Source organism: Enterobacter sp. 200527-13, assembly GCF_027924865.1.
Lineage (GTDB): Bacteria > Pseudomonadota > Gammaproteobacteria > Enterobacterales > Enterobacteriaceae > Enterobacter > Enterobacter ludwigii.
The window spans coordinates 286,878-517,563 of record NZ_BSCM01000002.1; the positions used below are offsets into that span (position 1 = coordinate 286,878).

General features: G+C 53.5%; 198 protein-coding genes, 1 tRNA gene, 1 riboswitch and 1 other annotated feature (2 of these 201 only partly in view). Of the genes, 80 read left to right on the top strand and 119 right to left on the bottom strand.

Going from position 1 to position 230,686, the window contains the following annotated elements; translation table 11 throughout:
• The 4 genes from plaP to QMG44_RS10655 all read right to left on the bottom strand — a co-directional run.
• A protein-coding gene (gene plaP, locus QMG44_RS10640) for a putrescine/proton symporter PlaP (RefSeq protein WP_014170786.1) crosses the window boundary here: on the bottom strand, positions 1-249 show its 5' portion. The gene continues 1,110 nt to the left of window position 1, outside the view; 249 of the gene's 1,359 nt are visible here — the first part of the coding sequence; the start codon lies at positions 247-249; the stop codon falls past the left edge of the window.
• Positions 239-301 (bottom strand): membrane protein YoeI, encoded by a 63-nt coding sequence (yoeI, locus tag QMG44_RS10645; protein WP_099458931.1) that lies wholly within the window; start codon positions 299-301, stop codon positions 239-241. Before yoeI ends, plaP begins: the two co-directional genes overlap by 11 nt.
• A gap of 218 nt (positions 302-519) precedes the next feature.
• The gene (locus QMG44_RS10650) at positions 520-1,449 is read right to left on the bottom strand and encodes a LysR substrate-binding domain-containing protein (protein WP_086532323.1); all 930 of its coding nucleotides are present in this window, start codon (positions 1,447-1,449) and stop codon (positions 520-522) included.
• 41 nt (positions 1,450-1,490) lie between these two features.
• Positions 1,491-2,315, bottom strand: a complete 825-nt coding sequence (locus QMG44_RS10655) for an SDR family oxidoreductase (protein WP_014170788.1) — start codon at positions 2,313-2,315, stop codon at positions 1,491-1,493.
• Between the two features lie 174 nt (positions 2,316-2,489).
• Between QMG44_RS10655 and hisL the strand changes: the two genes are divergently transcribed.
• From hisL to hisIE, 9 genes are all read left to right on the top strand, one after another.
• Positions 2,490-2,540, top strand: coding sequence for a his operon leader peptide (gene hisL, locus QMG44_RS10660; protein WP_001364200.1), 51 nt, complete (start codon positions 2,490-2,492; stop codon positions 2,538-2,540).
• Positions 2,516-2,639, top strand: a sequence feature (His leader region). (Overlaps the previous gene by 25 nt.)
• A gap of 45 nt (positions 2,640-2,684) precedes the next feature.
• Complete coding sequence (hisG, locus tag QMG44_RS10665; RefSeq protein WP_000886595.1) at positions 2,685-3,584, top strand: ATP phosphoribosyltransferase; 900 nt, start codon at positions 2,685-2,687, stop codon at positions 3,582-3,584.
• Between the two features lie 5 nt (positions 3,585-3,589).
• On the top strand, positions 3,590-4,894 hold the full coding sequence (gene hisD / locus QMG44_RS10670; RefSeq protein WP_086532921.1) for a histidinol dehydrogenase: 1,305 nt from the start codon (positions 3,590-3,592) through the stop codon (positions 4,892-4,894).
• Positions 4,891-5,952, top strand: a complete 1,062-nt coding sequence (gene hisC / locus QMG44_RS10675) for a histidinol-phosphate transaminase (RefSeq protein WP_086532322.1) — start codon at positions 4,891-4,893, stop codon at positions 5,950-5,952. The genes hisD and hisC overlap by 4 nt, the downstream gene beginning before the upstream one ends.
• A complete protein-coding gene (hisB, locus tag QMG44_RS10680) occupies positions 5,949-7,016 on the top strand; it encodes a bifunctional histidinol-phosphatase/imidazoleglycerol-phosphate dehydratase HisB (RefSeq protein WP_086532321.1) in 1,068 nt (355 codons plus the stop codon). Before hisC ends, hisB begins: the two co-directional genes overlap by 4 nt.
• On the top strand, positions 7,016-7,606 hold the full coding sequence (gene hisH / locus QMG44_RS10685) for an imidazole glycerol phosphate synthase subunit HisH (RefSeq protein ID WP_086532320.1): 591 nt from the start codon (positions 7,016-7,018) through the stop codon (positions 7,604-7,606). The genes hisB and hisH overlap by 1 nt, the downstream gene beginning before the upstream one ends.
• Positions 7,606-8,343, top strand: coding sequence for a 1-(5-phosphoribosyl)-5-[(5-phosphoribosylamino)methylideneamino]imidazole-4-carboxamide isomerase (gene hisA, locus QMG44_RS10690; RefSeq protein WP_025203708.1), 738 nt, complete (start codon positions 7,606-7,608; stop codon positions 8,341-8,343). Before hisH ends, hisA begins: the two co-directional genes overlap by 1 nt.
• On the top strand, positions 8,325-9,101 hold the full coding sequence (hisF, locus tag QMG44_RS10695; protein WP_014170794.1) for an imidazole glycerol phosphate synthase subunit HisF: 777 nt from the start codon (positions 8,325-8,327) through the stop codon (positions 9,099-9,101). Before hisA ends, hisF begins: the two co-directional genes overlap by 19 nt.
• Positions 9,095-9,706, top strand: coding sequence for a bifunctional phosphoribosyl-AMP cyclohydrolase/phosphoribosyl-ATP diphosphatase HisIE (gene hisIE, locus QMG44_RS10700; RefSeq protein WP_086532319.1), 612 nt, complete (start codon positions 9,095-9,097; stop codon positions 9,704-9,706). The genes hisF and hisIE overlap by 7 nt, the downstream gene beginning before the upstream one ends.
• Positions 9,707-9,747: 41 nt before the next feature.
• Here the strand turns inward: hisIE and wzzB are convergent, their stop codons facing one another.
• On the bottom strand, positions 9,748-10,728 hold the full coding sequence (wzzB, locus tag QMG44_RS10705; protein ID WP_086532318.1) for an LPS O-antigen chain length determinant protein WzzB: 981 nt from the start codon (positions 10,726-10,728) through the stop codon (positions 9,748-9,750).
• Positions 10,729-10,921: 193 nt separating this feature from the next.
• On the opposite strand from wzzB, the gene QMG44_RS10710 reads away from it, so the two are divergent.
• On the top strand, positions 10,922-11,926 hold the full coding sequence (locus tag QMG44_RS10710; protein WP_020883284.1) for an NAD-dependent epimerase: 1,005 nt from the start codon (positions 10,922-10,924) through the stop codon (positions 11,924-11,926).
• Positions 11,927-11,977: 51 nt separating this feature from the next.
• Here the strand turns inward: QMG44_RS10710 and ugd are convergent, their stop codons facing one another.
• The 39 genes from ugd to QMG44_RS10905 form a co-directional block, all read right to left on the bottom strand.
• Complete coding sequence (gene ugd, locus QMG44_RS10715) at positions 11,978-13,144, bottom strand: UDP-glucose 6-dehydrogenase (RefSeq protein WP_020883283.1); 1,167 nt, start codon at positions 13,142-13,144, stop codon at positions 11,978-11,980.
• A gap of 227 nt (positions 13,145-13,371) precedes the next feature.
• Positions 13,372-14,778 (bottom strand): NADP-dependent phosphogluconate dehydrogenase, encoded by a 1,407-nt coding sequence (gndA, locus tag QMG44_RS10720; RefSeq protein ID WP_020883282.1) that lies wholly within the window; start codon positions 14,776-14,778, stop codon positions 13,372-13,374.
• Positions 14,779-14,927: 149 nt separating this feature from the next.
• On the bottom strand, positions 14,928-16,004 hold the full coding sequence (locus tag QMG44_RS10725) for a DUF1972 domain-containing protein (protein WP_086532317.1): 1,077 nt from the start codon (positions 16,002-16,004) through the stop codon (positions 14,928-14,930).
• Positions 16,004-17,086, bottom strand: a complete 1,083-nt coding sequence (locus QMG44_RS10730; protein WP_183516160.1) for a hypothetical protein — start codon at positions 17,084-17,086, stop codon at positions 16,004-16,006. The genes QMG44_RS10725 and QMG44_RS10730 overlap by 1 nt, the downstream gene beginning before the upstream one ends.
• The gene (locus QMG44_RS10735) at positions 17,079-18,251 is read right to left on the bottom strand and encodes a glycosyltransferase family 4 protein (protein WP_086532315.1); all 1,173 of its coding nucleotides are present in this window, start codon (positions 18,249-18,251) and stop codon (positions 17,079-17,081) included. The genes QMG44_RS10730 and QMG44_RS10735 overlap by 8 nt, the downstream gene beginning before the upstream one ends.
• On the bottom strand, positions 18,202-19,209 hold the full coding sequence (locus QMG44_RS10740) for a polysialyltransferase family glycosyltransferase (protein WP_281853079.1): 1,008 nt from the start codon (positions 19,207-19,209) through the stop codon (positions 18,202-18,204). Before QMG44_RS10740 ends, QMG44_RS10735 begins: the two co-directional genes overlap by 50 nt.
• Positions 19,209-20,462, bottom strand: coding sequence for a lipopolysaccharide biosynthesis protein (locus tag QMG44_RS10745; RefSeq protein WP_183516159.1), 1,254 nt, complete (start codon positions 20,460-20,462; stop codon positions 19,209-19,211). Before QMG44_RS10745 ends, QMG44_RS10740 begins: the two co-directional genes overlap by 1 nt.
• A 12-nt stretch (positions 20,463-20,474) precedes the next feature.
• Complete coding sequence (locus tag QMG44_RS10750) at positions 20,475-21,164, bottom strand: cytidylyltransferase domain-containing protein (protein WP_007949888.1); 690 nt, start codon at positions 21,162-21,164, stop codon at positions 20,475-20,477.
• Positions 21,164-22,222 carry a nucleotidyltransferase family protein gene (locus QMG44_RS10755; RefSeq protein WP_020883279.1) on the bottom strand — a complete coding sequence of 353 codons (1,059 nt, stop codon included), beginning with the start codon at positions 22,220-22,222 and terminating at the stop codon, positions 21,164-21,166. Before QMG44_RS10755 ends, QMG44_RS10750 begins: the two co-directional genes overlap by 1 nt.
• Positions 22,223-22,255: 33 nt before the next feature.
• Positions 22,256-22,867 (bottom strand): acetyltransferase, encoded by a 612-nt coding sequence (locus QMG44_RS10760; protein WP_086532314.1) that lies wholly within the window; start codon positions 22,865-22,867, stop codon positions 22,256-22,258.
• Positions 22,860-23,936 carry an N-acetylneuraminate synthase gene (gene neuB / locus QMG44_RS10765; RefSeq protein WP_086532313.1) on the bottom strand — a complete coding sequence of 359 codons (1,077 nt, stop codon included), beginning with the start codon at positions 23,934-23,936 and terminating at the stop codon, positions 22,860-22,862. The genes QMG44_RS10760 and neuB overlap by 8 nt, the downstream gene beginning before the upstream one ends.
• 5 nt (positions 23,937-23,941) lie before the next feature.
• The gene (gene neuC / locus QMG44_RS10770; RefSeq protein ID WP_020883276.1) at positions 23,942-25,096 is read right to left on the bottom strand and encodes a UDP-N-acetylglucosamine 2-epimerase; all 1,155 of its coding nucleotides are present in this window, start codon (positions 25,094-25,096) and stop codon (positions 23,942-23,944) included.
• A gap of 11 nt (positions 25,097-25,107) precedes the next feature.
• Positions 25,108-26,256 (bottom strand): LegC family aminotransferase, encoded by a 1,149-nt coding sequence (locus tag QMG44_RS10775; protein WP_020883275.1) that lies wholly within the window; start codon positions 26,254-26,256, stop codon positions 25,108-25,110.
• A gap of 10 nt (positions 26,257-26,266) precedes the next feature.
• Complete coding sequence (locus tag QMG44_RS10780) at positions 26,267-27,457, bottom strand: UDP-N-acetylglucosamine 4,6-dehydratase (protein ID WP_020883274.1); 1,191 nt, start codon at positions 27,455-27,457, stop codon at positions 26,267-26,269.
• Positions 27,458-27,459: 2 nt separating this feature from the next.
• On the bottom strand, positions 27,460-28,005 hold the full coding sequence (rfbC, locus tag QMG44_RS10785; RefSeq protein ID WP_086532312.1) for a dTDP-4-dehydrorhamnose 3,5-epimerase: 546 nt from the start codon (positions 28,003-28,005) through the stop codon (positions 27,460-27,462).
• Between the two features lie 3 nt (positions 28,006-28,008).
• On the bottom strand, positions 28,009-28,887 hold the full coding sequence (gene rfbA / locus QMG44_RS10790) for a glucose-1-phosphate thymidylyltransferase RfbA (protein ID WP_020883272.1): 879 nt from the start codon (positions 28,885-28,887) through the stop codon (positions 28,009-28,011).
• A 51-nt stretch (positions 28,888-28,938) separates the two neighbouring features.
• Positions 28,939-29,838 carry a dTDP-4-dehydrorhamnose reductase gene (gene rfbD, locus QMG44_RS10795; protein WP_020883271.1) on the bottom strand — a complete coding sequence of 300 codons (900 nt, stop codon included), beginning with the start codon at positions 29,836-29,838 and terminating at the stop codon, positions 28,939-28,941.
• Entirely contained in the window at positions 29,838-30,923 is a 1,086-nt protein-coding gene (gene rfbB, locus QMG44_RS10800) for a dTDP-glucose 4,6-dehydratase (protein WP_020883270.1), read from the bottom strand. The genes rfbD and rfbB overlap by 1 nt, the downstream gene beginning before the upstream one ends.
• Before the next feature lie 349 nt (positions 30,924-31,272).
• Positions 31,273-32,169 (bottom strand): GalU regulator GalF, encoded by an 897-nt coding sequence (gene galF / locus QMG44_RS10805; protein WP_086532311.1) that lies wholly within the window; start codon positions 32,167-32,169, stop codon positions 31,273-31,275.
• A 177-nt stretch (positions 32,170-32,346) separates the two neighbouring features.
• Entirely contained in the window at positions 32,347-33,738 is a 1,392-nt protein-coding gene (gene wcaM, locus QMG44_RS10810) for a colanic acid biosynthesis protein WcaM (RefSeq protein ID WP_014170809.1), read from the bottom strand.
• Between the two features lie 12 nt (positions 33,739-33,750).
• Positions 33,751-34,971, bottom strand: a complete 1,221-nt coding sequence (wcaL, locus tag QMG44_RS10815) for a colanic acid biosynthesis glycosyltransferase WcaL (RefSeq protein WP_014170810.1) — start codon at positions 34,969-34,971, stop codon at positions 33,751-33,753.
• Positions 34,968-36,248, bottom strand: a complete 1,281-nt coding sequence (gene wcaK, locus QMG44_RS10820) for a colanic acid biosynthesis pyruvyl transferase WcaK (RefSeq protein WP_032678527.1) — start codon at positions 36,246-36,248, stop codon at positions 34,968-34,970. Before wcaK ends, wcaL begins: the two co-directional genes overlap by 4 nt.
• A gap of 17 nt (positions 36,249-36,265) precedes the next feature.
• Positions 36,266-37,744, bottom strand: coding sequence for a colanic acid undecaprenyl disphosphate flippase WzxC (wzxC, locus tag QMG44_RS10825; RefSeq protein WP_025203689.1), 1,479 nt, complete (start codon positions 37,742-37,744; stop codon positions 36,266-36,268).
• Position 37,745: 1 nt separating this feature from the next.
• Positions 37,746-39,140, bottom strand: a complete 1,395-nt coding sequence (gene wcaJ, locus QMG44_RS10830) for an undecaprenyl-phosphate glucose phosphotransferase (RefSeq protein ID WP_281853080.1) — start codon at positions 39,138-39,140, stop codon at positions 37,746-37,748.
• 62 nt (positions 39,141-39,202) lie between these two features.
• Positions 39,203-40,573: a colanic acid biosynthesis phosphomannomutase CpsG gene (cpsG, locus tag QMG44_RS10835; RefSeq protein ID WP_032680630.1), complete on the bottom strand. Its 1,371-nt coding sequence runs from the start codon at positions 40,571-40,573 to the stop codon at positions 39,203-39,205.
• Positions 40,574-40,682: 109 nt separating this feature from the next.
• Positions 40,683-42,119: a mannose-1-phosphate guanyltransferase gene (cpsB, locus tag QMG44_RS10840; RefSeq protein WP_014170815.1), complete on the bottom strand. Its 1,437-nt coding sequence runs from the start codon at positions 42,117-42,119 to the stop codon at positions 40,683-40,685.
• Positions 42,120-42,122: 3 nt separating this feature from the next.
• Positions 42,123-43,346, bottom strand: a complete 1,224-nt coding sequence (gene wcaI, locus QMG44_RS10845) for a colanic acid biosynthesis fucosyltransferase WcaI (RefSeq protein ID WP_086532309.1) — start codon at positions 43,344-43,346, stop codon at positions 42,123-42,125.
• A complete protein-coding gene (locus QMG44_RS10850; protein ID WP_072126435.1) occupies positions 43,343-43,822 on the bottom strand; it encodes a GDP-mannose mannosyl hydrolase in 480 nt (159 codons plus the stop codon). Before QMG44_RS10850 ends, wcaI begins: the two co-directional genes overlap by 4 nt.
• A 2-nt stretch (positions 43,823-43,824) precedes the next feature.
• Positions 43,825-44,790: a GDP-L-fucose synthase gene (locus QMG44_RS10855; RefSeq protein WP_014170818.1), complete on the bottom strand. Its 966-nt coding sequence runs from the start codon at positions 44,788-44,790 to the stop codon at positions 43,825-43,827.
• Between the two features lie 2 nt (positions 44,791-44,792).
• A complete protein-coding gene (gene gmd / locus QMG44_RS10860; protein WP_014170819.1) occupies positions 44,793-45,914 on the bottom strand; it encodes a GDP-mannose 4,6-dehydratase in 1,122 nt (373 codons plus the stop codon).
• Between the two features lie 24 nt (positions 45,915-45,938).
• Entirely contained in the window at positions 45,939-46,487 is a 549-nt protein-coding gene (gene wcaF, locus QMG44_RS10865) for a colanic acid biosynthesis acetyltransferase WcaF (protein ID WP_020883264.1), read from the bottom strand.
• A 15-nt stretch (positions 46,488-46,502) separates the two neighbouring features.
• A complete protein-coding gene (gene wcaE, locus QMG44_RS10870) occupies positions 46,503-47,249 on the bottom strand; it encodes a colanic acid biosynthesis glycosyltransferase WcaE (RefSeq protein ID WP_014170821.1) in 747 nt (248 codons plus the stop codon).
• Between the two features lie 16 nt (positions 47,250-47,265).
• Positions 47,266-48,486: a colanic acid polymerase WcaD gene (wcaD, locus tag QMG44_RS10875; protein ID WP_020883262.1), complete on the bottom strand. Its 1,221-nt coding sequence runs from the start codon at positions 48,484-48,486 to the stop codon at positions 47,266-47,268.
• On the bottom strand, positions 48,461-49,678 hold the full coding sequence (wcaC, locus tag QMG44_RS10880) for a colanic acid biosynthesis glycosyltransferase WcaC (protein WP_078774590.1): 1,218 nt from the start codon (positions 49,676-49,678) through the stop codon (positions 48,461-48,463). The genes wcaD and wcaC overlap by 26 nt, the downstream gene beginning before the upstream one ends.
• The gene (wcaB, locus tag QMG44_RS10885; protein ID WP_014170825.1) at positions 49,675-50,166 is read right to left on the bottom strand and encodes a colanic acid biosynthesis acetyltransferase WcaB; all 492 of its coding nucleotides are present in this window, start codon (positions 50,164-50,166) and stop codon (positions 49,675-49,677) included. The genes wcaC and wcaB overlap by 4 nt, the downstream gene beginning before the upstream one ends.
• On the bottom strand, positions 50,166-51,008 hold the full coding sequence (wcaA, locus tag QMG44_RS10890; RefSeq protein WP_032680629.1) for a colanic acid biosynthesis glycosyltransferase WcaA: 843 nt from the start codon (positions 51,006-51,008) through the stop codon (positions 50,166-50,168). The genes wcaB and wcaA overlap by 1 nt, the downstream gene beginning before the upstream one ends.
• A 22-nt stretch (positions 51,009-51,030) precedes the next feature.
• Positions 51,031-53,193, bottom strand: a complete 2,163-nt coding sequence (gene wzc, locus QMG44_RS10895) for a tyrosine-protein kinase Wzc (protein WP_020883260.1) — start codon at positions 53,191-53,193, stop codon at positions 51,031-51,033.
• Positions 53,194-53,195: 2 nt separating this feature from the next.
• The gene (wzb, locus tag QMG44_RS10900; protein WP_014170828.1) at positions 53,196-53,639 is read right to left on the bottom strand and encodes a low molecular weight protein-tyrosine-phosphatase Wzb; all 444 of its coding nucleotides are present in this window, start codon (positions 53,637-53,639) and stop codon (positions 53,196-53,198) included.
• A gap of 6 nt (positions 53,640-53,645) precedes the next feature.
• Positions 53,646-54,785 carry a polysaccharide export protein gene (locus QMG44_RS10905; protein WP_014170829.1) on the bottom strand — a complete coding sequence of 380 codons (1,140 nt, stop codon included), beginning with the start codon at positions 54,783-54,785 and terminating at the stop codon, positions 53,646-53,648.
• 692 nt (positions 54,786-55,477) lie between these two features.
• Between QMG44_RS10905 and QMG44_RS10910 the strand changes: the two genes are divergently transcribed.
• Complete coding sequence (locus tag QMG44_RS10910; protein WP_020883259.1) at positions 55,478-57,061, top strand: TerC family protein; 1,584 nt, start codon at positions 55,478-55,480, stop codon at positions 57,059-57,061.
• Positions 57,062-57,107: 46 nt separating this feature from the next.
• On the opposite strand, the gene asmA is transcribed toward QMG44_RS10910, so the two are convergent.
• The 3 genes from asmA to udk form a co-directional block, all read right to left on the bottom strand.
• A complete protein-coding gene (gene asmA, locus QMG44_RS10915) occupies positions 57,108-58,958 on the bottom strand; it encodes an outer membrane assembly protein AsmA (RefSeq protein WP_086532308.1) in 1,851 nt (616 codons plus the stop codon).
• A 22-nt stretch (positions 58,959-58,980) separates the two neighbouring features.
• Positions 58,981-59,562 (bottom strand): dCTP deaminase, encoded by a 582-nt coding sequence (gene dcd, locus QMG44_RS10920; RefSeq protein WP_020883257.1) that lies wholly within the window; start codon positions 59,560-59,562, stop codon positions 58,981-58,983.
• Between the two features lie 91 nt (positions 59,563-59,653).
• Positions 59,654-60,295, bottom strand: coding sequence for a uridine kinase (gene udk, locus QMG44_RS10925; protein ID WP_020883256.1), 642 nt, complete (start codon positions 60,293-60,295; stop codon positions 59,654-59,656).
• Between the two features lie 343 nt (positions 60,296-60,638).
• On the opposite strand from udk, the gene QMG44_RS10930 reads away from it, so the two are divergent.
• A complete protein-coding gene (locus QMG44_RS10930) occupies positions 60,639-63,968 on the top strand; it encodes a diguanylate cyclase (protein ID WP_086532919.1) in 3,330 nt (1,109 codons plus the stop codon).
• Here the strand turns inward: QMG44_RS10930 and alkA are convergent.
• Positions 63,933-64,805, bottom strand: coding sequence for a DNA-3-methyladenine glycosylase 2 (gene alkA, locus QMG44_RS10935; RefSeq protein ID WP_086532920.1), 873 nt, complete (start codon positions 64,803-64,805; stop codon positions 63,933-63,935). The genes QMG44_RS10930 and alkA overlap by 36 nt on opposite strands.
• Before the next feature lie 130 nt (positions 64,806-64,935).
• On the opposite strand from alkA, the gene yegD reads away from it, so the two are divergent.
• A complete protein-coding gene (gene yegD, locus QMG44_RS10940) occupies positions 64,936-66,288 on the top strand; it encodes a molecular chaperone (protein WP_020883253.1) in 1,353 nt (450 codons plus the stop codon).
• Between the two features lie 41 nt (positions 66,289-66,329).
• Here the strand turns inward: yegD and QMG44_RS10945 are convergent, their stop codons facing one another.
• From QMG44_RS10945 to QMG44_RS10980, 8 genes are all read right to left on the bottom strand, one after another.
• Positions 66,330-67,817 (bottom strand): EAL domain-containing protein, encoded by a 1,488-nt coding sequence (locus QMG44_RS10945; RefSeq protein WP_232937511.1) that lies wholly within the window; start codon positions 67,815-67,817, stop codon positions 66,330-66,332.
• Positions 67,818-68,176: 359 nt separating this feature from the next.
• Positions 68,177-68,650, bottom strand: coding sequence for a hypothetical protein (locus QMG44_RS10950; protein WP_281853081.1), 474 nt, complete (start codon positions 68,648-68,650; stop codon positions 68,177-68,179).
• A complete protein-coding gene (locus QMG44_RS10955; RefSeq protein WP_063156627.1) occupies positions 68,625-69,353 on the bottom strand; it encodes a winged helix-turn-helix domain-containing protein in 729 nt (242 codons plus the stop codon). Before QMG44_RS10955 ends, QMG44_RS10950 begins: the two co-directional genes overlap by 26 nt.
• A 96-nt stretch (positions 69,354-69,449) precedes the next feature.
• On the bottom strand, positions 69,450-70,145 hold the full coding sequence (locus QMG44_RS10960; protein WP_032680624.1) for a fimbrial protein: 696 nt from the start codon (positions 70,143-70,145) through the stop codon (positions 69,450-69,452).
• The gene (locus QMG44_RS10965) at positions 70,142-71,758 is read right to left on the bottom strand and encodes a fimbrial protein (protein ID WP_165764049.1); all 1,617 of its coding nucleotides are present in this window, start codon (positions 71,756-71,758) and stop codon (positions 70,142-70,144) included. The genes QMG44_RS10960 and QMG44_RS10965 overlap by 4 nt, the downstream gene beginning before the upstream one ends.
• 4 nt (positions 71,759-71,762) lie before the next feature.
• Positions 71,763-74,255 carry a TcfC E-set like domain-containing protein gene (locus QMG44_RS10970; RefSeq protein WP_086532305.1) on the bottom strand — a complete coding sequence of 831 codons (2,493 nt, stop codon included), beginning with the start codon at positions 74,253-74,255 and terminating at the stop codon, positions 71,763-71,765.
• 55 nt (positions 74,256-74,310) lie between these two features.
• Positions 74,311-74,988, bottom strand: a complete 678-nt coding sequence (locus QMG44_RS10975) for a hypothetical protein (protein ID WP_014170844.1) — start codon at positions 74,986-74,988, stop codon at positions 74,311-74,313.
• 51 nt (positions 74,989-75,039) lie between these two features.
• Entirely contained in the window at positions 75,040-75,624 is a 585-nt protein-coding gene (locus tag QMG44_RS10980) for a common pilus major fimbrillin subunit EcpA (RefSeq protein WP_020883247.1), read from the bottom strand.
• A gap of 729 nt (positions 75,625-76,353) precedes the next feature.
• Here QMG44_RS10980 and QMG44_RS10985 point away from each other — a divergent pair.
• The 11 genes from QMG44_RS10985 (at position 76,354) to yegS (ending at position 92,358) form a co-directional block, all read left to right on the top strand.
• Entirely contained in the window at positions 76,354-77,562 is a 1,209-nt protein-coding gene (locus tag QMG44_RS10985; protein WP_020883246.1) for an MdtA/MuxA family multidrug efflux RND transporter periplasmic adaptor subunit, read from the top strand.
• Entirely contained in the window at positions 77,562-80,684 is a 3,123-nt protein-coding gene (locus QMG44_RS10990; RefSeq protein WP_086532304.1) for an MdtB/MuxB family multidrug efflux RND transporter permease subunit, read from the top strand. The genes QMG44_RS10985 and QMG44_RS10990 overlap by 1 nt, the downstream gene beginning before the upstream one ends.
• Positions 80,685-83,762 (top strand): multidrug efflux RND transporter permease subunit MdtC, encoded by a 3,078-nt coding sequence (gene mdtC / locus QMG44_RS10995; protein WP_086532303.1) that lies wholly within the window; start codon positions 80,685-80,687, stop codon positions 83,760-83,762.
• Positions 83,763-85,178, top strand: coding sequence for an MFS transporter (locus tag QMG44_RS11000; protein ID WP_086532302.1), 1,416 nt, complete (start codon positions 83,763-83,765; stop codon positions 85,176-85,178).
• On the top strand, positions 85,175-86,578 hold the full coding sequence (baeS, locus tag QMG44_RS11005) for a two-component system sensor histidine kinase BaeS (protein ID WP_020883244.1): 1,404 nt from the start codon (positions 85,175-85,177) through the stop codon (positions 86,576-86,578). Before QMG44_RS11000 ends, baeS begins: the two co-directional genes overlap by 4 nt.
• Positions 86,575-87,297, top strand: a complete 723-nt coding sequence (baeR, locus tag QMG44_RS11010) for a two-component system response regulator BaeR (protein WP_014170852.1) — start codon at positions 86,575-86,577, stop codon at positions 87,295-87,297. Before baeS ends, baeR begins: the two co-directional genes overlap by 4 nt.
• A 135-nt stretch (positions 87,298-87,432) precedes the next feature.
• Positions 87,433-87,765, top strand: coding sequence for a YegP family protein (locus tag QMG44_RS11015; RefSeq protein WP_014170853.1), 333 nt, complete (start codon positions 87,433-87,435; stop codon positions 87,763-87,765).
• A gap of 154 nt (positions 87,766-87,919) precedes the next feature.
• Positions 87,920-89,281, top strand: a complete 1,362-nt coding sequence (gene yegQ, locus QMG44_RS11020; protein WP_014170855.1) for a tRNA 5-hydroxyuridine modification protein YegQ — start codon at positions 87,920-87,922, stop codon at positions 89,279-89,281.
• Between the two features lie 417 nt (positions 89,282-89,698).
• Positions 89,699-90,664 carry a hypothetical protein gene (locus QMG44_RS11025; protein ID WP_047742873.1) on the top strand — a complete coding sequence of 322 codons (966 nt, stop codon included), beginning with the start codon at positions 89,699-89,701 and terminating at the stop codon, positions 90,662-90,664.
• 7 nt (positions 90,665-90,671) lie between these two features.
• Positions 90,672-91,277 (top strand): hypothetical protein, encoded by a 606-nt coding sequence (locus tag QMG44_RS11030; RefSeq protein ID WP_025203670.1) that lies wholly within the window; start codon positions 90,672-90,674, stop codon positions 91,275-91,277.
• A 181-nt stretch (positions 91,278-91,458) separates the two neighbouring features.
• Complete coding sequence (gene yegS / locus QMG44_RS11035; protein WP_014170856.1) at positions 91,459-92,358, top strand: lipid kinase YegS; 900 nt, start codon at positions 91,459-91,461, stop codon at positions 92,356-92,358.
• A 54-nt stretch (positions 92,359-92,412) separates the two neighbouring features.
• Here yegS and fbaB read toward each other — a convergent pair whose 3' ends face one another.
• Positions 92,413-93,465 carry a class I fructose-bisphosphate aldolase gene (fbaB, locus tag QMG44_RS11040; RefSeq protein ID WP_014170857.1) on the bottom strand — a complete coding sequence of 351 codons (1,053 nt, stop codon included), beginning with the start codon at positions 93,463-93,465 and terminating at the stop codon, positions 92,413-92,415.
• Between the two features lie 251 nt (positions 93,466-93,716).
• Here fbaB and QMG44_RS11045 point away from each other — a divergent pair, with 251 nt between their 5' ends.
• From QMG44_RS11045 to QMG44_RS11055, 3 genes are read left to right on the top strand one after another with little or no spacing between them, the layout of a single operon-like run.
• A complete protein-coding gene (locus QMG44_RS11045) occupies positions 93,717-94,994 on the top strand; it encodes a nucleoside permease (protein WP_086532301.1) in 1,278 nt (425 codons plus the stop codon).
• Positions 94,991-95,995, top strand: a complete 1,005-nt coding sequence (locus QMG44_RS11050) for an ADP-ribosylglycohydrolase family protein (protein ID WP_086532300.1) — start codon at positions 94,991-94,993, stop codon at positions 95,993-95,995. Before QMG44_RS11045 ends, QMG44_RS11050 begins: the two co-directional genes overlap by 4 nt.
• On the top strand, positions 95,992-96,945 hold the full coding sequence (locus QMG44_RS11055) for a PfkB family carbohydrate kinase (RefSeq protein WP_086532299.1): 954 nt from the start codon (positions 95,992-95,994) through the stop codon (positions 96,943-96,945). Before QMG44_RS11050 ends, QMG44_RS11055 begins: the two co-directional genes overlap by 4 nt.
• Here the strand turns inward: QMG44_RS11055 and QMG44_RS11060 are convergent.
• The 3 genes from QMG44_RS11060 to thiM are packed head-to-tail and all read right to left on the bottom strand — an operon-like array spanning position 96,919 to position 99,275.
• Positions 96,919-97,665: a GntR family transcriptional regulator gene (locus tag QMG44_RS11060; RefSeq protein WP_014170861.1), complete on the bottom strand. Its 747-nt coding sequence runs from the start codon at positions 97,663-97,665 to the stop codon at positions 96,919-96,921. The genes QMG44_RS11055 and QMG44_RS11060 overlap by 27 nt on opposite strands.
• Positions 97,666-97,707: 42 nt before the next feature.
• Positions 97,708-98,508, bottom strand: coding sequence for a bifunctional hydroxymethylpyrimidine kinase/phosphomethylpyrimidine kinase (thiD, locus tag QMG44_RS11065; RefSeq protein WP_086532298.1), 801 nt, complete (start codon positions 98,506-98,508; stop codon positions 97,708-97,710).
• Positions 98,505-99,275, bottom strand: coding sequence for a hydroxyethylthiazole kinase (gene thiM / locus QMG44_RS11070; protein WP_086532297.1), 771 nt, complete (start codon positions 99,273-99,275; stop codon positions 98,505-98,507). The genes thiD and thiM overlap by 4 nt, the downstream gene beginning before the upstream one ends.
• Positions 99,276-99,310: 35 nt before the next feature.
• A riboswitch (TPP riboswitch) is annotated at positions 99,311-99,408 on the bottom strand.
• 493 nt (positions 99,409-99,901) lie between these two features.
• Here thiM and QMG44_RS11075 point away from each other — a divergent pair.
• Both QMG44_RS11075 and QMG44_RS11080 read left to right on the top strand, forming a co-directional pair.
• On the top strand, positions 99,902-101,278 hold the full coding sequence (locus tag QMG44_RS11075; RefSeq protein WP_014170865.1) for a diaminobutyrate--2-oxoglutarate transaminase: 1,377 nt from the start codon (positions 99,902-99,904) through the stop codon (positions 101,276-101,278).
• A gap of 18 nt (positions 101,279-101,296) precedes the next feature.
• Positions 101,297-102,763, top strand: coding sequence for an aspartate aminotransferase family protein (locus tag QMG44_RS11080; RefSeq protein WP_025203662.1), 1,467 nt, complete (start codon positions 101,297-101,299; stop codon positions 102,761-102,763).
• A 36-nt stretch (positions 102,764-102,799) separates the two neighbouring features.
• Here QMG44_RS11080 and QMG44_RS11085 read toward each other — a convergent pair whose 3' ends face one another.
• Positions 102,800-103,315, bottom strand: coding sequence for a protein disulfide oxidoreductase (locus QMG44_RS11085; RefSeq protein ID WP_032680611.1), 516 nt, complete (start codon positions 103,313-103,315; stop codon positions 102,800-102,802).
• 70 nt (positions 103,316-103,385) lie between these two features.
• A complete protein-coding gene (locus QMG44_RS11090) occupies positions 103,386-104,306 on the bottom strand; it encodes a LysR family transcriptional regulator (protein WP_165764061.1) in 921 nt (306 codons plus the stop codon).
• Between the two features lie 122 nt (positions 104,307-104,428).
• On the opposite strand from QMG44_RS11090, the gene QMG44_RS11095 reads away from it, so the two are divergent.
• Both QMG44_RS11095 and QMG44_RS11100 read left to right on the top strand, forming a co-directional pair.
• A complete protein-coding gene (locus QMG44_RS11095) occupies positions 104,429-106,207 on the top strand; it encodes an adenine deaminase (RefSeq protein WP_032678559.1) in 1,779 nt (592 codons plus the stop codon).
• A 20-nt stretch (positions 106,208-106,227) separates the two neighbouring features.
• A complete protein-coding gene (locus QMG44_RS11100; RefSeq protein ID WP_086532295.1) occupies positions 106,228-107,571 on the top strand; it encodes an NCS2 family permease in 1,344 nt (447 codons plus the stop codon).
• Here QMG44_RS11100 and QMG44_RS11105 read toward each other — a convergent pair.
• From QMG44_RS11105 to QMG44_RS11115, 3 genes are read right to left on the bottom strand one after another with little or no spacing between them, the layout of a single operon-like run.
• Positions 107,568-109,766 carry a polysaccharide biosynthesis tyrosine autokinase gene (locus QMG44_RS11105; protein WP_086532294.1) on the bottom strand — a complete coding sequence of 733 codons (2,199 nt, stop codon included), beginning with the start codon at positions 109,764-109,766 and terminating at the stop codon, positions 107,568-107,570. The two genes, QMG44_RS11100 and QMG44_RS11105, sit on opposite strands and share 4 nt — an antisense overlap.
• On the bottom strand, positions 109,766-110,215 hold the full coding sequence (locus QMG44_RS11110; RefSeq protein ID WP_047742893.1) for a protein-tyrosine-phosphatase: 450 nt from the start codon (positions 110,213-110,215) through the stop codon (positions 109,766-109,768). The genes QMG44_RS11105 and QMG44_RS11110 overlap by 1 nt, the downstream gene beginning before the upstream one ends.
• The gene (locus QMG44_RS11115; RefSeq protein WP_047955871.1) at positions 110,215-111,354 is read right to left on the bottom strand and encodes a polysaccharide export protein; all 1,140 of its coding nucleotides are present in this window, start codon (positions 111,352-111,354) and stop codon (positions 110,215-110,217) included. Before QMG44_RS11115 ends, QMG44_RS11110 begins: the two co-directional genes overlap by 1 nt.
• Positions 111,355-111,844: 490 nt before the next feature.
• Between QMG44_RS11115 and QMG44_RS11120 the strand changes: the two genes are divergently transcribed.
• Both QMG44_RS11120 and QMG44_RS11125 read left to right on the top strand, forming a co-directional pair.
• Positions 111,845-112,177, top strand: a complete 333-nt coding sequence (locus tag QMG44_RS11120; protein ID WP_008500887.1) for an RcnB family protein — start codon at positions 111,845-111,847, stop codon at positions 112,175-112,177.
• A complete protein-coding gene (locus QMG44_RS11125) occupies positions 112,152-112,607 on the top strand; it encodes a GNAT family N-acetyltransferase (protein ID WP_404997241.1) in 456 nt (151 codons plus the stop codon). The genes QMG44_RS11120 and QMG44_RS11125 overlap by 26 nt, the downstream gene beginning before the upstream one ends.
• Before the next feature lie 94 nt (positions 112,608-112,701).
• On the opposite strand, the gene apbC is transcribed toward QMG44_RS11125, so the two are convergent.
• Positions 112,702-113,811, bottom strand: coding sequence for an iron-sulfur cluster carrier protein ApbC (gene apbC, locus QMG44_RS11130; RefSeq protein WP_020883218.1), 1,110 nt, complete (start codon positions 113,809-113,811; stop codon positions 112,702-112,704).
• Between the two features lie 137 nt (positions 113,812-113,948).
• Here apbC and metG point away from each other — a divergent pair, with 137 nt between their 5' ends.
• A complete protein-coding gene (metG, locus tag QMG44_RS11135; RefSeq protein WP_086532293.1) occupies positions 113,949-115,982 on the top strand; it encodes a methionine--tRNA ligase in 2,034 nt (677 codons plus the stop codon).
• 64 nt (positions 115,983-116,046) lie between these two features.
• Here the strand turns inward: metG and QMG44_RS11140 are convergent, their stop codons facing one another.
• Genes QMG44_RS11140 through QMG44_RS11150 form a run of 3 tightly spaced genes read right to left on the bottom strand, consistent with a single transcriptional unit; the run spans position 116,047 to position 118,968 of the window.
• The gene (locus QMG44_RS11140) at positions 116,047-116,517 is read right to left on the bottom strand and encodes a DUF1456 family protein (protein WP_047355765.1); all 471 of its coding nucleotides are present in this window, start codon (positions 116,515-116,517) and stop codon (positions 116,047-116,049) included.
• Positions 116,518-116,569: 52 nt separating this feature from the next.
• A complete protein-coding gene (btsR, locus tag QMG44_RS11145; RefSeq protein ID WP_020883216.1) occupies positions 116,570-117,289 on the bottom strand; it encodes a two-component system response regulator BtsR in 720 nt (239 codons plus the stop codon).
• Positions 117,283-118,968: a sensor histidine kinase gene (locus QMG44_RS11150; protein ID WP_025203652.1), complete on the bottom strand. Its 1,686-nt coding sequence runs from the start codon at positions 118,966-118,968 to the stop codon at positions 117,283-117,285. Before QMG44_RS11150 ends, btsR begins: the two co-directional genes overlap by 7 nt.
• Positions 118,969-119,185: 217 nt before the next feature.
• On the opposite strand from QMG44_RS11150, the gene mlrA reads away from it, so the two are divergent.
• Positions 119,186-119,926 (top strand): HTH-type transcriptional regulator MlrA, encoded by a 741-nt coding sequence (mlrA, locus tag QMG44_RS11155; RefSeq protein ID WP_020883214.1) that lies wholly within the window; start codon positions 119,186-119,188, stop codon positions 119,924-119,926.
• A gap of 69 nt (positions 119,927-119,995) precedes the next feature.
• On the top strand, positions 119,996-120,109 hold the full coding sequence (locus QMG44_RS11160) for a protein YohO (protein WP_010433613.1): 114 nt from the start codon (positions 119,996-119,998) through the stop codon (positions 120,107-120,109).
• Here the strand turns inward: QMG44_RS11160 and QMG44_RS11165 are convergent.
• The 5 genes from QMG44_RS11165 to bglX form a co-directional block, all read right to left on the bottom strand.
• A complete protein-coding gene (locus tag QMG44_RS11165; protein ID WP_025203651.1) occupies positions 120,084-120,821 on the bottom strand; it encodes an ABC transporter permease in 738 nt (245 codons plus the stop codon). The two genes, QMG44_RS11160 and QMG44_RS11165, sit on opposite strands and share 26 nt — an antisense overlap.
• A complete protein-coding gene (locus QMG44_RS11170; RefSeq protein ID WP_020883212.1) occupies positions 120,805-121,755 on the bottom strand; it encodes an ABC transporter ATP-binding protein in 951 nt (316 codons plus the stop codon). The genes QMG44_RS11165 and QMG44_RS11170 overlap by 17 nt, the downstream gene beginning before the upstream one ends.
• On the bottom strand, positions 121,748-122,905 hold the full coding sequence (locus tag QMG44_RS11175) for an ABC transporter permease (RefSeq protein WP_063156638.1): 1,158 nt from the start codon (positions 122,903-122,905) through the stop codon (positions 121,748-121,750). The genes QMG44_RS11170 and QMG44_RS11175 overlap by 8 nt, the downstream gene beginning before the upstream one ends.
• A gap of 12 nt (positions 122,906-122,917) precedes the next feature.
• Positions 122,918-123,835, bottom strand: coding sequence for an ABC transporter substrate-binding protein (locus tag QMG44_RS11180; protein WP_014170886.1), 918 nt, complete (start codon positions 123,833-123,835; stop codon positions 122,918-122,920).
• A 146-nt stretch (positions 123,836-123,981) separates the two neighbouring features.
• Complete coding sequence (gene bglX, locus QMG44_RS11185) at positions 123,982-126,279, bottom strand: beta-glucosidase BglX (protein WP_086532292.1); 2,298 nt, start codon at positions 126,277-126,279, stop codon at positions 123,982-123,984.
• Between the two features lie 189 nt (positions 126,280-126,468).
• On the opposite strand from bglX, the gene dld reads away from it, so the two are divergent.
• Positions 126,469-128,217 (top strand): D-lactate dehydrogenase, encoded by a 1,749-nt coding sequence (gene dld / locus QMG44_RS11190; RefSeq protein ID WP_086532291.1) that lies wholly within the window; start codon positions 126,469-126,471, stop codon positions 128,215-128,217.
• A 111-nt stretch (positions 128,218-128,328) separates the two neighbouring features.
• Positions 128,329-128,883: a GNAT family N-acetyltransferase gene (locus tag QMG44_RS11195; protein ID WP_086532290.1), complete on the top strand. Its 555-nt coding sequence runs from the start codon at positions 128,329-128,331 to the stop codon at positions 128,881-128,883.
• A 66-nt stretch (positions 128,884-128,949) separates the two neighbouring features.
• On the opposite strand, the gene pbpG is transcribed toward QMG44_RS11195, so the two are convergent.
• Positions 128,950-129,873 carry a D-alanyl-D-alanine endopeptidase gene (gene pbpG, locus QMG44_RS11200; RefSeq protein ID WP_014170890.1) on the bottom strand — a complete coding sequence of 308 codons (924 nt, stop codon included), beginning with the start codon at positions 129,871-129,873 and terminating at the stop codon, positions 128,950-128,952.
• A 167-nt stretch (positions 129,874-130,040) separates the two neighbouring features.
• A complete protein-coding gene (locus tag QMG44_RS11205) occupies positions 130,041-130,628 on the bottom strand; it encodes a Yip1 family protein (protein ID WP_014170891.1) in 588 nt (195 codons plus the stop codon).
• A gap of 157 nt (positions 130,629-130,785) precedes the next feature.
• Here QMG44_RS11205 and QMG44_RS11210 point away from each other — a divergent pair, with 157 nt between their 5' ends.
• Positions 130,786-131,358, top strand: coding sequence for a DedA family protein (locus QMG44_RS11210; RefSeq protein ID WP_032678567.1), 573 nt, complete (start codon positions 130,786-130,788; stop codon positions 131,356-131,358).
• 42 nt (positions 131,359-131,400) lie between these two features.
• On the opposite strand, the gene QMG44_RS11215 is transcribed toward QMG44_RS11210, so the two are convergent.
• From QMG44_RS11215 to dusC, 3 genes are all read right to left on the bottom strand, one after another.
• The gene (locus QMG44_RS11215; protein ID WP_086532289.1) at positions 131,401-132,165 is read right to left on the bottom strand and encodes an SDR family oxidoreductase; all 765 of its coding nucleotides are present in this window, start codon (positions 132,163-132,165) and stop codon (positions 131,401-131,403) included.
• Positions 132,166-132,215: 50 nt separating this feature from the next.
• Complete coding sequence (gene mdtQ, locus QMG44_RS11220; protein ID WP_079231860.1) at positions 132,216-133,625, bottom strand: multidrug resistance outer membrane protein MdtQ; 1,410 nt, start codon at positions 133,623-133,625, stop codon at positions 132,216-132,218.
• Between the two features lie 321 nt (positions 133,626-133,946).
• Positions 133,947-134,879, bottom strand: coding sequence for a tRNA dihydrouridine(16) synthase DusC (gene dusC, locus QMG44_RS11225; protein WP_086532288.1), 933 nt, complete (start codon positions 134,877-134,879; stop codon positions 133,947-133,949).
• Between the two features lie 194 nt (positions 134,880-135,073).
• Between dusC and QMG44_RS11230 the strand changes: the two genes are divergently transcribed.
• The 5 genes from QMG44_RS11230 to QMG44_RS11250 all read left to right on the top strand — a co-directional run bounded on the left by QMG44_RS11230 (position 135,074) and on the right by QMG44_RS11250 (position 139,536).
• Positions 135,074-135,472 carry a CidA/LrgA family protein gene (locus tag QMG44_RS11230; RefSeq protein ID WP_020883202.1) on the top strand — a complete coding sequence of 133 codons (399 nt, stop codon included), beginning with the start codon at positions 135,074-135,076 and terminating at the stop codon, positions 135,470-135,472.
• On the top strand, positions 135,469-136,164 hold the full coding sequence (locus QMG44_RS11235; RefSeq protein ID WP_014170901.1) for a CidB/LrgB family autolysis modulator: 696 nt from the start codon (positions 135,469-135,471) through the stop codon (positions 136,162-136,164). Before QMG44_RS11230 ends, QMG44_RS11235 begins: the two co-directional genes overlap by 4 nt.
• 129 nt (positions 136,165-136,293) lie before the next feature.
• Positions 136,294-137,178, top strand: coding sequence for a cytidine deaminase (gene cdd, locus QMG44_RS11240; protein ID WP_044858476.1), 885 nt, complete (start codon positions 136,294-136,296; stop codon positions 137,176-137,178).
• Positions 137,179-137,305: 127 nt separating this feature from the next.
• Positions 137,306-138,025 (top strand): outer membrane permeability protein SanA, encoded by a 720-nt coding sequence (gene sanA / locus QMG44_RS11245; RefSeq protein ID WP_014170903.1) that lies wholly within the window; start codon positions 137,306-137,308, stop codon positions 138,023-138,025.
• Positions 138,026-138,147: 122 nt separating this feature from the next.
• The gene (locus QMG44_RS11250) at positions 138,148-139,536 is read left to right on the top strand and encodes a glutamine synthetase family protein (protein WP_086532287.1); all 1,389 of its coding nucleotides are present in this window, start codon (positions 138,148-138,150) and stop codon (positions 139,534-139,536) included.
• 49 nt (positions 139,537-139,585) lie between these two features.
• Here QMG44_RS11250 and mglC read toward each other — a convergent pair whose 3' ends face one another.
• The 7 genes from mglC to QMG44_RS11285 all read right to left on the bottom strand — a co-directional run bounded on the left by mglC (position 139,586) and on the right by QMG44_RS11285 (position 147,779).
• Positions 139,586-140,596, bottom strand: coding sequence for a galactose/methyl galactoside ABC transporter permease MglC (mglC, locus tag QMG44_RS11255; RefSeq protein ID WP_014170905.1), 1,011 nt, complete (start codon positions 140,594-140,596; stop codon positions 139,586-139,588).
• A 15-nt stretch (positions 140,597-140,611) separates the two neighbouring features.
• Positions 140,612-142,132 carry a galactose/methyl galactoside ABC transporter ATP-binding protein MglA gene (mglA, locus tag QMG44_RS11260; protein WP_020883197.1) on the bottom strand — a complete coding sequence of 507 codons (1,521 nt, stop codon included), beginning with the start codon at positions 142,130-142,132 and terminating at the stop codon, positions 140,612-140,614.
• A gap of 79 nt (positions 142,133-142,211) precedes the next feature.
• Complete coding sequence (gene mglB / locus QMG44_RS11265) at positions 142,212-143,210, bottom strand: galactose/glucose ABC transporter substrate-binding protein MglB (protein WP_014170907.1); 999 nt, start codon at positions 143,208-143,210, stop codon at positions 142,212-142,214.
• Between the two features lie 295 nt (positions 143,211-143,505).
• Positions 143,506-144,528, bottom strand: a complete 1,023-nt coding sequence (gene galS, locus QMG44_RS11270; RefSeq protein WP_063934491.1) for an HTH-type transcriptional regulator GalS — start codon at positions 144,526-144,528, stop codon at positions 143,506-143,508.
• A 155-nt stretch (positions 144,529-144,683) separates the two neighbouring features.
• Entirely contained in the window at positions 144,684-145,841 is a 1,158-nt protein-coding gene (yeiB, locus tag QMG44_RS11275; protein ID WP_086532286.1) for a DUF418 domain-containing protein YeiB, read from the bottom strand.
• An 18-nt stretch (positions 145,842-145,859) separates the two neighbouring features.
• Positions 145,860-146,528 (bottom strand): GTP cyclohydrolase I FolE, encoded by a 669-nt coding sequence (gene folE / locus QMG44_RS11280; protein ID WP_020883194.1) that lies wholly within the window; start codon positions 146,526-146,528, stop codon positions 145,860-145,862.
• 102 nt (positions 146,529-146,630) lie between these two features.
• On the bottom strand, positions 146,631-147,779 hold the full coding sequence (locus tag QMG44_RS11285) for a YbfB/YjiJ family MFS transporter (RefSeq protein ID WP_032678574.1): 1,149 nt from the start codon (positions 147,777-147,779) through the stop codon (positions 146,631-146,633).
• Between the two features lie 138 nt (positions 147,780-147,917).
• Between QMG44_RS11285 and fghA the strand changes: the two genes are divergently transcribed.
• Together fghA and QMG44_RS11295 are read left to right on the top strand one after the other, a co-directional pair.
• Positions 147,918-148,754, top strand: a complete 837-nt coding sequence (gene fghA / locus QMG44_RS11290; protein WP_014170912.1) for an S-formylglutathione hydrolase — start codon at positions 147,918-147,920, stop codon at positions 148,752-148,754.
• Between the two features lie 249 nt (positions 148,755-149,003).
• A complete protein-coding gene (locus QMG44_RS11295) occupies positions 149,004-150,989 on the top strand; it encodes a ligand-gated channel protein (RefSeq protein WP_086532285.1) in 1,986 nt (661 codons plus the stop codon).
• A 52-nt stretch (positions 150,990-151,041) separates the two neighbouring features.
• Here the strand turns inward: QMG44_RS11295 and QMG44_RS11300 are convergent, their stop codons facing one another.
• Together QMG44_RS11300 and yieE are read right to left on the bottom strand one after the other, a co-directional pair.
• Positions 151,042-152,511: an amino acid permease gene (locus tag QMG44_RS11300; RefSeq protein WP_020883191.1), complete on the bottom strand. Its 1,470-nt coding sequence runs from the start codon at positions 152,509-152,511 to the stop codon at positions 151,042-151,044.
• 171 nt (positions 152,512-152,682) lie between these two features.
• Entirely contained in the window at positions 152,683-153,549 is an 867-nt protein-coding gene (yieE, locus tag QMG44_RS11305; protein ID WP_014170915.1) for a DNA-binding transcriptional regulator YeiE, read from the bottom strand.
• 98 nt (positions 153,550-153,647) lie between these two features.
• Here yieE and QMG44_RS11310 point away from each other — a divergent pair, with 98 nt between their 5' ends.
• The gene (locus QMG44_RS11310; RefSeq protein WP_086532284.1) at positions 153,648-154,694 is read left to right on the top strand and encodes a YeiH family protein; all 1,047 of its coding nucleotides are present in this window, start codon (positions 153,648-153,650) and stop codon (positions 154,692-154,694) included.
• Between the two features lie 64 nt (positions 154,695-154,758).
• Complete coding sequence (gene nfo, locus QMG44_RS11315; protein ID WP_014170917.1) at positions 154,759-155,616, top strand: deoxyribonuclease IV; 858 nt, start codon at positions 154,759-154,761, stop codon at positions 155,614-155,616.
• Between the two features lie 47 nt (positions 155,617-155,663).
• Here the strand turns inward: nfo and fruA are convergent, their stop codons facing one another.
• The 3 genes from fruA to fruB are packed head-to-tail and all read right to left on the bottom strand — an operon-like array spanning position 155,664 to position 159,431.
• A complete protein-coding gene (gene fruA / locus QMG44_RS11320) occupies positions 155,664-157,346 on the bottom strand; it encodes a PTS fructose transporter subunit IIBC (protein WP_086532283.1) in 1,683 nt (560 codons plus the stop codon).
• A gap of 16 nt (positions 157,347-157,362) precedes the next feature.
• Positions 157,363-158,301, bottom strand: a complete 939-nt coding sequence (gene fruK / locus QMG44_RS11325) for a 1-phosphofructokinase (protein WP_014170919.1) — start codon at positions 158,299-158,301, stop codon at positions 157,363-157,365.
• Complete coding sequence (gene fruB, locus QMG44_RS11330) at positions 158,301-159,431, bottom strand: fused PTS fructose transporter subunit IIA/HPr protein (protein WP_014170920.1); 1,131 nt, start codon at positions 159,429-159,431, stop codon at positions 158,301-158,303. The genes fruK and fruB overlap by 1 nt, the downstream gene beginning before the upstream one ends.
• A 360-nt stretch (positions 159,432-159,791) precedes the next feature.
• Here fruB and setB point away from each other — a divergent pair, with 360 nt between their 5' ends.
• Positions 159,792-160,973 carry a sugar efflux transporter SetB gene (gene setB / locus QMG44_RS11335; protein ID WP_014170922.1) on the top strand — a complete coding sequence of 394 codons (1,182 nt, stop codon included), beginning with the start codon at positions 159,792-159,794 and terminating at the stop codon, positions 160,971-160,973.
• Here setB and QMG44_RS11340 read toward each other — a convergent pair.
• Positions 160,970-161,224, bottom strand: a complete 255-nt coding sequence (locus QMG44_RS11340) for a zinc/iron-chelating domain-containing protein (RefSeq protein ID WP_020883186.1) — start codon at positions 161,222-161,224, stop codon at positions 160,970-160,972. The genes setB and QMG44_RS11340 overlap by 4 nt on opposite strands.
• A 164-nt stretch (positions 161,225-161,388) precedes the next feature.
• On the opposite strand from QMG44_RS11340, the gene yeiP reads away from it, so the two are divergent.
• Positions 161,389-161,961 (top strand): elongation factor P-like protein YeiP, encoded by a 573-nt coding sequence (gene yeiP / locus QMG44_RS11345; protein WP_008500940.1) that lies wholly within the window; start codon positions 161,389-161,391, stop codon positions 161,959-161,961.
• A 43-nt stretch (positions 161,962-162,004) separates the two neighbouring features.
• Here yeiP and uxuA read toward each other — a convergent pair whose 3' ends face one another.
• Complete coding sequence (gene uxuA / locus QMG44_RS11350) at positions 162,005-163,195, bottom strand: mannonate dehydratase (RefSeq protein ID WP_032678583.1); 1,191 nt, start codon at positions 163,193-163,195, stop codon at positions 162,005-162,007.
• A 204-nt stretch (positions 163,196-163,399) separates the two neighbouring features.
• Between uxuA and QMG44_RS11355 the strand changes: the two genes are divergently transcribed.
• From QMG44_RS11355 to yejF, 9 genes are all read left to right on the top strand, one after another.
• Positions 163,400-164,866: a mannitol dehydrogenase family protein gene (locus QMG44_RS11355; RefSeq protein WP_020883184.1), complete on the top strand. Its 1,467-nt coding sequence runs from the start codon at positions 163,400-163,402 to the stop codon at positions 164,864-164,866.
• Between the two features lie 123 nt (positions 164,867-164,989).
• Complete coding sequence (locus QMG44_RS11360) at positions 164,990-165,976, top strand: GTP-binding protein (protein WP_059306572.1); 987 nt, start codon at positions 164,990-164,992, stop codon at positions 165,974-165,976.
• Between the two features lie 33 nt (positions 165,977-166,009).
• A complete protein-coding gene (locus QMG44_RS11365; protein ID WP_025203633.1) occupies positions 166,010-166,723 on the top strand; it encodes a phosphatase PAP2 family protein in 714 nt (237 codons plus the stop codon).
• Positions 166,724-167,139: 416 nt separating this feature from the next.
• Entirely contained in the window at positions 167,140-167,709 is a 570-nt protein-coding gene (gene mepS / locus QMG44_RS11370) for a bifunctional murein DD-endopeptidase/murein LD-carboxypeptidase (RefSeq protein ID WP_014170930.1), read from the top strand.
• 126 nt (positions 167,710-167,835) lie between these two features.
• The gene (locus QMG44_RS11375; RefSeq protein ID WP_020883182.1) at positions 167,836-169,377 is read left to right on the top strand and encodes a cyclic di-GMP phosphodiesterase; all 1,542 of its coding nucleotides are present in this window, start codon (positions 167,836-167,838) and stop codon (positions 169,375-169,377) included.
• 77 nt (positions 169,378-169,454) lie between these two features.
• Entirely contained in the window at positions 169,455-171,260 is a 1,806-nt protein-coding gene (locus tag QMG44_RS11380; RefSeq protein ID WP_063214746.1) for an extracellular solute-binding protein, read from the top strand.
• A 9-nt stretch (positions 171,261-171,269) separates the two neighbouring features.
• Positions 171,270-172,364 (top strand): microcin C ABC transporter permease YejB, encoded by a 1,095-nt coding sequence (locus QMG44_RS11385; RefSeq protein ID WP_014170933.1) that lies wholly within the window; start codon positions 171,270-171,272, stop codon positions 172,362-172,364.
• A complete protein-coding gene (locus QMG44_RS11390) occupies positions 172,364-173,389 on the top strand; it encodes an ABC transporter permease (protein WP_014170934.1) in 1,026 nt (341 codons plus the stop codon). The genes QMG44_RS11385 and QMG44_RS11390 overlap by 1 nt, the downstream gene beginning before the upstream one ends.
• Position 173,390: 1 nt before the next feature.
• Positions 173,391-174,980 carry a microcin C ABC transporter ATP-binding protein YejF gene (yejF, locus tag QMG44_RS11395; protein WP_086532281.1) on the top strand — a complete coding sequence of 530 codons (1,590 nt, stop codon included), beginning with the start codon at positions 173,391-173,393 and terminating at the stop codon, positions 174,978-174,980.
• Between the two features lie 3 nt (positions 174,981-174,983).
• Here yejF and QMG44_RS11400 read toward each other — a convergent pair whose 3' ends face one another.
• The 3 genes from QMG44_RS11400 to rsuA form a co-directional block, all read right to left on the bottom strand.
• Positions 174,984-175,328, bottom strand: a complete 345-nt coding sequence (locus QMG44_RS11400; RefSeq protein ID WP_014170936.1) for a YejG family protein — start codon at positions 175,326-175,328, stop codon at positions 174,984-174,986.
• Positions 175,329-175,608: 280 nt separating this feature from the next.
• Positions 175,609-176,805, bottom strand: coding sequence for a Bcr/CflA family multidrug efflux MFS transporter (locus QMG44_RS11405; protein ID WP_014170937.1), 1,197 nt, complete (start codon positions 176,803-176,805; stop codon positions 175,609-175,611).
• 15 nt (positions 176,806-176,820) lie between these two features.
• Positions 176,821-177,528, bottom strand: coding sequence for a 16S rRNA pseudouridine(516) synthase RsuA (gene rsuA / locus QMG44_RS11410; RefSeq protein WP_014170938.1), 708 nt, complete (start codon positions 177,526-177,528; stop codon positions 176,821-176,823).
• Positions 177,529-177,679: 151 nt separating this feature from the next.
• Here rsuA and QMG44_RS11415 point away from each other — a divergent pair, with 151 nt between their 5' ends.
• Both QMG44_RS11415 and rplY read left to right on the top strand, forming a co-directional pair.
• Entirely contained in the window at positions 177,680-179,440 is a 1,761-nt protein-coding gene (locus QMG44_RS11415) for a DEAD/DEAH box helicase (protein WP_086532280.1), read from the top strand.
• 125 nt (positions 179,441-179,565) lie between these two features.
• On the top strand, positions 179,566-179,850 hold the full coding sequence (gene rplY / locus QMG44_RS11420; protein ID WP_014170941.1) for a 50S ribosomal protein L25: 285 nt from the start codon (positions 179,566-179,568) through the stop codon (positions 179,848-179,850).
• A gap of 54 nt (positions 179,851-179,904) precedes the next feature.
• Here rplY and yejK read toward each other — a convergent pair whose 3' ends face one another.
• Positions 179,905-180,912, bottom strand: coding sequence for a nucleoid-associated protein YejK (gene yejK / locus QMG44_RS11425; RefSeq protein ID WP_014170942.1), 1,008 nt, complete (start codon positions 180,910-180,912; stop codon positions 179,905-179,907).
• Between the two features lie 134 nt (positions 180,913-181,046).
• On the opposite strand from yejK, the gene QMG44_RS11430 reads away from it, so the two are divergent.
• The 5 genes from QMG44_RS11430 (at position 181,047) to QMG44_RS11450 (ending at position 184,080) form a co-directional block, all read left to right on the top strand.
• Positions 181,047-181,274, top strand: a complete 228-nt coding sequence (locus QMG44_RS11430) for a YejL family protein (RefSeq protein WP_001135586.1) — start codon at positions 181,047-181,049, stop codon at positions 181,272-181,274.
• Positions 181,275-181,293: 19 nt separating this feature from the next.
• Complete coding sequence (gene yejM, locus QMG44_RS11435; RefSeq protein WP_025203628.1) at positions 181,294-183,054, top strand: LPS biosynthesis-modulating metalloenzyme YejM; 1,761 nt, start codon at positions 181,294-181,296, stop codon at positions 183,052-183,054.
• A gap of 72 nt (positions 183,055-183,126) precedes the next feature.
• Positions 183,127-183,203, top strand: a tRNA-Pro gene (locus tag QMG44_RS11440).
• 186 nt (positions 183,204-183,389) lie between these two features.
• Positions 183,390-183,629, top strand: coding sequence for a DinI family protein (locus QMG44_RS11445; RefSeq protein ID WP_014170944.1), 240 nt, complete (start codon positions 183,390-183,392; stop codon positions 183,627-183,629).
• Positions 183,630-183,753: 124 nt separating this feature from the next.
• Positions 183,754-184,080 carry an NIPSNAP family protein gene (locus QMG44_RS11450; protein ID WP_025203613.1) on the top strand — a complete coding sequence of 109 codons (327 nt, stop codon included), beginning with the start codon at positions 183,754-183,756 and terminating at the stop codon, positions 184,078-184,080.
• Positions 184,081-184,385: 305 nt separating this feature from the next.
• Here the strand turns inward: QMG44_RS11450 and QMG44_RS11455 are convergent, their stop codons facing one another.
• From QMG44_RS11455 to QMG44_RS11470, 4 genes are all read right to left on the bottom strand, one after another.
• Complete coding sequence (locus QMG44_RS11455) at positions 184,386-184,736, bottom strand: hypothetical protein (protein ID WP_228176546.1); 351 nt, start codon at positions 184,734-184,736, stop codon at positions 184,386-184,388.
• A gap of 118 nt (positions 184,737-184,854) precedes the next feature.
• Positions 184,855-185,814 (bottom strand): hypothetical protein, encoded by a 960-nt coding sequence (locus QMG44_RS11460; protein ID WP_281853082.1) that lies wholly within the window; start codon positions 185,812-185,814, stop codon positions 184,855-184,857.
• 621 nt (positions 185,815-186,435) lie between these two features.
• On the bottom strand, positions 186,436-187,623 hold the full coding sequence (locus QMG44_RS11465) for an MFS transporter (RefSeq protein WP_086532278.1): 1,188 nt from the start codon (positions 187,621-187,623) through the stop codon (positions 186,436-186,438).
• Between the two features lie 135 nt (positions 187,624-187,758).
• Positions 187,759-188,019 carry a DUF2534 family protein gene (locus tag QMG44_RS11470; protein ID WP_010433451.1) on the bottom strand — a complete coding sequence of 87 codons (261 nt, stop codon included), beginning with the start codon at positions 188,017-188,019 and terminating at the stop codon, positions 187,759-187,761.
• A gap of 209 nt (positions 188,020-188,228) precedes the next feature.
• Here QMG44_RS11470 and eco point away from each other — a divergent pair, with 209 nt between their 5' ends.
• A complete protein-coding gene (gene eco / locus QMG44_RS11475; RefSeq protein ID WP_040018015.1) occupies positions 188,229-188,732 on the top strand; it encodes a serine protease inhibitor ecotin in 504 nt (167 codons plus the stop codon).
• 93 nt (positions 188,733-188,825) lie between these two features.
• On the opposite strand, the gene mqo is transcribed toward eco, so the two are convergent.
• Complete coding sequence (gene mqo, locus QMG44_RS11480) at positions 188,826-190,478, bottom strand: malate dehydrogenase (quinone) (RefSeq protein ID WP_014170951.1); 1,653 nt, start codon at positions 190,476-190,478, stop codon at positions 188,826-188,828.
• Between the two features lie 187 nt (positions 190,479-190,665).
• Between mqo and QMG44_RS11485 the strand changes: the two genes are divergently transcribed.
• On the top strand, positions 190,666-191,955 hold the full coding sequence (locus tag QMG44_RS11485) for a SulP family inorganic anion transporter (RefSeq protein ID WP_032680576.1): 1,290 nt from the start codon (positions 190,666-190,668) through the stop codon (positions 191,953-191,955).
• On the opposite strand, the gene mgtE is transcribed toward QMG44_RS11485, so the two are convergent.
• From mgtE to QMG44_RS11515, 6 genes are all read right to left on the bottom strand, one after another.
• A complete protein-coding gene (gene mgtE, locus QMG44_RS11490) occupies positions 191,918-193,354 on the bottom strand; it encodes a magnesium transporter (RefSeq protein WP_086532277.1) in 1,437 nt (478 codons plus the stop codon). The two genes, QMG44_RS11485 and mgtE, sit on opposite strands and share 38 nt — an antisense overlap.
• Before the next feature lie 147 nt (positions 193,355-193,501).
• Positions 193,502-195,145: a multidrug ABC transporter permease/ATP-binding protein gene (locus tag QMG44_RS11495; RefSeq protein WP_014170954.1), complete on the bottom strand. Its 1,644-nt coding sequence runs from the start codon at positions 195,143-195,145 to the stop codon at positions 193,502-193,504.
• Positions 195,146-195,220: 75 nt separating this feature from the next.
• A complete protein-coding gene (gene alkB, locus QMG44_RS11500) occupies positions 195,221-195,871 on the bottom strand; it encodes a DNA oxidative demethylase AlkB (RefSeq protein ID WP_020883168.1) in 651 nt (216 codons plus the stop codon).
• Positions 195,871-196,929 (bottom strand): bifunctional DNA-binding transcriptional regulator/O6-methylguanine-DNA methyltransferase Ada, encoded by a 1,059-nt coding sequence (gene ada, locus QMG44_RS11505; RefSeq protein WP_020883167.1) that lies wholly within the window; start codon positions 196,927-196,929, stop codon positions 195,871-195,873. The genes alkB and ada overlap by 1 nt, the downstream gene beginning before the upstream one ends.
• A 72-nt stretch (positions 196,930-197,001) precedes the next feature.
• Positions 197,002-198,057 (bottom strand): FAD:protein FMN transferase ApbE, encoded by a 1,056-nt coding sequence (gene apbE, locus QMG44_RS11510; RefSeq protein WP_086532276.1) that lies wholly within the window; start codon positions 198,055-198,057, stop codon positions 197,002-197,004.
• 113 nt (positions 198,058-198,170) lie between these two features.
• On the bottom strand, positions 198,171-199,286 hold the full coding sequence (locus QMG44_RS11515; protein WP_020883165.1) for a porin OmpC: 1,116 nt from the start codon (positions 199,284-199,286) through the stop codon (positions 198,171-198,173).
• A gap of 743 nt (positions 199,287-200,029) precedes the next feature.
• On the opposite strand from QMG44_RS11515, the gene rcsD reads away from it, so the two are divergent.
• On the top strand, positions 200,030-202,702 hold the full coding sequence (gene rcsD / locus QMG44_RS11520; protein ID WP_086532275.1) for a phosphotransferase RcsD: 2,673 nt from the start codon (positions 200,030-200,032) through the stop codon (positions 202,700-202,702).
• A 16-nt stretch (positions 202,703-202,718) separates the two neighbouring features.
• The gene (rcsB, locus tag QMG44_RS11525; RefSeq protein ID WP_006176468.1) at positions 202,719-203,369 is read left to right on the top strand and encodes a response regulator transcription factor RcsB; all 651 of its coding nucleotides are present in this window, start codon (positions 202,719-202,721) and stop codon (positions 203,367-203,369) included.
• A gap of 88 nt (positions 203,370-203,457) precedes the next feature.
• Here rcsB and rcsC read toward each other — a convergent pair whose 3' ends face one another.
• A complete protein-coding gene (rcsC, locus tag QMG44_RS11530; RefSeq protein WP_049022331.1) occupies positions 203,458-206,304 on the bottom strand; it encodes a two-component system sensor histidine kinase RcsC in 2,847 nt (948 codons plus the stop codon).
• A gap of 135 nt (positions 206,305-206,439) precedes the next feature.
• Positions 206,440-209,076 (bottom strand): DNA topoisomerase (ATP-hydrolyzing) subunit A, encoded by a 2,637-nt coding sequence (gene gyrA, locus QMG44_RS11535; protein WP_014170963.1) that lies wholly within the window; start codon positions 209,074-209,076, stop codon positions 206,440-206,442.
• Between the two features lie 146 nt (positions 209,077-209,222).
• Here gyrA and ubiG point away from each other — a divergent pair, with 146 nt between their 5' ends.
• The 4 genes from ubiG to yfaE all read left to right on the top strand — a co-directional run bounded on the left by ubiG (position 209,223) and on the right by yfaE (position 214,020).
• Entirely contained in the window at positions 209,223-209,951 is a 729-nt protein-coding gene (ubiG, locus tag QMG44_RS11540) for a bifunctional 2-polyprenyl-6-hydroxyphenol methylase/3-demethylubiquinol 3-O-methyltransferase UbiG (RefSeq protein WP_014170964.1), read from the top strand.
• Between the two features lie 347 nt (positions 209,952-210,298).
• Positions 210,299-212,584 carry a class 1a ribonucleoside-diphosphate reductase subunit alpha gene (gene nrdA / locus QMG44_RS11545; RefSeq protein ID WP_020883162.1) on the top strand — a complete coding sequence of 762 codons (2,286 nt, stop codon included), beginning with the start codon at positions 210,299-210,301 and terminating at the stop codon, positions 212,582-212,584.
• A gap of 51 nt (positions 212,585-212,635) precedes the next feature.
• Positions 212,636-213,766, top strand: a complete 1,131-nt coding sequence (nrdB, locus tag QMG44_RS11550; protein ID WP_014170966.1) for a class Ia ribonucleoside-diphosphate reductase subunit beta — start codon at positions 212,636-212,638, stop codon at positions 213,764-213,766.
• Entirely contained in the window at positions 213,766-214,020 is a 255-nt protein-coding gene (gene yfaE / locus QMG44_RS11555; protein ID WP_014170967.1) for a class I ribonucleotide reductase maintenance protein YfaE, read from the top strand. Before nrdB ends, yfaE begins: the two co-directional genes overlap by 1 nt.
• A 47-nt stretch (positions 214,021-214,067) precedes the next feature.
• On the opposite strand, the gene glpQ is transcribed toward yfaE, so the two are convergent.
• Together glpQ and glpT are read right to left on the bottom strand one after the other, a co-directional pair.
• Complete coding sequence (gene glpQ / locus QMG44_RS11560; RefSeq protein ID WP_079231843.1) at positions 214,068-215,120, bottom strand: glycerophosphodiester phosphodiesterase; 1,053 nt, start codon at positions 215,118-215,120, stop codon at positions 214,068-214,070.
• Positions 215,121-215,131: 11 nt separating this feature from the next.
• Entirely contained in the window at positions 215,132-216,484 is a 1,353-nt protein-coding gene (glpT, locus tag QMG44_RS11565) for a glycerol-3-phosphate transporter (protein WP_025203601.1), read from the bottom strand.
• A gap of 255 nt (positions 216,485-216,739) precedes the next feature.
• Between glpT and glpA the strand changes: the two genes are divergently transcribed.
• The 3 genes from glpA to glpC are packed head-to-tail and all read left to right on the top strand — an operon-like array spanning position 216,740 to position 220,762.
• Entirely contained in the window at positions 216,740-218,368 is a 1,629-nt protein-coding gene (gene glpA, locus QMG44_RS11570; RefSeq protein ID WP_032678599.1) for an anaerobic glycerol-3-phosphate dehydrogenase subunit A, read from the top strand.
• A complete protein-coding gene (gene glpB / locus QMG44_RS11575; RefSeq protein WP_086532274.1) occupies positions 218,358-219,575 on the top strand; it encodes a glycerol-3-phosphate dehydrogenase subunit GlpB in 1,218 nt (405 codons plus the stop codon). The genes glpA and glpB overlap by 11 nt, the downstream gene beginning before the upstream one ends.
• The gene (gene glpC / locus QMG44_RS11580; RefSeq protein WP_020883157.1) at positions 219,572-220,762 is read left to right on the top strand and encodes an anaerobic glycerol-3-phosphate dehydrogenase subunit GlpC; all 1,191 of its coding nucleotides are present in this window, start codon (positions 219,572-219,574) and stop codon (positions 220,760-220,762) included. The genes glpB and glpC overlap by 4 nt, the downstream gene beginning before the upstream one ends.
• 33 nt (positions 220,763-220,795) lie before the next feature.
• Here the strand turns inward: glpC and QMG44_RS11585 are convergent, their stop codons facing one another.
• From QMG44_RS11585 to tctD, 4 genes are all read right to left on the bottom strand, one after another.
• The gene (locus tag QMG44_RS11585) at positions 220,796-221,995 is read right to left on the bottom strand and encodes a nicotinamide mononucleotide deamidase-related protein YfaY (RefSeq protein WP_014170973.1); all 1,200 of its coding nucleotides are present in this window, start codon (positions 221,993-221,995) and stop codon (positions 220,796-220,798) included.
• A 94-nt stretch (positions 221,996-222,089) separates the two neighbouring features.
• Positions 222,090-222,629, bottom strand: a complete 540-nt coding sequence (locus QMG44_RS11590) for a YfaZ family outer membrane protein (protein ID WP_020883156.1) — start codon at positions 222,627-222,629, stop codon at positions 222,090-222,092.
• Positions 222,630-222,758: 129 nt separating this feature from the next.
• Positions 222,759-224,168 (bottom strand): sensor histidine kinase, encoded by a 1,410-nt coding sequence (locus tag QMG44_RS11595; protein ID WP_086532273.1) that lies wholly within the window; start codon positions 224,166-224,168, stop codon positions 222,759-222,761.
• Positions 224,155-224,829, bottom strand: coding sequence for a transcriptional regulator TctD (gene tctD / locus QMG44_RS11600; protein WP_014170976.1), 675 nt, complete (start codon positions 224,827-224,829; stop codon positions 224,155-224,157). The genes QMG44_RS11595 and tctD overlap by 14 nt, the downstream gene beginning before the upstream one ends.
• Positions 224,830-224,979: 150 nt before the next feature.
• Between tctD and QMG44_RS11605 the strand changes: the two genes are divergently transcribed.
• Genes QMG44_RS11605 through QMG44_RS11615 form a run of 3 tightly spaced genes read left to right on the top strand, consistent with a single transcriptional unit; the run spans position 224,980 to position 227,929 of the window.
• The gene (locus tag QMG44_RS11605) at positions 224,980-225,960 is read left to right on the top strand and encodes a tripartite tricarboxylate transporter substrate binding protein (protein ID WP_014170977.1); all 981 of its coding nucleotides are present in this window, start codon (positions 224,980-224,982) and stop codon (positions 225,958-225,960) included.
• Positions 225,961-225,971: 11 nt separating this feature from the next.
• On the top strand, positions 225,972-226,403 hold the full coding sequence (locus QMG44_RS11610; RefSeq protein ID WP_014170978.1) for a tripartite tricarboxylate transporter TctB family protein: 432 nt from the start codon (positions 225,972-225,974) through the stop codon (positions 226,401-226,403).
• Between the two features lie 11 nt (positions 226,404-226,414).
• Positions 226,415-227,929 (top strand): tripartite tricarboxylate transporter permease, encoded by a 1,515-nt coding sequence (locus QMG44_RS11615; RefSeq protein ID WP_086532272.1) that lies wholly within the window; start codon positions 226,415-226,417, stop codon positions 227,927-227,929.
• Here QMG44_RS11615 and menE read toward each other — a convergent pair whose 3' ends face one another.
• The 3 genes in view from menE to menB are tightly spaced (each overlapping or abutting the next) and all read right to left on the bottom strand, a layout consistent with a single transcriptional unit that may run on beyond the window.
• Positions 227,930-229,291 (bottom strand): o-succinylbenzoate--CoA ligase, encoded by a 1,362-nt coding sequence (menE, locus tag QMG44_RS11620; RefSeq protein ID WP_078774635.1) that lies wholly within the window; start codon positions 229,289-229,291, stop codon positions 227,930-227,932. It lies immediately after the preceding gene.
• Positions 229,288-230,253 (bottom strand): o-succinylbenzoate synthase, encoded by a 966-nt coding sequence (menC, locus tag QMG44_RS11625; RefSeq protein ID WP_032678606.1) that lies wholly within the window; start codon positions 230,251-230,253, stop codon positions 229,288-229,290. The genes menE and menC overlap by 4 nt, the downstream gene beginning before the upstream one ends.
• On the bottom strand, positions 230,253-230,686 hold the 3' portion of the coding sequence (gene menB / locus QMG44_RS11630; protein ID WP_014170982.1) for a 1,4-dihydroxy-2-naphthoyl-CoA synthase. Its footprint extends 424 nt past the window's final position; only the last 434 of its 858 coding nucleotides appear in the window; its start codon lies beyond the right edge, outside the window; it ends in the stop codon at positions 230,253-230,255. Before menB ends, menC begins: the two co-directional genes overlap by 1 nt.

A 230,686-nucleotide genomic window follows, 5' to 3' on the forward strand; every position in this document is an offset into this window, starting at 1 on the left:
GTAGGCGGAACCGGCAGACGGATAGCGACGGACCAGTTTACCGTAGCTCAGCGCGGTAAAGAGGATCGCAATCAGTGCGAAGGCGTAAGCCGTCGGCACATGACCGTCTGTGAGGCCTGATACGATACCGAATGTATCGAACAGCGTCATTGGCTGCATATAGGCAAGGCCCATCATAACAACCGGAACTAACGTAAGGGTTTTACGTAATTCCACGCGAGAGGTGTTTGGAGTTGCGTTATGCGACATAGTTATTCTCCTTTACGGTGATAACCGCCACGTAAGCGAAAAATTGCCCCATTTCTGTATTCCTCAGCGACAACAACTGTCGGATTTTAGTAAATATCTATCCGGTACGAAGCCCGGCCTCTTGGTTTTTAGTTTCGTTTCATACGTGCAAAAAAAAATAACCGACGCCTTTTATATCGTCGATTATTCATTTGGTTGCAGCGGCGCATTTTGCCCCACATCGGATACAAAAGGCAATACTTTGCAACGCCCGGGGCGATTTTCTTTTTTCTAACTGGCTGATTTCTCGACGCTGCTTTGCGAGTAAACGGCAGCAATAGCACTATTTGCTAAAATTTCGTCCCGCCACCAGGCGCTTGCCAGCCCCGCAGTTTGTTCATTCCAGCCGACCCACACCGATTCATTGCTGCTTTGTGCAAGCACCTGTTTTTCAACAAGCGCACCGTTGTCTAAAAACCGCTGTGCCAGATAGCGGGGTAAATAGCCGCACCCCAGGCCACTGATTTGCAGCTCCAGCTTGGTTTTATAGTCGAACACCGTGATCGCCTCCTGCTCATCAAGCAACTGCGTGGAGGCCGCACAGTCGGGACGCGAGCTGTCACCGACCACAATGGCGCGGTAGCCTTTAATCGTGCGCCGGTTAAGGGGTTCCGGCTCCTGCGCGAGCGGATGGTGTGGCGCGACGGCGAAAACCTGCTCCAGCACACCCAGCCGGGCGAAACCGAAATCGCTTAACTGGGGCGGTTCATGCAGCGCACCGACAAAAATATCGGCCCTGCCCTGAGTTAAGGCATCCCATGAATCGCCCAGCACGCCATTAATGAAGATTAACCGGGTTACGCTGTGGTGCTGATAGAACGCCTCAATCAGCGGCGTCAGAAGAGAAAACGGAAAAGTATCATCAACGCCGATGACCAGTTCGTTCTCCCATCCCTGGTGCAGTTTGACGGCCTGTTTTTCCAGTTCGCGAACGGTATGCAGGACGTCGCGCCCCTTCTCCAGCAGCATCTGCCCGGTACGGGTAAAACGGGCGCGGTGGCCAGAGCGATCGAGGATCTGGATATTAAGATCGCTTTCCAGTTTATGAACGGTATAGCTCAGCGCCGACGGGGTTTTGAAGAGCTTTGCTGAAGCAGCGGCAAAGCTCCCCTCTTTTTCCAGTGCATCCAGAATAATAAGAACATCCAGTAGCGGTTTCATGTTCGCCCCCTTCCGGTGTGCGATCGTTTCCGCTGAGAAACTTATTCCATCGGCATCACCAGCGGATCGGGATATTGATACTCAAATCCCAGCTCATGACAAATGCGATTGCCATCAACAATTTTGCCTTTACTTTCGTCCTTTGCTTCACCAAAAACAGGCGGAACCAGACCCAGCTGGCGTGCCATCAGCGGGTAAAACGTGCTACGCGCTGGATGAGAAGGCGCACATATATTATAGATGTGCCCACCTTTTGGAGCCTGTAAGAGTAGTTCTATTGCGGCAATTACGTCATCAAGATGCACAAGATTGACGCCATGTTGTCCGTCTGGCGCGGATTTTCCCGCGAAGAAGCGCCCTGGATGTCGTCCGGGGCCAACCAGACCTGCCAGCCGTACGATATCGACCTGGGTGCCGGGAAGATGATGCAGCCAGTCTTCCAGCTCTTTCAGCACTTTACCGCTCGCGGTAACGGGATGACGCTCAGAGGTCTCTTTCACCACGCCGTCAACATCGCCGTAGACCGAGGTTGAGCTGGTAAAAATAATGCGTGGGACGTGATGCGCCAGCGCGCTGTCGACAATCTCCTGCATCGCCTGCAGATAAAATGATTCGCCCGGGCCACTGCGCCGTGCCGGTAACGTAATCACCAGCGCATCAACGTTCATCAGCGTGTCCAGATCGTCAGCATCACACACCAGTTCGGGTTCCAGACGCAGCTCGACGCCGTCAATACCGCACATGCGCGCCGCTTCTACCCCATCCGCCGTGGTTTTGCTTCCGGTCACCTGCCAGCCTTTTGCGGCCAATGACATCGCCAGCGGCATTCCCAGCCAACCTAAACCGACAATCGCGACCTTTTTCATGCGAATTCTCCTGACTTTTACTCGTCTTTCTTAAGGCTACGCCAGCCCGACAGAACACACAATTCATAGCGTCAATATGAAATGAATTAATGATCAAAAAAAGCCCTTGCAATCAGTCATACAACTGGTTTAGGTTAAAAGACATCAAATGAATAAGCATTCATCGAGAATTTTATGACACGCGTTCAATTTAAACACCACCATCATCACCATCATCCTGACTAGTCTTTCAGGCGATGTGTGCTGGAAGACGTTTGGATCTTCCAGTGGTGCATGAACGCATGAAAAAGCCCCCGGAAGATCTTCTTCCGGGGGCTTTTTTTTGGACCAAATTCAGACAGGTTAAAACAGGTTAACGAGGAAAACAGAATGTTAGATAACTCACGTTTACGCATAGCTATTCAAAAATCAGGCCGTTTGAGTGATGATTCACGCGAACTGCTCGCCCGCTGCGGGATTAAAATCAACCTGCACACCCAGCGCCTGATTGCCCTGGCTGAAAATATGCCCATCGACATTCTGCGCGTGCGTGATGACGATATTCCCGGCCTCGTGATGGATGGCGTTGTTGACCTCGGCATCATCGGTGAAAACGTGCTGGAAGAAGAGCTCCTGACCCGCCGTGCCCAGGGTGAAGATCCACGCTATTTTACCCTGCGTCGTCTGGACTTCGGCGGCTGCCGCCTGTCGCTGGCCACGCCTGTCGATGAAGCCTGGGACGGCCCGGCCGCGCTGAACGGCAAGCGTATCGCCACCTCCTACCCTCACCTGTTAAAACGTTACCTGGATCAGAAAGGCGTGCAGTTTAAATCCTGCCTGCTGAACGGCTCTGTTGAGGTGGCGCCGCGCGCGGGTCTGGCTGACGCCATCTGTGACCTCGTCTCTACGGGCGCCACGCTGGAAGCGAACGGTCTGCGCGAAGTGGAAGTGATTTACCGCTCCAAAGCGTGCCTTATCCAGCGCGACGGCGAAATGGCCGATGCGAAACAGCAGTTGATCGACAAACTGCTGACCCGTATTCAGGGCGTGATTCAGGCCCGTGAATCGAAATACATCATGATGCACGCGCCAACCGAACGTCTTGATGAGGTCATTGCCCTGCTGCCAGGCGCAGAGCGCCCGACCATCCTGCCTCTGGCCGGTGACCAGCAGCGCGTCGCTATGCACATGGTCAGTAGCGAAACCCTGTTCTGGGAAACCATGGAAAAACTGAAGGCGCTGGGCGCAAGCTCAATTCTGGTGCTGCCAATTGAGAAGATGATGGAGTGATGGCCATGAGCTTTAACACAATCATCAACTGGAACGATTGTTCGCAAGAACAACAGCGCGCGCTGCTGATGCGTCCGGCGATTTCCGCCTCAGAAAGCATTACCCGCACCGTGGCCGAGATCCTTGATAACGTCAAAGCCCGTGGCGACGATGCGCTGCGGGAATACAGCGCAAAGTTTGATAAAACCGAGGTTGGCGCTTTAAAGGTAACCGAACAGGAAATCACGGACGCGGAAAGCCGCCTCGGTGACGAGATCAAACAGGCGATGGCCGTCGCAGTGAAAAACATTGATACCTTCCACACCGCGCAGATATTACAGGCGGTCGATGTGGAAACCGTGCCCGGCGTACGCTGCCAGCAGGTCACGCGTCCGGTTGCGTCGGTGGGGCTTTACATCCCCGGTGGTTCCGCCCCGCTGTTCTCTACCGTATTAATGCTGGCAACCCCGGCACGCATCGCCGGTTGTCAGAAAGTAGTACTGTGCTCGCCGCCTCCGATTGCCGATGAAATTCTCTATGCGGCAAAACTGTGTGGCGTACAGGCGGTGTATAAAGTGGGGGGTGCACAGGCAATTTCCGCGCTGGCGTTTGGTACCGAATCCATTCCTAAAGTGGACAAAATTTTTGGCCCGGGCAACGCGTATGTGACCGAAGCCAAGCGTCAGGTCAGCCAGCGTCTGGACGGTGCCGCGATTGATATGCCTGCCGGTCCTTCTGAGGTGCTGGTGATTGCCGACAGCGGTGCAACGCCGGACTTCGTCGCCTCCGATCTGTTATCCCAGGCAGAACATGGCCCGGACTCACAGGTTATTTTGCTGACGCCGGATGCGGATATGGCAAAACGCGTGGGTGAAGCCGTTGAACGTCAGCTTGCCGATCTGCCGCGCGCCGACACGGCACGCCAGTCACTCTCAGCAAGCCGCCTGATTGTGGCGCGCGATCTGGCGCAGTGCATTGCCATCTCCAACCAGTACGGCCCGGAACACCTGATTATCCAGACCCGCAATGCGCGCGATCTGGTTGACAGCATTACCAGCGCAGGTTCGGTCTTCCTTGGCGACTGGTCACCGGAATCCGCCGGCGATTACGCTTCCGGCACCAACCACGTTCTGCCAACCTACGGATATACATCAACCTGTTCGAGCCTCGGGCTGGCGGATTTCCAGAAACGCATGACCGTACAGGAGCTGTCCCGCGAGGGGTTTGCCTCTCTGGCCTCCACCATTGAGACCCTGGCCGCCGCCGAACGTCTGACCGCCCACAAAAACGCCGTTACGCTGCGCGTTGCAGCCCTGAAGGAGCAAGCATGAGCATTGAAGAATTAGCCCGCGAAAATGTCCGTCGCCTGACGCCTTATCAGTCTGCTCGTCGTCTGGGTGGCAACGGTGATGTCTGGCTGAACGCCAACGAATACCCGACGGCCGTACAGTTCGAGCTGTCGCAGCAAACGCTGAACCGCTATCCGGAATGCCAGCCGAAAGCGGTTATCGAAAATTACGCCCGGTACGCAGACGTAAAGCCTGAGCAGGTGCTGGTCAGCCGGGGGGCAGATGAAGGCATTGAACTGCTGATCCGAGCCTTCTGCGAACCGGGTAAAGACGCGGTGATGTACTGCCAGCCAACCTACGGAATGTACAGCGTCAGCGCAGAAACCTTTGGCGTGGCGTGCCGTAACGTGCTTTCGCTAGAAGACTGGCAGCTCGATCTGCAGGGGATTGCCGACAATCTTGACGGCGTGAAAGTGGTGTTCGTCTGCAGTCCAAATAACCCGACCGGGCAGATTATCAACCCGCAGGACATTCGAACCCTGCTGGAGATGACGCGCGGTAAAGCGCTGGTGGTGGCTGACGAAGCCTATATTGAGTTCTGCCCGCAGGCGACGCTGGCTGGCTGGCTCGAGGAGTACCCGCACCTGGTTGTACTGCGTACGCTGTCAAAAGCTTTCGCCCTCGCTGGCCTGCGCTGCGGCTTTACGCTGGCCAATAAAGAAGTCATCGACCTGCTGATGAAAGTGATTGCGCCATATCCACTCTCTACGCCGGTTGCCGACATTGCGGCGCAGGCTTTGGCCCCTCAGGGGATCAAGGCAATGCGCGAACGCGTGGCACAAATTCTTGAAGAACGGCAGTATCTGGTCACTGCCCTGAAAGATATTCCCTGCGTGGAGCAGGTATTCGACTCTGAAACCAACTACATCCTGGTACGCTTTACCGCGTCGAGTGCCGTATTTAAATCTTTATGGGATCAGGGCATTATCTTACGAGACCAAAATAAACAACCATCCTTAAGCGGCTGTTTGCGTATTACCGTAGGCACCCGTGCAGAGAGTCAGCGCGTGATTGACGCCCTGAAAGCGGAGAAAGTATGAGCCAGAAGACCCTCTTTATCGATCGTGACGGTACCCTTATTTCGGAGCCGCCAACCGATTTTCAGGTCGATCGTTTCGACAAACTGGCTTTTGAACCCGATGTAATCCCGGTGCTGCTCAAGCTGCAGAAAGCCGGCTATAAGCTGGTGATGATCACTAACCAGGACGGGCTGGGTACCGACAGTTTCCCGCAGGCGGATTTTGACGGCCCGCATAACCTGATGATGCAGGTGCTGACCTCTCAGGGCGTTGAATTTGATGAGGTGCTGATCTGCCCACACCTGCCTGCCGATGAATGTGACTGCCGCAAGCCGAAGGTAAAGCTGGTCGAACGCTACCTGGCGGATGACGTGCTGGATAAAGCCAATAGCTATGTCATTGGCGATCGCATGACCGATATTACGCTGGCGGAGAACATGGGTATCTCCGGGCTGCGCTATGACCGTTCCACCCTTAACTGGGCAAAAATTGGTGATCAACTGACCCAGCGTGACCGCTACTCGCACGTTGAGCGCAACACCAAAGAGACGCAAATCGACGTTAAGGTCTGGTTGGATCGTGAAGGCGGCAGCAAGATCCACACCGGTGTGGGTTTCTTTGACCATATGCTGGACCAGATCGCGACCCACGGTGGTTTCCGCATGGAGATCGCCGTGAAAGGCGATTTGTATATCGACGATCACCACACCGTGGAAGATACCGGCCTGGCGCTGGGTGAAGCGCTGAAGCTGGCACTCGGCGACAAACGCGGCATCAACCGTTTTGGTTTTGTGCTGCCGATGGACGAGTGCCTGGCGCGCTGCGCAATGGATATCTCCGGGCGCCCACACCTGGAATACAAAGCGGATTTCACCTACCAGCGCGTGGGCGACCTCAGCACCGAAATGGTTGAACACTTCTTCCGTTCATTGTCCTACACCATGGGCCTGACGTTGCACCTCAAGACCAAGGGCAAGAACGACCACCACCGCGTGGAAAGCCTGTTCAAAGCCTTTGGCCGTACCCTTCGCCAGGCGATTCGTGTGGAAGGTGACGCCCTGCCCTCATCGAAAGGAGTGCTGTAATGAATGTGGTGATTCTGGATACCGGATGCGCCAACCTGAACTCCGTAAAATCGGCAATTGCCCGTCACGGCTATGCACCGGACGTGAGTCGCGACCCGGACGTCGTACTGCGCGCCGATAAGCTTTTTCTGCCCGGCGTAGGGACAGCGCAGGCGGCGATGGATCAGATCCACGAGCGCGAGCTGTTGAGTCTCATCAAAGCCTGTACTCAACCGGTGCTGGGAATTTGTCTCGGCATGCAGCTCTTGGGCCGACGCAGTGAAGAGAGTAACGGCGTTGATCTGCTCGGGATTATCGACGAAGACGTGCCGAAAATGACCGATCACGGTCTGCCTCTGCCGCACATGGGCTGGAACCGTGTTTATGCCAAAGCCGGTGACAGACTGTTTCGCGGCATTGAAGACGGGGCCTATTTTTACTTCGTGCACAGCTACGCCATGCCGGTAAATACGTACACCATTGCCCAGTGCAATTACGGCGAAGCATTTACCGCGGCGGTGCAGAAAGATAACTTCTTCGGCGTGCAGTTTCACCCGGAACGCTCCGGTGCCGCAGGTGCACAGTTGCTGAAAAACTTCCTGGAGATGTAATGATTATTCCCGCTTTAGATTTAATCGACGGCACGGTTGTCCGTCTCCATCAGGGCGATTACGGGCAGCAACGCGACTACGGTAACGATCCCTTGCCACGTCTGCAGGATTACGCCGCCCAGGGCGCGCAGGTGCTGCACCTGGTGGATTTGACAGGCGCAAAAGATCCGACAAAACGTCAAATCCCACTTCTTAAAAAACTGGTGGCCGGCGTGGATGTGCCCGTCCAGGTAGGCGGTGGCGTGCGTACGGAAGATGACGTTGCGGCGCTGCTGGACGCTGGCGTGGCGCGTGTGGTCGTCGGCTCGACTGCCGTTAACGATCCTGAAAAGGTTAAAGCCTGGTTCCGCCGCTTTGGCGCTGACGCGCTGGTGCTGGCGCTGGATGTTCGTATCGACGAGCAGGGTAACAAGCAGGTCGCAGTCAGCGGCTGGCAGGAAAATTCCGGGGTGACGCTGGAAGAGCTGGTTGAGAGGTATCTGCCCGTTGGCCTGAAGCACGTGCTGTGCACCGATATCTCCCGCGACGGCACGCTGGCAGGCTCTAACGTTTCTTTATACCAAGAAGTCTGCGCACGTTATCCGCAGGTGGCCTTCCAGTCGTCGGGCGGTATTGGTGATATCACTGATATTGCCGCGCTGCGCGGAACGGGCGTACAGGGCGTGATTGTGGGCCGGGCCCTGCTGGAAGGTAAATTTACTGTGACGGAGGCGATTCAATGCTGGCAAAACGGATAATCCCTTGCCTGGACGTACGTGACGGCCAGGTAGTGAAAGGCGTGCAGTTCCGCAACCATGAAATCATTGGCGATATCGTCCCGCTGGCAAAACGCTACGCTGAAGAAGGCGCAGATGAGCTGGTGTTTTACGATATCACCGCCTCCAGCGATGGCCGCGTCGTGGATAAAAGCTGGGTGGCGCGCGTGGCAGAAGTGATTGATATTCCCTTCTGCGTGGCAGGCGGGATTAAATCTGCGGAAGACGCGGCAAAAATCCTCTCCTTTGGTGCCGATAAGATTTCCATTAACTCCCCTGCTTTGGCAGACCCGGAGCTGATTACCCGTCTGGCCGATCGCTTTGGCGTACAGTGTATTGTCGTGGGGATTGACACCTGGTATGACGCCGCAACGGGTAAATACCATGTCAACCAGTACACCGGCGACGAAAGCCGGACCCGCGTAACCCAATGGGAAACGCTGGACTGGGTGCAGGAAGTGCAGAAGCGCGGCGCAGGCGAAATTGTGCTGAACATGATGAACCAGGACGGCGTGCGTAACGGCTACGACCTGGAGCAGCTGAAAAAAGTCCGCGCGGTTTGTCATGTCCCGCTGATAGCCTCCGGCGGCGCGGGCACCATGGAACACTTCCTCGAAGCCTTCCGCGATGCAAACGTTGACGGCGCGCTGGCGGCCTCCGTGTTCCACAAACAGATTATCAATATTGGTGAGTTAAAAACGTACCTGGCCGACCAGGGCGTGGAGATCAGGGTATGTTAACAGAGCAACAACAGGCGCAGCTGGACTGGGAAAAAACTGACGGATTACTGCCAGTGGTTGTACAGCATGCTGTTTCAGGTGAAGTGCTGATGCTGGGATATATGAACCAGGATGCACTAACCAAAACCATCGACAGCGGCAAGGTCACCTTTTTCTCGCGTACCAAACAACGCTTGTGGACCAAAGGGGAAACCTCTGGCCATTTCCTTAATGTGGTCAGCATTACGCCGGACTGCGATAACGATACGCTTCTGGTACTGGCGAATCCGATCGGCCCAACCTGCCACAAGGGCACCAGCAGCTGCTTCGGCGACGCAAGCCACCAGTGGCTGTTCCTGTATCAGCTGGAACAGTTACTTGCTGAGCGTAAAACGGCGGATCCTGAAAGTTCGTATACGGCGAAACTCTACGCCAGCGGAACCAAACGTATCGCACAAAAGGTGGGGGAAGAAGGCGTTGAGACAGCGCTGGCCGCGACCGTGCATGACCGCGAGGAGCTGACCAACGAGGCGTCGGATTTGATGTATCACCTGCTGGTGCTGCTGCAGGATCAGGACCTTGATTTAACGGCGGTGATTGAGAATCTACGTAAGAGACATAAATAAAAAAACCGGGGAATTTCCCCGGTTTTTTTATCTGATGAGAATCACGCTTTTGGTTTGTAGTTCCGCAATGCGTTGCGGCCCAGCACCACACCCGAACCGATAATCCCGCCAAGCAGGACAGCAAGGATCAGAGTGATGGCCTTTTTCGGACTGTCACGATAGATAGGAAGATCCGGTTTCATGACATAGCGATAGACATGAATGGTGTCCGGGTTAACATTCAACTTCTCGATATCCAGCAAGTTCTGCTTAGTCTGATAGTACGCTCCAGAGAACACCAGCGGACGTGAAGCTTCGTTTTCAATCATCGATTTCAACGCTTCGCTGCCTAACAGGAACATGGTTTCCTGCGTCACGTCCTGAGTTTGCTGAATCTGTGGAGAAGTGATTTTGGCCGCTTCAGCGTTCTTCAGCGCTTCCGTAATCTGTTTAATGCGCAGATCTTTTTGCTCCTGAGAGACTTTCTCCTGGTTCTCCAGCGAGTCATTCAGTGTTGTGATCTGCTGCTTAATGTTATCTTTTAGATCAAGCGCCAGTTCTTTCGCCGTCTGTTCATCAACCTGCTGAATATACTGTGCAAGCTGCTTTTGAGCTGCTTCAGCAGATTCACCTACATAGCTGACGGTCAATGGAAATGCTTGTCCCTTAACCGTGGAATCGATGGTCAGCTTTTCCGGCATTTCCTGATTTTCAAGCGCCTGCGCTAATGCTGAAAAAGATGAATTAAAACGACTAATTGCACGAGTTTGGATATCCAGAATCGATGGTGCGGCTCCACCATAAAGGATATTCAACGCGTTTGCATACGTTGCAATCTGAGCGGCATCAGGTTGAGCAATGATCGCGGACGATGTCCATTTTTCTTTAGCTGTGGTGATATAAACGCCCGCCAGTAGGATAAAAAAAGCGATAAAAGCTCCAATTAACCACTTTCCACGCCACAGTTGCAGCACGATATCAAGTAAATCAATTTGCTCCCGGTCATTACTTCTGCTGACCAGGCTATTGTTGTTCTGCGTCATACAATCCCTAACAGATAAAAAAGGGCAAAAATAAACATGTTCACATAGTGTATCTGTTGCTACGGATTTTTCTATAAGAATCCGATGAGTTAAATCGGAAAGATGGGTTATGTAACTGGCATCCGCCGCGCTATGATAGACGCAATGTGATGCGTTATGGCATCAGTAAGAACACATTTTTATGAGGGAAGGTATGAAATTTCTGGTAACGGGTGCAGCAGGCTTTATCGGCGCAAATGTCAGCAAACGACTCCTGGATGCCGGTCATCAGGTCGTCGGTATTGATAACCTGAATGACTACTATGATGTCAATCTTAAGCTGGCACGTCTGGATCTGCTGACATCTGACAATTTCGCCTTCCACAAGCTGGACCTGGCCGACCGTGAAGGCATGGCCACACTGTTCACCCGTGAGAAATTTGATCGCGTCATCCACCTGGCCGCACAGGCAGGTGTACGCTACTCGCTTGAAAACCCTCACGCCTATGCAGATGCCAACCTGGTAGGGCATCTCAACGTGCTGGAAGGCTGTCGCCATCACAAGGTACAACATCTTCTGTATGCATCTTCCAGCTCCGTTTACGGTCTGAATCGCAAGATGCCTTTTTCGACTGACGATTCGGTCGACCACCCTGTCTCACTTTATGCCGCGACCAAAAAAGCCAATGAACTGATGTCGCATACCTATTCCCACCTGTACAACCTGCCCACGACGGGCCTGCGTTTCTTTACCGTGTACGGTCCGTGGGGTCGTCCGGATATGGCGCTGTTTAAGTTCACTAAAGCGATGATTGAAGGCAAAAGCATTGATGTCTACAACTACGGTAAGATGAAGCGCGACTTCACTTACATTGATGATATCGCCGAAGCCATTATCCGTCTGCAGGATGTTATCCCTCAGGCCGATGCAAACTGGACCGTTGAAACCGGTTCACCGGCAACCAGCTCTGCGCCTTATCGCGTCTATAACATCGGAAACAGCTCTCCGGTTGAACTGATGGATTACATTACGGCTCTTGAAGAGGCGCTCGGGATAGAGGCAGAAAAGAATATGATGCCAATCCAGCCGGGTGACGTACTAGAAACCAGCGCAGATACTAAAGCGCTGTATGACGTTATTGGCTTCAAACCGCAGACTTCCGTTAAAGAAGGCGTGAAGAATTTCGTTGACTGGTATCGCGACTTCTACAAAGTATAAAAACAAAAAAACCGGCAAGTGCCGGTTTTTTTATGCGCCTTAAGCAGAGACTCAGTCGCTACCAAACAGATCGCGGGTATACACTTTATCCGCCACGTCGGCCAGTTCTTCCGCCATACGGTTAGAGATAATCACATCCGCTTCCTGTTTGAACGCATCCAGGTCACGAATAACACGGGAATGGAAGAATTCATCTTCCTGCATCGCTGGCTCATAAATAATTACCTGAACGCCTTTGGCCTTAATACGCTTCATGATCCCCTGAATGGAAGAGGCGCGGAAGTTATCAGAACCGCTCTTCATGATCAGGCGATATACGCCCACCACTTTCGGCTGACGCGCGAGAATGGAATCGGAAATGAAGTCTTTACGCGTGCGGTTGGCATCCACAATCGCGGAAATCAAATTGTTTGGCACAGCCTGATAGTTCGCCAGCAACTGTTTGGTATCTTTTGGCAGGCAGTAGCCGCCATAGCCAAACGACGGGTTGTTGTAATGGTTGCCGATACGCGGGTCGAGGCACACGCCTTCGATGATCTGGCGGGTATTCAGGCCCAGACTCTCGGCATAGCTGTCCAGCTCGTTGAAGTAAGCCACGCGCATTGCCAGGTAGGTATTCGCGAACAGCTTGATCGCTTCGGCTTCAGTGGAATCGGTAAACAGCACCGGGATATCTTTCTTGATTGCGCCTTCCTGAAGGAGAGCAGCAAAACGCTCCGCACGCTCAGAGCGCTCACCGATCACGATACGGGATGGGTGCAGGTTATCGTATAACGCCCTGCCCTCGCGCAGAAACTCTGGCGAGAAGAAGACATTATCAATACCCAACTCTTCTTTGATTGATTTAGTGAAACCGACCGGAATGGTCGACTTAATGATCATCACTGCATTCGGATTAATCGCGATAACGTCTTTGATCACCGCTTCAACCGTCGAAGTGTTGAAATAGTTGGTTTTTGGATCGTAGTCTGTTGGGGTCGCAATGATGACAAAGTCCGCATCACGATAAGCATCTTCTTTATCGGTGGTAGCACGGAAATTCAGCGGTTTGTTCGAAAGGTAATCCTGGATTTCTTTGTCTACAATCGGCGATTTCTTCTGATTCAGCATATCCACTTTGGACTGTACGATGTCCAGCGCAACCACTTCATGGTTCTGGGCAATCAGAATGCCGTTTGAGAGACCGACATAGCCTGTTCCGGAGATTGTTATTTTCATTCGCTAATGACTTCTGTGAGTTAACTGTACTGATGGCCGCCTGACCATCGCGATAAATCTGACTGTTGGGCTTTGTACCTCCTGGCCAACAGAACTGTCAAGGCAAACCAGGAGTAATCCCTGCTCGCAGGATGACATTCAGACTACTTCGAGTATCGCGAGCCAAATTTTGCGTAAAAAAAACCCGGAGACGAGCTCCGGGCCTTAATTACAACGCGTTATTTAACTTATTCCATCCATTCGGTATGGAATACACCTTCTTTATCAGTACGCTTATAGGTATGCGCGCCAAAATAGTCGCGCTGTGCCTGAATCAGGTTCGCAGGCAGAACGGCAGCACGGTAGCTGTCGTAGTACGCCACTGCTGCGGAGAAGGTCGGAACCGGAATACCGTTCTGCACAGCGTAAGCCACAACGTCACGCAGCGCCTGCTGGTATTCGTCGGCAATCTTCTTGAAGTATGGCGCCAGCAGAAGGTTAGCAATACCCGCGTTTTCCGCATAAGCATCGGTGATTTTCTGCAGGAATTGTGCACGAATGATGCAACCTGCGCGGAAGATCTTCGCGATCTCACCGTAGTTCAGATCCCAGTTGTTCTCGTCTGACGCGGCACGCAGCTGAGAGAAGCCCTGCGCGTAGGAGACGATTTTACCCAGGTACAGAGCGCGGCGAACTTTCTCGACAAATTCAGCTTTTTCACCGGCGGATTTAGCCTGTGGGCCAGACAATACTTTGGACGCCGCAACACGCTGCTCTTTCAGGGAAGAAATGTAACGTGCAAAGACGGATTCGGTGATCAGAGACAGCGGTTCACCCAGATCCAGAGAGCTCTGGCTGGTCCATTTACCGGTACCTTTGTTCGCAGCTTCGTCCAGAATCACATCAACCAGGTATTTACCCTCTTCATCTTTCTTGGTGAAGATATCTTTGGTGATGTCAATCAGGTAGCTGTTCAGCTCACCTTTGTTCCACTCGGTAAAGGTTTCAGCCAGCTCTTCGTTAGAGAGGTTCAGGCCGCCTTTCAGAAGAGAGTAAGCTTCTGCGATGAGTTGCATATCGCCGTATTCGATGCCGTTGTGAACCATCTTCACGTAATGGCCCGCACCGTCTGGACCAATATAGGTCACACACGGCTCGCCATCTTCAGCAACCGCAGCGATTTTTGTCAGGATTGGCGCAACCAGTTCGTACGCCTCTTTCTGACCACCAGGCATGATAGATGGGCCTTTCAGTGCGCCCTCTTCACCACCGGAAACACCGGTACCGATGAAGTTAAAACCTTCAGCAGACAGTTCACGGTTGCGACGAATGGTGTCCTGGAAGAAGGTGTTACCGCCATCAATAATAATGTCGCCTTTTTCGAGGAAAGGTTTCAGAGAGTCGATAGCAGCATCGGTACCTGCGCCCGCTTTCACCATTAACAGGATACGACGAGGCGTTTCCAGGGACTCAACAAACTCTTTCACCGTATAGAAAGGAACAAGTTTCTTGCCCGGGTTCTCAGCAATCACTTCTTCGGTCTTATCACGGGAGCGGTTGAAAACGGAGACGGTATAACCACGGCTTTCGATGTTGAGCGCCAGGTTGCGCCCCATCACTGCCATACCGACAACGCCGATTTGTTGCTTGGACATTACATACTCCTGTCAGGGATGGTCGCCACGAAAAATACGCGGCTTGAATGTATCTATGATGTTAACTCAGGATTTATGGAGAAAGGTAGTGGAAGATGCTCTTTAAATAAAATTATTTATTATCAATGCATTGCATGTCAACCTTACTTTTAGTACAGGCTTTCGTACTGACTGGTTATAATCTGCCATGTATATCTACGCTCTGCAATTTCCTGCATTGCAGCAGAATTTTCATAAATTTTAAGCTGAGGATCATTCAAAAGTTGTACAAGATTATCACTATCAGTGAAATAAAAAGCTTGCCCTTCGGTTGTGAAACGGTTAAAGCTGCAATCGAATGCGTATATTGGTTTACCAAAATGCATTGCTTCAACTAAGGATGGGTTCGTACCTCCAGCAGAATGTCCATGAAGATAGCCAGAACAAGACATCCTTATTTGATAAAGCAATTTTATATCATAAATTGGATTTATTAGCTCGATATTAGAGAAATGATTGTATTTCTCAACTAGCGCACGTCCATATTCGCTCGAGTTCCAATTGCCAATGAACTTGATCTTTTTTTCAGTTTTAGTAAAAGAATCAAGAATTAAATGTATATTATTTTCAGGCTCTATCCGACAGATGCTTAGGAAGAATTCTTCATCATCATGGAGAAAATAATCAGTTCCAGTTGGCTCTAAAAGCTCATCAACACTAATTGCGTGGTCACCACCATATGCAATAACTTCGCTCCGTAGATTATATTTGCTATAAACATAATCAGACAAAGCTTGATTGTCGGTGATAATTACGTCAGAAAATTTAATGGCTATATATTCGGAAAACTTTAAGAATAAACGCGCAAATTTGCCCCATTTTTCACGCCGCCACTCCAATCCATCAATATTGGTAATGATTTTGCTACGACTAAAAAGCTTAAATATTGGAAAAATAATTGCACCAGAAACGCCAAGTACCAGTATTACATCTGGTTTAGTTTTCAAGGTATGCATGATCGAAACAATATCATATGCAACACTTTGAATTCCGTTTGCTTTTAAAGGAATATATTTTAATGTAGCTCCATTATGGTGTTCCAAGCGAGTTGGAAGTTGCTTTGATGAGCAATAAACTTGATAGTCAATATCATCACTAGAAAATCTCGTCAGGTTCTCTACAAGTGACTCAAACCCACCATAAGAGGCTGGAATACCAACAATACCAATTATAGATATTTTTTTCATTAATAACCTTCATTCTTCGCGCCAACTGAATTAATTGTTCGCTTTCCATTCATTAACAACATAATAGGGAACATATAAAAAACATCTAACAAATTGAAAAAAATCACACTATCTGTCATTGCTTTAATAGGAATTAATGCAAACAGCAAAGCACATATTGCACCATAACGAACTAGTGTTTTTAATGTCACAAATAAAAAAAGGATTAGAAGTAATAAGACAGGTAGAAAACCAAATAATGAATGTATTAATATAAAAGAATTATGAGGGTTATTATTTAATATATTGATTATTTCCATTCCATTAAATGAACGACCTAAAACAAAATCTGTCAAACTGAAATTAGAAAAATACTCATTATAAATAACACTTCGTGTAGTTTTTAACCCTTCAGAAAAGTTAGTATTATCAGCAATCCTTTCGTTAAGAGAACCTACATCAATAAACATCATGAAAGGCGAGCAAAGCAGTATAACAATCACCATTCCTTTCAAACCAAAAGTTTTATATAACGCAACGCAAAGAATTACAGCAGATATTAATAAAGCAGTTCTTCCTTTTAATAGAAAGCACATAAATACAGTAATAATAGCCATTGGTAGTAAACTTCTATTTTGTAAAGTGAACAAAAAACTACCAACAACTGGGAAAATAATAAAAGTTGCTACAATATTCCTACTAGCCTCAAAGAAAATTATATTTTCATCATGAGTAATTAGCAGCCTAATAATAATTAACGTGCAAGCCAACACAAAAAAGTGAAAGAAATAGCGTTTATAATCTAAAATATACAAAGCGTATGAAAATGCTAAAAAAGCCACACCAGAAAATATAAAGTAGACTTTTAGTTTCCAGTCATCGTTTGGTGATAATAAAGCTGATACAGAGAAAATGATTATAAGAATAGCGATTCCAACAATAATGCCTGGAGAAAAGTAAGTCTTATCAAAGATAAATAGTAAAAGAGAAAATGCCAAAAAAAGGACAGTTACAACTTGTCGAATTAATACACCATCAAATGTCATTGAAAAGAGATAAATTGCAGTTAATAATAAAAACACTGTTTTAAAAATGTTATTCATCGATATGATCTTTTATGAATTTTTGAACATGATTAAGGATATTCTTTTCAAAGTGAGCTTTAGTAAGGTTACTGGTGTAATAATCTCTGGCTCTCGAAGCCAAGAGCTCAACATCAACGTTTTGCTGGCATATATTTTTTAATACTTCAGCAAAAGCATCACTATCGTCTTTATCGATAAGTATTCCATTATAATTATTGCTAATTATTTCTGCAGCTCCTCCGTGTGAAGTTGTAATCACTACGCACTTCGCTCGCATTGCTTCCAACACTGTTGTCGGAAAAGGATCACTCATGACCGATGGGACCAAAACTACATCATAATTAAACATTTCGCGATCAGCGCTTTCACTGAAACCGAGTAACCTGATGTGGTGATCTATATCATTTTCTTTTAGATAATTACGATACTCTTCGAGTAAGTAAGAACGATTAGGTGGTGCATCTCCATAAGCATCAACTTGAATACTTTGGTTTCCATTATTTGTGAGTTTTTTAACTGCATCGGCTAACAACCAATATCCTTTTTCAGGCATAACTCTACCTACTATAAGAAATTTTGGATTAGCTTGATCAATGCGCTTTTCATTAATAGAATTTTCAAAAATATCGGAAACCCCATTTTTCACAACACTGGCACATATTTTCTTATTGCCATTAGTAACATACTCTTTCACAACATTAGATACACAAATGATTTGATTTGCGCTTTTTCTTACCAAAAAAGCCAACGCCCTGCCTGAAAATTTTTGTTTCTGATTCTCATGGCAATGGATAATATTTTTTGCGCGCAATAATTTACAGACAAATGCAACCAAACCAGCAGCATATGTATTAATATAAATTAAATCATACTTTTTTTTATTTCTGAAGAGATGAAAACTGAACTCTATGAAATCTTTAAAAAGACAAAAAACACCATTTGCAGTAAAAATTTTACTATGCACAACGGGAATACTAGTAACTCTATTATAGTTTATATTTTCCATTTTACTTGACTGTTGTAGGAGAAAGGCCTCCAGGCACTTTTTATCATTTTTATACCATACTTCAATCAAAAAATAATTTGACAAAATAGAGATTACATAAGATAAAATCTTCGTTGCCCCATAACTATCATCCAATGGATGAATAACAACAATTTTTCTCATTTCTTTTAAATCCATTATAGTTTCCTTCAAACTTACCTACTTTTTTCAAAAGAAACTCGTTAAAAGAGGTTCCCCATACATGCGCTTGAGCACTACCTTTTACAAAACCTACGCTTGAATAGATTGTTGCTAATACCTCAGGTTGATCAATTAAAATCATTATCTGACCAGGGATCTTCGATTGAATTGAAGCACAGTCAAAATATTTAGAATAATTAGTTTGTTCTCGTGGGTGAGATTTTATGCAAATTTCGTTTTTACTATAAATACTACAATAATGTTCATAAATAATTTTATAGATTTCAATTTTTTCATGCTCAGTCATCATCCCGTCTTCAGAAAAAGGCTGAGTGAAAATAACAACCTTAGAGAGAGGAATATAAGGTTCTTCAGAAAATAGATCTAAAAAATAATTTTTCTGTATGAATGTTAGGTGGTTCCATTCATTTGTAATATCAATCTCAGTAACTTTATTGCTGATTCTTTCCGGTATGGTAACAATGCCTGAAAGAATTATTTTATCAATATCATCACTCCATCCAAAAAATGGACCTTTTGAACCGAATAAAATTTCTCTAATAAAAGAATAACGACTAACCTTCGTAGAGGAGTAATTTGCCAACCCATCTTCAATTAAGATAAAGCTGTTACTGTGTTTGATATATAGTTGAGAGAAATATAAGTGATCATGCCCATATACTTGAATATTTTGTCTACTAAAATGCAGCAAAATTTTTTTGTAATTATAATAAATGACTCTTAGCAAGAGGCTAATTAATTTAGGGTAATTATTAAATGAAGGAAAGACAATTGTTGTGGGTAATTTCTTTTGAATATCTTTCGAAATCCCATCCGAAATAATAAAGGTTGTTTTTTTAAAATCTTCAGGATTTAAAAGATAATATATGAAAAGACCATGAATATTATTAATAACGCAAAATTTAGATAATGGTGACTTACGACTATTTTCCATCATACATTCCCTAAAGTCCATGGTACAAGTTTTGTTTTATAAGCAAGGAACCAAGTTCCCAAAAAACGTAAAAGCATCGAAACTGCAAAGGAAATTGCTACTCCTTCGATACCCAATGGAGCAATTAAGCACAAGAGGAGAATTACGTTAAATACGCCACAGGCTATAGTTAATACTGATAACTGTCCTGTTTTTTTTGCATAAAACAAATAATTGGTTACCATTAAATACATGCCAAGAAAAACTTGCCCTAAGCATAACCACCCTATAACCAACTTTCCAGCCTTATATTTCTCACCAGCAATTAAAGTTAAAACATATGGAGAAATTAAAAATGATAAAATACCAATAAAGATTAATAAAATAAAGTAATAATATGTTTTGCTAACGATATGTTTTCTTTGAATAAAAGAACTATTGCTTAGTTCCTTAAAAAGCCATGGCATAAATGCTTTATTTACAGCATCGAAAACAATCACCATTCCCATACTCAATTGCATTGCAACCATGTATATACCAGCTTGATCAGATCCCAATTTCGAGTTTATGAAAAACCGATCAACTGAACTAATAAGATACATGCCAAAAACATGTGGTATTAGAGGGACGCTAAAGCTTAATGCATCTAAAAACATGCCTTTCTTGATATTTCTAAAACTGAGCAGTTTATCTTTTTGGATCAGAAGAATAGTAATTACAAAAATAATCATCATTGAATACATCTGCGCTTCAATTCGCCCTTCAGCATGTCGCGCAAGAAAAACAACAAATATTAATGTAAATATAAAAAGAAGAAGGCTTTGCCCAATTTGCAACAAGCCAAATGATATTGCTTTTTCAGTAATCTGCCATTGGTTTAACCGAAATTGAACTACAAAATTTATGCCACTTATAAATATAGCCGCGAGAATCCAGTTCCTATCTATTCCAGTAAAAAATACCAGACCTGTTGAAAAAATAAAAGTTAAAGGAATAATAATTGCTAAACTTAAAATCAAGAGACAAAAACAAGCACCATTGTAGTTCTTTAGATAATGTTCATCTTTTTTATCGAAAAAAACCCGAGCGGTTGCACCAAGAGTGTTGAATGCTATAACTGAAACCAGTCCTGTAATGATGGTTTGGAAAATAGCAATTTTTCCATACTCAGATGTCGTAAGATATCGAGTCAAAATTGGTAATAGAATAAAGGGTATTGATGCATTTAATATGTTTGAAATCAAATATACTGATGATTTCTTTAGAAATGACATAGGATACCTGTATTAATCAACTCTTTTAGACAGTAGTATTTCAGCCAATTCAAAATCTATTTGCTCATCAATATCAATGGAATTAAACCGATTCATTATATATGCAAATGTTCCCTTGCTGTAGAGATTATTAATATTAGAAACATAATCTCTATTAAACAAATAAATGGAGCCATTTAGCCTATAATATGTGGGTAAGTCTTGAGAACGTTGAATATTAATAGCCGGGATGAAATTATCCATTGATAAGTCATTAGGCAAGGTATTACAATATTGGATAGGATGTTCGACTTCACATACTGAAACTATAGCCCTAGCTTTTTTTTCATTCATTAAATCGAAAGCTTTTGCTATATCAGTCTCGGTTCTTAGTGGAGAAGTTGGCTGTAATATCATAACAGTAGAAACTTCAACGCCAGTTTCTTCTAGCCATCTAATTATATCTGTTACCACATCATTTGTCGTTGCTGTATCAGATGAAAGTTCAGGCGAACGAAGGTAAGGAACTTCCGCTCCAGCTCGTATAGAGATATCTCGAATCTGCTCTGAGTCCGTACTAACTATTATCCTATCGAATAGCTCAGATTTTAAGGCCGCATCTATTGTCCATTCAATTAAAGGGCGGCCACAAAGGTTTTTAATGTTCTTACCCGGAAGCCTTTTACTCCCGCCTCTTGCAGGAATTATCGCTATCTTCATCATTATAAATACAACCCTTGTATATCTTGTTGCGCTTTATAAAAGTCGTCCATACGGCCAATATCTAACCAGTATTCATGGATTGGGAACATTGTTACTTGTTTATCCATTTTTATTTGTTGCTCTAATAAAGTTGGCATATCAATCTTTATATTTGCTGCAACATTTTTATATATTTCTGGATTAACGACATAAATCCCGGCATTTACAAAAAACTTCTGAATTGGCTTCTCAACCATGTCCGTAATAACATTACCTTTTCCTCGCACAACTCCATATGGAATTTGATATTCGTATTCTCGCACGCACATTGTCGCTATTGATTTTGATTCAATATGAAATTGCAATAGCTTCTCAATATTTAACGTAGTAAGCACATCGCCATTAATCATGATCAACGGCAAATCATCAATATCTTTAGGTAAAAGCCCGAGTGCACCGCCAGTACCTAATGGCTCTGCCTCATATACATAGGTTATCTTCACACCCCATTTAGAGCCATCACCAAAATAATCAGAAATATACTCTGGCATGTAATGCGTAGATATATATATATTCTCAAATCCAGAGGCGATAAACTGAGTTAAAAGTGTCTCTAAAATTGGTTTATCACCAACTTTAAGCATTGGTTTTGGGCAATTATCTGTTAAGGGTTTTAACCGAGTGCCAAATCCTCCCGCCATGATAAAAATTGGGTTTTTATAGCTACGTTTCTCAATACTTGTTTCATACGTTTCTAGCCCAAGAACTTTCCCAGATTGAGGATCAATAATTGGTATCGCCAAAATAGATCTATTAGACATGAGCTGAATCAGCTGTGTTTTCGTTGTTTCAACAGTTGCAGTAACGGGTGATTTATTCATCACGCAGCTTACATTTGCATCAAGGTCAACATTTTTCAAAATTCCACGACGGATATCTCCATCGGTCAGCACTCCAAGTAACCTACTCTCATCATCTATAACAAGGCCTATCCGTAAGGCTTCGTCATTAATAATTTTCAGTGCACTTCGAATACTGTCATTTGGTGATATAAGAACTTTTTGCCATTTTTTTTTCATTGTATCCCCCTGACTAAAGAGTAATCATAATGTTTAGTAAAAAGTTGATTTAGGAAGAATATTTTTCCGGACAAGAGCTGCAGCACCAACAATGCTTTCGTCTCCAATATTTATATTTTGTATAACAGTCGCATTAGCGCCTATAAATACATTGTCGCCACAATTTACACCACCGCATAAGACCCCACCAGGGGAGATATGGCAGTTATTACCGATAATTGTATCATGCTCGATGATGACGCGTGTATTGATAATCGTATTCTCACCCAGCCTAACGCCGGGCTGAATTATTGCTCCGGGTAAAACTTGCACACCTTCGTCTAATTCTGAATGCGATGAAACTAAGGCGTCCTTAGATACTATTGTTTCGAACACATAACCCATAGCTTTTAATTTTGCAAAGATCGTATTTCTTTTACAAGAACCAGGCACAAAGCCTAATCCATTAGCAACTTTAATTGTCCCTGGTAAATATTTACTGAAAAAAAGATTATCAGAAATAACGGGAATTCCTTTAAAAATTTCACGATTTAAAGTTAGCTGTTTATCAACAATAACTTCTATTTTATACTCAAGCTTGAGCAAGACATCTGCTATTACGGAGGCATGCCCTCCCCCCCCCAATAGTGCAATTGTTTTAGTCATTGCTAATTCTGTCACCTTCGCAATAATCTTTTTTTGCCATTTTCCCTAGCATATCCCAGAATTCATACGGAGAAATACCATCTCCGGGACGTTTGACCGAAATATTTTCGTTGCTATAATAAGATCCCGCACTAATATCTTTCACAGCAACAATGCTGCGTCGTGCTATCGATTTATTTTTTTGCTCCGAGGCTGTTGGTCTTTTTACTCCATCACCTAAAGCTAATTCGACGTTTCTAATTGCCTTAACCATTTCAGCAAGCTCGTCTGGTTCTAAAGACGCTTTGTGATCTGGTCCTTCCATATTTCTATCAAGAGTAAAATGTTTTTCGATTATCACTGCACCTCTGGCAACAGCTGCTACTGGGATAGTAATACCCTGACTATGGTCTGAATAACCGGTCGGTAAGCCAAAGGCTACAGCCAAAGAATCCATCGCCTTAAGATTTATTTCATTCATTGGTGCAGGGTATTCAGTAGTACAATGTAATATACGTACCTTTTCTTTCAGAGCACGCTGTCCTGCATCCGATGAATATGCTTTTTGAAATTCGGTGCGTGAAGGTATTACATTCCCACTAGAAATAAATCCAAATGCCAGTACACCCAGAGCATCTTCAATTTCGGACAATGTTGCCATTCCGGTAGATAGCATAATATTGCAGCCGGTCAATGCATGTGATAATACAAAGGGAGCGTTTGTTATCTCCCCTGAAGGTATTTTTAATGTTTTTAATTTTAAGTCATTCACCAAAAATTTTAAACTATCCTCATCAAATGCAGTTGATAAGAATTCAATTCCTAATTGATTGCAATAGTCAATTAGTTCCTTATGGGTTTCATAAGATAGCTCTAATCGGCTTAACATGGCTAGCTGTGATTCAGTTTTATTAGTATTTGTAACTTGATATTCAGCTTGAGCAGCACTTGCTGTAACCAGATTTTGAGATTTAAATGTTTGAAACTTAACTATATCTGCACCAGCATTGTGTGCTGCATCGATCAAACGAAAAGCCAGGTCACGCTGACCATTGTGATTTACACCGGCCTCTGCAATGATAAGAGTCATAATAATTATCCTAAATCGTGAAATTTTTTCATGGGTTGAAAGTCGAGGGCCTTAATAGCATTAATGATTTTCTTACTCGAATCACCTTCCCCATAAGGATTATCAATTTTTAGAGAATTAAATTCATCTTTCATTTGAACAGCTGTTTTAATTGCCTCAACTATATCATATTTATTTGGTTGACAATTAATGACTGAATTTGCCGCTAATCTGCCATTTTGCCGAGAGCCGATGTTTATTGTCGGGACACAAAACGATGGCGCCTCAATAATACCACTTGAAGAATTCCCAATTACCATTGAACTGTATTTTAAGGCTGAAAGATAGCGTAGCTGTCCCAAAGATGGAATGGCATAGACTCTTTCCACTTGAGTTTTCGCATATTTTTCTAGAATTGGAATTATTTGCCTACCACCGTCATCCGAATTCGGGTAAGTAATAATCACTTTGTGATCTTTAAACTCATCAAGTGCATCTAATAATGCTTCAAATGAACGCTTTGGAGATTCATTTGCAAGAGTAACAGGGTGGTATGTGACAAGAAAATAAGGGCGATCAAGCGAAAATTTTAATGATTTACTTAATGCATCTAAACTTAGTAGTTTTGTACGGTGAAGATGTTCAAGGCCTAACGCGCCAACATTGTATACTCTATTAGGTTCCTCGCCCAATTGAATGACTCTTGTCCGATATTCCTCAGTTGATACTCCGTGCAAATAACTTAGTTTCGTTATTGCATGCCTAATCGCATCATCATAGGCACCTTCAGTAATTTCTCCACCATGTAAATGAAAGATTGGTATTTTTAAAAACATCGCTGCCTGAGCTGCCGCAAAAGCTTCATACCGATCTCCTAGAATGATAATCAGATCAGGTTTCATCCTGGTTAATGCATCGGCAAATCCAATTAGGCCAAGCCCTATACTTTTCACTACCCCAACAGCACTATCCGAAGATAGTAAGATTTCTACTTTTTCATCAATCTTAAAACCATCTTCTTCTATCTGATGCCATGTTAAGCCAAATTCAGGAGACAAATGCATCCCGCTGACTAAAACCTGGAGTTCAAGAGCATTATCATCTTTAATGTCTTGCATTAACCAATATAGCAAACCATATTCAGCTCTTGTACCAGTAAAGACAGCAATTTTTTTTGTCATACCAAACTTTCCTACAAACTATTAATAGGTGTACTTGGAAGATTTATTAACCTTTCTTCGATGATTTCAGATTGTTTCAAATCGTCACGAATGTATCCATTATACATCGGTAAACGATGCATTAATTTCCACACTGGTCTAATCATTATTCCATTTTGATTCATATCAATAAGCAGTCTATCTCTGGTTTCTTTTGTGTCGCATACAACAGCATTTAGCCAATAATTAGAGCGTGCATATTCAGGTTCAGAAACAAATTTTAATTCACTATTAGCAAAAAACTCTTGATATTTCTTCGCAAGTTCTCTTTTTTGAGACAAGAACAAGTTAATATTTTCTATTTGTGCGCAACCAAGAGCAGCATTAATATTTGGCATACGATAATTAAACCCTGGCTCATCATGATTGAATTCGTAGGGATGTGGTATCTTCGCCGTTGTGGTTACATGTTTAGTTCTTTTACCTTCTTCCTCTGAGTGACATAAGATCATGCCACCGCCACCGGTAGTTATAATTTTGTTACCATTGAAACTTAGGCATCCATACTTACCGATCGTGCCAGTATGTTTTCCTTTGTAAAAAGAACCAAGGCTTTCTGCTGCATCCTCTATCAAAGCAATCCCCCACTTTTGGCATACTTGAAGTAATTCATCCAATTCAACAGGATGACCAAATGTATGCATAGGCACTGCCGCTCTAATTTTCTTACCCGTTTTACGGTGAATAGCCCCTAATTCTGTGCGCTCAGCATTTTCATCAAGCCAATTATTCATTGCTATTGGACAAAGGCCCATGCTGATAGGTGATATATCGATGAAAACAGGCTCTGCACCTAAATGATATATCGCATTGCATGTTGCAACAAAAGTTAATGCTTGTGTAATGATTAAATCACCACGCTGCACTCCGGAAAGATAGAGTGCCGCATGTAGCGCAGCGGTACCATTTACAGTTGCTACTGCCCTAGGGCTTTTTGTGTAAGATTCGATTTTTCTTTCGAACTCATCCACATACTTCCCAACGCTAGAAACAAAACTTGATTCAATTGTATCTGCAACATATGCCTTTTCATTTCCCTTAAATGTTGGCACATGGAGAGGAATGAAATCATCCGTTTTATACAGATCTCTAATAAAAGTTACCAGGATATCAGCGTTCATGTTTCAACCTTTACATTTTGCCATCTAAATATTTGCCTTTTTCTTGATGTCCGAAACCACTAATAGTCTCGTGAAACAAAGAAACGATTTCATCTTTAGTCCAGGATAAATCTTTTTTCATATCATGAATCTTTTTACGGAAATTCTGGATTTTTTTAGTGTCAAGAGAAGATGAATTTTTAACAATGCCAATATTATTATATTTATTCATATCGACAGTTTCATTAGCCATGAAAAATTCTTCGAAATCTTTTTCACCTGTCGTATCACTAGGAGTGAATAAACACGGCCAAAAATCTTTGCCGATATTATTTTTTGCAAAGTCTCTGGCTTCTTCCTCTGTGTTACATAAATATGGTTTCAAACCTAATTGTTGTAAATACAATACTGCTATTTCTGAAAAAGTTATCAAATCTAATTCTTCACTTAGTTTTGGGAAAAATATATCCCCATTCTCTCCAAATATACATGACATCAAGCATAATTCACCTGATTCCTGCGGAGTGACAAAATAACGTTTAATATCATTAGGCGCTACAATTGGTTGTCTTTTCTGTATCCTCTGATTAAAACCATGCAATAATGAACCATCGGAAAAGGCCACATTCGCAAATCGAGCCGTTGAAATATTTATATTCTTACTTTGTTCCATTAAAAACATTTCCATGATGCGTTTAGAGCCCCCCATCATATTGACGGGATTTGCGGCCTTATCCGTTGAGACGCAGAAATATTTTTTAGCTCCGTGTAAATGAGATTGAATGATTGTTTTCTCAGTATTAAACACATTAACATCTATCATACGCATTAACGTGTAAGGGTCTTTTTCACTACGAACATGTTTCAAAGCAGATAAGTTTAAAACATAATCATATTTACCATCAGCTTTAATGAATGCATCATATTCGATAGAACCAATATCTAAAGCAAAGGTTTTAAAATCCCCATTGATATATCCAAATGAACTCCGGATATCACGTACAAGTTCAACTAAATTATTCTCACTGATATCAACAACATGTAACTTTTTAGGATTTCTTTTAAATATTTCTTTAGTTACCGCCTGACCTATCGACCCTGCTCCACCAAGCACCAGAAACTTTGAAGCTGAAACAATCTTTCTCAGTTCGTTCTCATGATTAACAACATCAGTATCGAGCAATGCTTTATTTCTACCGATTAACTTTAAAATATCGATCATTTTTATTTTACTCCAATAGCTTTTTGAAACTGCGAGTTTTGTTTATCTTTCTCAGATAAAATAACATCAATTGATGGCCATTCAATATTTATACTTTTATCATTCCAAATTATTCCAGCCTCATACTTCGGTGCATAATAATTTGTAGTTTTATAAACAAACTCAGCAGAATCACTTAATACTAAAAAACCATGCGCAAATCCTTCAGGGATCCACAATTGTCTTTTGTTTTCAGCAGAAAGATTTACTCCTACCCATTTGCCAAAAGTAGGGGAGGCTTTACGAATATCCACTGCGACATCAAATACTTCCCCCGCAACACAGCGAACCAATTTACCTTGCGCATGCGGTTCTAACTGATAGTGCAGTCCACGCAAAACGCCTTTGCACGATTTCGAATGGTTATCCTGTACAAATTCAATTTTTCGCCCAACTGCTTCCTCGAAAATTTTTTGGCTAAAGCTTTCAAAGAAAAAACCGCGTTCGTCACCAAATACTTTCGGCTCAAAAATCATTACATCGGGAATATCAGTTTTTACCACATTCATTAATTAGTAACCTTTAATCATTTTGAGCAGATATTGACCATAAGCATTCTTTTTCAGTGGTTCTGCAAGTTTTTTGACCTGCTCCGCATCGATAAAACCTTTTCGGAAAGCAATTTCTTCCGGACAAGAAACTTTTAAACCTTGACGCTCTTCAATTGTGGCAATAAAGTTGCTCGCCTCGATCAGGCTTTGGTGTGTTCCTGTATCCAGCCACGCATAGCCACGCCCCATCATCGCAACAGACAGACGCCCCTGCTCCAGATAAATTCGGTTGATATCGGTAATTTCCAGCTCACCGCGCGCTGAAGGCTTCAAGTTCTTCGCCATTTCCACTACATCGTTATCGTAGAAGTAAAGCCCTGTTACGGCATAGTTGCTCTTCGGCTCCAGTGGCTTTTCTTCCAGGCTGATAGCAGTGCCATCTTTGTCAAATTCCACCACACCATAACGCTCAGGGTCATTAACATGATAAGCAAATACCGTAGCACCTTCGCCTTTATCAACTGCGGCTTCCAGCTGTTTTGGCAGGTCATGACCATAGAAAATATTATCGCCCAGCACCAGCGCACAGCTGTCGTCACCGATGAACTCTTCGCCAATAATAAAGGCCTGTGCCAGTCCATCAGGACTTGGCTGGACTTTATACTGAAGGTTCAATCCCCACTGGCTGCCGTCGCCCAGAAGTTGTGAAAAGCGCGGGGTATCCTGCGGCGTACTGATGATGAGAATATCTTTGATCCCTGCCAACATCAGCGTTGACAGCGGATAGTAAATCATTGGTTTGTCATAAATTGGCAGCAATTGCTTGCTCACTGCCATAGTAACTGGGTAGAGACGAGTGCCGGATCCACCAGCAAGAATAATACCTTTACGCGTAGCCATTGTAATTTCTCTATAAATGCAAATTGCCCGAAGCCGGGCAATTATTTAATATTAGATTGATTCAGCGGAAAAAAGCTCGGTGAGCATTCGCTTAACGCCAACATCCCATGCCGGTAAAACCAGGCCAAAGTTGCGCTGGAATTTCTCTGTATTTAAACGCGAATTCTGAGGACGACGCGCAGGCGTAGGATACGCGGTGGTAGGAACGGCATTGAGCTTTTCAATTTCCAGTTCAATTCCCGCCTTTCTGGCTTCATCGAAGACTAACGCGGCATAGTCATACCAGGTGGTCGTGTCTGATGCAACGAGATGATAGAGGCCAGCCACTTCAGGTTTTACCATGGCCACACGGATAGCATGCGCGGTACAGTCAGCCAGTAACTCAGCGCCTGTTGGCGCACCAACCTGATCATTGATTACGGAGAGTTCTTTACGCGCTTTAGCCAGGCGAAGCATTGTTTTTGCAAAGTTATTGCCTTTGCCGGCGTAAACCCAACTTGTGCGGAAAATCAGGTGTTTAGCGCAATGTGCCTGGAGCGCTTTTTCACCGTCGAGCTTGGTCTGTCCATACACATTAAGAGGTGCGGTCGCATCCGTTTCGCGCCATGGCGTTTCGCCATCGCCTGGAAAGACGTAATCCGTAGAATAGTGTACAACCCAGGCACCGATTTTAGCCGCTTCTTTCGCAATTGCCTCGACGCTGGTTGCGTTGAGCAGCTGTGCGAATTCCTGCTCTGATTCAGCTTTATCGACTGCGGTATGCGCCGCTGCATTGACGATGACGTCAGGCTTAATTACACGGACGGTTTCAGCGATGCCTTCAGGGTTACTAAAATCACCACAGTACTCTTCCGACTTCACATCCAGTGCAATCACGTTTCCTAACGGTGCGAGTGCGCGCTGGAGTTCCCAACCCACCTGCCCTGTCTTGCCGAACAGAAGAATGTTCATTATTGACGTTCTCCGTAATTCTGTTCGATCCAGGTCTTGTAAGCACCGCTTTTAACGTTGTTAACCCAGTCCTGGTTGCTCAGATACCATTCCACGGTCTTACGGATACCGCTTTCGAACGTCTCTTCAGGCTTCCATCCCAGCTCAACACCAATTTTATGCGCATCAATCGCGTAGCGGCGGTCATGCCCGGGGCGGTCAGCGACGTAAGTAATTTGATCGCGATAGGAACCTTCTTTCGGCACGATTTCATCCAGCAGATCGCAAATGGTGTGTACCACATCCAGATTCTGCTTTTCGTTATGCCCACCGATGTTATAAGTTTCACCCGGTTTACCCTGGGTTACAACGGTGTACAGCGCACGAGCATGGTCTTCAACATACAGCCAGTCACGGATCTGGTCGCCTTTGCCGTAAATTGGCAGCGCTTTACCGTCCAGCGCATTCAAAATCACCAACGGGATCAGCTTTTCAGGGAAGTGATACGGGCCATAATTATTTGAGCAGTTGGTCACGATTGTTGGGAAACCGTACGTACGCAGCCATGCGCGTACGAGGTGATCGCTGGACGCCTTAGAGGCGGAATACGGGCTGCTTGGTGCATAGGCTGTGGTTTCGGTAAACAGCGGCAGCTCAGCAGACGCAGGATGTTCATCAGGATGCGGCAAATCGCCGTACACTTCATCCGTAGAGATGTGGTGGAAACGAAACGCCGCTTTGGCCGCGTCATCCAGCGTCAACCAGTAAGCTCGCGCGGCTTCCAGAAGAACATAGGTACCCACAATGTTGGTCTCAATAAACGCAGCGGGGCCGGTAATAGATCGGTCAACGTGACTCTCTGCCGCAAGGTGCATCACCGCATTCGGTTTGTGCTCGGCGAAAATGCGATCCATGGCCGCTTTATCGCAAATATCTGCATGTTCAAAGACATAACGATCGCTACCATTGACGTCGGTGAGTGACTCCAGGTTACCTGCATATGTCAGTTTATCCACATTGACGACTTCATCTTGGGTATTTTTAATAATATGCCGCACAACCGCTGAACCGATAAAACCGGCACCGCCCGTCACAAGAATTTTCACGTTATCTATTCCGTCTGTTGGATATGTCGAGATATTGGCGCTCTGAACCCTATTCTTAATATAGAGTTCAGGAATTATGCACGCTACCGCCCCTGGCTTAACAGCTACCAGTGCACTGAGCGAATGTTGAAAAAATGATTTTATGGTCTGATCTCAGACAAAAACTGGCGTTAATTGTCATCCTAAATGGTCTTAGAAACAAGCACAAATCGTTACAAATCAGTCCACATTTGAATCAGATAACCCCATGTTATCATTATAATTAATAACAAAAAACGGCAGTCACCATTTTGGTTATGTTTTACATAGCCAAATGATAACTGCCGCTTATTCAAAAGTCAGAGAGGAATCAGTCGTTAGCCAGCAACTTCTCAATCCGGCTTCTGAACTTCTGACCTTCCTTCAGGTTACGCAGGCCATACTTCACAAATGCCTGCATATAGCCCAGTTTCTTACCACAGTCGTAGCTCTCACCGGTCATCAGCATCGCGTCAACAGACTGCTTTTTCGCCAGCTCGGCAATCGCATCGGTCAACTGGATACGGTCCCAGGCGCCTGGTTCGGTTTTTTCCAGCTCGGCCCAGATATCCGCGTTCAGGACATAACGGCCAACGGCCATCAGGTCAGAATCCAGCGTCTGCGGCTGATCCGGTTTCTCGATAAACTCAACGATACGGCTCACCTGCCCTTCCGTCTCTAGCGCTTCTTTAGTCTGGATAACAGAGTACTCAGAGAGATCGCCTTTCATGCGCTTAGCAAGTACCTGGCTACGGCCCGTTTCGTTGAAGCGTGCCACCATTGCCGCCAGGTTGTAACGCAGCGGATCGGCAGATGCGCTGTCGATAATGATATCCGGCAGTACAACGATGAACGGGTTGTCACCCACGACCGGGCGTGCGCAAAGAATGGAGTGGCCCAGACCCAGCGGCTGCGCCTGACGCACGTTCATGATGGTTACGCCAGGAGGACAGATAGACTGCACTTCAGCCAGCAGCTGGCGTTTTACGCGCTGCTCAAGCAACGCTTCGAGTTCGTAAGAGGTGTCGAAGTGGTTTTCTACCGCATTCTTGGAGGAGTGCGTAACCAGGACGATTTCTTTGATCCCTGCAGCAACAATTTCATCGACAATGTATTGAATCATCGGTTTGTCGACAATCGGCAGCATCTCTTTAGGAATGGCTTTTGTGGCTGGCAACATATGCATGCCCAGGCCTGCTACCGGAATGACTGCTTTCAAATTAATCATTATTTCTTCCACCTTAAAATGGTTGACGAATTATAGCTCTTTAACCTGTTTTCGCCAGCATGATTTGCCGTGATTCTTATATGATGTTAGGGGACCACATCACAAAAAACAGTAGTTGTAATCTGAATAGATCGCGTTTCTGTGCCAGGAATAGTCGCAAAAAAAGACAATTGTCGATTATCTGTGCGGGAGCGCAAAATTCAGCCGCTCCGTATTCACCACCTGCTGGTCCACGCGGTCAATATCCACGGAGCTCTGCCCTTTCTCATTCACAGCCTTGATGTTCGCCAGCGACAGTAAGGTCTCATCTTTAGCCATAAACTTGCCTCGGACATCCTTACGCAGGTCGAAATTCATCTTCAGCGCCGGGCCGACGGCAGCTTCCTGCATCACGTTGATATTACGCAAGAAGAGGTGCTGCGGTTTGTTGTGCAACTCAAGCGTAGCCCGCTGCATCTCAACGTTGGTGATGGCCACAAAGGAGGTGGCGTTGCCGGAGGAAATTTGTATTCCGCGCAGTTTGTACGCAAGCTGGCGATTATCCAGGCGAATGTCGTTCAGCTTAAAGTTCTGAGGTATCGAGAGATAGTCGCCCTTTATTACACCGTAGCCGATCAGCATGCCGGCACTATTGACCATATCGACATTATCAATTATGAAATTATCACAGCCATAAATGGCTACCGTGGCGTTGTCTATTCCCGCCTTCTTGCTGAAGTCAGGAGTGATATTCTTGGCCTTAATATTGCGAATAATAAAGTGCTTACCGTTTTCGACGTGGACTAACTGACGACAGTTGCTGCCGGTGATATTTGCCACCACGAAGTTCTTCACGGTTTGCTTTTCCGGATAATCGTTGTCGTAGGTGCTGCCGGCGAGACCAATGCCGATGCCCCAGTTGATCTTGCCGTTTGTACAGTTAATGTTGTCAATCACATGATCGGAGATCAGGATGTTACGGTCATTAATGGCGACGTTCCACTCAATCGCGTCGCCCTGGAGATGGCTGAATTTACTGTTGGTGATGCGCGCGCCATCTATCTGATTATGGAATCCCTGGCGCAGGATGGCGTAGTTCGCCTGGCTTACGCTGATGTTATCAATCAGCAGGTTGCGCATGACGCGCGGCTTTTTGCCGCCAATGTAGATCTGCGTCACCGGTCCAAAGCCGCTCATTGCCAGCCCTTTGATCACACAGTCTGAACCGCGAATGTCCAGCGTAATGTTCTCCGTGCGGCCGTCACCTTCACCAATCACTTTACTGCCTTCCTGCAGCACGAAGCGTCCGCGACCATTTCCCGTTAACGCACCGCGGATCAACAGCGTTTTACCGTCAGGAATGTAAATGCCCGTATTGATGTTTTTACAGGTGAGCCCGGCAGGGACAACAACGGTGTCGCCTTCGTTAAATGCCTGCTTAAAGGCGGCGATCCAGTCGTTGTTGTTGTACTGGTTAACAGAGACCGTCTTTCCGGTTGCCGCCCGCGCAATGCGGGACGACAGCAGCGGCGTAGCCGCCAGGACGGATAAAGAAGAGACAAAGGTGCGTCGGGTAATCTTTTTCAGCATACAACCTCGGCGTTACAACGTTTGCAGCAGGCTCGCTAACTGGCGATTAATCACCTGCTGGTTAAAATCTGCTTCAACTTTTTGTCGGGCGTTGTGGATAACGGGCTCCAGCGCCTGTTGGTCGATGCCGCTAAATTCGGCTAAACGATCCGCAAGGGCCATCGCATTATTCTCCGGTACCAGCCAGCCGGAGTAATCAGACTTGATTAACTCCGGGATCCCGCTGTGCAGGGTCGACACCACCGGAATACCGACGGCCATCGCCTCCATTAACGCAACCGGGATCCCCTCCATATCGCCATCAGCGCCGGTCACGGAAGGCAGCAGGAATACATCCGCCTCATCCAGCATGGCCTTCACCTCGTGGCTTGGCTTAAAACCTGGCATCTCCACGTAATCTTCCAGCTGATACTGTTCGATAAGCGTGCGCAGACGACGCTCCCACGGGCCAATACCGAGAATGCGATAGCGGAAATCCACACCGCGCGCTCGCAGCTGGCGGCAGGCTTCGATGGCCACGTGCAGACCTTTTTTCTCCGTCAGACGCGCCACAGAGATAATCTGCAGCGGTTTTCCCGGCACCTTGACCGGGCGGCGGGTAAAGCGCTCTAAATCCACGCCCATACGCGAAACGGTGATTTTTTCCTGCGGACAGCCCATGTTTTTCAGACGCCCGGCCCACAGGTCGCTGATGGGCAGCATCATGTCGCCACGGCGGAAAAGCTGCTGATACTCCGGCGTGTAGTGGTTCAATACTTCGCGGCTGGAGATGTCGATACCGTGGAAGATGGTCGCAATCTTACCGTCAATCACCCCCAGCTCACGCAGTTTGGCGGCGGTCACGCCCGCCGGGCCAAAGTGAGCAATAAATACATCGGCGCGGTACGGCTGCGCCGTTTGACCACAAATGGCGGACAGGATCAGGTTGCGAGATTCCGCGCCATAGCGGGAAACATTCAGCGCGCGCCAGGTCGACGCACGATGGATCCCGCGTAAGGTCTGGCTGGCCCGGTGGCGCAGCTTATTTACTCTTCCTGAGGGCTCGTCCTGCAGCCAGCGGGTTTTCGCCTCCAGTCCATACTGCGTATACGCCGCATGGGTATTTTGTGTATCGCCCTTTTGCAGGGCGATGATCTCCACGTCGTATCCCATATCGATAAACGCGGTGATTTGGTTCAGCACAAAAGTTTCAGACGACAGCGGAAATTTCAGTAAGAAGAAACCAACCTTCATTTCCCCTCCCGGACGCGGTCGAGCACCGATTTCACCATCCCAATTCCCTTCTCGCGCTCGGCTTTCACCGCGACGGCCAGGCGTTCATTGATGGCAGGCAGTTGCCCCAGGGTATCGCCCACCATCGCGCCAAGCGAACCATCCAGCAGATGACGAATATCAACGGCCATTTCAGGCATGCCAAGCTGCTGCATAATGCCGGCTGACTTGTGCTCGTAGTTAATCGCAATGGCCGGCGTGCCAAAGTTCATCGAAATGATCGCCGAGTGCAGACGCGTGCCCACGGTGAGGTCACAGGCTGAGAGCAATTTGCCCATCTCGAGGTCGTTCAGTTCGTCCATCACCACGTGATAACGGGACGGATCGTTTACCAGGTTGCGCAGGTTCAGCGCCACCATGCGGTCATCTTTGTTATAGCTGTCGATGCCGGTACAGGTTGAAAGCGCCAGCACCTGGTATCCGCTGTCCAGCACACGGTTAACCACGTCAGCAAACGCTTTCTCATACGCCGCCTGGGTGGTGCCTAAACGTTTATCAAACGGTGCAAGTTCGCGCAGGGTGATGGCGACCGTTTTCTGTTTCCCCGCCACGTCCAGCCAGTGCTGCACTGCGTAGCTCGCCTGGAAACTGTCGTCCTGATGATCCACCAGCCAGGCGGTGTCCACCCCGTGTTCCACTTTAGAGGTGTCAATCTCGCTGCGTTTCATCATATCGAGGCTTACCGACTCACGCAGGATCAGGGCATCGCAGTGGCCAAAGACATAGTTTGCCAGCTGGTTAAACTGCGGATCCTGGAACGGCCCGACGCTGTGACCAATCATAAACAGCGGTTTTTTCGCCATGAATGTGCAAAGTGCGTGCTCAAACTGCGGCACACCGTAAAGATCGACGAAGAACGATCCGCCGACCTGAATAATGGCGTCGTAGCCCGACAGCAGTCGAACGAAATCCGTGAAGCCCTGAGCAATGGCGATGTTACGCAGCTTGCCGGTATCAGTTACACGGGACAGCAACACCTGGTGCTGATAGCGACGGCGCAGAACTTTCTTCACGCGTCCCATCACGCCGGCGGCGTTGTTGTGCTGCTTCATCTGGCTGTAGAGCGGGTCGCCCATTACCGGGCGGTTCAATAACCAGGAAGAGCTGACCGGATAACGGCTCATCACGTCCACTTCAGTCTCAGGCTTAAGGGTGTTAATCGCATCCAATAAACCGCGCAGAATGGCGCTGTCGCCACGGTTGCCGCAGGTATGGTTGCCAAGAATAAGTAATTTCATAATGGCCTCTTAAATAACTAGCCTGCGCGAAGCAGCGTTTTCATTTTTTCGTTACGGCAAAACTGGCGCTTCATCTCTACCACCAGCGCATTACGTGACAGCACAATCATCACGCCAAACGCCAGTGCACCTGCTGCGACCTGTATTGCCAGCATGGCCGCGAGCGGCAGATGGCCAGTGAGCACGATGCCCAGTCCATAGCTCACCACAAGGGTAGGCAGTGACAGATAAAACGGCAGCCACAGGCTCAGAATGTACTGCCGGTAGCTGGAGCCCAGCACCGGCTTGATCATCACGAAGTAGCTCAGAACGGTGTTGATGATCTGCACCAGCAGAAAACCAAGCGTGACCCCAATGGCGCCGGCCATATGCCCACCGACGATAATCGCCGGAATAAACAGGAACGTTTTAAACACGTTGAATTTGAAGCTGATATCAACCCGCGCTTTAGCCATCAGCAATGAGCCAATCGGGTTGCCAACGGATCGCAACAGCCCCACCACGCACAGCAGCTGCAGGATCGGGATAATGCTGTTCCACTTCTCGCCAAACACCAGCGGCACGAAGTTGCTCGAGACCACCATCAGCCCCAGCAAAACCGGGAAATTGATAATGCCCACCACAGAGAGCAGCTTGTAAAAATTGACGCGCAGCTTCTCGGTGTCGTCCTGAATTTTGGCGAACGCCGGGAACAGTACGCGGGTGATAATCGGGTTGAGCTTCATTGGTGGTACTACCGCGACGTTATATGCCAGGTTGTACCCCCCTGCGACGCTCGCCCCGAGGATGCGTGCCAGCACCAGCGTGGAGAGGTTGGTGTTGACATAGTTGATGATGCTGTCGGCGGTGAGCCACGCGCCAAAACGCAGGTTGGATGACACCGAAGCGAGAGAGAAATGCAGCCCAGGACGGTAAATCTTGCGGCCAAAGTAGCCGAACAGCAGCGTACGCACGGCAGAGTTAACCAGATACCCGAGGATAGCGGTCATGGCCAGCGGCCAGAAATGGGCGCTGACCACGGTAAAGGTAAACCCTGCGAGAACGGCGCTGGTCTCGATCATCCCAATCTTGTTGAATTCCAGCTCTTTCTGCATCAGCGCGCGGAACTGTTGCCCGTGCGGGATCACCACAAAAGCAAACGAGAGCGTACGCATCAGCGGTGCCAGATCGGGGTTGTGCAGCACGCTGGCGATGGTATCGCTCAACAGGAACACCAGCACGAAAACGAACACCCCCAGCCCAACGTTCAGCCAGTAGAGCGTGGTCAATTCCAGATGGCTGATCTCTTTGCGCTGGATAATCGAGTTAGCAATGCCGAAGTCAGACAACGTATCGGCCAGCGCGATAATCACCAGCGAGACGGTCAGCAGACCGAACTGGTGGTTATCGATAATGCGCGCCAGCACCGTCATCTGCACCAGGCCGAGGCCAATGATGACAATGGTCGCCATCGCTGACCATTTGGCGCCGCTGATGGTTTTTTCACGTAAGCTCATCTTAGTACGCCGCTTTGTTCACGAAACCTTTGAAGATGGTCAGAAAGACGATCTTGATATCGAACCAGAGGCTCCATTCACGAATGTACTCCAGGTCGAATTCGATGCGTTTTTCCATTTTTTCCAGCGTGTCGGTCTCGCCGCGCCAGCCGTTGATCTGCGCCCAGCCGGTAATGCCTGGCTTCACTTTATGGCGCAACATGTAGCCTTCAATCAGCGAGCGGTACTGTTCGTTGTGAGCCACGGCATGGGGACGGGGTCCGACAATCGACATGCCACCGGTAAAGACGTTGATAAACTGCGGCAGCTCATCCAGCGAGGTACGGCGCAGGAAGTTCCCCACCCGCGTCACACGTGGATCGTTATGCGTCGCCTGGGTCACGACCTTATCGTTCTCCATCACCTTCATTGAGCGGAATTTCCACACCATGATGGGCTTACCGTCCATGCCGTAGCGGGTCTGACGGAAGATAACCGGGCCCGGGGAGCTCAGCTTCACCGCCAGAGCAATGCAGCACAGCACCGGGGAGATCAGCAGTAAGATCAGTGAAGAGAGCACGATATCTTCCAGGCGCTTGAGCACGCGATTGATACCCGACAGCGGGGTGTCATACAGCGGCACGACCGGCACGCCGTTCACTTCTTCAATACGGGAGTGGAGGATGTTAAAGGTAAAGACGTCCGGGATCAGGATCACCGAACAGGTGGTATCGGCCAGTTCACGCATCAGTTTCTTGATGCGGGATTCATCTTTCATCTGCATCGCGATGTAGACGTTATGAATTTTGCCGGCTTTCGCGTCCTCAATAAGCTGTTCGTAATTACCGGCCCAGTCTGAAGGCACGCCGCCAGGCTTCGCGTCGTGATAAATCCCGACCACTTCAAAACCTAACCATGGCTCTTTGCGGAAGCTATCGAGAAGCACCTTCCCTACCGGCAAATCCCCCGCCACGGCGACAAAGCGACGGTTATAACCGCGGTTACGCAGCCAGCCGGCACCAAAACGGATCAGGGTGCGGCATACGACCATGCCGACGCTGGTAATCAGGTACCAGCACAGATACGTCACCAGGCGATTATCAAAATCATGGCTGAATGCCACCAGACCTGCACTGAAGATCAGGCTTAATGTCCAGTTCTGCAGCAACAGCATCAGTTCGGTGGTCATTTTCACACCACGCCACGAACGGTAGAAGTCGGTCATCCCCCCGATCATCTGGAACACAACCAGCGCAATCAGCGCCATGAGCAGATGCATGTAGAAGAAGGATTGCCCGCTTACCCAACTCACCACCCATAATCCGCCGACCATGATGGTGATATCAGAAAAACGCTGCACCATGGAGATTAACGATGCATTCGTTCTCGCTCGTTCGCGTTTTTTTAGATTCGTCATCGTTGTTCCTTTAGTTCAACACCTGCCCCCTCACCCCACATCAGGGTGAGAGGGAAAGCTATTTACTGATTCAACAGCGCCAGAATGTCCTTCGTTCGCGCTTCCATCAGCGCGGTATCCGCGCGGGATTCCACGTTCAGGCGCACCACCGGCTCGGTATTTGAAGAGCGCAGGTTAAAACGCCACTGCGGGAACGCCATGCTGATGCCGTCGGTACGGTCAATTTCCAGCGCATGGAGGGCAAAATGCTGCTCCACGCGGGCAATGGCCTCGGCCGGCTGCGCCAGTTTGCTGTTGATTTCGCCACTTGCCGGGAAGGCCGCCATGCGGTCGCGTACCAGCTCGCCAAGGGTCTGCCCTTTCAGACACAGCAGCTCGGTCACCAGCAGCCACGGGATCATCCCGCTGTCGCAGTAGGCAAAATCACGGAAATAGTGGTGGGCGCTCATCTCGCCGCCATAAATAGCGTCTTCTTCGCGCATACGCTCTTTGATGAAGGCATGACCGGTTTTGGACATCACCGGCTGGCCGCCCGCGGCGTTCACCACATCCACGGTGTTCCAGGACAGACGCGGATCGTGAATGATCTTCGCGCCCGGGTTCTTCTCAAGGAACGCTTCCGCCAGCAGGCCGACAATGTAGTAGCCTTCGATGAACTGGCCTTTTTCGTCGAACAGGAAACAGCGGTCGAAATCGCCGTCAAAGGCGATACCCATATCGGCACCGTGTTCGATGACCGCGTTACGGGTGTCGTCGCGGCACTCCGGCAGCAGCGGGTTCGGGATACCGTTCGGGAAGTTGCCGTCCGGCGTGTTATGGACCTTAACGAAGGTTACCGGCACGTTCAGGGCCTTAAAGCGGGCTTCGAGCGCATCCACCACCGGGCCGGCCGCGCCGTTACCGGAGTTGATCACCAGCTTCAGCGGTTTCAGGTTTGCAACGTTGATGTAGCCCAGCAGGTGGTCGATGTACGCTTTACGCAGGTCGATCTGCTTATAGCTGCCGCGTTTTGCTTCATTCACCGGCGGGAAATCGTTGGCTTCGGCGAGACGCTGCACGTCACGCAGACCGGTATCGCCGCTGATAGGACGCGCGCCCTTGCGCACCAGCTTCATACCGTTGTAGTCCATCGGGTTATGGCTGGCCGTCACTTCGATACCGCCGTCCACGCCGAGGTGGAAGGTGGCAAAGTAAATCTCTTCGGTGCCGGACAAGCCGATATCCAGCACGTCTACTCCCGCATCCTGCAGCCCTTTTGCCAGCGCCAGCTTCAGGGACTCACTGGTCAGGCGCACATCGCCGCCCAGGACAATCGTTTGTGGCTTAAGATATTCGCCGTATGCGCGGCCAATGCGCCACGCAATGTCTTCATTCAGCTCTTCGCCCAGCTTGCCGCGAATATCGTAGGCTTTAAAACAGGTTAATTTTTCCATGATGACCCCTTTTTCAGGCAACAGTTGGCCCGCCCGATTAACAGGCAAATTTGTTTTTATTCATTCGCAGGCCGGATGCGCGAAACGCTATCCGGCTTTAGAGACGGCGCTATACCCGCCCGTAACGGTCCTGGAAACGAACAATATCGTCTTCTTCCAGGTACGAACCGGAGCGCACTTCAATTAAGTCGAGAGGAATTTTCCCCGGGTTTTCCAGACAGTGCGTGGCCCCCAGCGGAATATAGATTGACTCGTTTTCGCCCAGCAGTTTCACTTCGCCATCAATCGTGACTTTGGCGGTACCCGCCACCACGACCCAGTGCTCGGCACGGTGGTGGTGCATCTGTACCGACAGCCCCTCCCCCGGTTTCACGGTGATGCGTTTCACCTGGTAACGTTCACCGGCATCGATGGAGTCATATTTGCCCCACGGACGATACACCTCGCGGTGGATATGGTGTTCATGGCGACCATCGGCCTTGATCTTCTCCACCACTTTTTTAACGTCCTGCACGGCATTACGGTCAGCAATCAGCACGGCGTCTTTCGTCTGTACGACCACCAGATCCTTCACGCCAACTGTGGTCACCAGACCGGACTCGGCGTAGACATAGCTGTTTTCCGTTTTGTGGCTGATAACATCACCGTGATGGACGTTACCCTCCGGGGTATGGGCGCTGATCTCCCACAGGGAGGACCAGGAGCCAACATCACTCCAGCCCGCATCCATCGGTACCACAACGGCATCGGCCGTGCGTTCCATTACCGCATAGTCAATTGACTCTTCCGGGCAGGCGAGGAAAGACGCTTCGTCAACACGGATAAAATCGAGATCCGGATCCACTACCGCCATCGCTTTCTCGCAGGCGTCCAGAATATCCGGGCGATATTTGCGCAGCTCTTCCAGGTAACGGCCAGCGCGGAACAGGAACATCCCGCTGTTCCAGTAATATTCACCGCTGGCCACATACGCCTGCGCGGTTTCCAGATTCGGTTTTTCGACAAACTGCGCCACGTCAAACGCTACGCTGTCGCCTTCGCCCGGGGTCACATTGCCACGACGAATATACCCGTAGCCGGTTTCCGGAAGGTCCGGCACGATGCCGAAAGTCACCAGTTTGCCGTTTTCGGCGTAAGGAATAGCCGCGCGTACCGCCTCGCGGAACGACTCTTCCTGTTGAATAACATGGTCTGCCGCCAGAACCAGCATCAGCGGATCGCAATCCGGGCTGCTGCGTTTGGCCGCCAGCGCCGCCAGCGCAATCGCGGGGGCGGTGTTACGTCCGGCAGGCTCCAGAATGATATTTTCTGTGAGTTTGTTCAGCTGACGCAGCTGCTCGGCGACAATAAAGCGGTGTTGTTCGTTACAAATCACCACCGGGCTTTCACACTCCACACCCTGCAGGCGGTTAACCGTCGTCTGCAGCATGGTGAGCTCCCCTTTCAGGCAGAGGAACTGTTTTGGATAGAGCACGCGGGACAGCGGCCACAACCGGCTACCAGAGCCACCTGCCATCACAACCGGATACAAAGTGGTTTGACTCATGATTTATCCCCGTATATCTGCAATAAATTGGCTCAGCACGTTCTCTTTCTCGAGCGTGCGTTCGGCATATTCACGTGCCACCGTGTTCGTTTTTGGCATGGCAAGTGCCCGTTCAATGCCAGTGACCAGCGCCGGGACCGATTCCGGTTCCACGCAAACGGCGATCCCCGGATAGCTGTCGCACAGCTGGCCTAATTCTGTTTCGGCTTCCGCCGTGATCACCGCGTTACCGCCCACTGCCAGAATGTTGGTCAGCTTGGACGGCAGCACCGCGTCTGCCGCGCCGCGCTTTTGTACTACCAGATGGCAGTCGCCCATCTTCAGCAACGCAGGCAGTGCCTCGTAAGACTGAAGCGGGAAAAATTTCACGTTCATCAGGCCGCGTTCGTTGGCCATTTTTTCCAGTCGCGCTTTTCCGCCGCCCTGCCCGACGATGACAAACATCCAGGGTTGATGGCTCAGTTGCTGTGCGGCGTCGATGACGCTCTCCAGCCCCTGCTTCTCGCCGATGTTGCCTGAGTAAAGAATGATTTTTTGGTCGTCAGGCAAACCGAGCTGAGCGCGTAGCGCCTGAGCGTCACTGTCTGTCACGTCGCGAAAACGCGCCACTTCAGACCAGTTGGGGAAAAAGATCACTTTTTCCGCCGGTACGCCCTTCTCCTGCGCTTTGTTCATCATTGAGCGCGAGATGGTCGAGACATAATCCACGTTATGCAGGCCGCTGCGCTCGAAGGCGCTGGCGAGTTTCGCCACCTTCCCGCTCTTACCTTTGCCGGCCATTCCCAGGCCGAGCATGGCGTCCACTTCATAATCCTGAATGTGAAGCAACGTGCGCGCGCCGGAGAGTTTGCCCAGCAGGCGCATGCCTGGGGTGCAGAACAGCGTTGGCACCACACCGATAATGCGATCCGGCTTCCAGCGACGTTGCGCCATCAGCGGGAAGAAACTGCTCAGGGCAAAGCTGCCCAGATGAAGTAACCGCTTCAGCGTTGAGGGCTGTTTCGGCACGTACAGCGGACAACGCCAGACGGTCGCGGCACCCTCTTCGCGACGGTAGCGCCAGCCTGAATAGCGCTCACCTACTTTCCATTCCGGGTAGTATGGCGGCGCGGTAATGACCCGCACGTCATGTCCCTGGCTCGCCATCCACTCGACCATTTCGCCGGTGTATTTACCGATTCCGGTTAACTCCGGCGAATAGTTGATTCCGTACACCAGAATTTTCATAAGCCCGGCACTCCGGACTGACGATCGGCCAGGAAATAGGCACGACTGTTGTCATGCACATTGTCACTGGCCAGCAACGCCTCTGGCGTCTGCCAGCGGTAGTCGTCATGCTGAGAATCAGGCAGACGCAGGTCTGCCTCACTCACCTTCAGGCGAAAACCGAGCACCACATAGTGCGTGGTGAAACCGGTGCCCGAAAAGTTATCGTCATAGAAGTGCTGCCAGACCCCGTAAAACTGGCCTGCCGCCATCGGCAGTTGCAGGCCCAGTTCCGCCAGAGTGAGACGCTCAAAAGCATTTTCCAGCGTCTCATCCTTCTGCACGCGCCCGCCGGGCACGAACCAAAAGCCCTGTGCAGGACGGTTGGTTCGTTTTCCCAGCAAGAACTCGCCGCGTTCGTTTTCCACCACCAAATCAATTGAGATGAGCGGAGTGGAACGCACTACCGTGGCAAAATCTTCCTGACTTAAAAACATCATTACCCCCGGAAGCGGTGCTGGTTTTCAAGGAACCACTGGTAGGTGCTTGCCAGCCCCTGCTCCAGTGATACCTCGTGATACCAGCCCAGCTGATGCAGACGGGTCACGTCCAGCAGTTTGCGCGGCGTGCCGTCCGGTTTGGTGGCGTCAAAGACCACGCGGCCTTTGTAACCCACCACCTGCGCGATGGTTTGCGCCAGCTCACGAATGGTGCAATCCACGCCAGTACCGACGTTAATGTGCGACAGCATCGGTTCGGTGTTTTCCTGCCACACCTCACGATCCAGCTCCATTACGTGGATGCTGGCAGCCGCCATGTCATCCACATGCAGGAATTCACGCATTGGCGTACCGCTGCCCCACACCACCACATCCGGTGCATTTTCGGCCGTTGCCTCGTGGAAACGACGCAGCAGCGCCGGGATCACGTGCGAATTGCTCGGGTGGAAGTTGTCATGCGGTCCGTACAGGTTGGTCGGCATCACCGAACGATAGTCGCGGTTATACTGACGGTTGTAAGATTCGCACAGCTTGATCCCGGCAATCTTGGCAATCGCATACGGCTCGTTGGTTGCTTCCAGCGTTCCCTGCAGCAGTTCGCTCTCAGCGATCGGCTGCTTCGCCATTTTCGGGTAGATACAGGATGAGCCGAGGAACAACAGCTTATTCACGTTGTGCAGATGCGCTGCGTGAATGATGTTGCTCTCAATCATCATGTTCTCGTAGATGAAATCCGCCGGATACGTGTTGTTGGCAACAATGCCGCCCACTTTCGCCGCCGCCAGATACACCTGGTCAATACGTTCACTGGCGAAGAAGTCCTGTACCGCTTTGCTGTCGAGCAGGTTCAGCTCGTCGCGGGTACGGACAATCACGTCGACATCACCGCGCTGTTCAAGCTGGCGAACAATCGCGGAACCCACCATTCCGCGATGACCCGCGACAAAAATACGTTGTTTTGTCATTCTCAGGACTCCAGCGCGATGGCAACCTCGTAGCCATGTGACTTGAGCAGGGAGTGTTTTTTCGCTGCTTCAAGATCTTTGGCAACCATCTCGGAAACCATCTCCTGCAGAGTCGTTTCAGGTTTCCAGCCCAGTGTTTCGTGTGCTTTGGTTGGGTCGCCCAGCAGGGTTTCCACTTCAGCAGGACGGAAGTAACGTGGGTCAACCTGTACAATCACGTCGCCCGGTTTCACGCCCGGTGCGTCATGGCCGGTTACGGAAACCACGATGCCTTTCTCTTCCACGCCGGTACCTTCGAAGCGCAGTTTGATACCCAGCTGAGCGGCAGCCATCTCAACGAACTGACGTACGGAGTACTGCACGCCGGTTGCGATAACGAAGTCTTCTGGTTTTTCCTGCTGCAGCATCATCCACTGCATTTTTACGTAGTCTTTGGCATGGCCCCAGTCACGCAGGGAATCCATGTTGCCGAGGTGCAGGCAAGATTCCAGACCCTGTGCGATGTTAGCGATAGCGCGGGTGATTTTACGGGTAACGAAAGTTTCACCACGACGTGGGGATTCGTGGTTGAACAGAATGCCGTTACAGGCATACATGCCGTAGGATTCACGGTAGTTCACGGTGATCCAGTACGCGTACAGTTTCGCCACGGCGTACGGAGAACGTGGGTAGAACGGGGTAGTCTCTTTCTGAGGAATTTCCTGCACCAGACCGTACAACTCAGAGGTGGATGCCTGGTAGAAACGGGTTTTCTTCTCAAGGCCGAGGAAGCGAATCGCTTCCAGCAGACGCAGCGTACCCATTGCGTCAACGTCAGCGGTGTATTCCGGAGATTCGAAGGAGACCGCAACGTGGCTCATCGCGCCCAGGTTGTACACTTCATCCGGCTGCACTTCCTGCAGAATACGGGTCAGGTTGGAAGTATCGGTCAGGTCGCCGTAGTGCAGATGGAATTTCGGGTTCGCCGCATGAGGATCCTGATAAATGTGATCCACACGTTCGGTGTTGAATGAAGAAGCACGACGCTTAATACCGTGTACTTCATAACCTTTTTCCAGCAGCAGTTCTGCCAGGTAAGAACCATCCTGTCCGGTAACGCCGGTGATGAGAGCGACTTTAGACATGTTTATATTCCTCTACTTATGAATTTAATCAGTTTCAACGCGTTCGCGTATCACCACTGCGGGGTTGCCACGGCAAATTTTATTTGCCGGTAGCGATTTAAAAACGCTGCTGCGGGCACCGACTACCGTGCCATCGCCAACAGAAACACCAGGTGCAACAAAAACATCTGTCGCCAGCCAGCATTTTTCGCCAATCACAATCGGAGTGGCGGTAATATCAAAATGCTGACTCATAAAATCGTGACTGCCGGTGCACAAATAACACTTCTGTGAAACCACCGAATTTGCACCAATCGTAATATCGCCAAGGGTATATAACACCGCGTCATCCCCTACCCACGCATAATCCCCAAGCGTTAATTTCCACGGGTAGGTAATTTTTACCGACGGGCGAATGACTACGTTTTTTCCGATTTTCGCGCCAAACAGTCGCAATAAAAAAGCTCGCCAGCGGTACAGTATTTGCGGTGACCAGGCAAATAAGGTGGCCTGTACGGCCCACCACAACTGCACTTTAATACCGCTCCCGCCCCGAAAGCCTTTCGGCACGGAGAAACCTTTAAGATCCTGCATTACGTTTCCTTATATTCAGGCTTTGTTATATAAGGTTTTCGTTTTACCCGTGGTACGCAGACGTAATAAATAAGATAATTCCGCCCAGAACCCCGGCACGCCTAATATTTTACGCTGCACATTTCTGGCATCCTGGCACAGTTCCAGATTATTAGACGTTGACACGCCGCCCATTGAAAATTCAGATACCAGCCCTTTAATTCGACGGAACGGGTAACCTGATTTATACAGGCTGGCAGTCAGCGCATAATCTGAAGAAACTTTATACTGCAGATCGTAAGGCTGTTTTTTCAGACCTTTTACCGGGAAGAAAATGGCCTGATGGCTGGCAGGCAAACTGTGGTAGATATACCAGCCGGGTTTCGCACTGCGGCAAACTTTATGGCCATCGCCAAAATCGAGCAGCGCGTCGCCAATGTACATCGCATCCTCTTTCTGGCGCGCCAGCTGACGGGCAAATAACGCCACATCCTCATGGAATACGTCACCGGAATTCAGGAAGATGGCATAACGGCCTTGCGCCATGTCGATGCCTTTATTCATCGCATCGTAGATGCCTTTATCTTTCTCGCTGATGAAACGTAAGTTGAACTCACCGTTGAGTTTTTCCAGAAACTCCGCCGTACCATCGTTCGAGCCGCCATCGACCACAATCCACTCAAAGGTGAGGCTTGGATCGCGCGCCAGGTTGCGCAGCGAGCGCCAGGTTTTTACCACCCCTTCGTAATTACGAAAAGCGACAGTAATGACGCTAAGAAACATAAATCACCTCATTTCGTCATACGTTCGTAATATTAAGCGCTTTGCGCAGAATAAACGGACAGACAATCAAGAAAGCATATTCCGGGCTAAATATTGACCCGGTAAAAAACAACGACACCGGTGTAAACAGATAAAGCTGCACGCGAAAGTTCTGGTTATCACCAAACGCGTTAATCATCATTTTGAAAACTTTAAACAGATACCACAGTGTCAACAGTACGGCGAACCACGAAAAATAGATAATTAACAGATACAGGCCATTGTCTATGGTTTTACCAACATCCGCACCGTTAAAGATTCCGAATGATGCAACATATTCGTAAAGTGAGCCGAATCTTACTACACCATCGATATGGGTTAAGGAATAACCCACCATCACCAGCGGACCAATGATACGATAATAGGATGACGAGCCTTCGGTCCCCAAATCTCCCAGACGTTCTGAGATGTATGGGAAGGCAAATATCACGCCAACCATAAATACTGTCAGAGAGATAATCGCCAGCGGCAGTTTTTTCTTAATCGCATCTTTGTTCAGGTACTGGAACGCCCACTCCAGCAGGTAAAACAGGATAAATGTCATTACCCCTGAGAACGATCCTGACAGAACAATTCCTGCAAGAATCATAGCATCGGTCTTAGGGGTTTTGATACCAAACTGTTTGATGCTGAGCCAAATTGAGATTAGTGCCAGAGCAAAAAACGCCGGTTCAAAATAGAGGGCTGTCGTACGCTTTCCGCCAAACTTGATGAAGTTCAATACATAGCTGTTACTGTAAATGAGATATTTCGAAATTATCTCCATCAGGCTACTGCCACCGGTCAAAATAATTTGCGCCATTTCCAGTGCGGCAAGCATAACAATTAACGCAACGGCAATATAAAAGAACCTAAGGATTTTCCGATAATTGTGTGGCGAAATAACCTTGAAACGAATACTCCAGACCATGCCAATAATAATGACGATATAAACAAACAGCATGGTGGAGGTGACGTATTTACTGGCATCCAGAGACTGACCAAAGATGTAGTTAAATAGCGTCAGACCCACGCCCAGCCCTAAGGCCATCATCAGCTTCTTGAGGTTGATTTTGTCGACATACAGCAGAAGCAGAACGGGCAAGAAGGTCACTATGGTTATCGGGAAGCTTTCGCCAAGCTGGGCAATTTTGACGTTGACCAGCAGGTAAATCAGCGGCAGCAGCAGATAACTACAGACTCTGATAGAACGAGACATATTCCTCCAGCATCTGTTGTCCACTGTAGGCCTTGCGGCTGCGATTGCGGAACGATTCCAGGTCGGTACCAAAAACGGCCTGCGCGATCTGCGCCTTCGACAGTTGCACCAGAGGCAGCACCTCATGCTCCGCAAACGTGGTCCCGCCCGATTTTTCCAGCACTTCACGTGCCGCATCGCTGTGGGTGGCAATCACCGGCACACCGATGGAGAGCGCTTCGCACAGGATCAGCGGGTAGTTATCCACGCGCGAACTGAATACCAGCGCATCCATCCCATTGAGGGCGCTCATCAGTTTGCGCTTGTCGGTTTCAAACCCGTGATTCACCACGTTAGCCCCTTCGAACGGCGAGAACTTGCCGAAGGTGTGCAGTTCAATCTTGTCACCCAGCGCCATCATGTCGCGCACCAGCTGCTGATTGGTTTTGCCGTCGTAACGCAGGTCATGCGCAACGATAGCGATTTTTGGTTTACCCGGGGTTTCTGCAACCGGGGTAAGTTCGGCCAGAATCGCTTCCGTCGCCACGTCGATACCGTTATTGATGATCTGACAGCGCCCTGCCCCATACAGACTGTTAAAGGCATCGGCCACGTGCTGGCTTGGAGAGATAAACGTACAGCCGAGCGAGAGCATGTCGCGGAACAGCTGGCGCTTTCCGGCCACCAGCTGATGGGCACGATCTACTTTCACCGGCGGATAGTTGCTCAGCGTTGGGCACTTCTGGCAGTCGCTTTTCCAGCCTTCACACCCGTCGGTAAAGGCGCAGCGACCGGTCACGCTCCAGTGATCGTGCAGCGTCCAGACGAAGCGGGTATCCGGTTTGTGGGCCTGCACCTTCTGGCAAAACGCCACCACCTCTTCCAGATTCAGCCAGTAGCTGTGAAGCACGTGGAAATGCAGCACAACCGGCCCCTGGGAGCGCGTCACAGTGCGATAAAGGGTATTAAGATTGCCAAACAGATCGCGGTTAAACAGGCGGAACAAGGCAATGTTGGCCACGGAAGTCAGGCGCGGCGTGTGCTTATGCACCTGCGGGTAGTTATCGTGGCTGACGCTTTTCTTACCGCCTTTGCCATAACCGTAAATAAAACGAGACTGAAGTCCTTTTTGCAGCGCGCGCTGGTGAAGATCCAGCGCCACACCGGCCGCCCCGCCCTCTGCGAGACGGACGTTAAATTGCAGAATGTTCATTTGATCACCTTCACGCGGGCTTTCTCACCCACCACCAGCGCGTTATCCGGAATACTGTCCAGCACCACGCTCCCTGCGCCTATCGTGACGTTGTTACCAATCGTGATGTCACCAATGATGACCACGTTCGCACCCAGCTCGACGTTATTGCCAATCACCGGGCAGGCCAGGCTGTCGGGCCCACGGTTACCGATGGTGACCGCGTGGCGAATAGTGAAATCATCACCGGCTACAACGAATTTGTTGATCACCACGGCATAACCGTGATGAATGGTAAAACGGCGACCAATGGTGGCAGCGGCCTGAATTTCATAACCAAAAAAACATTCAGTAATGATGCGGTACAGCACCAGCACCGGTGCTGCCCAGAGATTGTTTAAAACATTTTTCTTGCGCCACACCGAGCAAAAATGCGCGATGCGGTACGCCAGAACCATGCAGCACGGGCGCAGGCTCCAGCTGTTAGCGCGGCAATCTTCCAGAAACATTATTTCCCCCGAAGTCCATCAGCCAGACGCTTGCCGTTACGCACGGACAACAACGTGAGCAGCGTGCGCCAGTTCATGCGCTTATTGCGGATCTGATAGAGGGTAAACAGCTGATACTTCCGGCTGGCACGGTCGAACTTGTCCTTGTGCTTGCGGTAAAAGTGGAAGTAACCAGAGAATTTCTTCGGCGACGAGGTGATTTGCATCTCCCCGTGATTGATATGCAGGATCTGCGTCGCCTCTTCCACCTTCCACGGCTCGCCATACTCCATCACCATGCGCAGGAAGATGTCGTAATCCTGCGCAGCCTTCAGCTCGGTATCGAACAGGCACTCCTTAAAGCGCCACGCCCAGGTAAAGACCTGATTACCAATGATGTTGCGTTTAAAGAACAGGCGGCGTGAGTAAGGCGATTTCGGGTACAACGGCAGGCTGGCAGGCTGCGAGTAAACTTCACCCTGACAGACATAGTCGTTGGCATACAAAAACGCATGCGTCACCAGCTGTGCTTTGTGCGACAGGAAGATCGACAGACGGTTCGGCGTCCATTCGTCATCGTCGTCGATGCCGGTCAGATACTGTCCTTTAGCCTGCATAATCGCCTGGTTACGCACCGCGCACGCACCGGAGTTAATCTCGTTGTGCGTGTAAACCACGCGCGGGTCGTTAAGGTCAGTCACAAACTTTTGCAGCTGTTCGTACGAGGAAGAACAGTCATCAACGATGATCAGTTCCCAGTTATCGTAATCCTGTCGCAGCACAGATTTTATTGCGCGGATCGCCAGCTGCTGACGATTCCATGTCGGCATATAAATAGAAACTAAAGGGCGTTGTGTAGTCATGGTCTTCCCCGAAAGCTAACGATTAGTGACTGTCAGACTTGTATTCGTACTCGTAGTAACCGTAGTCCTGGTAACCGGTCGCACGACGGAAGATGGAGTTCAGGATCACCCCTTTCACTTCAATTCCGTTTTGCTCGAAGCGGCTCAGGCTGGTTTCCACTTCCTTCAGCGTGTTCACCGCGTAACGCGCCACCATCAGCGTGGTGCCCGCATGGCGGCCCACAATGGCGGCATCGGTCACCGCCAGAATTGGTGGGGTATCAATCAACACCAGGTCATAGTTTTTGCTCGCCCACTCCACCAGCTCGCTAAAACGTTCACTCATCAGCAGCTCTGATGGATTTGGCGGCACCTGACCACGCGGAATAAGGTCAAACTTCGGCACCGTCGTCGGTTTTGCACTCTGGCTAATCTCACCTTTGCCCAGCAGGATTTCCGACAGCCCGTTGACGTTATTGGTACCCAGCAGTTCGTGGGTATAGCCCTTACGCATATCACAGTCGATCAGCAGCACCCGTTTATTGGTCTGGCTCACCACCGCCGCCAGGTTGGCACAGACAAAGGTCTTACCAATTGACGGGCTGACACCGGTCAGCATCAGGACGTTGTTTTTGGCCTGCATCATGGCGAAGTGCAGACTGGTACGCAGACTACGAATCGCTTCGATGGCCAGATCGGTTGGGTTACCCACGGCCAGCAGCTGGCTTTGTTTGTAACGCTTAACGCCTTTGGTGGTTTTGACGCTGTCACGCGATTTTTGCCACTCCGACAGCGGGATGCTGGCGTAGACGTTGATACCGCTCTCTTCCAGTGCCTGCGGGCTTTCGATTCCACGGTTGAACAGCGAGCGAAGCAGCACGCCAACGATGGAGAGGATAAGACCCAGAATAATGCTGCCGAGAATGATGAGGGCTTTCTTCGGCTTCAGCACCCCTGGCTGGGTGATGGCCGGGTCAACGATGCGCACATCACCAACGGTACTGGCTTCGGTAATTTTCAGCTCCTGCTGTTTATTCAGCAGCTGCATGTACACCTGCTGTCCGGATTCCACATCGCGGGTCAGACGTACGATTTCCTGCTGCGTTTTAGGCATCGCAGTGACGCGATCGTTGAGTTTCGCCTTCTCTTCTTCCAGCGTGCGGCGTTTCTCAAGCAGCGTACGGTAGGCCGGGTGACGCTTGGTATAAAGCTTGGAAATTTCCGCCTCTTTGAAGGTCAGCTCGTTAAGCTGCGCATCAATGTTAACCATCGAGTCGAGAACGGATTTCGCTTCCAGCGGCAGGTCGACAGAGTCTTTATCCTGACGATAGGCGTTCAGCTTGTTCTCGGCATCATCCAGACGGGCGCGGACTTCCGGAAGCTGTTTAGCGAGGAATGCCAGGCTTTTCGCTGCTTCAGCCGATTTACGCTCAACGTTCTGCTCAAGATAGTTACGGGTGATGCTGTTGAGGATGTCGCGGATCTGATCCTTATCTTCACCGGTAAAGGTCATGCTCAGGACACCGGTGTCCTTGCCGTTTTCAGTGACGGTCAGGTTGTTCTGCAGATTGTTAATCATTCCCAGCGTGGAGAATTTGGTCACGGTAAATTCACCGCCCTCCTGGGCGTGGATCGCGCTGACCATCATGCTGACACCCTGTTTCGTCAGCATCTGCCCCACCTCACCGCGCGCGCTAAAGCCCGCATCGCTGGTCAACTGGTACTGTTTCGGGCCTAACACCGTCAGGGTAAAGGTCTGATCCGCGCTTCCTTTTGGCAGCACAAAGTCAGTCACTTTGACCGTGTCGTTGCTGCGTCCCATCAGACGGTCCCAGCCGGCACCAAAGATCGGGAAGGTATTTTTAGTGACGGAGATATCAAGGCCGAGGTCGTGAACGGTTTTACCCAGAACCAGGCGCGACTGGATCAGCTGAATTTCCGCATCGGAGGCCGGCGGTTTGTTCGCCAGTGCGGAGCCAATGTCCTGCACCAGCGAGTTACCGGTATTCTGCTCAATCTGCACCAGCGCATCGGCACTGTAGATGGGCGTCGCAAACAGCGTATAGACGACGGCCGCCGCGGCAAACACGGCGGTGATCCCAAGCACCCACCACTTTGCCTCTACGACGGTGCCGACCAGGCGACCAATATCGATTTCATCACTGCCCGAAGTCGGGGCGGCAGAAGGTTTTGTTTTTTCTGTCATTGTTATCCCTGCTGAGCTTTCAGTGCCTGCGCCCACTGACGGGCAGACTGGTCAAGTAAGGTGTATACCGCCTCGAAGGCCTCATGGCTTTTGCGATATGGATCGGGGATTTCGCGTTCATTGTCCCAGTGACCAAACAGCATCACCTTGCCGCGCATCTCCGGTGCGATATCACACAGCGCATGGATATGGCGTTTTTCCATCGTCAGGATCAGGTCATACTCCCGGCACATACGGCCGGTGACCTGACGGGCGATGTGCCCGTCGAGAGAAAGGTTATGATCGCGGGCCACGCTCGTTGCGCGCTCATCGGCACCTTTACCGACCAGCGCACCCAGCCCTGCGGATTCAACGGTCAGTTCGGGCTGGTAGAGTTTCAGCAGCCGTTCAGCCGTGGGGGAACGGCAAATGTTCCCCACGCATACCACCAGAATTTTGTTAAACATCGCGGATTACCAGGTATGAATGTCGCGCGCCGTATCCGTCATGTAGCGAACGCCACTGATGGTTGGCAGCAACTGGTTGATCAGACGGTTCCAGCGGGCAACCGGTGCGGTGGTGACATACACCACATCGTATGGCTGGAGACGGAACTCCGTTGCCATCACCAGAGACGTCGCATCGGACATATCCAGCTGGTAGATGTTGGCAATCTTGCCTTTCGCACTGCCCTCACCTTTCAGCGGACGGATCACGAAGATACCGGTGGCGTTGGAGGTGGTCAGATCAATACCCTCTGCATTACCCAGCGCTTCGGTCAGGGTCATGCCGCTGAAGTCCATTTTGAGGGTGCTCTGTTTCTTAACTTCGCCCATCACGAACACTTTCAGATCGTCATTGCGCGGTACGTAAAGTATGTCGCCCGGATAGAGCAGACGGTTCTGAGTCAGGTCACCGTTTTGCATCAGCGCCTGCAGCGAAATGCGCTGCTCTTTGCCGTTGTGCGTCAGAACCACGTTGCGCCAGTCGGCACCGTCGGTTAAACCGCCGGCGGCGTTAATGGCATCCAGAACGGTCAGCGGTACGTTGGTGATGGCCTGTTGGCCGGATTTATTCACCTGTCCGGAGATATAGGCTTTTTGCGAGCGGAATGCGGCGATATTAACGTCCACCTGCGGGTCGGCGATGTACTGCGCTAAGCGGCCGGTAATATCACTGCGGATTTCGGCGAGCGTTTTCCCGGCAACGTGTACCTTGCCAATATAGGGATAGAACATGGTGCCGTCTGACTGTACCCAGTTACCGGTGTCGCTTGAGCTACGGTACTGGCCCGCTGGTGTGGTCAGTTCAGGGTGGTCCCAGACGGTGACGTTGATGACATCACCCGGCCCCACGCGGTACTGGTAGGAGGCAATCTCCTGATCCAGAGACATATTCGGCTGAGCAACATTCGGACGTGGGCGTAATTGTTCGACCAGACGTGGCGTGAGTGGATAAACATTCACCATTTTGTCGAGATCAAAATCGGCATCCTGCTGCTTGATCACATCCTTACCCATTGTTGACATATTGCTGCCGGGAAAGACCGTACAACCACTCATCAAGGTCACAGACACCAATAATGGCATCAATTTCATTTTGGATTTCATCATTGATTATTTATCACTTTGGCAGAGTAATTATCCTGTGCAATTTAAAATAAGCCGGGTCGTATTGGGTTTCAGCATGCAGTTAATCAAATAGAAATATAACTGGCATCAGTCCTAAAAAAAGCTTATTCATCCATTGGCTATTGACAGAATAATCGAGGCTGATTCACACGCTTTCAGGCACGCTACCGCCCTTGGCTTTCAGTTACCAATCCACTGACTAAACAATGTGTTATGGATAGACACCCTCTTGAACAAGGTCTTCTGGAAATATATCAGCCGCAAAAACGCCCGACGGATAATCAATAACCATTCCTGAAGACCGAAACAATAATAGCAACAAGGAGATTTAACATTTGATGCTGGAGGAATTGTTGCAGCTAACCTAATAGCAGGCAAGGAGACAACTGTCCTAATAACTGTTTTTAAGATTAATATTAAGAGCAAAGTTTTGACCTTTTAGGATTTTCTTTATATTGACAAAGCAACAATAAAAACCATTAATTGCGATATATCCTAAAATGTACTGTGCGTAATAAAATATACGTAATTACCTTATTTACAGCGCCAGCGTATTGCTCTCTTTTTGTTCGGCCTTATTAAGAGAAATCTCAGCCCGGCATTGCAATTTCCCGCCGCTTTATCCATGATCGAAGTGTGACATTCGTCATATAACAGAAGGTATTGCTATTACTATGGAATGGATTGCCGATCCATCAATCTGGGCCGGACTGGTGACGCTGGTTGTCATCGAATTGGTGCTCGGTATTGATAATCTGGTCTTTATCGCCATCCTCGCCGAAAAACTGCCCCCTTCTCAGCGTGACCGCGCTCGCGTAACGGGCCTGCTTTTGGCGATGGTAATGCGGTTGCTGCTGCTGGCCTCTATCTCCTGGCTGGTCACGCTCACACAGCCTCTGTTCTCCGTTCACGGCCTGAGCTTCAGCGCCCGTGACCTGATCATGCTCTTCGGTGGCTTGTTCCTGCTGTTTAAAGCGACGGTTGAACTCAATGAGCGGCTCGAAGGCAAAGACAGTGAAAACCCGACCCAGCGACGCGGGGCAAAATTCTGGCCTGTGGTGGCGCAAATCGTGGTGCTGGACGCCGTCTTCTCACTGGACTCGGTGATCACCGCCGTCGGGATGGTTGACCACCTGGCCGTGATGATGGCCGCAGTGATCATTGCCATCACGCTGATGGTGATGGCAAGTAAAGCCCTGACCCGGTTCGTTAACAGCCATCCGACCATTGTTATTCTCTGCCTGAGTTTCCTGCTGATGATTGGCTTTAGCCTGGTGGCGGACGGGTTTGGATTCCACATTCCGAAAGGCTATCTGTATGCCGCCATTGGTTTCTCAGTAATGATTGAAGCGCTGAACCAGTTGGCGATATTCAACCGTCGCCGTTTCCTCTCAGCAAATCAGACGTTACGTCAACGCACGGCCGACACGGTCATGCGCCTGCTGAGCGGGAAAAAAGAGGATGCAGAACTGGATGCGGAATCCGCCGCGATGCTTGCCGATCACAGTGACGGGCTGATCTTTAATCCGCAGGAGCGACTGATGATTGAGCGGGTGCTCAATCTTAATCAGCGGACGGTCAGCAGCATCATGACATCACGGCATGACATCGAGCATATCGACCTGACGGCACCGGAGGAGCACATTCGCGCCCTGCTGGATAAAAACCAGCACACCCGCGTGGTTGTCACCGGTGGTGAAGAGGAAGAGGAGTTGCTTGGCGTGGTGCACGTCATCGACCTGCTGCAACAGCAGCTGCACGGTGAAGCACTCAATCTGCGCGCCCTGGTGCGCCAGCCGCTGGTCTTCCCTGAAGGACTGCAGCTGCTTTCTGCCCTTGAGCAGTTCCGTAATGCGCGCACTCACTTTGCCTTCGTGGTGGATGAATTCGGTTCCGTTGAAGGACTGGTCACGCTCAGCGACGTCATGGAAACCATCGCCGGTAATTTGCCCAACGAGGTGGATGAGATTGATGCGCGCCACGACATCCAGAAAAATGCCGACGGGTCGTGGACGGCGAACGGCCATATGCCGCTGGAAGACCTGGTGCAATATGTGCCGCTACCGCTTGATGAAAAACGCGAGTATCACACTATTGCCGGTCTGCTGATGGAATATTTGCAGCGTATCCCGCAACCGGGAGAAGAGGTTCAGGTGGGCGACTATCTGCTTAAAACGTTGCAGGTTGAGAGCCACCGTGTACAGAAGGTGCAGCTCATTCCACTGCGGGATGAAGAAGAACTGGACTATGAGGTTTAGTGAGTTGTTTTGCCCGGTAGCATGTGCGCTACCGGGCGCCCGGGCATCAAAGCTTATCTAACAGCTTCTTCACATCCTTCCCTGACTGTGAATCTTTATTCCGATCCGCCCAGTCGTTCAGACGACGTTTCGCTTCGTCCTGCAGATGTTTGCGCAGGATCTGATCCACCTGAAGGCTGTAATTCAGCGCCTGCCATTTGCCATAGACAGTGAGTGGAACCGGCGTCTCTTTAAGGAAGTCGATCAGTTTACTTTCACCCTGCCAGCCGGAAAGTACCCGCACGTTAAATCGGGTATCCGCCGTCTCTTTCACCAGATCCAGCTTACCTTCACCGGTTAACGACAGGAGTGAAGAGGTCCCCTGCATTCCGTCGAGGGTGAGCTGCCCGTTGTCCAGCGTCAGGTCAGTGGTAAAGCTGTCGAGGCGGGTTGCGCTGTCGTAGTTTTCCTGGGCTTTAACATCACTGCTGCGCTCCACCGCCTGCTGCACCAGCTGCTGGAAGTTAAGCCCTTCCATACGGGAATCTTTCAGGTCAAGATGAGCCTGCCCCTGCCATTCGCGGCGGAAAGCCTCAGCATCAATCTTCGTCCCCGAGAAGTCACCCGCCAGCGTCAATTGGCCCGTTAAGGAGACCGGGTAATTAAAGGCTTTAAGGATGGTACCAATCTCAACGTTATCGAGACGCGGCTGGAATTCTGCGCTGGCCGTCTCTTTACGCACGTCCAGCGTGCCCGGCAGAGAAAGATGTCCGGCGCCCATTTTGCCGCTCAGTTCGGAGATCACCAGCAAACCGTTATGGTTAAACATCTGGCTGCTCACGTCGGTAAAATCGATACCGCGCCAGCGCAGGCTGTTAGCTTTCAGTAAGATATCGGCCGTGAATCCGCGCAGACCGTTATAGTCTGGCTGATCAAGACTCGAGGAGATGACCGGACGCGGCTTGGACGGCTGGCTTTGCCCATTCTGAGCAGCGTTACCGTCGGTTGCACCTGCTGGCTGAGGCGGAAGTAAGTTCTCCAGATTGAGCTTATCAAACTGCAGATTCATTACCCACTTCGGCTTCTCCTCAAGCGTGACGCTCGCCTGCCCTGTCAGACTGCTGTCGTTCGCCTGCAGATTGAGGTTATCCAGCTCAAGCTGTTTTTGCTCTTCGCGCCACACGGCCTGCAGCGTTCCCTGACCGGTGATCCCCTGGGCAGGAAGATCGGCTCCCATCAGTTGCCAGTTCAGTTGCTGAATATCCGCCGTGAGCTGATGGGGGTAATCCGAGGCATTCACGTTGGCGTTCAGCGACAGATTCAGATCGCGCTGATCGCGGTTCAGCCTTCCGCTAAACTCCAGCGAGGCAATATGATGGGCGTCCTGCTCCATCTTCAGGTTGATGTTACGGACGGTTACCTGCTCGTCGGACTCATGCTGGAAAACCAGCACGCTGTCGGCGACTTTCAGTTTGGCTATATCAAATGACCAGCCCGTATCCGTCGGCTCGTCGGGCAGCGTATTTTCCCGCGGGGCGACCGGTGCATCCGAGTCACGCACGGCTTCAGTTTGCGGAGTCAGCTGAATCACCGCCCCTTTCAGCATCACCTGGTCGACCTGCAACTGGTGTGAAAAGAGCGGGATCAACGCCACATCAAGACGCATGTTATCGGCAGAGACCAGCGGCTGGGAGGCACCCGGCGCGGTTAACGACATGCGGCCTGAGAGAATGCTGAGTTGCGGCCAGACGTGCCAGCGCAGCGGCCCATCAAGCTTCAGTTGATAACCACTACGCGCTTCGACCTGCCGCACCATGTAAGCACGGAAATCATTAGGGTTAACAAGCAGGACTAACGCCGAAAGGCCAGCAACCAGAACCACCAGCAAAATCATCAGCGTTGTCAGAACTCTTCTCATAGCATCCTCAGTGGACTAACGATCAGTCTTTATCAATACGGCTCGCGACCGCACCCTGCTGGTCGCGATATTTAGCGTCCTGACGGCGGTTATAAGGACGATCTGCCGGACCGGTTAGCGGTTCAAAACTCAGCGCACCGATCATCATCCCTGGACGCAGTGCCAGAGGCAGTTTACCGGCATTGAAGAACTCGAGCACGATACGGCCCGACCAGCCTGGATCGATACGGTGCGCGGTCACGTGAACCATCAGCCCCAGTCGCGCCAGAGAAGAACGGCCATCGAGCCAGCCGACCAGGTCCGCAGGCAGCGTCACCGATTCATAGGTCACCGCCAGCGCCAGTTCACCCGGATGCAGATAAAAGGCTTCGCCCTCGTCAATAACGATTTCATCACTCATCACGCGATCAAGCGCGGCGCTGACTTCATCCTTCGGCCCGCTAAGGTCGATGAACGGTGCGGTATGGCCGCTAAAGGTGCGGAATTTATTTCCCAGGCGCACATCAACAGTCACACCATTGATACGCTCCACGGGTGGACGTGGTGTAATAGACAGACGGCCTTCATCCAGCCAGGCTTCAATATCGCGATCACAAAGACGCATCGCACTTTCTCCTTTCATGCATCGTACCCTGAAGCCATAAAGACTCAGGGCAAAACCAGGTTATCCCTGAACGGTACACAATTCGCGCGGCTTATTCAAAAAACTGGCTGATTTTCGCTTTTAAGATATCAATGGCTATGCGGTTTTTACCGCCGCGAGGCACGATGATATCGGCGTATTGCTTGGATGGTTCAATGAATTGCAGGAACATCGGGCGGACAGTTTTCTGGTATTGCGCCATCACGGAATCCATTGAACGTCCACGCTCATTCACGTCACGCTTAATGCGGCGCATCAGGCAGATATCCAGCGGCGTATCGACGAAAATCGAGAAGTTCATTGATTCACGCAGACGGGAGTCGGTCAGAAGCAAAATACCTTCAAGGATAATGACCTTCTTCGGTTCGATACGGATCGTTTCCTGCGTACGGGTATGTTCTACATAACTATAGACGGGAAGTTCAATTGCCTGGCCGCTTTTAAGTGCTTCTAAATGCTGGAACAGTAAGCTGTGATCCATCGCATTAGGATGGTCATAGTTAGTTTTTACGCGTTCTTCCATCGACAGATGGGATTGATCTTTGTAATAGCTGTCTTCGGGAATGACGCCGATATGCTCATCACCAACTTGTTCACGCAGTTCGCGGTAAAGCGTACTGGCAATAAGACTTTTACCTGAAGCCGATGCGCCGGCGATGCCTATAATGACGCACTGATGAGACTTATCAGTCATAAATTTAGCGACCTGATTAACCTGGATGTTAAGGAAGGACGACGCCGGAGCGTCAAACGCGGCAATTATAGGGATTTCGCGGGCATGATACCAGTCGAAAGCGCAGGTTCTGCGAGACAGGGTGAAAAGCGACGAAATGATCCCTTTGTGAAATTTAAACGCACGTTTTTTCAGCGTTTGTCGGGGATTTTTTACCGAGTAACTATTTAATAAGTCTATGATGTCAAATTATGAGCAGTCGCCATATGAATTGTAAATTGTTTGTACTAGCATAAACCAAATTATCAAATTCACTCGTCCGGACTTCTCTCCTGACGGCATGGCGTCTCTGGATAAAGCGGTAATGAATAAACAATACCAGCGGGTTTTGGTTACCACCCCACATCCTTTATTGCGACTTGTCTGTCTGGGCCTGGTCACCTTTATCTTTACCTTATTTTCGCTGGAGCTGACCCGCTTCGGCACCCTGCTCGCCCCGCTCTGGTTCCCTACCGCCATCATGATGGTGGCCTTTTACCGCCATGCAGGAAAGATGTGGCCGGGTATCGCCCTGGCCTGCTCGTTTGGCAATATCCTGGCCGCGTGGATGCTTTTCTCCTGGTCGTCGATCAACCCGACCTATACCGCTATCAACGTGGTTGAAGCCGTGATTGGCGCGGTGTTACTGCGTAAACTGCTCCCGTGGTATAACCCCCTGCAGAATCTGAATGACTGGATCCGTCTGTCCATCGGCAGTGCGCTGGTGCCACCGCTGGTTGGCGGGGTGCTGGTGTATCTTCTGGTGCCGGGTCCGGAGCCGCTGCGTAATTTCCTCGTCTGGGTGTTATCAGAAGCCATTGGTGCGCTGGCGCTGGTGCCGTTAGGGTTACTGTTTAAACCACATTATCTGCTGCGTCACCGCAACCCAAAATTGCTGCTGGAAACGCTCGCCACCATGGCCGTGACGCTAGCTCTCAGTTGGATGGCGATTACCTGGCTGCCGTGGCCCTTCACCTGCGTTATCGTTCTGCTTATGTGGAGCGCAGTGCGCCTGCCACGAATGGAGGCGTTTCTGGTGTTTCTGGTCACCGTGATGATGGTCTCGCTGATCATGACGCGTAACCCTGCATCCATGACGCCGCAAAACCTGCTGGTGACGCTAAACGCGCCCTGGCTGCCCTTTTTGATGATGCTGTTGCCGGCCAATATTATGACCATGGTGATGTATGCCTTTCGCGCCGAACGCAAACATATCACCGAAAGTGAAGCGCGTTTTCGTAACGCAATGGAGTATTCCGCCATCGGCATGGCGCTGGTCAGCATTGAGGGGCAGTGGCTTCAGGCCAATAAAGCCCTGTGTAACTTCCTGGGATACAGCCAGACGGAGCTTCAGGCCCTCACCTTCCAACAGTTAACCTGGCCGGAAGATTTGAATACCGATCTCGAACAGCTGGAGCAGCTGGTCAACGGCGACATCAACACCTACACCCTTGAGAAGCGTTACTACACCCGCAATGGTGAAGTGGTCTGGGCCCTGCTTGCCGTCTCCGTGGTGCGCCACACCGACGGTTCACCGCTCTATTTTATCGCCCAGATTGAAGATATTAACGACCTGAAGCAGACCGAGTGGGTCAATAAACGCCTGATGGAGCGCATCACCCTCGCCAACGAAGCGGGCGGTATCGGCATCTGGGAGTGGGATCTAGAGCCAGACATTATCAGCTGGGATAAGCGGATGTTTGAGCTGTATGAGATCCCACCGCACATCAAGCCCACCTGGCAGCTCTGGCACGAAACGATGCTCCCGGAAGACCGCGCTCACGCTGAAAAGGTGCTCCGGGATTCCCTCATTTCACGTTTGCCGTTTAAGCTTGAGTTCCGCATTCGTGTTAAAGAAGGCGTGCGCCATATACGCTCTCTGGCGAACCGGGTACTGAACAAACAGGGTGAAGTCGAACGCCTGCTCGGCATCAACATGGACATGACCGAGGTGAAGCAACTCAACGAAGCGCTGTTCCAGGAAAAAGAGCGTTTGCACATTACCCTCGATTCCATCGGCGAAGCGGTGTTGTGTACCGATATCGACATGAATGTCACCTTTATGAACCCGGTTGCCGAGAAGATGAGCGGCTGGCTGCAGACCGAGGCTATCGGGCAGCCTGTCCTGAAAGTGTTGCACATCACCTTTGGTGAAAAGGGACCGCTGATGGAGAATATTCACAGCGGCGATATGTCCCGTTCCGATATAGACCAGGACGTGGTGCTGAACTGCCGTACCGGCGGCAACTACGATATCCACTACAGCATCACCCCGCTCAGTACGCTGGACGGGCAAAACATTGGCTCCGTGATCGTGATTCAGGACGTGACGGAATCGCGCAAAATGCTGCGTCAGCTCAGTTACAGTGCCTCGCACGATGCCCTCACCCACCTCGCAAACCGGGTCAGTTTCGAAAATCACCTCAAACGGCTCTTACAGACTGTACAGGAGACACGCCAGCGTCATGCGCTGGTGTTTATCGATCTCGATCGTTTTAAAGCCGTCAACGACACCGCAGGCCATGCGGCGGGTGATGCTCTGCTGCGGGAGCTTTCGTCATTAATGTTGACTATGCTCCGCTCCAGCGACGTGCTGGCTCGTCTCGGCGGGGACGAATTCGGGTTGTTGCTCCCGGACTGCAATATCGAAAGCGCGCGTTATATTACCGGCCGCCTGATTAACACCATCAATGACTATCACTTTATGTGGGAAGGACGTCTGCACCGGATCGGCGCCAGCGCGGGTATCACTCTGATTGATGAAAATAACCATCAGGCTTCGGAAATCATGTCACAGGCGGATATCGCCTGTTACGCCTCGAAAAACAGCGGACGCGGCGTCGTCACGGTTTACGAACCCCAGCAGGAACGGGACCACGGCATGCGCAGCATGATGTCGCTTGATGAGCAGTGGCACATGATTAAAGACAATCACCTGATGATGATTGCCCGCAGCGTCGCGTCTCCACGGATACCGGAAAGCTGCAACTTCTGGCTGATTTCATTACGCCTGTGGACCAGCCAGGGCGAAGTGCAGGAAGAGCATGCGTTCCGCTCCGGACTTGCGGAGCCTGAACTGTTGCACGCCCTTGACAGACGTATCTTCAACGAGTTTTTCCGCACCTCCGCCGCACAGGTCGCCCACAAAGGCATGGGGGTCGGGCTTCCGCTGTCTGAAGCGGGTTTAGCAAGCGTCACGCTGGTTGATGAACTTGTCGACCTGCTGGAGAAGAGCCCCATGCCGGGCCGTCTGTTGCATCTGGTTATCGCTGCCGACGTGGTATGTAACCCGGATGAGAACCTGCAGCAGGGCCTGCAAAAGCTTCGCCATGCTGGCTGCCGTGTCGTGCTCAGCCAGGTGGGACGCGATATGAACGTCTTTAGCCACCTTAGCGCCAATATGGCCGATTATCTGATGCTTGATACGGAAATGGTGACGAATGTTTATGGCAACCTGATGGATGAGATGATGGTGACGATCGTTCAGGGGCACGCCCAGCGCCTGGGCATGAAAACCATCGCCGGTCCGTGTAACCAGCCCATCATGATGGACACGCTCTCCGGCATCGGCATTGATTTTATTTACGGCGACACCATCGCCGAGCCGCAGCCGTTGGATCTACTGCTTAATACCAGCTATTTCGCCATCAACTGATGGCGCCCAGCCGTCGGTATACCAGATGTGCAGCAACGCATACGAGCGCCAGGGCTGCCAGCGCTGGGCGTACCGCCGAATTTGCGCAGGCGTCATCCCGGCAAAACGTTGCTTAATCAGATAATCATCCGGCAGAAAAACGTCCTTCGCCTGCCAGCCGCGCAGGGCCAGGTAGTTTGCCGTCCAGCGTCCTATCCCGGGCCGCTGCTGTAAGGCCTTCATTCCCGCCTCAATATCCGCAGGAGGGGAAAGCGGAAACGTCCCGTCCACCACAGACTGAGCCAGATGAACGATCGACTCCGCCCGCTTTACCGGCATTCCAAGCGCTTTCAACGCCAGCGGGTCCGCTGCGGCCAGCGCGTGCGGGGTCGGGAAGCAGAGATAACCCGGGGCGTCTTCAACCGGCTCCCCGCACAGGGCGACAACGCGGGAAGCCAATTTTGCCGCCATCGCCACGCTAACCAGTTGCCCGAGTATCGCCCGCACACCCTGCTCCCAGGCATCCATCGCCCCCGGCAACCGTAAGCCTGGCCGTGCGGCCCCCAGATCCCCCAGTGTCGAGCGGATCGACTGAGGATCGCAGCCAAGATCGAAAAGTCGCCCGATACGCTCAAGGCAGGTCTGCGCAACCGGAATCAAGCCCGGGCTGAGCGTCACGGTAAGCGTAGGGGTTTGGCTGTCCGGCGTAACGCGAAATATCCCCTGATGCCCCTCACAGGCGAAACTGCGCTCGTAATAGTGGTCCGTGACGGTCTCTACGCCCGCTACCGCACGTGCGCCAAGGAAACCAAACATCCATTGCCAGTCGTAAGGGGGTTGCCAGGTCAGGGTATACATCATCGCTCCTTTTTTGTTCCCCTCAGCATAAACCGAAAGGCCTTGTTTCGCCTTGCTTTCATATTCCTGTTGTCGCCAGGCAGACATTTCGCTAAAGTCTCGCCCCTTCTCACTGGCATGGGGATTAATCGTGTTTATTGGATTTGACTACGGTACGGCAAACTGTTCGGTTGCCATTATGCAAAACGGGCAACCACAGCTCCTGAAGATGGAAAAAGAGAGCACGCTGCTGCCATCAATGCTCTGCGCACCCACTCGCGAAGCGGTCAGCGAATGGCTGTTCCGTCATCATCAGGTTCCCGCTACCGCGGCGGAAACCCAGGCGCTGCTGCGCCGTGCGGTCAGTTTTAACCGCGACGAAGATATCGACGTGACCCCTTCCAGCGTGCAGTTTGGCCTCTCATCGCTGGGCCATTACATTGACGATCCGGAAGAGGTTTACTTCGTTAAATCCCCGAAGTCGTTTCTGGGCGCCAGCGGGTTAAAACCACAGCAGGTGGCGATGTTCGAAGACCTGGTGTGCGCAATGATGCTGCACATCCGTAACCAGGCGCAGACCCAGGTACCCGATCCCATCACGCAGGCCGTTATTGGTCGCCCGATCAACTTCCAGGGTCTGGGCGGTGAAGAGGCTAACCAGCAAGCGCAGGGGATCCTCGAGCGCGCCGCACACCGAGCCGGTTTCCGTGACGTGGTCTTCCAGTATGAGCCGGTAGCGGCAGGACTGGATTTTGAAGCCACATTAACGCAAGAGCAACGCGTGCTCGTTGTGGATATCGGCGGGGGCACCACCGACTGCTCTTTACTGCTGATGGGGCCACAATGGCATCAGCGTCGTGACCGCGAAACCAGCCTGTTGGGCCACAGCGGCTGCCGCGTAGGCGGTAACGACCTGGACATTGCTCTGGCATTTAAAAGCCTGATGCCGCTGCTCGGCATGGGCGGACAAACCGAAAAAGGCATTGCCCTGCCAATTCTGCCCTGGTGGAACGCCATCGCCATCAACGACGTTCCGGCGCAGAGTGATTTTTACAGCACCGCGAACGGGCGCTTCCTGAACGATCTGGTACGCGACGCGCAGGACGCGGATAAAGTCGCCCTGCTCTATAAAGTGTGGCGTCAGCGTCTCAGCTATCGCGTAGTGCGTACCGCTGAAGAGAGCAAAATCGCCCTCTCTGACCGTGCTGAACACGCGGTCTCATTACCTTTTATCAGTGATGAGCTGGCGACCGCGATATCGCAGGAAGGGCTGGAAACGGCACTCGCCCAGCCGCTGCAGCGGATCCTCGAGCAGGTGCAACTGGCGCTGGAGAATGGTAAAGAGAAGCCGGATGTGATTTACCTGACCGGCGGTAGCGCCCGCTCACCGCTTATCAAGAAAGCGCTGGCGGAACAGCTTCCGGGTATTCCGATTGCCGGTGGCGATGACTTTGGCTCCGTAACGGCAGGTCTGGCCCGCTGGGCACAGGTGATGTTCCGTTAAGCCCCGACGAAAGCCCTCGAAATGCGCAGGGCTTCCGTCGTTTACAGCGCGTTAAAACGCACATTTTCCTTTTTACCTGGCAGCACGCTGCCCTTTTTGCATGCCGCTTCTCGTGTCGTCGGCTGGCTTTGCTCGACAAATCGCCGGAAATCAGCGAACGGCACCGGGGGCAGGAAATGATACCCCTGCAGGTAATCCACCTGTTTGCTGATAAGCCACTCTCGCTGATAAGCGTACTCCACCCCTTCCGCCACGGTACGCAGCCCCAGAATCATCGCCAGATTAATAATCGATTCCAGCATCGGCAGCGGTTGGTTATCAGCCTGGATAGCGTTGATAAAGGTCTTATCAATTTTTATGACATCCAGTTCGAGTTCATTCAGATAGCATAAATTCGCGTATCCTGTACCAAAGTCATCCAGAGCAAACATCACCCCGCGATTACGCAGTGAACGGATCAGTTCTTTTATTGCAGGCGTCACGGCCAGCGTTTGATTTTCGGTGATCTCAATCATGAGCTTCACCGGTAACGATTCTGTCAGCTCTAAAAAATTGAGGCACTCCCAATAAAACACCGGGTTACTTAACGTGGTTGGACTGACATTAAACGCCACAAACAGCGGTGTATTTAACCCGTTGCTCTTTTGCTTTAAGTCACTGGCAACTTTATGCATTAAATAGCTGGTGAGTTCGTTAATCAGGCCACAGCTTTCTGCCAGCGGAATAAATTCTCGCTGCGAAATCGTGTAATTATGCCCTAATGGCCAGCGGGCCAAAATCTCTATACCGCACAGCTCACCACCTGCACCGACAACGGGTTGATAATAAGGTAAAATCTCATCATTTTTGAGTGCCAGACTCAGACGCCCCGCATCATTATTATCATAACTACGCCCGGTGGATTTGCGCATTAACGTACTGTTCTGCCCCACATCTCTTTCAGTCAGGAAACCATTGCGGATAAGAAAAATTATAGATTCAATAAAATTTTTAAAACCAAGCCTGTGCGTTATTTTATCCCGGTAGCGATACAGGGATTTTGTGGTCAATGAATTGGCCCGGCAGAATTCGGCCTGCCCCTCTTTCGTCATCATGGCATTAAGCATGTCTGCCTCAAATTCGGTTAACGCGAAAACGTCCAGCTCATCTGATTTTACGCGTGATTCCGGTTGCGGGGTGGTCATCAGTATACGCGTGAGTATATCGATGACGGTCGTATAATGCAGTGTTACATCAATTGAGGAACTATATTCATAGCCTCGATTAATACACTCATTTTCGCTCACCCTGAGAACAACGCTGTTTACCATGATAAACTGACTACTGTTACGATGTAGCCATTTCTTCACCAGGAAAAAGGGCATCCGGTTATCAACAATTAACAGACAGGAGTTGTATTGCTGAAAAGAAAGGTCTGACTCTGATATAAATGTCTGACTGTCGACCAGTACCAGATTAGGCAAAAAAGCCCTAAGCCCGGCGAAAAGATAAATGTCATAACTGAGCAGGAAGACCTTTTTCTTATTCATAATAATCACCATCACGTTTTCATTGTAAAACGCAGCCTTCCCGAACAGGAAAGTGTATTCACAATTGACCTGGTATTCACATAGACTTAAGGTAAAACAAATAAAATGCCTTTAGATTGCATAGTGTGTAGTAGCTCATCCCCCTTGCAATAAAACTGAGCGCAGGGGAAATGATAAGAATATTCTTGCTGTATCGGTAGCGAATTCTGAGGTCCGAAATGAGTACAAACTTATGCGCTTATATTCACATTCAGACAAACTTTAGTGATAATAAACTCGATTTTAACAGAATAAAAAACCATAAATAATGAGACACATAGGTTATTATTTCAGAATAAGACGATATCCCATTCTGAGGATTACGCTGCCCGACACACCAACAAGGTGCGTCGCAAATCGCGTATACCGTACACATTGTTCGCAATATGCATTATTTTATAATAGAAGTTGTGTTGCTGGGACATAATTAATCCCGTGATCTCATCAGGCAAATCATCATTATCATTTTTGATCACAGAAACCCGTTGGGTACGTATGTAGCCGTCACTATCATTACCTAAAAATTTAAGCATCGTGGAACGGTTAATGGCGTAGCTTTTCCCATTAACATTAATCACGCCCACTTGTGACAATACCCCCTCTTCAGCAGATGATATCCTGAAAACCAGCAATACCTCCCCTTCGATGTGCATACCTGTTTTTTGCGTATTGAGCACAAGATGGTTCTTCGCTGAGCATACCAGCGCTGCCGGAACCTCATGACGTTTAAATAAAAACAAAAAAATGATAACAAGCGCTACGGCAAGACTAAAATACATAATTTTCGCACGCATGTGCAACTCCCCGGGAACCTAACGTACAAATACTGAAAAATGATTCCTTTAGTTTATTACCTGCAGACAATCCATTGTCATCATAAAACACAATGACCTTATTTCTTCCCTTACAGATAGATTTGAATTGCTGCCATCGGGATGAATTCAAAAAAGTGGATATTTTCTCAACTGAATTATCATCTGTCGTAAATATTTCACAGGAACCGGATTTTTGTACATGCACGACACCATCGGTATCTCGTAATAATTTTGGCAGAAGGACAAAGCCAGATATCACCAGGCTGATGCCTAACATTCCACCAACGATCGTTTTACCGTATCGCCTTAACCCGGGTTTGGTGGCGGAGGTTAATGCAGTGATGCTATGCGGCAACGCATCTTCTTTTACGTTTTCGATCTGCGCCTGAAAAACAAATCCTTCTCGGGGGATAGTTGCGATCAGATTATCCATTCCCAGTTCTGCTAACGTTTTGCGCAAAATACTGACATTTTTATTCAGACTGTGACCTGATGGGATCAACCCATACCTTCCCCACACTTCTTCTATAATCAGATCCCGATGTAATTGTTTGCGGTTATTCGCAATAAAGAGCTCCAGTAATCTTGCCGTTGCAGCGGACAGAACCACTCTTTCTCTCTGTACACTTAGCGCTCTGGTCTCTGAATCGTATACAATATGATCATTGATTATCTTTTTCATCCGGGAACTCTTTTATTATCGGCGGCAGTGCCAGCACGCAGTACAGAATATATTCCCAGAGTTCAGTTAGCAATATAAGAACTGTTTCTTTAAACTTTAACTGTTATTTTTAAAACAACCATCCCCTATCGGTATATATTTTTTCAACGCAACGATGAATTTTTTATTTTTAGTGTTTAACGCGCTGCTTCGGTAGGTCTCTCCAGGCAGCAGGTAGCGCATCGTCGCCTCGTCATCGGTTGACTGGCATCCCTTGTGTACGATGATCCTGAAAAATGTATTGCCGGTATTTGTCAGCGCCCCTTTTTGCTCATCCAGAGTATAACCTAGCGTCAGCTTTCTGGGCCTGACCACCAGTATCGTATCCAATGCAATAGCGGGCACAGCTTCACTTGCTTTGCCTGAATGACGTTCAGCAAACAGCGTTACCGGCATCTCGCGAAACTGAATCCGGTAGTAACGCTCTTTGTCATCCTCGGGCCCGCGATAGAAGATCTTAAAATACTCCCCGGCGTCCGGGGCGAGCGAAAACGTGAGCGGTGTAAATAGCAACTCACCGTCCTCTATTGGCAGACGCTTTTCCCCACCCGGGCCTGGACGGTCGATTTTAATCGCCGAAATGCTGTACACATTCTGTTTGTGGCTGTCGTTGTAAATACGTTTGCTAATGAACGACCGCTCTGCGGGGATATCATAGATCGTGGAGTCCAGATACAGCGCGTGGGCAGAAAGCGTGTAAAGCGCAATGCAGAGTCCCACCACACCCTCCGCGACCTTCCGCCAGCGCATCATTTTGTTACTCCCAGCCAGTTCGCGGTGACTTTGATTTCACCACTGGCGCTGACCACGCCTTCCCAGTCAGCGCCAGCCACCGTCAGTGCTGAGCGGGAATCATTCATCGGGAACAGCAGCGTTAAGTTGGTGCTGAAAAAGCTGCCATCATCCGTGTTGTTGGCATCCCATGGCACCTGTTGCCATAACGCATCGTTCAGACTAATGGCATTTTCACTGCAGCTGTTCCTCACCAGAGTAGGGCTTCCCGACGCGGTGTTGTATTGCAGATAGGCAGGGACAGGCACGTTTATTCCCCCCTGGGCCGACGTAAACAGGCAGTAAGGGGTATCGTTGATTGTCGTGCTGTCCCCGATAACCTGGGCCGTAATACTGTCAGCCTGACGAGGTCCCGATACGGTGACGACGTAATCCATCTCAATCGGCGCGTCATCTCCGATGGTGCCGCTTCCACTGGCAGAGGCCGTATTATTCGATGAGACAATGCTAATCCCATACTCCTTCGGCACAATATTGAGCTGCAAAGAGGGGGTAAACTGGTAATAGCCTGACTCCGGGGTTAATGCATTCGTAAACGCAAACGTAAAGGGCTGGCTGTTGGTAATACTGACGCCTGCATCCACCAGATTCTTAAGGAATGTTTTCGACAAAAAGACATAGATATACTGGCCAGATGTCGAAAAGACGTTGTAATACGCCGTCGAGGCGCTGAAGTTATACCATGTCGAGCCATTTCCCGAATATTTCACGGTGGTTGCGGAAGGGGTAAAACCCAACGCAGCAGAATCGATATACGCTCTGAACGTCAACGATGCCGTCAAATTTTGTGTCTGCTCAAGGTTGTATTTGACCATTTTACAAATTACGCCATCAACGTTACTGACGACACCCAGCTCACAGGATCCGGAATCATTTGTGATGCTTGGGGTTCCATCACTGGCGATCCACAGCTCCTGAAAGGCACTTGTTGATTCCAGCGCCAGATGTCCCCGCTTGTTTAACGTGTAATTGATGTAATTCCAGCGACCTGTTGTCTGGTCCTTACAGCGTTGTCCTGAGGCGTAATCATAGTTAACCGAGGTATAGCAGCGGTTAAAAACATAGGTTTCGCTGCCACCCGTCGGCATATTACGGAAATACTCATAGGCTGAGTTGCTCAGCGAAGCAAAGCCATACGCTCCGCCAATAACCCCCGCCACGGATCCAACCTGCGCGTGGTAAAAACCATTGTTATCCACCCCCTGCCCGGCAATGTAGCCCGTCGTCGGACACTGCGAACCTCGGTAGCAGCGTATTCCTGTGAAAGGAGCATCAATGGGCGAATTATCAATCCACATATCCTGATAATTATTGGCCGGCGCAGTCCAAATGACATAACCCAGGTAACCGAGGCTGACCTGGGAGGTACCGTATTTAACCCAGGTATTTGAGCCGCTGAAACGGGGATCTAACGCGGACGGCGTAATGAAATACTCACCGTCAATGTCGTTCTCGATAAATAAAAACGTGTTGTTGATCGCCCCTGACGATGAGGCGGTCAGTGCCCTTGCGGAGAAGGGAATTAACCCCGCCAAAAACAGGAGCGGAATAAAAACGGAAGCACTTTTTTTCATAGCATTATCTCTGCGCCATCGTGGTTTGCGGTGCACATTTAACATCCCCTACCCACGCAGCGCCCCTGGCTTTTTCCAGATCTAAATCCGCTTCGCAGATATTACCGTTGGCGGACACCAGGGTAATAACGGGATACTTCTTATCAATATCAATGGCGAACTCACCTTTCGCGTCGGTACGCGTTTTGCCAATGTGGTTATGGATGTCCGTATTTGACGCCAGTTCACCATTCGGATATCGCACCCGGCCAAACACGGTCACCATGCTTTTCACCTCAGGTGACACCACGCCGACGTTACCGGGATAAAGGTTAAGCGCCTGTTTACGGCCCGAGACAATGTCAAAACTGTCTTCAGAGTTTTTATCATTCATAATTTCCAGCTTGTATTGCGCGTAAGGCGGGAGTGCAATAAAGCTCGATTTGCCGCTAAGAATATAATTTCGGTTATTTATTTTTGCGGCCAGCTTTCCGTCACCCACAAGATCGGTTTTCACAATAATGCCCGAGCGCTGTCGCTCTTTGCTCAGACCAAAATCGCCGCCCGCCCAGGCAACGGAACCCTGAGAGGAGAAGTTCATATTGGTCGAGTTGTCCGCTGAACGGGTCACCGAAACCGTCCCGCCGTTATAGCGGGTGTCATAACTCAGGTTGCCATTTACAGCGTAATTGTTGTCGTAGTTCTGCTCTCCACTCAGGCGAGTCGAGGCGGAAATGCCTGCAGACGTAATGACGCTATCCTCAAATTGTTTACGCGCGCTGATATTGCCCTGTGTTGCGCCGTAGCGATCGCGTGAAACCCCGACACTCATCCACGAGGCCAGCGGCAGCGATAAATCCAGGCTGACATAGCGTTCCTGACGTCCGTCATCATTCGTATTGTTGTAGTAATAGCGCTGTATCCCGGCCCGTAACCCCACTGTGGCGTACCGTCCCGCATAGAGGGTGGTACTGTAATCCAGGTTCCGGTAGGTATTACCGGAATAGCGGTTTTCGGTCTGGCTAACCGTTAACGTGCCACCGTGCGGAATAAACCGGCTCAGGTTCAATGTTGCGCCAACCGAATAGTTATCCCGCTCCTGCACCGGCAGACGGTTACCGATTTTGCTGTCTTCCCGCGACGCCCACAGCGATCCAAACCCGCCTGGAGCATTAAGACTGGCGCTGCTGACGTTGCGCCATGTTCCGTCGTTCGCCACCAGCGTTTGTGTCCCGACACTGACATATTCGTTGACGTTAAGGGTAATGTCCGTTTCATTGACGGCATTGTCATCAAACCCATAGCCTGTCGTTTTCAGGGTGAGCCCGGAGAGCATTGCCAGGGTTAACGAGGCCGCACCACCCGCAATCCAGGTCTGTTCACTGCCGGCATCACGGTAATGATTGCGCTTATAACTCACGCGGTCGTAATCAAGTGAACCGCCAAAAATTTGCCATGCGACTTCATGCAGGCCTGCGGCCTGCTGGCGGGCAAAAATTTTATTCACCCGACTGACGCGGGTGTTCACCGTCCGGCCATTTACCACGACATCCACCGTGACGTCATACACACCGTAAGGGAACCGGCTGGTATCAATTTCGTAGCTGCCCATGTTGAAGTTCTGAACGCTTAACAAGCGCCCATCACGAAACACATGCACTTCACCGGCAGACGGCAAAAATATGGTTATTGGGATCAAGGACAGGGAGGTGTTTTCAACCACCGTACAGCCTTTATTGCCGTAGCTGACGCCGTAGATCTTGCCGCCATTCAGCGCATTGAGGCTGGCGATCGACTGAACGTTCCAGGTGTCGAGCATGCCCAACGCCAGACGATAACCCTCATAATCGCGCTCATACATGGCACGATACAGTTTGCTGGAGCGGTTACTCTCGCCAATACCATAGACCGAGCCATTGATATTGAGGTGGTGCTCTCTCAACGAGGTGGTGTTATCCAGGGTTAAATAACTGCGAGAGCTGCTGCCATTGCGGTAGTCATTGTAATAGGTGCCAAAGTTGTAATTCAGCACAGTAGACAGTCGATCAACGCTGGACGGTCCCAGCAATGAACTGCGGGCGACTACCGCTTCAGTCAGGGCATCCCGGCTGACAATCATCTCCAGATGAAAAGAGGAGACGTTTAATTTCAGCCGTGCGTCTCGCGAAAGGGCAAGAGAGGTATTGTCGATAAATTTCGCATCGCCTATTTTTTCCACCATCTCGCGCGTTTTCTCTGAAAGCACCGCGTTATTGGGCAAATCGGCAACCATAATGGATTTTACAACGATATTTCCCTCAACCAGCGAGATGACCGCATCAGCAATTTTTTGTTGGCTTTTTGTATCCGTCTCCTGGTAGCGGATATAAACGGGGATCGTCATCCCCTGTTCAAGAGAACGCGCGAATGCCCCTGGAATAACATAATTACCAATCTTAACCGGTGCAGAATGCGCAACCCCTGATGTTAGCGCATAAGAGAGTAATAAACTCCCTCCTATAAGATATTTAAAAGACATACGCATCCTTACTTTTCGGTATTTTTATTACTGGTACCGGAAATGACGCCGTGTATTACTTCACTGTAATAAATTGCTTGCCATGCCAAATCCCAATGCGGGTGCGACTGTTTGACACATCGCTTTTCTGCAATCTTATTTTTGTACCTGGCATGACGTAATAACGCTCGCGACACCCGCGTCCCCGATCCTGTGACGCCTCTTTGCAGGCTCCGTAAGCAATGACCCGAAACGAGACGTTGCCTTTGTTCGTGATGACATCCCCGTCACGACCATATTCGAATCGTTCCTTGCGTGGCGCCACGACCAGAATTGTCCCGATTTCTGCCGACGCCGTCGCAATCGCGGCTTTGCCAGCCTTAGTCGATGCGCTTTCGCTTACGGGTTCGTCAACCCACTGCAGCCGGTAATAACGTTCTTTATCATCTTCTGGCCCTTTATAGAAAAAGCGAAAAACATCTTTCGCATCACCGGGTAAAATAAGGCTCGCCGGTGTAGAAAGTAATTCTCCCGACGTTTCAAATTGCATTTCTGTTCCGTCAGGCAGCGGTGAAGAGAGCCTTTTTACGGTAACGCTCACATAGCGGGCGGAATCAGTGGTGTTGATAATTTCTTTTGATAACGCGTTTTGATCGGCCGTCATTATCGACGTGATATCACCCACATTAATCGCCAGACTGGAAAAGGATACGACCATCCCTGCCAGCGCTGCGAGTGGCAAATATTTCTTCATCAGTGCATTCCTGCGAAATTCGGGAGAGAGCCTCTCCCGAATTAATATTCATTACGCTGGAGTGGTCCAGGTTGCATTGAACTGAACTTTTACGTCACCCGTCCAGTAACCATCCGGCAGCGCAGAATAGTCAGTTACAGCAGTCGAACCGTCAGAAGTCGCTGAAGCGATGGAGAATTTGAAGCTGGACTGATCGCTTACACGCTCAGCGCCGTTATAGGCGCCATCGGCCAGCAGGCTTTCCAGACCTGAAGTGGAAGCCGCATTCACCAGAACGGTTTCGGCAGAGTTAGACAGCGCCTGACCATTCCATGCCACGCCCACATTCAGGGTAGATGCATCACCGCTTGCATTGGTCAGCGTATTGCTGATGACCTGAGCAGTCAGTTCAAAATCAGTTGCACTTTCCTGTCCCTGAATCGTCACATCAAAAGCGCCATCCTGAGTGTTAAACCCATTCAGGCCCTCTGCATACTGGAACGTCAGCGAGTTCAATGGGGTCACGACCAGCAGGCTGGTTGTATCTTTCGTTGCCGTTGCATCCCATGATGCGGTGGCAGATGCCGTAACATCAGCCATAGCATTTGCAGCAGCAAATACAGAAACCAGAGAGGCCACCAGTAATAATTTTTTCATTTTCATCTCCTGAGAACAAACGTACTGCCAGGTGCCATTTAATAAATAACCTGGAAGCTCCATTTAAATGCGAACGGGATTTACCGCGCCGAAAAAGTATTATTTGAATTATGTTTCAGGACAACCAATCGAATGACAAAAAAACCCTCCGTCGTTAGGATTTTTCTCATAATCATTCATGACGAGATCGCTTAAATAAAAACATAAAACCATTTAAATAACATTTTTAAAATAAAAATCTATAATTATCGCAATTTTAGGTAATTTAAACTGTTTTAGCTTTTTGATACAAATCAAAAGTGGTGCATTGAAAGGAATAACAAAAACATATTTCAAATCAAATAAATACGTCACATTGCAAAAAATCATTAGTTTGTTAATGATTTGATAACAAGATGAAAAATATTGGTATAACAGAGAATATTCCGATCCTTACATGATGAATAATGAAATTTTCCTAAAGACAAATTAAATAATAAAACCAATTGTTATCTTTCTCCGTTTCTCACCCGGCAGATAAATAATAAGAATATTTCAGGTGGCAGGGAATATTCCTGGTAAATTATGCACTGGCAATTGATCCGATTTGAAGGCCGCCTTACGCCGCGCCCCTTCCCCTGCCAATCAGACAAATCCAGACAGTCTTCCATATTTCCTCCATTTTTCTGCCGTGTTGCCTGACTAAACTAGTATCATTCCCCGAAGTATTCAGGATGAGAACGTATAACGATGAAAGGCAGTAACAAATCCCGCTGGGCAATCGCCGCTGGCATCATTGTGGTGGCTCTTGCCGCCGCCTGGTTCTGGCACAATCACTCTTCTGACACTTCTGCAGGTGCCAGCAGCCCATCACAGCGTCCCGCGAGTGGCGGGCGTCACGGCATGCGCGGCGGTGCGCTGGCTCCCGTTCAGGCGGCTACTGCGGTAAATAAAGCGGTGCCCCGTTATCTCTCCGGGCTGGGAACCATTACCGCCGCCAACACCGTTACGGTTCGCAGCCGTGTGGACGGGCAACTGATGGCGCTTCACTTCCAGGAAGGCCAGCAGGTTAAAGCCGGGGACTTACTGGCGGAAATTGACCCAAGCCAGTTTAAAGTCACCCTCGCGCAGGCGCAGGGCCAGCTCGCGAAAGACAAGGCCACGCTCGCGAACGCCCGACGCGATTTGGCACGCTATCAGCAACTGGTGAAAACCAACCTGGTATCGCGTCAGGAACTGGATACGCAGCAGTCTCTGGTCAGCGAAGCGCTGGGCACCCTTAAAGCCGACGAAGCCGCCGTGGCCAGCGCACAGTTGCAGCTCGACTGGAGCCGCATCACCGCCCCGATTGACGGCCGCGTCGGTCTGAAGCAGGTTGATATTGGCAACCAGATTTCCAGCGGCGATACCACCGGTATCGTGGTCATCACCCAGACGCATCCTGTCGATTTAGTCTTTACCCTGCCGGAGAGCGACATCGCAACCGTGGTTCAGGCGCAAAAAGCCGGCAAAGGGCTGGTTGTGGAGGCCTGGGATCGCACCAACAAGCAAAAATTGAGCGAAGGCACCCTGCTCAGTCTGGATAACCAGATTGACACCACCACCGGCACCATCAAGTTAAAAGCCCGCTTTAACAATCAGGATGATGCGCTTTTCCCGAATCAGTTCGTGAATGCGCGGATGCTGGTCGCAACACAGGAAAATGCGGTCGTTATCCCGACGGCGGCACTGCAGATGGGCAACGAAGGGAACTTTGTCTGGGTGCTTAACAGTGAGAATAACGTCAGCAAGCATCTGGTGAAAACCGGCATTCAGGACAGCCAGACGGTGGTGATCAGCGCCGGCCTTTCCGCAGGTGACCGCGTGGTTACCGACGGTATTGATCGTCTCACCGAGGGGGCGAAAGTCGAAGTGGTAGAAGGCCAGCAACAGCCTGCTAAGCAGGGAGCGACGTCCTGATGCAGGTTATGCCCCCGAGCTCTACAGGTGGGCCTTCACGCCTGTTTATTCTGCGCCCTGTTGCCACCACGCTGTTAATGGTGGCAATTCTGCTGGCCGGGATTATTGGCTATCGCTTCCTGCCCGTCTCGGCGCTGCCGGAAGTGGATTATCCCACCATCCAGGTGGTCACCCTTTATCCGGGTGCGAGCCCGGATGTGGTGACGTCGGCCATCACCGCGCCGCTGGAGCGCCAGTTTGGTCAGATGTCTGGCCTGAAGCAAATGTCCTCGCAAAGCTCCGGCGGAGCATCCGTGGTGACGCTGCAGTTCCAGCTTACGCTCTCACTCGACGTTGCCGAACAGGAAGTACAGGCCGCGATTAACGCAGCCACCAACTTGCTGCCATCAGACCTGCCCAACCCACCGGTCTACAGCAAAGTAAACCCGGCGGATCCGCCGATCATGACGCTCGCCGTCACCTCCTCCGCCATGCCGATGACTCAGGTCGAAGACATGGTCGAAACGCGCGTGGCACAGAAAATTTCACAGGTCTCTGGCGTGGGGCTAGTTACGCTTGCCGGCGGTCAACGTCCGGCGGTGCGCGTGAAGCTCAATGCCCAGGCCATTGCCGCGCTGGGCCTCACCAGCGAAACCATCCGCAGCGCCATCAGTAACGCCAACGTCAACTCGGCGAAAGGCTCGCTTGATGGCCCAACCCGGGCCGTGACCCTTTCGGCGAACGATCAAATGCAGTCCGCGGATGAATATCGACAGTTGATCGTCGCGTACCAGAACGGTGCGCCGGTGCGTCTGGGCGATGTGGCAACCGTTGAGCAAGGTGCGGAAAACAGCTGGCTCGGCGCCTGGGCCAACAAACAGCAGGCAATCGTGATGAACGTCCAGCGCCAGCCGGGTGCCAATATCATTGAAACCGCAGACAGCATTCGCACTATGCTGCCGCAGCTGATTGAAAGCCTGCCCAGGTCAGTTAGCGTGAAAGTGCTGTCTGACCGGACCACCAATATTCGCGCGTCCGTGACTGACACCCAGTTTGAACTGATGCTGGCGATTGCGCTGGTGGTGATGATCATCTATCTGTTCCTGCGTAACGTCCCGGCGACCCTCATTCCTGCCGTCGCCGTGCCGCTCTCACTGGTGGGAACATTTGCCGTCATGGTGTTCCTCGATTTTTCGATAAATAACCTGACGCTGATGGCCCTTACCATTGCCACCGGCTTTGTGGTCGATGACGCTATCGTTGTTATCGAGAACATCTCGCGCTATATCGAAAAAGGTGAAAAACCGTTAGCCGCGGCGCTGAAAGGGGCGGGCGAGATCGGCTTTACCATTATCTCCCTCACCTTCTCACTGATTGCGGTACTGATCCCACTGCTGTTTATGGGCGATATCGTCGGGCGTTTGTTCCGCGAATTTGCCGTGACGCTGGCCGTCGCCATTCTGATTTCCGCCGTGGTGTCACTGACCCTCACGCCGATGATGTGCGCCCGTATGCTGAGCCACGCCTCCCTGCGCAAGCAAAACCGCTTCTCGCGCGCCTCTGAGCGGATGTTCGAACGCATTATTGCCGCTTACGGACGGGTGCTGGCGAAAGTGCTTAACCATCCATGGGCAACCCTTGGCGTGGCGCTTGGTACGCTGGCGCTCAGCGTTATGCTGTGGATTTTCATCCCGAAAGGCTTCTTCCCGATTCAGGACAACGGCATTATCCAGGGCACGCTTCAGGCACCGCAGACGGTCTCCTTCGCTAACATGGCGCAGCGTCAGCAGCAGGTGTCAGAGATCATCATGAAAGATCCGGCAGTAGAGAGCCTGACCTCGTATGTAGGTGTCGATGGCACCAACCCGTCGCTGAACAGTGCCCGCCTGCAGATCAACCTTAAACCGCTTGACGATCGCGACGACCGCGTGCAAACGGTGATCGACCGCCTGCAAACTGCCGTGGCGCGCGTCCCGGGTATTGAGCTGTACCTCCAGCCGATTCAGGATTTAACCATCGATACCCAGGTGAGCCGTACCCAGTACCAGTTCACGTTGCAGGCCACCACCCTTGATGCACTCAGCACCTGGGTACCGCAACTGGTGGATAAACTCAACGCCCTGCCGCAGCTTTCGGACGTCAGCAGCGACTGGCAGGACAAAGGGCTGGCGGCGTATGTGAACGTCAACCGCGATACCGCCAGCCGGCTTGGGATCACCATGGCCGACGTGGATAATGCGCTGTATAACGCATTCGGTGAGCGTCTGATCTCCACCATCTATACCCAGGCGAATCAGTATCGCGTAGTGCTGGAACACAACACGGAAAACACGCCCGGCCTGGCCGCGCTCGATTCGGTGCGCCTGACCAGCAAAGACGGGGGCATCGTGCCCCTCAGCGCCATCGCGACGGTGGAAGAGCGCTACACACCGCTGTCGATTAACCATCTGGATCAGTTCCCGTCCACCACCATCTCGTTTAACGTACCGGACGGTTATTCACTGGGCGAAGCGGTGGAGTCCATTCTGGCCGCAGAGAAGACGCTGAACTTCCCGTCTGATATTCAGACCCAGTTCCAGGGCAGCACGCTGGCGTTCCAGGCCGCGCTGGGCAACACCATCTGGCTGATTATCGCGGCCGTGGTGGCGATGTATATCGTGCTCGGTGTGCTGTATGAAAGCTTCATTCACCCCATTACCATCCTCTCCACCCTGCCAACGGCGGGCGTGGGGGCGCTGCTGGCATTGATGCTGGCGGGGAGCGAGCTGGACGTGATTGCCATCATTGGGATCATCCTGCTTATCGGGATCGTGAAGAAAAACGCCATCATGATGATCGACTTTGCCCTTGCCGCCGAGCGCGAGCAGGGGATGTCGCCGCGTGAGGCAATTTTCCAGGCCTGTCTGCTGCGTTTTCGCCCGATCCTGATGACCACGCTCGCCGCCCTGCTAGGTGCCCTGCCGCTGATGCTCAGTACCGGTGTTGGTGCCGAGCTGCGTCGTCCGCTGGGGATTGGTATGGTCGGTGGCCTGCTGGTAAGCCAGGTCCTGACCCTGTTTACCACGCCGGTCATTTATCTGCTGTTTGACCGTCTGGCGCTGTGGACGAAAAGCCGCTTCCCGAAACGTGAAGAGGAGGCGTAAATGAAGTTTTTCGCCCTCTTCATTTATCGCCCGGTGGCGACGATTTTACTCTCACTCGCCATCACCCTGTGCGGCGTCCTGGGCTTCCGGCTGCTGCCGGTGGCCCCGCTGCCGCAGGTGGATTTCCCGGTGATCATGGTCAGCGCCTCGCTGCCCGGTGCATCACCGGAAACCATGGCCTCGTCGGTTGCCACACCGCTGGAACGTTCACTCGGGCGAATTGCCGGGGTCAACGAGATGACCTCCAGCAGCTCGCTTGGCAGCACGCGCATCATTCTGGAATTCAGCTTCGACCGGGATATTAACGGCGCCGCGCGCGATGTGCAGGCGGCGATCAACGCCGCGCAGAACCTGCTACCGAGCGGGATGCCGGGCCGTCCGACATACCGTAAAGCGAACCCGTCCGATGCGCCGATCATGATCCTGACGCTTACCTCGGACACCTATTCGCAGGGGCAGCTGTACGATTTCGCCTCCACCCAACTGGCGCAGACCCTCGCCCAGATTAACGGCGTGGGTGATGTCAGCGTTGGGGGAAGCTCTCTGCCCGCCGTGCGCGTGGGCTTAAACCCGCAGGCGCTGTTTAACCAGGGTGTTTCACTGGACGATGTGCGCTCCGCCATCAGCAATGCAAACGTGCGCAAACCGCAGGGGGCCATCGAGAACAGTAGCCACCGCTGGCAGATCCAGACTAACGATGAGCTGAAAACCGCTGCGGAATACCAGCCGCTGATCATTCACTACAACAACGGTGCGGCGGTGCGCCTGAGCGATGTCGCGAGCGTCACCGACTCGGTGCAGGACGTGCGCAACGCGGGGATGACCAACGCCAAACCGGCCATTTTGCTGATGATCCGCAAGCTGCCGGAAGCCAACATTATTGAGACGGTGAACGGTATCCGCGCGAGATTGCCGGAACTCCAGCAGACCATCCCGGCGGCGATCGATCTGCAGATTGCCCAGGATCGTTCCCCCACCATTCGCGCCTCGCTCGAAGAGGTGGAGCAGACGCTTGTGATCTCCGTTGCGCTGGTGATTCTGGTGGTCTTCCTGTTTCTGCGTTCAGGCCGGGCCACGCTGATCCCTGCGGTGGCTGTGCCTGTCTCGCTGATAGGGACCTTCGCGGCGATGTACCTGTGCGGATTTAGCCTTAACAACCTGTCGCTGATGGCGCTGACGATTGCCACCGGCTTCGTGGTGGATGATGCCATTGTGGTGCTGGAGAACATCTCGCGCCATCTGGAGGCGGGGATGAAACCGCTGCAGGCCGCGCTGCAGGGAACGCGAGAAGTGGGCTTTACGGTACTGTCGATGAGCCTGTCGCTGGTGGCGGTGTTCCTGCCGTTACTGCTGATGGGCGGCCTGCCTGGCCGGCTGTTACGGGAATTTGCCGTCACGCTTTCTGTCGCCATCGGTATTTCATTGATCGTGTCCCTCACGCTCACGCCGATGATGTGCGGCTGGATGTTAAAACGCAGCAAGCCACACTCTCAGCCGCGCCGTAAGGGATTTGGTCGCTTCCTGCTGGCGATGCAGGAGAGCTATGGCAAGTCCCTGAAGTGGGTGCTGAAGCATACGCGTATTGTCGGACTGGTGCTGATTGGCACCATCGTGCTCAACGTCTGGATGTACATTACTATCCCCAAAACCTTCTTCCCGGAGCAGGACACCGGGGTGCTGATGGGCGGGATCCAGGCAGACCAGAGTATTTCGTTTCAGGCCATGCGCGGCAAACTGCAGGACTTTATGAAGATCATCCGCGAAGATAAAGCGGTAGATAACGTAACCGGCTTTACCGGCGGTTCGCGGGTGAACAGCGGGATGATGTTTATCACCCTGAAGCCGCGTGACCAGCGCAATGAAACCGCCCAGCAGGTTATCGATCGCCTGCGCGTGAAGCTCGCCAAAGAGCCGGGCGCTAATCTGTTTTTGATGGCAGTTCAGGATATCCGCGTCGGCGGGCGTCAGGCTAACGCCAGCTATCAGTACACGTTACTCTCTGATGATTTAGCCGCCCTGCGCGAGTGGGAGCCTAAGATCCGCAAGGCGCTGGCCGCCCTGCCACAGCTGGCGGACGTTAACTCCGATCAGCAGGACAACGGCGCAGAAATGGCGCTGACCTACAATCGCGAAACCATGTCACGTCTGGGGATTAACGTCGATGCCGCCAACAGCCTGCTGAACAATGCCTTCGGCCAGCGTGAGATTTCCACCATCTACCAGCCCATGAACCAATACAAGGTGGTGATGGAGGTGGACCCGCGTTACACCCAGGACATCAGCGCGCTGGACAACATGTTTGTGATTAATAACGACGGTAAGGCGATCCCGCTCTCTTACTTTGCCAGCTGGCAGCCGGCGAACGCGCCGCTGTCGGTGAACCACCAGGGCCTTTCGGCGGCGTCGACCATCTCCTTTAACCTGCCAGCCGGTTCGTCCCTCTCTGAGGCCAGCGATGCGATCAACCGTGCGATGACCCAGCTTGGCGTGCCGTCCACGGTACGCGGCAGTTTTGCCGGTACCGCGCAGGTGTTCCAGGAGACGATGAATTCGCAGGTGATTTTGATTCTGGCGGCCATTGCGACAGTCTATATCGTGCTGGGCGTGCTTTATGAAAGCTACGTCCATCCGCTGACCATTCTCTCCACGCTGCCGTCGGCGGGCGTCGGGGCGCTGCTGGCGCTGGAGCTGTTCGGCGCGCCCTTCAGCCTGATTGCGCTGATTGGTATCATGCTGTTAATTGGCATCGTGAAGAAAAACGCCATCATGATGGTGGACTTCGCGCTGGACGCCCAGCGAAATGGCAACCTGACGCCAGAAGAGGCCATATTCCAGGCCTGTCTGCTGCGTTTTCGCCCGATCATGATGACCACGCTGGCGGCGCTGTTTGGCGCGCTGCCGCTGGTGATTTCCGGCGGTGACGGCTCAGAATTGCGCCAGCCGCTGGGGATCACCATTGTCGGGGGGCTGGTGATGAGCCAGCTGCTGACGCTCTACACCACGCCGGTGGTCTATCTGTTCTTTGACCGTCTGCGGGTGCGTTTTTCGCGTAAAAACAGAACGACGGTAACCGAATAAATGACCGACCTCCCACGTCACGTGCGCTGGCAGCTGTGGATTGTCGCCTTCGGCTTCTTTATGCAGTCGCTGGATACAACCATCGTCAATACCGCCCTCCCCTCGATGGCAAAAAGCCTGGGGGAGAGTCCGCTGCATATGCATATGGTGATTGTCTCCTATGTATTAACAGTGGCCGTTATGCTTCCGGCCAGCGGCTGGCTGGCGGACAAAGTGGGCGTGCGGAATATCTTTTTCACCGCCATCGTGCTGTTTACCACAGGCTCGCTGTTTTGCGCCCAGGCGAATACGCTGGATCAACTGGTGATGGCCCGCGCGTTACAGGGCATTGGCGGGGCGATGATGGTGCCTGTCGGGCGGCTGACGGTGATGAAGATTGTGCCCCGCGAGCAGTACATGGCCGCAATGACCTTCGTCACCCTGCCCGGCCAGGTCGGCCCGCTGCTTGGCCCGGCGCTGGGTGGAGTGCTGGTGGAGTATGCCTCCTGGCACTGGATCTTCTTAATCAACCTGCCGGTGGGCATCATCGGCGCGATTGCCACCCTGATGCTGATGCCTAACTACACCATGCAGACCCGGCGCTTTGATTTCCTGGGTTTTATCCTGCTGGCGGCGGGGATGGCGATGCTCACCCTCGCGCTTGATGGCCAAAAAGGCCTCGGGATTTCCGCCCTGACGCTTGGCCTTCTGGTGGCGCTCGGCATTAGCGCTATCCTGTGCTATCTCTGGCATGCCAGAGGTAACGAGATCGCGTTGTTCACGCTCGATCTGTTTAAAAACCCCACCTATCGTCTGGGCCTGTTCGGGAGCTTTGCCGGGCGCGTCGGCAGCGGCATGTTGCCCTTTATGACGCCAGTCTTTTTGCAGATTGGAATGGGATTTTCACCGTTTCACGCCGGGTTGATGATGATCCCGATGGTACTTGGCAGCATGGGAATGAAACGCATCGTGGTGCAGGTGGTTAACCGTTTTGGTTATCGCCACGTCCTGGTTGCCGCGACGCTTGGGCTGGCCCTGGTGAGCCTGCTGTTTATGGCCGTGGCGCTGCTGGGCTGGTACTACGCGCTGCCGCTGGTGCTGTTCTGCCAGGGCATAATTAACTCTGTGCGCTTTTCATCAATGAATACCCTGACGTTAAAAGCACTCCCGGATGACCTGGCGAGCAGCGGAAACAGCCTGCTGTCGATGATCATGCAGCTCTCCATGAGCGTAGGGGTGACCCTTGCCGGTTTACTGCTCGGCATGTACGGACAGCATCATCTCAGCGTCGACACGCCGGTCGCCCATCAGGTCTTTTTGTATACCTATCTCAGCATGGCGGTGATTATCGCCCTGCCCGCGTTCATCTTCGCCAGAGTGCCGGATGATACCCGTAAGAACGTCGTTATCCGACACGGCAAGAGGAGTGCACCATGAAATTCTGGCGTCCGGGCATTACCGGTAAACTCTTTGTGGCGATATTTGCCACCTGTATCGTGCTGCTGGTCACCATGCACTGGGCCGTGCGGGTCAGTTTCGAACGGGGTTTTATTGATTACATCAAGCATGGTAATGAACAGCGTTTACAGGGGCTGAGCGATGCGCTGAGTGATCAATATGCCCTGCACGGTAACTGGCGTTTTCTGCGCAATAACGACCGCTTCGTATTCCAGATCCTGCGTTCGCTTGAGCATGATACCGGTGACGATCGCCCGGGCCCCGGGATGCCGCCGCACGGCTGGCGCACCCAGTTCTGGGTGATAGACCAGGATATGCGCGTACTGGTTGGCCCGCGCGCGCCCATTCCGCCGGATGGCACAAAGCGGGCGATCACAGTGAATAACGCCACCGTCGGCTGGGTGATCGCCTCGCCGGTTGAACGCCTGACGCGTAACACCGATATCAACTTTGATCGCCAGCAGCGCCGCACCAGTTGGTTGATTGTCGCGCTCTCCACCCTGCTGGCCGCGCTCGCGACCTTCCCGCTGGCCCGTGGCCTGCTCGCGCCGGTTAAACGGCTGGTGGAAGGGACGCATAAGCTGGCCGCCGGGGATTTCTCCACCCGCGTCGATACCCGTAGCCAGGACGAACTCGGCAAGCTGGCGCAGGACTTTAACCAGCTCGCCAGTACCCTGGAAAAAAACCAGCAGATGCGACGCGATTTTATGGCCGATATTTCCCATGAACTCCGCACGCCGCTGGCGGTGCTGCGCGGCGAGCTGGAAGCTATTCAGGACGGCGTGCGTCAGTTCACTCCCGAATCGGTGGCCTCGCTGCAGGCGGAAGTGGGCACGCTGACCAAACTGGTCGATGACCTCCACCAGCTCTCCATGTCGGACGAAGGCGCGCTGGCCTACCAGAAAGCGCCCGTCGATGTGATAAACGTGCTGGAGGTGGTAAGCGGTGCCTTCCGCGAACGTTTCGCCAGCCGCAACCTGAAAATCGATCTCTCACTGCCTGACAGCGCCGTGGTGTTTGGCGACAAAGACCGCCTGATGCAGCTGTTCAACAATCTGCTGGAAAATAGCCTGCGCTACACCGACAGCGGCGGTGGCCTGCATATTTCCGGCAAACAAGAAAACGGGCATTTTGCCCTGACCTTTGCGGATTCCGCCCCCGGCGTGCAGGATGCACAGCTGGAAAAACTGTTTGAGCGATTTTATCGCACCGAAGGCTCCCGCAATCGCGCCAGCGGCGGGTCCGGTCTGGGACTGGCGATTTGCGTAAACATCGTCGAGGCCCATAATGGCACGATCCGCGCCGCCCATTCGCCTTTTGGCGGGGTAAGCATTACAGTAGAGTTACCTCTGGAACGGGATTTATCGAGAGAAGCATGACCGAGTTACCGATTGACGAAAACACGCCACGCATTTTGATTGTCGAAGACGAGCCGAAGCTCGGGCAGTTACTGATCGACTATTTACGCGCGGCAAGCTATGCCCCCACGCTTATCAGCCATGGCGATCAGGTGCTGCCTTATGTGCGCCAGACGCCGCCGGACCTGATCCTGCTGGATCTGATGCTCCCCGGAACCGATGGCCTGACCCTGTGCCGGGAAATTCGTCGCTTCTCGGACGTGCCGGTGGTGATGGTGACGGCGAAAATCGAAGAGATCGACCGCCTGCTGGGCCTCGAAATTGGCGCGGATGATTACATCTGCAAGCCATACAGCCCACGTGAAGTGGTCGCGCGCGTAAAAACCATTCTGCGCCGCTGTAAGCCCCATCGTGAACTGCAGGTACTGGACGCGGAAAGCCCACTTATCGTCGATGAAAGCCGCTTCCAGGCGAGCTGGCGCGGCAAGCTGCTGGATCTCACCCCCGCCGAATTCCGCCTGTTGAAAACCCTCTCCCACGAGCCGGGGAAGGTCTTCTCCCGCGAGCAACTGCTGAACCGTCTGTATGATGATTACCGCGTCGTGACTGACCGTACCATCGACAGCCATATTAAAAACCTGCGCCGCAAGCTGGAAGCGCTCGATGCGGAGCAGTCATTTATCCGCGCGGTGTATGGCGTGGGTTACCGATGGGAAGCGGATGCGTGCAGGATAGCCTGAGCATTTAGCTTACCGAACCCGCCTGCTGGCGGGTTTTTCATTTCTGGAAAGCAACGAAGAATCAACCATACTCACATTACCGGTTCGCTTATTGATAACTGGTGCAGATAATTCCACTTCGTTCAAGGAGTTCCTATGTCTGGTTGGTTCGAGTTAAACAAAAGCAGTGATGGTCAGTTCAGGTTTGTTCTCAAAGCAGGAAACGGAGAAACGATCCTGACCAGTGAGCTTTACACCACCAAAAATTCCGCCGAAAACGGTATCGCCTCCGTTCGCACCAATAGCCCTTCTGATGAACGTTATGAGAAGAAAGTGGCCACCAACGGTAAATTCCACTTCAATCTGAAGGCCGGGAATCATCAGGTTATTGGCAGCAGCCAGATGTATGCCTCGGAACAGTCGCGAGATAAAGGCATCGCGTCGGTCAAAACTAACGGTTCAAGCCAGACGGTAAAAGACAATACCTGACGACACGCCTCCGGCCGGGTTAGCGATGGTACGACCCGGCGCTTTACCTCCCTGTCCCTCAGCGCTACAATGCCCGCCCTTAAAGTGGGGGATCTCCCCTTACCGCTGCACCTGGTGCATGCGGATCTGACCTGTCATCAGAACGAGAACAAACATGTTTAAACCGGAACTCCTTTCCCCGGCGGGAACGCTGCAAAATATGCGTTACGCTTTCGCCTATGGTGCTGACGCCGTCTATGCTGGCCAGCCGCGCTACTCGCTGCGCGTGCGTAACAATGAATTCAACCACGAGAACCTGCAGCTCGGCATTAACGAAGCACATGCCCTGGGCAAAAAATTCTACGTGGTGGTCAACATTGCGCCGCATAACGCCAAGCTGAAAACGTTCATCCGCGATCTGAAGCCGGTGGTTGATATGGGACCGGACGCGCTGATCATGTCGGACCCGGGTTTAATTATGCTGGTTCGGGAGAACTTCCCGGAGATGGATATTCACCTCTCCGTTCAGGCCAACGCCGTTAACTGGGCAACGGTGAAATTCTGGAAACAGATGGGGCTGACCCGCGTCATTCTGTCTCGTGAACTTTCGCTGGAAGAGATTGAAGAGATCCGCACGCAGGTGCCGGATATGGAAATCGAAATCTTCGTTCACGGCGCGCTGTGTATGGCCTACTCCGGTCGCTGCCTGCTCTCGGGATATATCAACAAGCGTGACCCGAATCAGGGTACCTGCACCAACGCCTGCCGCTGGGAATATAACGTTCAGGAAGGCAAAGAAGACGACATTGGCAATATCGTCCACAAACATGAGCCGATCCCGGTGACCAACGTGGAGCCAACCTTAGGCATCGGCGCGCCAACTGACAGCGTGTTCATGATTGAAGAAGCCAAACGTCCGGGTGAGTACATGACCGCCTTTGAAGACGAGCATGGCACTTATATCATGAACTCCAAAGACCTGCGTGCGATTGCGCACGTTGAGCGTCTGACGCAGATGGGCGTGCATTCCCTGAAAATTGAAGGCCGTACCAAGTCCTACTACTACTGCGCGCGTACTGCTCAGGTGTACCGTAAAGCCATCGACGATGCCGCTGCCGGTAAACCGTTCGATACCAGCCTGCTGGAAACCCTGGAAGGCCTGGCGCATCGCGGTTATACCGAAGGCTTCCTGCGTCGTCACACCCATGACGATTACCAGAACTACGAACACGGCTATTCCGTTTCCGAGCGCCAGCAGTTTGTCGGTGATTTTACCGGTGAGCGCAAAGGTGCGCTGGCCGCCGTGGCGGTGAAGAACAAATTCACCAAAGGCGACAGCCTGGAGTTGATGACCCCGCAGGGCAACATGAACTTCACCCTGGAACATCTGGAAAACGGTAAAGGCGAAGCAATTGACGTGGCGCCAGGCAACGGCCATACCGTCTGGCTGCCGGTACCCGAAGAAGTGGAGCTGGAGTTTGCGCTGCTGATGCGTAATTTCAACGGTGAAAGTACCCGTAACCCGCACAGTAAATAGTCAAGCAGGGAAATTTTTTCGCGCTGGGATAATTCTTAGAATCGGATCACATACCGCTTCGTTCAATACGGGTATTATCCCCCCGCTGAAAAACATAACCCATAAATGCTAGCTGTACCAGGAACCACCTCCTTAGCCTGCGTAATCTCCCTTACGCGGGCTTATTTTTTTGTACAATTCAGTCCACTTATTAAGAATGCAATGGCATAGACCCACCATATGAAGGGTGTGTATTCGCAATAACGTATGCCGGAATACCGTTCATGAAAATCGGACGGACCTATGATATTCATCACAACTATTATTGGATCTGGTAGGCGGGAGTGTTATTCAGAGCATTCCTAATTCCCGACCATAGCATGCCCTTTACTCTTGATTTCTTAGCACAATACGTTTTCACATGGACGGAGAGACGACATGACATTCCCCGGTCAGTTTTCAAAGGACATTCCGAATTACGAACTCGCACGCAGTCTGGGCCTTGCCTCCGGCGGCGATATTAATTTCAACGATTTTGCCAGTCACCTGGACTGTAGCCGAAACTTTAGCCAGGTTGGGATCATCTACTCAGACGGTGCGCGTCAGTGGTTAGTAAGGCCCTCAAGGCGGATTGCGACACCAAACGAAAGCTCGGTAAGTCATGTAGTCATCACGAAAGTAAATGCTTCCTCAAGTAGTGCCATCCAGGCAACGACGACTACGATTCAGTCACCTTCATTAGCGACTGAAATCGGTTCTACGGCAATTTCTTGCGGAGCCGCCATTCTCACTGTCGTACTTGCTGCTGGCGCAGGTATGGCCATTCCTCTCACCGCAGGCTCTTCCGGTGCTGTTGCTGCCGTGATTGTCGCCGGTGGTGTGGCAACAGGAATTCAGTGTGCGAACGGGCTTGGCCGCTTGTCACTTATTGCCATGAATCATAATGACTATGTAGCGTGGATGGATTCCCAGGAATGGTATACTGCAACCAATACCGCTCTGGATGCGATTTCACTTGCTGGGGCCGCTGCGGGTCTAAAAAGCGCGGTATTGACCTACCGCCTTCTTAATCGCTCGACGTCTGAAAGTTTACTCTCTTTATTACAAAAAATGAGCCGAGCGGACCGCACGAGGTTAACGGAGGAAATTATTCGCATCCGAAATCCCGGCATCTCGAATTCAGGTGTTAAAGCAGCAATGAAAGCTGGGGTTTACCCTAAACGTTACCCATCGGAAGCGCTGCAGTTGCTCTTACAGCGTGAGCTGTTGAATGCCATTTCCAACTCCTCAGCTTTTGTTGGAAGTGCGGTCTCGGGTACAATCAGGAATCCTCAGAATATTACACAATCTGGAAAATACGTTTTTGGTTTGATCCAGTCTTTTTCATTTACAGGAAGTTATTGACCTGAGCATGATAAAATACATCAAGAAGAGCCTGGCATTAAGTACTGTGATCACAAGTCAAATGGCGACTGACGATCTCCAACGGCTTGAGTCTTTAAAAGATGGCTTAAAAGATCAGTTTGGCGTTCCTGTAGGTGTACATATGACAGGCATTCCCTTGGCTATCAGTATGTTACTCGCCATTTTTTGCTACGCTATGCTACAAGTTTCTGTCTGGATATTACTATTTCGCCTGCTCGGCTTACCCGAATTTAAAGTCATGATGGGTGTATTTCTTGCAGCAGTGGCGTATTGCATGATTGCGATGAGTACTATGTTTCTGACTGCTCGGGGGTCCTTGGCTGGATTTAAAGCGCATATTTCCGTTATCACGCTGACTGGACTGATGAGCATCGTTTATTTTATCTGGACGTGGAGTTCACTTTTATTCGGCTCTGTTGAGAATTACACCCCGCAAATAACCTCTTTTTTAGGGTTGGGATTTTTCTGCATGAATGTCGTGTGGATGAATACATCACTCTTTTACCGTTCAATCGCCCTAACGCTACATAATCGGATTTGGCGTAAACAGCTGAAAATAGAGACAAGGCAAATGTCGCGGCTCAAACGTTGAGGGCAATAGCCCATTGATTGACAGACGTAAAAAGTGTAAACGACACCGGGCACAGATTACGTTATACGGGGGAAAAATCTCCTTTACACAGGCTTATTTTTTTCCCTTTCATCCTGTTCTTACCCGCTTTTTTCCTCCCTGCTATACACTCTTACTAACGCTAAAAAAGGGAGCAGCGCGGATGGCAATCTATCCAGACAGTTTATTGATTCTCAATGGCAAAAGTGCGGGCAACGATTTGTTGCGCCAGGCAGTGACGGATTTGCGTGAAGACGGTGCGCGTATACACGTGCGAGTGACGTGGGAAAAAGGTGATGCGGCACGCTATATCGACGAAGGCCTGAAGCTCGGGGTCGAAACCATTATTTCTGGCGGGGGCGATGGCACCATTAATGAAATTGCCGGCGCCCTGATAGATCTTCCCGCAACCGACCGCCCGGTGATGGGCATTTTGCCGCTCGGTACGGCCAACGATTTCGCCACCAGCGCCGGGATCCCGGAAGAACTGGGAAAAGCCCTGCAGCTGGCTATCCTCGGCAAAGCCACCGCCGTGGATATTGCTCAGGTGAATGAAAAAACCTGTTTTATTAATATGGCGACCGGTGGATTCGGGACGCGCATTACCAGCGAAACCCCTGAAAAGCTGAAGGCAGCGCTGGGCGGCGTCTCGTATCTGATCCATGGCCTGATGCGCATGGATACCCTAAAGCCGGACCGCTGTGAGATTCACGGCGAGAACTTTCAGTGGCAGGGTGATGCGCTGGTGATTGGTATCGGCAATGGCCGTCAGGCCGGTGGCGGACAGCAGTTATGCCCGGAGGCGCTGATCAATGATGGTCAGTTACAGCTGCGTATTTTCACGGGTGATGGCCTGCTGCCTGCGCTGTTTACCACCCTGACCCAGCCAGAAGAGAGCCCGAATATTATTGCCGGTAAATCCGCGTGGTTTGAAGTGAATGCCCCACACGGCATGACGTTTAATCTTGACGGAGAGCCGCTGAGCGGAAAGCAGTTCCGCATTGAGGTGTTACCGGGCGCGCTACAGTGCCGGCTGCCACCGGACTGCCAGCTTCTGCGTTGACAGTGTGGCCGGGCGGCGGTAATGCCTGACCCGGCCAGCGTTTTACAAAAAGTCTTAAGCGATAGTCACTTTGCTGTCCAGGTACACATCCTGCACGGCATTGATCAGCTTCACGCCGTCAGCCATCGATTTTTTAAACGCCTTACGGCCCAGGATCAGCCCCATACCGCCCGCGCGCTTATTGATAACCGCCGTGCGCACCGCGTCGGAGAGATCGGTGTCACCCCCCGCCGCACCACCGGAGTTAATTAACCCGGCACGTCCCATATAGCAGTTCGCCAGCTGATAACGCACCAGGTCGATAGGGTTTTCGCTGGTCAGTTTGCTGTAGACCCGGTCATCGGTGTAACCGAAGTTTACCGCTTTATAACCGCCGTTATTTTCCGCCATCTTCTGCTTCACGATATCCGCGCCAATGGTTGCCGCCAGATGGTTCGCCTGGCCGGTCAGGTCGGCAGAAACGTGGTAGTCCACTCCGTCTTTCTTGAATGCGGAGTTACGCAGATACGCCCACAGAACGGTGACCATACCCAGCTCATGCGCGCGTTCGAAGGCAGCAGAAATTTCTTCAATCTGGCGACGTGACTGCTCAGAACCAAAGTAGATCGTCGCCCCGACCGCGACCGCGCCCATATTGAACGCCTGCTCTACGCTGGCATAAAGCGTCTGATCGTATTCGGTCGGGTAACTCAGGGTTTCGTTGTGATTCAGTTTGACGAGGAATGGAATGCGGTGGGCATAGCGACGCGATACGGAGGCCAGTACGCCATAGGTGGACGCCACGCAGTTACAGCCCGCTTCTATCGCCAGTTCGACGATGTTCTTCGGATCGAAATACAGCGGGTTCGCCGCAAAGGAGGCGCCCGCGGAGTGCTCAACGCCCTGGTCAACCGGCAGAATAGAAAGATACCCGGTTCCCCCCAGTCGGCCGGTATTATAGAGGGTCTGCATATTTCGCAGTACCGCAGGCGGACGGTTGTTATCAACCATCACGCGGTCGACGTAATCGTGGCCAGGCAGATAAAGCTGGTCGGCTGGAATGGTCATACAACGATGCTGTAAAAGGCTGTCGGCGTCTTTGCCAAGCAACTGCGCAATATCAGTCATGTGATGCTCCCGTAAGCCCGACGTGATGTCGGTGAGTGTTTATCCAGACCCATAGCGTTATGGGCAGACTAAGCCTGGTACCGACTTAACAGATTTTCCACCATTTGCATTTTTTTTCAGCACAATCTGCTGGCTCGATTCGTGTACAACAAAACTGTTACATTGATCAAACAATCACCGCAAAGGTATTTAAAAGGTATTATTAAGTGGTATGTTAAAGGCGTACCCTCTCTGACATGCAGGATTAAACAATGAAAACGAAAGTCCAACTGTCATTCATGATGTTTGTTGAATGGTTTATCTGGGGCGCGTGGTTTGTACCGCTGTGGCTGTGGCTGAGCAAAAGCGGTTTTACCGCCGGGGAAATTGGCTGGTCTTATGCCTGTACCGCGATTGCCGCGATCCTCTCCCCCATTCTGGTGGGTTCACTGACCGACCGCTTTTTCGCTGCGCAGAAAGTACTGGCCGTACTGATGTTCGCCGGTGCCATTGTGATGTACTTCGCCGCACAGCAAACCCAGTTCAGCACCTTTTTCCCGCTGCTGCTGGTTTACTCCCTGACCTATATGCCGACCATTGCGCTGACCAACAGTATTGCCTTCGCCAATGTGGATGATGTGGAGGCTGATTTCCCGCGTATCCGCGTGATGGGCACCCTCGGCTGGATCGCCTCGGGACTGGCGTGCGGTTTCCTGCCGCAGATGATGGGCTATAACGACATTTCCGATACCAATATTCCGCTGCTGATGACGGCGGGGAGCTCCGCCCTGCTCGGTGTCTTTGCGCTGTTCCTGCCGAACACCCCGCCGAAGAGTACCGGCAAGATGGATTTCAAAGTCATGCTCGGGCTGGATGCGCTGATCCTGCTGCGCGATAAAAACTTCCTGGTGTTCTTCTTCTGCTCATTTCTGTTCGCAATGCCGCTGGCCTTTTATTACATCTTTGCCAACGGCTATCTCACCGAAGTGGGGATGAAAAACGCCACCGGCTGGATGACGCTCGGCCAGTTCTCCGAAATTTTCTTTATGCTGGCGCTGCCGTTCTTCACCAAACGCTTTGGTATTAAGAAGGTCTTGCTGCTGGGCCTGCTCACCGCCGCCATCCGCTATGGCTTCTTTGTTTACGGTGGTGCCGACCAGTACTTCACCTATGCCCTGCTGTTCCTCGGCATTCTGCTGCATGGCGTGAGCTACGACTTCTACTATGTGACCGCGTATATCTACGTGGATAAAAAAGCGCCGGTGCATATGCGCACCGCCGCACAAGGCCTGATTACGCTGTGCTGTCAGGGGTTTGGTAGCCTGTTAGGTTACCGCCTGGGCGGCGTGATGATGGAAAAAATGTTCGCATACAAAGAGCCGGTGAATGGGTTGACCTTCAACTGGGCCGGAATGTGGGCATTCGGAGGGATCATGATTGTCGTGATCGCCGTGCTGTTTATGCTGTTTTTCCGCGAATCGGACAAAGAGATCACCGCAATTGAGGTGGTTGAAGGCGATACCGCGCTGACACGAGGGGAAGTTAAATGAAACAAGAACGTATTCTCGGTGCCCTTTACGGGCAAGCGTTAGGGGATGCGATGGGCATGCCGTCGGAGCTTTGGCCGAGAAAGCGCGTCAAAGCGCACTTCGGCTGGATCGACCGTTTTTTACCCGGACCGGCTGAAAATAACGCCGCCTGCTATTTTAAGCAGGCAGAATTCACCGACGATACGTCAATGGCGTTATGCCTGGCGGATGCGATTATCGAATGCGACGGGCAGATCAACGCGGATGTTATCGGCAAACATATTCTGCACTGGGCGGAATCGTTCGATGCGTTTAACAAGAATGTGTTAGGTCCGACATCGAAGATTGCGCTTAACGCCATTCGTGACGGCAAGCCGGTCAGTGAACTGGAAAACAACGGCGTCACCAACGGTGCGGCGATGCGCGCCTCTCCGCTGGGCTGCCTGCTGCCGGCCACGCGTCTGGAGCACTTTGTCGCAGAGGTGGCGCTGGCCTCCAGCCCGACCCATAAATCCGACCTCGCAATTGCCGGCGCGGTGGTGATAGCCTGGGCAGTGTCGCGTGCCATTGACGGTGAACGCTGGCAGAACATCGTCGATGCCCTGCCAGGCATTGCACGCTACGCACAGGAAGCGAAAACAACCACCTTCAGCGCATCGCTGGCGGCACGGATTGAGCTCGCCCTTAAGACCGTGCGTGAAGCCAACGGCATCGATTCCGCCAGCGAGCAGGTTTACCAGCTTATTGGCGCGGGCACCAGCACGCTTGAGTCGGTTCCAGCGGCGATTGCAATGGTCGAACTGGCAGGCACCGACCCGAACCGCTGCGCCATTTTGTGCGCCAACCTCGGCGGTGATACGGACACCATCGGCGCGATGGCGACGGCAATCTGCGGTGCGCTTCACGGCGTACAGGCGATTGACCCGGCGTACAAGGAGGAACTCGACGCCGTAAACCGCCTCGACTTTAACCACTACTGTGAAAAACTGCTGCACTTCCGGGAGCAAAGGGAGGGCGTATGAGTGCTTTTGCTGCACGCCTTGAAACACTGCACGCCACTCGCCCGGTCACGGTGTTGGGTGCCGCGGTCATCGACGTGATCGCCGACGCCTATGCCCTGCCCTGGCGCGGGTGTGATATCGAACTTAAACAACAGGGTGTCAATATCGGCGGCTGTGCGCTGAATATTGCTATTGCGCTGAAACGGCTCGGGATCGCCGCGCAAAACGCGCTCCCCGTCGGTCACGGAGTGTGGGCAGACATCATCCGTAACGCCATGGCCAAACAGGATCTGCACAGCGTCGTCGACGTAGAAACGGGCGACAACGGCTGGTGTCTGGCGCTGGTCGAACCGGACGGTGAGCGGACCTTTATGTCGTTTAGCGGCGTGGAGAACCAGTGGCAACAGCGCTGGCTGGATGCGCTGCACGTGCCGCCTGAAAGCCTGGTCTACCTCTCAGGCTATCAGCTGGCGTCACCGTGCGGAGAGCGTCTGACGGCCTGGCTGGAGGGACTGGAAAACGTTACCGCGTTTATCGACTTTGGGCCGCGTATTGCCGATATTCCCGATGCGCTGATGGCGCGGATCATGGCCTGTAGGCCGATGGTATCGCTTAATCGCCAGGAAGCGGAGATGGCAGCGGGACGATTTGGCATGGAAGCTGAAACACTCGGTCCGCAGTGGCTACAGCGTTTTGGTTCGGCGCTGATTATTCGCCACGATAAAGACGGTGCCGCCTGGTTTGAGGGTGATAAATCGGGCTACGTTCCGGCGTTTCCCGCAACCGTCGTCGACACGATCGGTGCGGGCGACAGCCACGCCGGTGGCACGCTTGCCGGGCTGGCTGCAGGATGGTCGCTGGCTGATGCCGTTACGCTTGGCAATGCAGTGGCGGCCTGGGTCGTTAGCCACCGCGGCGGCGACTGCGCGCCAGGGCGCGAGGCGTTACTCCTCGCACACAAAGACGTATAAATCGCTACGGCAGTAGCTGATGCTGAACTCAATGGGCCGGTTCTGCTGATCAAGTGCAACCTGCTTGATCACCAGCACCGGGATTTTGTCATCCATGCGGATATGCGTCTGAAACTCGCTGTCCGGCATGCGGGCACTGACGCGTGAACGGGTACGCTGCGGGAAGATATTCTGGCTACGGAAGTAGTCATACAGGGAAATCCCAATTGCATCCGGATCGTGAATCAACCCTACCGGCACCCAGGACTCCTCAATCGATACGGCGTCATCATCCACATAGCGGATGCGCTTAAGCAAAAAGACCTCGCTCTCCGGCGGCACTGACAGCTGGCTGGCCACCTCTTCCGGGCATTTCACCACCCGTTTATTCACCCACAGCGTGTTGGGCTTTTTGCCGCGCAGCACCACCTGCTGAGAAAAACCGCGCGCTTCCTTGAGCGAGTATTCAAAGATGTTATTGATTTGCGTCCCATAGCCCCGGGCGCGCGTCACTACGCCCTCGGCTTCCAGAGCCTGCATCGCTTTGCGCACGGTAATGCGCGACACGCCGGTTAACTGACTGAGATCGCGCTCGCCGGGCAGTATATTCCCATGCTCCAGCACCCCGTTGCGTACCGCGTTTTTTACCGTTTCGGCAAATTTCAGATACAGCGGCGTGTTGTCCGGGGCGGCAATGCGTTCATTCAGTTGGTCGATTAACCGGGTATGCGCTTGTTCCATCTCTGTTTTTCTCAGGCCTGGTGTGTGTTGCCAGTATACGGCTTACCACCAGGCATGAAAATGGTGTACCGGACCAATACCGTGACCAACCTCGAGAGTATCGGCTTTTGCCAGCGCTTCGGAGATCCAGATTTTAGCGTCGCGGACCGTATCCCCCCAGTTGTCACGACGGGGGCGCAAAGCCGCCAGCGCAGCAGAGAGCGTGCAGCCGGTCCCGTGGGTGTTTTTGGTCTGTACCCGCGGGGCCGTGAAACGCAGCGCACCGTCGTGGGTAAACAACCAGTCAGGGCTTTCTTCATCATCAAGATGACCACCTTTCATCAGCACGGCGCCGCAGCCCATCGCCAGGAGCGCATTCCCCTGCTCTTTCATTTCGCGCTCATTCTGCGCGTGCGGCGCATCCAGCAGCGCAGCAGCTTCAGGCAGATTAGGCGTGATAAGCGCCACCTGCGGCAGCAGCTTATTTCGCAGCGTCTCGACGGCGGAGGCGGACAGCAGCGGGTCACCGCTTTTTGCCAGCATCACGGTATCCAGCACCACATTTTGCACCTGGTAACGTTTAAGCCGTTCTGCCACCGCTTCAACAATGTCGGTCTCGGCCAGCATCCCAATCTTGGTGGTGTCGATTCGCACATCGCTGAAAACCGAATCCAGCTGTGCGGCGACAAAGTCCGGCTCAATGCGGTAAACCGACTGCACGCCACGCGTATTTTGCGCCACCAGCGCGGTAATCACCGAGCAGCCGTACGCCCCGAGTGCGGAGAAAGTTTTCAAATCAGCCTGAATGCCCGCGCCGCCGCTTGGGTCGGTACCGGCAATGGTAAGGGCGTTAATCCGATTCATGCCCGTTCCTCCAGAGTGTAGAGCGCGTCGAGGAACGCGCTGGCAAAACTGCCGGGACCACCGGACCGGGCGATGGCTGCCGATCCGGCACGTTTCATCCATCCGCAGGCGGCGGCGATGTTATCCAGCCGGTCACCGGGAAGCGAGCAGCTCGCCGCCACGACTGCCGAGAGCGCGCATCCCGTTCCCACCACGCGGGTCATCATCGGGTCACCGCCCACGACCGTGCGGGTGCGCTGCCCGTCGGTGACGTAATCCCGTTCACCGGTGACCACCACAATGGCATTCGTCTGGCGAGCCAGCGCCTGCGCGGCAGGCAGCGCAGTTGCCGCCGTGTCGGTGGTATCGACGCCGCGCCCGCCCGCACTCATCCCGGCAAGGGCGAGAATTTCCGAGGCATTGCCGCGAATGGCCGCCGGTTTCAGGGCGAGAATTTGGTGGCAAAAACGGGTGCGGAACGTGAGCGCCCCTACGGCAACCGGGTCAAGCGTCCAGGGTTTCCCTGCTGCCACTGCACGCTCAATCGCCCGGCGCATCGACTGGGCGCGCGGCGCCGTCAGCGTCCCGACGTTTATCAGCAGGGCATCTGCGAGCGCGGCAAACTGCTCGGCCTCTTCGGCTTCAATCACCATAGCCGGAGAAGCGCCAAGCGCCAGTAACACATTGGCCGTAAAGGTCTGTACCACATCGTTGGTCATACAGTGGGTAAGCGGGGAACGGGTTCGAAACTGATGTAAAACGTGTAAATCGAGCAGGTCAGGCTGCATGGTATCGCTCCTGCCGTGCGTGAAGAAGCGATGACCGGGAAGGCATCTGACTTCCCTACGCTGGCATTATCCAGATCAGGTAATACGGGTATTTCTCAGCCTTCATTTAAGAAGGGCACCCCGAGTCATTGGTAAGAATTCACTTACATTTGGCAGATTAGGGGAAGAGTACCAGTGATGCAAGACCTGTTGATTTCTCGCTTTCATGATTTTGTTATACCAATCAGATGTAATGAGAAGCCTGTAACCGCTATGTCCGGGAATAAAAACAACCTGTCGTGACCCCGGTATTTTGCAGGTAATGTCGAGATAATACGCTTAAAGGGGCTAACTGCCCCCCTTAACGTCCCTCAATGGCACGATTTGTCACACACTTTTCTCTCTTTTTACAGTCCTGACAAAATACGCGTAACCGGCTGTTTTTGTTTGGCATAAAGCGCAATTTTTATTCTTAAAATGAGGATATTCCCTCTCCCGTACCGCATGTCATAAAACAGTAAACAAATTAACCATTGAGCCTCGTGACAAAAGGCTCTATATTGGCGGCGTTTTTTTCAGGCCCCCATCTGTTTTTTAACTTTTTATTCAATCGTTGCTCATAACGAAGCGGCGGTTGTAGGAGTGATATGATGACGGATAAAGTCCGTATTGACACCGTAGATGCCCACAAAAGCAACGAAACCTATCTGGCCCGTCAGGCCGAGTTTGAATCTAACGTCAGGAGTTATCCGCGCAAACTGCCTTTAGCAATCACTAAAGCAGAAGGCGTGTGGATCACCGATGCAGACAATAAAGAATACCTTGACTGTTTAGCAGGCGCAGGCACCCTTGCGCTTGGACATAACCATCCTGATGTGCTGAAAAGCATCCAAAATGTCATTACCAGCGGCTTGCCGTTACATACTCTGGATCTGACTACGCCTCTGAAAGACGCGTTCTCAGAATATCTGCTCTCTCTGCTGCCTGGTCAGGGCAAAGAGTACTGCCTGCAGTTCACCGGTCCATCCGGTGCTGATGCCGTTGAAGCGGCGCTGAAACTGGCGAAAAAAGTGACCGGTCGTAGCGGTATCATCAGCTTCTCTGGTGGTTACCACGGTATGACTCACGGCGCACTGGCCGTTACCGGCAACCTGTCTCCGAAAGAAGCGGTTAACGGTATGATGCCAGAAGTGCAGTTTATGCCTTACCCACACCAGTACCGTTGCCCACTGGGTATCGGCGGTGAGGCGGGTGTGAAAGCGCTGACCTACTATTTCGAAAACCTGATCAACGACGTTGAAAGCGGCGTGCGTAAACCTGCGGCAGTGATCCTTGAAGCCGTTCAGGGTGAAGGCGGCGTTAACCCGGCTCCGGTTGAGTGGCTGCAGCGCATCCGTAAAGTGACTCAGGAACACGGCATTCTGCTGATCCTCGACGAAGTTCAGGCTGGCTTTGCCCGTACCGGTAAATTCTTCGCCTTCGAACACGCGGGCATTGAGCCAGACATCATCGTGATGTCTAAAGCGGTTGGCGGCGGTCTGCCACTGGCGGTACTCGGCATCAAAAAACAGTTCGACGCGTGGGCACCAGGCCACCACACCGGTACCTTCCGCGGCAACCAGCTGGCAATGGCAACCGGTCTGACAACGCTGAAAATCCTGAAAGACCAGAACATCGCGGGCAAAGTGGCCGCACAGGGCGAATGGCTGAAAGGCCAGCTGAACGAGATGGCGAAACGCTATCCGGTTATCGGTCACGTTCGCGGCCTGGGCATGATGATCGGGATTGAGATCGTTAAGCCACACGAAGCGGCAGACCACATGGGTTGCTACCCGGGTGATGGCGAGCTGTCTGCACTGATTCAGAAGAAGTGCTTCGAAGCCGGCCTGATTCTGGAGCGCGGTGGTCGCAACGGTATTGTTCTGCGTCTGCTGCCTTCCCTGCTGATCAGCGATGATGAGCTGAAAGTCTTCCTGGATAAATTCGAGCAGGCACTGCTTGCTGCGGGCGTTCGCCCGGCGTAACCGGAGTTGTTGAACACGATGTCAGATTCAAACCCAATTTTGTTCTCCTCTGCACAGAGCATTGAAGCTTACCAGCAGGCGATTGAACAAAGCACTCAGGCTGTGATGCAGTGGCTGAAACAGCCTGAGATGTATCAGGGCAAAACGGTCGCGGAACTGCGCGACCGTATTAAGCTGGATTTCAACCCGAAAGGGCTGGGCAACGAAGCGGCGATTGAACGCGCCGTGGAGTTCTTCCTGAAAGACAGCCTGTCCGTTCATCACCCGCAGTGTGTGGCGCACCTGCACTGCCCAAGCCTGGTGGTTAGCCAGGCGGCGGAAGTGCTGATTAACGCCACTAACCAGAGCATGGACTCCTGGGATCAAAGCCCGTCCGCAACCATCATTGAGATCAAGCTGATCGAATGGCTGCGTACCCGCGTGGGTTATCAGGCTGGCGACGCCGGTGTGTTCACCAGCGGCGGCACGCAGAGCAACCTGATGGGTCTGATGCTGGCCCGTGATGCGTTCTTCGCGCGTCAGGGTCATTCCGTTCAGCAGGACGGCCTGGTTGGGGATCTGCGTAAAATCCGCGTGCTGTGCTCTGAAAACGCACACTTCTCCGTGCAGAAGAACATGGCGCTGATGGGTCTGGGCTACCAGTCCGTCGTGCAGGTGAAAACGGATGAATTCTCGCGCATGGATCTCAACGATCTGGCAGCGAAAATTGAGCAGTGCAATGCTAACGGCGAGCAGATCCTGGCGATTGTTGCCACTGCCGGTACTACCGATGCAGGTGCAATCGATCCGCTGCGTGCCATTGCTGAACTGGCGGCGAAACAGAATATCTGGGTACACGTTGATGCGGCCTGGGGCGGCGCGCTGCTGATGTCCGAGCAGTATCGTCACTACCTGGACGGTATCGAGCTGGTGGATTCCGTTACTCTGGACTTCCACAAGCAGTTCTTCCAGACCATCAGTTGCGGTGCGTTCCTGCTCAAAGAAGCGCGCCACTATGAGCTGATGCGCTATCAGGCGGCCTATCTGAACTCTGAGTTCGATGAAGAAGCTGGCGTGCCTAACCTGGTGTCCAAATCTCTGCAGACGACCCGTCGTTTCGACGCGCTGAAGCTGTGGATGAGCCTGGAAGCGCTGGGTCAGGAACAATACGCGGCGATCATCGATCACGGTGTTACGCTGGCACAGCAGGTTGCGGCTTACGTGAAAGAGCAGCCTGCTCTGGAACTGGTTATGCAGCCGCAGCTGGCAAGCGTACTGTTCCGCTTCCGTGGACAGGTACAGATGGACGACGCGGGTATCGCCCTGCTGAACCAGAAAATTGGTGATGCGCTGCTGGAATCCGGCCGTGCTAACGTCGGCGTGACCGAGCATAACGGCGTCACCTGCCTGAAGCTGACTCTGCTGAACCCAACCGTGACCCTGGAGGACATTAAAGTCCTGCTGTCGCTGGTTGAGCGTACCGCACAGGAAGTTCTGGCGAAGTAATATCCAGCCCCTCTTCCGCCGGAAGAGGGGCTCTCTTTACAGCCCTGCCCACCACAGTCTGAGCTTCATTCCCCAGTAACTTGTCCACCCCGTAGTAGTACTGACCACTTTCCCCTTCGACACGATCACCAGCGTCGGTGTTACGCTCACCTGCCACGCCTGTGACAGCGCACCGTTGGCATCGTTGACCACCGGCATGACCAGCTGTTTCTTATCGACCCAGCGCGCCAGCTTTGCATCGTCGCCGGAACGCATGGCGATACTCACGACGTTGCCACCCTGTTCTGCCAGCGTATTGACCGAGGGCGTCGTAAACCGGCAGATGCTGCACCAGGTTGCCCATACGTATATCAGCAGCGGGCGTTCCTGGCTGAGTGCCGTTATATCGTGGATCTTTCCGTCGATGCTGTGCATCGGTGCAGCGCTAAAGCTGGCGGGGAGTGTGGGCTTGCGGTATTGATCCACGCCCCACATGACGGCCAGCGCGAGCAGAAAGAAGATGATTCCTTCCCGCGCCCAGCGGCGCAGTCGACTGAATTTGCGGTTTTCCATTGTGACCTCTTGATGAATCGACGGTCATCTTAGCGAGCAATGCGCCATCACGCTGTAAAGAAGTGTCGGGTCATTTCGTTCGCAACGTGTCGGCCATCAGCGTAAAGCAGGATTCGATAAGCGGAGGAAGCGGCTGCGGGGCGCGCATTAACGCCACCGTGCGGGCCAGGGCCGGTTGTTGAAGATGTACCACCCTGAGCTGCGGGTCCTGGAGGTGCGTGGTATAGAGCTGCGGTAAAATCGCCACGGCGAGTTTCGAGCGCACCAGACCATACAAAGTTTCGATGTAGTCCACCTGATAGCGTGTCGGCAATGACAAACGGTGGCTTTCCGCGAGCGCCGCAACCAGACGCTGAATATTACCTTTTGAGAACACGGCGATATCCCGCCCTGCCAGTTGCTTCCAGGGCAGGTGCGCCGACGCGGCCAGCGGATCGTCGCTGTGAATGACCGCGACAAACGGGTCATCCTGTAAGGGAAACACGTTCAGCTGGTCGGGAACAGAGTTATCGAGCGCACCAATGCCGAAATCAATCTGCCCTTTCAGCAGCTGGACCACCAGCGCATCGTTGGTTTGATCGTGAAATTCCACCCTGAGGCGGGGAAAAGCCTGCGCGAGCGTCCGGGGCAACAAGGGGAACAGCAGCGAACTCACGGAAGGGATCAGCCCGATACGCACCGTACCTTCTCCGCCCACCTGAACAATGTGCTGCATGTCGTCAAACGCAAGCTGCGCCACGCTGAGCACCCGCTGCGCGTGCGGCAGGATGGCATTGCCAAGCTCCGTCAACGTCACGGCCGAAGCGGTCCGGTTAACCAGTTTGCCCCCAAGCACCGTCTCGATTTGCCGCAACGCACTGCTGAGGGCCGGCTGGCTGATAGCCAGTTTGCTGGCGGTATCAGTAAAATGACGCAGCTGCGCCAGAGTGACAAAATACTGTAGCTGTCGAAGAGAGAGCGCGGGCAAGCGCTGCCAGGGTTCCGTCATGATTATCCATTACACGCGTCACAGAATAACCCGGGGTTATCGGGCGATAAATTTTATCAGCTGGGCAAACGTTTGCCGTGTGCATAGAGTAGCGTCATTATTTTGATGCTGGAACTGTTAATTGCATGACTGCTGAAACCCGACGCCGCGCCGTTCAGGCTGCACGAGGCGAAATGCCCTTTGACCTGCTGCTCACCGATACCCGTATTGTGGATATGGTCACTGGTGAGATCCGCGAAGCGGATGTTGGTATCGTGGGATCACTGATTGCCAGCGTCCATCCGCGCGGCAGCCGCAACGACGCACATGAGACCCACGCGCTGAACAACCAGTTTCTGTCGCCAGGGCTGATGGATACCCACGTCCACCTTGAAAGCTCCCATCTTATGCCCGCCCGCTACGCGGAGATTGTGCTTGCACAGGGCACCACGGCGGTCTTCTGGGATCCGCATGAACTGGCCAACGTGCTGGGCATTGACGGCGTCCGTTTTGCCATTGAGGCCAGCCGCAATCTGCCGCTGCAGGTGATGGTCGCCGCGCCTTCAAGCGTGCCCTCAACGCCCGGCCTGGAAATGTCCGGGGCGGATTTTGCCGGAGACGAGATGAACACCCTGCTTGGCTGGCCGGAAGTGCGCGGTGTGGCTGAAGTGATGGACATGCACGGGGTGCTTAATGGCAGCCAGCGTATGCTTGAAATTATGCAGGCCGGGCTCGACAGCGGAAAGCTGATTGAAGGCCATGCCCGCGGTCTCAGCGGTGCGGATTTACAGGCTTATCTGGCAGCAGGCGTGACTTCTGACCATGAGTTAACGTCAGCTGACGATGCGCTGGAAAAACTGCGTGCCGGGCTGACGCTGGAGATCCGCGGTTCGCACCCTTATCTGCTGCCCGATATTGTCAGCGCCCTGAAAACGCTCCCCCATCTTTCGTCTCACATCACGGTTTGTACCGATGATGTTCCGCCAGACATCCTCATGGAAAAAGGCGGGATCATCGCGCTGCTGAACCTGCTGATTGAACATGGATTAGCGGCCACCGACGCACTGCGTTTTGCAACGCTCAATGCGGCCATACGCCTGCAGCGTAACGACCTGGGGCTGATTGCCGCCGGGCGTCGCGCGGATCTGGTGGTGTTTGACTCGCTGGATAAACTGACGGCGCGCCAGGTCTACGTCGCCGGAAAGCTGATTGCCCGGGACGGGGCAACGCTCGAACCTGTTGCTGATACGCCTCTTACGTTGCCGCGTGATACCGTACGGTTGTCTGCCCTGACCGCTGATGATTTTTGCATGCGCATTGGCAACGCGAACCATGGCGTGGCTCGCTTGCGCCACATCTGCGGCGCGCGCTTTACCCGCTGGGGTGAAACAGATGTGCAGGTGCGCAACGGGTGCGTGCAGATCCCGGACGGCTTTAGCCTGATCTGGGTTCAGCATCGCCATGCCCGTCATGCAGCAAAACCGCAAATTGCCCTGCTTCAAGGCTGGGGGGAACTGCGCGGGGCGATTGCCACCAGCTACTCGCACGACTCTCACAACCTGGTGGTTTTGGGCCGCGATCCGAACGATATGGCGCTGGCTGCCAATACGCTTATCAACAGCGGTGGTGGCATGGCGCTGGCGCAACAGGGTGACGTGATTGCCCACGTTGCCATGCCGATTGCGGGCATGCTGTCGGAACTGCCACCTGCCGAGCTGGCGCTGCAGTTCAGGACGCTGCGCGATCGCAGCAGTCTGATTGCCGACTGGGAACCGCCTTATCGGGTCTTTAAGGCCATAGAAGGAACCTGCCTTGCCTGTAATGCCGGGCCACATTTGACCGATCTTGGACTGACCGATGGCAGCACGCGCCAGATTGTCGATCCGCTGATTTCTTACCGGGAAACCCCGGACAACACACAATAATACCGAAGGAGAGCCGGATAATGGCCGACAATACCGTTAATTCGCCAGCACCAGGGCGCTGGCTTGAACGTCGTTTTGCACTCCGTGCACGCGGGAGCACCGTGCGCACCGAGTGCCTGGCGGGTATCACCGGTTTTCTCGCCGCCGCCTATTTGCTGGTGGTGATCCCGGGGCTGCTGGCCGTGGGAGGAATGGACAAAGGCGCCGCGACCACGGGCACCATTCTGGTCTTCGTTGCCGGGACGCTGCTGATGGCTTTTTACGCCAACCTGCCGTTTATCGTCGGGCCAGGAATTGGTGGCTCGGTGCTGGTCGGGGTGACGCTTGCGGGCAGTGAAGGCATTGGCTGGCAAATTGGTCTGGGTATCGCCTGCTGGTCGGGAATTTTATTCTTCCTGCTGACCCGGTTTGGCCTGCGTGAAGTGGTGACCCGCTCGGTGCCACAGTCCATCAAGCTGGGGCTGACGGCCTCCATCGGGCTGTTTGTCGCCGTACTCGGTTTCCGCAACGCCGGGCTGGTGCTGGCGAATGCCAAAACGAACGCACTGATGCTGGGAGATTTTTTATCACCCGGTGCGCTGGTGGCGTTGCTCGGCCTGTTCCTGGCTATCGGCCTGCAGGCTCGTCGTATTCCGGGTGCGATCCTGTGGGCTATCCTGCTCGCGACCCTCGTGGGTATTCCGATGGGCGTCACGAAATTACCCGCCAGTTTTATCGATGTGCCCCATTCCATCGCTCCCGTCCTCGGGCATGTCGATATGCTGGGCGCGCTGAATATTGCCTTTCTGCCATTCCTGTTTGTCTTCTTCGCCTCCGAGTTTTTCTCCACCATGGGAACAACGCTGGCGGTGGGCGGGGAAGCAGGGCTGCTGGATGAAGAAGGCAATATGCCAAACATTAACCGCCCGTTTATGGTGGACTCCATTGCCGCCGCGATTGGCCCGTGGGTAGGCATTCCTGCCGCCACGGCGCTGATTGAATCGTCCGCAGCCGCGGAAGCCGGCGGCAAAACCGGCATGACCGCGCTGGCCGCGGCGGTAATGTTCCTGCTGATGCTGCTGTTTACCCCTGTGGCGCTGATGATCCCGAAAGAAGCCACGGCGCCCGCCCTGATCCTCATCGGGCTGAATATGTTTAGCGGTTTACGTAAGGTTGATCTGGCGAATTTCACCGACGGCTTGCCGGTGTTGATGATGGTGATGATTACGCTGATTGCCAACAGTTTCGGGACCGGTATTGCGGGCGGGCTGCTGTTTTATATCGCTATCAAAGCGATTGCCGGGAAATGGCGCGATATCCCCGTCGGTCTTTGGATCCTCGCCATTCCCCTGGTGTATTACTTCGCCACGCTGGTGAAGCACTAACCCTCACGCCGCTTTTCCTTCGGGGTATAGCCGTAATCGAAATGGCTATACCCCGCGCTGTAATACAGCGCCGCAGATTTCACGATATCATTGAGAATGGCACCGTTCACCTGCACACCCATCTGCTGCAGACGCTTTACACAGTTTTCCGTCTCTTTCACGTTGGTTTTACCAAAGCGGGCAACCAGTAACGTGGTTGCGGCCACTCTGGCAATCAGCACCGCATCGGTCACGGCCAGCACCGGCGGTGTATCAACGATAACAACGTCATAGTGAGCGTTCATCCCCGACATCACCTCCTGGAAGCGTTCTCCCATGAGCAGCTCCACGGGACGTAACGGCTGAGGACCGCAGGTCAGAACATCAAATCCCGCCTTATCAACGCGCTGGATCGCCTCCTGCCACGCCACATTTCCCTCAAGGACAGCGGATAATCCGTGATGGTTGTTCAGCTTAAAGAGATTATGCACATAGCCTTTACGCATATCCGCATCGATAAAGAGCACCCGCTTTCCGGCCTGAGCCGCTATTGATGCCAGTGACGTGCTGACCAACGTTTTGCCGCAATTCTGCGTGGGGCCCGTAATAACCACGATCTGGTTTGAGGCATCCATCATCGTGAAGTGCAGGCTGGTACGCAGTCCACGCATCGCTTCAACAAACATATCCGCTGGCCGGTCTGTGGGCAGGAAGGGGATATCCGAAGTTTTGTGTTTCCCGTGGGGCGCCAAAAAGTGCTTTCGGCGCAAATGCGTTTTTTTCCACAGCCAGACCGAGCGCGGCAGCGTCGCCAGAACCGGCATCCCCTGCTCTTCTATTTGCTCTGACGAGGTGATCCCTCGCCGACAGGCAGTACGAACCAACACCCAGCCCATGGAGACCATCAGCCCTAACAGCACGCCAGGCAGAATAATGAGCGCTTTACGGGGTTTTATTGGCTCAGGTTGCGTAACCGCGGTATCAATGATCCGCACGTTGCCGATGGCGCTGGAGCGTGAAATGTTCAGTTCCTGTTGGCGTGTCAGCAGCTGCAGGTAAATGGTACGCCCGGACTCGACATCACGGCTCAGGCGCAACACTTCCTGCTGGGTAGAAGGCATAGATGAAACCCGGCTGTTCAGGCGCGCGCGTCCCTCTTCGAGCGTTTGTCGCTTCTCCCGTAATGCGCGATAGGTCGGGTGATCCTTTTTGAAAAGCTGAGAAACCTCTGCCTCACGAAAAGTCAGTTCGTTGAGCTGATTTTCCACGTTAACGACCTGATCCAGTACGGACTTCGCCTCAAGGGATAAGTCGACGGAATCGCGCTGCGCCCGATAGGCATTCAGCCGTGCTTCGGCCTCATCCAGTTCGTGACGGACCTTAGGCAACTGCTCCTGTAAAAACGCCAGACTTCGGGAATCCTGTGCCTCCTGGCGCGCAATATTCTGGCTGAGATAATTTTCTGCAATCGTATTGAGCACCACCGCTATCCTGTCCGGGTCTTCACCCGTCAGCGTCAGGGTGATCATACCGCTCTGTTTACCGGATTCCGCGACAAAGAGTCTCTTCTGCAGCGCGTTAATTGCCTCAAGCCTGGTGAAGGCTTGAAGGGTAAATTGGGTCCCCGGCTCCGCGCTGAGCGAGGTTACCAGAAGCGTGACCCCGTCTTTCACCAGCCGTTTGCCAACCCTACCGTCAGCCTTAAGCGTCTCCCCTTCCAGGCGATACCGGCCCTGCCCCAGCGCAGTCAGGACAATCGCTTGCGGTTTCCCCTCCTGCTGGGGCAGGTTAAGCTCACCTATCGTCATGTTGCCCGGTTTGCTGCCGCGTAGACGTTCCCAGAGGCGCCCCACAACCGGGAGAACGCGCTGTTTTACCTGATATGTCAGCCCCAGATTATCAACGGTTCCCCCCAGGATCATGCGCGATTTAAGCAGCAACAGTTCAGGTTCGGCGTCGGGTGAAAGGTCAGACCCAAACTGGCTTAAGCTTTTAAGCAACGAGTTGTCCTGCTTTGCTTCTATCTGTACCAGGGCATCCGCCTGGTAGACCGGCGTGGCGCTAAACGCGTAGAGCCCCGCGCACACCGTAAACAGGAGCGTGACCAGCCCGATTAGCATGCGGTGATCAATCATCTCAGCAAGTAGCTGCATAAGATCGATTTCATTACTGTGCGGTGCGGCAGCACCGTATTTGTCTGATGAATGAGAAGACATTAACGCTTAATTCCTTTTTGACCCACACGACGAGCCCATTCCTGACTGGCTTTTACCAGTTGCCCGAAAACATATTCAAACGCTTCACGACTTTTGCGGTAAGGATCGGGAATGTCCCTGTTTTCCAGCCATTGGCCAAACAGCAGCGATTTTCCGCGACATTCGGGTGACACAGCGGCAATAAAACGCAGGTGCTCCGGCTCCATCACCAGAATCAAATCGGAGGTTTGCAACATGCTGCGCGTCATCTTGCGTGCCACGTGCCCCTCCAGCGAAACGCCGTAACACCGGGCCACCTCCCGTGCAGTTGCATCCGCCGGGCGTCCTTCAAATCCGTAAATCCCAGCCGATGTCACGAGTCTGCCGGGCAGCTGTTGTCGCAACAGCCGCTCCCCCATCGGCGAACGGCAAATATTGCCGGTGCAAACCACTAAGATTGAGTTGAACATTATTGCGGCCATGAACGGATGAAGCGGACGGTTTCGGTCAGGTCATGGACACCGCTGATGGTGGGTACCAGCTGTGTGATCACGCGATTCCAGCGTGACAACGGCGCGGTGGTGACGTAGACAATGTCATACGGTTCAAGCTGGAATTCCGTCCCCAGCACCATCGCGGAGGCATCCTTCGCATTGAGCTGATAGATATTGGCAATTTTGTCCGTCGCCCCTTTTTTCGCTACCGAGCGAATAACAAAAATCCCGGTTGCATCGGCCATATTCTGATCCAGCCCGCCTGCATTCCCCAGGGCTTCCGCCAGGGTCATTCCGCTACGATCCATCTTCAACGTGCTCTGCTTCACCACCTCGCCCATCACGAACACTTTTAAGGCATCGTTACGCGGAACAAAGAGGATATCGCCCGGATACAGCAGCTTATTCTGGCTTAAATCACCGTGCTGCATCAGCGCATAGAGCGAAAGGCGCGCGTCCTGGCCATTATGCGTGAGGACCACGTTACGCCAGTCGGCATCCGCGGAAAGCCCACCTGCGGCGTTGACCGCGTCCATTACCGTCAACGGAATATTGGTTATCGGTTGCTGGCCTGATTTTGCCACCTCTCCTGTCACATAGGCTTTTTGTGAGCGGAAAGACGCCACGCTGACATCCACCTGCGGGCTCTCAATAACCTTCTCCAGTTGCGCGGTGATTGCTTCACGCACCTGCGCGACCGTTTTGCCTGCAACATGCAGTTTTCCGACGTAGGGATAGAAGAGCGTTCCATCCGCATTCACCCAGTTACCCGCGTCACTCGCGGTACGATACTGCCCTGCGGGCGTGGTTAATTCCGGATGATCCCAGACGGTGACCGTCAGGATGTCGCCGGTGCCTATGCGGTATTCCCAGTTTTTAACCTGCTCATCCAGAGTAGGATTTGCCTGAGATTTGAGGACAGGCGGTCGCAATTTTTCAATGAGCGCCGGGGTCAGGGGATAAATTTCCACGTGTTGATCGAGCTGATAATTCGCTTCTCCGTCAGCCATGACTTTTTTCCCGGTAATGCTGAGATCCTGACCTGGCGAAAATACGCAACCAGTTAACTGGCCGACTGAAAGAAATAAAAGTGAAAATAGCGTTGTATTTTTCATTTATATAAAAAGTTCTTTTATTGTTGTGTTTGTTGTTAAACAGATAAAAAATAAATTCATTTACATTAAAATTTTCAACGGGTTATTGTTTTAGCGGACGTATTACAAAAAACAGACAACGTTTCCCTTCCTGGCGATAAAAAAAGCAAAATCGTTCCCATTCTTTTGAAAAAAATGGAAAGAGATTGATGTCATACGGAGGCGATATTAAATGTTCTTACGTGGGAAAGCATGCGTTGAACAGTCCATTTGCGAAGTGAGAAGGTATTTTCAGAATTGATTAATGAAATAATAAATATTGGAAATATCAAATTCGGGAGATATTGACTGTAGTGATACTGCGCGCGTCATTACGACTACACAAAACCGTCCACTTTTGTTACATTTTTTTTCAAACACACCATGCTTTGGTACTTAAAATGAACTGTCTGCCTCGCGTTCCATGAACCCGCAGACGAAAAGTATCTGTAACGATATCACTGGAGAAAAAATGGCTAAGCGTAAATTGCTGCTTCTGGGTGTATTACTGTCTCTGGCGGGTTCCGCGTTTTCTGCCCCGCAAACCGCCGCTGCGCCATCAGGCATTAAAGCCTATGAGGAACAAGAATTCATCGCTGATTTCACCAAATTCAAGATTGGCGACACCGCACCGGCGCAGTATCAAACGCCTGAGTACACCATTAAACAGTACCAGCTGCGTAACCTGCCGGCCCCGGATGCGGGTACCCACTGGACCTATATGGGCGAGAACTACGTCCTGATTGGCGATGCAGATGGCAAAATCTACAAAGCCTACAATGGAGATATCTTCTATCACCGCTAATGACATTTTAATCCGGCCCTGGCAGGAGAGCGATCGCCCCTTTTTGCGAACACTCTATCTCCACGCGCGGCGCGAGGCCTGGCCATGGCTGGACGGTTCCGAGTGGCAGCTTGAAGACTTTGACGCGGCAACCCGCGACGAAGTGATTTGGGTGGCCGTTCAGGACGGGCATCGACTGGGTTTTGCTTCGGTGTGGACGAACGACAATTTCCTGCACAATCTGTTTGTCGATCCGCAGTATCAAGGTCTGGGCGTCGGTCATTTGCTCCTTGAACAGGTGCAAAACGCGTTCACCAGTACGGGTTCGCTGAAGTGTCTGGTAAAGAATGAGCGGGCTGTTGCCTTTTACCAGCGCCATGGCTGGCATATTGAAGCGAAGGGTGACTCGCCGGAAGGTGAGTACTTTTTAATGCATTACGTACAGCGTTAAACGCGGGTGACGCTTCGCTGAGCCGGCCTACAACACGTTATTTCCGTAGGCCGGGTCAGGCGCAAACGCCGCCCGGCAATTCAGACTAAAGCACTCACACCGCGCGAAACGCAATTTCACTCGGGATGACTTCGCCCTGCCAGTAAAGCTGCGCCGCAACGCGCCCCGCCAGCTGTCGATACATCTCTGCAAATTCACTGTCCGGACGGCTGACGACCGTCGGCTTCCCGCTGTCCAGATCTTCACGCAGCGAGATGTGCAGCGGCATCTGCCCAAGCAGCTGGGTGTGATACTGCGCAGCCAGTTTTTCTGCCCCACCGGTGCCAAAAATAGGCTCATGGTGTCCGCAGTTGCTGCAGATATGCATGCTCATGTTCTCGACAATACCCAGCACCGGCACGTCCACTTTCTCGAACATCACGATGCCTTTTTTGGCGTCGATCAGCGCGATGTCCTGCGGGGTGGTCACCACGACCGCTCCCGTGACCGGAATGTTTTGCGCCAGCGTCAGTTGAATGTCACCGGTGCCCGGCGGCATATCCAGCACCAGATAATCCAGATCGGGCCACATTGTCTCCTGCAGCATCTGCATCAGCGCTTTGCTGGCCATCGGGCCACGCCACACCATGGCGTTATCGTCAGTCACCAGATAACCAATGGAGTTGGTTGCCAGACCGTGGGCCATGATCGGCGCCATGTGCGTGCCATCCGGCGAGGTTGGGCGCTGGTTTTCCGCGCCCAGCATGTTAGGCACAGACGGTCCGTAAATATCGGCGTCCAGAATACCGACCTTCGCCCCTTCGGCTGCCAGCGCGAGCGCCAGGTTTACCGCCGTGGAGGATTTACCCACCCCACCCTTGCCTGAACTGACGGCAATGATGTTTTTCACGCCGTTCACGCCCGGGTGGTTTTTCACACGCTTGAGGGTGGCGATGCTGTGGGTCAGCTTCCAGTCAATGGCTTTCGCGCCGGTAATGCGCAGCAGCTCAGAGCTGGTTTGCTCTTTCAGCGCGTCAAACGCGCTGGTCCAGACGAAGGGCATCTGCAGCTCGATGTGCAGCGTATCGTCCAGCCATGCGACATGGTGTAACGCTTTCAGCGTGGTGAGATTGTGCTTCAGGGTTGGATGCTGAAAGTTAGCCAGCGTCCCGGCGACCATTGCTCTTAAGGCTTCCGGTGATTTGGCCTGGGATTGAGAACTCATCCCGACTCCTTTGTTCTTGTGAATAAGACCTTAGATGAACAAGTTTACCTGAAAGGCCGTGGTTTGTGCTTACTTAATAATGCCCCTTTTGGTAATATCAAAAACCCTTTTCACAGTTAAAAGAAGTAATGCCTACTATGACTCAAGTCGCGAAGAAAATTCTGGTAACGTGCGCACTGCCGTACGCCAACGGCTCAATCCACCTCGGCCACATGCTGGAGCATATCCAGGCTGATGTCTGGGTCCGTTACCAGCGAATGCGCGGCCACGAGGTTAACTTCATCTGTGCGGACGATGCCCACGGCACGCCGATCATGCTGAAAGCGCAGCAGTTGGGGATCTCCCCAGAGCAGATGATTGCCGAAATGAGTCAGGAGCATCAGACCGATTTTGCGGGCTTTGACATCAGCTATGACAACTATCACTCCACGCACAGCGACGAAAACCGTGAGCTGTCGGAGCTGATCTACTCTCGCCTGAAAGAGAACGGTTTTATTAAAAATCGCACCATCTCTCAGCTGTACGATCCGGAAAAAGGCATGTTCCTGCCGGACCGCTTTGTCAAAGGTACCTGCCCGAAATGTAAATCACCGGATCAGTATGGCGATAACTGCGAAGTGTGCGGCGCAACCTACAGCCCGACCGAGCTTATCGATCCGAAATCTGTTGTTTCGGGTGCCACACCGATAATGCGTGATTCCGAGCACTTCTTCTTCGACCTGCCGTCCTTCAGCGAAATGCTGCAGGCGTGGACCCGCAGCGGCGCGCTGCAGGAGCAAGTCGCGAATAAAATGCAGGAGTGGTTCGAATCCGGTCTGCAGCAGTGGGATATCTCCCGCGATGCACCGTACTTCGGTTTCGAAATTCCGAACGCACCGGGTAAATACTTCTACGTCTGGCTGGATGCGCCAATCGGGTACATGGGTTCCTTCAAGAACCTGTGCGACAAGCGCGGCGACACCGTCAGCTTTGACGAATACTGGAAGAAAGATTCCGACGCCGAGCTGTATCACTTTATCGGCAAAGACATTGTTTACTTCCACAGCCTGTTCTGGCCGGCGATGCTGGAAGGCAGTAACTTCCGTAAACCAACCAACCTGTTTGTGCACGGCTATGTGACGGTCAACGGCGCGAAGATGTCCAAATCTCGCGGTACGTTCATCAAAGCCAGCACCTGGCTGAACCACTTCGACGCGGACAGCCTGCGTTATTACTACACGGCGAAGCTCTCTTCCCGCATCGACGATATCGACCTGAACCTGGAAGATTTCGTGCAGCGCGTGAACGCCGACATCGTCAACAAAGTCGTGAACCTGGCTTCCCGTAACGCAGGCTTTATCGCCAAGCGTTTCGACGGCGTGCTGTCTGCCGAACTGGCCGATCCTGAGCTGTACAAAACCTTCACCGACGCCGCCGCGGCGGTTGGCGAAGCCTGGGAAAGCCGTGAGTTCGGTAAAACGATTCGTGAAATCATGGCGCTGGCTGACGTGGCTAACCGCTACGTTGACGAGCAGGCACCGTGGGTTGTCGCGAAACAGGAAGGCCGCGACGCCGACCTGCAGGCGATCTGCACCATGGGCCTGAACATGTTCCGCGTGCTGATGACCTGGCTGAAGCCGGTACTGCCACAGCTGGCCTCCCGCGCTGAAGCGTTCCTCAACACCGAGCTGACCTGGGATGCTATCCAGCAGCCGCTGCTCGGCCACAAGGTGAATACCTTCAAGGCGCTGTACAACCGCATCGAGATGAAGCAGGTAGAATCCCTGGTGGAAGCGTCTAAAGAAGAGGTGAAGGCTGCCGCTGCGCCGGTGACTGGCCCGCTGGCAGACGATCCGATTCAGGAGACCATTACCTTTGATGATTTCGCCAAGGTCGATCTGCGTGTCGCACTGATTGAAAACGCGGAATTTGTCGAAGGCTCGGACAAACTGCTGCGCCTGACGCTGGATCTGGGCGGAGAGAAGCGTAACGTCTTCTCCGGTATCCGTTCTGCCTATCCTGATCCGCAGGTGCTGATTGGCCGTCAGACCGTGATGGTCGCCAACCTGGCACCGCGCAAAATGCGCTTCGGCATCTCGGAAGGCATGGTGATGGCGGCAGGTCCTGGCGGGAAAGATATCTTCCTGTTAAGCCCTGATGAAGGCGCCAAACCAGGTCAGCAGGTGAAATAATAAAAAAGCCGGAGATTATCTCCGGCTTTTTTTTGCCTCTTCATCCTTCACTGCCCGGTACCACTCACGGCTTAGCGTGATGCACCCGGTGAGTCAGTCCGCGTAAAAAATAACGCAAAAACTGGTCGCCGCACTCGCGGTAGTTCTTATGGTCCGGCGCACGCATCATGGCGGTGATCTCCGGCATCGACACGCGGTACTTCTGCTCTGTCATAATCGCCAGAATATCGTCTGTTTTCAGTGAAAACGCGATACGCAGCTTTTTCAGCACCGTGTTGTTATTCACCCGCCGCTCAAGCGCCAGTTCTGGTGCTGAGTCATCTTTCCCGCGCTTGTCGTAGATGAGGCCGTTCAGGAAGCCAGACAGGATAATGTCAGGGCAGCGAACAAACCCCTCTTCATCCTCTTTTGTCATCCAGGTGTCGAAACCGGCAGAGGTGGACTCCATGCCAGCAAGCGCAAGAATGCGCACCATATCGTTATTGTTTGCTTTCAGGGTGTAGCGCAGGCTACGGAGAATATCATTACTGAGCATGGGTGCCTTTAACTTAACTGTCGATGATGCAATGGGGCGCAGTGTACCAGTTTTACAGGCCGATCGCCTCTTTCAAACTCTTAAGGTAGCGGCGACTGACGGGGACGGTTTGCCCGGCACGCAGCACCAGCTCTGCCTGTCCGTTGTCTTCCAGCCGGATCTCTTTCAGGTGCGCCATGTTCACCAGATACTGGCGATGGCAACGAACGAGCGGCGTTCGGCTCTCCAGCGTCCGCAGCGTCAGTTCGGTAAAGCCTTCGTTCCCCTCCGCGCTGGTAACAAATACGCCGCTCAAACGGCTGCTGACAAACGCCACATCGTCCATCTGCAGAAGGTAAATCCGACTGTGGCCGGTGCAGGGGATAAATTTCAGCGGCTGCTGGTTTTCCGGCAACAGCGTGACATCCTGCACGGTGCGCTCCTGGCGCAAACGGCTGAGGGTCTTTTCAAGACGCTTCTCTTCAATCGGTTTCAGTAAATAATCGAATGCGTGCTCCTCAAAGGCTTTGACGGCGTACTCATCGAAGGCGGTCAAAAACACAATGTAGGGGCGATGCTCCGGGTCGAGCATTCCGACCATCTCCAGGCCGCTAATTCGGGGCATCTGAATGTCGAGGAACAGCACGTCCGGGCGCAGTTTGTGCACGGCGCCAATGGCCTCAATGGCGTTTGCGCACTCCCCCACAATCTCAATGTCAGGCTGCTCCTGCAACAGAACGCGCAGGTTTTCCCGTGCTAACGGCTCATCATCCACAATCAGCACTCTTAGCATGCGTTTTCCTCCAGCGGCAGTCGTAACGTAATACGGGTGAATCGGTCAGGCTCACAGGCAACGGTAATGCCACAGTCATCACCAAAGTGCGCGCGCAGGCGTTTATCCACCAGGCTCATCCCTAATCCGCCTGAGGTGGAAGGCACGTAAAGCCCGGCGTTATCTTCAATATCCAGCACCAGATGATGGTTAAAGCGGCTGGCGGAAATGGTGATCTCCCCAATTCCCAACAGCTGTGACGTACCGTGTTTAATGGCGTTTTCCACAATAGGCTGCAGGGTAAAGGCCGGAAGATGCTGATACGCCAGCTCATCTGGGACGGATAACGACACCTGCAGACGAGTCTGGAAGCGGGCCTGCTCAATCTGCAGGTAGGCATTAACGTGTTCTATTTCATCGGCCAGGGTTACAATCTCGGACGGACGTTTAAGGTTTTTGCGGAAAAACGTCGACAGGAACTGAACCAGCTGCGCGGCCTGATCGCTGTCGCGGCGGATCACCGCTTTGAGCGTATTAAGCGCATTGAACAGGAAATGCGGATTCACCTGAGCGTGCAGGAGTTTAATTTCGGATTGCGTCAGCAACGCTTTCTGACGCTCATACTGCCCGGCGAGGATCTGCGCGGAGAGCAGCTGAGCGATGCCCTCTCCCAGCGTACGGTTGATAGAGCTGAACAGACGGTTTTTCGCTTCATAAAGCTTGATGGTGCCCATTACCCGCTGGTTTTCCCCGCGCAGCGGAATGACCAGCGTGGAGCCCAGTTTACACTGCGGGTGCAGCGAACAGCGGTAAGGAACTTCGTTGCCGTCGGCATACACCACTTCGCCGGTTTCAATGGCGCGCAGCGTATAGGCGGAGGAGATCGGTTTCCCGGGCAGATGGTGGTCGTCGCCCGTGCCGGTAAAAGCCAGCAACCGTTCACGGTCAGTTATCGCCACCGCGCCGATATCCAGCTCCTTATAAAGCACCTGCGCCACCTTCATGCTGTTCTCTTCGTTAAAGCCCTGACGCAGGATCCCCTCCGTCGAGGCGGCGACCTTCAGGGCCGTCGCGGAAAACGCCGAGGTGTACTTCTCAAACATGGCGCGCTTGTCGAGCAGAATACGCATAAACAGCGCAGCACCCACGGTATTCGTCACCATCATCGGGGCGGCGATATTGCTCACCAGATGAAGCGCATCGTCAAACGGCCGGGCAATCAGCAAGATGATGGCCATTTGCGCCATTTCAGCGACAAAGGTGATCGCCCCGGCGGTGAGCGGGCTAAAGACTTTATCCGGACGACCGCGCTTAATCATGTAGCTGTGAACCAGGCCGCCGAGCAACCCTTCGACGATCGTTGAGATCATACAGCTCAGCGCCGTCATGCCGCCCATCGAATACCGATGCAGGCCACCGGTTAACCCGACCAGCCCACCGACCACAGGGCCGCCAAGCAGCCCGCCCATCACGGCACCGATGGCTCGCGTATTGGCAATGGAGTCTTCGATATGGAGACCAAAATAGGTTCCCATAATGCAGAAAATAGAGAAGGTCACGTAGCAGAGCAGCTTGTGCGGCAGGCGTACGGTAACTTGCATCAGCGGAATGAACAGACGCGTTTTACTCATCAACCAGGCGATGACAAGAAACACGCACATCTGCTGAAGCAACAGCAGCACCAGATTAAACTCGTACATACTCAAAACCGCACACCCTCAAAACGCGTAACATACACTGCTGGCGGTAAACTTTCTTTGAAGCGCGGCAAAAAAGCTGCAATTCGTGCCCGGCATCACACCTTTTGCCGAACCTAACGCCTGCTTCGCATTATTCGTGCAAAAAACAACCATTTCTTCCTGGTTCAGTAAACAGGGACTACAGTTAAGCTGGGGACGCGTAAGCGAGGGGGCGAATATGGCGCTTTACACAATCGGTGAAGTGGCACTCCTTTGTGATATCAATCCCGTCACGCTACGGGCATGGCAGCGACGGTATGGATTACTCAAACCGCAGAGAACGGACGGAGGCCATCGTCTCTTCAACGATGCCGATATCGACCGGATCCGCGAGATCAAAAGCTGGATCGATAACGGTGTGCAGGTTGGCAAAGTGAAATCCCTGCTCAGCCATGACGATCCAGACACGCAGCTTCTCTGGCGCGAACAACAGGAAACGTTGCTGCGCCTTCTGCAGGCGGGCAATCTGCAGCGCCTGCGCGCATGGATAAAAGAGCAAGGGCGCGATTATCCCGCGCAAACGCTGATCACGCATCTTTTCATCCCGCTCCGTCGACGCCTGCAGTGCCAGCAGACCACCCTGCAGGCGCTGCTGAGTATGCTCGACGGCGTCCTGATCAACTACATTGCCGTCTGCCTTGCCTCGGCGAAGAACAAGCACGGAAAAGACGCGCTGGTGGTCGGCTGGAACGTGCACGATACTACTCGTCTGTGGCTGGAGGCCTGGATTGCCACCCAGAATGGCTGGCGCGTTGATGTCCTTGTGCACTCGCTGGCGCAATTTCGCCCTGAATTGTTCGACGGCCAGACCCTGCTGGTCTGGTGCGGGGAAGTGCCTTCCGCCTCGCAGCAACAGCTGATGACGGAATGGCGTGAACATGGTTACCCGGTTTACTCGCTTGGCCCGGAAGAGCCGTAACGGCATTTAATGGTTCATTAACAGCTGCGCTTCACCGTATAATTGTTCCGTTAACAACAGGAGCACATGATGAAGGCAACCAAACTGGCCGTAATTACCCTTTTTGTTCTGATGGCCGTAAGCGGTATCGGCGGCGTGATGCTGGCCGGGTATTCGTTTATTGTTCGTGGCGGTGTCGGCTGAGATACTGCGCCAGACGCTCAAAAACGCGATCGACGACGATTGCCGCCAGCGCGACCAGCAACGCCCCCTGCACAATATAGGCCGTATTGAACCCGCTTAAGCCGATGATAATCGGCGTTCCCAGGGTATTGGCTCCCACCGTCGACGCAATGGTCGCCGTCCCGATATTGATGATCACCGACGTACGGATCCCCGCAAGGATGACCGGTGCCGCCAGGGGGAGTTCAACTTTGCGCAGCCGCTCTGCGCGACTCATCCCCATCCCTTCAGCAACGCTCAGTACCGACGCAGGTACCGCCGCAATACCGGCCAGCGTACCCTGCAGAATGGGCAACACACCGTATAAAATCAGCGCAATGATGGCAGGTTGCTGACCAAAGCCCATCACCGGCACTGCAATCGCCAGCACCGCCACCGGCGGAAACGTCTGGCCAATCGCCGCAATGGTCTCCACCAGCGGGCGAAACTCCCGTCCCGCGGGCCGCGTGACCGCGATGCCCGCCCCCACGCCCAGTACAATAGCGATGGCACTTGAGAGCACCACCAGCCAGAGATGGGCCAGGGCAAGATTAATAAAACTCTCCTGCTGATACACCGGGCGCGGCAAGTCGGGGAAGAGTGTGCTAAACAGCGCCGCGCTGTGCGGCATCAGAAACAGCAAAGCGACAAAGAGCACGACCAGCCAGAGCAGCGGATCACGAAGTGCCTTCACGTGTCACCTCCCCTGCCAGCAGATCGCGAAAATGCAGGGTGCCACTTGGCGCGCCACGGGCATCCGCAACGGGCAACACTTCACACTGGCGGGCAACAAACGCCGAAAGCGCATCCCGCAAGCTCATCTGTTCCTGCAGAGGCTCGCCACTCACCGTCGCGTCCTGTCGACGCATATAGTCGCTGACCGTACGCAGCGAGAGCAGCCTGACGCCCAGCTCGCTGCGGCCAAAAAACTCACGCACAAAATCGTTCTTCGGCCAGGTCAGCAGTTCAAGCGGCGTCCCCTGCTGCACCACCTCGCCATGGTCCATCAGCACCAGATGGTCGGCCAGACGCAGCGCCTCATCAATATCGTGCGTCACAAGAATGATTGTTCGCCCCAGAATGCGATGAATGCGGGTCATTTCCGCCTGCAGTGCGGCGCGCGTGACCGGATCCAGCGCGCCGAAGGGTTCATCCATCAATAACACCTGCGGATTGGCCGCCAGCGCACGCGCTACGCCCACCCGCTGCTGCTGGCCTCCGGAAAGCTGGTGCGGGTAGCGTTCACGCAGCGCAGGTTCTAACCCGAGCAGAGACATCAGTTCATCAACCCGGTCGGCAGTTTTTGCCCGCGACCATTTCTCCAGCTGCAGCACGGTGGCGATGTTCTGCGCGACCGTCCAGTGCGGAAACAGGCCGATGGACTGGATGGCATACCCCATACGACGACGCAGCTCCAGCACAGGCAGGCTGCGGATCTCTTCTCCGGCAAAGCGGATCAGACCGCTGTCATGCTCAACCAGGCGGTTAATCATCTTCAGGGTGGTGGATTTTCCCGACCCCGAAGTGCCAATCAGCACGGAAAATGCGCCCTCGGCAAAATTCAGGTTGAGATGGCTTGCCGCCGGACGACCCGCAAAGGTTTTACTGACATCGTGAAATTCAATCATTGGCTCTTCTCCTGAGCAGCGCGAGCCATAAGGCAAACAGCGCGTCGATGACAACCGCCAGCGCAATCGTGGGCACCACGCCCAATAACACCAGGTCCAGGGCGCTACTCAACAGCCCCTGGAAAACCAGCGCGCCAAAGCCGCCCGCGCCAATCAGCGCCGCAATCACCGCCATGCCAACGGTTTGCACCGCCACCACCCGCAGGCTGCGCAGCAGCAGGGGCAAAGCCAGCGGCAGCTGGATCTTCCAGAAACATTGTCTCGCGCTCATCCCCATTGCATGGGCACTTTCCAGCACGTCCGGCGCGACCTGGCTCAGCCCGGCCACCACGCCGCGCACCAGCGGCAGCAGCGCATAGAGCACCAGCGCGATAAGGGCTGGCGTTAAACCGGTTCCGGCGATCCCCATCGTTCCCAGCACCGGGAACGACGTCACCAGCCCGGCCAGCGGAGCAATCAACAGGCCAAACAGAGCGACGGACGGGATGGTCTGAATCACATTCAGTACGGCAAACACCCCACCCTGACGTGAAGGATGGCGATAGCACCACATACCCAGCGGTATGCCGAGCAGTAAGGCCGGGATCAGGGTACCGAAGAGGATCGTGAGGTGTTGCGCCAGCGCGTCATTAAACACCTCCTGACGGTTGGCGTACTCTTTTAACAGCGAGAGATTATTCAGCTCACCGCTAAACAGCAGCAGCAATGGAATACACCATATCTGGGCATTGAGTATCCAGCGCCAGACGGATGTTGAGATAAGACGGCGAATAGCATCGCTGCAGGCCAGCAGACACAGCGCCAGCCAGAGCCACAAACCGCTACCCACAGAGGTTCTTGCCAGCGGACTTTCCGCCGAGGTCATGTGCGTTGCCGCAAGCCCGCCTCCCCAGAATAAGGCGATAAACAGCCCTTCACAAAGCAGCAGCGTCAGCCACTGAGCCGTGCGTCCTTGCCAGAGCGACAACGCAACCCATGCGCCCAGTGCCGCCACCAGCAACCACGGCGTAAATGACCAGACCTGCCAGAGCGAGCGACTCTCCCCCGACATCAGGCGATTCGGGGCCACATTCACAAACGGTAACGCGACCGCCGCTATGGCCACACAGGCCAACAGCAGCAGTACGCGGTTATGACATTTTATTGGCACAGCCCTGTCCTGTTACTTCACAAGCCCTTGTTGTTTCAGGAAATCGGCGGCCACTTTTTTGGCATCCAGTCCCTCAACGGCAATGCTGGCATTCAGCTGTTGCAGCGTTTTTGCATCCAGCTTTTCGAAGACCGGTTTGAGCCATTCAGCAATATCCGGGTACGCTTTAAGTACCGCTTCCCGTACGACAGGTGCCGGGGCGTAAATCGGCTGGACGCCTTTTGGATCGGTTAAGGTTTGCAGGCCAAGCGCCGCGACCGGGCCGTCGGTGCCGTAAGCCATCGCCGCATTAACGCCCGACGTTTGCTGCGCAGCGGCTTTGATGGTCACCGCGGTATCACCGCCCGCCAGAGAGAGCAGCTGGGCCTGATCCAGTTTGAAATCATAGGCTTTTTCAAACGCCGGCAGCGCATCCGGACGCTCAATAAACTCAGCGGAAGCCGCAAGCTTAAAGTCACCCTTCTCTTTCAGGTAGCGACTCAAATCCGCAAGCGAGGTCAGCTTTCCTTTCTCCGCCACGTCCTTGCGCACCGCGATGGTCCAGGTATTGTTGGCCGGCGCTGGCGTCAGCCAGACCAGCTTATTTTGCTCAGCGTCGAGTTTTTTGACTTTTTCATACCCGGCTTTGGCATTTTTCCACGCCGGATCGTTTTCATCTTTGAAGAAGAACGCGCCGTTGCCGGTGTATTCCGGGTAGATATCCAGCTCGCCGGAGGTAATCGCGCCGCGTACCACAGGCGTGGTTCCCAGCTGGACTTTATTGACGGTTTTAACACCGTGGCTTTCCAGTACCTGCAGAATAATGTTACCGAGCAACGCACCTTCGGTATCTATCTTGGAACCCACTTTTACCGGTTCTGCCGCCTGTAATGGCAGACTCAGCGCCGCCAGTAACACCGCTGAACCCAACATCCCCTTTGCAATCGTCATTCCACTGTCCTCATTTTTTTGCTGCCTTTTTCAGAGGCTTGAGAGAAAAGCGTAGCTTAAAACGGCGGAATTAACCGTCAAAATGCCTTTTTAACATAAGGTAAGACGCATCCCCCGCAAAGCGGGGGATGCAAGGGAGGTAAACGTCAGAGCAGCTCGAACTCGCCTTTATTAACGCGGGCGGAATCGACCCCGATAAAGACGTTAAACTTGCCTGGCTCCGCATCATATTTCATCTGCTGGTTCCAGAACTTCAGCGCATCCACGTCGATGGGGAAGCTGATGGTTTTGGTTTCGCCCGGCTTCAGGTTGACCTTCTCGAAGCCACGCAGCTGTTTCACCGGACGGCTCATGGAGGCGGTCACATCCTGGACGTACATCTGAATGACCGTTGCCCCTTCGCGTTTACCGGTGTTGCTCACCTCGACGCTTGCGGTAACTTTGCCGTCACGCTTCAGGGTCGGCGCAGACATTTTGACGTCAGAAACCTTGAAGGTGGTGTAGCTCAGACCGTAACCAAACGGATACAGCGGGCCGTTCGCTTCATCGAAGTAACGGGAGGTGTACTTATTCGGTTTGTCGGCGTTGTACGGACGGCCGGTATTCAGGTGGCTGTAGTAAACCGGGATCTGCCCGACCGAGCGCGGGAAGGACATTGGCAGCTTGCCTGACGGGTTGTAATCGCCAAACAGCACGTCGGCAATCGCGTTACCGCCTTCAGTACCGGCGAACCAGGTTTCCAGGATCGCGTCGGCCTGCTGGTCTTCTTTAACCAGCGCCAGCGGACGACCGTTCATCAGCACCAGCACCAGCGGCTTGCCGGTCGTCTTCAGGGCGGCAATCAGATCGCGCTGGCTTTGCGGAATGGTGATGTCGGTACGGCTGGAGGCCTCATGCGCCATCCCCTGCGCTTCACCCACTACCGCGACAACCACGTCAGATTGCTTAGCGGTGTTCACCGCTTCATCAATCATCTCTTTCGGCGAACGCGGATCGACCTTCACCGCCTCTTCGTACTGATTGAGGAAGGTGACAATGTCTTTATCGTTGGTGACGTTCGCCCCTTTGGCGTAAACCACTTTCGCGTTCTCACCCACGGCGTTCTTGATACCGGTCAGCACCGTGACGGACTGATCGGCCACCCCCGCTGCAGACCAGCTCCCCATCACGTCGCGCTTGCTGTCAGCCAGCGGTCCCACCACGGCAATGGTGCCGGATTTCTTCAGCGGCAGCGTGTCGAGGCGGTTTTTCAGCAGCACCAGACTTTCGCGTGCCACATCGCGGGCCTCTTTGCGGTGCAAACGGTTTTCCGCGTTGGTGTCCGCCGGGTCAGAATCTTTCGGCCCCAGGTGGCTGTACGGGTCGTTAAACAGCCCCATATCATATTTCACGTTCAGCACGTGGCGCGTGGCGTCATCCAGCTCCGCCATGGTCACCTTACCGCTCTTCACCAGCCCCGGCAGGTATTTGCTGTAGTACTCGTCGCTCATGCTCATGTTGATGCCGGACTTGAGCGCCACGCGTACCGCGTCTTCCGGATCGGAGGCGGTACCGTGCTTAATGAGCTCTTTAATGGCGCCGTGGTCAGAGACGGTAATGCCCTTAAAGCCCCACTGGTCACGCAGAACATCTTTCAGCAGCCACGAATCGGAGGTCGCCGGCGTGCCGTTGAGGGAGTTCAGCGCCACCATCACCGCGCCGCTGCCGGCATCCAGCCCCGCTTTGTACGGTGGCATGTAGTCGTTGAACAGCCGCTGCGGGCTCATATCCACGGTGTTGTACTCTTTACCCCCTTCCACGGCACCATAGGCCGCGAAGTGTTTGACGCTGGTCATCACCGCGTAGCGATCTGCCGGGCTCTTACCCTGCATCGCTTCCACCATGGTTTTCCCCATTGTGGCTGTTAAATAGGTATCTTCACCGAACCCTTCTGAGCCGCGGCCCCAGCGCGGATCGCGGGAGACGTCCACCATCGGTGCCCAGGTCATATTCAGGCCATCATCCGCCGCTTCATAGGCGGAAACGCGCCCCACGGTTTTCACCGCATCAAGGTTAAAGGACGATGCCAGACCAAGGCTAATCGGGAAGACGGTACGCTGACCGTGCACCACGTCATAGGCGAAGAACAGCGGAATTTTCAGGCGACTGAGTTCCATCACCTGATCCTGCATTTTGCGGATATCCGGGCGGGTGACGGTGTTAAAAATAGCCCCGACCTGCCCGTCTTTGATCATCTCGCGGATGGCCTCTTTCGGGTTATCCGGGCCGACGCTGATAAGACGCAACTGGCCAATTTTCTCATCGACCGTCATTTTCTTGAGCAATTCCGTGACAAACGCGTCCCGGGCTTCAGGCGTGAGCGGGTGATTGCCAAACAAATCCTCTGCCAGCGCAGGTTGCAGCGCCAGGCTGACGGCGACACCTACAGAACATAGCCATTTCATGTCGTTTTACTCTCTCATCAATAACCGCCGGAAGAACTCGGCCAGACCGTGCGAAAAGCGCAGTGTGCCACAAACCCTCAGAACGTTGCAGGGTTATTCTCTGATTTTTCTCGTGAATACTCGACCGCTTAACAGTTAATCGCGCTATGCTTTACAGCGAGAAATTTGCCCCACCACAAGGAGTGGAAGATGTCTTCTGTTCGAACTCACGATAACACGACGTTTATTAACGAACTGTCGCGCCTGGTTGGCTCCTCTCACCTGCTTACCGACCCGGCAAAAACCGCCCGCTACCGTAAGGGCTTTCGTTCCGGTCAGGGCGAGGCGCTGGCGGTGGTATTTCCCGGCACGCTGCTTGAACTCTGGCGCGTCCTGAGCGCCTGCGTGGCCGCCGACAAAATTATTCTCATGCAGGCGGCTAACACCGGTCTGACGGAAGGCTCAACGCCGAACGGCAACGATTACGATCGTGACATCGTGATCATCAGCACCCTGCGTCTCGACAAACTGCATCTGCTGGATAAAGGCGAGCAGGTGCTCGCGTTCCCTGGCACGACGCTCTACTCCCTTGAAAAAGCGCTTAAGCCGCTGGGACGCGAACCGCATTCGGTCATTGGCTCATCCTGTATTGGCGCCTCCGTGATCGGCGGGATCTGCAATAACTCCGGCGGTTCGCTGGTGCAGCGCGGCCCGGCTTACACCGAGATGTCACTTTTTGCCCGTATCGACGAAAATGGCAAGCTGACCCTGGTCAACCATCTGGGCATTGATCTTGGCGTTACGCCGGAGCAGATCCTGAGTAAGCTCGACGACGATCGGGTGAAAGATGAAGACGTCCAGCACGACGGTCGTCATGCTCACGACCACGATTACATCACCCGCGTGCGGGATATCGAAGCGGATACCCCGGCACGTTACAACGCCGACCCTGACCGCCTGTTTGAATCTTCGGGCTGTGCGGGCAAGCTGGCTGTTTTTGCCGTGCGCCTCGACACCTTCCCGGCCGAGAAAAAACAGCAGGTGTTCTACATCGGCACCAATCAGCCGGACGTGCTGACCGAGATCCGTCGTCATATTCTGGGCGAGTTCGCTCACCTGCCGGTGGCGGGCGAGTACATGCACCGTGATATTTACGACATCGCGGAACGCTACGGCAAAGATACGTTCCTGATGATCGACAAGCTCGGCACCGATAAAATGCCGTTCTTCTTCACCATGAAGGGCCGTACCGACGCGATGCTGGAAAAAGTGCCGCTGTTTAAACCCCACTTTACCGACCGCTTTATGCAGAAACTGGGCAATGTCTTCCCGTCACATCTGCCGGAGCGGATGAAAACCTGGCGCGATAAGTACGAGCATCACCTGCTGCTGAAAATGGCCGGGGACGGAATTGCCGAAGCGCAAACCTGGCTCAGTGAATTCTTCAAAACTGCCGAAGGCGATTTCTTTGCCTGTACCCCTAAAGAGGGCAGCAAAGCCTTCCTGCACCGTTTCGCCGCTGCGGGTGCCGCCATTCGTTATCAGGCGGTGCATTCAGACGAGGTGGAAGACATTCTGGCGCTGGATATCGCCCTTCGCCGCAACGATACCGAGTGGTTTGAACACCTGCCGCCGGAAATCGACAGCAAGCTGGTCCACAAGCTCTATTACGGCCACTTTATGTGCTACGTCTTCCACCAGGATTACATCGTTAAGAAAGGGGTGGATGCGCACGCGCTGAAAGAGCAGATGCTCGCGCTGCTGCACGCGCGAGGCGCACAATATCCTGCGGAACATAACGTGGGGCATCTTTATAAGGCTCCTGACGCACTTAAGCAGTTTTATCGCGAGAATGACCCCACAAACAGCATGAACCCCGGCATTGGTAAAACAACGCGGAATAAATACTGGAAAGAGAGTCCTGACGCGGAGCAGCCCGTGACGCAAGCGTCTGATTAATTCCCACAGCCAAATTTGAGAGATTGTTAAGCGCGCCTTAATCGTACTAGAGTAGCGTTCTGTCGCCGGAGAAACGTTTCTCCGGCATCTGTTACGAGGAGCAGGCACATCATGTCGGCTGTTGATATTTTATCCGAAACCGAAGTGGAAGTGCGCGATGCCCTTCCCGACGATGTGCATGCTATCGCCGCTATCTACGCCTGGCATGTGCTTCACGGGCGCGCATCCTTTGAAGAAGTTCCCCCCACCGTTGATGAAATGCGTCAGCGAATGAAAAGCGTGGCCGAGAATGACTTACCGTGGCTTGTCGCGCTGTATCGCGGCATCGTCGTAGGCTACTGCTACGCGACGCCTTACCGTCCGCGCCATGCCTATCGCTACACTCTGGAAGAGTCGATTTACGTGGATGCGAGTACTACCGGTCGTGGTTTTGGCTCCGTCCTGATGGATGCGCTGATCGCCCGCTGCGAGCAAGGACCGTGGCGGCAGATGATTGCCGTTGTGGGGGATGGCAACAACAATGCCGGCTCGTTACGGTTGCATAAGAAATACGGCTTCGAAATCGTCGGTCAGTTACGCAGCGTCGGGTATAAGAAAGGTGACTGGCGGGATACGGTGATCATGCAGCGCTCACTCAATGACGGAGACTGGACGCTGCCGGAGTAAGGCGCAGCGAGGCCTGTTGCCCTCTCCCGCGGGAGAGGGCGAAAACACAGTCATCAGCAATCCGGCTCAGTCGTTCTGGGCGGTTGCCATCTGCTCTGCTTTCTGCTTTTTGTAGGTCAACGCCGCGGCCGGTACCGGCTGCACTTTCCCCGTCTCAATCCAGGTACGCAGTCGGCTTGCATCCGCGAAGTGGGTGTATTTACCAAAGGCATCCATCACCACCAGCGCCACCGGTTTACCGTTGAATACGGTACGCATCACCAGGCAGTGTCCCGCCGCGTTAGTAAACCCGGTTTTCGTTAACTGAATATTCCAGTTATCCCGGTACACCAGATGGTTAGTATTACGGAACGGCAGCGAATAGGCCGGGTTCGCAAAGGTCGCCATCTCTTCACGGGTCGTACTGAGCTGACCAATCAGCGGGTACTGTTTGCTGGCAATCAGCAGTTTTGTCAGGTCGCGGGCCGTGGAGACGTTGTGAATCGACAGGCCAGTCGGCTCGACGTAACGGGTATTGGTCATCCCCAGCGATTTGGCTTTTGCGTTCATCGCACGAATAAATGCGTCGTAGCCACCCGGATAGTGGTGGGCCAGGCTCGCCGCTGCGCGGTTTTCAGAAGACATCAGCGCCAGCAGCAGCATATTTTTACGGCTGATTTCGCTGTTCAGTCGCACGCGGGAGTAGATCCCTTTCATCTCCGGCGTATGGCTGATATCCACTTTCAGTTTTTCGTCCAGCGGCAGATGTGCATCAAGCACCACCATCGCGGTCATTAATTTGGTAATCGAGGCGATCGGGCGTACCAGATCCGGATGGCTGGCGTAAATCACCTTATTGGTGTTGAGATCAACAATCATCGCACTGCCGGAAGCGATTTGCGGCTGGGCAGCAGCGGTGGTCACGGCGGGCGTTTTGGCGATCGCTGGCGCGGCAGCGGACGCTCCCAGCAACAGGGCCAGGCTAAGTAAAGAGACTCGGAATTTCAGCATGGTGAGACTTCTGATAATTATTCACGCACGTTATGACGTACACCGCCTGTGTCGATGGAGAAACGAAGGCTGGCTTCGGCATCATAGCGGTCACCGGGCTTTGTCGCCAGAGGATAATCGTGAACAGATGCTGCATTGCTGGCATTTACGCCAGCAATGCAGTGAGCCTAGAAGAGACGGTATCCATAACCCCACAGAATAACCGTCAGAGCCAGTAGCGCTTCCAGCACCAGCACGCCGATGGCGAGCGTTGAACTGGAGAAGCTCAGGCCCTCTTCTTTATTGATATTGAGGAAGGTTGGTACCCCCAGATACAGCAGATAACCGGTGTAAAAGAGGGCAATAGTACCGATCAGCGCGCACAACCAGACCAGTGGATACAGCGCCACAATACCGCTTAAAAACAGCGGGGTCGCGACATACCCGGCGAAGACCATACAGTGTGCCAGCGATGGACGTTGCGGATAGTTACGCGCCATCCAGTGAATGACACGCCCCATGACAGCCACACCCGCCAGCATCAGGCCATAAAAGAGAATGGCCAGTGAAAGACCGGTAAACCAGGAAAGCTGAACCACGGTGCCATCACCAAAGTTCCAGCCGATTTGTGTTGTGCCAATAAACGCGCAGATTACAGGCACCGCTGCCATCAGCAGCACATGATGCGTGTAATGATGCGAGACCGTTTCGTTCTCCGTTTTGATGACATGCATTTCACGATCGGGATGGGAGAAAAGTCCCCAGACATGGTTCATAACGCCCCCTTGTTGTCGGCCCGTCAGCAATATCTTAAGTATAATGCAGGCCTGAGATTATTTTATGTACAGTGGGAAATTTCCGTTGATTGCCCCGTTATTGATTCATGGGGTATATGATTAACCGAGGCATAATAAGGGAGATGACATTGACGTAATGGATATCAACAGTCTTATTGAACAATATGGATACGCTGCACTGGTCGTTGGCAGCGTGGCGGAAGGAGAAACCATCACGCTGCTCGGCGGGGTGGCCGCGCATCAGGGGTTACTCAAATTCCCACTTGTTGTTGCCGCAGTCGCACTCGGCGGGATGATTGGCGATCAGCTGCTCTACTTTCTGGGACTGCGCTTTGGCCCCACGCTTTTGAAGCGCTTTTCAAAGCACCGCAAGAAAATTCACCGCGCCCAACGGCTTATCCAGCGTCACCCTTACCTGTTCGTGATTGGCACCCGTTTTATGTACGGCTTTCGGATTATCGGCCCGATACTGATTGGTGCCAGCCATTTACCGCCGAAAATTTTCCTGCCGCTGAACATTCTTGGCGCGATTGCCTGGGCCCTGATCTTTACCACGCTCGGTTATGTGGGTGGAGAAGTGATTGGTCCGTGGCTGCATAATGTTGACCAGCATCTGAAGCACTGGGCATGGGTTATCCTGATTGTCGTGGTGGTGATTGCGGTCCGGCTGTGGCTGAAGCATCGGGAAAAGACGCGGGATGAAGAGTAAGTGCAATGGCGCCCTCTCGCACAAAGAGAGGGCGAAAAGTTTCTACCCGGCGGGCTTAAATTGTGGATTCGCCAGCATAAAACCGCCGTCGACAATAAATGATTGCCCGGTAGCATAGCTGGCGTCACCGTCACATAGCCACGCCACCAGGCTGGCAATCTCTTTGGTATGCCCCGGCCGCGCGAGCGGGATCGCGGGCATCGAACCGGGCTTCACTTCACTGTCGTCCATATCATTCATTGGCGTGGCAATGGCACCTGGCGCAACGGCGTTCACCAGGATGTTATGCTCGACCAGCTCCAGCGCCATGGATTTGGTTAATCCGCCCAGGGCATGCTTGGCCGCCGTGTACGCACTGGCATCCGGTAAAGGCGTGTGTTCATGCACCGAGGTAATGTTCACAATTCGCCCCCCTTCTCCCTGCTTCACCATCTGACGCGCAGCGATCTGTGAACAGAGAAACGCGCCATCCACGTCAACGGTAAAAATCCCCCGCCACTCCTCAAACGGCATGTCGAGAAACGGCGCTTTGGTCATCGCCCCGGCATTGTTGACCAGCACGTCCAGCCGACCAAAGCGCGTAATTAACGTTTCAATGGCCTGCGCCCCCTGCGGGAGAGTGCTTAAATCAAGCTGAACCGCCTCTGCACGCCGCCCCTTCGCCTCGACTTCGCGGCAGGTTTCCAGCGCACCTTTTTCGTCAGAATGCCAGGTGACGCCGATATCAAACCCTCGTTCAGCCAGCATCAGGGCCGTGGTTTTCCCAATCCCGGAATCCGATGCGGTAACAATCGCGACTTTGGTCATACTCACCTCCAGAAAAGCTGCAAAGAGGTAAGTATAGATAATCGCGCTTTTTAGCCCTGATGATAGCCGCCCCCCAGCGCCGAGGTCAGCTGCAGCGTGGCGTCAACGTACTGGCCTTTGAGCATCACCCCGGTGAGCTGCTCCCTGAGGGCCGGTATTCTGGCCTCACTCACGCGGGAGCCGGCGATAATGCCGGCGCGAAAGCGGGCCTGAGCCAGTGCAACAACGCGTGCAGCCTCTTTTTCGACACGCTGCTGGTGCTGGTTTTTGGCGGTCAGTGTTTCGACTTCGCTGGCCGTGCGCGCCACCTGATTCACCGCATCCACCACCGCTTTGTTATAACGCGCGACGGAGAGATTGTTCTGCGCCTGGGCAATATCCAGCTCGGCGTTTAGCCTGCCGCTGTCGAAAATGGGCAGCGTCAGCCCGGCGGTGACGCCCATCTGCTGCGCAGAAGAGCGGAACAAATCGCTCAGGTGCAGGGCATCCTGCTGTAAGAAAGCCATCAGATTCACATCGGGATAGAAGGCTGCTCTGGCGGCCTCAACGTCACTCATGGAGGCCTCGATATACCAGCGAGCCTCCTGCAAATCCGGTCGACGTGCCAGCAATTCATACCCCAGCGTAGCCGGGAGCGAGGCTTCTACTGTGGGTAAGGCGTGGCGTGTAAGCGTCACTGAGGAGGTGTTCGTCAGGGCGCTCAGACGCGCCTCAACGGCTTTCATTTTTCCGTTCACTTCTGCCAGCTGCTCGTCAGTTTTGCTGGCGTTGATGTCGGTCTCGACGCCCTCAACGGAAGAGGTGATCCCATGCTGATACAGTTCGCGGTCGGCTGCAATAATCGTGTCCTGCTGGTGTTTAATCTCCGTGAGGACATCCCCCACCGCGGCCTGGGTTTGCCACGCCCAGTAAAGACGTGCGACGCTGCTGGCAAGCAGTTGCCGGGTTTGCTCAAGCTCCGCTTTTTGCGCGTTTACCCGGCCAATTCGGGCTTCAACCCGTGCACGATTTTTCCCCCACAAATCGAGATCCCAGCCCGCGCTCAGACCAAAAGTACCGTTGGTGTACCACGGCCCGGTGGTTCCCGCCGCCGGATCGGTTATCGCAAAGGGCCCCATCAGCCCCTCGGCCGACATTTTTTGCCGTTCAGCATCCGCTGAGAAATCAATTTCCGGCCCTCCGGCGGCCAGGGTGGCTTTTGCCTGCGCTTCCGCCAGCGTGATGCGCTGACGGGCAATTTGCATATCCGGCGCATCGTTCAGCGCCTTCGCAATCAGCGAATTGAGTTCAGGATCGTTATACGTTTTCCACCATGCATCTTTCGGCCACGCGGTATGGCTCAGCGTAGTATTCACCGCAGCCGTTGTTGATTGCATATTTACAGGGGAAACCGAGGCATGTTCCGGCGCGCAGGCCACCAGAATAAAAACCAGGGGAATACTCAGAGATAAAGGTTTCATTACGCCATTCACGCGAAAAATAAAGGCGCAACTTACGCCAGACGTCGCTCTTTTTTTTAGTAACGCGTGGCAACCCGCAATTTGTCATACATTTTTATACTCAGAAAATTATTCATCATAAGAATGAATTAAATGAGTGAATTCATCTTCATTATAAATTCACTGCTACACTTACTTTCGACAAACAGACGCAGGAGAAGCAAATGAAAATATTACTGTGGGTTATTTTAATTATATTTCTGATAGGGCTGCTGGTGGTAACCGGTGTATTCAAGATGATTTTCTGATTTCATTGCCCGGCTCAGCGCCGGGCACATTCCGTTACCTGGACTGAATCACCCGTGCAATATCAGCGGAAGTCTGCAGCGTGCGGATCTCCTGAAATAACTCCAGCGCTTCACTGTACTCTTTGCGTAAATAACTGAGCCACTGCTTAATTCGCGCGACGTGATATAACCCGGTATCACCCTGTTTTTCGAGGCGGCTGTATTTTTGCAGCAGCGTGACCACATCGGCCCACGGCATACGTGGTTCGTTATATTTAATCACCCGGCTGAGGTTTGGTACGTTAAGCGCGCCGCGGCCAATCATCACCGCATCGCAGCCACTCTCTTTCAGGCACGCCTGCGCGCTTTCGTAATCCCAGATTTCCCCGTTGGCAATAACGGGAATAGTGAGTCTTTTGCGGATCTCGCCAATCGCCTGCCAGTTAATACGTTCGGCTTTATAGCCATCTTCTTTGGTGCGGCCATGCACCACCAGCTCAGTGGCCCCGGCCTGCTGCACGGCATCGGCAATCTCAAATTGCCGCGCGTCGCTGTCCCATCCCAGACGCACCTTTACCGTCACCGGCAGATGCGACGGTACAGCCTCACGCATGGCTTTTGCGCCACGGTAAATCAGCTCCGGATCTTTCAGCAAAGTGGCACCGCCACCGCTGCCATTCACCAGTTTTGATGGGCAACCGCAGTTGAGGTCAACCCCGAAGGAACCAAGCTCTACGGCACGAGCCGCGTTCTCCGCCAGCCATTCGGGATACTGACCCAATAGCTGAATGCGCACCAGCGTGCCGGAAGAGGTGCGGCTCTGATGATGCAGTTCCGGGCAAAGGCGATAGAATGATTTTACTGGCAACAACATATCGACCACGCGCAAAAACTCCGTCACGCAGAGATCGTAGTCGTTCACCTCGGTCAGAAGCTCGCGCACGAGGGAGTCGAGCACGCCTTCCATTGGGGCCAGTAAAACACGCATAGCAGTACCTGTGAAAAAAGACGCGCTATAGTAGCCGCTCTCCCGGCATGAGGAAAGCCCGGCGGTTAACCCGGTGAGGTTATACCAGACGTTCCATTTCGGAATGTCTGGTATGCTCAAAATTCATGATGTGATCCGTGGCACATTTTTAGGTTTAATTGTATGATGAATGCGTTTCATCAAGGACTTTCACCATGAGAAAATCATTGAACATTATCTGGCAATATCTTCGCGCATTCGTCCTGATTTACGCCTGCCTGTATGCCGGAATCTTTATCGCATCCCTGCTTCCCATCACCATTCCCGGCAGCATCATTGGAATGTTGATCCTCTTTGTTTTGCTGGCGTTGCAAATTTTGCCTGCCAGATGGGTTAACCCTGGCTGCTTTGTCCTTATTCGCTATATGGCGCTGCTGTTCGTGCCTATCGGCGTCGGGGTTATGCAGTATTTTGATTTGCTCCAGGCGCAGTTCGGACCCATTGTGGTCTCCTGCGCGGTCAGTACGCTGGTGGTTTTCCTGGTAGTAAGCTGGAGTTCGCATCTGGTGCATGGCGAACGTAAAGTGGTTGGGCAGAAAGGAACAAAACAATGATGGCCAATATCTGGTGGTCGCTGCCGTTAACGCTGGCAGTGTTCTTCGCCGCACGCAAACTCGCCGCACGTTTCAAAATGCCGTTACTTAATCCGCTGCTAGTGGCGATGGTGGTGATTATCCCGTTCCTGCTTCTCACCGGCATTCCTTATGAACGCTACTTTGCCGGCAGCAAAATTTTGAATGACCTTCTGCAGCCCGCCGTGGTGGCGCTGGCCTTTCCTTTATATGAGCAATTGCACCAGATCCGCGCCCGCTGGAAATCCATCATTACCATCTGTTTTGTCGGGAGCCTGGTGGCGATGATCACCGGCACCTCGGTGGCGCTGTTGATGGGCGCGTCTCCGCAAATTGCGGCCTCTATTCTGCCTAAGTCGGTCACCACGCCTATCGCGATGGCCGTGGGCGGCAGCCTGGGGGGGATTCCGGCCATCAGCGCCATGTGTGTGATATTCGTGGGGATCCTCGGCGCGGTCTTTGGACATACCCTGCTGAATGCGATGCGTATCCATACCAAAGCGGCACGAGGTCTGGCGATGGGTACCGCGTCGCACGCCCTGGGCACCGCGCGCTGCGCTGAACTGGATTATCAGGAAGGGGCGTTTAGCTCACTCGCACTGGTGATCTGCGGGATTATCACCTCCCTGCTCGCACCGTTTATTTTCCCGCTGATTGTGGCGGTCATGGGTTAAAATTTGCGATGCGTCGCGCAAATTTCATTTTGTTTTCATAATTTGCATACATAATGAGAAGTGGATCACATATAAAGCCCCAGCGGCTCCGTAAACTACCGATCCATTAACCTTTATGAGGCAAACGCCATGCATCCACGTTTTCAAGCTGCTTTCGCCCAGCTTGCAGAGAATGTGCAATCAGCTCTGGCCCCGATTCTGGCGGATGAGCATTTCCCGGCCCTGCTGACGGCTGAACACGTCACGGCACTGAAAAAAGCCACAGGGTTGGACGACGACGCGCTGGCCTTCGCGCTGCTGCCGCTGGCGGCGGCCTGCGCCCGCGCCGATCTCTCTCATTTCAACGTCGGTGCGATTGCACGCGGCGTAAGTGGAACCTGGTACTTCGGTGGCAACATGGAGTTCCTCGGCGCGACCATGCAGCAGACCGTTCACGCGGAACAAAGCGCCATCAGCCACGCCTGGCTGCGCGGTGAACAAGCGCTGAGCGCCATTACCGTTAACTACACCCCTTGCGGCCACTGCCGCCAGTTCATGAACGAGCTGAACAGCGGGCTGGAGTTACGCATCAATCTGCCAGGCCGTGCGCCACATACCCTCGGGGATTACCTGCCTGACGCGTTTGGTCCGAAAGATCTCGACATCAAAACGCTGCTGATGGATGAACAGGATCACGGTTTTGCCCTTTCCGGCGATGCGCTGAGCGAAGCCGCGATTCGTGCGGCGAACAAGAGCCACACGCCATACAGTCACTCCCCAAGCGGTGTGGCGCTGCAGTGTCGTGATGGTCGCATCTTCACCGGAAGCTATGCCGAAAACGCCGCCTTTAACCCGACGCTGCCACCGCTTCAGGGCGCCCTGAATTTGCTGAGCCTCAATGGCTATGACTACCCGGACATTCAGCGCGCTATTCTGGCAGAGAAAGCCGACGCGCCGTTGATCCAGTGGGATGCCACCGCCGCAACGCTGAAAGCGCTCGGCTGCTCAACTATTGACCGTGTTTTGCTTGCGTAATGCCTCCGGCGGGCAGAAATGCCCGCCGCTTTGCTGAAAAACCCCTCAGTTGATTCGCTGTTTCTTGCGCTAACCAGGCGGGTAAAGTAGCCTGAGTTAAATTTCACCTTCGGTACGAGCCATCTGCATGTTAAAGCGCGCTTTTTACAGCCTGTCTGTCCTGGTCGGCATACTGCTGTTGATCGTGCTGGGTCTTGATCGCTGGATGAGCTGGAAAACGGCTCCGTATATCTTTGACGACCTGCAGGACCTGCCCTATCGTCAGGTCGGCGTTGTGCTGGGTACCGCCAAGTATTACCGCACCGGGGTAATTAATCAGTATTATCGTTACCGCATTCAGGGCGCGCTGAACGCGTATAACAGCGGCAAAGTGAATTACCTGCTGCTGAGCGGCGATAATGCGCTGCAAAGCTATAACGAACCGGTCACCATGCGCAAAGACCTGATTGCCGCTGGCGTCGATCCGGCCGATATCGTGCTCGACTACGCGGGTTTCCGTACTCTGGATTCCATCGTGCGTACGCGCAAGGTGTTCGATACCAACGATTTCATCATCATCACCCAACGCTTCCACTGCGAACGCGCGCTGTTTATCGCACTGCATATGGGTATTCAGGCGCAGTGCTACGCCGTGCCGTCGCCTAAAGATATGCTGAGCGTCCGCGTACGTGAGTTTGGCGCGCGTTTTGGCGCTCTGGCCGATCTGTACATCTTCAAACGTGAACCGCGCTTTTTAGGTCCGCTGGTACCCATTCCGGCAATGCATGAAGTGCCGGAAGATGCGCAGGGCTACCCGGCCGTCACGCCAGAACAACTGCTTGATATGCAGAAAAAAGAGAAAAAATAGCCTCGGCCTTTATACTTTCTTTATACCGGACGTAACGCTTTTTATCCCGCCTTTACGCCGCCCCTTTTAAGCTGAGTTCACTGCCGCTACGGCTTCATTGAAGAATGACTATGAACTCAATAATGAATGCGTTTTTCCTGAAAAATATCCGCCCCTATTTTAACTTCCCGGGTTTATCACTCCCGACGGCGCTCAACGCTGGCCTCTGGCTTGATGACAAAATTGATGCCATGCAGCACAACGTCTCGCTGGAAGTGGCGGATTACCTGGAACGTTACCCGCAGACAAAACATATTGACGTTTACCTGAACGATATCAATGGCATTATGCGCGGCAAGCGGCTCTCGGTGGAAAGCATGCTAAATCTGGAAAAAGGCTGTTACTTCCCCCTCTCCGTCTACTCCATGGACCATAAAGGCAAAATAGCCGCCCCGCTTGATGATGAGCCCGACCGGCTCTGCGTTCCCGTCGGCGGTTCCCTGCGCCCCTGTTCGCAAGACCCTCAGCATAACGCGCAGATCCTGCTGACCATGAAAGAGAGCGACGGCAAACCGTGCCCGCTTGAGCCAAGGGTGATATTGCAAAACGTTCTGGCTCGTTTCCATCAGCACGGGCTCTTCCCGGTGATTGCCCCGGAAATTGAGTTTTATCTGACCGGACGCGGCACGCAGGATCCACAAAATCAGGGCTGCTTTCATATGGATACCTCAACGGCACACGCGGCGCTGTTTGACGAGCTGGAGCAGCTGGCGCACCTGCAGCGTATCCCCCTGACCGGGATCGTGGCCGAGGCCGAATCTGGCCAGTTCGAGTTAAACCTGAAGCATAGCCATCGCGTCGTTGAAGTCTGCGATAATGTGCTGGCCCTGCGACGCCTGACCCGCTACGTTGCGGAGAAACAGGGTCTGCAGGCCAACTTTATGGCCAAACCGTTCAGCCAGCAGTCCGGCAGCGGTTTGCACTTCCATTTCAGCCTGAACGATATTCATGGCGAAAACGTATTCGCGTCTCCGGTGGAAGCGCTGAACAGCATGATGCGCCTCTGCATCGCTGGCCAGCTGGCGCTGATGCCCGCCTCTATCGCCATTCTCGCCCCTGGCGTTAACGCATTCCGCCGCCTGCGTAAAAACCTCACGGAACCGCTATTTAACTCCTGGGGCTATAACACCCGCTCCGCCGCGCTGCGTATTCCCTGCTCCGATGACCATAACCGGCGTATTGAGTACCGGCTGGCCGGGGCTGATGCTAACCCGTATCTGGTGGCGGCAACGCTTCTGAGCGGAATGCTGTACGGGCTGGAAAATTTTGACGAGCAGGATTTACCTGAACCTCAGCAGGACGGGCCGGATCTGCCGCTGTTTCAGCAGGAGGCGATTGAGACATTTGCACGCTGTCAGTATCTCACCGGCAGCCTGGGAGAGGCTTTTTCTCAACAGTGGGTTGCCTGCAAGCTCTCTGAGCTCGACTGGTTCGAGAGCATTGTCACCCGGGAGGAGTCGAGTCTGGCGTGAAGCACAAAAAAGCCCGCTCGATGAGCGGGCCAGGTAATGCCAGAGGCGATTATTTTTTACGCGCGTATTTGAGTGAATCCAGGGCGACCGCAAAGATGATGATGCCGCCTTTGATGATGTACTGCCAGTACGGGTTCACACCGATGTAGGTCAGACCGTAGTTGATTACGGTAAAGATGATGACACCGGTTACCACGCCGAACACGGTACCCACGCCGCCGCTAAAGGAGACGCCGCCGACCACACAGGCTGCGATCGCATCCAGTTCGTACATGAAGCCCAGGTTGTTCGTTGCAGAGCCGATACGGCCCGCTTCCAGCATCCCACCAAAGGCGTAGAACACACCTGACAGGGCATAGATCATCAGCAGGTTCAGGGCAACGTTGACGCCGGACACTTTCGCCGCTTCCGGGTTACCGCCGATAGCGAAGATGTTTTTACCGAAGCGGGTTTTGTTCCACAGGATCCAGACAAAAGCGACGGCAATCAGGGCGTAGAAGGTAATGTACGACAGGCGGAAACTGCCCAGCGCGATAAACCCTTGCGTAAAGGTCGAGAACCCGCTGTCGAAGCCAGAGATTGGCGACGCCCCCACGAAGTCGTAGTACAGGGAGTTGATACCGTAAACGATGATCATCGTACCTAAGGTGGTGATAAATGGCGTCACGTTCAGGTAAGCGATAATGATGCCGTTAATCAGACCAATCACTGCGCCGATCGCACAGACAATCAGGATCACCACGAAAATGGGCATGGTCGCCATTTCCGGGAACACCTTGTTGGCGTTTTCCATCGACTGCAGCAGCGTTGCCGCGATAACCGCCGCGAGGCCAACCTGACGTCCCGCTGACAGGTCAGTCCCCTGCGTCACGATAAGTCCCGCCACGCCCAGCGCGATAATAATGCGCACGGAGGACTGGGTCAGGATGTTACTGAGGTTCAACAGGCTTAAGAACGTAGGGTCCTGGAAAATGATGATAGCCAGCAGTACTAAAAGAACAACGTAAATACCGCCTTCTTTCAGGTAAGTGAGAAAACTTTTTTTATTTAACGCACTCATGAGGAGCCCCTGATCTTAAAGGTGCAAAGACGCAAGACGCAAAATTTCGTTTTGCGTTGTCGTTTTGGTGTCAACAATACCGGCAACGAGACCATTGCTCATAACCAGAATACGATCTGTGATCCCTAACAATTCCGGCATTTCGGAAGAAATAATAATGATCCCTTTATTCTTTTTCGCCAGCTCGGCAATCAGCTGATAAATCTCAAACTTCGCGCCGACGTCAATACCGCGGGTCGGTTCATCCAGCATCAGGATTTCTGGCTGGGTTAATAACCAACGGCCAATAATGACCTTCTGCTGGTTACCGCCTGACAGCGAACCAATTTGCGTGCGGTGACCTGGCGTTTTGACGCGCATGGAGTCAATCACCCACTGGGTATCGCTCTTCATGCGGGAGTTATCCAGCAGCCCGACTTTGTTTTTATAGTTGCGAATATTGGAAATTAACGAGTTAAAGTTAATATCCAGATACGCATAAATACCGGTCGAACGACGCTCTTCCGTGACCAGCGCAAAACCATTATTAATGGCTTCGTTAGCGCTGTGGTTATTGATTTTCTTACCGTGCAGCGTGATGGTGCCCGCGGCTTTCTCACGAATACCGAACAGGGTTTCGACAATATCAGTACGTTTTGCCCCAACCAGACCTGCGATACCGAGAATTTCGCCCTTATGCAGGTCAAAAGAGACGTCGCGAATAGACGGCTGGCGCAGCGAGGTGAGATTGCGAACCTCAAGGATCACTTCACCCGGCTTGTTCTCTTTGTCCGGGAAGCGCTGGTTCAGAGAGCGCCCCACCATCATGGCGATGATCTTGTCCATATCCAGCCCTTCGAGAGGCTGGGTGGCAATCCACTGGCCATCGCGCAGGATGGTAATCTCATCACAGAGCTGGAAGATCTCTTCCATTTTGTGAGAGATATAAACAATGCCGCAGCCGCGGTCTTTGAGCTTACGAATAATGGTAAAAAGGTGGTTAACCTCTTTTTCCGTTAATGACGATGTCGGTTCGTCCATGATGACGATTTTCGCATCATAGGAGAACGCTTTGGCAATTTCGATCATCTGCATTTGGGATACGGATAACGTTCCCACGCGGGCGCGCGGATCGATATCAATATCCAGTTCATCGAAAATCGCTTTGGTGTCTCGATACATTTTATCCTGATCGACAAAGACACCTTTGGTCGGATAACGGCCCAACCACATGTTATCCATAACAGAACGCTGCAGCACCAGGTTTAATTCCTGGTGAACCATTGAGATACCGTTTTCCAGTGCTTCTTTTGCTGAATGGAAATCGATCTCTTTCCCCTGAAAAAGAATGCTGCCAGAATCTTTTTGATAGATCCCAAAAAGACATTTTAATAATGTTGATTTACCTGCGCCGTTCTCACCCATTAATGCGTGAATAGAGTGAGGACGAACTTTTAAATTAACATTATCGAGTGCCTTAACCCCGGGAAATGACTTGTTGATGGCGCTCATTTCCAACAAGTATTCACCAGATGACTGAGTATTTGTGCTGACCATAATTATACCTTGTTGGCCTCGCATATCGCGTTATAAAAGGGCGCAACAAGTTGCGCCCAGTGAAGACAATTCAAATAACTTATTTACCGATAAACTCAGCCAGGTTGGACTGGTCTACGCCAACGTAAGGTACGCGAACGATTTTGTTTTCAATTTTCCAGGTCGTACCGTCTGCCGCACCTTTGCCATCGGCCAGGTTTTTCGCCAGATCGAAGGTTGCTTTCGCCTGGTTGTTGGCATCGTTCAGCACGGTACCGGCCATTGCACCGGATTTCACCAGGGCCAGAGCTTCTGGCAGTGCATCCACACCGAACACAGGAATGGCTGATTTGTTGTGCGCTTTCAGCGCTTCTACCGCACCCATAGCCATCGCATCGTTGTTGGCAATTACCACTTCGATTTTGTTAGCGTTCGGGCCGGACAGCCACGCGTCCATCTTATCTTTCGCCTGAGCGGTATCCCACATCGCGGTATCTAATGCCAGCTGCTGGGTTTTCAGGCCCTTATCATTCAGCTCTTTGATAACGTAAGTGGTACGGGCTTCAGCATCCGGATGGCCTGGTTCGCCTTTCAGCAGCACGAACTGGATCTGGCCGTCTTTGTTCAGGTCCCAGTTCGGGTTCGCCGCCCAGTGTTTAGCGATCAGATCGCCCTGAATAATGCCGGACTCTTTGGAGTCAGTACCGACGTAAAACGCTTTGTCATAGCTGTCCAGCGCTTTACGGGAAGGTTCTTTGTTGAAGAAGACAATCGGCACATTCTGGCCGCGCGCTTTTTCAATGACCGTGCCTGCCGCAGCTGGGTCAACCAGGTTGATGGCCAGTGCCTTCACGCCTTTTGCCAGCAGAACGTCGATCTGGTCGTTCTGTTTGGACTGGTCGTTCTGGGAGTCATTCATCAGCAGCTGAACATCTGGCGCTGCTTTAGCATCTTTCTCGATAGCTTTACGGACAACAGACATGAAGTTGTCGTCGTATTTATAGATGGTCACACCAATACGGGTATCCGCAGCGTGCGCTGCTGCACCAAAAAGCATGCTTGCCATTACAGCAGACAGGGTCAACACCTTCTTATTCATGGTATCTCCGGTTTTTTTTATGCAGGGTAGTTCTTGTGAATAACGATCGGCAGGCAGGTGTTAATGAAACGTTACTGACAGCCGAAGTTCACTTATAAAATTTCTATCTTCCGTGTTCGGTAACGCTCCAGAAATGCGTTTTATTCGTTGTTTGCGGCACATTGGCTATGGTGAAAGTGATTAATCACCGTTACATAGCGTTTCAGCCCCTAAAACGCTGACATCATAGTCAGCGCCTTGTTAAGATACTGTGAATTTACTCACAGATTGAAAACGGTTACATCCGCTGATGTAATCAGTTAGTGATCGGAACCACAATTTGCCGGGCAGCGACAGAATGTCGACGCACTAAAGTCGGCATGAAACAGTGTGTTGCGCCCGGATCCAGCAGCCCTGCTGCCCCCTGTAACGCCAGCTCAGTGGCCAGTTTGGCCATAGAGGCAATGGGGTAACGCACGGTGGTCAGCTGCGGGTCGGTGTAACGGGCAATGGGAATATCATCAAAACCAATCAACGATAAATGCTGTGGCACCGCAATGCCGTTATCCTTCAGCGCAGTCAGCGCCCCGGCCGCCATGTTATCGTTATAGGCAAACACGGCAGACAGCTGCAGATTACGGCCCAGCAACTCCACCATCGCCGCCTCCCCGCCCTGCATATCCGGCGTGCCGGTTCCGACCCAGCTTTCAGACGGCGTAATACCCTGTTCTTTAAGGGCGTTTTGCCAGCCTTCGCGCCGCAGCTCATCATCTTCAATATGATGGCTGGAGGCCAGAAAACCGATCCGCTGATGCCCGTTGTTGATGAGCATTTTGGTGGCCATCATCGCCCCACTGACGTTATCCAGCCCGACGCAGCGGTGGGCATACCCTGGCACAATACGGTTGATCAGCACCATGCCGGGGATCTGCTCCATAAACCCGGAAATCTCGTCATCGCTTAAGGATTTTGAGTGCACAATCAGTGCGTTACAACGCTGGCGGATCAGCACTTCAATCGCATGACGCTCTTTTTCAGCCTCGTGATAGCTGTTGCCAATCAGCACGTATTTCTGATGCTGCTGAGCGACAACGTCTACCGCTTTAACCAGCGCACCGAAAAAGGCATCAGAGACATCCATCACCACCACGCCAATGGTATCGCTGACCTGCGTGGCAAGCGCCTGCGCATTGGCATTAGGGCGATAACCCAACTGGGTCACGGCTTTCATTACGGTTTCGCGGGTGTCAGGGCTGACCAGCGCGCTGTTGTTCAGCACGCGTGAGACGGTAGCCACGGAAACACCCGCCTGACGGGCGACGTCACGAATGGTGATCATATTCACCATCCTTCAAAGGATTGCAGCAACTCACAGACACCCCCTGTGTTTAGCAAGGTGGCTATTTTGGCAGCGAGAGAAAGGGGACTACGTGAAGAAGCTCACACAGATGAAAACGTTTACATCCGTTTTGTTAATGATTGTGATCCAGATCGTTATCTGGATGTATTTCTCAATGATACCCCTGAAGCATGTGCGGTTAACTGACGCCACACCCACTCCAGCGGCCCCTGGCGGAAATAACGCAGCCAGAGAACAGAAAACGCCAGGTTAGCCATCCAGACCGGGATAACAAACGCCAGCAGCGAAAGCCGGTCGAATTTCATAAACAGGCCAAACCGATAGAAAAGCGTGGTGCATATCAGCGTCTGCAGAATGTAATTGCTGAGTGCCATACGTCCTACGCAGGCAATGGCACTGACAATCCATGCGCGACACATTTGTGGCCAGAAGCCGTAAATGAGTGCCGCATAGCCAATCGTCTGGAAGGGCGCGCTCAACTCGCGCGGGACCTGAAGCAGAAACGCACACCAGCGGTAGTTCCAGTGCAGATGCCACTGCATGATCACGGCCGGCAGATTAATCAGCACGCCGAGAAGAATTAACCCGGCTCCCGTCAGGCGATAGTGGCGAAGAGAAAACTCCCCTTTCAGCCAGCCGGTGCGCATCAGTGATGCCCCCATCAGCATCATCCCTGCCAGCTGCCAGCCATATTGTGCGCCCAGCGCCAGCAGGTTATCGCCAAGCATATCCGCACGGTTGCTTATCGCTTCCGTGCCTCCTTTCAGCTTCCAGTACTGCTCGTACTGAAGGTTGGCGGCATCGGGGATCCATGAACGGTTTGCCGCATCACCGGAGATTATCCCCAGCAGTAACAGCACGCCAAGGCCCATGACGTAAAGCATCACGCCCGTGTTAAACAGGCTTTTTACGCTATGCGCATCGCGAATGAGCCGCCAGCAAATCAGCCCGACTAAGCCATAGGCGAGAAGAATGTCGCCATCCCAGAAGAACAGCCCGTGAATAAAGCCGAGGATCACCAGCAGCGTCAGACGCGACTGGATCCAGCGCGTGCCGCGCCTGAGCAGTAACTGCAGGCCCGCGCCAAACAGCAGGGCAAACAGGGTGAGGAATTTGACCTGGGCAAAGAGATCGAGGATGGCCCACGTCCAGGCATCGCTGCGGGTGATGTCGCCATACCACGCAGGATTGAGATACGCCGCCTTCGGCAAGCCGAAGGCGCTGATGTTAAGCAGCAGGATACCGAGAATGGCGACGCCTCGAACAAAATCGAGCGTGACGTTTCGCTCCATGTAGCCTGCCCTGTCAGATTAGTTGTGGTGACGCACGGCGCGCAGAAACTCCTGGCGGGTGTTCTGGCTGGATTTAAACAGACCGCCCAGCGACGTCGTGGTAGTCGCACTGGTGGCATCACGCACGCCGCGCGCTTTCACACAGTAGTGAACGGCGTCGATAGATACTGCCACGTTATTGGTGCCCAGCAGCGTTTGCAGCGCGGTCAGGATCTGCTGCGTCAGACGCTCCTGCACCTGTGGACGCTGAGCAAAGAACTGCACGATGCGGTTGATCTTCGACAGACCAATCACCGTATCTTTAGGAATATAAGCCACGGTCGCTTTACCGTCGATGGTCACGAAGTGGTGTTCGCAGGTACTGGTTAACGTAATATCACGTACCGTTACCATCTCATCCACCTTCATCTTGTTTTCAATGACGGTGATTTTCGGGAAATTGGCGTAATCCAGGCCGGAGAAAATTTCGTCAACGTACATTTTTGCGATACGGTGCGGCGTCTCCATCAGACTGTCGTCGCTCAGATCGAGATTCAGCAGTTGCATGATCTCGGTCATATGCCCAGCAATCAGATGCTTACGGGTTTCATTGTCCAGTTCCTGAACGGGTGGACGCAGTGGCGTTTCAAGACCACGCGCAACCAGAGCTTCGTGAACCAGGGCTGCTTCTTTACTGAGTGATGGCATTCTTTTCTCCTGCAGGTGTGGCGTCTTTTGCCCTCGTTGTGGCAAAAGTGTGCGCTCATTGTGCGTGAGGCGGCGCACATAATCCAGTATTCACGACGATAATTATTGCAATTGCTGTTGCCTTTCGGCCTGACGATCCCAGACCAGTGCGCCGCCGATGAACAGCGCGACGCCCGCCAGCCCCAGCGCAGGCTCCAGTCGGTGCGTGAGCCACGTCGACAACGCCGACGTTACCGGGCCAATCAACTGACCGATGGCATAACCGGTAGTAAGCAGTCCCGCCATATAACGCGTGTGATCTGGTGCCAGCTCGCGCCCATAAAGTAAAGAGAGCTGAACGGCACACAAGAACCCGCCCCCAACGAGCAAGCCGCCGGTCAGTAACCCGCCGATCCCCGGCAGCAGCCAGGCTGCCAGTACGCCTGCCCCCTGCAACCACAATACGATAGCTAGCCTGCGGTTTGAGGTTGAGGTGTGGCGTAAAACGATGCTGAGCGCAATGCCCGCCACGGCGGCAATACCGAATATCGGCCAGACAAACTGGGCAAACAGACTGCCGGGAAAACGCACGGCCGCCATTTGCGATAAAAAGGTCGCCGGAAGGATATAGCCAAACCCGGCCAGGCTGTAGCTCCAGACCAGGCGCTTTAAATTCTTCGTCAGGACGAGCGGTTCCGGTGCGCTGCCCGGCCGGTGAAGTTGACCCGCCCGCGGCAGATACCGGGCCACCAGTGCGATAAGCACCAGTGCCAGCACGCCGTAGATTTGCCATGCTGCACCGGCGGAAAGCGCCTTAGCCTGGATATAGACGGCAAGCAGCCCGCTGAGCGCAATACCTGCACCTGGCCCGGCAAATACCGCGGCGCTGAGACCCGGTTTCCCCAGTTGTCCCAGCCGCTCGTTGGTCCAGGCGGCAATCAGCACCATCGACCAGCCGCTCATGCAGCCAATCACAAAGCGCAGCAGGCCATGTACCACGGCGTTATCAGCCGCAGCGGAAAGCAGCGTCAGCGCAACTGCACCAAAAATACCCAACCAGAGGCGTGTTTCAACGAAGCGGTGCGCACGCATTGCATCCCATGCTCCCACCAGATAGCCCAGATAGTTCATCGCCGCCACCAGGCCCGCGCTGGTGAGCGTGAGTTGCCCGGCGGCAATCATTAGCGGCACCTGAGGGGTAAAAGCAAAGCGCCCTATCCCCATCGCTACCACCAGAACCACAAACCCACTGAGCGCGATACGCAGCGCCATGACCGCTCCAATTGTTAAAGAAAAGTTAATTTATGATGCCGCATCTTACCGTCCTGCGAAAGTGAAAGTTACTCACAGGTAAATGAAAACTCTGTATTATGGGCCGAGTGAATAGCAATTCGTATTAAGGAGCCCTGCATGGAACTGCTCGAAGAGCATCGTTGTTTTGAAGGTCGACAGCAGCGCTGGCGGCACGACTCCAGCGTACTGAACTGTGCCATGACGTTCAGCATTTTTTTGCCGCCAACTGAAACGGGCGTAAAGCCACCCGTGCTGTTCTGGCTGTCCGGTTTAACCTGTACCGACGAAAACTTCACCACCAAAGCGGGCGCGCAGCGTATTGCGGCTGAACTGGGGATTGCGCTGGTCATGCCTGATACCAGCCCGCGTGGCGATGATGTCGCCGATGATGCCGGGTACGATCTGGGCAAAGGCGCCGGATTCTACCTTAACGCGACAGAGCAGCCCTGGGCACGTCATTACCGCATGTATGATTACATTCGTGACGAACTGCCTGCGCTGGTTCAGGCCGAATTTGAGGTAAGCGACCGCTGCGCCATTAGCGGACACTCCATGGGTGGACACGGCGCGTTGATAATGGCGCTGAAAAATCCGGGAAAATACACCAGCGTGTCGGCATTTGCTCCGATTGTGAACCCCACCCAGGTGCCATGGGGTCAGAAAGCCTTCACCCATTATCTGGGCAGTGACACGGATAAATGGCAGGCGTGGGACAGCTGTGCGCTGATGCTGGCCAGCAACACGGGGGACGCCATCCCGACGCTGATCGATCAGGGCGATGCGGATCAGTTCCTCGCCGGTCAGCTACAACCTGCGGTTCTGGCCGAAGCGGCACGCCAGAAGGACTGGCCGCTGACGCTGCGTATCCAGCCAGGGTATGACCACAGCTATTACTTTATGGCGTCATTTATTGAGGATCATCTCCGCTTCCATGCGGCGCATCTGTTTAAGTAAGTTCCTCCCTTCTTGCCCGGTGGCGCTCCGTCTGCCGGGCCTCAAAACCCTATCCCTTTGAATAAAAGCCAGTTTCACTAACCAATACCAAAACACAAATGATTTCGATTATCATTTGTGTTTACAATTTCACATTCTTTTGTACAATTCCAGGCTCTTCTCCATCACAAAGAGTTCTTACAAGACAAATACATACAGTTCTCAGGGTTACCCGATGGAGTGTTTTTCTTTTTGATATGGAATGTTCAAATGACAATACCACGCGTTACGTTACTGGCTGTTGCCATCAGCGCCGCCATGCTCTCCCCTCTTGCTCACGCAGCCGACCCGGATACCGTGGTGGTGACCGCCACGGGTTTTGAGCAAAAAATCCAGAATGCCCCGGCTTCTATCTCCGTCATTTCAAAGCAGCAGATTGAAGACAAAGCTTACCGCGATGTGACCGATGCGCTAAAAGATGTCCCGGGCGTCGTCGTCACGGGCGGCGGAAGCAGCAGCGATATCAGCATTCGCGGCATGGCGTCCCAGTACACCTTGTTCCTGGTCAATGGCAAGCGCGTCAGTACGCGCAGCACGCGCCCGAACAGCGATAACTCGGGCATTGAGCAAGGCTGGCTACCGCCGCTGGAGTCTATCGAACGCATCGAAGTGATCCGCGGACCCATGTCATCGCTCTATGGCTCAGATGCAATGGGCGGCGTAATCAACATCATTACCAAAAAAGTCTCGAATACCAAAGCCTGGACCGGATCGTTACACGGCGATGCCACGTTCCAGGAGAACCATGATTCCGGGGATATCTTCCAGACCAACGCTTACGCTTCCGGCCCGTTAATTGACGGACTGCTCGGTGCAAAAGTGACAGGCCTGCTCTCACGTCGCGCGGAAGATCAAATCCTGAACGGTTTCAATGAGCAGAAAATGCGTAACGGCGGGGTCACGCTGAACTTTACCCCGGACGAGCAGAACGATTTTGACCTCGATTTTGCCCGCGAACTTCAGGACCGAAACAGCACGCCGGGCAAGTCGAAAGCGACTGAAACCTGCCGCGGGACAACCTGCACGCCAAACAGCAAAAGCGAAACCCGCTACGAACATACGACCTATTCCCTTACCCACAGCGGTTACTACAGCGACTTCAACACCACCAGCTACATCCAGCAGGAAGAGACCAATAACCCGGTTCGCAAAATGCGTTCGTATAACACCACTTTCAACAACCAGAACCAGATCTTCCTCGGCGACCATACCCTGACCCTCGGCGGTCAGTATCGCTATGAGAAGCTGCGTGACAACGGTAACCAGCTTGAGGCGGCGGACGGGCTCAACAAACTGACGCGCTGGAGCTGGGCGCTGTTTGCTGAAGATGAGTGGGCGATGACCGATAGCTTCACGGCGACCGGTGGTTTGCGTATGGATAAAGACCAGAACTATGGCACCAACTGGACGCCTCGCGGTTATGGGGTGTGGCACCTTGCAGAACAGTGGACGTTAAAAGGGGGCGTTTCTGCCGGCTACCGTGCACCGGATCTGCGTCAGTCCTCCGCCAACTGGGGTCAAGCAACGGGCGGCGGTCGGCTGGATGGCATGATCGTGGGTAACCCGGACCTCAAGCCGGAGAAGAGCCTGAGCGAAGAGATCGCCCTGCTCTGGGATAACAATGACAGTCTTAACGCCGGCGTTACGCTGTTCAATACCGACTTCAAAAACAAAATCACTGAAGTACGTCGCTGTAACAGCAGTGCCGACCCTGCCTGTACGATTGGCGGTCATGCCTACGATTTTGTCAGCGACCGGGTCAACGTCGATAAAGCCAACATGCGCGGTGTGGAATCCACCTTCGGCTGGAAAATCACCCGTGATGTTAACTGGACGGCTAACTACACCTATACCGAATCCGAGCAGAAGAGCGGTCAGTTCTCCGGTAAGCCGCTGAATAAAATGCCTAAGCATATGTTCAACACCACGCTGGACTGGCAGGCTACGCAGGATGTGGGCTTCTGGAGCCGCCTGAACTTCCGCGGCAAATCTTCTGAGTATCTCAGCCGAACCTCAATGTCACAGGGCACACCGTCTTACACGCAGGTTGATGTGGGTCTGCGCTATAACGCTAACAAGAACCTGCTGGTAACCGCAGGCGTGTATAACGTGCTGGATAAACAGATTGATTACGAGACTTACGATACCGTACTTGATGGCCGCCGTTACACTGTCGGCATGACCTACAGCTTCTGATCGCCAATAAAAAAGCCCGCTCAACCGAGCGGGCTAAAGAGAGGAAGTGCGGTTATTGTTTTACGCGTCCCGGAAATTCCATTTCACTGTAGCGAACAAAGCGCGTCCCCTTCGTCAGTTTGTAACCAAACCAGATTATCAGGAACAGCGGAATACCGATGTAGGTCGCCGTTACACCACCCCAGTCGATACGGTCCGCAAGGAACGCTTCATAGTTCTGTCCCAGCGTAATAATCAGGCACAGAATGAAGGCGAAAATAGGCCCCAGCGGGAAGAACCCTGAGCGATACGGCAGGTCATTAATGTCATGACCTTGCATAACGTAACCGCGACGGAAGCGATAGTGGCTGATAGCAATCCCGAGCCAGGCGATAAAGCCCGTCATACCGGACGTATTGAGCAGCCACAGGTACACCGTCTGGTTGCCAAACATGGAGGTCAGGAAGCACAGACCGGCAATCACCGTTGTGGCATACAGGGCATTACGCGGTACGCCGCCACGGGACAGCTTAGAAAAGATGCGTGGCGCTTTGCCGTCGCATGCCAGGGTGTAGAGCATACGGGTAGACGCATACATGCCGGAGTTACCCGCTGAGAGCACGGCGGTCAGGATAACGGCATTCATCACCGCCGCGGCGGAGAGCAGACCGGCATGCTGGAAGACCAGCGTGAACGGGCTAACGCTGATGTCTTTCACATCATTGCGCAGCAGGCTTGGATCGGTGTAAGGAATGATCAGGCTGATAATCAAAATCGCAAACACATAGAACAGCAGGATACGCCAGAATACCTGACGCACCGCGCGTGGAATGTTCTTCTCCGGGTTCTCGGATTCACCGGCAGCAATACCGATCAGCTCGGTTCCCTGGAAGGAGAAGCCGACAATCATCGCCACGCCAATCATGGCCGAGAATCCACCCGCAAATGGCGCATCGCCAATGCTCCAGTTACTCCATCCTGCAGGTTGAGCGCCTTTGAAAATACCAACGATCATCGCCACACCGACGACGATAAAGATGATGACGGTTGCCACTTTGATCAAAGAGAACCAGTATTCCGCTTCGCCAAAACCACGCACGGAGATGTAGTTGAGCAGGAAGATCACCGCCAGGAACAGCGCACTCCAGATCCAGCCTGGCGTGTCCGGGAACCACCAGTTCATCACCAGCTGTGCGGCGACCAGGTCAACGGCGATAGTAACGGCCCAGTTGTACCAGTAGTTCCAGCCCAGCGCGAAGCCGAAGCCTTCTTCAACGTATTTTTGACCGTAGGTCGAAAACGAACCGGATACCGGCATGTACGCCGCCAGTTCGCCCAGACTGGTCATCAGGAAGTACACCATCAGGCCAATCAGGATATAAGAGAAAAGTGCCCCACCCGGGCCGGCTGCCGAAATTGTTGCGCCAGAGGCAACAAAAAGACCTGTACCGATTGAACCGCCGATAGCGATCATCGTCAGGTGACGCGCCTTAAGTTCGCGACGTAGCGCGGGCGCTTCTGTGGTTTTAATTTCTGAAACCATGTGAAAATGCTGTCCCTTCAACAAATGAGGCGCGATTGTAGCAGACGATACGCGTTCCTTCCGGCAGAAATGCTCAGTTATAAGAGAGCTTCATGACTCGACCAGGATTATAAGTAAAGCACGCATCTGCATCTCCCCTCTCCCAACGGAGAGAGGATCCGCATTGCGGGTTTACATGTCGCAATAGCGCAGAAAACGCTGCAGCGAGCTGGAAAGGTGTTTCTGACGATGATGAATGCACCACAGCGTGCGCACCAGTTTAGGCAACGGGAGCGGTATTTCGACCAGCGTGCCGGCCTCAAGCTGTTCAGCAATCACCCGCCGGGAGAGACAGCTGATGCCCAGCCCATGACGGACCGCGTGTTTGATGGCTTCCGAGTTGCCCAGCTCCATACTCAGCCGGAAATGCGGCAGGTGAGAGAGCAGCAGGTAATCGACAATTTCACGGGTACCGGAGCCCTGTTCCCGGAGGATCCACTGCGCCTGAGCCAGCCGTTCCAGCGTCACTTCACCCTGTAATAAAGAAGAGGCTGGCGAGGCGAACACCACCAGCTCATCTTCCAGCCAGGGTTCAGCAATGATATCGACGTTGTGACACGGCCCTTCAATCAAACCGATGTCCACGCGGAAATCGATCACCGCATTGATGACATCCTGGCTATTGCCAACGCTCATCTCCAGCGGCAGGGTCGGGAAATCCCGGCGATAGCGGGCAATCACTTCCGGCAGAATATAATTGCCGATCGTACTGCTGGCGTAAACGCGGATGGCTCCGTTCTCTTCGCGGAACAATTGTTCGATTTCAGTCGCCTGCTCCAGCAATGCCAGCGCGCGCGGGTACAGCAGGCGGCCATGTTCATTGACGACCAGCCGTTTCCCCACTCTGTCGAAAAGCTGAACCCCCAGTTGCCCTTCCAGATCGGTCAGGGCCGCGCTGACCGCGGACTGGGACAACGCCAGCATTTGCGAGGCCTGCGTCGTCGACCCACTTTTCAGCACTTCGGCAAAAACTTCCAGCTGACGCAACGTAATGTGCATGGTCACTTACCACTTATACAGATTGATTATAAGTATATAATCAATTTTATTTTTAAGCCACAACGCCGTAACCTTTTAGCCAGATAAAGGAGAAGGTTATGTCAGAACACACCTTACAGCATCAACGTACATTGTGGCACTTCGTGCCGGGTCTTGCGCTCAGCGCGGTGGTAACTGGCGTAGCGTTATGGGGCGGCAGCATTCCGGCCGTCGCCGGGGCAGGTTTTAGTGCCTTAACGCTGGCAATATTGCTCGGCATGGTGGTGGGAAATACCGTTTACCCCCATATCTGGAAGTCCTGTGATGGCGGGGTTATTTTCGCCAAACAGCATCTGCTGCGCCTCGGGATTATCCTTTACGGCTTCCGCCTGACCTTTTCACAGATTGCGGATGTCGGCGTCAGCGGGATCGCTATTGACGTCCTGACCCTGACCAGCACCTTTTTACTGGCCTGCTTTATTGGCCAGAAAGTGTTTGGGCTGGATAAACAAACCAGCTGGCTGATTGGTGCCGGCAGCAGCATCTGCGGGGCCGCCGCGGTACTGGCAACCGAACCTGTCGTTAAGGCAGAATCCAGCAAAGTGACGGTTGCCGTCGCGACCGTGGTTATTTTCGGTACGCTGGCGATTTTCCTCTACCCGGCCATGTACCCGCTGGTTGCGCACTGGTTTAGCCCGGAGACCTACGGCATTTATATTGGTTCAACCATGCATGAAGTGGCTCAGGTGGTGGCGGCGGGTCACGCCATTAATCCGGATGCGGAAAATGCCGCGGTCATTGCCAAAATGCTGCGCGTGATGATGCTGGCTCCGTTCCTGATTATCCTGGCCGCTCGCGTAAAACAACTCGCGCCGGCAGGCAGTAGCCAGAAGAGTAAAATCACCATTCCGTGGTTTGCGATTCTTTTCATCGTGGTGGCGGTATTTAACTCCTTCCACCTGCTGCCGAAAGCCGTGGTGGATATGCAGGTCACGCTGGATACCGTCCTGCTGGCGATGGCGATGGCGGCGCTCGGGGTCACGACACACGTGAGCGCGCTGAAAAAAGCAGGTGCAAAACCGCTGCTGATGGCGCTGGTACTCTTCATCTGGCTGATCGTTGGCGGCGGTGCGATTAACCTCGCGGTACATAGCCTGATGGCATAAACCACTTCATCCTTCTCCTGTTAACCCGCTATCATACGTATTTCGGGTTAACAGGAGTCCCTTTATGAAATATGTTGGAGCGCACGTCAGCGCTGCAGGTGGCCTTGCGAATGCCGCCATTCGCGCCGCCGAAATTGAGGCGACCGCTTTCGCCCTGTTCACCAAGAACCAGCGCCAGTGGCGCGCCGCCCCGCTCACCTCTGAAGTGATTGATGATTTCAAAGCCGCCTGTGAGAAATACCACTACGGGCCGGGCCAAATCCTTCCCCACGACAGCTATCTCATTAACCTCGGCCATCCCGTGCAGGAGGCGCTGGAGAAATCCCGCGAGGCTTTTCTTGATGAAGTGCAGCGCTGCGAGCAGCTTGGGCTGACGCTGTTGAACTTCCATCCGGGAAGTCATCTGATGCAGATTGACGAAGATGCCTGTCTGGCGCGCATTGCCGAATCCATCAACATCACGCTGGATAAAACCCAGGGCGTGACGGCGGTCATCGAGAACACCGCCGGGCAGGGCAGTAACCTCGGCTTTAAGTTCGAACACCTGGCGGCCATTATTGACGGCGTGGAGGATAAATCCCGCGTAGGCGTATGTATTGATACCTGCCATGCCTTTGCCGCGGGTTACGATCTGCGAACGCTTGATGAGACGAAAAAGACTTTCGATGAGTTTGAACGCATTGTGGGCTTCAAGTATCTGCGCGGAATGCACTTGAACGATGCGAAAAGCGCGTTTGGCAGCCGCGTGGACCGCCATCACAGCCTCGGTGAAGGCAATATTGGCCACGATGCGTTCCGCTTTATTATGCAGGATGCCCGTTTCGACGGTATCCCGATGGTGCTGGAAACCATTAATCCGGACATCTGGGCAGAAGAGATTGCCTGGCTGAAGGCACAGCAAACCGCTGAACAGGCGGCATAAAAAAAGCCGGGTCGCATAAGCACCCGGCTTTTTTATTGTTTTACCGCTTACGCCGCTTTCGCGACCCCTTCCGCATCCGGACGTTTCAGCACCGCGTAAGAGAGACCTGCCACCAGCGTACCGGCCACAATCGCCAGCAGATAACCCAGCACTGGCGTGATTGCACCTGGGATCAGCAGCACGAACAGACCGCCGTGTGGTGCCATCAGTTTCGCGCCAACCGCCATGGAGATAGCACCGGTTACCGCGCCCCCCACGATACAGCATGGCAGCACGCGCATTGGGTCACGCGCCGCGAACGGAATTGCCCCTTCGGTGATAAAGCACAGGCCAAGTACCAGGGCGGCTTTCCCCCCTTCCTGCTGCGCTTTGTCGAACTTACGACGTGCAATGATGGTTGCCAGGCCAAGAGCCAATGGTGGCACCATACCGGCCGCCATAATCGCTGCCATTGGCGCGTAGGTCTGGGTACTCAGCAGGCCAACACCGAATGCGTATGCTGCTTTGTTCACCGGGCCACCCATGTCGGTACACATCATGCCACCGAGAATAGCTCCCAGCAGTACCGCATTCGCGGTACCCATGGTTTGCAGCCAGTGGGTCAGACCCGCCAGGATACCCGCTACAGGTTTACCGATGAGGTAAATCATCGCCAGACCCACCACCAGGCTGGAAATCAACGGGATAATCAGGATCGGTTTCAGCGCTTCCATACTCTGCGGCAGTTTCAGCTTCGAGCTGATAAGCTTCGCAACGTAACCCGCCAGGAAACCGGCAATGATACCGCCGATAAAACCAGAACCGGTGCTCACCGCCAGCATACCGCCGATAAGACCCGGCGTCAGGCCCGGACGGTCAGCGATGGAGAAGGCGATAAAACCTGCCAGCACCGGCACCATCAGGGCAAACGCGGAACCACCACCAATCTGCATCAGGGCAGCAGCCAGCGTGCCTTCTTCTTTAAACGCGGTAATACCAAACGCGAACGAGAGGGCAATACACAGACCGCCCGCCACCACCATCGGCAGCATATAAGACACGCCGGTCAGCAGATGGCGATAGGCGCCAGCGGACTCTTTCTTACCTTCCGTCGCAGTTTGCGTGGACCCCGTTGCCTGATACGGCTTCGCTTCCACCAGCGCTTTATCAAACTCCTGAGCGGTCTTTTTCAGCGCCAGGCCCGTTGACGTGCGGTACATCGGCTTACCGGCAAATTTCGCCAGGTCCACTTCGATGTCAGCCGCAACCATCACCAGATCGGCTTCAGCCACCTCTTCAGGGGTGATTGCGTTGCCCGCACCAACGGATCCACGTGTTTCAACTTTTACCCACCAGCCGCGTTTTTTCGCTTCGGTTTCAATGGCTTCAGCCGCCATAAAGGTATGAGCCACGCCCGTCGGGCAGGCCGTGATCGCCACAATACGTTTTGGTCCGGACGCGGCAACCGGCGCCGCGACCGGTGCGCTGTAAACAGACGCATGACCTTTCGCTTCGCTCAGGAACAGTTCCGGGTGCGCCACCGCGCGATTGATGTCGCCCAGCCACACTTTTTTGCCATTCAGCGCACTGTCAGCGGGAATTTTATCCCCCAGAACAATCACCATTTCGGCGTCGCCCGGGTTATCCGTCATCTCGAGATGTGCTTTGTTCGCCGCCGCTCCCAGCAAGGTCTTCGCCATATAGGCGCGAGCCTGTCCGAGACCGGAGTCAATGATCAGCAGCGTTTTCATTATTCCTCTCCTGCTGTTAGTTAAAAGGTTTTAAGTCAACGCGCGCCATCATCGCGGCTAACTGGGTACGATCGGTAATACCGACATTGCTCTGGCTAACGGCCAGGGCAGCAACGGCGGTGGCAAGACGTAAAGTATGTTCACTGGATTCACGCATCAGCAGGCCATAAATCAGACCGCCTACCATTGAATCCCCTGCGCCAACGGTGCTGACAACGTCAACCGATGGCGGTTTGGCGATCCATTCGCCAGAAGCGTTAACCCACAGCGCCCCTTCTGCACCAAGAGAGATAACCACGTGAGCGATACCCTGCTCGCGTAGCGCATGGGCAGCGTCAATCACATCTTTTAATTCTGGCAGCTTACGGCCAGCCCAGATCTCCAGTTCGCGGCGATTCGGCTTCACCAGCCACGGCGAGGCTTTCAGGCCGGCGACCAGCGCGTCACGGCTGCTGTCAAAAATAATGCATGGGCACTGGCTTCGCAGACGCGTCATCCAGTCGGTGAACGCTTCCGGGCTCACGCCGGACGGCAGGCTGCCGCTGACGCAGACCATGTCGAACTGACCAAGCCAGGTCAGAGAGTCGTTCACGAAGCGCTCCCAGTCTGACGGAGTCACCTCGAAGCCTGAGAAGTTTAGATCGGTCACTTCGCCGTCTTTCTCCGTCAGCTTGACGTTGATACGGGTACGGCCCTGAACAACCTGAAAACGATTAGCAATCCCCAGTTCGCTGAACAGCTGCTGGAAACCATCCTGGTTATCTTTACCGAGGAATCCGCCCACGGTGACATCGATACCGAGATCCTTGAGCACTTTCGCGACGTTAATCCCTTTACCTGCAGCATGCAGGCCAGTGGTACGCACGAGGTTTACTTCGCCGCGCTCAATCTCCGGGCAAAACCCCACCAGGTCATATGCCGGGTTCAGCGTAATAGTCGCAACACGTCTGCTCATTATGCGCCCTCCCCCAGACCTGCCGCGATGGCGTCGCCAATCGCTTTCAGTGCCTGTTCAGCATCAGCACCCTGTGCGGTAAAGCGCAGACGGTGACCTTTCTTCACGCCCAGCGCGACAACTTTCATCAGGCTACGGCCGTTGGCCGGTTTGCCCGTGCCATCAAGGTTAGTCACGGTAATCTCACTTTCGAATTGTTTAATGGTATTCACCAGCATGGTGCCAGGACGGGCATGCAGGCCGTGCTCGTTACGCACTACAAACTCAGCGGTCAGCACGTCATCAGTCAGCACATCATCGCTGGTCAGCAGCGCCAGCAGCGTGCTTGCGTCAGCGTTCAGCAGTTTTTCAGCCTTGTCATTCAGCAGCAGATCGCCAAGACGTTTTAGCGCGGAAACCGGCTGTTCATCGGTCATCGCGACGGTGACCAGCATCGCAGCGTGCGCGCCCTCAACGTCAAACGCGTTGGCCGCGCGGCTCACCGCGATAGCGCTGCGCAGGTTGCCTTCAGCACTGTCGTTCAGCCAGATACCTTGTCCCAGGTTCAGCGGCTTCTCATTGATAACGCGCGTGATAAAGGACGCGTCTACCGCACCGGCTTCTTTCAGACGGCCTGCGTTCAGCGCCTGCAGCGTGACCAGATCGCTCGCCACAACATCCAGGGTCAATGTTTCATTATCCAGTTTCAGCGCTTCACTCTGTTTTTCGCCCATCAGCAACGCGCGCAGCTCTTCCGCAGTCGTCGCGGACTTCAGCTGTTCAGCCACCGAATCATCGCTCAGCACATGCGTCAGCTGACGCAGCAAGCCCAGGTGCTCGTCGCTGCTGGCAGCGATACCGATTGCCACGTAAGCAACCTGACCGTCGCCCCACACCACACCCTGAGGGAACTGATAAACCTGAACGCCGGTTTTCAGCACCTGATCGCGGGTGTCCGTTGTACCGTGCGGAATGGCGATGCCATTGCCGAGGAAAGTGGAGGTCTGCTGCTCGCGCGCCAGCATGCCGTTAACGTAGCCGTCCGCGACATTACCCGCCTGCACAAGGGCAGCGGCAACCTGGCGAATGGCCTCTTCTTTGTTCCCGGCCTGAGCGCCCGGGTGGATATCCTGAACAGATAACTGGAACATGGTTCTCCTCTCCTGCTGAACTTGAATCGTTTCAGCTTAAATGAGAAAAAATGCGCTAGCCTGCTCCGTTTGTTAAAACAAGATAGCGCTGAAACGTTTCAAAAAGTCTTGCGCTTTCTGCTTAACCTTGCAAGAAAAGTTACAAATGGCGATGCAGAATTTAGAGATACAGCACATTTCTTCTTCGCTCAGCTGAATCTTGCTGACGTTCATCAAGTCAGTTTCAGCTAAGTTCAGCCCGCGACTGTTAATTGAAATGGCATTTTGATTTTTCGTGGCGAAATTGACCGCAGTACCTGTTTATTTTCTGACAAGCGTCGTACACTCCGCGTCTCTTTATGACTTGCTGATACTGAAAGTATGCATAACACCCCTGCCGCCGCCTCGCCAAAACCCTTTGATTTGACGTCCACGGCGTTTTTGATTGTTGCCTTCCTTACCGGCATTGCCGGGGCGTTACAGACGCCCACGCTGAGCCTGTTTCTGACCAATGAAGTCCACGCCCGTCCGGCAATGGTTGGCTTCTTTTTTACCGGCAGTGCCATCATCGGCATTCTGGTGAGTCAGTTTCTGGCGGGGCGTTCCGACAGAAAAGGCGATCGTAAAAGTCTGATCGTCTTTTGCTGCCTTCTCGGGGTGTTTGCCTGCGTGTTGTTTGCTTTTAACCGCAACTATTTCATCCTGCTGTTCGTGGGGGTGTTCCTGAGCAGCTTCGGTTCCACGGCGAACCCGCAGATGTTCGCCCTCGCCCGCGAGCACGCCGACCATACCGGTCGTGAAGCGGTGATGTTCAGCTCTATTCTGCGTGCCCAGGTGTCGCTGGCATGGGTCATTGGCCCGCCGCTGGCGTATGCCCTGGCGATGGGGTTTGGCTTTACGGTGATGTACCTGAGTGCGGCTGTCGCGTTTGTGGTGTGCGGCACCATGGTGTGGTTCTTCCTGCCGTCGATGCGCAAAGAGCCCAAAGTGGCTTCAGGCGTACTGGAAGCCCCGCGCCGTAACCGTCGTGATGCGCTGCTCCTGTTTGTTATCTGTACGTTGATGTGGGGAACAAACAGCCTTTATATTATCAACATGCCGCTGTTTATTATTGATGAGCTGCATCTGCCAGAGAAGCTGGCGGGCATTATGATGGGAACCGCGGCCGGGCTTGAGATCCCGACCATGCTGATCGCGGGCTATTACGCGAAGCGTTTCGGAAAGCGTTTTTTAATGCGCATCGCGGCTGTCGCAGGACTGCTGTTCTATATCGGTATGCTGACGGTGCACACGCCAGGACTCTTGCTGGCATTGCAGCTTCTCAACGCCATTTATATCGGCATACTCGCCGGGATTGGCATGCTCTATTTCCAGGACCTGATGCCAGGCCAGGCAGGCTCCGCCACCACCCTTTATACCAATACCACTCGCGTGGGCTGGATTATTGCAGGCTCAATGGCCGGCATCGTGGCCGAGATCTGGAGCTATCACACGGTATTCTGGATTGCGCTGGTGATGTGTACGCTGACGATAGGGTGTCTGGCGCGAATTAAGGACGTTTAAGGGGCGGTGAGCGCTTCCAGCTCAAGAAGGTAGGTGATCGCCTGCGTGCGCGTGCTGCCGCACATCTCCGCGGACGGCTGAAGGCCGGAACAGACTTTCGGGCGCAGCGGGGAACCAAAGATCATGCACAGGTTATTTTCAGCAAGCTGCACACAGCGGGTATTAGCAGGTTTGCCGTCCGGCATGCCAGGAATGGGGCTTGAAATGGACGGTGCGGTACAACACGCGCCACAATCGGGACGACAATCCATACAGGCTCTCTTTCGCTGAAGAACGCCCGCGCAGTCGGGCATTGCGCGCACAGTAACACCTTTTGTGTATTGATAGCAAAAGCCACGAATTCCGCTTGCCTGAAAGGCCGAGCACGAGTAATTTGGCGCGATATTTTTTACCACCCGTAAACAGGATTACTGCAATGCCAAGAGCGAACGAAATTAAGAAAGGTATGGTACTGAATTACAACGGCAAGCTGCTGATTGTGAAAGATATCGATATTCAGGCCCCGAGCGCCCGTGGTGCAGCAACGCTGTACAAAATGCGTTTCGCCGATGTGCGTACCGGTCTGAAAGTGGAAGAACGTTTTAAAGGTGACGATATCGTTGATACCGTGACCCTGACCCGCCGCTATGTTGATTTTTCCTACATTGATGGCAACGAATACGTATTCATGGATAAAGAAGATTACACCCCGTATATCTTCACCAAAGATCAGATTGAAGAAGAACTCCTCTTTATTCCTGAAGGCGGGATGCCTGACATGCAGGTTCTGACCTGGGATGGCGTGCTGCTGGCGCTGGAGCTGCCGCAGACCGTGGATCTGGAAATCGTGGAAACGGCTCCGGGCATCAAAGGCGCATCCGCAAGTGCCCGCAACAAACCAGCAACCCTGACGACCGGTCTGGTGGTGCAGGTGCCAGAATACCTCTCCGCGGGCGAGAAAATCCGCATCCATATCGAAGAAAAACGCTATATGGGTCGCGCAGACTAATGCGATATTCGCCCGGTGGCACAGCGCCACCGGGCAACAGACGTTACAGCAGTTCCGGGTATTTCGTCATCTTCAGCGCCAGCTCAACGCCCCGCACTTCCGCCATGCCTTTCAGACGACCAATCGCCGAATAACCTGGGTTCGTTTTCTTACGCAGATCGTCCAGCATCTGGTGACCATGATCGGGACGGAACGGGATAGGACGAACGTCACCCGCGTGCTTACGACGTACCTCTTCCGCCAGAATCGCATCCACTACCGCGACCATATTCACATCGCCGCCCAGGTGCGCTGCTTCATGGAAGGTTTTTGGATTATCCTCACGACAGGTCGCACGCAGATGCGTGAAGTGAATACGATCGCCGAAGGTTTCAATCATCTGCACCAGATCGTTATCCGCACGCACGCCGTAAGAGCCGGTACACATGGTGAATCCGTTATAGATACTGTCCACGGTCTCTTTCAGCCACTGCATATCTTCAATCGTGGACACGATACGCGGTAAACCGAGAATAGGACGCGGAGGATCGTCCGGGTGCACGGCCAGGCGCACGCCCGCTTCTTCCGCTACCGGTACGATAGCGCGCAGGAAAAACGCCATGTTTTCACGCAGCTGGTTTTTATCGATATTCCCATATTCCGCCAGTCGCGCGCGGAACTGATCCAGCGTATAGCCCTCTTCAGCGCCCGGCAGGCCAGCAATAATATTGCGGGTCAGCTTTTCAATCTCGGCGTCACTGGCTGCGTTAAACCACGCGAGCGCCTGCTGCTGCTCTTCAGCCGTGTAATCGGCTTCTGCACCAGGACGTTTCAGGATGTGCAGCTCAAATGCCGCAAAGGCAATCTGATCGAAACGTAATGCTTTTGAACCGTCCGGCAACGTGTACTCAAGATCGGTGCGCGTCCAGTCAAGAATGGGCATGAAGTTATAGCAAACAGTATCGATACCGCAGGCCGCCAGGTGACGAATGCTCTGCTGGTAGTTGGCAATCCAGGTCTGATAATCACCTGAATGGGTTTTGATATCTTCGTGAACCGGGATGCTTTCCACCACAGACCAGGTCAGGCCTTTTTCCGCCAGCAGCGCCTGACGCTTTTTGATTTCTTCAATCGGCCATACCTGACCATTAGGAATGTGATGCAGCGCCGTCACGACACCCGTTGCGCCAGCCTGACGCACATCATCAAGAGAAACCGGATCGTTCGGCCCGTACCAACGCCAGGTCTGTTCCATTGCCTCACCTCTAAAGTTGTTATACCAATATGGATGACTACGATGACGACTACCATACATGTTTGCCGTAAAGGGTCAACACACCGCCACACATTGATTGATCAAACTCACACTTCGGGGATATTTACGGCTCACCAATTTAATTTGCTGTCATATAACTTTACACTGGCGTTGTTAATTAATGGTTAATCAGGTGTGTATTTCATGAAGACAATTGCCTCCACCTCGCTTCCTGCCCATGTCCAGCTCCCTCGCTACGATCGTAAGCAGTTACGCTCTCGCATCGTCCATTTTGGCTTCGGCGCATTTCACCGCGCGCATCAGGCCTTGTTAACAAACCGGGTGCTGAATGAGAAAGGCGGCGACTGGGGTATTTGTGAGATTAGCCTCTTCAGCGGCGACGTGCTGATGAGCCAGTTGCGCGCACAGGATCATCTCTTCACCGTGCTGGAAAAAGGGGCGGAGGGAAACCAGCCGATTATCGTCGGTGCCGTCCATGAATGTCTGAACGCAAAACTGGATTCTCTGCCTGCCATCATTGAGAAATTTTGTGAACCTCAGGTCGCCATTGTGTCGCTCACCATCACAGAGAAAGGTTATTGCATCGATCCCGCCACCGGTAATCTGGATTTGCACAACTCCCGGATCGTTCACGATCTGGAGAACCCGTCTGAACCGCACTCCGCGCCCGGGATCCTGGTCGAGGCGCTCCACCGCCGCCGTGAACGCGGCTTGTCCGCTTTTACCGTCCTCTCCTGCGACAACATCCCTGATAACGGCCATGTGGTGAAAAACGCGGTACTGGGGATGGCCCAGAAACGCGACCCGGCGCTGGCAGAGTGGATTGATTCACATGTGAGCTTTCCGGGGACCATGGTCGACCGAATTGTCCCTGCCGCGACCGAGGCGTCGCTGGCAGAAATCACGCAAGAGCTTGGAGTAGAAGATCCTTGTGCTATCAGCTGCGAACCGTTTATTCAGTGGGTAGTGGAAGATAACTTTGTTGCCGGACGCCCGGCATGGGAAGTGGCTGGTGTACAAATGGTGCAGGACGTTCTGCCGTGGGAACAGATGAAATTGCGCATGCTCAACGGCAGCCACTCTTTCCTCGCGTATCTGGGCTACCTCGCCGGGTATGCGCACATCAACGAATGTATGGAAGACACCGCTTTTCGCGAAGCCGCACGTCGGTTAATGCTAAATGAGCAGGCTCCTACGCTGCGTATTAAGGATGTCGACCTCACGGCTTATGCCGATAGCCTGCTTGAACGCTTTGCCAATCCGGCACTGCAGCACCGGACCTGGCAAATTGCGATGGACGGAAGCCAGAAATTGCCGCAACGCATGCTGGATGGGATCCGCATCCATCTTGAACGTAAAACCGCGTGGCCGCTGCTGGCCCTGGGCGTTGCAGGCTGGATCCGCTACGTCAGCGGTACCGACGAGCGTGGCGACGCGATTGATGTGCGCGATCCGCTGAGTGATAAAATCCGCACCCTTGTTGCAGCCAGCAGCGACGCTGAGCGCGTCAACGCCCTGCTGGGGCTGAGTGAAATCTTTGGTCACGATCTCGCACAAAATAGCCTATTCGTGGAGGCCATCAGCCAGGCCTATCAGCGCATCGCCCGCCATGGCGCGCGTCAGGCTGTTATCGAAACGTTAAATATTTAGCGATTATTGCGCTTAAGGCGAACGGCGATTGCCTCCGTTCGCCCTCCCCCTTCTCATTGCGCCCGTTTTTCGCCAGGATGATGGATAATTGTTATAGCATCACAATCATCGACTGGAGCGCACGTGACCAAAACCAACCTCATTACCGGTTTTCTCGGCAGCGGTAAAACCACCTCAATTCTCCACCTGCTGGCCAATAAGGATCCGGCAGAAAAATGGGCCGTCCTGGTCAATGAATTTGGCGAAGTGGGTATTGATGGCGCATTACTGGCAGACAGCGGCGCGATGATCAAAGAGATCCCCGGTGGCTGCATGTGCTGCGTAAATGGTCTGCCGATGCAGGTCGGGCTGAATACGCTGCTGCGTCAGGGCAAACCAGACCGTCTGCTGATTGAACCGACCGGGCTGGGTCATCCGAAGCAAATTCTCGATTTACTGACCGCGCCGGTCTACGAGCCGTGGATCGATCTGCGTGCCACGCTGTGCCTGCTGGACCCCCGTCAGCTGCTGGATGAAAAAGCCGTGACCAACGAGAACTTCCGCGACCAGCTCGCCTCGGCAGATATTATCGTCGCCAATAAAGAGGATCGCGCAACGGCGGAAAGCCAGTCCGCACTGGAGACATGGTGGCAGCACTTCGGTGGCAACCGTCAGCGGGTGCAGACCACCCAGGGGAAAATTGATAACGCCCTGCTTGACCTGCCTCGTCTGAACCTGGCGGCGCTCCCGGCAAGCGCGGAACACGCCCACAGCCATCCGCAAAAACAGGGTCTGGCTGCCCTGAGTCTGCCGGAACACCAGCGCTGGCGTCGTAACCTTAACAGCGGCCAGGGCTATCAGGCCTGCGGATGGATTTTCGATGCGGATACCGTTTTCGATACCATCGGCGTACTCGAATGGGCCAGACTGGCTCCGGTCGATCGTGTTAAAGGGATCATGCGCACCCCGGACGGGCTGGTGCGGATCAACCGTCAGGGCGAAGATTTCTTTATCGAAACGCAAAATGTGGCGCCACCTGATAGCCGAATAGAGTTAATTAGTGCGGTTAACGCCGACTGGAATGCCCTGCAGTCCAGCCTGTTGAAGCTTCGTTTAAGTTTGGGCGGCTAACGTTGCCCCAGATTTCACTCTATGCTGAATGTTATGACGACTCGACTTCCCCTGATATTACTGCTTAATGTCGCCGGTCTGGCGCTCTTTTTCTCCTGGTATATCCCGGCGAATCATGGTGTCTGGTTTCCGCTGGATTCTGCCATTTTTCACTTCTTCAACCAGGAACTGGTGAAGAGCGAAGCCTTCCTGTGGCTGGTTGCTATCACGAATAACCGCGCCTTTGACGGCTGCTCGCTGCTGGCGATGGGCGGCCTGATGCTCTCTTTCTGGCTGAAAGAGGACAAAACAGGACGCCGCCGTATTCTGATTATTGGTTTGATGATGTTGCTGCTTGCGGTGGTAATTAACCAGCTGGCAACGGCCATTATTCCGGTTAAGCGTTCCAGCCCAACGCTCTTCTTCCCCGATATTTATCGCGTCAGCGAGCTGCTGCATATTCCAACGAAAGATGCGTCGAAGGCCAGTTTCCCGGGCGATCACGGAATGATGCTGCTTATTTTTTCCGGCGTGATGCTCCGCTATTTCGGCCGAAAAGCCTTTGCGATAGCCCTGATTATTTTTGTGGTTTTTGCCTTCCCACGGGTAATGATTGGCGCTCACTGGTTTACTGATATTGCAGTCGGTTCGCTCTCTTCTGTGCTGGTTGCGCTGCCGTGGTGTCTGATGACACCGCTGAGCGACAAGATAATAGCCGTGTTCGATCGCTACCTCCCCGGCAAAACGCAACAAATCAGAAACCAATAATTAACCTTAATTAACACTATGCATCAGGGATCGTTTTGATCCTTGATGCACTTTTCTCCCCTTTCCCCCCCTCCCGTCATCATTTCGTCACAATATTCGTGATAAAAATGAATGTGTTGCACGGTTTTTAACCTTGATCGTGCGCTTTTTGAACAATTATCAATTTTTACTTTCTGTATCACAATTTCTTATAAAAAAAAGGCTTTTTTTGCTCGCAATACCCCAGGCAATCGGTTAATCTCGAACTCGTTTTGCCCCATAGAGATAATTATTTCGCTGGTGAATAAATTTGTGCGCTACGCCACAAATGTGATCAGAAAGAATTGTCTCATTGTGAACAGATAATTAGTCTCGTCACGTTTGGCATTTTTTATAACGATATTTGTCGTTAAGGACTTCAAGGGATAATAAACAAAATGGTCAAATCTCAACCGATTTTGAGATATATCTTACGGGGGATCCCGGCGATAGCAGTGGCGGTACTGTTATCTGCATGTAGTACATCGAACACCGCAAAGAATATGCATCCTGAGACGCGTGTTGTGGGAATGGAAGATTCCTCGTCACTGCAAGCCTCTCAGGATGAATTTGAAAATATGGTACGTAATCTGGACGTGAAGTCCCGTATTATGGACCAGTATGCTGACTGGAAAGGCGTGCGTTATCGTCTTGGCGGCAGCACCAAAAAAGGCATTGATTGTTCCGGTTTCGTACAGCGTACTTTCCGTGAGCAGTTTGGGTTAGATCTTCCGCGTTCAACTTACGAACAGCAGGAGATGGGCAAGTCGATTTCACGCACTAAACTGCGCACCGGGGATTTAGTCCTGTTCCGTGCGGGTTCGACAGGTCGACATGTTGGCATTTACATTGGCAATGACCAGTTTGTACATGCCTCCACCAGCAGCGGTGTGACCATTTCCAGCATGAACGAACCTTACTGGAAGAAGCGCTATAACGAAGCGCGCCGCGTACTGACCCGCAGTTAAAATAATCATTGTATCGTTGGTTATCCCTTGGCCGGCGATATGATAAAAAAAGCACTGCTTCGGCGGTGTTTTTTTTTGCCCGTTACACTGAATACATTCAGCGGCAATCCAGGAACCACGACGTCTATGTTCACCCGCTACTTCTCCAGTAATCGCAAGATACTTTTCCTCAGCCTTATCACCGGCCTGATCACAGCCCTGCTCCTGGGTTCATTGCAATTTTTCTGGAGCTACCACAAGCGGGAAGTCAGATTCGACACCCTGATTGACGACGTGAGCATCTACATGGAAAGCTACTTCGATGAGTTAAAAAGCTCTATCGATCTCCTTCAGCCGCTCACGCTGAACAGCTGCCACGACGTCAACGCTGAGCTGACCTCTCGCGCGGCCTTTAGCCTTAACGTGCGCGCCTTTTTGCTGGTCAGGGATAAACTGGCGTACTGCTCTTCAGCCACCGGTCCGATGAACGTCCCGATGGAAGAACTGATACCCGAGCTGCACATCGATAAACAAATTGATATGGCGTTACTGCCGGGCACACCGATGATGCCGCACAGACCCGCGATTGCCATCTGGTATCGAAATCCGCTGGTGAAGGACGGCGGCGTGTTTACTTCGGTAAACATCAACCTGACTCCGTACATGCTTTATACCGCACGCCAGAACGAGTTCGCGGGCATTGCCATCATCATTGGCGACAATGCGTTGTCGACCAGGTCCGCCACACTGGTTAAGGCACAGGATTTACATGAAACGCCGGCACGCACCGCGACCCTAAAAGAGGTTCCGCTGACGATCAAACTGTACGCCGAAGAGTGGACGAGCGATGAAATCCTGTTCGCGGTGTTCTTTGGACTGGTCTGCGGGATTGCGGCCGGCTCGCTTAATTTCTATATCCTCACCACGCGTCTTAACCCAGGCAAAGAGATCCTGAGCGCCATTAAACGTGGCCAGTTTTATGTGGTGTATCAGCCTGTTGTGGATGCAGAGACGCTGCAAATGCGCGGTGTCGAAGTCCTGATGCGCTGGAAACACCCGACGATGGGGGAAATTCCGCCTGATGCCTTTATCAACTTCGCCGAAGCGCAGAAGCTGATTGTGCCGCTGACGCTGCATCTCTTTGACCTCATCATCCGCGACGCGCCGGTATTACAGACCCTTCTGCCGCCGGGCGCAAAACTGGGCATTAACATTGCGCCGGGGCATCTTCATGCGGAAAGCTTCAAAGAGGATATGCGCACTTTCCTGGACTTAATGCCGCCGGATCATTTCCAGATCGTGCTGGAAATCACCGAGCGCGACATGGTTAACCATCGGGAAGCCAACAATCTTTTCGAATGGCTGCACAATGAAGGCTTTGAAATTGCGATTGATGATTTTGGTACCGGCCACAGTGCGCTGATTTACCTTGAGCGTTTCACCATGGATTACATCAAAATTGACCGGGGTTTTGTCAACGCGATCGGGACGGAAACCGTGACCTCCCCGGTGCTTGATGCCGTACTCACCCTGGCAAGACGACTGAATATGTCGACCGTCGCCGAAGGGGTGGAGACGCCGGAGCAGGCAGCCTGGCTGCGCGAACATGGCGTTGTTTTCCTTCAGGGTTACTGGATTAGCCGCCCGATGCCGCTGGAGCAGTTCCGCCAATGGCAGCCTGAACGTTGAATGATTTCACATTGCCCGTGACGTCACTTATTATTCAGCTTAACTGAGCCGGTCAGTCGAAAGGGAGCCGCCGCGAGATGCTTATGCGCTTTATGTTGCTGCTGTTGGCATTAACGAGCCTGTCCAGCCAGGCGCAAACCATCACAGAGAACATCGCGTTCTCCGTGATTGGTGAGCCAAAGTACGCGGTCAATTTTACGCACTTTGATTACGTCAATCCTGCCGCGCCAAAAGGCGGGAACGTGACCCTCTCCGCTACGGGAACGTTCGACAACTTCAACCGCTTCGCCCTGCGCGGCGTGGCGGCAGCGCGAACAGAATCGCTCTACGATACGCTGTTTGTTACGTCTGATGATGAACCCGGCAGTTACTACCCGCTGATTGCCGACAACGTGCGTTACGCGGATAACTTTGCGTGGGCGGAAATTTCGATTAACCCACGGGCGCGTTTTCACGATGGGACGCCGGTCAAAGCCAGCGACATTGCCTTCACATTTCACAAATTTATGACTGAGGGCGTTCCCCAGTTCCGCATTGTCTACAAAGGCGTTACGGTCAAAGCCATTGCCCCGCTCACGGTGCGTATTGAGCTGAGTGAGCCGAATAAAGAGAACATGCTCAGCCTGTTCTCCCTGCCCGTGATGCCTGAATCGTTCTGGAAAGATCACAAACTTAGTGACCCGCTCTCCACGCCCCCGCTGGCGGGTGGCCCATACCGTATCACCGACTGGCGCATGGGGCAGTATGTTGTCTATTCCCGGGTCAAAGACTACTGGGCGGCAAACCTGCCGGTAAACCGGGGCCGCTGGAATTTCGATACCCTTCGCTACGATTACTATCTTGACGATAACGTAGCATTTGAAGCATTCAAAGCCGGTGCGTTCGATATGCGCGTGGAGAGCAGCGCTAAAAACTGGGCGACACGGTATATCGGCAAAAACTTCGCTAACGGGTATATCGTTAAAGACGAGCATAAAAACGCGTCCGCTCAGGATACGCGCTGGCTGGCGTTTAATATCCAGCGTCCGGTATTTACTGACCGCCGGGTGCGGGAAGCCATTACCCTGGCCTTTGATTTTGAATGGATGAACAAAGCGCTATTTTACGGTGCTTACAGCCGGGCAAATAGCTATTTCCAGAACACTGAATACGCCGCTCGCGATTACCCAAAAGCGGACGAACTTGTCCTGCTGGCACCGCTGAAAGCAGAACTGCCGCCGGAGGTGTTCACGACGGTATTTCAGCCTCCGGCGTCAAAGGGTGACGGCTACGATCGCGACAACCTGCTTAAAGCCAGCAAGCTGCTGGATGATGCAGGCTGGCCACTGAAGAATCAAAAACGCGTCGATTCCAGAACGGGCAAACCGTTAAGCTTTGAGCTGCTGCTTGCGTCCGGAAGCAACGATCAGTGGGTGCTGCCGTTTAAGCACAATCTTGAACGGCTGGGGATTACCATGAACATTCGCCAGGTCGACAACGCGCAGCTCACCAACCGCAAACGCAGCCGTGATTACGACATGATGCAAACCCTGTGGCCCGCGCAGCCGTGGCCCAGCTCAGATCTGCAAATATCCTGGGCATCCAGCTATATCGACTCCTCCTACAATGCGCCGGGGGTGAAAAGCCCGGCGATTGATGCCTTGATTGCGAAAATTGTGGCGGCGCAGGGTGATAAAGAAAAACTCCTGCCGCTGGGACGCGCCCTCGACAGGGTCTTAACCTGGAATTACTACATGCTGCCAATGTGGTATATGGGCGAAGACAGGCTTGCGCGCTGGGACAAGTTCTCCGAGCCTGCCGTACGCCCTGTCTATTCACTGGGCTTCGACACCTGGTGGTATGACGTTAACAAAGCCGCCAGACTTCCCGCTGAGCGGCGATAAGGAATCATCATGGGTGCGTATCTGATCCGCCGTCTCCTGCTGATTATCCCGACCCTCTGGGCAATCATCACGATTAACTTTTTTATTGTGCAAATCGCGCCCGGCGGCCCGGTCGACCAGGCTATTGCAGCCATTGAATTTGGCAACAGCGGCGGCATGCCTGGCGGCGGTGGCGAAGGAATGGGCGCGAGCCATGCCCGCACCGGCCTGGGAAATATCAGTGAAAGCCATTATCGCGGCGGACGTGGCCTGGATCCGGAAGTCATCGCCGAGATCACCCATCGTTATGGCTTCGACAAACCGCTTCACGAGCGGTATTTCAACATGCTCTGGGACTACCTCCGCTTTGATTTTGGTGACAGCCTGTTTCGCAGCGCGTCGGTTTTAACATTGATTAAGCAAAGTCTGCCGGTGTCGATTACCCTGGGGCTGTGGGGAACGTTGATTATTTATCTCGTCTCTATTCCCCTGGGGATCCGTAAAGCGGTTCACAACGGCAGCCGCTTCGATGTCTGGAGCAGCACGTTTATCATCATCGGCTATGCCATTCCGGCGTTTCTGTTTGCCGTTCTGTTGATTGTCTTTTTTGCCGGTGGCAGCTATTTCGATATCTTTCCGCTACGGGGGCTGGTGTCAGCGGATTTCAGCACCCTGCCCTGGTACAAGAAGATCACCGATTATTTCTGGCACATCACGTTGCCGGTGCTTGCAACCGTCATTGGCGGCTTTGCGGCCCTGACCATGTTGACCAAAAACGCCTTTCTCGATGAAATCCGTAAACAGTACGTTGTGACTGCCCGTGCGAAGGGCGTGGGCGAAAAGCAGATCATGTGGAAACATGTCTTTCGCAACGCCATGCTGCTGGTGATTGCCGGATTTCCTGCCACGTTCATCAGTATGTTTTTTACCGGCTCGCTGCTGATAGAGGTGATGTTCTCCCTCAACGGACTGGGCTTGCTGGGATATGAAGCCACCGTGTCGCGCGATTATCCGGTCATGTTTGGCACGCTTTATATCTTCACCCTGATTGGCCTGCTGCTGAATATCATCAGCGATATCAGCTATACGCTGGTTGATCCCCGAATTGATTTTGAGGGCCGCTGATGCCGCGTTTAAGCCCCGTCAACCAGGCCCGATGGGCCCGTTTTCGCCACAACCGCCGCGGCTACTGGTCGCTGTGGATCTTTGCCGTCCTGTTTGTCTTAAGCATGTGTTCGGAATTGATTGCCAACGATAAACCGCTGCTGGTGCACTTTAACGACCGCTGGTATGTGCCCGTTCTCACCCAATACAGCGAAAGCGATTTTGGTGGCCCGTTTGCGACGCCCGCTGAATATCAGGATCCGTGGCTTCGCCAACAAATTGAACAGCACGGCTGGGCACTCTGGGCGCCGGTGCGTTTTGGCGCAAACAGCATTAACTTTGCGACCACCACCCCCTTCCCTTCCCCGCCTTCCGCGCAAAACTGGCTGGGAACGGATGCCAACGGTGGCGATGTGCTGGCACGCATCCTCTACGGCACGCGGATCTCGATCCTCTTTGGGCTGATGCTGACCGTCTTTTCCAGCGTGATGGGCGTGGTAGCTGGTGCCGTTCAGGGCTACTACGGCGGGAAAATCGACCTGTGGGGTCAACGTTTTATTGAAGTCTGGTCAGGCATGCCGACGCTGTTTCTGATCATTCTGCTTTCAAGCGTGGTACAGCCAAACTTCTGGTGGCTGTTAGGCATTACCGTCATCTTCGGCTGGATGGCGCTGGTAGGCGTGGTGCGGGCGGAATTTCTGCGCACCCGTAATTACGATTACATTCGCGCTGCCCAGGTGCTGGGGGTGAGCGACCGCGGGATCATTTTCCGCCATATGCTTCCTAACGCCGTGGTAGCGACCCTCACCTTCCTGCCGTTTATTCTGTGCAGTTCCATCACTACCCTCACCTCGCTTGATTTCCTTGGCTTCGGGCTCCCTCTCGGTTCCCCGTCGCTCGGCGAGCTACTGCTGCAGGGCAAGAACAACCTGCAGGCACCGTGGTTAGGCATCACCGCCTTTCTTGCCGTGGCCGTGCTGCTTTCACTGCTGATTTTTATTGGCGAAGCCGTGCGCGATGCTTTTGATCCCAACAAGGCGGTATAAGATGACGCAGCCCCTTCTCAGTATTGATAACCTGTCGATTGCCTTTTCAAAACAGGGTGAGGCGCGTACCGTGGTCACGGAGTTGTCGCTGCAGATCCAGCGCGGCGAAACGCTGGCGCTGGTAGGCGAGTCAGGCTCTGGCAAGAGCGTATCGGCACTGTCGATCCTGCGCCTGCTTCCGTCTCCGCCCGTCAGCTATCCGCAAGGCGACATTCTGTTTCACGGTCGCTCGCTGCTGCATGCCGATGAAAAAACCCTGCGCGGAATTCGCGGCAATAACATTGCCATGATTTTCCAGGAGCCGATGGTCTCTCTTAACCCGCTGCACACGCTGGAAAAACAGCTCTATGAAGTGCTGTCCCTGCACCGGGGCATGCGCAAAGAGGCGGCGCGGGGGGAGATTCTGGATTGTCTTGAACGAACCGGCATTCGCAATGCCGCAAAACGGCTGAACGATTTTCCCCATCAGCTTTCCGGCGGCGAACGTCAGCGGGTGATGATTGCGATGGCCCTGCTCACGCGACCCGAACTGTTGATTGCCGATGAGCCCACCACCGCGCTGGACGTGACGGTGCAGGCGCAAATTCTGCGGCTGCTGCGGGAGCTGCGTGACGAACTGAACATGAGCCTGCTGTTTATCACCCATAACCTCAGCATTGTGAGAAAGCTCGCCGACAGCGTCGCCGTGATGCAAAACGGACGCTGCGTCGAGCAGAACACCGCAGCCACCCTGCTGAAAGCGCCTCAGCACCCCTATACGCAGCGTCTGCTTGATAGCGAGCCCACGGGTGACCCGGTTCCCCTGCCGGCTGACAGCGCGCCGTTGCTGCGCGTTGAGGGGCTGGGCGTGTCGTTTCCTGTTCGCAAAGGGATTCTGCGGCGCATCGTCGACCAGAATCCGGTATTGAAAAATATCCATTTTTCCCTACGTCCGGGCGAATCGCTGGGGCTGGTGGGCGAGTCCGGTTCGGGGAAAAGCACCACCGGCCTGGCACTGCTGCGCTTAATCGCCTCGCAGGGTGAGATCCTCTTTGACGGTATGCCGCTGCACAACTGGAACCGTCGCCAGATGTTGCCCGTTCGTCCCCGCATGCAGGTTGTGTTTCAGGATCCAAACTCCTCGCTTAACCCACGGCTGAACGTATTACAGATTGTCGAAGAGGGTCTGCGCGTTCATCAGCCAGCATTGACCGCCCGGCAGCGGGAAGAAGAAGTGATACGCGTTATGGCAGAAGTTGGCTTAGATCCGGATACCCGGCACCGCTACCCGGCTGAATTTTCCGGCGGTCAGCGCCAGCGTATCGCCATTGCCCGCGCGCTGATCCTCAAACCGGAGCTGATCATTCTGGATGAACCGACGTCGTCGCTGGACAGAACCGTTCAGGCTCAGATCCTGGCATTACTGAAAGGATTGCAGGAAAAGCACAGGCTGGCCTATATCTTTATCAGCCATGATTTACAGGTTGTGCGGGCGTTATGCCATCAGGTGATTGTGTTGCGACAGGGAGAAGTGGTCGAGCAGGGAGAGTGCCAGCGCGTATTTGCTGCGCCAACGCAGAGCTACACGCGCCAGCTGTTGTCCGCAGACTAGCGCTCAGAAAGGATACTGGCCCGAGAAAGGCTCAGCGATAGCAACACCAAAGTTTTTCAGACGGCAGGTCGCGGCAAATTCATCCTGGCTTTTCACGAACAGGCAGGGTTCACCTTCACACTCTAGTACGGAGCTGTCCACTTCAATATCCGTCAGGGCCTCGCTGAGACGCTCCATGACTCGCCATGCATTTTCGTCGCTCGGGCTCAGCAACTTAAGTGCAACCAGACAATTCTCGCAACCCGCGACGCTTTGCGGAATCGGTTCAACTTTCGAACCTGCAAAACCCGCCGACCAGCGATAGCTCTGGGGCAAGCGATGGACTATGGAGAGTTGTAATGTATTCACGTTCGTTCCCCGGAAGCAAAAATTACTTCACAATTTATTTACATTTATAGTAACACATCATCGCCAGCCTGCACTATTCGGCGCTTTTTTATAGGTGTTCAGGCTCGCGTCGGCGCTATATGTACCCGTTTCTGCGATCTAACTCAACCTTTTTAAATACAATGATGTGACTTTTTACACAAATAGATTTTACATAAAAGAAACAAACACAGGGTAAACGAACGCAGCTTTGGTTGATGTGTGTCAACAAAAAAGGCCCTGACTGGGCCTTATTTGCGCGTTAGCTGGCCACCTTTCGCGGCCGACTGGCGTAGAGATAGAAAAGAATGGAGCTGGTTGCACAAAACGCCATCGCCCACAGCATCGGCCAGGCCGTATTAAACGTGGCCATCGACAGTAACGCCCCGACGATGGCGCCGATGCCAAAGCGGAATGTTCCGGCCAGCGACGAAGCGGTGCCTGCCATATGCGGGAATTCGTCGAGGATCACCGCCATCGCATTGGAGGAAACCATCGACACGCAGCCGACGAAGGCCGCAACCCCCACCACCAGCGCCCAGAAGCCCACGCCTGTAAAAGCACTCAGCACCAGCCAGATAGCCATCACAAACTGGATCCAAAGCCCGGCGCGGAACATGTTCAACGCCCCGACTCGGCGGACAAAGCGGCTGTTAATGATGGTCATAATGAACAGGAAGACGATGTTGAGCGCAAAGTAATAACCGAAGTGCTGCGGAGAAACATGGTTCAGTTCGATATAGACAAACGGCCCGGCGCTCAGGAATGAGAACATCCCGGCGAAGCTGAAACCGCTCGCCAGCATATAGCTCAGCACGCGCTTATGGCGAAACAGTGAGGCGAAATTCCCCATTGTGGTTCGGATGTGGAATTTCTGTCGGCGCTCCGCGGGTAGCGTTTCATCAATAAAGAAGAAGATCATTGCCGAGGCCAGCAGCGCGGCAAGCGCCAGGATCCAGAAAATCACATGCCAGCTGAACCATACCAGCACCGCACCGCCGGCCATAGGGGCCACCAGTGGTGCAATCGTCGTCACCAGCATCACAAACGACATCATCCGGGAGAACTCTTCTTTCGGGTAGATATCGCGCATCAGGGCATTGATCACCACGCTTGCCGCTGCCGCCGCCAGACCGTGGAAAAAGCGCATGACAATCAGTTGATCGATGGTTTGCGCCTGCGCACAGGCCACCGCTGCCCCTGCAAAAATCAGGGTCCCGCCAAGGATAACGGGCTTGCGGCCAAAGCTGTCCGCCATCGGACCATAAAACAGCTGACCGAGGGCAAAACCGAGAATATAGGTGCTGAGCGTCATCTGCGCGCTGCCTGCCGGTACGCCAAACTGCGCGGAAATAACCGGCAGTGCAGGCAGATACATATCAATAGACAGCGGCATCAGCATGGCCAGCAGGCCAAGAATGAAGACAATTTTGAACGACGAGTGTGGCCTGGTGGTCACAGAGTTCTCCTGAAATTAATGCGAAGGCAGACCAACGCTGGCGATCTCTTCTTCCGTTAACGGGCGATATTCGCCGGGCGCCAGCTCAGGATCGAGTTCAATTGCGCCAATACGTTCACGATGCAGACCGACAACGTGGTTACCCACCGCGGCAAACATACGCTTCACCTGATGGTAGCGCCCTTCACTGATGGTCAGACGAACCTCGGTAGGCGCGATCACTTCAAGCACGGCAGGCCGGGTCAAATCTTTTTCATTATGCAACTGAACGCCGTTGGCAAATTGTTCTGCCGTGTCATCCGCGACCGGAGACTCCAGCGTCACCCGATACGTCTTCTCACAGTGATGGCGCGGAGACGTGATACGGTGTGACCACTGCCCGTCGTCGGTCATCAGCACCAGCCCGGTGGTGTCGATATCGAGACGGCCAGCGGCATGCAGCTTGTGCGCGACCGGTTCGTCGAGGAAATAAAGCACCGTTGGATGATCCGGATCGTCCGTGGAACAGACATAGCCTTCCGGCTTATTGAGCATGAAATAGCGCGGCCCGTGCTGTTGGGTCAGCGGGTTGCCGTCATATTCAACCTGATGGTCAGGCTGGAGTTTGAACGCAGTGTCTTTCACAATGTCGCCATCCACGGTAACGCGGCTGGCGCGAATTTCACGCCCGGCAATAGCGCGGCTTACGCCGAGTTGCTGAGCGATAAACTTATCAAGTCGCATGAAATCTTTTTAGCCTTAATGGTGCTGGAAGTCGGACAACAGGTCCGAAAAAGAAGCAGTCTGGAATGGCTCAGTATAATGGTCTGGTTGCGCCACTCAAGGGAAAAAGTTTCGTGGCATACTATATGCGAAATAACTAAACCGAGACCCCATGACTTTTACACTTCGTCCTTATCAGCAGGAAGCCGTAGACGCCACTCTCGCCTGGTTTCGTAAACACCAGGCACCGGCGGCCATTGTGCTTCCGACCGGTGCTGGCAAAAGCCTTGTGATCGCCGAACTGGCGCGTCTGGCACGCGGACGCGTGCTGGTGCTGGCCCACGTCAAAGAGCTGGTGGCGCAAAACCATGCCAAGTATTGCGCGCTCGGGCTGGAAGCTGACATTTTCGCTGCCGGGCTAAAGCGTAAAGAGAGCCACGGCAAAGTGGTCTTTGGCAGCGTACAGTCGGTGGCCCGCAACCTTGATCTGTTTCGCAGTGAGTTTTCGCTGCTGATTGTCGACGAGTGTCACCGCATCAGCGATGACGACGACAGCCAGTATCAGCAAATCCTCACTCACCTGAAAGAGGTGAACCCGCACCTTCGCCTGCTTGGCCTGACGGCGACCCCGTTTCGCCTGGGTAAAGGCTGGATCTATCGCTACCATTATCACGGCATGGTGCGCGGCGACGAGAAAGCGCTGTTCAGCGACTGTATCTATGAACTTCCTTTGCGCTACATGATCAAGCATGGCTACCTGACGCCGCCCGAGCGGCTGGACATGCCGGTGGTGCAGTACGATTTCAGCCGATTACAGGCGCAGAGCAACGGGTTATTCAGCGAAGCGGAGTTGAACCAGGAGCTGAAAAAGCAAAAGCGCATTACCCCGCATATCATTAGCCAGATAGAAGAGTTCGCCGCGACGCGCAAAGGGGTCATGATCTTTGCCGCCACCGTGGAGCATGCGCGAGAAATTACCGGGCTGCTGCCCGCCGAGGACGCGGCCTTAATCACCGGCGAGACGCCCGGGCCGGAGCGCGACCGCCTGATCGACGCCTTCAAAGCGCAACAATTCCGCTATCTGGTGAACGTGTCAGTGTTAACCACCGGGTTTGATGCCCCGCATGTCGATCTGATTGCCATTTTACGTCCGACCGAATCGGTCAGTCTTTATCAGCAGATTGTGGGGCGCGGCCTGCGCCTGGCGCCCGGGAAAACCGACTGTCTTATTCTGGATTACGCCGGTAACCCGCACGATCTCTACTCTCCGGAAGTCGGCACGCCAAAAGGCAAAAGCGACAACGTCCCCGTTCAGGTCTTTTGCCCTGCCTGTGGTTTTGCCAACACCTTCTGGGGTAAAACCACCGCAGACGGCACGCTGATTGAACATTTTGGCCGCCGCTGTCAGGGCTGGTTTGAAGATGACGAAGGACATCGGGAACAGTGCGATTTCCGTTTCCGCTTTAAAAACTGCCCTCAGTGCAATGCGGAAAACGATATTGCCGCCCGTCGCTGTCGCGAATGCGATACGGTTCTGGTCGATCCTGATGACATGCTAAAAGCAGCGCTGAAGTTAAAAGATGCGCTGGTGCTGCGCTGTTCCGGTATGGCACTGCATCCCGGCGCGGATGACAAAGGCGAGTGGCTGAAAATCACCTATTACGATGAAGACGGCGCAGACGTCAGCGAGCGCTTCAGGGTACATACGCCTGCCCAGCGTATGGCCTTCGAACAACTCTTTATTCGCCCGCACACCCGTACGCCCGGTGTACCGCTGCGCTGGATTACCGTGGCCGATATCGTGCGCCAGCAGGTGTTACTGCGCCACCCGGATTTTGTTGTGGCTCGTATGAAAGGACAGTTCTGGCAGGTTCGGGAAAAGGTGTTTGATTACGAAGGCCGTTTTCGTCGCGCCAACGAATTGCGCGGTTAAGGGGACTTTTCATTGATGTGAGGGGCATTTGAGTATAAAATGCCGCCCGCTTCATATCCGTGAAGCAGAACACTCACCTGCTGCTGGGTCGCCTGTAGTAGGGTTTAAAATACAGAGAGAAATCAATGTTTACTATCGAAGCAGAAGTACGTAACGTGCAGGGTAAGGGTGCGAGCCGCCGCCTGCGTAACGCTAACAAGTTCCCGGCTATCGTTTACGGTGGCGAAGCTGCTCCAGTTGCAATCGAACTGGATCACGACAAAGTGTGGAACCTGCAGAACAAACCTGAATTCTACAGCGAAGTTCTGACCATCGTTGTTGGCGGTAAAGAAGAAAAAGTGAAAGTTCAGGCTGTTCAGCGTCACGCGTTCAAGCCAAAAGTCACTCACATCGACTTCGTTCGCGCGTAATCGCAAACACGTCGAAAAAAAAGCCCCGCTTCTGCGGGGCTTTTTTTATGCCTGTTATTTCCCGCCAGAGGTGCGGCGCTGAAGCTGATCGCGCAGGTTCGGCGGCGTGCCTTTAATGGTCAGCGTATCGGTGGCCGGATCCCAGAAGATGCGTTCACCCAACAGCATGGCATCAAAGTTGATGGTCAACCCACCGCCGCTACCGGCAAATTTAGTGAGCTGTCGCAGCGTACTGCGATCCGCCGGGAAGCTCTCTTCGAGCTCATAGCCTTTATCAGCGGTAAATTCCTGGAAGCTGACTTCACTGACGCCCGCCAGCTCTTTTGACAGCGACTCCAGCTCAATCTCTTCTCCCGCCTGCAGCTGTTCGTTGCAGTAACTGTACACCTGCTGGCGCACGGTCTGACGCTCAGATTTATCGAGCTGCGCTTCAGCGGTAAAGTCGTCAACCGCCTGCAGCAGCCCTTTGTTCTGCGCTTTGGCGTTAAGACCTTCGCTGGCGCCGAGGAAGTCCATAAAGAAATCAGCCACTTTACGGCCGACGCGGCCTTTCAGGAAGGTCAGGTAGCGGGTCGATTCCGGGTTCGTTTCCCACTCGGTTAAATCGATACGCGCCACGATATCCGCATGGTTGATATCAAGATAGTGGGTAGAGCTGATATCCAGCTGCTCATTCACGCGCATGCTGCTTAAATTGTTCAGCACGGTGACCAGCAGATACTCTACTGCCAGGTAGCGATAGTGACAGAACAGGACGATACCGCCGTCTGCGAACGGGTATTTTGCCAGTTCGTCACGCAGACGTCCGGTGGCGGCGCGGCTAAACGCCAGGAAATCCTCTTCGCCCTGACGCTGCAGACGAAGACTATCAGCCAGTTCGCTCTCTTCGCTGAACAGACCATAGGCTTTATTTTTAGCACTGTAGACGCGGTGCAACTCCGCCATCATTTCCACAACGGTCGCCGTGGGTTCCAGTAACGAATCGCGAAGCACCACTTCAAGGGTTTGCTCATCACGCTTGATAAGCTGGTGCAAGGCAATCTGGTTGATTTCCAGACTCATGATAAACTCTCCTTTTAGACCGGGCGGTATTCAACCACCACCAGGTCATGTGTGCAACAACAGATAAAAAAGGGGAAAAAAAGCTGTCGCTACGGTAATATGTTGCCCTTTCATCAACAAACTGATTTTGATTTATGCCACAACATTCCCGCTACAGTGATGAACACGTTGAACAACTGCTCAGTGAGCTGGTCAACGTACTGGAAAAACATAAAACGCCGACCGATCTCTCCCTGATGGTTTTGGGAAATATGGTCACCAACCTTATCAATACCAGCGTTGCTCCGGCTCAGCGTCAGGCGATCGCCAAATCTTTCGCCCAGGCATTACAGTCCTCCGTCAGCGACGACCAGGCCCATTAAGGGAAACGAACAACAGTTTATGGTGACGAATCGTCAGCGCTACCGTGAAAAAGTCTCCCAGATGGTCAGCTGGGGACACTGGTTTGCCCTGTTCAACATTCTGTTAGCGACGGTCATCGGCTGTCGTTATCTGTTTGTCGCAGACTGGCCGACAACGCTAACCGGGCGTATTTACTCCTGGATGAGCGTTGTGGGTCACTTTAGCTTTTTGGTTTTCGCCACCTATCTGCTGATCCTGTTCCCCCTGACGTTTATCGTCATGTCGCAGCGGCTCATGCGTTTCTTGTCCGCTATCCTCGCGACGGCGGGGATAACGCTGCTGCTTATCGACAGCGAAGTCTTTACCCGTTTTCACCTGCATCTCAACCCCATCGTCTGGGAACTGGTGATCAACCCGGATCAAAACGAAACGGCCCGTGACTGGCAGCTGATGTTTATCAGCGTTCCGGTGATCCTGCTTATTGAGATGCTGTTTGCCACCTGGAGCTGGCAAAAGCTGCGCAGCCTGACCCGGCGCCGCCATTACGCGAAGCCCGTTGCGACGCTCTTTTTCGTCTCCTTTATTAGCTCGCACATCATGTATATCTGGGCGGATGCGAACTTCTATCGCCCTATTACCATGCAGCGCGCTAACCTGCCGCTCTCTTATCCGATGACGGCCCGCCGTTTCCTCGAAAAACACGGCCTGCTGGATGCGCAGGAGTATCAGCGCCGTCTGGTCGAACAGGGTAATCCGGAAGCGGTCAGCGTTCAGTATCCGCTGAGCGAACTACGCTATCGCGATATGGGCCGCGGGCAAAACGTCCTGTTAATCACCGTCGATGGCCTGAATTATTCACGTTACGAGAAGCAGATGCCTGCTCTGGCTGATTTCGCCAGTAAGAACGTGACGTTTACACAGCATATGAGTTCCGGTAACTCGACCGACGCGGGTATCTTTGGTCTGTTCTACGGCATTTCAGCCGGATACATGGACGGCGTGCTGTCCGCCCGTATTCCTGCGGCACTGATCACCGGACTTAATCAGCAGGGTTATCAGTTAGGGCTATTCTCTTCGGATGGCTTTAACAGCGCGCTCTATCGCCAGGCGCTGCTGTCAGACTTCTCACTGCCGGCGGCACAGAGCCAGACAGATGAACAGACCGCCAGTCAGTGGATAAGCTGGCTGCAACGCTACGCCCAGGAAGATAACCGCTGGTTCTCGTGGGTTGCCTTAAACGGCACCAACCTTGAGGACACGAATCAGAAAGGCTTTGCGCGCCGCTACAGCCGCGCTGCCGGTGATGTTGATGCACAGATTGGCCGCGTGCTCGACGCGTTGCGCGAGTCTGGCAAGCTGGACAACACCGTCGTGATCGTCACGGCTGGTCATGGTATCCCGTTGGGTGACGAGACGAAGAGCATGGAGTGGTCTCGTCCAAATCTGCATGTTCCGCTGGTGATCCACTGGCCGGGAACGCCGGCGCAGCGCATCAATATGCTGACTGAACATAAAGATGTGATGACGACCCTGATGCAACGTCTGCTGCACGTCAGCACGCCAGCAAACGAGTATTCACAGGGGCAGGATCTCTTCAGTGCCACCCGCCGCCATAACTGGGTGACGGCTGCCGGAGAGAGCACGCTGGTGGTGACTACGCCAGCGCTGACGCTGGTGCTGAACAACAATGGGAAGTATCAGACGTATAATCTGCAGGGTGAGCGGTTGAAAGACCAAAAACCGCAGCTGAGCCTGCTGCTGCAGGTTCTGACGGATGAGAAGCGCTTTATCGCTAACTGATTAATTATAAACCAGTTAGCAACAGATTCCCTTGCATTCAAAACGGAATCGAGTAGTATTCTTTTTATGCGTCGGCACGTAGCGCAGCCTGGTAGCGCACCGTCATGGGGTGTCGGGGGTCGGAGGTTCAAATCCTCTCGTGCCGACCAAAAATACTCTTTAAAACCAGCCGGTTATGGCTGGTTTTTTTATTGCTTAATTTCTGATGGGAATCATTACCTGTAGTTTCAGCACCAACGGTCAACAACCCCCCTTAAAACACTCCGCCACGCTTGACGCTGTATATTTTTACAGTAAAAATACCTCCCCCCACTTGAAGTTATTACGGAGGTTTTATGTTTGTTGAATTGGTTTACGATAAGCGAAATGTTCAGGGCCTGGATGGAGCCAGAGAAATTATATTGGCCGAGCTTACGAAGCGAGTGCATAACATCTTCCCTGATGCTGAAGTGAAGGTTAAGCCTATGCAGGCTAACGGACTCAATAGCGATGCCAGCAAAAGCGATCGTGAAAAGTTGAACCGCATGCTGGAGGATATGTTTGAAGAGTCTGATATGTGGCTTACAAATGAATAAATTTCGTTGAAGCCCTCATATCGAATGTACTGGCGCGGACTTTAGCTGATAATTTTCCTTTGTGTAACACAATAACATTGGACAATCGACTTAGTGCGATACACCAACGTCTGGAGCAGTGATGATGAAAACAGTCGAGATACTGCAATACAATTTACACAAAGGCACCGGAGCATTTTTTCATAACGTCATGGCAGAAATTAGCGTTCCCCTACATCAACGCCACGGCATCGATGTGGTGTCGTTTGGTCACTCTCTGCACGATCTTGATTGCTACTATCTCATTCGAGCCTTTGAAAGTATTGAAAATATGAATACGGTGCTTAATTCTTTCTACGCGAGCGCAGACTGGCGCTGCGGGCCTCGTGAGTCCATCATTGACTGCATCGAAACAAGCATTAAGACAGTAATTGATCTGCCACGAGTAAGTGTGGATGGGCTACGAGTGTAAGTCCAAATCTGTTACGTCGCGATTGAGCGTTTACTGCCATATTAGGTTTGGTTCGGTGTATTGAGACAGCCAAAACGAGTCTGAGCTGATACATATCTAACCCTACCCTGCTCCCCATTGATTAACACACCGCGATGTTTGTAATGTCTTCATAAGCCACATGAGGACATCCCCAAGAAGCGTTTTTCCGACCAACATAATCTTGAAAACCAACCCTTCCGGGTTGTTTTTGTATTTCTGCAAAGGGAATTTCGTGTCATGTAACTCACTGGAAAAAAAGGGGCCCGTTTAGGCCCCCTGATGCGTTACTGTTTCACTTTGGCCTTTTCCTCATTGATGACGTTTAGCGCTGCTGCGGTGCAATCACCCTGAGCGATCCTGAGCGTGCCCGCCTGTTGGCGTTGCTCCAACAATGCGGAAAGCGTGTTGTAAACTTTCGTTTCGTGGTGGGCCTGTGCATAGCCCAACGCCTCGCAGATTTGAAAATCTGACATTGCCGCAACACGTTTACCATTTCCCCCCATGAAAGGCCGGGTGCTTAATGCATCCGTTTCGGGTTGAGAAGCAATGCTACATGCTGTTGTAGTCACCGCTGCCAGAATGATGAATGTCCACTGAGCCTTTTTCATCAGTAACGCTTTTTTTAAGGGTTTCACTTAAAATACTTCCCAAATTCGACATGTTGTCGCCTGATTTCTTTCAGGTTTGCCACTATTCCAGCCATACACCAGCCACTGACAACCCCCAAAAACCACCCCATCAAGAGATTGACTATCACCAGTGACCCACGTTTCTGGAGCCAGACTGAGCGCTACCACCACCAATATGATTGCCACCGCCTAAGCCGTGGGCGCTGTTGCTGTTGGCTGCATTGTTGCTGCCGTTCCCCGTTCCATGCTCATGTCGTGAGTTATTACGGCTATGATCGCTTCCCTGACGCTGAGAGACGATCAACGCGTCTACATGCGGAACTGCGATTTGCACATTCGGATCGACTTTGGCGATCTCCCCTGCGGTGGTGGTAGTGGTGACACCATTAACCGTGATATTCACAGGCGTCCCCGGCTTCATACTGGACACAGCAACGTTAATCGAGCCCGTGTCTTTTGTTATGGCAACACTTGTAACGTTATCAGGGGCTTTCGTGGTGGCTGGAGTATGAGTAAGCGAGGGCGCAGTAACCGCCGTGCCAGCGGGTAAGGCTGGACCTGTTGTCGCTTGCTGCATAGACACCACTGCGGCGCGGTAAGTTGTGCCTGTGATTTGTGGCGCAGCCACTGCAGACGTTTTGGTGGCGTCAGGGGTGTTAACGGCAGTTCCTGCAGGTAAGGCTGGCCCTGTTGTGACTTGCTGCATTGAAATCACAGCGTTCCGGTAAGTCGTGCCCGTAATGTGTGGCGTTTTCTGCTGCACGGGTTGCGGCGTTCTTTGTGTTACAGGTCGCGGCGCATCGGGAGCCGTTTCAGTTGCCTGTACTGCATTAATACGATCGCCTGCAGTGCGTAAGCTGTTTTCGATGTCCCCTAAACGGGCCATATTTTCAGGTGAACGGTCGGCATTGTAAGTCTTTAATGCAGCCTGCTTATCCTCCATGGCCTGATTGGCTTCATTGCGAATCGACTGAATAGCAGTGGCTTTTTCATCCATGGTCATGAAATTAGAAGCGAAGGCGTTCACACTTCCGCATGAAAGCGCAATTATTACGGATAAAGAAATGATAGAATGGCGGTTCATTACAATAATTACCTTTAATTTATGTTAAGGGAAAACAGAAACAACAATTAACTACCCCGGCACATGTCGGGGACTTTTTTCAACAAACGAAACAAGCACTTCAAACCGCGCATAATAACGACTGTAAACGATTACACATTTGATATTTATCAATATCCCTAATTCAAATCGTAGAAATAACAATCAACTCAGCCACTACATTTCCCTGTTAATTCGCTTCAAAACATCTCTATTGTTATCGCAACCAATCATTTTTTTAGTGAATAACACTTAGACGGTGAATTTTTCCGGTTCATTATCCTGCATAAAAAAAGTGAAATAATGTTTCAGTGCGCGTGCATTGACGTAACGAAAGCATCCCTCCTCTGGATAAAGCGCCCTGTCCCTGCATAGCTGATACGGCCCAAGCCAGACACCGTCAGCAATACAGAGAGGGATACATGCCCGGATTTCACGCGATAAGAGGTGTGATAATTGAACAACGTGGCGGTATAGCGGGGGGCTAATTACAGAGGCAGGAATTTATTGCAATTGATGACAGGGCTGGTTGAATCAGCATGAATGCTGTCCAGCCCAGATTCTTACGACTAAAAAAAGAAAAGCATTTTAATAACCGTATTCTTACCGCACTTCGGCAGGCGTTTTACGCAGATAAAGCAGCGTCAGCAAACAAATCACCGCGCCGGCATAAAAGGTATATTCTGCGCCCCACAGTTCCCAGATAGCGCCGGCACCCACGCTGGCCATCAGTAACCCGAGCCCGCTGACCAGACTGAAAAGACCAAACGCCGTACCGCGCAAATCCGCAGGCGCTGTTTTAGCCACCATCGCGGCCAGCAGCCCCTGAGTCATCCCCATATGCATGCCCCAGAGCGCAACGCCGACAATAATACCGATCCAGTGGGTACTCAGGGCCAGAACGACATCAGCGGCAATCAATACGACTAGCCCCCACTGCAGAAGCCGGGTATGGCTCATACCATCAGAGAGTTTGCCAAACGGATAGGCCGAGAAAGAATAGATCACGTTCATCACCACCATCACCAGCGGGATTAAGGCCAGGGGAACGCCAGACTGTTGCGCACGGAGGATAAGAAAAGCCTCGCTAAAACGTGCCAGTGTGAATACCGCCCCCAGGCCAATGACCCACCAGCACGATTTTCCCAGCCGCGTTAAATTCTCTCTTTTGATGGGATTAGTGCGTTTATGTTCGACAGGGGTTTTCGGCTCCTTCAGGCCGAAATACAGCAGCGCAACCGAAAGAAAGCCGGGGATCAGGGCTATCCAGAAAACCGCGCGAAAATCATTGTGTAGCAGCAGCATTAACCCCACGGCCAGTAGTGGCCCCAGAAATGCGCCGGTGGTATCCATAGACTGACGCAGGCCATATGCCGCCCCGCGCAGTTCCGGCGGGGTGATATCTGCGACCAGTGCATCCCGTGGAGCACCGCGGATCCCCTTCCCCGCACGATCCATCAGGCGCGCGCCTAAAACCATCCCCGAAGAGGATGCGAGGGCGAAAAAGGGTTTGCTCAGCGCACCGAGGCCATACCCGAGTAGCGCCAGCCCTTTACGCTTGCCAAGATAGTCGCTAATCGCCCCCGAAAAGACTTTGATAAAGAGAGCGGTAGCCTCCGCGAGTCCTTCAATCAGGCCGATAACCAACACGCTCGTTCCCAGCGTAGTCACCATAAACAGTGGAAGCAGGCTGTGAATACTCTCTGACGAGATGTCCATCAACATACTGACGCCACCCACTACCCAGACCCCACGAGGGATCCGGCTGAGTACCGTAAATCTGGAAAGCATCTGTAACTCCTGCTCTGAAAACAGTGGCCTGACTGCTTACAGAATAGGATACGACGGATTAAAAACCTGAGGAAGAACAACGAGCCAATAAAAAAGCCAGCGCTCAGGCTGGCTTTTTTATCGCAGGAAAGGCGTTTAGTGTTTATCACGCCCACCCAGGAAGAAAATGCCCAGCGGAATGGCAAGCAGCACGGTGAACACCAGGCTATAAACAAAGATCATCGCTGATTGCAGGACATACATGCTGGTCGTCCAGGCAGAGAGAGGAATGTTGTACTGTTCAATAACGCCAACAATGGTTGCCCGCCCAACACACGCGGCAGCAATCATAAACACAACCAGTAGCGCCAACAGGAACTTGCGGCCTTCAGGTGTTTTCAGTTTTGCACGTACCATCTCTCTCTTCCCTTCACAGATGAATAACATTATGTGGCGCTTAAAATAACACGATCTGCCGCCAGACTCCAATGCAGTACAAACAACCACTTATTGCGCATGAATAGAGTTTTATACGCTGCCAGTATTGAAAATGTAAGTAAATTACACTAACCATTCACGAACATTATGTTAACCTGTGCCTGATAGTTTGACATAAAGGAATGACTGTGAAAAAAGCACCTCAATTTGCCATTGCCCTGATTGCCGCCGCATGCGTTAGCACCAGCGCTTTCGCCAGCGACACCCCTAAAGCGCAGCCTCTGGAAAAAGTAGCGCCTTATCCGCAAGCGGAAAAAGGGATGAAGCGTCAGGTCATTCAGTTACCCGCTCAGCAGGATGAAGCGAATTTCAAAGTGGAACTGTTAATTGGCCAGACGCTGGAAGTGGACTGCAACCAGCACCGTCTGGGCGGTCAGCTGGAAAGCAAAACCCTGGAAGGTTGGGGCTACGACTATTACGTCTTTGATAAAGTGACGTCTCCGGTTTCGACCATGATGGCCTGCCCGGATGGCAAGAAAGAGAAGAAATTTGTTACCGCGTATCTGGGTGACAACAGTCTGCTGCGCTATAACAGCAAGCTGCCAATCGTCGTTTATACGCCTGCAAACGTGGAAGTGAAATATCGCGTGTGGAAGGCGGAAGAAGAGACGGGCACCGCAGAAGTCCGTTAAGGATAAGCCGTGTGGCGATTTCGCCTGACCCGGCCATGATACTGTGCGGTTTAATAAGCCGGGTAAGCGCTAACGCTACCCGGCTTTTTCACATCAGAGTGCGATATCCGCGACCGGTTTGTTTTCCGCCTGAGGCTTCAGCTCTGCCTTTGGTGCTGCGTCAGCAGCAGCTTGCGGCTTCACATATTGCAGCTGCAGAACGCGGCTGGTGTATTCCAGTTCCTGTTCCGTCGCGTCAACGTTACCGTTCAGCTTAGTGCCGTAAGAAGGAATAATGGTTTTCAGTTTTGCCTGCCATTCCGGGCTGGCAACTTTGTCTTTAAACACTTTTTCCATCAGATGCAGCATGATTGGCGCAGCGGTAGAAGCCCCCGGTGACGCACCCAGCAGCGCAGCAACAGTGCCTTCTTTGTCACTGACCACTTCGGTACCCAGACGCAGTACACCGCCCTCTTTCGGATCGCGTTTGATGATCTGTACACGCTGACCCGCCTGCCACAAACGCCAGTCTTCTTTCTTCGCCTGCGGATAGTACTCTTTCAGCGCGTCAAAGCGTTCATCGTCAGAGAGCATCACCTGGCTAATCAGGTATTTCACCAGATCGAAGTTATCCAGACCGACGTCCATCATGGGCTTAACGTTAGAGGTGGTGGTCGCACTCAGCAGGTCCCACAGGGAACCGTTTTTCAGGAACTTCGTGGAGAAGGTCGCGAATGGCCCGAACAGCACCACACGTTTACCGTCAAGCACGCGGGTGTCGATGTGCGGAACGGACATAGGTGGCGCACCAACGGAAGCCTGACCGTAGACTTTTGCCAGGTGACGATTCACCACTTCCGGGTTTTCAGACACCAGGAACTGACCGCCCACCGGGAAGCCTGCGTAATCGTCAGCTTCCGGAATACCGGTTTCCTGCAGCAGTTTCAGCGCCGCGCCGCCCGCACCAATAAAGACAAACTTAGCCTTGATGACGTGCTCTTCTTCATTGTGTTTCAGATCGGCAACGGTCACGCTCCAGCTGTTATCCGCATTGCGCTTAAAGCCACGCACTTCGGTGCTGAGCTGCAGATTAAAGTTCTCTTTTTTCTGCAGGGAACCTACCAGCTGGCGGGTAATTTCGCCGTAGTTCACGTCAGTACCAATTTCAGTACGAGTCGCGGCGACTTTCTGGTTCGGGTCACGACCTTCCATGACCAGCGGAGCCCACTCTTTAATCTGCGCGTGATCTTCGGAGTATTTCATGCCGCGGAACAGCGTGCTCTGCTGCAGAGCCGCATAGCGCGCACGCAGGAAGTTAACGTTCTGCTCGCCCCACACAAAGCTCATGTGCGGCACGGTGTTGATGAAGGAGTGCGGATCGTGCATTACGCCGCTGTTCACCTGGTGAGACCAGAACTGGCGAGAAATCTGGAATGCTTCGTTGATCTCAACCGCCTTCTCGATACTAATGGAACCGTCCTTTTTCTGCGGTGTGTAGTTCAGTTCCATGAGTGCCGAATGGCCCGTACCGGCGTTGTTCCAGCCGTTCGAGCTCTCCTGCGCCACGCCATCGAGGCGCTCGACCATGGTCATAGACCAGTCCGGCTGCAGTTCTTGCAGATAGGTTCCCAGCGTGGCGCTCATAATACCGCCACCAATTAAAAGGACGTCCGTTTCCTGCTCTTTTGGCGTGTCAGCTTTTGCCGCCATTGAGACGGTATTCAGCCCCACGGCCAGAGACAAGAGCATGGCAGTCATTTTTTTCATAATTTATGCCTTAGTGTAAAAGTGCGTGATGCGTGGATATTGCAGGTGAAAAAAGCTGCGCGGGAACGGTAACAACTTTTAAATGGTGTTTAAAGGTTAAGAAATTATTGTAATTGTGAAATTTAATGATGGATTGTTTGTGAGGGATTACCTATGCGGCTGGCAAAAGGCGGCTTTTCTGGCTAGTATGTTGCGTTTTGTGATCGCGCGCACGGAAGCCTGCCCTAACCTGCGAAGTGTTATGTCATTACCCGATTCTTCTTTACCCCATGAAGGCCATGTCGCCTCGGTATTACGCTCTCCCCGGCTGCTGATGCGTGAAACGCTGGCGGGCGTGATTACTGCCCTGGCGCTTATTCCTGAAGTGATTTCGTTTTCTGTCGTGGCAGGGGTTGATCCTAAAGTTAGCCTGATTGCTTCCGTGGTGCTGTGTCTTGCCCTGTCCGTGCTCGGCGGCCGCCCGGCAATGGTCACGGCGGCAGCGGGTTCCGTGGCGCTGGTGATTGGCCCGATGGTGCATCAGCATGGCGTGCAGTACATTTTGCCGGCCGTTCTGCTGGCCGGGGCGATCCAGATCCTCTTCGGCGTGCTCGGTATGGCGCGACTGATGCGCTTTATTCCGCAGTCGGTGATGACCGGGTTTGTTAACGCGCTCGGTATTTTGATTTTCTTCGCCCAGGTTCCCCATTTCTGGAGCCGAAGCCCGCTGATTGTGGGCCTGTTCGTGCTGACGCTGCTGATCGTCCTCTGGGTGCCCCGCTATATCAAAAGTATCCCCGCGCCGCTTATTGCCATTGTGGTGTTAACCCTGTTTACCGTGACCACCGGGCAAATCCTGCCGACCGTGGGTGACGAAGGCACCATGAGCGGTGGCCTGCCCGGGCTGACGCAGCTGCTTGTCCCGCTGAACACCGATACGCTGAGCATTATCTGGCCATGCGCATTAAGCATTGCATTTGTGGGTCTGCTGGAGTCGCTGCTGACGGCAAAACTGGTGGATGAGCTGACGGCGACCCCCTCCGGCAAGCGCCGCGAAAGCATTGGTCTGGGCATCGGTAACATTCTGGCCGGCTGGTATGGCGGTATCGCAGGCTGCGCCATGATTGGTCAAACCATCGTCAACGTGGAGATGGGCAAAGGCCGCAGCCGCATTTCCACTGTTGCGGCCGGTCTGGTGCTTCTGGTGCTGGTGACGGCGCTGAGTGAAGTGATGGCCCGCATCCCGATGGCCGTGCTGGCCGGGATTATGGCGATTGTCGCCGTCAAAACCTTCAGCTGGCATAGCCTGCAGCCCGCGACGGTGAAAAATGCCCCCCTTGCGGAAACGGTCGTGATGCTGGTGACCGTTGCAGCCACGGTTTCAACCGGCAACCTGGCCATTGGTGTGCTGGGCGGGATTATCGTGATGGCACTCCTTCCCGCCCGAATTAAGCGTCGGGTTAAAGAAGAAAAAGCGTTGCCAGCCCAAGAAAAATAAAGAAGCCGCCCGTATCGGTGATGGCAGTGATCATGACGCTCGACCCCACTGCGGGGTCGCGCCCGAGTTTTGTCATCGTCAACGGGATGATGACACCCATCATCGACGCAACCAGCAGGTTCAGCACCATCGCCAGCATCATCACGCCGCCTAATGCCATATCGTCGTACAGCCACCAGGTAATGCCGCCCATAATTCCGCCCCACACCAGGCCATTAATCAGCGCCACACCCATCTCTCTGAAGATCAGGAAGGCAAAGTTACCCGGCTGAATGTTCTCCAGCGCCAGCGCGCGAACAATCATGGTGATGGTCTGGTTGCCGGTGTTGCCGCCTATCCCGGCCACAATCGGCATCAGCGAGGCTAACGCGACCAGCTGCGAAATGGTGTGTTCGAAGCCATCAATCACGCGGGAGGCGATAAACGCGGTACAGAGGTTAATGGCAAGCCAGGCCCAGCGGGTTTTGACCGCCTTGCCCACAGAGGCATGGACGTCATCTTCGGCGCTGATCCCCCCAAGCGCACGCAGATCGTTATCGGTCTCTTCGTAGACCACGTCAACGATCTCATCGATTGTCAGACGTCCCATCAGCTTGCCGACCGAGTCCACGACCGCCGCACTCACGAGGTCGTCACGTTCGAAGGTACGCGCGGCTTTTTCCGCGTCATCCTCCGGCGAGAAGACCATCGGCTCGTTTTCCATGACCTCGCTCACCCGCCGCTGAGTGCTGTTGAGCAGGATCGTTTTCAGCTCCAGCTCACCGAGCAGGGTTTTATCCCGCGAGGTCACGAACAGTTTATCGGTGTTGTCGGGCATACTGCCCAGGCGGCGTAAATAGCGCTGCACCGTGCCGAGCGTGACGTCCGGGCGCACCGTGATGACGCCAAACTCCATAATTGCGCCAACGCTGTGTTTATCGTAGTGCATCACCTGGCGCACGCGCGCCCGTTCATCGGCAGGCAGCGAGGCCAGCAGTCGGCCGGTCAGGTTACGCGGCAGGTGTTGAACAAGGTAAATCTGCTCGTCGATATCCAGCGTTTGCAGGGCATCAAGAATATCCCGGTCGCTCATCTCATCGATAAGATCATCCCAGACGTTTTCCGACGCCTCCAACAGCACCTGCCCGCGCTCGTGATCCTGCACCAGACGCCACAGGGCGTGACGCTCTTCCGAGGGAAGTGCTTCGAGGGTATCCGCCAGGTCGGGCGGAGGCAAATGGGCAACCAGTGCACCTACCTCAGCAATATCGTCGGCTAAAGTGCCGACATCATATTGCTCAGCCAGGGTCAGTTTTCCCCGTAACGCAGAAGTGACCGCTTTATCGGTCGTGAGAAGCCAGATGAGACGCGCACGTTCCTGGTCACGCTGCCGGGCGCTGTTTTTCTTTAATACCGACATCAATCATAAATCCATGAAATGAGATGGCATTAAGCATAGCGCGGGGATATGTAAATAAGAATAAACAACGGGACGGGATGCATAAAAAAGCGGCACATCGGCCGCGATTTTATCCCCTCTCCCGGTCGGAGAGGGTCAGACGAGACATCAGGCCGTGCGTGCTACCGCATCACGAGACGCCGCATCGCGCTCCTCGCCGGTCAACTCGCTGAGCTTGCCGTCGCGCATCTCCAGCAGACGGTCGGCATGAATGAAGTAGTGATCGTCATGGCTGATGGCGAAAATAGTTTTGCCCATCGCCTTCATCAACGGCAGTAACACCTGATAAAACTCGCGGCGGAAATGCGGGTCCTGGTCTGCCGCCCATTCATCAAGCAGGATGATGTCGCGCTCTTCAGCCAGTGCCAGCAGCAGCGCCACGCGCTTTTTCTGCCCCTTCGAGAGTTTCAGGTTCAGGATTTTACCGTCCTGAAGCTCAAGCTTATGGGACATCTGCAGCTGCCCAAGCCATTTCTCCACCAGCGCAGGGTTAGCCTGCTGCCCTTCCGGCCCCAGCAGGTGATCAAAGAGCCAGACATCGGTGAAGACCGCCGAGAAGAGCTTGCGATAATCCTCAGGTTTCTCCGCGCTCAGCGCTTTGCCATCCAGCAAAATCTCGCCCGATTGCGGCTGATATAAGCCGGTGAGCAGCATCGCCAGCGTGGATTTCCCGCTACCGTTACCGCCAATCAGGAACAGCAGCTCGCCGCGATGAATCGTCAGGTTTACCGGTCCGACGGAAAAAGCGTTGTCCTGATAGCGGAACATGACGTTACGCAGCTCTAGGGTTTGCCAGTTCGGGAAGGCCTGCGGGCGTGGGAATTCGGCTTTAAACGGTGCGAGATCGAATTTATTGAGCTTGTTAAACGCCACCTGAGCGCTCAGCAACGTTGGCAATGCGCCCACGGCGGAGAGGAGCGGTGTACGCAAAAACAGCAGCGTCAGTGAATAGGTCGCCGCGACGTTGGTATCCGCCCATCCCAGACTGTTCGCCATCCAGAAGACCAGGCCAATGGCGCCCAACATCATAATGTTCGACCAGTTCACCGCGCTCAGGTGGAAGGTATCGGCGCGAATGATGTGATGCCGGTATTCGCGGGCATCGGGAATATAGAGATGGTTAAAGATATGCTCGGCACGCTCGCGATTCAGGGTCAGCTCTTTACGCCCTTCCAGCACGGTCTGGTAATCGTTATAGAGCTTATCCTCGGTTTCACGCAGCACCGCCATGTGTTTATAGACGCGCGACACCAGCAGAAAACCGCCCCAGATGGTGATAACAATCCACAGCGCAGTGACCGCCAGCATTTTTGTGGAGAGCCAGGCGAGATACGCCGCCGAACCAAAGGTCAAAATAATGCCCTGCACCAGCTCCGGCAGACGAACAAAGGCAATGGTAATGGCGCGCACGTCGCTGGTCAGCCCTGCCAGCAGGGAGGCACTTCCAAGCTGCTCAACGCGTTCTACCTGCGTGTCCAGAATACGCTTGATAAATTCACTGCGCAGACGGAAAACGAAATGGTGTCCCAGCGCCGTCAGCGCCAGCTGCGAGCCGAGCGTCACCGCCATCAACAGCAGTAGCAGGCCAAGAAACTCCGGCAGGACGGCGAGTGAAGTATCGACCATTTCAATCAAGCGTACGTTAATAAACGCGATCAGGCCGATACCTAACGCGGCGCTGGCGAGGCTTAACGCCATGACGGCAATGAAGGGCCAGCGATACTGACGCCAGACGAGGAGAAGTAGTTGCATGCAGGCAATCCGGGCAATAAAAATCAGCCAGCAGTTTAAACTGCCGGACGGTTACATCAAGAATAATTCTTATTTTTATTGGCCACGGGATGCCTGCCGGAACGTCAGGTTAAGGCGGAACTCGCCGGTCTGAGGATGTACTCCCGGTTTGAGGGGCTGAATGCCGTGATAAAAAAGCCGCGATTCCCTGCCCCAAACCACCACATCACCGTGCTCCAGCATGAGCCGTTTCAGCGGATCGTTACGGCGTAATCCGCCAAACTGGAAGACCGCGGGCAGGCCTAAGGATACCGAGACGATCGGCGCGCGCAGATCGGGTTCATCCTTGTCCTGATGCAGCGAGAGCTTTGCCCCCACGGCGTAGCGGTTAATCAGACAGGCATCCGGGCGAAAGTCGGCATAGCCCGCTTCAACGGCGGCGTCATGGCAGAGCGCCCGAAAAACGTCAGGCATCGGCGGCCATGGCTGGCCGGTTACAGGATCGCCCGGGGCATATACATAGCCCTGCGCGTTTGTCGCCCAGCCCAGTTCCCCGCAGTTCGTCATCGCCACCGACATGGTGTACCCCCCGGGTGTCACCATGTGTCGAAACGGCGAGACCGCCGCCACCTCATCGATGCCGGCAAGCAGCGCCGCCGCGCGGGAAAGCGCAAAGCGGCGCAGGATCACCGCGCCGGGCGCAAGGGGCTCCTGCCAGGGTTCCGCATCCGCAAAAAGATCGAGCATTATCCCTCCGGGTTCTTTGCCTCACGTTTCAGTAACAACGCCTTTCGTTCTGTCCCCCAGCGGTAGCCCGAAAGCGCACCGTCGTGACGAACAACACGGTGACAGGGGATGATAACGGCCAGTTTATTTGCGGCACAGGCTCCCGCCACCGCACGCACAGCGCCTGGGCTACCGATCGTCTGCGCCACCTGGCGATAACTTGCCGTTTCACCGCGGGGAATGTCACGAAGCGCCTGCCACACACGCTGCTGGAAAGCGGTGCCCCGAATATCCAGCGGAAGTGCCAGCGGCACGGTATGGTCATCGATAGCGCTAATCACCCGCTCAATACGCCGGGCGAATTCTCCTTCCAGCGTTTCTCGCTCTGCTTTTGGAAACAGCGTCAAAAGCTCCTCGGTTAATGTCGCATCGTCGTCACCCAGCAGAATCGCGCAGATCCCGCGCTCGCTTTCACCCACCAGGCAGCGGCCTAACGAACACTCACCAATCGCATAACGCACGGCCACATCCCCTTTCCGGTACTGCTTCGCCGTCATGCCCAGCGCAGCGTTGGCTTGACGATAATAGCTGCTGCTGTCAGGAAACCCGGCGGCCAGCACGGCATCGGTAATTTTGTCCCCCTGCGCAAGAGCGGTACGCAGGCGTTGTACCCGCGCCGCCTGTTGCCAGGCTTTAGGCGTCATACCGGTAACGGACTTAAACAAGCGGTGGAAGTGGAAAGGACTCATGGCGACCTGCTGCGCCAGCATTTCCAGCGTTAACGCGGGATCGCGCTCCAGCAGACGGCAGGCATGTTCAACTTTTGCCAGCGTCTGTTCCTGCGGATCGCGTTTGTCCGGCTGACAGCGTTTACAAGGGCGAAACCCAGCCTGAAGGGCATGATCTACATCGGGGTAGAAGCGGACATTTTTACGTAACGCGTGGCGGGCACGGCAGGACGGACGACAAACGATCCCCGTCGTTTGCACGGCAAAGACAAACTGATCGTCAGCACGCGGATCGCGAGCCAGCACGGCCAGCCAGCGATCGTCATCGGTAGTAAAGGTCGGGTTTTTCATCATCAGCTCCTCTTACAAGCATACATACAGCGTGCCCGAGTGCCACTGATTAAAAACCCGCAACCTTGCTTTTTAATTCTTATCACTTACCAGGAAGCTGTCGAACTGCGGCGAACTCCAGGTTTTGAAGCCCTCAGCCTCTTTGGTGATCATATAGACAGCCAGTCCTTCCTGGCGGACCACCTCTTTGGCTTTCTCCGGACCGAGGACCATTAACCCGGTATCCCAGGCATCGGCTTCCAGCGCGGTGGGGGCAATGACCGTCACCGAGACCAGATTATGCGCGATTGGGCGGCCGGTCTGCGGATCGATGACATGCGAAATCCGCTTCCCGTCGAGCTCATAATAGTTACGGTAGCTCCCGGAGGTGCTGATACCGTGACCGTTGATATCCACAATCGCCTGTACGGCGTTTTGCTGGTCGGTCGGTTTTTGAATCGCCACTCGCCACGGATTACCGCTGGCATTCATGCCGCGGCTGACTAACGCACCGCCCACGGACACCAGGTAACGTGAAATACCTTCCTGGGCCATCAACGCGGCCAGATGATCTGCCGCATACCCTTCCCCTACCGTCGACAGATCAACAAACAGATCGGGAATATCTTTTTGCAGGTACTGTTGTCCGTACTGGTTGATCACCGTCAGGTGCTGCAACCCTGTCCGGGCGCGGGCGTCATCTATCGCCGCCTGGTCAGGCGTGGTGACAGGCTGCTTGTTCGGGCCAAACCCCCACAGGTTAACCAGCGGCCCCACGGTCACGTCCATCGCGCCGTTGGTCTTGTAGCCCACGCGCATTGATTCGGTCACGATATCGGCCATTGCTTCGCTCACCGGCCACAGGGAAGTACTGGTGGAGAGGTTAAAGCGCATCAGCGCAGAGTCATTTTTGTAGGTCGAAAGAAGCTGATCGTCGGCGTCCAGCTGCGACTGAATTTTGCTGCGAAGTTCGTCAGCGCGTGTCTTATCGAGATTCATCACGCTGACACGCCAGAATGTGCCCATCGTTTTGCCTTCCAGCACCGTCGCCGCGGGAGCATCCGTTTTGGCCACAGGCGTGGAAGAGTCACATGCTGTCAGGAAAAAAAGTATAGCCAGGAAGCTGGCGCGTAAAAAAGTCATGTCCATTCATTATTATCCTCATGCCAGGGCGGCAAGAGTACACCAAAAGGGTGAATTGTAAGAACCGAAAAGGCACGAAAAAGGGGCCATAAGGCCCCCTTTATCACACGATGAAGCGATTAGAACTGGTAAACCAGACCCAGCGCTACGATATCATCAGTACCGATACCCGCCTGACGGGTGAATTCATTTTCATCAACCAGGTTGATTTTGTAATCAACGTAGGTGGACATGTTTTTGTTGAAGTAGTAAGTCGCACCAACATCAACATATTTCAGCAGATCCTGATCGCCGTAACCTTCGATGTCTTTACCTTTGGACTGCAGGTAAGCCACGGATGGACGCAGACCGAAGTCGAACTGGTACTGAGCAACCACTTCGAAGTTCTGTGCTTTGTTAGCAAAGCCGTAAATGTCGCTGCTGCTCTGAGAGTTACCGAAACGGGTTGCGTTATAGGTCTGAGAGTACTGCGCCGCCAGGTAGATGTTGTTGGCGTCGTATTTCAGGCCACCAGAGTAAACTTCAGCACGATCGCCTTCGCCTTTCAGCGCCAGGTTAGCGGTGTCGTTCTGGTCAGCAGTACGTTTAGAAGAAGACATCGCACCACCGATGCTGAAGCCTTCGCCCAGGTTGTAGGTCACAGACGCGCCGTAACCGTCACCGTTCTGTTTCAGGGTGCTACGACCGGAATCGTTTTCACCGCTTACGCTGCCGTTTTTACCCTGATACTGCAGAGCAAAGTTCAGGCCATCAACCAGACCGAAGAAGTCCTGGTTACGGTAGGTTGCTACGCCGTTAGCACGGGATTGCAGGAAGTTGTCTGCACCGTAGGTGTCGCCGCCAAATTCTGGCAGAACGTCAGTCCAGGACGTTACGTCGTAGATCACACCGTAGTTACGACCATAATCGAAAGAACCCGCGTCAGCGAATTTCAGACCCGCGAACGCTACACGCGTCCAGGACTGGTTGTCGCTTTCAGAGGTGTTGCCCTGAATCTGGTATTCCCACTGGCCGTAACCGGTCAGCTGATCGTTAACCTGGGTTTCGCCTTTGAAGCCAAGACGCATGTAAGTCTGGTCGCCATCATTGCTCTTGTCGTCAGAGAAATAGTGCAGACCATCAACTTTGCCGTACAGATCTAATTTGTTGCCATCTTTGTTATAAATTTCAGCCGCATTTGCTGCGCCTGCCACCAGCAGAGCTGGTACCAGGAGGGACAGTACTTTAACTTTCATTTTATTAACCCTCTGTTATATGCCTTATAATTGCCACTGCTTACTGATTAACCCTCATTAACCAGTCGGCAATTTCATTCTCCGCAAAATTACAGAATAATCCAACGGGAATATGATACGAAAACTTTGAAAATGTTTCATTTCACGATAAACATGTTTCAAAATGTAAATATCAAGGAACTTTTACAAAGCACAGAGAGCTTAAGAATTTAGCACTTATCATCAAGCGAGAAGAAAAAACATTTAAATTCAGTAAACTACATTAAAAATATTTACAGCACTGAATGACAAAACAAGATCGGCCGTTATCTCTAAAATAACTCTCGCTATCATCATTAACTTTATTTATTACCGTCATTCAGATTTGAATGTCTGTTTATCCCTAATTCTACCGAATGCCTGGCATTCGGTTTTTTTTTACCTTTCTTTACGTAGCATGCGTTTTTTTGTGCTACCGCCCTGAAATTGTAACGACTATTAACTAAATTCGTTTCCTCTCCCCTTGAGAACCGCGTCATTACTGCAAATCTCAATTTCTTGTTAATTCGTGCTATTTACCGGTATGTATCGGTTTTTATTTGTACACTCTCACTCGCTTTGTACATGTTTCATGCAATGGCGTTCTCCGATATTGTCAGCCGAAAAAGTGGCGGGTTCAAAGAGCGTGACGCTGGAAATTCAGGTATTACCCTTTATACTGCCCTATCGCCATAGAGCACGACCATTACGGGTTAAAGATATCAATGAGTCAGACTGAAACTACCGCTCCGAGCAAATTCTCCCTCTTACCCGGGAGCATCACCCGTTTCTTTCTTCTTTTGATCGTTGTGCTGCTAGTCACAATGGGGGTTATGGTTCAGAGCGCGGTTAACGCCTGGCTGAAGGACAAAAGCTATCAGGTTGTTGATATCACCCACGCCGTCCACAAGCGCATTGATACCTGGCGCTATGCAACCTGGCAGATTTACGACAACATCGCGGCCGCGCCGGCAACCTCTTCCGGAGACGGGCTTCAGGAGACTCGCCTGAAGCAAGACGTCTATTATCTGGAAAAACCACAGCGCAAAACCGAAGCGCTGATCTTCGGCTCTCATGACAGCGCAACGCTTGAGATGACCCAGCGCATCTCAACCTATCTTGATACCCTTTGGGGTGCCGAGACGGTGCCGTGGTCGATGTACTATCTGAACGGTCAGGACAACAGCATGATCCTGATCTCAACCCTGCCGCTAAAAGACCTCTCTTCCGGTTTCAAAGAGACGACCGTGGGCAGCATTGTCGATTCCCGCCGGGCAGAAATGCTGCAGCAGGCGAACGCCCTTGATGAACGTGAGAGCTTCTCATCTCTGCGCCGCCTCGCCTGGCAGAATGGCCATTACTTTACGCTGCGTACCACTTTTAACCAGCCAGGCCATCTGGCGACGGTAGTGGCCTTTGATTTGCCCATCAATGACTTGATTCCACCGGATATGCCGCTCGACAGCTTCCGTCTGGAGCCGGACAGCAGCACTCAGAATATGCGAGCCGCATCGGACAAAGAGGCCGCAGAGAGCGTATCGATCTCCTTTAACGGCTCGAAAATCGAAATTGCCTCTTCGCTGAACTCAACCGGTATGCGTCTGGTGTGGCAAGTGCCGTTCGGCACCCTGCTGCTTGATACGCTGCAAAATATCCTCCTGCCCCTGCTGCTGAATATCGGCCTGCTGGCGCTGGCGCTGTTTGGCTACAGCACGTTCCGCTTCCAGTCAGGGCGTCAAAGCGATGCCGCCCCGGTCCCGGCAGGAACCAGTAACGAACTGCGCGTGTTGCGCGCGCTGAATGAAGAGATTATTTCCGTGCTGCCGCTTGGGGTGCTGGTTCACGATCAGGAAGCCAACCGTACGGTGATGAGCAATAAAATTGCTGACCACCTGCTGCCTCATCTCAATCTGCAGAACATCACCGCTATGGCGGATCAACATCAGGGCGTGATTCAGGCCACCATTAATAACGAGCTGTATGAGATCCGACAGTTCCGCAGCCAGATCGCCTCCCGCACGCAGATCTTCATCATCCGCGATCAGGATCGTGAAGTGCTGGTGAATAAAAAGCTCAAGCAGGCACAACGTCTGTATGAGAAAAACCAGCAGGGGCGCGCTGCCTTTATGCAAAATATTGGCGATGCCTTCAAGAAGCCGTTAAAAATGCTGGCGGCCCAGGCGGCGGCGCTGAATACATCTGAAAGCCATCAGCTTGCCTGCCAGGCCGACTCGCTGGTGCGCATGGTAGATGAGATCCAGCTGGCCAATATGCTCGAAAATGATTTCTGGAAAGGAACGCCGACCCTCTTCTCTATCCAGAATCTGATCGATGAAGTGGTGCCTGAGGTCCTGCCCGTGATTAAGCGCAAAGGGCTGCAGTTGCTGATCAATAACCATTTACCGGCGAATGATGAACGTCACGGCGATCGCGAAGCGCTGCGTCGCATTCTGCTGATGATTATTCAGTACGCCGTCACCACCACCCAGATCGGCAAGATCACCCTGGAAGTCAGTACCGACGAGTCGGCTGAAGATCGCCTGACGTTCCGTATCCTGGATACCGGGGAAGGCGTAACGACAAGCGAAATCGATAATCTGCATTTCCCGTTCCTGAATGACACCCAGAGCGATCATTACGGCAAGGCCAATGCCCTGACCTTCTGGCTGTGCGATCAGCTGGCACGTAAGCTCGGTGGCCATCTGAATATCAAGGCCCGCGAATCACTTGGCACGCGTTACTCACTGCACGTTAAAATGGCGGCGAATCCACAGGAAGAAGACGAAGAACGCCTGCTGGATGATGTGGTCGTGATGGTGGATGTGACCTCGAATGAGATCCGCAATATTGTGGTTCGTCAGTTAGAAAACTGGGGCGCGGCCTGCATAACGCCGGATGAAAGACTCTCAAGTCAAGAATTTGATCTGTTTTTAACTGATAATCCGTCTAATCTTACTGCCTCCGGCTTGCTTTTAAGCGATGATGAGCCAGGCGTGCGAAAAATCGGCCCAGGCCAGCTGCGCGTCAACTTTAATATAAGCAATGCGATGCAGGAAGCTGTACTACAACTAATAGAAGAGCAACTGGCGCAGGAAGAGATAGCGGAATCACCGTTAGGCGGCAATGAAAATGCCGAGCTTCACGCCAGCGGATACTATTCACTCTTTGTTGATACAGTACCAGATGATGTTAAGCGGTTGTATACTGAGTCCGCTGCGAATGATTTTGCAGCGCTGGCACAGACAGCACACCGGCTTAAAGGGGTGTTTGCCATGCTTAATCTGGTTCCCGGCAAGCAGTTATGTGAAACGCTGGAACATCTAATTCGTGAGAAAGATGCCTCTGGCATTGAAAAATACATCAGCGACATTGACGCCTACGTCAAAAGCTTGCTGTAGCAAGGTAGCCTTATACATGAACAATATGAACGTAATTATTGCCGATGACCATCCGATTGTACTGTTCGGTATTCGCAAATCACTTGAACAGATCGAGTGGGTGAATGTAGTCGGTGAATTTGAAGACTCTACAGCACTGATCAATAACCTCCCAAAGCTTGATGCGCATGTGCTCATCACCGATCTCTCCATGCCTGGGGACAAATACGGTGATGGGATCACACTCATCAAATATATCAAACGTCACTTCCCCGACATCTCGATCATTGTTCTGACCATGAACAACAACCCGGCCATTCTGAGCGCCGTGCTGGATCTGGATATCGAAGGGATTGTATTGAAACAGGGTGCGCCGACCGATCTGCCAAAAGCGCTCGCTGCGCTGCAGAAAGGCAAGAAGTTCACGCCTGAAAGCGTCTCTCGTCTGCTGGAAAAAATCAGCGCCGGTGGCTATGGCGACAAACGCCTGTCTCCGAAAGAGAGCGAAGTTCTGCGCCTGTTCGCCGAAGGTTTCCTGGTCACCGAGATTGCCAAGAAGCTGAACCGCAGTATTAAAACCATCAGTAGCCAGAAGAAATCAGCAATGATGAAACTGGGTGTGGATAACGATATTGCACTGCTGAACTATCTCTCCTCCGTTACGCTGAGCGCGTCGGATAAGGATTGATGTTGACCGGGTGTGCGGCCTGATGGCCTCACCTCCCCCCCTCCCGGCGTGTGAGGGAAACAACAAAAAAGGCCCTGACGGGCCTTTTTTATACTCTCGCTTTTCTGACCCGTTCCGCATACACGGAAATCGTCTGTTTCAGGACGTCCAGCGTCACCGGTTTCGACAGACAACTGTCCATCCCTGACTCCAGACAGCGCTGTTTCTCTTCCGCCAGCGCATTCGCCGTCACGCCCACGACCGGCAACGTCAGGCCAAGCTGGCGTATACGCTGCGTCAGACGGTAGCCATCCATATTCGGCATGTTGACGTCGCTAAGAACGATATCAATGTGGTTTTTACTCAGCACGTTCAGCGCATCCACGCCGTCATTGGCGGTTTTGCACTGATAGCCAAGCGAACCCAGCTGGTCTGCCAGCAGGCGACGGTTAATCGGATGGTCATCCACCACCAGAATCATCATATCGTCATTCAGCGATGCCAGCGCATCCGGTGACGGCAACTCCGTCGCCCCGTCGCTATCTTCCAGCTGCACGCTGTAGATACGTGCCAGCAGGCTCATGAGCTCATGCGGCGTCGCCACGCTGTGCACCCATTCACCCGGAGCTCGTTCGACCGGAATACCGATATGGCGACGGCAGAAGTGAACCACCCCTCTGCCCTGCCAGGGTTGTTCCAGCATCTCGTCGGTGATCAGCACATCGTCGACATCCGGCGTTTGCCCTTCATAGCGGGACACGCGCACGCCGCTGTGGGTAAGAAGCGCCGTCAGGTAATCATTCAGTGAGGCATTGTGTACTGCCAGCCAGCAGCGCTTATCGCTCAGGCCGTCCACCACCGCTTTTGCCGGATACTGGGCAGAATAGAGCGGAATGCGGATAGTAAACTGGCTGCCCATGCCTGGCTCGGTATCAACGGAGATATCGCCGTCCATCATGCTCACGAGCTTCTCACAGATCGCCAGACCCAGCCCGGTCCCCTGGAAGTTACGCTGTACGCCGGTACCGACCTGGAAGAACGGGTCAAACAGACGCACCACTTCCTTCGCCGGGATACCCACGCCGGTATCACGCACGCGAATACTCAGGTAGTCCCCTGCCCGGCACACGTGCAACACAATGCAGCCGATATCGGTAAATTTAATGGCGTTACTGAGCAGGTTAGAAATGACCTGCTGCAGACGCATCGGATCGCCATGCAGCGTCAGCGGCACGTCCGGCTCAATAAAGCAGTAGAGGCCCAGCTGTTTACGCACCACCAGCGGCAGATAGTTGGCGCTGATGTGGTTCATCACCTCGCGCGGAGAGAACTCCCGCGGCTCAATTTTCAGCTGCTCCGACTCAATTTTGGAGAAATCGAGAATATCGCTGATGATTTTCAGCAGCAGGCTGGAGGAGTTATTCATCGCCGTCACCAGGCGATCGACCCCTTTCGGCAGCTCTTTGGTCTGGAGAAGATCAAGGTTACCGATAATCCCGTACAGCGGGGTACGCAACTCGTGGCTGACGGTGGCAAGGAACATGGATTTCGACTGGCTGGCCTGCTCGGCGGCCTGCGCCATCTCCTGCAACGACTCTTCCATCTTCACACGCGCCGAGACGTCTACCAGGACGCAAATTGCCACGTTCTCATTACGATAGCGGGAGTGCACAAAGCTGATTTGCAGGTTCGTGTGCGTGCTGGTCAGCACGTCAACGAAGTTCACCTGCTGGCCACAGATAATCTGCGTCAGCCTCTGTCGGTCCTCATGCGTCAGCATGTTCAGGTAGTTATGCGCCAGCTCGTTACTGAGGATATTGGTCCCGTCCTGCGTGCGCAGGATGCAGATCCCCACCGGCGCCGAGGCGACAATCTTGCGGTTAAACTGCTCGTGCTCTTCCAGCCGCTGGGCGTCGCTTTCGGCGGGTATAAAGATTTTGCGCTCATACATTCGCGCGAGGGTAAACAGCGCCCCCCCGGCCAGCAGGTTCAGCAAAATCGCGTTCATGATAAGAATGCGGATCCGCTCAAGCACCATATCCACGGGCAGCGAATAGACAATACTCAGCGACGAAGGCGGCAAGCTCTTTTTAAGCACCAGCTCACGGAAGCCTGAGGTATAGCCAAACCACGACCGCTCCTGCATCCAGTGCGGGTCGACGTTCAGTCGATTATCCGGACCGGCAAGTGAGATCAGGGTATGTCCATTTTCATCCAGAATGGTCACGCCCATCGGCAGACTGCCCGGCGTGAAGAAGTTTTCCATGCGAATGGTCTGTTCAATCCCCAGCAGCGCCTGCAGACGATTGCCCAGATAGACCGGCGTGAGGGCGTAGAAATAGCCCACGCCCATGCGTGGCCCCTGGCTTATCCAGAAGATGTTATTCCCGCGCTCGTCCTGCGGCGCATTGCGATATTTCACAATACGTTCGTGCAGGCTTTTCAGCGCATCATCGCGCTCAACGGGCACATCGCGCAGGCCAAAGTCGGCCATGCAGAGATTTTCACTGCCAATCAGGAAGACGCGGTTCAGATCATAGGCGGCGGAAAAGTTGTCACGCCAGTAGCGCATAAACCAGGAGAGCGACTCCAGTGAACCGCGCCAGGTGCTGCCCATCGCAGAGCAATCGGAATCCGGAAACAGCGGCTCGAAATTCGGTACTTCGGTTTTGTCATTACGCCCACGGATGGCAAGAATGCCGTTTTCCGCGGTCAGGCGATTCTCGGCAATGTACTTCAGCTCCTTCATCACGTCGGACGTTCGCTGAATATAGCGCTGGGCCTGATCGGAGCTTAAGTTAAACTCCTGGCGGATCTCCGCTTCTTTCTGATGAAGGGCGTTAACGATGTAGAACACCGACAATAATGCCACCAGCAACCAAAGCAAGAGCGCCAGCGCCCGAAACAGATAGCGAGAGACTTTCAGCGTGGTACGAAAGGAGACGAGGTATTTCAAAGGGGCGAGGCTCCGCCGTCGGGGTCAAAAAGAATGTGGTTAAGGTAGCGGTAAACGCGCCTTGTCGCAACGTTCACTTATCTGCTTGTGCAAAAGAAAAGGGCCGGAAACCGGCCCTTTTTGCATCAGGAGACATTACTCGTCAGCGTCATCCGCTGCATCATCTTCGGTATCGGCTTCTGGTGCGATTTCATCATCACCTTCTGCGACGCTACCGTCGATGGAGTCGAGCTCTTCGTCATCCACAGGCTCAGCTACACGCTGCAGACCCACGACGTTTTCATCTTCCGCGGTACGGATGAGGATCACACCCTGAGTATTACGGCCAACCACGCTGATCTCAGATACGCGTGTACGCACCAGCGTACCGGCATCCGTGATCATCATGATCTGGTCGGCATCGTCTACCTGTACCGCACCCACAACGGATCCGTTGCGCTCGGTAACCTTGATAGAGATAACGCCCTGTGTGCCACGAGACTTGGTCGGGTATTCGCTTTCGGCAGTACGTTTACCGTAGCCGTTCTGCGTGACGGTCAGGATAGCACCTTCACCGCGCGGAACGATCAGGGAAACGACGGTATCTTCACCGGCCAGTTTGATACCACGAACACCTGTTGCAGTACGGCCCATCGCACGAACCGCGTTCTCTTTGAAGCGCACCACTTTACCGGCGGCGGAGAACAGCATCACTTCATCGGAACCGGAGGTAAGGTCAACGCCAATCAGTTCGTCACCGTCGTTCAGGTTCACCGCGATGATACCGGCAGAACGTGGACGGCTGAATTCGGTCAGCGCGGTTTTCTTCACGGTACCGCTGGCGGTCGCCATAAAGACGTTCACGCCTTCTTCGTACTCACGTACCGGCAGAATCGCGGTGATACGTTCGTTCGCTTCCAGCGGCAGCAGGTTCACGATTGGACGACCACGTGCACCACGGCTCGCTTCTGGCAGCTGATAGACCTTCATCCAGTACAGACGACCACGGCTTGAGAAGCAGAGGATCGTGTCATGGGTGTTTGCCACCAGCAGACGGTCAATAAAGTCTTCTTCTTTAATACGTGCTGCCGATTTGCCTTTACCGCCACGACGCTGTGCTTCGTAGTCGGTCAGCGGCTGATACTTCACATAGCCCTGGTGAGACAGGGTGACCACCACATCTTCGCGGTTGATCAGATCTTCAATGTTGATATCAGAGCTGTTCGCCGTGATTTCGGTGCGACGCTCATCGCCGAACTGATCGCGGACCAGTTCCAGCTCTTCACGGATCACTTCCATCAGGCGCTCTGCGCTACCCAGGATATGCAGCAGCTCGGCAATCTGTTCCAGCAGTTCTTTGTATTCGTCGAGCAGTTTTTCGTGCTCAAGGCCGGTCAGTTTCTGCAGACGCAGATCCAGAATCGCCTGGGCCTGCTGTTCAGTCAGGTAGTACTGACCGTCACGCACGCCGAACTCAGGCTCCAGCCACTCAGGACGCGCTGCATCGTCGCCAGCGCGTTCCAGCATGGCGGCCACGTTGCCCAGATCCCACGGACGGGCAATCAGAGACGCTTTCGCTTCCGCAGGGGTTGGTGCACGGCGAATCAACTCAATGATTGGGTCGATGTTTGCCAGTGCTACGGCCAGCGCTTCAAGGATATGCGCACGGTCGCGGGCTTTACGCAGTTCGAAAATAGTACGGCGAGTCACCACTTCACGGCGGTGACGCACAAACGCGCTCAGAATATCTTTCAGGTTCATGATCTTCGGCTGACCATGGTGCAATGCAACCATGTTGATACCGAAGGAGACCTGGAGCTGAGTCTGGGAATACAGGTTGTTCAGTACAACCTCGCCCACCGCGTCGCGTTTGATTTCAATCACGATGCGCATGCCGTCTTTATCAGATTCGTCACGCAGCGCGCTGATGCCTTCAACACGTTTTTCTTTTACCAGCTCGGCGATTTTTTCAATCAGACGCGCTTTGTTCACCTGATACGGGATCTCGTGAACAATGATGGTTTCACGGCCGGTTTTGGCGTCCGCTTCCACTTCGGCGCGGGCACGGATATAAATCTTGCCACGTCCGGTGCGGTACGCTTCTTCAATACCACGACGACCGTTGATGATCGCCGCCGTCGGGAAGTCTGGACCCGGGATGTGTTCCATCAGCCCTTCAATGCTGATGTCTTCATCCTCAATATAGGCCAGGCAGCCGTTGATCACTTCCGTGATGTTATGCGGTGGAATGTTGGTTGCCATACCGACGGCGATACCGGACGAACCGTTCACCAGCAGGTTAGGGATTTTCGTTGGCATAACGTCCGGAATGCGTTCCGTGCCGTCATAGTTATCAACGAAATCAACCGTCTCTTTTTCCAGGTCAGCCATCAGCTCATGGGCAATTTTCGCCAGACGGATTTCCGTATAACGCATTGCCGCGGCGGAGTCGCCGTCGATAGAACCAAAGTTACCCTGACCATCTACCAGCATGTAACGCAGCGAGAATGGCTGCGCCATTCGGACGATAGTGTCGTACACCGCGGAATCACCATGGGGATGGTATTTACCGATTACGTCACCAACGACACGGGCAGATTTTTTGTAGGCTTTATTCCAGTCATTGCCCAATACGTTCATGGCGTATAGTACGCGACGGTGTACCGGCTTCAGGCCATCGCGGACGTCCGGCAGCGCACGGCCAACAATGACCGACATCGCATAGTCCAGATAGGAGCTCTTCAGCTCTTCCTCGATGTTAACCGGTGTAATTTCTCTCGCAAGGTCGCTCATCTAACCGCTATCCCTCTACTGTATCCCGGATTCAAAGGTCGCAAATTATAACACAGCCGCGGTGATTGAGGTAAACCAATAAGCTTTATTCAACCGCGCGGGCTGATATACTCCGAAGTCTTGCAAAATAAGGAGTAAAAGCGCCCATGAATGCCGAAAAATCCCCGGTAGCTCACAACGTTGACCATGAAGAGATTGCCAAATTCGAAGCGGTGGCATCCCGCTGGTGGGATCTCGAAGGTGAGTTTAAACCTCTGCACCGCATTAACCCGCTGCGTCTGGGCTATATCGCGGAGCGTTCCGGCGGCCTGTTCGGTAAGAAAGTGCTCGACGTCGGCTGCGGCGGCGGCATTCTGGCAGAAAGCATGGCGCGCGAAGGGGCCACCGTCACCGGTCTGGATATGGGCTTTGAACCGCTGCAGGTTGCCCGTCTTCATGCGCTGGAATCCGGAGTGCAGGTGGAATATGTGCAGGAAACCGTCGAAGAACATGCGGCGAAGCATGCCCATCAGTACGACGTGGTGACCTGTATGGAAATGCTGGAGCACGTTCCCGACCCCCAGTCCGTGGTTCACGCCTGTGCAAAACTGGTGAAACCGGGCGGCCAGGTCTTCTTCTCGACGATCAACCGAAACGGAAAAGCCTGGCTGATGGCGGTCGTCGGGGCGGAGTATGTGCTGCGTATGGTGCCAAAAGGCACGCACGACGTGAAGAAATTCATCAAGCCTGCTGAATTACTGAGCTGGGTTGATCAGACGTGGCTCAAGGAGCAGCACATCACCGGTCTGCATTACAATCCATTGACCGATAAATTCAAACTCGCACCGGGTGTAGATGTTAACTATATGTTGCATACAACCGCCAAAAACGACTGACGTCATCCATTATTCTTATAAAGATTGCGCGACATCATGTTGCGCAATTCTGACCTCCCGTTGAAGAAATCAGCACTCGATCAAATTTTGAATTTTTTTTCTTAATTATTGACATCTCTTCCAGGCCTTACGGTACGAGGACTTAGCCTTTTTTACCCTTTGACAACCTCAATTTAACGTCAAAATCAACCCTTGTGCTGAAAAGATTCGATACTAGAATACTCACCATATAGCGTTTTTCTTATCGCAAACCCCCTATATGTAGTATTTATCCACAGAGTTAGTCACAAGACGGATCTGTGGATAAGCGGGGGATATTTTTTATTTCACGGACAGGTAAAACCCACATGAATCAGAGTCTGCTGGTGACTAAGCGCGACGGTACCACCGAGCGTATCAATCTGGACAAAATCCATCGTGTTCTCGACTGGGCAGCAGAAGGACTGAATAACGTATCTATCTCCCAGGTTGAACTGCGCTCTCACATTCAGTTCTACGATGGCATCAAGACGTCTGATATCCACGAAACCATCATCAAGGCTGCGGCGGATCTCATCTCCCGTGAAGCCCCGGATTATCAGTACCTCGCTGCACGTCTGGCGATTTTCCACCTGCGTAAAAAAGCGTACGGCCAGTTTGAGCCGCCAAAGCTTTACGATCACGTGGTGAAAATGGTTGAGCTGGGCAAATACGACACGCATCTGCTGGAAGACTATACGGAAGAAGAGTTCGAGCAGATGAACGGGTTTATCGATCACTGGCGCGACATGAACTTCTCTTACGCGGCGGTGAAGCAGCTCGAAGGCAAATACCTGGTTCAGAACCGTGTGACCGGTGAGATCTACGAAAGCGCCCAGTTCCTCTATATTCTGGTGGCCGCCTGCCTGTTCTCTAACTACCCGCGTGACACCCGTCTGGAATACGTGAAGCGTTTCTACGATGCGGTTTCCACGTTCAAGATTTCTCTGCCTACGCCAATCATGTCTGGCGTGCGCACCCCAACCCGTCAGTTCAGCTCATGCGTCCTGATCGAGTGTGGTGACAGCCTGGATTCCATCAACGCGACCTCCAGCGCCATCGTGAAATATGTCTCCCAGCGTGCCGGTATCGGCATCAACGCCGGTCGCATCCGTGCACTGGGTAGCCCGATTCGCGGCGGTGAAGCGTTCCACACCGGCTGTATCCCGTTCTACAAACACTTCCAGACCGCGGTAAAATCCTGCTCTCAGGGCGGCGTACGCGGTGGTGCTGCCACCCTGTTCTACCCAATGTGGCACCTGGAAGTGGAAAGCCTGCTGGTACTGAAAAACAACCGTGGCGTTGAAGGCAACCGCGTTCGTCACATGGACTACGGCGTACAGATCAACAAGCTGATGTACACCCGTCTGCTGAAAGGTGAAGACATCACCCTGTTCAGCCCGTCCGACGTTCCGGGCCTGTATGACGCGTTCTTTGCCGATCAGGATGAGTTCGAGCGTCTGTACACCAAATACGAAAAAGACGACAGCATCCGTAAGCAGCGCGTTAAGGCGGTTGACCTGTTCTCCCTGATGATGCAGGAACGTGCCTCTACCGGCCGTATCTACATTCAGAACGTTGACCACTGCAACACCCATAGCCCGTTTGACCCGGTGGTTGCGCCAGTGCGCCAGTCTAACCTGTGCCTGGAAATCGCCCTGCCGACCAAACCGCTGGAAGATGTTAACGACGAAAACGGCGAAATCGCGCTCTGCACCCTCTCTGCTTTCAACCTGGGCGCTATCAAGAGCCTGGAAGAGCTGGAAGAGCTGGCGGTGCTGGCCGTGCGTGCGCTGGATGCCCTGCTGGATTACCAGGACTACCCAATCCCGGCGGCAAAACGTGGAGCAATGGGCCGTCGTACCCTCGGTATCGGCGTTATCAACTTTGCCTACTGGCTGGCGAAACACGGTAAGCGTTACTCCGACGGCAGCGCGAACAACCTGACCCACGAAACGTTCGAAGCGATTCAGTACTACCTGCTGAAAGCCTCCAACGAGCTGGCGAAAGAGCAAGGCGCGTGCCCGTGGTTCAACGAAACCACCTATGCGAAAGGCATTCTGCCGATCGATACCTACAAGAAAGACCTGGATGCGATCTCTAACGAACCGCTGCATCTGGACTGGGAAGCGCTGCGTGAATCCATCAAGACTCACGGCCTGCGTAACTCCACGCTGTCTGCCCTGATGCCGTCTGAGACCTCCTCGCAGATCTCTAACGCCACCAACGGTATTGAACCACCGCGCGGCCACGTCAGCATTAAAGCGTCGAAAGACGGTATCCTGCGTCAGGTTGTGCCTGACTACGAGCTGCTGAAAGACAACTATGAGCTGCTGTGGGAAATGCCAAACAACGACGGTTACCTGCAGCTGGTGGGGATCATGCAGAAGTTTATCGACCAGTCGATTTCTGCTAACACCAACTACGACCCGACGCGCTTCCCGTCTGGCAAGGTACCGATGCAGCAACTGTTGAAAGACCTGCTCACCGCCTACAAATTTGGTGTGAAAACCCTGTACTATCACAACACCCGTGATGGTGCGGAAGACGCTCAGGATGACATGGCACCGTCAATCCAGGACGATGGCTGCGAAAGCGGCGCATGTAAGATCTAATGAAGGGCGGGGATATCCCCGCCTTTATTTCGTAAGACAGGACTCCAATTCATGGCATACACCACCTTTTCACAGACGAAAAACGACCAGCTCAAAGAGCCGATGTTCTTCGGGCAACCGGTCAACGTGGCACGCTACGATCAGCAAAAATATGACATCTTCGAAAAGCTGATTGAAAAGCAACTCTCCTTCTTCTGGCGCCCGGAAGAAGTTGACGTCTCTCGCGATCGTATCGATTTCCAGGCGTTGCCGGAGCACGAAAAGCATATCTTCATCAGCAACCTGAAGTACCAGACGCTGCTGGACTCCATTCAGGGCCGTAGCCCGAACGTGGCGCTGCTGCCGCTGATCTCCATTCCGGAGCTGGAAACCTGGGTGGAAACCTGGGCGTTTTCTGAGACCATCCACTCCCGCTCTTACACCCACATTATCCGCAACATCGTTAACGATCCGGCGGTGGTGTTTGACGATATCGTCACTAACGAGCAGATCCAGAAACGTGCTGAAGGTATTGCGCACTACTACGACGAACTGATCGAGATGACCAGCTACTGGCATCTGCTGGGCGAAGGCACCCACACCGTGAACGGCAAAACCGTCACCGTGAGCCTGCGTGCGCTGAAGAAACAGCTTTACCTGTGCCTGATGAGCGTTAACGCACTGGAAGCCATCCGCTTCTACGTGAGCTTCGCCTGCTCCTTCGCGTTTGCGGAACGCAAGCTGATGGAAGGTAATGCCAAAATTATCCGTCTGATCGCCCGTGACGAAGCCCTGCACCTGACCGGCACCCAGCATATGCTGAACCTGCTGCGCAGCGGTACAGACGATCCGGAGATGGCTGAGATTGCCGAAGAGTGCAAACAGGAGTGCTATGACCTGTTCGTGCTGGCCGCTCAGCAGGAGAAAGAGTGGGCAGATTACCTGTTCCGCGACGGCTCCATGATTGGCCTGAACAAAGACATCCTGTGCCAGTATGTTGAGTACATCACCAACATCCGTATGCAGGCGGTCGGGCTTGAGCTGCCGTTCAAAACCCGCTCTAACCCAATTCCGTGGATCAACACCTGGCTGGTATCCGATAACGTGCAGGTTGCGCCACAGGAAGTGGAAGTCAGTTCTTATCTGGTCGGGCAGATTGACTCTGAAGTTAATACCGACGACCTGAGCGACTTCCAGCTCTGATGAGCCGCGTAACGCTTAGCCTTTCCGGTACCGAAGTGCTGTGCCGGGAAGAACACCCTTCCCTGTTGATTGCGCTTGAGGCGCATCAGGTTGAAGTGGAGTATCAATGCCGCTCAGGCTATTGCGGCTCATGTCGCTGCCGTTTAGTCGCCGGACAAGTGGACTGGCTGACCGAACCGCTGGCCTTCATCAACGAAGGTGAAATTTTGCCCTGCTGCTGCCGGGCAAAAGGCGATATAGAGATTGAGATGTAAACCGCCCCTCCGGGCGACATAAAAAAGGGCCTTACGGCCCTTTTTTTTTACTTCAAAAACTGCACGGCTTTATCGGGGAAATCGGTGAACAGCCCGTCCACCCCGGCCTGGTTATACAGCACGTCGTACAGCTGGTTGACGTCCGTCGCATAAGCCGGTAGCTGGTCCGCACGCACCGTATACGGATGAACCTGCATATGACTGGCGTGCGCCTCTTTCACCATTGCCGTCAGCTTGACGTGGCCTGGCGTTGAGCCTTCCGCCACCAGCATATGGTAATCTGGTCCGATACCGTCGGCGTACTGCGCGATCTGTTTCATTGCGCCCGGCTTAAACATCCAGTCGTAGTTGTAATTCATCCACGTGCCGTCGGGCTGTTTCTCCTGAGTTTCATTCCAGTCGGTGTAGGCAATCAGCTGTACCAGATTGAGATCCATCCCTCTCTTTGGCGCCAGCTCGGTTTTAATGCGCTTCAGCTCAGCGGCGTCAAAACACTGCAGATAGACTTTGTCGCGCTTGCTGGTATAGCCGTACTTTTTCAGCACGTCCAGCGTCTTCGCGGCAATGTCCTTCCCTTCCTGATGGTGGAACCACGGCGCTTTTATCTCCGGGTAGATGCCGATGTTTTTCCCGGTTGAGTGGTTCAGTCCCTGAACAAACTCAATCTCTTCTTCGAAGGTATGAATGCGAAAATCAGATTTACCCATCGGGAAACGTCCCGGATAGACCTGCACCTTCTTGCCGTTTTCAACCTCGAAGCCCTCGGTAAACTTCAGCGAACGAATCTCATCCAGCGTAAAGTCAATGGCGTAGTAGCGACCATCTTTGCGGGCGCGGTCCGGGAAACGCTCAGCCACGTCCGTCACGCGGTCAAGATAGTGGTCATGAAGGACGACCAGCTGATCGTCACGGGTCATCACCAGATCCTGCTCGAGATAATCTGCCCCCTGCGCATAGGCCATCGCTTTTGCCGGGAGCGTGTGCTCTGGCAGATAGCCGCTTGCGCCGCGATGGGCGATAACCATTTTCTCGTTAGCCAGCGCTGAGCCTGTCATCAGGCCCGCCAGCAGCAAGCCCGTTGCTACGTAAGTTAATTTCATCAGCCTTCTCCTTATTGACGACGCGCCTGCATTTCGGCGTGATGACGTTTTTCACCAATCATCACCACAATCAACAGCAGCACCGCCAGCACGCTACCGCCAATCATCACCATAAAGCCGCCGTCCCAGCCGAAGAAGTCAACGGTGTAGCCCACAATGGCACTCGCCGCGACCGAACCGCCCAGGTAACCGAACAGACCGGTAAAGCCGGCCGCCGTACCTGCCGCTTTCTTCGGCGCCAGCTCCAGGGCATGCAGACCAATCAGCATAACCGGGCCGTAAATCAGGAAGCCAATGACGATCATACAGGCCATATCGATTGACGGGTTACCCGGCGGGTTGAGCCAGTAAACCACGGTGGCAATGGTCACCAGCGTCATAAAGAAGACGCCCGTCGCACCACGGTTACCCCGGAACACTTTGTCCGACATCCAGCCGCAAATCAGCGTCCCCGGGATCCCGGCGTACTCATAGAGGAAGTAAGCCCAGGAGGATTTATCCAGCGCGAAATGCTTCACCTCTTTCAGATAGGTAGGTGACCAGTCGAGGATGCCGTAACGCAGCAGGTACACGAAGACGTTGGCCACCGCGATATACCACAGCAGTTTGTTGGGCAGGACGTACTTCATGAAGATCTGTTTGGCCGTCAGCTCTTCTTCATGCTGCTCGCTGTAATCATCCGGATAGTCGTTTTTGTACTCTTCAATCGGCGGCAGGCCACAGGACTGCGGAGTGTCACGCATCAGGGCGAAAGCGATAACCGCCACCAGAATGGCACCAAAGGCAGGCATATAAAGCGCGGCTTTCCAGTCGTTAAACCACGCCATCCCCAGCAGGAACAGCAGAGGTGGAATACCACCACCGACGTTATGCGCGCAGTTCCACACCGACACGATGCCGCCACGCTCTTTCTGCGACCACCAGTGCACCATGGTGCGCCCGCACGGCGGCCACCCCATTCCCTGGAACCAGCCACAGAGGAACAGCAGCACGAACATCACGGCGATGCTGGAGGTTGCCCATGGCACAAAGCCCATGAACAGCATCACCGCTGCCGCCAGGATCAGACCCGCAGGCAGGAACACGCGTGGATTCGAGCGATCGGACACTGAACCCATGATGAATTTGGAAAAACCGTAGGCGATAGAGATCCCCGACAGCGCGAACCCCAGATCGCCACGAGAAAAGCCCTGCTCCACCAGATACGGCATGGCGAGCGCAAAGTTTTTACGTACCAGGTAGTACGCCGCGTACCCGAAGAAGATCCCCAGGAAGATTTGCCAACGCAGACGACGGTATAGCGGATCAATTTCTGCCTCTGGCAGACGCGCCCGATGCGGCGCAGGTTTGAAGATACTGAGCATGACAGCCTCCGTGGCCAGGTATTGAATTTACAGGGGTTTAACTGCCCCACACTCCAGAGAGGCGGCGATGTTAAGAAATCACGGTGATTGTTACTGTGAATCAACGCACAAATTGTTACAGAAATATGACAATGTGCGCAGAAAAGCGCATGGAATCACGTTTCACTTTCGAATTTCGTTCGTTTATGTTCGAAATCAAACAAACCACAGTTTTGATGTGGCTAAATGGTAAAAAACGAACACAGAGGGATAACAATGACAATTCACGATCCTCGCTACAGCGATGTGATTATCATTGGCGGTGGCGCGACCGGCGCCGGCATCGCACGCGACTGCGCCCTGCGTGGGCTGAGCGTCACGCTTCTGGAGCGCCATGACATTGCGACGGGCGCAACCGGGCGCAATCATGGCCTGCTACACAGTGGTGCCCGTTACGCGGTGACCGACCCCGAATCCGCGCGGGAATGCATTGCTGAAAACCAGATCCTCAGACGCATTGCCCGCCACTGCATTGAACCGACCAACGGTCTGTTCATTACGCTTCCCGAAGACGATCTCTCATTTCAGCCAACCTTTGTGACCGCCTGCCGCGCTGCAGGGATTGAGGCTGACGTCATCGACCCCGAACTCGCGCGTCGCCTGGAACCGTCTGTCAACCCGGCCCTTATCGGTGCGGTGAAGGTCCCGGACGGCACGGTTGACCCTTTCCGCCTGACCGCCGCGAACATGCTGGACGCCCGTGAACACGGCGCACAGGTTCTGACCGGGCAGGAAGTGACCGGGCTTATCCGGGAAGGGAACCGCGTCTGCGGCGTACGTGTTTTTGATACGCAGTATAAGGAGCATGGCGAACTGTACGCCGCCGTGGTGGTCAACGCGGCGGGGATCTGGGGGCAACGCATCGCGGAGTACGCCGAGCTGTCTGTGCGCATGTTCCCGGCAAAAGGCTCGCTGCTGATCCTCGACCACCGCATTAACAACCACGTGATCAACCGCTGCCGCAAACCTTCTGATGCCGACATCCTGGTGCCGGGCGATACCATTTCGCTTATCGGCACCACCTCAACCCACGTGGACTATAGCGAGATTGATTACAACCGCGTGACCGCCGACGAGGTGGATATCCTGCTGCGCGAAGGGGAAAAGCTGGCTCCCGTGATGGCGCAGACCCGAATTCTTCGCGCCTATGCCGGCGTGCGCCCTCTGGTGGCGAGCGATAACGACCCGAGCGGGCGCAACGTCAGCCGTGGCATCGTGCTGCTCGACCACGCCGCGCGCGATGGCCTGGACGGGTTTATCACCATCACCGGCGGCAAGCTGATGACCTACCGCCTGATGGCCGAGTGGGCAACCGATGCCGTCTGCCGCAAGCTGGGTAATAGCGAACGGTGTGTGACCGCAGAGCAACCTCTGCCCGGCTCGCGTCAGTCCACCGAGAAAACGCTGCAAAAAATCATCTCCCTTTCCGCCCCCCTGCGCGGTTCCGCCATCTATCGCCACGGAGACCGCACGCCGGTCTGGCTGGGGGAAGGACGGCTGAGCCGTAGCCTGGTGTGTGAATGCGAAGCCGTCACGGCGGGTGAAGTGCAATACGCCGTGGAGAATCTGACCGTCAACAGCCTGCTTGATTTACGTCGGCGCACCCGCGTGGGCATGGGCACCTGCCAGGGTGAGCTGTGCGCCTGCCGTGCCGCCGGGTTGTTACAACGTTTTCATACCACCACTGCCACCCAGTCGCTGGCACAACTCAGTGATTTCCTGAACGAACGCTGGAAAGGCATTCAGCCTGTCGCCTGGGGTGATGCCCTGCGTGAAAGCGAGTTTACCCGCTGGGTCTACCAGGGGCTGTGCGGTCTTGAGAAGGAGCAACAGGATGAAATTTGATACCGTGATTGTCGGTGGTGGGCTGGCGGGTCTGCTCTGTGGTATCAGGCTAACGAAGCAGGGGCTGCGCTGCGCCATCATCACCCGGGGCCAGAGCGCACTGCACTTCTCGTCGGGTTCGCTGGATCTGCTGGATGAGGCATATCGCGATGCCCTGCCGCCAGAGCATCCCTATAACCTGACGGGCAGAGACACCGTCGACCGCTTCGCCCATGAAGCCGAAACCCTTCTGGCCGAGTGCGGCGCACGGCTGCAGGGTAACGCCCGGAAAAATCATCATCGGGTTACTCCGCTCGGCACCCTGCGCTCTGCCTGGCTCAGCCCGGAAGAGGTGCCTGTTGCCCCCTTCAACGCAGGACGGGTCCTGGTCGTGGGTATTAGCGGTTTTCTTGATTTCCAGCCCCACCTCGCTGCGGCATCGCTCTGTCGCCAGGGTGTGAACGCACAAACGGCTGAGATAGAGCTTCCTGAGCTTGACGTCCTGCGCGACAACCCGAGCGAGTTTCGCGCGGTGAATATTGCCCGTTTTCTCGATAACGACGATAAATGGCCGCTGCTGTATGCCGCGCTCCGGCCACTGGCCGAAGGTTGCGACACGCTGTTTATGCCCGCCTGCTTTGGCTTAAGCGACAACCGGCTCTGGCGCTGGCTCTCGGATCGCCTGCCCTGCTCGCTTGGCCTGCTGCCGACGCTTCCCCCTTCTGTCCCCGGCATTCGCCTGCATACCCAGCTTCAGCGGCGGTTTATCGCTCAGGGTGGCGTGTGGATGGCGGGTGACGAGGTGAAAAAAATCACCCTGACGAATGGCTCGGTGAGCGAAGTCTGGACGCGTAATCACGCTGATATTCCGCTTCGCGCGCGTTATACGGTGCTGGCAAGCGGCAGTTTCTTCAGCAACGGGCTGCTGAGCCGTCGGGACGGCATCCAGGAGGCCATTATGGGGCTGGATGTCCGGCAAACGCCCTCCCGCGCGGACTGGTATCAGAGTGATTTCTTCACCCCACAACCCTGGCAGCAGTTCGGCGTGATTGTCGATAAGCAACTGCACCCGCAACGTTCTGGTCAGCCGGTCAGTAATCTCTATGCCATTGGCTCTCTTCTGGGGGGGTACGATCCTATCGCTCAGGGTTGCGGCGGCGGGGTCTGCGCCATCACGGCGCTGTATGTGGCAGAGCAAATTGGCCAGCGCATGGAGGCTGAGCAATGAACGATACCCGGTTTGAAAGCTGCATCAAATGCACAGTTTGTACCACCGTCTGCCCGGTCAGCGGTGTGAATCCGCGCTACCCGGGCCCGAAACAGGCCGGGCCTGACGGCGAGCGCCTGCGTCTTAAAGACGGTGCGCTGTACGATGAGGCGCTGAAATACTGCATCAACTGTAAACGTTGCGAAGTGGCCTGTCCGTCGGACGTGAAGATTGGCGATATCATCCAGCGAGCCCGCGCGCGTTACAGCACGCAAAAGCCGTCCCTGCGCGATGCGATCCTGAGTCACACCGACCTGATGGGCAGTGTCTCCACGCCTTTTGCCCCGCTGGTGAATGCTGCAACGTCTCTCAAGCCGGTGCGAAAACTGCTGGATGCGACGCTGAAGATAGACCACCACCGCAGCCTGCCAAAATACTCTCACGGTACCTTCCGACGCTGGTATACATCCGTGGCAGCGGAACAGGCGCAGTACACCGATCAGGTCGCGTTCTTCCACGGCTGCTATGTCAACTACAACCACCCGCAACTGGGAAAAGATCTGCTGAAGGTACTCAACGCGATGGGGACCGGCGTGCAGCTCCTGAATAAAGAGAAGTGCTGCGGTGTGCCGTTGATTGCCAACGGTTTTACCGATAAGGCGCGCAAACAAGCCAAAAGCAACGTCACGTCCCTGCGCGAGGCCATCGTTGATAAAGGAATTCCGGTACTGGCCACCTCGTCCACCTGTACCTTCACCCTGCGTGATGAGTATCCGCACCTGCTGGACGTGGATAACACCGGTCTGCGCGAGCACATTGAGCTGGCGACGCGTTTCCTGTGGCGCAAACTGGACAGCGGGCAGACGCTGCCGCTGCGGGAACTACCGCTGAAAGTGGTGTATCACACACCGTGTCATATGGAGAAAATGGGCTGGTCGCTCTATACGCTTGAGCTGTTGCGGCTCATTCCGGGGCTGGAGCTGACGGTGCTGGACTCGCGCTGCTGCGGCATCGCGGGCACTTACGGCTTTAAGCGAGAAAACTACGAAACGTCACAGGCGATCGGCGCCCCGCTGTTTCGCCAGATTGAAGAGAGCGGCGCAGATATCGTGGTCACCGACTGCGAAACCTGTAAGTGGCAGATAGAGATGTCTACCAGCAAGCGCTGCGAGCATCCGATCACTCTGCTGGCGAAGGCGCTGGGCTAAACCGTGCCGGGGCAAAACGCCCCGGCAAAGGCATCACTCAACAAACAGCGATTCGACAACATTAATCCAGCCGTGCTCGCTGGCCACCTCTTTACCCTTCAGCCAGCGGCGCAGCATGTTCAGCGCCATCATGGCGCAGACCTCCTGACGTACCGCCAGACTGTGGCGGGTAATGCTCATTTTAACCCGCAAAGCATACGTGCCTTCCGGCGTCGCCAGCGCAAAGTTGAGATGTTCCTCATCCAGCCCCCCCACAAACAGCGCCAGGCCAGCAAAATGTTTCACCCTTCTTTCCGAAGCCCAGCGCGCGGTCTGCGCCAGCGTTTCCTGCTGAAACGGCACCACTTCACTGGCCAACAGCGGCGCACTGGCGCGCGACAGCTGTAGCGCCAGCAGGCCGCCGGTGAACTGTTCGCTTAAGGTCACGCTCAGCTGCCGAGACTGCAGATGTGACGCAATCTGCGCCGGCAGCCCCTCGGTGCCTTCAAAGATCAGGCTTTCACCGGCCACGCGCTGCACCTCCGGCCAGAGCGCCAGCATCGCCGCCTTCTCTGAGGCCGGCCCTGTCAGCTTGAGTTCAATGATAGGCATGGAGGAGCGGTAGCCCATTGAGACACCGGGTGGCAGGGAGAGATGATCAAGACTCTGGGCCAGATCGCTTTCGGAACGGCCAAACGTGGTCAGACGCAGGCAGAGCGGAGGCTCAGGCAGGGTAAAACGTTCGCGAAGGCGCGGCAGGATCTGCTGCTCGACCATCACTTTAAATTCTGACGGTACGCCCGGCGTGAAGAACATCAGGCAGCGGTTCAGCGTAATGGCAAACCCACACGCGGTACCCACGGGGTTATCGACCAGTTCGGCGCTGGCGGGAATTTCCGCCTGCTTGCGGTTGCTGGGAGCCATAACACGGCCACGTTCGGAGAAGAAACGCTCCATCTGTGCCAGCCACTCTTCATGCAGCACCAGCCCTTCACCTTTTGCGGTCGCGGCGGCCAGGGCGCTGAGATCGTCGCTGGTGGGACCGAGCCCGCCGTTCACAATCAACACGTCGGCGTGTTCGCTACGCTCGCGCAGCACATTCACCAGTGACTCAAGATTGTCGCCCACCGTATTGCGGCGCGTTAACGGTAATCCTTGCTCAAAGAAAAGATCGGCAAGCCAGGCAGCATTGGTATCAATAATTTGTCCATGCAGCACTTCGTCGCCGGTGGATAACATCTCCACGTTAATCATTGTGTTCTCCCGCTTATATGGTCAAAACACTATAGCGCAAATGGATGTCGGGAGAAGAGAGAAACTGGCGCGACAGAATGCCGCGCCGGCGTGATTAGAACCCTGCGCTGACCCCCACGTACGGACCGTCAGCCAGTGCGTTGTCGCGGTTGCCGTCTTTACCCGCCAGGTTCAGATAGCGATAGCCTGCTTCAATCGTAATCGGACGCATGATGGTCCAGCGCGCGCCCGCGTTGGCTTCTTCATAGCTGTCGATACCGCTGGAGAGCGAATCCGGTGAGTAGTAATACTCGCCGAACAGGCCGAAGCTATCGCCAATTTTCCACTGCAGGCCGCCGCCTACCGCCGCCGCGTAACCTTCATCACCGTCGTTCGGGTTAGTGTAAATCCCCTTACCGCCCACGGTAGCCAGGAACGGGCCAAGCGGAATGTTCAGACCCAGGCCGAGGCTTGCCGCATCGCCATCGTCATCGTTATGTGTCCAGCCGCCGGTCATCGCCAGACCGGAGGTCTCGGTCCCAAGGCCAAAGCCGAGGTGAGTATAATCCTGACCCGCCGAGCCGTTGAAGCTGATGGCGTTCGCCGCCGAAGAAACAACCATCAGGCCTAAGCCCACTAATGCCACTTTTTTCATTGTCGTGATCCCGCACAATTTTATAGAGAAGTCCCAAAACCGCGAGATTTTAACCTGAGTCGCCCGGGGATCAAGCACTCTGCGTGCGGCAGGCGAGTAGTTTGTAACGATTTGATACCCTGTGTTTTTTTACGTGAGCAGCAGAAAACGCATTTTAACGCTCAGGCCACCCAGCGTTTCGCTGCGCGTCAGATGCAAAGGACTTCGGTGCAGACGGGCAATATCAGCGGCCAGCGCCAGCCCGATCCCTGACCCGGCGGCATCTCCGACGTTATCCAGCCGGTGGAAAGGCAGCATCGCCTGCTGGATCTGGTCCTCTTCGATGCCCGGACCACTGTCCTCCACGCTCAGCTCAACGGCGCCCTGGTCCGTTCGCAGGAACACGGTCACCGTCCCTTCTGCAGGGGTATATTTGATCGCATTCTCCAGCAGGTTGGCGCACAACTCCCCCAGCAGCACGTCATCGCCTTCGATCATAACCGGCTGCTGCCGACCGTCATAGCCCAGGTCAATCGCTTTACTGCGCGCCTGCGCCAGCCGGGAGAAGCAGCAGTTTTGCACCACCTGAACCAAATCCACCGGCGCAAACTGGCCCTCCCCCTGCTCCTTACGCTTCACCGCGGAAAGCTGCAGCAGCCGTTCGGTCAGTACAATGGTGTCATCCAGGGTCGCATTCATTGCCCGCAGGCTCTCCTGCCACAGGGCGGGATCCTGACGCATCAGGGCAACGGAGACCTGGGTTTTCAGCACCGCCAGCGGGGTTTTGAGCTGATGCGAGGCATCCGCGTTGAAGCGTTCCTGACGCGACAGCACGCCGCGCAGCCTGTCGATATAGCGGTTGAACGCCACAATCAGCAGCCGGGTCTCAGACCAGGGCAACAACTCCGGCAGCGGCGCGAGCAGGCCTGGATCACGACGCACCATCAGCGAAGAGAGCTGGCGCATTGGGCGCAGTACGCGACGCAACAACCACGCGGTCAACACCAGGGTCAGCAGCACCAGCAATCCCTGAGAGACCCATGATGAAAAGAGCAACTGACTGGCGAGATAGCGGCGGGACTGGAGCGTCTCCGCAACATAAATCTCCGCCATGCCGACGATATTCCCTTCATTGACGGGCTGCAGCAGACGCGCGACACGGATCGCCTGCCCGCGATATTCGGTGTGATAAAACCAGGCCAGCGCCGGATAGAGCGTGGTGCGGGATGTTGCCGGGGGCATCCGGGGCAGATCGTCATAACCAGAGATCACCCGCCCGTCGGGATCGACCACTTTATAATAGAGCCGGTCGTTCATATTGAGTTCAAAGCTGTCGAGCACCACCCAGGGTACATTCACGCCCAGCCTGCCGTCGTGAACCTCCAGCCGTTCCGATATTGTTCGGGCAGAGGATAACAGCGTGCGGTCGTAAGCCTGCGTGGCCGCCTGCAATGCGCTGACATAGCTGTTAAATGCCGACAACCCCCACAGCAACAGCAACGGAAGCCCAAGAAACAGCAGCAGTTGCAGGTAAAGCGACTGCGGCTTAACCCACCTCATCGCCGCACTCCAGCACATAACCCAGTCCGCGAAGGGTGGTGACCCTCACGCCGCTACCGCTGAGCTTTTTGCGCAGACGATGAATATAGAGATCGATACTCTCCGGGCTAACGTCGTCATTCAGGCTAAACACCTGATCGAACAGCTGCTGCCGGGAAACGGGCCGGGTCCGGCGATGCATCAACACCTTCAGCAGCGACAGTTCGCGCGGCGTGAGCGACAGAGGCTCGTCGCGCAGCAGGAAAAAGCCTTCGTCGTCATATTCCAGCTCCCCAAGGCGCTGACGCTCCTGCGTTCGCCCTTCGCTTCTGCGCAACAGGGCGCGCAGCCGCGCGTCAAGCTCCTCCAGCTCAAACGGTTTCGGCAGATAATCATCCGCCCCGGCGTTGAGCCCTTTCACCCGGTCCGCCACGTTGCTGCGCGCGGTGAGAAACAGGACGGGCAGCGTCTGACCGCGTTTACGCAGACGATGCACGACCTCCAGACCGTCAAAGCCGGGCATTCCGATGTCCAGGATGGCAACCGCATAGCTTTCTCCCTGCAGCAGATGGTCGGCGGCGCGCCCGTCAGAAACGCAGTCCACGGCAAAGCCCTCCTGCACCAGCGCTTTCTCCAGCCAGTGAGCCAGCTCACGATTATCTTCCGCGAGTAAGAGACGCATATCACATCCTGTAAAGTTGGTGTCGCATTGAAAGGGAAATGAAAGGTTATTGTTTTAACAATCACGCAACGGAACCGCTACAAGGTGGTTCACATAATCAGAAAAAAGACCCGTACCCGTACTCCCGGAACTCCGGCGTGAGGATAAACGATGAAAAAACAACTACTTTCGACTCTTGCTGCAAGCGTATTGATGATAAGTGCCTCTGTCGTTCAGGCGCAGGATGCCCCGTCCCGCACCGAGTGCATCGCGCCGGCGAAACCCGGCGGCGGTTTCGATCTCACCTGCAAACTCATTCAGGTCAGCATGCTGGAGACCGGCGCTATCGCAAAACCCATGCGCGTGACCTATATGCCCGGCGGTGTGGGTGCCGTTGCGTACAACGCGATTGTCGCGCAACGCCCTGCGGAAGCCGGCACGGTGGTGGCTTTCTCCGGTGGCTCGCTATTGAACTTGTCTCAGGGGAAGTTTGGCCGCTACGGCGTGGATGATGTGCGCTGGCTGGCAACCGTCGGTACCGACTACGGCATGATTGCCGTGCGCGCGGATTCACCGTGGAAATCCCTGAAAGACCTGCTGACCGCCATGGAAAAAGATCCGAACAGCGTGGTGATTGGCGCCGGTGCCTCCATCGGCAGCCAGGACTGGATGAAAGCCGCCCTGCTGGCACAGCAGGCGAAGGTTGATCCTCACAAGATGCGCTACGTGGCGTTTGAAGGGGGCGGCGAACCGGTGACGGCGCTGATGGGAAATCACGTTCAGGCGGTATCCGGCGATCTCAGTGAAATGGTGCCCTACCTGAACGGCGATAAAATCCGCGTGCTGGCGGTCTTCTCTGAGAACCGCCTGCCGGGCCAGCTGGCGAACGTCCCTACCGCAAAAGAACAGGGTTATGACCTGGTCTGGCCGATTATCCGCGGTTTCTTCGTCGGGCCAAAAGTGACCGATGCCGAATATCAGTGGTGGGTCGAAACCTTCAATAAACTCCAGCAGACCGAAGCGTTTAAAAAGCAGCGCGATCTGCGCGGGCTGTTTGAGTTCAACCTGAGCGGCAAACCGCTGGATGAGTACGTCAAAAAACAGGTCAATGACTATCGCGAACAGGCGAAAGCCTTTGGCCTTGCCAAATAACCGGAGGCGGTATGAGCGATCGTATTTTTGCCGGGATTTGGCTGCTGCTCTGCGTCGGTGGGATGTTCGTCGCCTGGCAGATCCACAGCGAGTACAGCTATGAACCGGTGGGGCCGCGCCCCTTCCCGATGGGCATTGTTGGACTGATGCTGCTCTGCTCAGTGGCCCTGCTGCTCCGTCATCCGGATACCGTAGAGTGGCCACCGCGCCGTATTCTGCAGCGTCTGCTGGTGATGGTCATTGTTCTGCTGATGTACGCCTGGGGTTTTGAGTGGCTCGGCTTTCCGGTGGCAACCGCCATCCTGACGATGGTGATCGGCATGCTGTTTAACGCCACCCTCCCGGCGGCGGGGATTTCCGGCGCGGTAATGGGGGTCTTGCTGTGGTTTGCCTTTGACCGCCTGCTGGATGTGACCTTACCGCTCGGCGCATGGTTTAATTAACGGAGCACGCTATGGATACCTGGATTTATCTCTCGCAGGGGTTCGCCGTGGCGATGACCCCGGAAAACCTGGTGATAGCCCTGATCGGCTGCTTTGTCGGGACCATTGTGGGTCTGCTGCCCGGCCTTGGGCCGATTAACGGCGTTGCCATTTTACTCCCGCTGGCGTTTGCCCTGCATCTGCCTGCGGAATCGGCGCTGATCCTGCTGGCGACGGTGTATATCGGCTGTGAATATGGCGGGCGTATTTCCTCCATCCTGCTGAACGTGCCCGGCGATGCGGCGGCCATTATGACCGCGCTGGATGGCTACCCGATGGCACGGCAGGGTCGCGGTGGCGTGGCGCTGTCCATCTCCGCGGTCAGTTCATTTTGTGGTTCGCTGATTGCCATCGGCGGTATCATTCTGTTTGCCCCAGCGCTGGCCCAGTGGTCGCTGGCGTTTGGTCCGGCAGAGTATTTTGCGCTGATGGTCTTTGCCATCGCCTGTCTCGGCAGCATGATGGCGCAGAATCCGCTGAAATCGTTTTTGTCCGCGCTGATTGGCTTAGGGTTAGCCACCGTCGGCGTGGATGCCAACACCGGGGTTTATCGCTTTACCTTTGACAGCGTGCACCTTTCCGACGGCGTGCAGTTTATCGTGGTCGTGATTGGCCTGTTCTCGGTCTCTGAAATTTTATTGATGCTGGAACATACCAGCAGCGGACAGACGCTGGTGCGTAAAACGGGCCGCATGCTTTTCAGTGCCAAAGAGGGCGCACAGTGTATCGGCGCGACGCTGCGTTCGTCGGTGATTGGCTTCTTCGTCGGCATTCTGCCGGGGGCCGGGGCCACCATCGCCAGCGCCATCACTTACATGACCGAGAAAAAGCTCAGCGGCAACAGTGACAGCTTCGGCAAGGGGGACATTCGCGGGGTAGCGGCCCCAGAGGCTGCGAATAACGCCTCGGCCTGCGGTTCGTTTATCCCGATGCTGACCCTTGGCGTGCCGGGCTCGGGCACCACGGCGGTGATGATGGGCGCGCTGACGCTCTATAACATTACGCCAGGACCGGCCATGTTTACCGAGCAGCCGGATATTGTCTGGGGGCTGATTGCAGCGCTGCTGATCGCCAACGTGATGCTGCTGGTCATGAACATTCCGCTGATTGGTCTGTTCACCCGGATGCTGACAATTCCCCTGTGGTTCCTGGTGCCGGCTATCGCGGCCGTCTCTGCGGTGGGGGTGTATGCGGTACACAGCACCACTTTCGATCTGGTGCTGATGGTACTGCTTGGCGTACTGGGCTACATCCTGCGTAAGATGCACTTCCCGATGTCACCGCTGATTTTAGGCTTTGTGCTGGGAGAGATGCTGGAGCAGAACCTGCGCCGCGCCTTGTCCATCAGCAACGGCAATATGTCTATTCTGTGGGACAGCAGCGTGACGAAGGTGCTGTTAGCGATGGCCATTCTGGTGATTGTGGTTCCGCCGGTATTGCGTCTGCTGCGTCGCCGCCAGCGCAAACCGGCACCGGAAATCGGTTGATTATCCTTTCAACAGACGGGTGACCCACTGTTTTAATGCCTGGCGGGAGATCTTAATCCCGCCATTTTTGAGCTCTGCCGGCAGCATCAGCCAGTGCACCGGCTGCTCAAAGCGCGCCAGTTTACCCTGTACCCATGCCGGGAAGCCGGTGATATCGGTTCCCGGTTCACACTCCACCACCGCCACCGGACGCTGACCGAACTCGGCGTCATCGAGTGGGACGATAAACGCCTGGTTTATCTGCGGATGGCGGGCAATAACCCGCTCAAGGCTTTCCGGCTGGATCCCTTCACCCCCGCTGAAAAAGAGGTTGTCCATTCGGCCAAGGATCGTCAGGCGCCCGTCATGCCATTCCCCGCGATCGCGGGTGGCAAACCAGCCCTGTGCATTGGTCAGCGGAATCAATGCACCGTCCCGCCAGTAACCTGCGGCCATACTTTGCGCTTTGATCCACACTTCACCGTCAACCACCCGCACCTCTCTGCCCGGCAACGCCGCGCCGACGTCCGGTTCACCGTCCGCCTCTTTGGCACAAACCGTTGAGGCAAACTCCGTCAGACCGTAGCCACAGAAAGTGCGGATCCCCCGCTGGCCCGCCTGCTGAGTCAGGTCAACGGGGATCGCGGCCCCGCCAAGCAGTACGGCTTTCAGCGCGACAGGCTGGTGTGCATTAAGCAGACGCCAGAGCTGCGTCGGTACCAGTGAGGCATGCGTACAGCCCTGCAGGGCCTGCGCCAGCGGCTGCTTCTCGCGGACGGTTAAGCGCGCGCCAGCCTGCAGCCAGCGCCACAAAATCCCCTGCCCGGAGACATGAAACAGCGGCAGGGAGAGCAGCCAGTCGTCTTCATCGCCGTAGGGCATCAGCGAAAGCACGCCGCGCGCACTGGCAAGATGGGCGGCACAGGTATGTACCGCCGCCTTGGGTAAACCGGTTGAACCGGATGTCAGCGTCATGGAAGCCAGCCGCGATGGTTGCCACGCCACGCGACACCCGCCCGGCGCCTCGCGCATGCTGAGCGCGACCAGCCCGTCGTAGACGCCGTCCAGCACCAGGGCAAAGCGCAGCGTCATCTGCGGGAGCAACACGTCCAGCAGCGGGTGCGGCAGCTGCGGGTTAACGGGAAGAATACGTGCCCCGCACTGAAGCAATGCCAGCCACGCCATCAGGGTTTGCGGGTGATTATGCGCCAGCAGCAGTACGCCGTCGCCCTCCTGCACACCCTGCAGCTGAAAGCCTGCGGCCAGTCTGTCGATGCGCGCACACAGCTGTTGCCAGCTGAGCGTCTCATCGTTCAGCCTCAGGGCCGGTTTATCAGCATACTGCGCGCACCAGTGTCGCCACGGCCAGTCGGTAAAACTCATAGCAACGGCTCCAGCCCCTCAACGTCAAGGAGCGGCAGCGTGCTGTCTGGCCACGGACGGATAAGCTGATTTTGCATCAGGTTCAGCGTATCGAGACCGGGGACAGTGTCTGGCGTTAACCAGGCGGCAATGCGCGCCAGTTGGGTCAGCCCCAGGCTGGACTCAATCGAAGAGCTAATGACCGCCGTCAGCCCGGCGGCATGGGCCGCCGCGACCTGCTCGCGTACCTTAGCAAGGCTGCCGGTCAAGGTCGGTTTAATGACCACCGCGCGGACACCCGGTTCGGCGACAAACGCAAAGCCGTCTTCACGCAGGCTTTCATCCCACGCGATGGCAATGCCGGTTTCACGGGCAAACGCCCGGGAATCGTCGCGAGTTTTACACGGCTCTTCCAGAAACGCGATACGACTGCGGTACGCCGGGTTTACGTACTTCGCGAACTGCTGCGCCTTCAGCGGCGTCCAGGCGCGGTTAGCATCCAGACGCAGATGCAGGTCGGGCAATGCTTCCAGTAAGAGGTTAGCGACCATCCCATCGCGCACCGCTTCATAGAGACCGACTTTGATTTTCGCCACTTTCTCGCCCGGCATGGCGGCGAGCAGCGCAAACAGTTCATCCGGATCGCCCGTACAGAGCGGTGCCGCGCGGTAATTAGCCTCTGCAGGCAAGCTACCGTCCAGCTCCGCCAGCGCGCAGCTAATACCAAAAGCCGCGGAAGGCACCTCCGGCAACGCCGGGTTCGCGCCCTCACGCCACTCACTGGCCCACGCCAGCAATACCGCCTGCGCGTCATCCAGCGATTCAAGGCTAAAGCCCGGCAGCGGCGAAATCTCGCCCCAGCCTTCCTGCTCGCCCTGCTGCAGATGCACCAGCATGCCATCACGGGTTTTTAACCGCCGTTCACGCAGCACCACGCCCGCGTCCATCGGTATCTGCCAGCGGTAAACCTGCGCGCGACGCATTACGGATTCCGTTTATATTTGCTGAAGTCAGGCTGGCGTTTTTCGTTAAAGGCGTTGCGACCTTCCTGCCCTTCTTCGGTCATGTAGAACAGCATGGTGGCGTTACCTGCCAGCTCCTGCAGACCTGCCTGACCGTCACAGTCGGCATTCAGGGCCGCTTTCAGGCAGCGTAGCGCCATTGGGCTGTTTTGCAGCATTTCACGACACCAGCGCACGGTCTCTTTCTCGAGGTCGGCAATTGGCACCACGGTGTTCACCAGGCCCATATCCAGCGCTTCCTGAGCAGTGTACTGACGGCACAGGAACCAGATTTCGCGGGCTTTTTTCTGACCGACAATGCGAGCCATGTAGGAAGCCCCCCAGCCACCATCGAACGAACCCACTTTCGGGCCCGTCTGGCCAAAGATGGCGTTCTCTGCGGCAATGGTCAGGT

What these genes read in the sequence shown, in the direction of transcription:
- rcsB (WP_006176468.1), top strand. Translation starts at nt 202,719, where the DNA reads ATGAACAATATGAACGTAATTATTGCCGATGACCATCCGATTGTACTG.
- yegQ (WP_014170855.1), top strand. Translation starts at nt 87,920, where the DNA reads ATGTTTAAACCGGAACTCCTTTCCCCGGCGGGAACGCTGCAAAATATG.
- yieE (WP_014170915.1), bottom strand. Translation starts at nt 153,549, where the DNA reads ATGCACATTACGTTGCGTCAGCTGGAAGTTTTTGCCGAAGTGCTGAAA.
- glpT (WP_025203601.1), bottom strand. Translation starts at nt 216,484, where the DNA reads ATGCTCAGTATCTTCAAACCTGCGCCGCATCGGGCGCGTCTGCCAGAG.
- wcaI (WP_086532309.1), bottom strand. Translation starts at nt 43,346, where the DNA reads ATGAAAATTCTGGTGTACGGAATCAACTATTCGCCGGAGTTAACCGGA.
- folE (WP_020883194.1), bottom strand. Translation starts at nt 146,528, where the DNA reads ATGCCATCACTCAGTAAAGAAGCAGCCCTGGTTCACGAAGCTCTGGTT.
- QMG44_RS10980 (WP_020883247.1), bottom strand. Translation starts at nt 75,624, where the DNA reads ATGAAAAAATTATTACTGGTGGCCTCTCTGGTTTCTGTATTTGCTGCT.
- QMG44_RS11250 (WP_086532287.1), top strand. Translation starts at nt 138,148, where the DNA reads ATGAATGCGTTTTTCCTGAAAAATATCCGCCCCTATTTTAACTTCCCG.
- QMG44_RS11310 (WP_086532284.1), top strand. Translation starts at nt 153,648, where the DNA reads ATGTCAGAACACACCTTACAGCATCAACGTACATTGTGGCACTTCGTG.
- menC (WP_032678606.1), bottom strand. Translation starts at nt 230,253, where the DNA reads ATGCGTCGCGCGCAGGTTTACCGCTGGCAGATACCGATGGACGCGGGC.
- dcd (WP_020883257.1), bottom strand. Translation starts at nt 59,562, where the DNA reads ATGCGTCTTTGTGATCGCGATATTGAAGCCTGGCTGGATGAAGGCCGT.
- QMG44_RS11495 (WP_014170954.1), bottom strand. Translation starts at nt 195,145, where the DNA reads ATGCAACTACTTCTCCTCGTCTGGCGTCAGTATCGCTGGCCCTTCATT.
- QMG44_RS10970 (WP_086532305.1), bottom strand. Translation starts at nt 74,255, where the DNA reads ATGTCTTTTAAATATCTTATAGGAGGGAGTTTATTACTCTCTTATGCG.
- QMG44_RS10955 (WP_063156627.1), bottom strand. Translation starts at nt 69,353, where the DNA reads ATGAAAAAGATAATCAATGATCATATTGTATACGATTCAGAGACCAGA.
- fghA (WP_014170912.1), top strand. Translation starts at nt 147,918, where the DNA reads ATGGAACTGCTCGAAGAGCATCGTTGTTTTGAAGGTCGACAGCAGCGC.
- QMG44_RS11390 (WP_014170934.1), top strand. Translation starts at nt 172,364, where the DNA reads ATGCCGCGTTTAAGCCCCGTCAACCAGGCCCGATGGGCCCGTTTTCGC.
- QMG44_RS11285 (WP_032678574.1), bottom strand. Translation starts at nt 147,779, where the DNA reads ATGGCGCTGCGTATCGCGCTCAGTGGGTTTGTGGTTCTGGTGGTAGCG.
- ada (WP_020883167.1), bottom strand. Translation starts at nt 196,929, where the DNA reads ATGAAAAACCCGACCTTTACTACCGATGACGATCGCTGGCTGGCCGTG.
- hisG (WP_000886595.1), top strand. Translation starts at nt 2,685, where the DNA reads ATGTTAGATAACTCACGTTTACGCATAGCTATTCAAAAATCAGGCCGT.
- QMG44_RS11120 (WP_008500887.1), top strand. Translation starts at nt 111,845, where the DNA reads ATGGCTAAGCGTAAATTGCTGCTTCTGGGTGTATTACTGTCTCTGGCG.
- QMG44_RS11515 (WP_020883165.1), bottom strand. Translation starts at nt 199,286, where the DNA reads ATGAAAGTTAAAGTACTGTCCCTCCTGGTACCAGCTCTGCTGGTGGCA.
- QMG44_RS10990 (WP_086532304.1), top strand. Translation starts at nt 77,562, where the DNA reads ATGCAGGTTATGCCCCCGAGCTCTACAGGTGGGCCTTCACGCCTGTTT.
- rplY (WP_014170941.1), top strand. Translation starts at nt 179,566, where the DNA reads ATGTTTACTATCGAAGCAGAAGTACGTAACGTGCAGGGTAAGGGTGCG.
- hisC (WP_086532322.1), top strand. Translation starts at nt 4,891, where the DNA reads ATGAGCATTGAAGAATTAGCCCGCGAAAATGTCCGTCGCCTGACGCCT.
- glpC (WP_020883157.1), top strand. Translation starts at nt 219,572, where the DNA reads ATGAACGATACCCGGTTTGAAAGCTGCATCAAATGCACAGTTTGTACC.
- wcaJ (WP_281853080.1), bottom strand. Translation starts at nt 39,140, where the DNA reads ATGACGAATCTAAAAAAACGCGAACGAGCGAGAACGAATGCATCGTTA.
- nrdB (WP_014170966.1), top strand. Translation starts at nt 212,636, where the DNA reads ATGGCATACACCACCTTTTCACAGACGAAAAACGACCAGCTCAAAGAG.
- QMG44_RS11300 (WP_020883191.1), bottom strand. Translation starts at nt 152,511, where the DNA reads ATGGTTTCAGAAATTAAAACCACAGAAGCGCCCGCGCTACGTCGCGAA.
- QMG44_RS10730 (WP_183516160.1), bottom strand. Translation starts at nt 17,086, where the DNA reads ATGAATAACATTTTTAAAACAGTGTTTTTATTATTAACTGCAATTTAT.
- thiD (WP_086532298.1), bottom strand. Translation starts at nt 98,508, where the DNA reads ATGAATCGGATTAACGCCCTTACCATTGCCGGTACCGACCCAAGCGGC.
- wcaF (WP_020883264.1), bottom strand. Translation starts at nt 46,487, where the DNA reads ATGCAGGATCTTAAAGGTTTCTCCGTGCCGAAAGGCTTTCGGGGCGGG.
- QMG44_RS10655 (WP_014170788.1), bottom strand. Translation starts at nt 2,315, where the DNA reads ATGAAAAAGGTCGCGATTGTCGGTTTAGGTTGGCTGGGAATGCCGCTG.
- menE (WP_078774635.1), bottom strand. Translation starts at nt 229,291, where the DNA reads ATGAGTTTTACCGACTGGCCGTGGCGACACTGGTGCGCGCAGTATGCT.
- QMG44_RS11385 (WP_014170933.1), top strand. Translation starts at nt 171,270, where the DNA reads ATGGGTGCGTATCTGATCCGCCGTCTCCTGCTGATTATCCCGACCCTC.
- QMG44_RS10750 (WP_007949888.1), bottom strand. Translation starts at nt 21,164, where the DNA reads ATGATGAAGATAGCGATAATTCCTGCAAGAGGCGGGAGTAAAAGGCTT.
- rfbC (WP_086532312.1), bottom strand. Translation starts at nt 28,005, where the DNA reads ATGAATGTGGTAAAAACTGATATTCCCGATGTAATGATTTTTGAGCCG.
- QMG44_RS11430 (WP_001135586.1), top strand. Translation starts at nt 181,047, where the DNA reads ATGCCACAACATTCCCGCTACAGTGATGAACACGTTGAACAACTGCTC.
- hisF (WP_014170794.1), top strand. Translation starts at nt 8,325, where the DNA reads ATGCTGGCAAAACGGATAATCCCTTGCCTGGACGTACGTGACGGCCAG.
- neuB (WP_086532313.1), bottom strand. Translation starts at nt 23,936, where the DNA reads ATGACTCTTATCATTGCAGAGGCCGGTGTAAATCACAATGGTCAGCGT.
- QMG44_RS11180 (WP_014170886.1), bottom strand. Translation starts at nt 123,835, where the DNA reads ATGACGATTGCAAAGGGGATGTTGGGTTCAGCGGTGTTACTGGCGGCG.
- QMG44_RS10725 (WP_086532317.1), bottom strand. Translation starts at nt 16,004, where the DNA reads ATGAAAAAAATATCTATAATTGGTATTGTTGGTATTCCAGCCTCTTAT.
- QMG44_RS11230 (WP_020883202.1), top strand. Translation starts at nt 135,074, where the DNA reads ATGAGAAAATCATTGAACATTATCTGGCAATATCTTCGCGCATTCGTC.
- thiM (WP_086532297.1), bottom strand. Translation starts at nt 99,275, where the DNA reads ATGCAGCCTGACCTGCTCGATTTACACGTTTTACATCAGTTTCGAACC.
- wcaA (WP_032680629.1), bottom strand. Translation starts at nt 51,008, where the DNA reads ATGACTACACAACGCCCTTTAGTTTCTATTTATATGCCGACATGGAAT.
- fruK (WP_014170919.1), bottom strand. Translation starts at nt 158,301, where the DNA reads ATGAGCAGACGTGTTGCGACTATTACGCTGAACCCGGCATATGACCTG.
- mglC (WP_014170905.1), bottom strand. Translation starts at nt 140,596, where the DNA reads ATGAGTGCGTTAAATAAAAAAAGTTTTCTCACTTACCTGAAAGAAGGC.
- mdtC (WP_086532303.1), top strand. Translation starts at nt 80,685, where the DNA reads ATGAAGTTTTTCGCCCTCTTCATTTATCGCCCGGTGGCGACGATTTTA.
- QMG44_RS10760 (WP_086532314.1), bottom strand. Translation starts at nt 22,867, where the DNA reads ATGACTAAAACAATTGCACTATTGGGGGGGGGAGGGCATGCCTCCGTA.
- rsuA (WP_014170938.1), bottom strand. Translation starts at nt 177,528, where the DNA reads ATGCGACTTGATAAGTTTATCGCTCAGCAACTCGGCGTAAGCCGCGCT.
- QMG44_RS11075 (WP_014170865.1), top strand. Translation starts at nt 99,902, where the DNA reads ATGATGACGGATAAAGTCCGTATTGACACCGTAGATGCCCACAAAAGC.
- baeS (WP_020883244.1), top strand. Translation starts at nt 85,175, where the DNA reads ATGAAATTCTGGCGTCCGGGCATTACCGGTAAACTCTTTGTGGCGATA.
- cpsG (WP_032680630.1), bottom strand. Translation starts at nt 40,573, where the DNA reads ATGGAAAAATTAACCTGTTTTAAAGCCTACGATATTCGCGGCAAGCTG.
- QMG44_RS11295 (WP_086532285.1), top strand. Translation starts at nt 149,004, where the DNA reads ATGACAATACCACGCGTTACGTTACTGGCTGTTGCCATCAGCGCCGCC.
- yeiB (WP_086532286.1), bottom strand. Translation starts at nt 145,841, where the DNA reads ATGGAGCGAAACGTCACGCTCGATTTTGTTCGAGGCGTCGCCATTCTC.
- yegS (WP_014170856.1), top strand. Translation starts at nt 91,459, where the DNA reads ATGGCAATCTATCCAGACAGTTTATTGATTCTCAATGGCAAAAGTGCG.
- QMG44_RS11470 (WP_010433451.1), bottom strand. Translation starts at nt 188,019, where the DNA reads ATGGTACGTGCAAAACTGAAAACACCTGAAGGCCGCAAGTTCCTGTTG.
- QMG44_RS11170 (WP_020883212.1), bottom strand. Translation starts at nt 121,755, where the DNA reads ATGATTGAATTTCACGATGTCAGTAAAACCTTTGCGGGTCGTCCGGCG.
- QMG44_RS11460 (WP_281853082.1), bottom strand. Translation starts at nt 185,814, where the DNA reads ATGAACCGCCATTCTATCATTTCTTTATCCGTAATAATTGCGCTTTCA.
- neuC (WP_020883276.1), bottom strand. Translation starts at nt 25,096, where the DNA reads ATGACAAAAAAAATTGCTGTCTTTACTGGTACAAGAGCTGAATATGGT.
- dusC (WP_086532288.1), bottom strand. Translation starts at nt 134,879, where the DNA reads ATGCGTGTTTTACTGGCCCCAATGGAAGGCGTGCTCGACTCCCTCGTG.
- QMG44_RS11095 (WP_032678559.1), top strand. Translation starts at nt 104,429, where the DNA reads ATGACTGCTGAAACCCGACGCCGCGCCGTTCAGGCTGCACGAGGCGAA.
- QMG44_RS10755 (WP_020883279.1), bottom strand. Translation starts at nt 22,222, where the DNA reads ATGAAAAAAAAATGGCAAAAAGTTCTTATATCACCAAATGACAGTATT.
- hisH (WP_086532320.1), top strand. Translation starts at nt 7,016, where the DNA reads ATGAATGTGGTGATTCTGGATACCGGATGCGCCAACCTGAACTCCGTA.
- wcaD (WP_020883262.1), bottom strand. Translation starts at nt 48,486, where the DNA reads ATGTCTCGTTCTATCAGAGTCTGTAGTTATCTGCTGCTGCCGCTGATT.
- QMG44_RS11025 (WP_047742873.1), top strand. Translation starts at nt 89,699, where the DNA reads ATGACATTCCCCGGTCAGTTTTCAAAGGACATTCCGAATTACGAACTC.
- mglB (WP_014170907.1), bottom strand. Translation starts at nt 143,210, where the DNA reads ATGAATAAGAAGGTGTTGACCCTGTCTGCTGTAATGGCAAGCATGCTT.
- udk (WP_020883256.1), bottom strand. Translation starts at nt 60,295, where the DNA reads ATGACTGATAAGTCTCATCAGTGCGTCATTATAGGCATCGCCGGCGCA.
- wzb (WP_014170828.1), bottom strand. Translation starts at nt 53,639, where the DNA reads ATGTTTAACAAAATTCTGGTGGTATGCGTGGGGAACATTTGCCGTTCC.
- rfbD (WP_020883271.1), bottom strand. Translation starts at nt 29,838, where the DNA reads ATGAACATTCTTCTGTTCGGCAAGACAGGGCAGGTGGGTTGGGAACTC.
- QMG44_RS10975 (WP_014170844.1), bottom strand. Translation starts at nt 74,988, where the DNA reads ATGAAGAAATATTTGCCACTCGCAGCGCTGGCAGGGATGGTCGTATCC.
- cpsB (WP_014170815.1), bottom strand. Translation starts at nt 42,119, where the DNA reads ATGAGTCAAACCACTTTGTATCCGGTTGTGATGGCAGGTGGCTCTGGT.
- QMG44_RS11450 (WP_025203613.1), top strand. Translation starts at nt 183,754, where the DNA reads ATGAAAACAGTCGAGATACTGCAATACAATTTACACAAAGGCACCGGA.
- QMG44_RS11150 (WP_025203652.1), bottom strand. Translation starts at nt 118,968, where the DNA reads ATGTACGAGTTTAATCTGGTGCTGCTGTTGCTTCAGCAGATGTGCGTG.
- alkB (WP_020883168.1), bottom strand. Translation starts at nt 195,871, where the DNA reads ATGCTCGATCTTTTTGCGGATGCGGAACCCTGGCAGGAGCCCCTTGCG.
- QMG44_RS11110 (WP_047742893.1), bottom strand. Translation starts at nt 110,215, where the DNA reads ATGTTCAACTCAATCTTAGTGGTTTGCACCGGCAATATTTGCCGTTCG.
- fruB (WP_014170920.1), bottom strand. Translation starts at nt 159,431, where the DNA reads ATGTTCCAGTTATCTGTTCAGGATATCCACCCGGGCGCTCAGGCCGGG.
- QMG44_RS10985 (WP_020883246.1), top strand. Translation starts at nt 76,354, where the DNA reads ATGAAAGGCAGTAACAAATCCCGCTGGGCAATCGCCGCTGGCATCATT.
- QMG44_RS11000 (WP_086532302.1), top strand. Translation starts at nt 83,763, where the DNA reads ATGACCGACCTCCCACGTCACGTGCGCTGGCAGCTGTGGATTGTCGCC.
- gyrA (WP_014170963.1), bottom strand. Translation starts at nt 209,076, where the DNA reads ATGAGCGACCTTGCGAGAGAAATTACACCGGTTAACATCGAGGAAGAG.
- QMG44_RS11045 (WP_086532301.1), top strand. Translation starts at nt 93,717, where the DNA reads ATGAAAACGAAAGTCCAACTGTCATTCATGATGTTTGTTGAATGGTTT.
- QMG44_RS10910 (WP_020883259.1), top strand. Translation starts at nt 55,478, where the DNA reads ATGGAATGGATTGCCGATCCATCAATCTGGGCCGGACTGGTGACGCTG.
- QMG44_RS10710 (WP_020883284.1), top strand. Translation starts at nt 10,922, where the DNA reads ATGAAATTTCTGGTAACGGGTGCAGCAGGCTTTATCGGCGCAAATGTC.
- QMG44_RS11375 (WP_020883182.1), top strand. Translation starts at nt 167,836, where the DNA reads ATGTTCACCCGCTACTTCTCCAGTAATCGCAAGATACTTTTCCTCAGC.
- yejM (WP_025203628.1), top strand. Translation starts at nt 181,294, where the DNA reads ATGGTGACGAATCGTCAGCGCTACCGTGAAAAAGTCTCCCAGATGGTC.
- mqo (WP_014170951.1), bottom strand. Translation starts at nt 190,478, where the DNA reads ATGAAAAAAATGACTGCCATGCTCTTGTCTCTGGCCGTGGGGCTGAAT.
- QMG44_RS11140 (WP_047355765.1), bottom strand. Translation starts at nt 116,517, where the DNA reads ATGCTCAGTAATGATATTCTCCGTAGCCTGCGCTACACCCTGAAAGCA.
- QMG44_RS11080 (WP_025203662.1), top strand. Translation starts at nt 101,297, where the DNA reads ATGTCAGATTCAAACCCAATTTTGTTCTCCTCTGCACAGAGCATTGAA.
- wzzB (WP_086532318.1), bottom strand. Translation starts at nt 10,728, where the DNA reads ATGACGCAGAACAACAATAGCCTGGTCAGCAGAAGTAATGACCGGGAG.
- QMG44_RS11115 (WP_047955871.1), bottom strand. Translation starts at nt 111,354, where the DNA reads ATGAAAAATACAACGCTATTTTCACTTTTATTTCTTTCAGTCGGCCAG.
- QMG44_RS10650 (WP_086532323.1), bottom strand. Translation starts at nt 1,449, where the DNA reads ATGAAACCGCTACTGGATGTTCTTATTATTCTGGATGCACTGGAAAAA.
- hisIE (WP_086532319.1), top strand. Translation starts at nt 9,095, where the DNA reads ATGTTAACAGAGCAACAACAGGCGCAGCTGGACTGGGAAAAAACTGAC.
- QMG44_RS11050 (WP_086532300.1), top strand. Translation starts at nt 94,991, where the DNA reads ATGAAACAAGAACGTATTCTCGGTGCCCTTTACGGGCAAGCGTTAGGG.
- QMG44_RS11195 (WP_086532290.1), top strand. Translation starts at nt 128,329, where the DNA reads ATGTCGGCTGTTGATATTTTATCCGAAACCGAAGTGGAAGTGCGCGAT.
- QMG44_RS11205 (WP_014170891.1), bottom strand. Translation starts at nt 130,628, where the DNA reads ATGAACCATGTCTGGGGACTTTTCTCCCATCCCGATCGTGAAATGCAT.
- wcaC (WP_078774590.1), bottom strand. Translation starts at nt 49,678, where the DNA reads ATGAACATTCTGCAATTTAACGTCCGTCTCGCAGAGGGCGGGGCGGCC.
- metG (WP_086532293.1), top strand. Translation starts at nt 113,949, where the DNA reads ATGACTCAAGTCGCGAAGAAAATTCTGGTAACGTGCGCACTGCCGTAC.
- gndA (WP_020883282.1), bottom strand. Translation starts at nt 14,778, where the DNA reads ATGTCCAAGCAACAAATCGGCGTTGTCGGTATGGCAGTGATGGGGCGC.
- ubiG (WP_014170964.1), top strand. Translation starts at nt 209,223, where the DNA reads ATGAATGCCGAAAAATCCCCGGTAGCTCACAACGTTGACCATGAAGAG.
- QMG44_RS11465 (WP_086532278.1), bottom strand. Translation starts at nt 187,623, where the DNA reads ATGCTTTCCAGATTTACGGTACTCAGCCGGATCCCTCGTGGGGTCTGG.
- apbC (WP_020883218.1), bottom strand. Translation starts at nt 113,811, where the DNA reads ATGAGTTCTCAATCCCAGGCCAAATCACCGGAAGCCTTAAGAGCAATG.
- rcsD (WP_086532275.1), top strand. Translation starts at nt 200,030, where the DNA reads ATGAGTCAGACTGAAACTACCGCTCCGAGCAAATTCTCCCTCTTACCC.
- QMG44_RS10745 (WP_183516159.1), bottom strand. Translation starts at nt 20,462, where the DNA reads ATGTCATTTCTAAAGAAATCATCAGTATATTTGATTTCAAACATATTA.
- yfaE (WP_014170967.1), top strand. Translation starts at nt 213,766, where the DNA reads ATGAGCCGCGTAACGCTTAGCCTTTCCGGTACCGAAGTGCTGTGCCGG.
- mepS (WP_014170930.1), top strand. Translation starts at nt 167,140, where the DNA reads ATGGTCAAATCTCAACCGATTTTGAGATATATCTTACGGGGGATCCCG.
- mlrA (WP_020883214.1), top strand. Translation starts at nt 119,186, where the DNA reads ATGGCGCTTTACACAATCGGTGAAGTGGCACTCCTTTGTGATATCAAT.
- galF (WP_086532311.1), bottom strand. Translation starts at nt 32,169, where the DNA reads ATGATTAATTTGAAAGCAGTCATTCCGGTAGCAGGCCTGGGCATGCAT.
- QMG44_RS11055 (WP_086532299.1), top strand. Translation starts at nt 95,992, where the DNA reads ATGAGTGCTTTTGCTGCACGCCTTGAAACACTGCACGCCACTCGCCCG.
- QMG44_RS11060 (WP_014170861.1), bottom strand. Translation starts at nt 97,665, where the DNA reads ATGGAACAAGCGCATACCCGGTTAATCGACCAACTGAATGAACGCATT.
- QMG44_RS11015 (WP_014170853.1), top strand. Translation starts at nt 87,433, where the DNA reads ATGTCTGGTTGGTTCGAGTTAAACAAAAGCAGTGATGGTCAGTTCAGG.
- QMG44_RS10775 (WP_020883275.1), bottom strand. Translation starts at nt 26,256, where the DNA reads ATGAACGCTGATATCCTGGTAACTTTTATTAGAGATCTGTATAAAACG.
- galS (WP_063934491.1), bottom strand. Translation starts at nt 144,528, where the DNA reads ATGATCACCATTCGTGACGTCGCCCGTCAGGCGGGTGTTTCCGTGGCT.
- cdd (WP_044858476.1), top strand. Translation starts at nt 136,294, where the DNA reads ATGCATCCACGTTTTCAAGCTGCTTTCGCCCAGCTTGCAGAGAATGTG.
- glpA (WP_032678599.1), top strand. Translation starts at nt 216,740, where the DNA reads ATGACAATTCACGATCCTCGCTACAGCGATGTGATTATCATTGGCGGT.
- QMG44_RS11365 (WP_025203633.1), top strand. Translation starts at nt 166,010, where the DNA reads ATGACGACTCGACTTCCCCTGATATTACTGCTTAATGTCGCCGGTCTG.
- wcaB (WP_014170825.1), bottom strand. Translation starts at nt 50,166, where the DNA reads ATGTTTCTGGAAGATTGCCGCGCTAACAGCTGGAGCCTGCGCCCGTGC.
- QMG44_RS11445 (WP_014170944.1), top strand. Translation starts at nt 183,390, where the DNA reads ATGTTTGTTGAATTGGTTTACGATAAGCGAAATGTTCAGGGCCTGGAT.
- QMG44_RS11085 (WP_032680611.1), bottom strand. Translation starts at nt 103,315, where the DNA reads ATGGAAAACCGCAAATTCAGTCGACTGCGCCGCTGGGCGCGGGAAGGA.
- QMG44_RS10950 (WP_281853081.1), bottom strand. Translation starts at nt 68,650, where the DNA reads ATGCGTGCGAAAATTATGTATTTTAGTCTTGCCGTAGCGCTTGTTATC.
- wcaM (WP_014170809.1), bottom strand. Translation starts at nt 33,738, where the DNA reads ATGCTGAAAAAGATTACCCGACGCACCTTTGTCTCTTCTTTATCCGTC.
- fbaB (WP_014170857.1), bottom strand. Translation starts at nt 93,465, where the DNA reads ATGACTGATATTGCGCAGTTGCTTGGCAAAGACGCCGACAGCCTTTTA.
- QMG44_RS10960 (WP_032680624.1), bottom strand. Translation starts at nt 70,145, where the DNA reads ATGATGCGCTGGCGGAAGGTCGCGGAGGGTGTGGTGGGACTCTGCATT.
- QMG44_RS11610 (WP_014170978.1), top strand. Translation starts at nt 225,972, where the DNA reads ATGAGCGATCGTATTTTTGCCGGGATTTGGCTGCTGCTCTGCGTCGGT.
- bglX (WP_086532292.1), bottom strand. Translation starts at nt 126,279, where the DNA reads ATGAAATGGCTATGTTCTGTAGGTGTCGCCGTCAGCCTGGCGCTGCAA.
- mglA (WP_020883197.1), bottom strand. Translation starts at nt 142,132, where the DNA reads ATGGTCAGCACAAATACTCAGTCATCTGGTGAATACTTGTTGGAAATG.
- QMG44_RS10945 (WP_232937511.1), bottom strand. Translation starts at nt 67,817, where the DNA reads ATGAATAAGAAAAAGGTCTTCCTGCTCAGTTATGACATTTATCTTTTC.
- QMG44_RS11590 (WP_020883156.1), bottom strand. Translation starts at nt 222,629, where the DNA reads ATGAAAAAAGTGGCATTAGTGGGCTTAGGCCTGATGGTTGTTTCTTCG.
- QMG44_RS11585 (WP_014170973.1), bottom strand. Translation starts at nt 221,995, where the DNA reads ATGATTAACGTGGAGATGTTATCCACCGGCGACGAAGTGCTGCATGGA.
- sanA (WP_014170903.1), top strand. Translation starts at nt 137,306, where the DNA reads ATGTTAAAGCGCGCTTTTTACAGCCTGTCTGTCCTGGTCGGCATACTG.
- setB (WP_014170922.1), top strand. Translation starts at nt 159,792, where the DNA reads ATGCATAACACCCCTGCCGCCGCCTCGCCAAAACCCTTTGATTTGACG.
- QMG44_RS11595 (WP_086532273.1), bottom strand. Translation starts at nt 224,168, where the DNA reads ATGAGGTGGGTTAAGCCGCAGTCGCTTTACCTGCAACTGCTGCTGTTT.
- uxuA (WP_032678583.1), bottom strand. Translation starts at nt 163,195, where the DNA reads ATGGAACAGACCTGGCGTTGGTACGGGCCGAACGATCCGGTTTCTCTT.
- QMG44_RS10740 (WP_281853079.1), bottom strand. Translation starts at nt 19,209, where the DNA reads ATGGAAAATAGTCGTAAGTCACCATTATCTAAATTTTGCGTTATTAAT.
- tctD (WP_014170976.1), bottom strand. Translation starts at nt 224,829, where the DNA reads ATGCGTCTCTTACTCGCGGAAGATAATCGTGAGCTGGCTCACTGGCTG.
- pbpG (WP_014170890.1), bottom strand. Translation starts at nt 129,873, where the DNA reads ATGCTGAAATTCCGAGTCTCTTTACTTAGCCTGGCCCTGTTGCTGGGA.
- yejF (WP_086532281.1), top strand. Translation starts at nt 173,391, where the DNA reads ATGACGCAGCCCCTTCTCAGTATTGATAACCTGTCGATTGCCTTTTCA.
- QMG44_RS10850 (WP_072126435.1), bottom strand. Translation starts at nt 43,822, where the DNA reads ATGTTTTTAAGTCAGGAAGATTTTGCCACGGTAGTGCGTTCCACTCCG.
- rfbA (WP_020883272.1), bottom strand. Translation starts at nt 28,887, where the DNA reads ATGGCTACGCGTAAAGGTATTATTCTTGCTGGTGGATCCGGCACTCGT.
- QMG44_RS11210 (WP_032678567.1), top strand. Translation starts at nt 130,786, where the DNA reads ATGGATATCAACAGTCTTATTGAACAATATGGATACGCTGCACTGGTC.
- wcaE (WP_014170821.1), bottom strand. Translation starts at nt 47,249, where the DNA reads ATGTTTCTTAGCGTCATTACTGTCGCTTTTCGTAATTACGAAGGGGTG.
- QMG44_RS11100 (WP_086532295.1), top strand. Translation starts at nt 106,228, where the DNA reads ATGGCCGACAATACCGTTAATTCGCCAGCACCAGGGCGCTGGCTTGAA.
- QMG44_RS10905 (WP_014170829.1), bottom strand. Translation starts at nt 54,785, where the DNA reads ATGATGAAATCCAAAATGAAATTGATGCCATTATTGGTGTCTGTGACC.
- glpQ (WP_079231843.1), bottom strand. Translation starts at nt 215,120, where the DNA reads ATGAAATTAACTTACGTAGCAACGGGCTTGCTGCTGGCGGGCCTGATG.
- QMG44_RS11415 (WP_086532280.1), top strand. Translation starts at nt 177,680, where the DNA reads ATGACTTTTACACTTCGTCCTTATCAGCAGGAAGCCGTAGACGCCACT.
- QMG44_RS11485 (WP_032680576.1), top strand. Translation starts at nt 190,666, where the DNA reads ATGTTGCGTTTTGTGATCGCGCGCACGGAAGCCTGCCCTAACCTGCGA.
- wzxC (WP_025203689.1), bottom strand. Translation starts at nt 37,744, where the DNA reads ATGAGCTTACGTGAAAAAACCATCAGCGGCGCCAAATGGTCAGCGATG.
- nfo (WP_014170917.1), top strand. Translation starts at nt 154,759, where the DNA reads ATGAAATATGTTGGAGCGCACGTCAGCGCTGCAGGTGGCCTTGCGAAT.
- mgtE (WP_086532277.1), bottom strand. Translation starts at nt 193,354, where the DNA reads ATGTCGGTATTAAAGAAAAACAGCGCCCGGCAGCGTGACCAGGAACGT.
- QMG44_RS11160 (WP_010433613.1), top strand. Translation starts at nt 119,996, where the DNA reads ATGAAGGCAACCAAACTGGCCGTAATTACCCTTTTTGTTCTGATGGCC.
- alkA (WP_086532920.1), bottom strand. Translation starts at nt 64,805, where the DNA reads ATGTATACCCTGACCTGGCAACCCCCTTACGACTGGCAATGGATGTTT.
- wzc (WP_020883260.1), bottom strand. Translation starts at nt 53,193, where the DNA reads ATGACAGAAAAAACAAAACCTTCTGCCGCCCCGACTTCGGGCAGTGAT.
- dld (WP_086532291.1), top strand. Translation starts at nt 126,469, where the DNA reads ATGTCTTCTGTTCGAACTCACGATAACACGACGTTTATTAACGAACTG.
- glpB (WP_086532274.1), top strand. Translation starts at nt 218,358, where the DNA reads ATGAAATTTGATACCGTGATTGTCGGTGGTGGGCTGGCGGGTCTGCTC.
- QMG44_RS10930 (WP_086532919.1), top strand. Translation starts at nt 60,639, where the DNA reads ATGAATAAACAATACCAGCGGGTTTTGGTTACCACCCCACATCCTTTA.
- QMG44_RS10965 (WP_165764049.1), bottom strand. Translation starts at nt 71,758, where the DNA reads ATGAAAAAAAGTGCTTCCGTTTTTATTCCGCTCCTGTTTTTGGCGGGG.
- gmd (WP_014170819.1), bottom strand. Translation starts at nt 45,914, where the DNA reads ATGTCTAAAGTCGCTCTCATCACCGGCGTTACCGGACAGGATGGTTCT.
- QMG44_RS11125 (WP_404997241.1), top strand. Translation starts at nt 112,152, where the DNA reads ATGGAGATATCTTCTATCACCGCTAATGACATTTTAATCCGGCCCTGG.
- mdtQ (WP_079231860.1), bottom strand. Translation starts at nt 133,625, where the DNA reads ATGAAACCTTTATCTCTGAGTATTCCCCTGGTTTTTATTCTGGTGGCC.
- QMG44_RS11380 (WP_063214746.1), top strand. Translation starts at nt 169,455, where the DNA reads ATGCTTATGCGCTTTATGTTGCTGCTGTTGGCATTAACGAGCCTGTCC.
- QMG44_RS11355 (WP_020883184.1), top strand. Translation starts at nt 163,400, where the DNA reads ATGAAGACAATTGCCTCCACCTCGCTTCCTGCCCATGTCCAGCTCCCT.
- baeR (WP_014170852.1), top strand. Translation starts at nt 86,575, where the DNA reads ATGACCGAGTTACCGATTGACGAAAACACGCCACGCATTTTGATTGTC.
- fruA (WP_086532283.1), bottom strand. Translation starts at nt 157,346, where the DNA reads ATGAAAACGCTGCTGATCATTGACTCCGGTCTCGGACAGGCTCGCGCC.
- nrdA (WP_020883162.1), top strand. Translation starts at nt 210,299, where the DNA reads ATGAATCAGAGTCTGCTGGTGACTAAGCGCGACGGTACCACCGAGCGT.
- QMG44_RS11215 (WP_086532289.1), bottom strand. Translation starts at nt 132,165, where the DNA reads ATGACCAAAGTCGCGATTGTTACCGCATCGGATTCCGGGATTGGGAAA.
- QMG44_RS10780 (WP_020883274.1), bottom strand. Translation starts at nt 27,457, where the DNA reads ATGATCGATATTTTAAAGTTAATCGGTAGAAATAAAGCATTGCTCGAT.
- btsR (WP_020883216.1), bottom strand. Translation starts at nt 117,289, where the DNA reads ATGCTAAGAGTGCTGATTGTGGATGATGAGCCGTTAGCACGGGAAAAC.
- QMG44_RS11105 (WP_086532294.1), bottom strand. Translation starts at nt 109,766, where the DNA reads ATGTCTTCTCATTCATCAGACAAATACGGTGCTGCCGCACCGCACAGT.
- yeiP (WP_008500940.1), top strand. Translation starts at nt 161,389, where the DNA reads ATGCCAAGAGCGAACGAAATTAAGAAAGGTATGGTACTGAATTACAAC.
- QMG44_RS10735 (WP_086532315.1), bottom strand. Translation starts at nt 18,251, where the DNA reads ATGGATTTAAAAGAAATGAGAAAAATTGTTGTTATTCATCCATTGGAT.
- QMG44_RS11615 (WP_086532272.1), top strand. Translation starts at nt 226,415, where the DNA reads ATGGATACCTGGATTTATCTCTCGCAGGGGTTCGCCGTGGCGATGACC.
- QMG44_RS11235 (WP_014170901.1), top strand. Translation starts at nt 135,469, where the DNA reads ATGATGGCCAATATCTGGTGGTCGCTGCCGTTAACGCTGGCAGTGTTC.
- QMG44_RS11030 (WP_025203670.1), top strand. Translation starts at nt 90,672, where the DNA reads ATGATAAAATACATCAAGAAGAGCCTGGCATTAAGTACTGTGATCACA.
- wcaK (WP_032678527.1), bottom strand. Translation starts at nt 36,248, where the DNA reads ATGAAATTACTTATTCTTGGCAACCATACCTGCGGCAACCGTGGCGAC.
- hisB (WP_086532321.1), top strand. Translation starts at nt 5,949, where the DNA reads ATGAGCCAGAAGACCCTCTTTATCGATCGTGACGGTACCCTTATTTCG.
- QMG44_RS10855 (WP_014170818.1), bottom strand. Translation starts at nt 44,790, where the DNA reads ATGACAAAACAACGTATTTTTGTCGCGGGTCATCGCGGAATGGTGGGT.
- QMG44_RS11340 (WP_020883186.1), bottom strand. Translation starts at nt 161,224, where the DNA reads ATGGATTGTCGTCCCGATTGTGGCGCGTGTTGTACCGCACCGTCCATT.
- ugd (WP_020883283.1), bottom strand. Translation starts at nt 13,144, where the DNA reads ATGAAAATAACAATCTCCGGAACAGGCTATGTCGGTCTCTCAAACGGC.
- apbE (WP_086532276.1), bottom strand. Translation starts at nt 198,057, where the DNA reads ATGGACATGACTTTTTTACGCGCCAGCTTCCTGGCTATACTTTTTTTC.
- QMG44_RS11605 (WP_014170977.1), top strand. Translation starts at nt 224,980, where the DNA reads ATGAAAAAACAACTACTTTCGACTCTTGCTGCAAGCGTATTGATGATA.
- yejK (WP_014170942.1), bottom strand. Translation starts at nt 180,912, where the DNA reads ATGAGTCTGGAAATCAACCAGATTGCCTTGCACCAGCTTATCAAGCGT.
- hisD (WP_086532921.1), top strand. Translation starts at nt 3,590, where the DNA reads ATGAGCTTTAACACAATCATCAACTGGAACGATTGTTCGCAAGAACAA.
- hisA (WP_025203708.1), top strand. Translation starts at nt 7,606, where the DNA reads ATGATTATTCCCGCTTTAGATTTAATCGACGGCACGGTTGTCCGTCTC.
- wcaL (WP_014170810.1), bottom strand. Translation starts at nt 34,971, where the DNA reads ATGAAGGTTGGTTTCTTCTTACTGAAATTTCCGCTGTCGTCTGAAACT.
- asmA (WP_086532308.1), bottom strand. Translation starts at nt 58,958, where the DNA reads ATGAGAAGAGTTCTGACAACGCTGATGATTTTGCTGGTGGTTCTGGTT.